Origin of the sequence: Enterococcus sp. DIV2385, from assembly GCF_051711925.1 — a bacterium.
GTDB lineage: Bacteria > Bacillota > Bacilli > Lactobacillales > Enterococcaceae > Enterococcus > Enterococcus faecalis.
The window spans coordinates 2545686-2776371 of the sequence record NZ_JBIONV010000001.1; the positions used below are offsets into that span (position 1 = coordinate 2545686).

A 230686-nucleotide genomic window follows, 5' to 3' on the forward strand; every position below is an offset into this window, starting at 1 on the left:
CGTTGAAAAAGGTGTTGTTGTACCACTTTTCGTTGTTTCAGACATCGTTGCTTTCAATGTGAAATTAGCAGGATTGATTAAATTACCTTTTTCGTCTACATAGCCAAAAGTAATTTCTTTGCTAGGTAATGTATAGGTTTTGGTGACTACTTCCTCATACACCACATTCAAGTCATCATTCCCATCATACGTCACCGCATAGCTTGGTGCTTTGGTAGTTGTCAAGGTACTTGGCTTTGTTTTACCTTTGTACCAACCTTTGAACTTGTAGGTTTTACCACCTGTTGTGTAGGTGTCTGGTAAGGTGCCTGCTTGTTTGAAAGTGTACGCTTCACTATTTATAACTGTTTTCTTACCCTGAGTGAATCCCAGGGGTGGTGCGATTTTTTGTCCACTACTATTAACAAAATTCTCATAAAGTTTTTTGTAATAAATATAGTAGGTAATCGTTGCACTATTATTTCCTGCATTAAATTGTCCTGTTGTTCCCACAAGATTGTCACTAAACATAATATTAGTACTTACTCCGCTATGAGGATTAAGATTAGTTATGCGCCACGTCTTACCAGTCGCTTTAGTAAAGTTATATGCTGAAATATCATAGTTGCTTCTCGTATAAGTTGTTGATGTATATGCTCTGGAAGTCATCACACCTGTTCGGCTATCTGGAAATGTTGTTTTAGGCGGCGTTAACACAATTTTATCAATTCTATTGGTGGTAGCTGTAGCAAAATTAATCGCAATGTCGTTACTAAAGAAAAGCCACGAACCCCCATTACTAGTGCCTACAGTTTTTAGTCCTGTATTAAAACTATAAAGTCCATTGCCAGCGTTTGTCATAGTTAAAGGATATCTTAACAGTGTTCCTTCAACTTTAGAGTTGGTTGATTTAAATAGTACTGGATTCATGGAAAGGCTCATTTGTTCCTTACTAGACTGTCCATCCTCATCGTAAAATTTTAAACTCCCTTTTAAACCTAAGTTACCAGCAAATTTATCCACATATGTCATTTCATTTCGTCTATTGACTGCACCAAAACCATTAAATCGAATCGTGGAATCGATATATTTTTTTTCATTGTGTATACCAGAAGTAATTCTTGTCTGAAAATACAACGTTTTGATATACCCAGTATTTCCAGAAGTTCTCCCGTGTAGACGATTAATAAATGCAGTGACCGTCCTAGTGGACTCTGTCCAAACAAAATATTCGCCACCACTATTGGCATTATGAGAGCCTTCCCCTAGAACTACATTTTGTTCCTCGGGGCCAACTTTAATAATAACTGAAGTGGGTCTAGTCATTCCTGCTGCCAATTTTGATTCAATTCGAATCGGACCAACAATATCTGAATTTGTGTCATCTGTTGTAATATTTTCAAATTTCAACCGATAATCAACTACATCATTAAGACGAACCGTAGTTTTATTCGTTGTCCCTGTAGCTGCCCAGACAAATGCCCTAGGCATAATTTTCGCTTGAACACTGGATGGTTCAAGTATATTTTCTTCTTGAATGATTTCTGTTTTTTCTGTCTGCTCTACTTCTTCCTGACTTGTGTCAGTCGTTACTTGGCTATTTTCCGTACTGGCTTTCGTTGTTTCTTCTTTCACGCTACTGGCTGGCGTCTCTTCCTTGGTACTACTTTCGGCGGTCGGACTACTTTCAATCGTCACAGTTTCCGCAACTGCCGTCACGCCCGAAAAGGCATTCACTAGCAAAGAACTACATAAGCCAATAGCTGCAAGACGTTGCCATTTATTTCGCTTCATGTCGTCCCCTCTTTCTATGTACGATTCCCGCCAAACCGATTAAGGCGAAGCCGAGAATGTTCAAATTTGCCTGACTCTTGCTCCCTGTACGAGGGAGCTGCGAGCCAGTTGTGGTGGTCTGTGTCGAACCACCACTTCGTTGATCTCCTTGCGGAGGACCAGCTGGTTCCTTGGGATCGGCAGCTGGCGCATCTGTTTTCGGTGGGGGATCTTTAGGAGCGGGTGTTCTCGGATTTTGGTAAAATTCAATCCCCACCGAACTAGAACCACCATCAGACGCTTCAACATTTATAAAAAAACTAGGGGAAAATAGTAGACACGCAATCATTAAATAACGCTTTTTTTTCATTTAAAAACCTCCTTTTGCATTTAAATATCTCTCACAACCTATTTTCATAGCTCTATAATAGCAAAAAAAAGACTCTTCAAAACAACAGTTTTTTCCAGTTGATAACCCTTATTTCAACAAGTTCCTTACATATCGTGTCTTTTAAGCTACGTTATTTAAAGGAAACAAGGGAAAACAGTAAAGACTATCCCCTTTTTCAAAAAAATCATCTTTAATTTCTTAAATTTCCATCACCTAAACTAAAGAAAAGCTCACAATGTTAGTAATTAAAACTAACATTGTGAGCTTTTCTCATTTTTGAAGATTAGATAATTCGATAAAATAACACTAAAACACAAAATGCTGTCTGTTTCTCTTATTGGGCAACAGCTAATTGATACAATGGCAGGAGTTGTTGATAGGTTGCCAACATATAAGCGCGTGCTTTTTCAGGGTTTTGCCACAAAGCACTATCTTTGGGAATGATGCGCCCAATTTCAAACTCACCTTTTTTTACATCTCTAAAACGAGTTAAGGCTTTTTCTAAATCCGTTTCTGGCAGCGGAGTAATTTGAGGAACCGTGTGATCCAAGGAAACATACGTATCTTCTGGTAATGCTTGGAATAATTGCTGATTCTCTAAAAAGGCTTGCGCAATCTGCTTTTCATTTTTAGGATTATCAATAAATGACAACCACATAAACACATAGTCGCCCCAAATGCCTAATTGAAAATGCGGCTGCATTTTATAGCCGCGCTTATTCGGACTGAGTGCGGACCAAGTATTTTCTGGTGGATACACGGTGCGACGGCGATGTTGCGCAATATGGACAAACAACTCCGTTCCTAGTTCAAGCGCTAGTTGTTCGGCAAAATACGTGTCTAATTCTTGAAAAATCGGTTGAATTTGCGCACGGATAACCGCCATTCGTTCATCTAATCCAGCAACTTCAAAGGCTGCGAATTCTTTTTCTGTAAACATCAACATTTCTCTAATTCCTCTCTCAACTTGTCTTCCGCTTCTATTTTTGTCGATTTTGCCATGTTTCCAGTGTCATCCCACGATAAACATCTGTGACAATTTTCCCTTTACTAATTCGGGCATTGGGCAGTGTTCCTTCGTAGGTAAAACCAATTTTCTCCATGACACGACCAGAAGCTGGATTGTCTTGATCATGTAAAGCAAAGATTCTCATGAGTTTCATTTTTGCAAAACCCAGTTCAACTAACGCCGTCGCGGCTTCAGGCATGTAGCCTTTGCCCCAAAAGGCACGGTTCAAGACATAGCCTAATTCTCCAATATTATTGGTTTCATTGACCCGCAAATCAATCGTGCCAATCATTTTACCTGTTTCTTTCACTTCAATCCCATATTTCCCTAAAGGTTCCCCCATAAAATATTTAGCAATGTTTTGTCGTGTTTCAGCGATTGTTTGGTTTTTCAAAAACACATAGCGGACCGTTTCCTCATCTGAAGCATATTCGTACATATCTTCTGCATCGGCTAATGTGACAGGTCTTAAAATCAAGCGTTCGGTTTTGATTCGTTGGTTTTCTGCAAAAATCAATGGATAATTCATGAGCAAAACTCCCTACTTTTCTACATACTTTACCGAAAAACAGCGAAACACGCAAGGAAAATCGGCATTTCCCTCGCGTGTTTCTTTAATTGGCGTTTAAGCGAATGATGGCAATGATCGTTTGAACAGCTTTGGCCATTGATTCAACGGTAATAAATTCATATTGCCCGTGAAAATTTTCGCCTCCTGTAAATAGATTAGGCGTGGGAATGCCCATGAAAGAAATCTTAGAACCATCTGTCCCGCCACGAAATGGTGTGATGATTGGTTCAATGTCACAACTTTCCATTGCTTGGACGGCCAATTCTACAGGCGTCCAATCTTTTTCGATGATTTCCTTCATATTATAGTATTGGTCTTGGAAGGTAATTGTTAGTCTGGGTTTATCCGCCAGTGCATTTAAACGTTGGACGTGTTTTTCCAAAAATTGCTTTCTCGCTTGAAAGTTTTCTTGATCATGATCCCGAATGATATAGACAAGTTCTGCTTTTTCAATACTTCCTGTAAATTTATTGAGTAAATAAAATCCTTCATTTCCACGTGTTTGTTCTGGTACTTCCTTTTGCGGCAGTGATTGATCAAGTTGTTCGCCTAATTTAATGGCATTTACTAACGAACCATAGGCCGTTCCCGGATGGACACTGGTTCCCTCAATTGTTATCACAGCTTGAGCAGCGTTAAACGTTTCATACTCGAAATGCCCCACGCGGCCACTGTCGATTGTATACGCAAAAGCGACTGGGAAGTTCGGCGCATCAAATTGATCGGCCCCGCGTCCAATTTCTTCATCTGGACCGAAGGCGAGCCAAACATCGCCCCGCGCTACTTCTGGATGTGCCAAAAAATACTCAACAGCAGCTAAAATCTCGACAATTCCCGCTTTGTCATCTGCTCCTAAAAGTGTGGTTCCGTCTGTAGTAATCAACGTTTCCCCTTGATATTCTTTTAAATTGGGAAATTCAGCAACTGATAAAACGATGCCTTGTTCTTGATTCAAAAGGACATCTTGACCATCATAATTAGTGATGACTTGGGGACGGATGTTTTCTGCTGAAAAATCCGCCGTATCCAGATGTGCAATCAAGCCGATACTCTTCGCTGCAGGTTGGTTACCAGGCAACCGTGCCGTTAAAAAGCCGTTTTGTTCGTTATAATGCACATCGGCCAAACCTAATTCATGAAGTTCTGTTTCAATCATTTTGGCTAAAACCACTTGACCGACCGTCGTCGGTGTGGTTTGACTGTTGGCATCTGAACGGGTGTTAACTTTCACGTAAGTTAAAAATCGTTCGACTAATTTTTCCATTTTTTACTCCTTCTTCCTGAATCATTCTGTTAAATAGGCATTGCGCAAGTGGAAATAATCCCCATACAAGTGATAACTAATGCCTTTCAATTTAGGATTGATTAGATAATTTGAGGCACTTTGATACAGCGGTACTTGGGCAGCATCTTGGTTCAGCAAGATGTCTTCCGCTTCTTTGTATTCTGCAAACTGTTTCTCTGGATTATTGGCATTAATTGTTCGCGCCTCTTCTACCAATTGGTCGTATTTGGCATTATGATAATTGCCGTAATTGTAACTTGATTCTCCTGCATATAAGTTAAAGTAAGAGTCTAATTCACTACTGCCGGCAATCCATCCTGAAAGAGACAACTCATAATTTTTTTCACGTCGCGATTGGTTCACATTATTACTTGGTTGCGATGAAATGGTAATTTCTAAACCTGGCAGATTTTCTTGCAACTGACTTTGAACATATTCAGCAATTCGTTTTCCTTGATCTGTATCTGCCGCCAGCAAGGAAAGTTTCACTTTTTTACCGACATCCGCTTGGGCTTTCGTCCATTCAGCTTGAGCTTTTTTGACGTCATTTTTCAAATATTCGCCACTGTAAGCTCGGAAATCTTCATCCGTTTCTGGATTCGCATAAAGTTTACTTGGAATCAATCCGTTAAGGGGTTTTGACCCATCGTTTAAGACACTTTGTGTTAAGGCTTCTTTATCAATTGCTTGGCCAATCGCTTTTCGTAAATGAACATTCGCTAATGGCGTTCCTTCTTTTTTGTTGAAATCTAAGAAGTAGTTGGCCACATCTGGATGACTGACATAGCCTGGATCATCTTGATATTGTTGAACATATTGTCCGTTAATGCGAACTAAGTCTAGTTCATTCGCTTGATATAAGTTAATCCCAGTATTATCTTCTTTGATTGTGCTAACCGCAACTTCTTCCAGTTTCACTTGATCCGCATCATAGTATTCTGGATTTTTTTTCAATGTCCAAGTATCTGAAGTCGCATCCCAATTGGCTAGCGTAAATGGCCCGCTATAAAGTAAATGTTCACTATCCAAGGCGTAATCTTTGCCTTGCGCTTCGACAAATTTTTGATTTTGTGGCGCTAACCAAGCAATCGAAACGACTGCTAAGAAGGAAGGTTGGGCCTGTTTTAATTCAACAATGAATTCTTTGTCATTAGGGGCTGAAATCCCTAATTCATCGACTGACTTTTCACCGTTGCGTATTTCAAAACTATTTTTAACACTGTCTAGTAAATAGGCATTCGGTCCAATCGTCGCTGGTGTCACCAGTTTTTTCCAAGAATAAACAAAATCTTGGGCCGTGATTGGCTCGCCGTTGCTCCACTTAATCCCTTCCCGCAAGGTAAAGTGGTACTTGCGCCCATCGTCACTAATCTTGACATCTTTAGCTAGAGCTGGCACCGTGGCACTGTCATCATCAAACCGATAAAGGCCTTCAAATAAATGTTGTGCCATTGTAAAGGTATTTTTATCTGTTGTTTGTGTTGTATCCAATGTTGAGATTGGTGCAGGTGAACTAATACTGATTTTTTGTTCAGCTGCTAAATTTCCCGAATCTACTTTCTCTGCCGCTTCTTTGGTTCCGCCACATGCGGCTAAAAGAAACCCTGTTGCAATCAAACCTACTACTTTTTTCCCCAATTTCATGTTGTTGCCCCCTCATATTTTTTAAACAAATAAAAAAAGCATTCGTCCTAAAAAGGACGAATGCTTATGCAATCGCGGTACCACCTTTGTTGATCTCTTCGCTAAAAAAGATCCGCTCGTTTCCAGTACAATCATACTGTAGCGCTATAACAGGCGCACCTGAATTGGTTTAAGCAACGGCTTCAACCAACCTGTTCAAAGGCCATTTTCCCCTTTAACGTCACTACCTCTTCTCACCAAACGAGGCTCTCTGCAAGCTATTTTAAAAAGTACTTTCCTTCTCATCACATTTTGTTCTTTTATTTGTTTCATCAATCATACTGATTTACGGATAGTTTAGCAAACATTTTCGAGGCCGTCAACCACATTTTTAATTTAAAACTTTTTTGTTTTTCATCAAAAAAAGAAAAGAGGTTTCAATTCCTCTTTTCTAAAATAATTTTACTCTAATCCTTTTTTAACATCTTCTATCATCAAATGCATTGATTCTAATCCACCACCGCTTAGATACCAAACATCTGGTTGAAGCATAATGATTTTATCATTTTTACCAGCATCGGTTTTTTGAATCAATTCGTTTGCAGCGACGTTATCTTTTGAATCGTCACCACCAATTGCTTTGGTGCGATCTACCACAAAGAGAATCCCAGGATTTTTTTCTAAAACATATTCGTAAGAAACACTTTGCCCATGAGTGGAAGCTTCAATTTTATCGTCTGCTGCTTTGAAGCCAAATGTATCATGAATTAAACCGAAACGAGAGCCTTTTCCGTAAGCAGAAAGTTGTCCTTCGTTAACTAACACAACAAGCGCATTATTCGCGCTAGCTTCTGCTTGTTTTTTCACATCAGCAATTTCTTTTTCTAATTCGGTTATTTTTTCTTTGGCTACCTCTTCTTTATCAAAAATAGTGCCTAACGTTTCGATATTTTGTTTCGTTGATGCCCAAGGATTTTTGGCATCTACAGCTAAGTAAATGGTTGGCGCAATGGCTTTTAATTGTTCTTGATAGTCTTGTTGACGACCGGAGATAATAATTAAGTCTGGTTTTAGTTGATTGATTTTTTCTAAATCTGGTTCTTTAATGCCGCCAGCTGATTCAACTTTTTGGTATTTTTCCAAATACGCAGGGATATTTTTGGTTGGCGCACCTACCACGCGGTCACCGACACCTAGTGCGTCCATTGTATCTAAGGAACCGTTGTCAAAAACAACGACTTTCTTAGGATTTTTGGGAACGGTTAATTGACCATTGGTATCTTTGACTGTGACTTCCGTTTTAGCTGTTGTTTCTGTTGTTGCAGAATCTGCTGTTTTTTTATTTGTTTGACAAGCACTTAACATCAACAGCCCCATCATTGAAACTGCCATCATTGCTAAAAATTTCTTTTTCATTCTTTTCCTCCAAAAACGTTATTTTTAAATTGCCCGATTTAGTGATAAAGACAAAAGCGTTTTCCTTCAATTTCACAAATCCGGATATTCATTTCATAAAGATCATTTAAAATACTTGTTTGAATAACTTCTTCGGTTGCGCCATGCGCATAGAGCTTTCCGCCTTTCATGGCGACAATTTCATCTGCATAGCTTGCGGCAAAATTAATATCATGTAGAACAATCAGAATCGTTTTTCCTAGTTCATCCACTAAGCGTTTAAGAATCTGCATCATTTGAACCGCATAATTCATGTCGAGGTTATTTAAGGGCTCATCCAATAAAATATAATCGGTATCTTGAGCTAAAATCATGGCAATATATGCCCGTTGTAATTGCCCCCCAGAAAGGGTATCAATGTATTCTTCCGCCATTTCAGTTAAACCCAATTGTTCCAGTGCTTCTGTTACTTTTTCATGGTCAGTGCTTTTTAAGCGACCTTTGGAATAAGGAAAACGACCAAAATTGACCAGTTCGCGCACAGTTAATTTAAGTTGTACACCGTTGGCTTGTTTTAAAAGGGCAATTTTTTGCGAAAGAGCCGATTGCTTCCAGGTTTTTACTTCTTGCTTGTCCAGATAAATTTCCCCGGTATCTTTGGGAATTAAGCGACTCATCATGGCTAGCAGCGTGCTTTTCCCAGCGCCATTCGGCCCAATAAAGGCCGTTAATTTGCCTTCAGAAATAGGTAAATCAATGTCTGAAACGACAAATTTATCGCCATATTTTTTTGATACATCACTCATCTGGATCATGTGCGTTGCTTCCTTTCTGCAATAATTTTCCATATAAAATAAACGCCCCCAACAAATTGAATCACCACGCTTAGCGGGGTATTCAAATGAAAGACCTGTTCAACCATCAATTGACCGAACACCAGTAAAAAGACTGCTATTAAACTCCCTGCCACAAACAGTTCTCGATGGCGATAGGTTTTCATGAATTGATAACTCATATTGGCCACGATAAAACCTAAAAATGTAATCGGACCCACTAATGCTGTTGATAAGCCGACCAGACTACTGATTAAACACAACAACACTAATTGAAACTGACTCACAGCAATCCCCAAATTCTGTGCTTGATGGTTCCCTAAATGTAAAACGTCTAAACGGTAACTTTCCCGCCAAAGTATCCCACAAATCATGAGCACCGCCACACCAACGAAAACGAGATACTGACTATTGACGTTACCAAAACTGGCAAACAACTTTCCTTGGAGTAAGTCGTATTCGTTAGGATCCATAATCACTTGTAAAAATGTACTAATACTACTGAAAAAAGTACCTAAAATCATGCCAATCATCAATAATAAAAATAAATCGGATTGATTTTTGCGTAATAGAAAATACGATAAACTAGTACTTAAAAACACCATTAAAAAGACGTTCATCAAAAACGAGCCAAGACTTACTTGACCTAACGCTTGTGCGCCTCCTAAAAGAAAAAATAACACCGTCTGCACAAAGACATACAAGGAATCCATCCCTAAAATGTTTGGCGTTAGGAAATGATTTTGCGTGACTGTTTGAAAACTAATAGTTGAAAAAGCCGCAGCGATTCCGACAAAAATAAAAGCCAATAACTTTTTCCCTCGTAACGCCAAAGCAAAGGACCAATTGCCATACGTGTTATAAGTTAAATAACAAAGACTCACAATTACTACGGCAGCTAAAAGCAAAAGTAATGAAAGCCATTTTTTTAAAGGCCGTTTCATCGTTTGCGCCCCCTTAGTAATAATAAAATGAACAAAATGCTCCCTAATGTTCCGACAACCACGCTGACAGGAATTTCATAAGGGGCAATCAATACTCGTGCTAAAATATCACAGATTAACAAGAACAAACTCCCACAACTCCCAGTTAACCACAAGGTATTTTTCATATGATCGCCATAACGTAAAGACACGAGATTGGGAATCACAACCCCTAAAAACGGAATATTCCCCACCATCAATAAAACGATGGCACTTGCTAAAGCAACCAGCGTCAAACCTAAAAACTGAATTCGCTGGTAATGGACGCCAAGACTATTTGCAAATGCTTCACCCATACCAACGACAGTGAAATGATAAGCAAATAAATAAATAACAAACCACAAAGGAATCATTAAAAATAACCATTCATAATTCCCTTTCATAACTGTGGAAAAATTTCCTTGTAACCAAGCAGACATATTTTGAACCAATTGGTATTGATAGGCAAAAAATGTGGCAATTGAGCCTAGAATGTTACCAAACATCACGCCCACCAAAGGGACCATTACTTGATTCTTACTTGGTAATAATCGAATGAGCGCTAAGAATAATAAGGTCCCGCTTAGCGCAAAAATAAAAGCAATTGCCGTTCGATAGAGAAACGGAGCTGTTGGGAAAAATAACATTGCAACTAAAATACCCAACCTTGCACTATCGGTTGTTCCAGCGACACTAGGAGCGACAAATTTATTTTGTGTGAGTTGCTGCATAATCAATCCAGAAATACTCATCGTACTACCAGCAATGATTAAACTCAACGTGCGGGGAACACGGGTGGTAAATAAAACAAATTGTTGCTGCGCATCTAATTGAAACAACTGAGAAAGTGCAATGTCCTTCACCCCTATCACTAATGACAATAAGCTGAAAAGTAATAGTAGAACAAACAAACCAATCTTTTTCATGAGAAAACTCCATTTTTATTTAATTGAGAATGATTCTCATTCTTAATTACAGTGTATGAGAAAACCATCACAAATGCAACCACTTTTTTTCCTTTCTTAAAAACTTCTTCTCAAGCCGACTGACCAACGACTTATCTAAGATATGCTATAATGGAGGGAAACGTTAGGAAAGGAGTGTTACTGAATGGCGAATGATGACTTACAACAACGTCTGGATAAAGGAATGTATGGTACGCCCCTCGTCAATCCTGAAGAACAACACAAATACATGGGCACATTTCGTGAACGCTGCCGTCTCTCCATGACCGTCGCTGAAATGAAAGATGCACAGAACCAACAACATTTATTAGAAGAATTAGCGAAGCATCCTGAAGTTACAGTACTTTTAAACGGCGAAATCTCTTCTGACCTGCAAAGTACCTATATTAAATTATTAAATCAGCATGGCGCAACCTTTAAGATTGTTAACAATTTTGTGGAGAACAACCCTGACTCTCTCGGCTTACTGCTAGCTGAAAATCATGCAGTCGATGAACCTGTGATTGACGTTACAGAAAAATATCCTCAAGCAACCGAAACGCCAAAAGAAGAGCCAAAAGCTAAAAAAGGCTTCTGGCAAAAACTATTTCACTCATAAAAAGCTCAAGAAAAGTTATGAGTCATTGGATTGTTTAAACATAAGTTATGAGCGCTTCCATTTATAATAGAATTGTGCTATTATAAAGATGAAAAAGAGAGGTATGCGGGTACATACCTCTCCTTTATACCAGCGCCAGTTATAAGAACTGGTGGCTTACTGAGTTAAATTTTTGTTACTATTTAACCGTTCGGTCTGTCAAGCTTATGAACGGTTATTTTTTATTGTTTTTCGTTGCTTCAAGGATACCGAAAATCAGTAACGCAACAAACGCTAATCAGCTGAACAAAAGCAACAACTTCTAAGAGCTAAAGCTCTAAGAGTTGAAGGTCCTTCGGAAATAAGCCGAAATTGTTGAGAATCACGAAGAACGTAGTGATTCGATGATGAATAATACCTACTTGGTCTCCAAAAATTGAAGAACTATTTTCGGAAATTCCTTCTTATTGCTGAGAAACACTATTTGCAAAGCAAATAGATGTTAAACAGTACCTACTTGGTTCTCGGAGCTATACGCTTTCGCCTTAGCCTCAGAGCAAAACTAATCATCAATTCCAATGCCGCTTCGATTGACAAAAAAATGCTCCTTTCGTTAAAGTGCATCGGATACACATAGGCATCACCTGCCTCTCTAACTCAGAGCCACCGTCATACAACTTTCATTGGTAATAGTTTTAGTATAACCTATTGGGTTCACCAAGAAAACGTTTTTATAAAGAATACCGCCAAAAAATCTATTATGAATTTTTTGGCGGTATTCTTTTTTATTGAACCACTTCTGGGTATAAAAGTTTTAAAACGTCCATTGTTAAACGGCGTCCTTTTCCAGCGTAAGGATACACATGCATGTGCATGGCTGGATTAAAGTTCGCTTCGATAATCCCGTACGTTAAGCTATCACGTGTGCCTTTTACGTCTTTGTCAGGAATGATTAAATCAATACCGCAAATTTTGGCTCCTAAAGCAGCTACGGCCTCAATGGCGATTTGTTTATAACTATCATCAATGACATCGGTCATATCAATCGAATCCCCGCCCGTGCTAACATTAGAATTTTCTCGCAAGTACACGATTTGCTCTTTTTCTGGCACAGAATAGATAGTTAAACCTTGTTCTTTCAACATTAGTTTTTCTAAATCATTTAACTGGATTAACTCTAGTGGTGCACGGTGATTGGTCCCCCGCAATGGATCACTATTTTTAGCGGCCACCAATTCTTCTACAGTGTGTTTGCCATCTCCGGTAACATTGGCTGGCACGCGCAACATGATGGCTTTTACATCATTATCTAACACAAAGAACCGATATTCTGTTCCAGGTAAAAATTCTTCAATTAAAACCGCTGTGTCCTCTTTAAAAGCAATCCGTAACGCTTCCGTAAAGTCTTCCAACGAAGCGCCTTCTTTAAAAATGGTAATTCCTAAACCGTAATTCGTTGATTTTGGTTTCACGACAAACGCTTTATTGGCGTAGCGTAAATGTGCTTCTTGTGCCTCAATAAAAGATGAAAATTCTTCACCGCCAGGCACATGGAAACCTGCTGCAGACAAAATTTTCTTTGTCACGGTTTTGTTTTCCATAATCAATGGTACCACGTAGTTATCTTTGCTAGTCATGTTGGCATTTTTGACGTATTCAATGTGCTCGCCATGTTGCAGTTTCAAAAATTGCTCTTGTTCATCTAAAATTTCGATTTCCAAACCTTTTTGAATCGCATCAAATAAGAAAATTTGTGTGGATAATTCCATCTCACGGAAACCAGCTAATTGATAAGGGCGTTCAAAGGCCATACTTTGATATTGGTTTCCAAAAATATTTCCCAGTTCACTGTTGGAGTTTTCTTGAATAATTGTCCACATTTTGCCAGAAACGGTGTCTTGTGGATTCCGCAGTTGTTGATAATACTTACCGACAACTTCTTTGCCTTTGCGAATGCCTAGAGCATCTAACATATCAATCATTTCTGAAAAAATCCGATCGCCTTCTGCAATTAACTTAATCGTTTCATGAGGATGACCAAGAGCCACTTGTTCATTAAAAATATCGCCAGTTTTTACCCATTCATCCGCTTCTTCTTTTTCATCTGTCCACAATAAATACAACATGAAATAATGTAAGAAATCCACGGTATCTTCCACAATGCCTAAACGTGAAAAAGGATTTAAGTCTAAATTACGCAACTCGATATAGCGAATACCTGTTTTAGGCAGATCAGACATTTGTTTCCCGCCACGTAAGCGCACAGGCGCATAAAATTCTTTTTCTTCAGAAAGTAAACCATTTTCCACCATGCGATGAATATCTTCTAAATAGCGTTCCAATGAGGCATACGATACTTTCACATTGTCATGATTTCTGTAGCCATACGTACTATTCCGAATACTGCGAATGGGTTCTTGCGGTTGGTCGTCGTAGACCCTAAAGTAGCCGTCTTCACTAACTGGTGAAGCCCCAAAAAGATACGTAATTAACCAACGATAACGTAAAAAGTTACGGGCAACTTTCATGTACACTTTCGTTTTAAATTGTTTGCAATCTGTCACTTCGGATTGTTCATCATATAATTGCTGAATCAGGGCTTGGTCATATTCAAAATTAAAATGAATTCCGCTGACCATTTGTTTTCGTTTGCCATACTCTTTTGCCAAATAACGACGATATAACACTGCATCATATTGATCTAATTTAGCAATTTTAATCTCTTCATCTTTTGTTGGTAATTGTGGCGGCATACTTAATGGCCACAGCATTTCATCTTCTGGAATCGAACGACGAGCCACATCGTGAATGGCATCTAAAAAACGAAGCATTTCTGTGCCGCTATTTGCTACAGGCGTGATTAGTTCTAATTGTGTTTCACTAAAATCTGTTTGAATATATGGATGATAAGAACGGTTACCAAAAACCGTGGGATGATCAGTTGTCGCTAAAAGCCCTTCTCGTGTACTACGTTGGTTTTCTTTTTCTAAACCAAAACGAGCCATCAATACGTAAGGACGAACATTTTTCTTTTGCATTAATTCTCTATAATTCATCTTGTCGCCTTTCTTTCTACAAACTATCTGTTTCTCTTACTATTATATAGGAAAACGAGTAAATATGCTGTTTTTTTGAACGTTCGCTTGAGAATTTTCGAGACACTTTTTGAGAGCGCCTTTTTCCGTTATACTGAAAACAACTAGTTTATAGAAAGTGGTGATTGCTCATGAAAAATCGTGCATTACTTTTAATTGACTTTCAAAAAGGCATCGAAAGTCCGTCGCAGCAATTGTACCGTCTACCAGCAGTGTTGGAAAAGGTCAATCAGCGTATTGCTGTCTACCGCCAACACCATGCGCCCATTATTTTTGTTCAACATGAAGAAACTGAACTACCTTTTGGCTCAGACTCTTGGCAACTTTTTGAAAAGCTGGATACACAACCCACAGATTTTTTCATCCGCAAAACACATGCGAATGCCTTTTACCAAACAAATTTAAATGATTTACTGACGGAACACGACATTCAAACGTTAGAAATTGCTGGTGTCCAAACCGAGTTTTGTGTGGACACTACAATTCGGATGGCTCATGGTTTAGGCTATACGTGTTTGATGACACCGAAAACCACTTCCACCTTGAATAATGGACATTTAACCGCGGCACAAATTATCCAACATCATGAAGCTATTTGGGCTGGCCGCTTTTTGACTTTTTTGCCTTCAATAAATTGAGGGCTTTTCCAAAAAATTGTTTGTTCACTATGTTTTCTTGTCGTATTTCATGTTAGTATAAGGAAAAAGTGTTCAGTTGATTAGTTGAAGATTTAGAGTGTGGGACATAAGTCGATTAGGCTTGTCTCTCATGTTCTGTCTTTTTTTATGTCATCATTCACTAAACTAATAAATAATTGGAGGTATTTTATGAACAAATTTTTTACAGCCCAACGTTTAAAAGACACCGCCTATGTAACCGTCGGTGCATTCATTTTGGCCATTTCAATCAATGCGGTCTTATTGCCAAATAAACTTGTCGCAGGCGGAGCCAATGGCATTAGTATTGTTATTAATTATGTTTTCGGGATTAGTCCCGCCATTGTTCTTTACGCCATCAATATTCCTCTTTTAGTGCTTTGTTTCTTACTTCTTGGGAAAGAGGTCGGTGTCAAAACCATTTATGGCAGTCTTATTTATCCATTTTTTGTAGGAATTACTTCGGGGATGCCTGTTTTAACACATAATATTTTTCTAGCAGCATTATTTGGCGGTATTATTACAGGTGCTGGCCTAGGCTTGGTTTTCCGTGGCAATGCCTCAACTGGTGGGACAGCAATCATTTCACAAATTGTCAATAAATACTTCAAAGTTTCCTTAGGTATTGCTATTTTATTCGTCGATGGTTTAGTCATTTTATCAGCAATGTATGCTTTTAATGCAGATATTGTGTTATTCTCTTTAATTTGTTTATTTACAATTGGTCGTGTCGTTGACATGATTCAAGTTGGTCTGGTTCGCTCGAAGAATGTGATGATTATTTCACCAAAATATGTCGCTATTCAAGAACGCTTATTACGTGAACTAGATAAAGGTGTGACCTTGGTGCCAATCGAAGGCGGTTATCGAAGCGCGAAAGGCATGCTCTTAATGACTGTCATTCGTGAAAAAGATTTTCCCCGCTTAAAAGAAGCCATTCTTGATATTGATGAAGAAGCTTTTTTGATTTCAATGAGTGCGAGTGAAGTCTACGGAAAAGGATTTAGCTTGAAAAAAGTAGCTGATTCTTATGGTGTTGAAGCAACTAATGCCAATAATTTACAATAGTTTTTTGTAGGAAAAGAGCCGCAAAATCTGTAGAGATTTTGCGGCTCTTTTTACATCTTCATCCAGACAGGTTCTAAGCTATTGCCATCCAAATCTTGCACCTCTAAGCCATACATTTGCTCTTCTGGTATTCCCATATCAACTCGGTAGCAGTTGCCTCCGTTAGCTTTGGCGGTTTCGCCAAACTGTTTTACGGCTTCGGCACTCTCTAAACTAAAGGAAATTAATGCTCCACTGGTTGTTTGCGCATCAATAATTTGCTTTTCTTGGATAAATTTTCCATAAAAGTCATGGTTCAACAACATAATCCAAAATTGATCATCCCACATCATCGAACTAGCTTCCTCTGTTGAAAATTCTTCGTTCTTTTTGAATCCAAGTTTTTCATAAAATGCTGTAGAACGTTGGACATCCGCTACTGGGAAGTTAACAAAAACCATTGTGCCCATGTGATTCATCCCTTTCTTTTAATCATCTACGACAGCTAACTGTGCGTTGCGACAAAATCAACAAGCTTGTTTGATTTATACTAGCATATTCATAAAAGAAATGTTACTAAAACGTTTTCTTAAGGTAATTCTCGATAAGCCAAGTGCTGAATGATTTCACTATGTTGTGGATAATCGTTTAACAACTCCGCTTGAGTAAATAACTCGAAATCTTCAAACTCAAAGCCTGGTGTAACTACACAACTGACTAACGCAAATCCTGTCGCTACTGTAGAGCCAAAGATTGTGCCGGCAGGAACTGAGAACGAAAGCTGTTGTCCTTGAACTAAGTCTTTCCCTAACTGAACAGCTTGATACGTTCCATCAGGAAAAATACAGTGAACGGTTAACGGCTGACCATCGTGAAAAAACCATAATTCATCCGCTTTTAAACGATGAAAATGTGACGGACTTTCTGTATTTAATAGAAACAAAATCGCTGTATGCAACGCCCGTTCGCCTCGTTTGGTCGGAATCAATTGTTCACTTTTATTGGTTTGTTTAAAATAACCGCCCTCAGGATGCGCTTCTAATCCTAACTTCTCAATCCACATTTGTTCTGTCATCTTCTCCCTCACTCCTTCATTTTTTCAGAAACAATTTAGGAAGAACTTAGAACATCCGTCCCAATCCTAAAATAAACGGCGGGACAGGAGGTCGGGACAGAACCGTTTAGCTCCGAGAAATAAGAAGAAATTTCCGAAAATTGCTCTTTAATTTTTGGAGAATTTCGACTTATTTCCGAAGGAGTTGGTTCTGTTCCCGCCGTTTATCAGGTTTTGAGCCTGGGACAAAAATCCAAAGTGATTTTTGTCCCAGGCTCCTGTCCCACGTTCTTCCCAAACCTGTTATTTTCTACAACTAAACATCTTTTAATAAGCCTTTAAATAAGCCCATTGCGAAATCGTTGGCATTGAATGGTTCTAAATCGTTAATGCCTTCACCTAGACCAACTAATTTCACTGGCAAGTGTAATTCATTCCGAATAGCAATGACAATACCACCTTTGGCTGTTCCGTCTAGTTTGGTTAAAACTAAGCCAGTGACATCGGTTGTTTCTTTGAACTGTTTGGCTTGTGTCATCGCATTTTGCCCAGTAGTTGCGTCCACGACTAAGAGTACTTCGTGAGGCGCATCTGGAATTTCTCGTTGGATGACTCGTTTGATTTTTTCTAATTCTTTCATTAAGTTGACTTTATTTTGTAAACGACCTGCTGTATCCACTAGCAAAACATCGGCCTGTTCTGCTTTGGCACGTTCCACTGCATCGAAAACGACCGCTGCTGGATCGCCGCCAGCATTCCCACGTACAACTTCAACGCCAGCCCGTTCGCCCCAAACAACTAATTGATCGATGGCGCCCGCTCGGAACGTATCGGCAGCTGCCATTAAAACTTTCTTTCCTTCCAACTTGTATTGATGGGCTAATTTACCAATGCTGGTTGTTTTACCAACTCCATTAACACCAACAAATAAAATCACGGTTAAGCCATTTGGCTGTAAGTTAATCGCGTTATTTTCATTAATTCCTGCTTCTTCATACAAATCAACCATTTTTTCAATGATGGTATTTTGAACTTGAGCTGGTTTTTTCACGTTTCGCAGTTTCACTTCTTGTCGTAAGGCTTCTGTAATTTTTAAGGATGTATCAAAGCCTACATCTGCACCAATTAACGTTTCTTCTAATTCTTCAAAGAAATCTTCATCGACGCTTCGGAAATTAGCAAACAATTCGTTCAACCGTTGACCAAATGTTTTACGTGTTTTTTCCAAGCCTTTTTCATATTTTTCTTGGACTTGCTCTTCTTTCGACTCTTCAATTTCTTCTGAAACCTGCGTGTCTGTTGGTTCTACCAACGGAGTCACGACACTACTTTCTTCTTCAGGCGCTTCCACAACAACTTCTTGTGTTTCCTCTGTCAGGATTTCTTCTGGCTCTTCATCTAACGCTTCTTCTACATCAGCTAATTTTTCCATTTCAGCGTTATCTGTTAAATCGGCTGTTTCTGTGACTTCTTCCGCTGTCGTTTCTGGCGTTATTTGCGCCTCTTCTGCTGCGGTTTCTTTTGATTCAGCAGGCGCTGATTCATCACTAGGTGTTTCGTCTACTGTTTCTTCAATTATCTCTTGTTTTTCTTCTTCCTTTTTTTCAGCGGAAAAAGCTTTTTTAATTTTATCAAAAAATCCCATTCTTATTGGCCTCCTTCCAACGGCGTTAAAATATATTTTTCGACCGCTTTGGCAACGCCATCTTGGTCATTCGTGTCTGTAACGACATCTGCGGCTTCTTTAACTAATGGAATCGCATTTGCCATGGCGACACCTAAGCCAGCGTATTCGATCATCGGTAAATCATTTTCTTCGTCTCCTAGGGTCATGATTTCTTCTGCACGGATTCCTAAATCTTTGGCTAACAAGGAAATACCATAGGCTTTCGTAATCCCTTTTGGCATAAATTCTAATAAGTTATTTCTCGTTTTAATAATTTCAAAGCGCTCATAAAAAGAGGCCGGAATTTCCTTGATGCGTTCATTTAAATACGCTTCATCAATCGCAACAACAACTTTGTTATAAATTCGGTTCGGGGTTAACTCTTCTAATTTGTAGGACTCAAAGGTTAATAATTTGTTTAGAGAACTATAAATTGAAGGATAATTAGGTGCAGAAGGCAATTGCATCACGACCTCATCGGATAAGACATCAAACGGCATGTTGAGTGTGGTTGCTAATTGGTACAGCTCATGAATCGCTTCCAAGGGCATCAATGTTTTCTCAATAATGGCCCCTGTATCATTTTTTTGAACCAATCCGCCGTTAAAAGTAATGCTATAATCGCCTTCCTCTTGTAAACCTAATTCTTCTAAGTAAGGACCAATAGCTGCCAAAGGTCGACCTGTGCAGATAACAACTTTCACGCCTGCTTGTTTCGCAGCCATCAGTGCTTGTTTATTCCGTAAAGAAATCTCTTTTTGGCTATTTAATAATGTTCCATCTAAATCAATAGCAACTAATTTTATCAAACGTTCGCTCCTCCTTGCTTCTGGCTAATTGCTTTTTTCAATTGCGCCACCTTCTTTGACCTCTTCCAAGCGAACTGAAACGATTTTTGAAACCCCAGATTCTTGCATAGTCACGCCATATAAAACATCTGCGGCTTCCATTGTCCCTTTACGATGTGTCACCACAATAAACTGTGTGCCATCTTCAAATTCGCTTAAATAATGACCAAAACGAGCAACGTTGGCTTCATCTAAAGCTGCTTCTACTTCATCTAAAATACAGAACGGAACTGGTCGAACACGAATAATTGAAAAGAGTAATGCAATCGCCGTTAATGCCCGTTCGCCTCCAGACAACAAGCTTAAATGTTGTAATTTTTTCCCTGGTGGTTGCGCCTCAATCTCAATCCCTGTATTCAAGAGATCCTCTGGGTTGGTTAGCACCAGCTCTGCCCGTCCGCCACCAAACATATTAGGAAATACCACTTTGAACTGGCCACGAATTGCTTCAAAGACTTCTTTAAACCGTTCTTTCACTTCTTGGTCCATTTCATCCATGGTTTCAAATAATTGTTCTTTCGCATTTAATAAATCATCTCGTTGACTGACTAAAAATTGATGGCGCTCATCGACTTGTTCAAATTGCTCGATGGCACTTAAGTTAACAGGTCCTAACCGCTCAATTTCTTGTTTTAGGCGCTTCACTGTTTGTTGCGCTTGCGCTAAATCATCGATTGGGAAATACGCTTCATAGGCAGCCTCAAAGGTTAAGCTATATTCTTCCTGCAAGTAACTTAATGAGCTATCTAATTGCATCTCTGCACGATTTTTTAGGACTTCAATTTGTGTTTTATCTGCTAAATACTGTTGTTGGCGTTTGTTTTCTTCCGCTAATTTTGTATCTAACTCGTCTACTTCTTCTTGCAACGCTTGTCGTTGACTACGTGCCGTTTGTAAAGACGTTTGCAATGCTGTTTGTTTCTCCGCTAATTGCGCGACTTGTGCCGCTAAGCCTTCTTCGGTTAACTGGTGATCGCTAGAATGGCTACTTAGTTGTTGTAGCTGTTGACGGATGGCCGTTTCTCGAATCAACAATTCGTCCAATTGTTCTTGTTTGTCTTGCTTTTGACGAGCAAAATGGGCACATTGTTCCGCCGCTACTGCTTGTTCTGCTTGAACTGTCGTCAAGCGTTCTTGCGCTTGGGCTTTAAAGGTTTCCATTTGGCTAGCTTCTTGTTCCACTTGTTTCATTTCAGCATCTAAACGTTCTTTCGTTGCCGTTAAGTTTGCTTGTTGCTCTGTCAATGTGGCTTTTTTCGTTTGATATTCGGTTAAGAATTGATGCAATTCCCGTGATTCATATTCAAACAGACGTTTTTCTTTTGTTAAACGAGTAATCGTTTCTGTTTGATTGGCTAATTTATTGTCAATTTCTTGTTGTTTTAAGCGATTTTGTTCACCAGCAGAGCGCAACATTTCTGCACGTTCCGTGGCTGTTTTCACTTCTTGCGAGAGCGCTTGGACTTCTTGTTCTACACTTCTTAGTTGTGTTTCTAATTGAGTCATTTGTTCAGTGATTGTTTGAAGTTCTTGCGCTTGTGAAAATAGGCTTCCTTGGTTGCCACGTTTATTGGCTCCCCCAGTCATCGAACCGCCAGGATTCATCACATCGCCTTCCAATGAGACAACGCGATATTGGTAATTGACTAATTTTGCTAACTGGTTGGCACTCGTTAAATCTGCCGCTAAAATCGTGACGCCTAAGAGATTTTGAATAACGGTTTGTACTTGTTCTGGATAACGAACTAATTCACTGGCAATCCCCACGAAGCCCGGTGCACCAGCCAAACGATTCTGAACCATCGACGATACAGAGCGCGGCTTAATGGTAGTCAATGGTAAAAAGGTTGCTCGGCCACTGTGTTGTTGTTTTAAGAAGGTGATGCCTGCTCGACCATCTTTCTCATTTTCCACAACAATATGTTGCGCCGCACCACCTAAGGCCGTTTCAATCGCCAACGTATATTCTTTAGGCACTTCAATTAACTCAGCCACTGCGCCAACAATCCCAGTTAATTGGTTTTTGTGACGCAATACAGCTTTCACGCCTTGATAGAAGCCAGCGTAATTTTCTTGAATTTCTTGCAAACTTTTTTGGCGTGCCTTCGCTTGTTGCACTTGATTCATCGCTTGGTACATATCATTTTGACGCTGTGCTAATCGTTCACGTTTGGCTTCAAGCGTTGCTTTCAACGCAGTGTATTCTTCCAGCTGTTCTTGTAAGCCTTGTTTTGCGACTTTTTGCTCTTTTTCTAGCGTTTCTTTCATTGCAAGAGCTTCAACCATCTGTTCTTCTAGCGCTTCGTGTTTTGCTAGCGATTGTTGATTTTTAGCTGTTTCTTGTTGATATTGTCGTTCTAAATATTTTAAGTCATTGGCTGTATTGGCTTGTTCTTGCATGACTTCCACATACTGACTGCGCAATTCCTCCATCAATTCTTTAGAAGACTTACTATATTTTTCCACATCTTTCGTTGCCAAAGCCAATGCTTCTTTTAACGTCTGACGTTGTGCCGTTTTTTCTGCGATTGCTGTTTCCAGCGTCTGCAATTCTTCTCGATAACGAACAATTTTTTCGGCCGTTTCTGCCAATGTCTCTTCGTATTCGCTTGCCGTTTGGGAGGTGTGTTTGGAACGTTCAATTAAAACATTTTTTTGTCCTTCTGCTTGTTTCAACGCTTCTGTCACTTGTAATAATTGTTGTTGTTCCGTTTCAATTTGTTCATCTAAACGATTGCGCTTGCTTCGTAAACGTACCAATTTGCCTTCTAAGTCATGGACTTGCTTACTTGCGCCGGCTAACTTTTCTTCAATGGCTGTTAATTCTTGCGTTTTCGTTTCCCAAATAGCTTTTGCTTCTTGAATTTCGGTCACAGTTAAATTGACATCAATTTCGGTAAGTTCTTCTTTCAAAGCTAAATACTTTTTAGCCGCATCTGCTTGGGCGGCTAGAGGAACTAATTGGTCTTCCAACTCGTAAATGATATCTTGGACACGGCTTAAGTTGTCCTCAGTTTCGAAAAGCTTTTGTTCAGCCTTTTTCTTCCGTTGTTTGTATTTTAAAACGCCCGCTGCTTCTTCAAAGATCCCACGACGGTCTTCAGGTTTACTATTAAAAATCGCTTCAACTTTCCCTTGTGAAATAATTGAAAAAGATTCTTTGCCTAACCCTGAATCCATAAATAAATCTTGAATGTCTTTTAAACGGCACGCTTGTTTATTAATAAAAAAGTCACTTTCGCCCGTTCGTTTTAAACGACGGGTGACACTAATCTCACTATAATCCAATGCTAAATAATGGTCGCTGTTGTCTAACGTCACGGTAACTTCCGCAATATTTAGCGGTTTACGACCTTCCGAACCGGCAAAGATAATGTCGTTCATTTTGCCACCGCGAAGGTTTTTCGCAGATTGTTCACCTAATACCCAGCGAACGGCTTCCGTGATATTACTTTTCCCACTTCCATTCGGACCAACCACTGCTGTCACATCATCTTCAAATTCAATAATGGTTTTATCTGCAAATGATTTAAATCCTGTAATTTCAATTCGTTTTAAATACACGAATATTGCTCCTTCCAGCCTTACTGAGGAATACTTTTCAGTGCCCGCTCAGCGGCATCCTGTTCAGCTAACTTCTTCGATTTTCCTTGGCCTAACCCAATGAGTTCACCATTCATGTAAACTTCAGTGAAAAAGGTGCGGTCATGAGCAGGGCCTTCTTCTTTAATTAAGCGATATTCAATTGAAACATCGCCTTTGCGTTGTAAAACTTCTTGTAATTGTGTTTTGTGATCCATCTCATGTGAAAAAGCACCGGCATCAATTTTCGGAAAAATAACGTCTTCAATAAATTTCTTGGCTGCGCCAACTTTTTGGTCTAAGTAGAGGGCACCTAAAAAGGCTTCAAATAAGTCACATAATAATGATGCACGTGTTCGTCCGCCCGATGCTTCTTCTCCTTTACCTAATAAAATGTAGTTGTCGAAGTGACATTCTTTCGCAAATTTGGCTAAACTATCTTCCCGAACGATGGCTGCGCGCATCTTCGTTAATTTTCCTTCTGGAAGTTCTGGGAATTTTAAATACAAATATTGTGAAACAATTAATTCTAAAACTGCATCTCCTAAAAATTCAAGACGTTCATTATCGGATAATTTTAAATAGCGATGCTCATTCACATAGGATGAATGAGTAAAAGCTTGCTCTAATAGATTGACATCATGGAAAACAATGCCGTAACGTTCTTTTAACTCTGTTGTTAACTGATTGTCCATTCTCCACATTCCTTTACATTTATTTACACCTTGTTTCATTATACTTTTTTTTTCACTTTTTTTAAATGGTTCTATTCAGAAAAAGCCTGTTATTCACTGTGTTCTCATTATTTTTTAGAAAAAAATAAATAAATAGAGCTATGACTGAGATAAAAGCGTTTGTTTACGTAAGAGATAGAAAGAGCGTGGGACAAAAATCACTTTGGATTTTTGCGCCACGCTCAAAAACTGATAAATGGCGAGAACAGAAGCAACTCCTCCTTATTTCTCGGAGTTAAACACTTCTGTCCCGACCTCGTTCTATCTCTATTAAATCAGCGGAACGTTGTTTAACGTTTTTCCGCAGTGACACCCACCGTTGCCCATGGATTATCTTTCGTATCAACTGCCCAAGTAAAGTCAACTACACGGTCGTTGACAGGCAAGACTTCATTTCTGTAAAGCGTTGGGATTACAAACGCTTCATCAATGGCATACTCTTGCCAATCGTAGAAGGCTTTTTTACGTTTTTCTTCATCAAATGATGCTTTTGAATCAATCGCGTCAAGTAATTTAGTATTTTCTTCTGACTCAAAACGTGTGTAGTTAAAGGCTGAGTTTGGACCATATAAGCCGGTTGGTGAAGGATCTGAACCTGTGCCCCACGCGCCTTGATAGATATCTACTTCTGGGTCATCATTTTTCAATTTATCATAGAATGCTTGGAAATCAATTAAGCGTCCTGTTGTATACGTTACGTTTAAGCCAATTTCTTTCCATTGTTGGACATAGTAATCAGCAAGTGGTTGTGCAGTTTCGCCGCCTGACATTGAAGCAAACTTGATTTCTAGTGGTTTGCCTTCTTTGTCTTCGCGAATGCCATCGCCGTCTACGTCTTTATAGCCAGCATCATCTAATAATTTTTTCGCTTTGTCTAAATCAAGCGTATAGCCTTTCGCTTCGCTATCATGCAAGCTCTTGAAGACTGGTGGAATTAACGTTGTTGCCCCTGTTCGTAAGCCGTTGTAGAATTTTTGGCCGACTGCATCATTGTCAATTGCATAGCCCATGGCTTGACGTAAGCTTTTATCTGCCATTTTAGCTTTTGGATTGTATTTCACTGTATTGGTTTCTTTGTCAAACGTACCCATTTTAAAGCCAATATACGTATAGGCTTGTTCGGGACGTCCTAAGATTTGATACCCTTCAGTATCTTTGTATGTTGGATACGTATCTGTTGGCATTGATAATGCAATATCGTATTGTTTCGCTTTCATCGCTTCTACAATGCTCGCAGAAGGAACAGATTTGAACACTAATTTATCTAATTTAGGTTTGCCACCGTAGTAATACTCATTTGGTAGGTATTCAACAGATTCACCTGTCACAATATTACTCATGTAGTATGGTCCAATAGTCACAGGGTTTTTACGAACTGCATCGCTTGATTCCATGTCTTTAACAGCAATTCCTTCAAAGGCATGTTTTGGTAAAACTGAGCCCCAAACACCGCCACCTAATTGTTGCATTCCTGGGTGAACTTCTTTATAAGTGATTTTAACTTCTTTATCATTGACTTTTTCTATGCCAGAAATGGTTGGCGATTTACCATCATGGTAGTCTTCCATGCCAACAATATTCGTAAAGTTATCATCATAACGAATCCCTGTATAGTCTTTATGACCAATGACTTCATAAGAGAAAATCACGTCATCTGCCGTCACATCTTTACCGTCAGACCATTTCAAATTGTCACGTAATTTAATGGTTGCTGTATTGGCATCTTCATCTAATTTCAGATCCGCAGGACCCCCATCGACAATCTTAAAGTCTGCATCATTGTTAAATAATGGCTGTACTGTTGGAAGCATGTATTGTGCATCATAGTTGTCTTGATAAAATTCTTGCTGGAAAAGTCCTTGGAATTGTGTATCCATAACTACAGCGACATCTAATGTCCCGCCATCAATTGCTTTTTTATCATTTTTAACAGCGATTGGCATTTTTGAAATGTCTTCTGTTTCCGTTGCTTTATTGCCCCCGCCTTTATTGCCGCCACCACATGCAGCTAACCCGAATACTAACACAGAAGCTAACGTGATTGCACCTAAAATCCGTTTCTTGTTCATCTCTTTTCCTCCCTCATTTTTTGGCTAATTAGCCTAATCGTTGTCGTGCATCTGCTGAGCGCTTAAATGCTTGTCCAACATAGTTTATACTTAACATCAAGACTAAAATTAGAATTGATGCAGGTAACCAAACCCATTGTTTATTGACTAATACATCCCCACTGCTGGCGTAGCCAATTAAGGTCCCTAAACTTGGGACACTTTGTGGTAACCCGAAGCCTAAGAAAGTTAACGTTGTTTCGATCCCGATATTGGCCGCGAAATTAATCGTTAAGTTCGTAATAATTAATGAACTTAAATTCGGCATAATTTCTCGAAACATAATTTTAAAATCGCTTGTTCCCATTGTCTTAGAGGCACTAACGTAATCTCGGCGCCCTTCAGATAACGTTTTACTGCGGAACAACCGCGCTTTTCCAACCCAATAAAACGCACACATAATCCAAATAAAGGACCAGATACTATATTTAGGAATCACGGAAACGAACACAATAATAATTAACATAATTGGCAAAATCATAATAAAATCCACGATACGCATCAAAATATTATCAATCATACCTCCATAATAACCGGAAATAATCCCTAAACCGACCCCGATAATAGACGTAATAATCGTAATGGCAAAACCGATTAAAATCGAGTTCCTAGCCCCGATAATCAATTGTCCTAAAACATCACGACCCCCTTCATCGGCACCTAAAATGAACTTGGTGCCATTCATTGTAACGGTACCTGGTTCCGCATATTTATCTAAAATACTTACATGCATAACGGCACTTTGGTCTAACACTAACGAACCGATAAAAACGGCTAATAAGATAATGACCAAAAGGATTAAAGAAAACATCGCCATTTTTTCTTTGACGAATTCTCGCGCAATCATCCGAAAGCCCATTGGTGGAATACTTTCTTGTAAGACTTCTTCTCTTTTTTCTTCTGTCAATTCCATTTTTATCACCCTTTCTTCGTGTTTTTTCTACTGAATTCGAATTCTTGGATCAACAATACTCATTACAATATCAGAAATTAAGGTTCCGATAAGGGTTGCCAATCCCAAAATCAACACGAGAGCGGTAATAACGGAATAGTCACGTTGAATGATACTATCAATAAATAATTTTCCAATTCCTGGGAAAGCAAAAATCTTTTCAATAACGACTGATCCGGCAATCAAAGCAGTAATTTCATAACCTAATTGAGAGGCAATTGGTAATGCTGCATTTCTAAAAATGTGTCGATTAAAAATTTTATTCGTTGGCACTCCTTTTGAACGAGCAGTACGAACAAAGTCCATGTTTTTAACATCAATCACTTCACTGCGCAAATATTGAATAGTGACCGCTGTCCCTAGCAACGCTTGAGTGACCCCTGGTAAAATTAAATGCTTCAGTTTATCTAAATAATACGGCCACGTTCCCTCAGCCAAACCAACAGTCACGGTTCCACTCGTTGGGAACCAGTCTAAGCGATACCCAAAAATAAAGAGCATAATCAAGGCAAAGATGAATAATGGCACGGCAAAACTGAAGAAGTTATAGATAACCACCATTTTGTCAAACCATGAATTTTGGTAACGGCCAGCAATTAAACCGAAAGGAATGGCGATTAAATACGTGATTATGACTGATACAGCAGCCAATGCAATCGTATTCCCTACCCGACCAGCAATGAGCGTGGATACAGGTAATTTAAAGATAAAACTATGCCCAAAATCTCCATGTAAGGCATTGCCAATCCAACGGAAATATTGTTCGTACCAAGGATCATTTAACCCGGAAGCTTCGCGCATGGCTTCAATCACTTTCGGGTCTTGGTTCGGATTAATCAATCCTGTAAACGGATCACCTGGCATCATTTTAGCCAACAGGAAAATCAAGACACTTAAAATAATCACTTGCGGAATCATCAATAACAAACGGCGTAAAATTGTTTTCCACATTATTCAGCACCTCCATTTTTTAACGCTACTTGGTGGGTTGGACTAATCGCATGTAAGTTATAAACCCGCCCATTTTCATCATAATAGTCTTTATGATTTTCCCGATACTCTTGCTCAACTCTTCTTCGTTCTTCTTTGTGAGCTTCTCGGTTCGCTACGTCAATTTTAGGAATTGCTGAAAGTAAGCGTTTGGTATAAATGTGTTGTGGATTAGTGTAAATATCTTGGCGTGTACCGATTTCTACAAAACGGCCTTTGTACATAATGGCAATGTTGTCACACATATGTTTAACTACGCCCAAATCATGGGAAATAAATAAGTAACTTAACCCATATTCCTGTTGAATGTTTTTCATAAAATTCAATACCTGTGCTTGCACAGATAAGTCCAGTGCTGAAACAGGTTCATCTGCAATAATTAATTTGGGGCTAGTAGCCACCGCTCGGGCGACGCCTAAACGTTGGCGTTGTCCACCAGAAAATTCATGAGGATATTTGTACAACGCATCTTCTGGCATCCCCACAATATCCAACAAACTTTTGACTTTTTTCTTTTCTTCTTGGTCACTTAACCGTTCAAAATTTCGAATTGGTTCGGCGATAATATCTAGTACTCGTTTTTTAGGGTTTAAACTTGACATCGAATCTTGGAAAATCATTTGGACATCTTTGTTGTATCCGATCGCTTTTCGACTTCGCGGCTTGGTTACATCTTGTCCTTGATAAATAATTTCACCATTTGTAATTTTTTCTAAACCAATAATTGCTTTTCCTGTCGTTGATTTTCCAGAACCCGATTCACCAACTAACCCATACGTTTTACCTTGTTCAATCATGAAATCCACACCATCAACCGCCAAAACATGATCAGTGATTCGATTGAAGAAGCCGCTGCGAATTGGATAATGAACTTTTAAATCTTTAATTTGAATAATTTCTGTCATTACGCTTCCCCTTCCCCGTCTCTAAAATGAAAATGTTTATAACATGTACAACGAACAAAATGATTCGGTGCAACTTCATGTAATGTTGGATTTTCTTCATGTTCCGATGCATCAATCCAAGGAATTCGTGGAGCAAACCGACAACCTTTTCTAGGTAATTTGGTTAACGAAGGAACAATCCCTTCAATCACATGAAGTTCTTCTTCATCTGAATTCTCTTGGGGAATGGACTGAAGTAAGGAACGTGTATATGGATGTTTCGGATGACTAAACAATTCTTCAGCAGTGGCTACTTCTACAAACTGACCCGCATACATAACCGCTACACGATCAGCCATTTCCGCAACTACACCTAAGTCATGGGTAATTAAAATAATGCCGCTCCCTGTTTCTTCTTGCAAATCTTTTAACAAATCGAGAATTTGTGCCTGAATGGTAACGTCTAAGGCCGTTGTGGGTTCATCTGCAATTAAAATCGGTGGTTTACACGCGATTGCAATGGCAATAATCACCCGTTGGCGCATGCCGCCAGACAATTCATGAGGATACTGTTTCCCGACACGCTCTGGGTTGGGAATCCCCACTTGATCTAACAGTTCAATGGCCCGTGCTTGTTTTTGTTGTGCGGTCATTTTGGTATGATACGTGAGACTTTCTTTAATTTGGTCTTCAATTCGCATGAGCGGATTCAGTGCAGACAACGGATCTTGGAAAATCATCCCAATATCGTTTCCTCTGACTTTGTTGTACAATGTTTCATTAAACGTAGTTAAGTTTAAATTGTTGTATAAAATTTCCCCAGTAATTTTGGTATGATTGGGATCATGTAAGCCCATAATCGTTGTTGCTAAGGTACTTTTTCCACAACCAGATTCTCCGACGATTGCCAGAATCTCATTTTTCTTCAATTCAAATGAAACATCATCGACGGCATTATAATAATCATCTTTGATTCTAAATGCTGTTTCTAATCCTGAAACCTCTAGTAATTGTTCATTTCCTTGCATCCATACGCACCCCTTACGTCCTTTCAAAAACATTATATAAATTAACTAATATTTAATGATAGCACTTTCTAATTTTTATCAATGTTAATTTACAGCTCATTGTTTTTTCATAATTTTATAGAATTATTCCATAAAAAGCAAGATAAAATAACTTTTTTCGCAGTTATTTTTTTACATGTATGATTTTTTTTACAAAAATATGTGTAAAAATAGCCTTATTGCTTAATAAAATAACCATTATGTACGCAAAAAAAGTCGATTAACAGGAATGTTAATCGACTTTGTCTTATTATTTTTTATGAATTACTCACAATATAATCTACAGCGGCACCAACTGTTTCAATTTTTTCTGCATCTTCATCTGAAATCTCTGTTCCAAATTCATCTTCAAGTTCTAAAACAAACTCCATTACGCTAATTGAGTCAGCGTTCAAATCATCTTTAATGTTTAATTGATCTGTTACTTGATCCGCTTCAATATCAAAGTGGTTTGAGATAATCTTCGCTACTTTTTGAAGTACTTCTTCACGAGTCAACTGTATTCACCTCCACTGCTTTTGAAAAAAGGTTCTTTCTTTTACTAAAACGCTAAGATACATTGTACTCACAATTTGGGTATTTGTCCATCTTTTTTTCATTTGAGTAACAAACTGATGTCAAGACAATTGCAAATTACTCTGCTTTGCCTTCATAATATTCCACTAATTGTGGGACAACTTGGGTTTCTAACATTGTATGAATTTGACGAATGGTGTAGCGGACGGCATCAGGACCCGTGGCCCCATGCGTTTTAATGACTGGCGCTTTTAAGCCAAATAAAACCGCTCCCCCATGTTTTGAGTAGTCCATTTCGTCTTTCATGCCACGCAACGCATTCTTTAATAATAAGGCGCCCATTTTTCCTTTGACACCTTCAGAAAGAATCGCTGTTTTCAGCAAGCTCATCATGTTCATAGCTGTGCCTTCGATGGATTTTAAAACGGCATTTCCTGTGAAGCCATCTGTCACCACCACGTCAGCTACGCCATTTAATAATTCTCGTGCTTCAACGTTTCCGACAAAATTAATCGTTTCATCTGCTGCTAACAATTCGAAGGCTTTTTTCGTTAATTCACTGCCCTTTGTTTCCTCAGTTCCGTTATTTAATAGACCGACACGAGGATTCTGAACGTTCCGAACTTTTTCAGCATAGAATGAACCTAAAACGGCATACTGAACCAAATGTTCTGGTTTATTGTCTGCATTGGCTCCTAAATCTAACATGTCAAACCCTTTGTCTGGTTCTCCCATGACAGGTAAAGTTGACATCAAACCGGGCCGTTCCACATTTTTGATGCGGCCGACAATGAACAGACCCGCTGCTAATAGCGCTCCAGTATTGCCTGCAGAAAAAATCGCATCGGCTTCTCCATTTTTGACTGCTTGCGCTGCTAAAACCATGGAGGCAGTTTTCTTACGACGGATTGCTTTAACTGGCTCATCGTCACTAGCAATTTTTTCATCGGTATGAATAATCGTAATGTTTTTTTCATCGGTGATGTATTTTTTTATTTCGGCTTCTTTTCCATATAATTGAAATTCAATGTCTGGGAAGTCTTGTTTGGCTAGCATAACCCCTTCAACAATTGCTTGTGGGGCGTTATCTCCACCCATTGCATCTACAGCAATTTTCATGAGTGATTCCCTCCTACTTTTTTGTTTCCTAACAAGTATAACATATTTTTTTCAAAGAAATACGCATTGGCTTTTACTTTCTGGCTTCAAAAATTACCTCTTCTAATCGAAAAATTGGGCTGCCTCATCTTGGGGTTTCACTCGATTGGCTAAGCCTTGATAAGCAGGATATTGCCACCACTCTTTCACTTGCCATAGGGCACTTGCTTCTTGGCGCGCAACTTCTAAAATGTTAAAGTCCGTCACGATATCTCCTACCGCAAATTGAGGCACCCCTGATTGCCGTGCACCGAACACTTCCCCAGGTCCGCGAAGTTCCAAATCACGCTCACTCAAGACAAAACCATTGGTGGTTTCTGTCATGATTTTCATACGCTCAACGCCCATTTCATTTTTCGGATTGGCCACTAAAATACAATAAGATGCACTGGAGCCACGCCCCACACGTCCCCGTAACTGATGTAATTGTGCTAACCCAAACCGGTCCGCATCCATAATTAACATCACTGTGGCATTTGGTACATTCACGCCAACTTCAATAACGGTGGTAGAAACCAATAATTGCAGCTGATTGTCTTTGAACTCCTGCATAATGTCATCTTTTTCTTGGTTTTTCATTTTACCATGTAGTAATCCCACTTGATATCTTGGGGAATAAAAGCTTTGCATATGTTCAAAAATTTCTGTTGCGTTTTTCACATCTAAGGCTTCTGATTCTTCAATCAAGGGACAAATAATATAGGCCTGATGTCCTCGAGCTAGCTCTTTTTCCATCCATTCTAAAACAGTATCTAACTGCGGCGGCCGAATCCAACGTGTTTCGATTGGAATCCGTCCAGCTGGCATTTCATCGATGATTGATACATCCATTTCGCCATAGGCTGTAATGGCCAGCGTTCGAGGAATCGGAGTGGCCGTCATAAATAAAACATCTGGTTTTAAGCCTTTTTCTCTTAATATTTTTCTCTGGTTCACACCAAAACGATGTTGCTCATCGGTGATTACCAAACCTAATTGATGGAAACTGACATCTTGTTGTATCAAAGCATGGGTCCCTACCACAATGTCAATCTCGCCATTGGCCAGTTCTTCGAGGATTAGACGACGTTCTTTCGTTTTGGTGGAACCTGTTAATAAGGCCGTTCGCACTTCTAATGGATCAAACAACTGCTGTAAGCTTTCCATGTGTTGCTGCGCTAAAATTTCAGTCGGAACCATTAACGCCCCTTGAAAGCCAGCGGTCATGGTGGCGTATAGCGCAATCGCAGCCACTACCGTTTTCCCACTCCCCACGTCACCTTGAAGCAATCGTTGCATATGCTTCGGACTTCGCAAGTCTCGACAAATTTCATTGGTCACTTTTTTTTGGGCGCCTGTCAATTCAAACGGCAGTCCTTGGGTGAACGTTTTTAAGCGATCCACGTCATATTGAATGGCTAAACCATTTTTTTCCGCTTTTTCTTGTTTCTTCAATCCTTGCATTTTAAGTTGGAAAAGGAAAAACTCTTCAAAGACTACTCGCCGTTTGGCTTGATGGCTTTCTTCTGGATTACTGGGAAAATGCATCGCCCACATTGCTTCTTTTCTAGGCATCAAGCGGTACTTTTCTAATAAATCATTCGGTAAAATCTCTTCAATCAGCGAACCATACTCTTCAAAAGCAGTGCGGATTAACTGAACCAACGTGCTTTGGCGGACTTTTTTATTCACATGATAAATGGGGGCGAAATCTTCATTGTCTCCTTTAGAAGCTAAGATTTTCATGCCATTTAATGATTTTCTCTTGGCATCCCACTTGCCATAAACAGCAATTTCTTCGGAAAGAACTACTTTGTCTTTTAAAAAAGGTTGGTTGAAGAAGGAAACATTAATGACCGCATGTTCCTGCATCATTCGAAACGTTAACCGGCTCTTCTTATAACCGTACCGACTAACGACTGCTTCCGAAACCACTAGCCCTTTTAGCGTAACTTTTTCCTGATCCTGAATCTCGCTTAAATCCTTTTCTTGGATATCATCGTAGCGGAAGGGATAATACGTCAATAAGTCTTCAATTGTAGCAATCCCCAGTTCTTGTAAATTTTCAGCACGTTTTGGGCCAACACCGGGTAATACGCTGACTAAATCTGTGATGTCCATAAAATCCCCTCCTCATTAATATACGCAAAAAAATGGATCATTCATTAAATAGGCTGGTTCATTAGCCCTAACTAATGAACCAGCCTATTCGTTTTTATTTTTCCATCACGAAAACCTATTCTGCTGAGAATAAGTATGGATACACAGGTTGTCCACCTTCATGAAGTTCTGTTTCTAGTTCATCGTTTTCAGAAACTAAAATAGCGATTAGCTTTTCAGCTTCTTCAACCGAACCATCTTCGCCGACAATAATTGTCACGATTTCAGTGTCTTCATCAATCATGCGGTTCAACGTGTCTAATGATGCATTAAAACGATCTGCTTCAGAAACGACGATTTTACCATCAATCATTCCTAAGAAGTCATCTTTTTTAATTTCAACGTCATCAATGGTTGTGTCACGAACAGCTGTGGTTACTTGACCACTCACAACGCTGTCTAACATTTCCGTCATACTTGCTTTGTTTTCTTCTAATGATTGTTGATCATTGAAAGCTAACATTGCTGTCATTCCTTGAGAAATGGTTTTAGATGGAACAACCGCTACTGGTACATCGGCAACTTCTGCTGCTTGATCAGCCGCCATAAAGATGTTTTTGTTGTTTGGTAAAATAATGACTTGCTCTGCATTCACTTCTTTGACTGCTTTTAAAATATCTTCCGTACTTGGGTTCATTGTTTGGCCACCACTAATAATGTAGCTTGCACCTAAACTTCGGAATAATTCTTGAACGCCTTCACCGGCTGCAATAGCAATCACAGCAAACGGTACGCGAACTTTTTCAGTCAACGCTTCTTGCTGAGCATCGCGTTCAACTAACGTTTCATGTTGTAAACGCATATTGTCTACTTTTATTTTTACTAACGAACCAAATTTTTGGCCGTAGTTCATCACTTCACCTGGATGCTCAGTGTGCACGTGAACTTTGATAATTTCGTCATCGTTAACGACTAATAGAGAATCGCCTAGTTCATTTAAGTAGTTTCTGAATGTTTCATAATCAAAAGCGCTGTCCACGGTTGGGCCTTCGCCGATACGAACCATAATTTCTGTACAATAGCCAAATTTAATGTCTTCTGTCGCAACGTGGCCACTAACACCACGGTGATGTTCAGCATTAACCATTTCGTCCATTTCGGCAGGACTTGGTTCATACGTTTCAGTTGGTAAAAATTCACCACTAAGCGCTTCTAAAAATCCTTCATAGATAAATAGTAGTCCTTGACCCCCGCTATCTACAACGCCGACTTCTTTTAGGACAGGTAATAAATCAGGTGTTTTCGCTAAGGCACGTTTAGCACCTGCTACAACAGCTGTCATAACTTCGATACAGTCATCTGTTTCTTTCGCTTTACGTTCACCAGAACGCGCCGCTTCACGAGAAACAGTTAAGATTGTTCCTTCAACGGGTTTCATCACTGCTTTATACGCTGTTTCTACACCATGTGTAAAGGCAGCGGCCAAGTCTTTGGCATTTAATGTTGTAACCTCAGGAATTTGTTTTGAGAAGCCGCGGAATAATTGAGATAAAATAACCCCAGAGTTTCCACGAGCACCCATTAATAACCCTTTGGATAACGCACCTGCTAATTCTCCTACTTTTTCAGAGCGAGAATCGGCCACAGCCTTTGCACCACTGGTCATTGATAAGTTCATATTTGTTCCTGTATCACCATCGGGTACAGGGAAAACGTTTAATGAGTTGACATATTCTGCATTTGTGTGCAGACGAGTCGCACCTGCCTGGACCATTTCCTGGAACTGACCTGCGCTGATTTCTGTTACATTCACCTAAAAAATCCTCCTTCAGATTTACCGCTAACGGCAACACACGACTTCCTTGTGCAATTGCATCGTTGACAGTACACTACCTCTAATCCGGTAATACACGAACTCCTTGAACAAAAACGTTAACTGAATTCGCAGTGACACCTAATAATGTTTCAAGATTATATTTTACTTTTTCTTGGACGTTACGAGAAACTTCAGAAATTTTTGTACCATAACTAACAATCGTGTAGACATCCACTGCGATTCCGTTGTCTTCTTGACGAACAACGACACCACGTGAGTAATTCTCACGACGTAAAATATCGTTTAAGTTATCTTTAATTTGATTTTTGCTTGCCATTCCGACAATTCCGTAAATATCTGTCGCAGCTCCGCCAACTACTGTAGCGATCACATCATTGGTAATCTCAATGGTACCTGCGGGTGTTTGAATTTTTACAGCCATTGATGAAAGCCTCCTTATAAGAGCACATTCGCCCTATTTTCTTCCATAACATTTTATCATATCCAGCCTTTAATTAAAAGGAAGTTCGTCAGATATTTTCATTCTTCCACTTCTAAGTGAACATTCTAGCAAGATTTCAATTTACTCTTTTTGATTGCTAAAGTCAAATCATAGAAAAAAATCTTCTTGCAAATCAGTGCCTAATATGATAAATTAAGTTAGTATGAGCTGAATATTATCGCTCCAAGATCAAGGCAAAGGAGGAAACTTAAAATGGCAAAAGTATGTTACTTCACTGGTCGTAAGACTTCAAGTGGTAATAACCGTTCACATGCGATGAACTCAACAAAACGCACTGTGAAACCTAACTTACAAAAAGTTCGCGTATTAATCGATGGTAAACCTAAAAAAGTTTGGGTGTCAACTCGTGCTTTGAAATCTGGTAAAATCGAACGTGTTTAATAAACTTAAATAAGCAAAGCTGGACGTTCGTTGTTCGGCTTTTTTTATTGCATAAAAAAAGAGGTTGGACCTTCATCGCATTGATGAAGGTCCAACCTCTTTTTACTTGTCTTTACTTTGAATAACCGCAATCATCCCTGCATCGAAGGAAAAAGCAGCGGCTTCTTCGATAAATTCATTACTTGCATACGATGTTGGGTAAGGAACATCTTGATTGGTTAATAAATATTTACTGCGTCGTAGCGTCAAGTTTTCTACAGGCGTCAAACAGCAGTATGCCAGATATTCTTTATCTGGCTCTTTTGGTACGATATACGAACCAGGGGCGTAATACTGGATGCTATTTTGACGATCGCATAGACGGATTTGACGAAGTACGCCTTGAAATCGTGGTTCAAAGGGTAACCAAAGATTGGCTAACAGGTGGTCAATTCTGCCCCCTGTCGCACCGATAATCGTCATCTCTGCTTGTGGAAATCGTTGTAAAGCTTCTTGAAGCGCTAATTGTGTATCTGTATCATCTTTTTCAGCAGGTGCTTGAATGAGTGTTTCGGCAGTTTCTTGGACAAAATGGTATTCTTCTCGTGATAATGAATCAAAATCGCCCACCGCTAATTGTAACGGTAAATCGGCCTCTAATAAATGGAGACAGCCGCGATCAATACCTACGAAATAATCATACGTAGCTGGTTCAATGGTTGGCCAATCACTTGGATTGCCGCCAGCTACCAGTAAGACACGACTCATTTGTCTAGCACTGCTCTCAGTGCATCGATTCGTTCTTGAGGATTTTCAGCATTATAAATGTAGGAGCCTGCAACAAACACTTCTGCACCGGCTTCTTTGCAGCGTGCGGCAGTTTCAGGAACAATCCCGCCATCGACTTCAATTTCATAGGTGTATCCTTTTGTTTCTTTCCATTCTTTTAATTGAGCAATTTTTTCTAGTGAGTTTTCAATAAATGATTGTCCGCCAAAGCCTGGATTGACAGTCATTACCAAGACTTGATCTGCCAAGTCTAATACATTTTCAATCATCGAAAGTGGTGTCCCAGGATTGATGGTTACGCCAGCTTTCACACCTGCATTTTTAATCATTTGTAAGGCACGATGAATATGGGGTGTTGCTTCTTGATGGACAGTAATAATATCCGCACCGGCTTCCGCAAAGGCATTGATATAGTTTTCAGGTTGTACAATCATCAAATGAACATCCAATGGTAGTTTTGTCACTGGACGAATCGCTGAAACGATATTCGGTCCTAAGGTAATGTTGGGCACAAATTGACCGTCCATGACATCAACATGAATATAATCTGCTCCTAATTCTTCTACTAAACGGATATCTCTTTCTAAATTGGCAAAATCGGCACTTAAAATGGATGGTGCTAGTTTCATTTGGCTCGCTCCCTTTATATTTGCTATGATTTTTTCTTATAAACAGGTCGTCGATTCTCGATTTCCATTAAAAACTGTAAATAATTTTCGTAACGACTCGTCGCAATGGTTCCCGCTTCCACTTGACGTTTCACTTCACAACCAGGTTCTTTGTGGTGCATACATTCACGAAACTTACAGTGAGAGGCCGCGGCAACAAATTCAGGAAATTGCTTTGGTAATTCCACTGCTTCCATCTCCAAGAAATCGATGGCACTAAATCCTGGTGTATCAGCAACCAAACCGTCGTATAACGGAATCAATTCCACGTGACGGGTCGTATGTTTGCCCCGTCCTAAAGATTGGGAAATTTCCGCAGTTGCTAGTTGTAATTCTGGTGAAATTTGATTCAACAATGTTGATTTTCCAGCGCCTGATTGTCCCATAAAAACAGTCAACCGTTCTGGGAAAAAGCGTTCTAATTCTTTGGTGGCTTCTACGTCTTCCGAAGCGATTACCGCATAACCTAACGCTTCATAAATCTGTTTAATTTCAGTGACTTCTTGACGTTGCGGCTCATCTAATAGATCAACTTTCGTTAAATAAATAACTGGTTCTATATCCTTATACTCTAAGCTGACTAAGAAACGATCCAACAAATTAAACGAAAAATTTGGCGAAACCATACTCATGACAACCACACCTAGATCCACATTTGCAACAGGCGGGCGCACTAATTCATTTCGTCTTGGTAAAATTTCCAACACATAACCATCTGTTAAATTATCGCTTTCAAAAAGTACTTCATCTCCCACGAGTGGCGTAATTTTTCGATTACGAAAATTCCCTCGCGCTCTTGTTTGATATGTTTCTCCATCTGCGTATACATAATAAAAACCGCTTAACGCTTTTCTGATTTGACCTTTCAGATAAACCACTCCTAACTACTTTCGAATATACAGGATAGTGGCAGAGAAATCAAGGGAGCCTCTCGATTCTATTAATTAAAAAGAGCCTAGGACATAAGTCGAAATGACTTACCTTCCTAGACTTAAATCTTAAGATAAATGGCGAGACAGGAGCAGCTTCTTCTTATTGCTGAGAAACACTATTTGAAAAGCAAATAGATGTTAAACAGTACCTACTTGGTTCTTGAAGCTAAACCCTCCTGTCCCAACCTCTTGTCTTAATTACTCGTACTACTTTCACTAGTGGTGCTTTTTGAATCATTTGCTTTTGAATAATAAACTGTAACAGAGTCGCCTTTTTTGACTTTGCTGCCAGCGGATGGGCTAGTTCGTTCAACGACTTGGCCATCGCCAGAGCCAGATAATCCTTGTTCATTGATTTTAAGGCCAGCGTTATTGATGCTGTCTTCTGCAGCTTTTGGCGAATAACCTGAAATATCAGGAACAGTTACTGAGTCACTGCCTTTGCTGACATGTAAAGTAATCGTGTCATTTTTCGGATCAACAGCGGTACCAGAAGCTGGTTCTTGACTAATCACGGTATCTTTTTCAACTTTGTCGCTTTCTTCGTCCACTCGTTTAATTTGAGATTCTGGAATACCTAAAGCAATTAAGCGACTTACCGCATTATCGTAAGAAATTCCGCTATAATCAGAAAGTGTCACTTTGTCGCTACCTTTACTTACATATAACGTCACTTGGCCATTTTTAGGTGTCACGGTGCCACCTGGTGCGGGGTCTTGCGTAATGACTAAACCTGGTTCTACCGTATCGCTTGCTTGGTCGACACGCGTAATTTGAGATTCAGAAATGCCTAACTGTGCCAGTGCATTTACTGCATTTGTGTAAGAATAACCGGCGTAACTAGGCAAAGTAACCGCTTCTGGTCCTTCACTGACCGTTAAAGTGACTTTGTCTTTTTTCGGATCAACTTTTTTACCTGCAGCTGGTTTTTGTTTAATAATGTTATCTGTAGACACAGAATCACTGTATTCTTTTTTCGTTGTAATTTGGTCTTCTGAAAACCCTAGTTTTTTCAAGGCTTCGACAGCAGATTCATACGATTCGTTTGTATAATCGGCCATCTCAATTTTTTCTGTTCCAGAGCTGATATATAAAGTAACAGATCGGCCTTTTTTCACAGATGATTTTGCTTCGGGGTCTGTTTTGACCACCTTGCCTTCTTCAATCTTATCATCGGGAATTTTTTTGGTTTCACTATCGACTTTCAGCCCGGCACTTTGTAGCGCTTGTGAAGCGTCCGCTTTCGTTTCATTTGTAACATCAGGAACTTCAACGTCTTTACCACCCGACATAGCAAAGGCTAAGCCACCTATTGCTAAAGCAATTAATGCCGCAATTGCTAAGCCAATCCACAATTTTTTACGGTTTTTCTTCGGTGGTTGTTCAGCTAAAATGTCATCTGCGATATCTTCTGGGACTTCGACAGGCGTTGTCTCTTCCGGTTCAGCGATGTCTTCGGGAATCGGAGTTAATACTTTCGTTTCTCCTAATAAAGCCGTTGGTTCCCACGCAGGTTCGTTTAAACGACTGGCTGACAAGGACGTGTATAAGTCTTCTGCCATCTCATTCGCTGTTTTGTAGCGATCGCTTGGGTCTTTTGCGGTTGCATGACGAACCACATTTTCCAATGATTGAGGAATCCCTGGATCAAACATTTTGACAGAGGGAATTTCTTCTTGAAAATGTTTTAAGGCAATCGTTACGGCTGATTCACCATCAAAAGGTACATTCCCTGTTAGCATTTCATAGAGAATAATTCCCACAGCGTAAATATCTGATTGGTTGGTCGCCATGCTTCCGCGCGCTTGTTCTGGCGATAAGTAATGCACCGAACCTAACATTGTGTTCGTTTGCGTAATTGACGTTTCTGACAAGGCAATCGCAATCCCAAAGTCAGTAATTTTGACTGTGCCGTGTTCGTCAATCAGAATGTTTTGCGGTTTTAAATCCCGGTGAATAATTCTATGTTCATGTGCCATTGCGACAGCAGATAAAATTTGTTGCGTAATGTCCACAACTGTGGAATAAGGAATTGGGAAATGCGTTTGGATGTACCGTTTTAAGTCCATTCCTTTCACATATTCCATGACTAAATATTGTAGTCCATCTTCTTCGCCTACATCGTACACACTGACGATATTCGGGTGAACCAGCTCAGTTGCGGCTAGTGCTTCACGCTGAAAACGTCGGATGGCGGCTTGATCGTTTTGGAAGTCAAAGCGCAAGACTTTTACTGCAACGTCTCGGTCTAAAATTAAATCGTGTGCTAAATAGACGTTGGCCATACCGCCGCTTCCGATGCTGCCAATAATGTGATATCGACCATTCAGCTTCTTGCCGATTTCTATCATTGGTTTTCCTCCTTCTGTTCGTCAAAGTGTATCACTAACACGGTAATGTTATCTAAACCACCTGCTTCATTTGCTTGGGCAACGAGTTGGCTTAATTTGGATTCTAAGGGATCTGACGTCTCTAAAATTTCTAAAATTTTTGTCTCAGGAACCATATTGGTTAAACCGTCCGAACATAACAGTAAATAGTCATTAGGCAGCCATTCATGATTGGTTACATCGACTTCGACAGTGCCAGGCATTCCCAAAGAACGTGTTAGGACATTTTTTCGTGGATGATTTGCAGCCATCTCACGAGTAATCTCCCCTGATTTTACTAGTTCATTCACTAAAGAATGATCTTCTGTTAATTGTAACATGTGTTGGTCACGAACTAAATAAGCACGACTGTCCCCCACATTTGCTAAGACAAATGAATCCGGTAAAAGGATGGCACCAACCACGGTTGTCCCCATTCCTAAATACTCTGGTTTCGATTGTCCGCGTTCATAAATTTTTTCATTTTCCTTTTGAATTGCTTGAATTAACCACTGTGCAGATTTTTCAGCTGAGTCGACAGACGCATTGGACCAACTCTCACCTAAATTATTGACTGCCATTTGGCTAGCGACATCACCTGCTTGGTGACCACCCATGCCATCTGCTAAAACAGCAAAGGTTATGTGTTGTTGGTTCTCAAAAACGTTGGCATAATCTTGGTTCGTATTTCTTTTGCGACCGACATCTGATTGAACGTTGATTTCCAAATTATTTCACCTCATTTGAACTAACTTTCCGCATACAGCAAATAAAGAAGCCATCTGTCATGTATTGATGGGGATACAGAACCAGTTCTTGCTCTTTTACTACTGCTTGGACATTTTCATTTGCAACAATTTCAATTTTTTCAAATTCAGGGTGTTTGGCTAAAAAGGCTGCCACCACTTCCTGATTTTCTTCTGGCGTAATAGTACAAGTGCTATAGACCATTATACCCCATTGTTTTAGTGTTGGGGCAACACTTTCTAAGATTTCTAACTGAATTTTAGGTAAATTTTGAAAATCATTGGCCGTTTTATGGTATTTAATGTCTGGTTTACGGCGCATCAGCCCTAAGCCTGAACATGGCGCATCAACTAAAATCCGATCAAAGGTTTCTGCGGGAAATTCTTCTGCCACTTGTCGCGCATCAAGCTTTTCTGCTTGGACGACATCCGCCACATGGAGGCGCTGCGCATTTTCATTAATTAGCTTAATTTTGTGCGCATGAATATCTAAAGAAGTCACACGACCACCTGCTTCAGCCTCTAAAAAAGTTGCGATATGAGTCGTTTTGCCACCAGGAGCCGCGCAGGCATCCAAGACACGATGATGCGGTTCAATTTGCATCGCTGGAGCCACGAGCATAGAGCTTTCATCTTGAATGGTTAAACAACCGTTAATAAACAGTTCACTGCCAGCTAAGTAGCCTTTTTCAGCGACAACACCATAAGGGGAAAGTTGACTTTCCTTCGCGGCAATCCCTGTTTCTTGTAATTCTTCCAGCGCTTCTTCTCGTGAAATAAACCGTGTGTTTACTCGGCCACTCGCATGGCTTTTTTCAAATAATGACAAACCCAACTGCCGTGTTTCTTCTTCGCCTAATTGGGCAAGTAATTTTTCTGTTAACCAACGTGGCATGCTAATTTCCGTGGCTAAACGATCAACTGGATCGCTAATTGCGGCCAAACTAGGTGCTCCATTTCGTTGGAACGCCCGCAGCACGCCATTCACGAATTTACCAGTCCCAGGATTGCCACGACGTTTGCCAATTTCAACCGCTTCATTAATGACTGCATGATCGGGCACTTTATCTAAATAAAGTAATTGATATAACGATAAAATCAATAAATTTTTCACCCAATTATCGACTTTTTGCGGTTTCTTAACAAATGGTGTTAAGTAGTATTCCAACAATAATTTGCGACTAATTGTGCCGTAGACAAGTTCTGTAAACAAGCGGCCATCTTTCTCGCTTAGTTCTGATTTTGTCATCATTTCATTAAGTAAAAGATTGGAGTACGCCCCACCTTTATCCACACGTTCGATGGTTTCTAAAGCAACGTATCGAACAGAACGTTTTAATTTCTTGGGGATTTTTTCAGCCATTTTTGTTAGTCCACCTTATCTTTTTCTGCGACATTTTGACCAACGCCATTTAAAAATTCTTGAATCGTTAATTGACCTTTACCTGCTGGTTGCAGGCGATCAATTTGAAGGACTGTCCCTTCACCACAAGCAATCCATAGCGCTTTTTTACTACGTTGGATAATCGTTCCTGGGGCGCTAGTTGTTGTTTCAGTCAGTGGTGTCACTGCCCAAATTTTCCAGTTGGTCCCTTGATAGGTTGTGAACGCTGTTGGCCAAGGACGCATACCACGCACTTGGTTATCAATTGCCTCAGCAGTTTTTTGCCAGTCAATTCGTTCTTGTTCCCGGGTAATATTGGGTGAAAAAGTAGCCTCTTCTTCCACTTGTGGAATAGGCGTAATTTTGCCAGCAATTAGCTTAGGTAACGTCTCTAATAAAAGTTCTTTTCCTAGAATACTTAATTTTTCAAACATAGTGCCTACATCGTCTTGTTTCGTAATCGGAATTGCACGTTGTGATAAAATCGCGCCAGCATCCATTTTTTTCACCATTTCCATAATCGTGACGCCTGTTTCTTTTTCTCCTTCAATAATCGAGTAATGTACAGGTGCGCCGCCACGATATTTTGGTAAAAGTGAGGCATGGACATTAATCGCACCTAGTTTGGGCGCTTTTAAAATTTTCTCTGGTAAAAATTGTCCAAAGGCTGCTGTCACAATTAAATCTGGTGCTAAGTCAATCACTTTTTCCATTTCAGGAGAACCTGAAATTTTCTCTGGTTGTAAGACTAATAAGTTATGTTTTAAAGCTGCTTCTTTGACAGGCGTTGGGGTAATCACTTTTTTTCGGCCAACTGGTCGATCTGGTTGCGTGACAACCGCTTGAACGTCATAGCCTGCCTCGATTAAACTTTCTAAAATCGGAACAGAAAAGGCTGGTGTGCCCATAAATACAATTTTAGTCATCAAAATGTTCCTCCATATACGCTTCTAAATCTTCTGGTGCAATTTTCTCAATCATTTTATCGATAAATAACTCGCCATTCAAATGATCAATTTCGTGTTGAAAAGCTCGAGCTAAATAGCCGTAAGCCGTAACTTCCATTTCTTCACCTTCACGGTCAAAATAACGGACAGTCACTTCATCTGCTCGTTCAACGGTTCCATATGTTTCTGGAATACTTAAACAGCCTTCCACATCAATACTGGTTCCCTTTTTTTCAATAATCACTGGATTAATTAGTTCAAAACGACCAGATTCTTCATCGATTTCAATCACTGCCATTTGCAAATTTTTACCAATTTGCGGGGCTGCTAAGCCAATCCCATCATGGGCCAGCATTGTTTCATACATATCCTCTAGTAACTGCACAATTTCATCGGTAATAATCGTCACAGGTTGAGCCTTCATTTTTAAGTGTTCGTTCGGGTGAATCACAACTGGATAGCGCATAAGTGCTCCTTTCAAAGCTGTATTTTTTAAATAAAATTCATGGGTTCTGCATCAATGGAAAGCTTTAAGCCACGAGCCGTTGCTCGTTGTGTATCGGTTAAAATTTCTTTCAATAATGGTTGAAGCATTGGTTCTTGTTTATACTTGATAATCACTTGATAAAAGTATCGATTATTGACACGCATAATTGCGTTGGGTGTTGGTCCCAACAAAATAGCTTGCGGCGATAAGCCTTGTTTTAATTTCGTCGCGATTTGAAACATTTGTTTCGCTGCTTCATTTTCTTCAGGATGGCTAGCCGTAATTTGGACCGTAAAATAGTACGGCGGATAATCCCCACGATGACGAATATACATTTCTTTTGTATAAAAATCTTCATAATCTTGGGCTTTTGCCAATTGTATCGCATAATGCTCGGGGTTAAAAGATTGAATGATGACTTCCCCCGGTTTTTCAGCGCGACCAGCGCGACCGCTGACCTGTGTCAATAACTGGAAGGTCCGTTCACTAGAACGAAAATCGGGTAAATTCAAGGCGGTATCAGCATTTAAGACACCGACTAACGTCACATTTGGAAAGTCCAGTCCTTTGGCAATCATTTGTGTGCCTAATAAGATATCCGCTTGTCCTTCACCAAATGTTCGCAAAATCTTTTCATGCGCACCTTTGCGACGGGTCGTATCAACATCCATTCGGAGAATACGACTTTCTGGTAATAACGTTTGTAATTCTTCTTCTACTTTTTGTGTGCCTGTTCCGTAGTAGCGAATTTTATCTTGGCCACAGTTAGGACAGCGATAAGGAATCCGTTCTTCATGCCCACAATAATGACATTTCATTGTTTTACTATCCATATGCAAAGTTAAGGAAATATCACAATTCGGACACGGCAACACATAGCCACAATCGCGACACATCACAAATGACGAATAGCCACGGCGATTAAGTAGGAGAACACTTTGTTCGTTTTTCTCTAAGCGTTCTTGGAGTTTTTCTTGCAACGACATGGAAAAAGAAGAGACATTGCCATTTTCTACTTCTTGCCGCATATCCACTACATCAATCGTAGGCAAGGTTGCCGCTTGATTGGCACGCTGTGTTAATCGTAACCGCTGATAAACATTTTTTTGTGCGCGAGCGCGTGATTCCAAGGACGGCGTGGCACTACCTAAAACAACAGGGCAATGATGGTACTCCGAACGCCAAATCGCTAAATCTCTCGCGTGGTAGCGGGGGGTTTCTTCTTGTTTATAACTTGCCTCGTGTTCTTCATCAATAATGATCACACCGATGTTTTCGATTGGCGCAAAAATGGCAGAACGCGCACCAACCACAACTTCCGCTTCTCCTCGTTCAATCTTCCGCCACTCATCATATTTTTCACCTTGCGATAAGCCACTGTGCATTACAGCAACATGTTCGCCAAAGCGACTTTTAAAGCGTTGCACCATTTGCGGAGTTAAAGAAATTTCAGGAACAAGCATAATGGCTGTTTTGCCTTGGTTAAGTACTTCTGCAATGACCTGTAGATAAACTTCTGTTTTCCCGCTTCCTGTAATACCTTCCAATAAGTAGGTTTGGCTTTGCTGTTCTTGGACCGATTGTAAGATTGTTTCCACAGCCACCTGTTGTTCTGCATTCAAAGATAACGCAGTCGTTTTTTCAAACGTCTGATTAGCAAACGGATCACGATACGCTTCTTTTTCAACGAACGTTAACCAACCATTTTTGGCCGCTTCATTTAAAAGTGCGGTACTGAAACCTAATTCTTTCATTTCCTTCACGGCGGTGACTTTTTCAGTACCCAAGCGTTGTAAATAGTAAAGAAGTTGCTCTTTCTTCTTGGCTCCCTTGCGTAAACCCAAACGAATTTCCTCTAATTGTTCAAATTCCTTAGCGGCTTGAATAAAGCGGACCATTTTGACTTTATTTCTCGTCGTAACTTCGTAGCGAATATCGACTTTTTGCTGTTTACGCAACGCCATTAGTTGAGGCAAAATCCCCCGTTCTTGCGCTTGGTCCCACGAAATTTCCTCTAAACCATAAAATAACTGATCTTGTAATTCTTCAGAAAGCTCATCCGTTAAATAAATATATTTTTGGTAATCGGCACGCATTACGCTAGGCAACATGGTTTGCAAACAAGTGATTTTAAAGGCAAACGTTTTTTCCTTCATATAATCAGCTAAAGCCAACATTTCTGTATTTAAGACAGGTTTTAAGTCCAATACCGCCACTAGTTCTTTCAACTGAACGTTGGCTTCGTCAAGAACCGTTGCAGCCATTGGTTCAATGGCTAAAACAAACCCTTGAACATGCCGATTACCGTTACCAAAAGGCACTTCTACACGCATGCCGACAGCCAATTGCTCATTTAAATTTTCAGGAACTAAATAAGTGAATGGTTGATCGGTTTGCATCGTTGGTACATCCACAATAACTTTGGCTACTTTTTGCATGGTGCGTCCTCCTTTTTATGTAAATTCTCTTTGCCTATTGTACTAAAGATTGACTGATTTGTCTTGTGTGTCTCGTTGGCACCTTTCAGAATAAACGAAGAGAAAGCCTCTGAAATAGACAGACGGCTTTCTCCATTCGTTGACAATCATTCAATTAATTTTTTTCGTCACGTAAACGGTTTTCTAATTCTTTTTGTTCTTGTTCACGTTGGCGTTTGCGTTCTTCACGTTCAATGCGTAGACGTTCGCGTTTTTCTTCAGGATTTGGATCACTGATCACTGTTCCTGCTTCGATTTCTTCTAACGCACGACCCACACTTTTTACAGAATCAAAGGATTCAACGGTTGGTTGAACGCCTTCATCTAATTCATGCGCACGTTTGCTTGCTAAAATAACCAAAGAATATTTTGAAGGGACTTCTTTTAATAATGAGTCAATTGACGGTTTTAACATCATAAGGCTACATCTCCTCTAACATTTTAATATATTTTCCAATTACACGGTCAACACGGAAGTGCTCACTCGCGATAATGTCTTTAATTCGTTGCACGGCTAAAGGAACTTCATCATTCACTACCGCATAATCATACAGCGCCATCATTTCGATTTCTTCTCTGGCCACAGCCATTCGTTCTTCAATCACAGACATTTCGTCTGTTCCGCGGCCAATAATTCTTGATTTTAATTCCGCTAAATCGGGGGGTGTCAAAAAGATAAATACGCCATCAGGCACTTTGTCTTTGACTTGTTTAGCCCCTTGGACTTCGATTTCTAAAAAGACGTCTTTGCCTTCATCTAGCGTCTGGTTAACATACGTTAATGGTGTCCCATAATAGTTACCAACATATTCCGCATATTCCAACATTTCTCCAGCTTCAATCATCGCTTCAAATTCTTCTCTTGAACGGAAATAGTAATCTACTCCATCCACTTCGCCTTCTCGCTGTTTCCGAGTGGTCATTGAGATTGAATATTGAAAATCATTTTCTTCACTGTCGAAAATAGCCTTTCTTACAGTCCCTTTCCCCACTCCTGAAGGACCTGACAATACGATTAATAACCCGCGCTCTGACATAACGACTTCCTTTCAAAACATAATTTCACAGTATTAGTTCTATTTTGCACTTTTTTTCTGCAATTTTCAAGACTTTCTTGGAGATTCACTGAAAAAATAACATTTCTTCTTTAATTTGGCTTTCATAACTTGTTCTTTTTTTAAACAAATTACCTAGAATTCCTATACAGGCAGCCATTTTTTAAGTAAAATGAAGTGATGACTCCTTTAGGATGAAAAAAACGTGAATAAGAAAGGACTGAGAAACATCGCACGAATTAAACCATTTACATTGTTTCTGCTAGGCTTAGTTGTCAGTTGTGGGGCCTTTTTTGCCCAACCTACTGTGACTCACGCAGAAGAAGATATTACCGCAATTGCTAAAAAAATGGGGACAACCCTGAAAGCGGATGGCATTCCCAAAGCAGCCATCGTTGTTGATGCTGATTCTGGAGAAATTCTCTGGTCGCAGCAACCAGATTTAGCGTGGAATCCTGCCAGTATTGCCAAAGTGATGACCATGTACTTGGCCTTTGAAGCAATGGAGCAAGGAAAATTTACAATGGATACGACTGTGACTGCTACGCAAAAAGATGTCGATATTTCTAAAATATACGCCATTAGTAATAACAAAATTACGTTAGGTGTTGCTTATCCAGTCCGTGAACTGTTAAAAATGATTGCTGTCCCCTCTTCTAATGTGGCGACTCTCATGTTGGCAAATTTAATTTCAGGGAACCAGCCTACTGACTTTGTTCATTTAATGAACCAAAAAGCGGCTGAATTAGGGATGACAAATACTACCTATTACAACTGCAGTGGGGCGCAAGCAAGTGCCTTTAACGGCCTGTATCAAATGCAAGGAATTGACCCAAATGGCGATAACGTCTCTACAGCTAGAGATTTAGCTTCACTAACCTATCATTTTCTGAAAAATTATCCAGAAATTTTAGAAATCACCAATAAACCAGTGGTGAAAACAATGGTCGGCACGCCTTACGAGGAAACGTTTGAAGCGTACAATTATTCTTTACCAGGCGCTAAGTATGGTTATCAAGGCGTGGATGGTTTAAAAACAGGCTCTAGTCCAACAGGCGGCTTTAACTATATTGCGACTGTCAAACAAGGAGATTTCCGTTTAATTGAAGTCATTTTAGGCGTTGGTAATTGGCAAAACCAAGATGGTGAATACGAACGGCATGTGGCTGGGAATGCTTTGCTGGACTATGCCTATACGACATACGAACGCAAAAAACTTTTAGACAAAGGGCCACAAACCATTGATCATAAAAAAGTCACTTTGGCTAACGATTTATACGGTGTCATTCCCAAAGGCAGTCAGCCTACCTTTAAATTAGTAGCAGGGCAGGTGCAAGTCGACACGCCTTTGACATTGTTAAATAGTACTGTTCAAGCGCCGAAAGTGGCTTACCAAGAAGTTAAGCCAAAACAAACAACAGCTGAAGCTGCGGAAGAATCAAACGAACATTCTGGGGATACCACCGTTGCAGAACCGAATCATTTTATTCCCAAATCGATTGCCACAAGTGTTTTAGTCCTTTTCGGGCTGATTTTCTCAGTAATTACCCGTCAGCTTCAAAAACGTTTAGAACGTCAGAAAAAACACGGCAAAGAAAGCAGTAAAACTGCATCCATGCGGACAATCTTTTTAAGTGCCGCAGTTCTTTCTTTCCTATGCGCCGTTGGCTTGTTTCTTTTATTCTAATTAAAAAAAATACCACCAAGCGTGAAATGCTTGGTGGTATTTTTTATAAGCCCATATTAGAAAGCGTATTGACCACGTTCATCAATTCATCGCGACGACGAACTTGTTTGTCGACAGGGCCGTCAACTTCTTTCACGTCAATGCGAACAACAAAGTGACGATTCAAAGTAACAAACGTGTCTTCGTTAATTTGGATATTTAATTCTGTTTCAGAATAGCTTGCACAAGCATCTTGCCAGACGTCAAATGGTTCTCTGTCTGAAGCGACTTCTGTTTTTACCACAGAACGACCACTTAATTCTTGAAAGGTTACATCATAAAATTTAGTCATTGCTTTCACCTCTGTCATTTATTCGTTACTTCTATATTATAGCGTTTTCTGGAAAAACACGAAACCATTTTCTCTATTCGACATTTTGAATTTGTTCACGAATCTTTTCTAAGGTTGTTTTCATTTGAACGACACTATTTTTTATTTCAATTGAACTTGATTTCGAACCAATCGTATTGACTTCACGGTTCATTTCTTGAATTAAGAAATCTAGTTCTCGGCCCACTGGTTCTGTTTCGTCAAGCAACTGATGCAACTTATCAATATGGATATCCAAACGATCTAATTCTTCATGAATATCGCCTTTTTCCAATAAAATGGCCATTTCTGTTAATAAGCGTGTTTCATCCACTTGGCTACCTAACCATTCGTTTAATTTCGCTTCAAAACGTTGACGGTATTCTTGTTCAAAAACGCCCACAAACGCTTGCAGTTCTTGAATTGATTGGGTCAACACTGCTACATAGTCAAGCAGGACTTGTTTAATTTGCGTTCCTTCTTGCACACGGCTTTGGTCAAGACTAGCGATGGCTGCTTCAAATGCTTGAACAAGAAATGGTTCAAATGTCTGATCAACGATTTCTGCTTCCACTATTTCGACAAAATCATTTTGCTTTAATAAATGGTTGACCGTGTCCCCTGCATCAAACGTTGCTTCTGGATAGTTTTCCTTTAAATGTTGATCTACCGAAGTTAATAATTGATCAATTAAGTCCCACTGCACGCGCACTTCTTTTTGATTGTTGCCGATTTTTTGGAGATTTACATAGACTTCCACACGTCCACGTTTTAACGTGCGTTTGATTACTTGCCGAATCACCAGTTCATAGGCATTCAGTTCCTTTGGCATACGCAATTGAATATCTAAAAACCGCTGGTTGACACTTTTGACTTCGATATCCAATTGATAATTTTCATTTTGAATGGTCTTTTTTCCAAATCCAGTCATACTTTTCATTGACAGGGTGCTCCTTTTACATGGATTTAATTGTTTTGCTTAATTCAGCAAATTCTTCGTTAGTTAAGGTGATGCCTTTACCCATTTTTTCGTGATCAGGGGCCCACTCACGCAAATCAAATTTTGGTGGACGACCATTCCAACTAATTAAATTCAATTCTTTACGCCAGCCACGAGCATTCTCAGATAACACAGCGACTTCTTCTAAAATTTCATATGAAAATTCTTCTTTCATAACATTCACTCCTTGTTAGTATTCCTTAGGTTATTGTACCATCTTTTCCTCGACACTTAAAATACACATCTCTTTTCTATCACCCTGTCTATATAAACATACGCAACTTTTTCAAAAAATCAGTAAAAAAAGCGACAACTGCTCGTTTCAATCGTGTCAGTCACCGCTTCTCTGTTTATTCTTTTTCTGTATAAAGATCCACCACTTCAAAACTTTGGCAAACTAACAACATGTCGGGATAAAATTGTAGCTGATAGGGGGCCAGTTCTTCTTTAAAGAACCGCGCATGCTCTTCATACCAATAATCCAACGTCAAATCTCCTTCACCTTCCGCTTGCGCAAAAGATTCTGAGACCTTGTTCATGGGCATAATTTCAACTTTGGTTGTTCGAATAATAGCCAGCGGTTGAGACTGACCATCTAAAATTATGTCGTATTGACCAGCTTTAGGGAGTTGTTCTTCTTCCATCTTATAAATATCTAAAGAAGAACATGTCGCTGTCTTACGACCAGAAACAACCAATTGACCCAAACGATTACCCATCTCAGAAGAGCCATCACCAAACATCCACACATCGGGCATCAACATATCTAATTCATGTTTATCTAAAAAGTTTTGCCAGAACACTTCTACATTTTTTAACATCCTTTGCTCTCCTTTTTATTTTTACTTCACGCAACCTTCTTTCACTAATTATACATAACTGATTGCTTTTCTCCTATACTATTTTTACAAAATGAAAACTAAAATAATGTCAGTAGTATTTGGACAGAAAAAAAAGAGGACTAAGTAACAAAACTTAGCCCATCTTTTTATTTTGCTTGTCGTTCTTTGATTTTCGTAAGTAAAGATTGAACATGCTGGCGTGCCGAAGCTTCATCTTCTTGAAGCATCTTTTCCGATAAAATAAAGGAACCGCCCACTGCTAATACTTCTTTTGCTTCCACATACTCTATAAAGTTTGTTTCATCAATCCCACCAGTTGGTAAAAATTGAACATCATAAAACGGGCCACTTAAACTTTTGATGGCTTTTAACCCACCGTAAATATCGGCTGGGAAAAATTTAACCACTCGTAAGCCATACGCCAGCGCTCGCTGAATCTCCCCAGGCGTAGCTGTTCCTGGAAAAATAGGCACCTCATTTGCCAGACAAAAATCAATGACTTCTGGAACAATCGCTGGGGAAACAATGAACTGTGCACCGTTCGCTACTGCCTCTTGTGCTTCTTTCAAGGTTCGAACAGTTCCTGCGCCTACTATTAAATTCCCTGAAGCAGCAAGTTGTTTGATGGCAGGCAAGGCCAGCTGACTCCGAAAAGTGACTTCAATAAACGGTAATTCGTTTTCTACTAAGACTGATTCTACTTGTGGCAAATAGCGTAAATCTGTTGCAGTGTATAGTGGTAAAAGTTTACATGTCGCTAATTGTTGATACAGTTGATTTTTTTCAACTTTTGTTTCCATTCTGTCACTTCCTATTTTGTTTGGCTTTGGTTGCTTCGTACAGTCCTTGAATATAGGTCAACCCCATTGCTCGATCATATAAACCATAACCAGGCATCGCTTTTTCATCCCAAATTGCCCGCCCATGGTCAGGGCGAATAACGCCTTCATACCCTACGTCTACCAGTGCTTGCATTAATTCCGCCATATCTAACGAACCAGCGACACTAGGATGCGCCGTTTCTTCAAAACGATGCTCGCCTAAATACTTCACATTGCGGAAATGAACAAAATTAATTCTGTGACCTATTTCACGAATCATAGCAGGCAAATCATTCGTCGGATCCGCACCAAGGGAACCTGTACAAAATGTAATCCCATTTGCTGGTGAGTCCACTAAGGAAAGAATCCGTTTTAAATCCGCTAAATTTTTAGTGATTCTTGGCAAACCAAAAATTTCCCAAGGTGGATCATCGGGGTGAATCCCCATTTTGATATTTTCTTCTTCACAGACAGGAATCACACGTTCTAAAAAGTAGCGCAAATTTTCGACCAAATCTTCTTCCGTTACGCCGGCATACATGGCTTTCAATTCTTGAAATTGTTGCAAACGCTCCTCTTCCCAACCTGGTAACCGGAATCCTTTTGACTGACTGTGAATTAATTGATACATGTCTTCTGGCTGCATGTTCTCTACCACAGCTTGATCAAATAACAACGATAAGCTGCCATCTTCATTCTCATACGCCAAGTCCGTTTTAGCCCAACCAAAAATAGGCTTGAAACTATAGCACACTAAGGAAATTCCGCATTTCCCCAAGTTACGCAACGTCTGGCGATAATTATCAATATAGTGGTCTCGTTGATCCGTTCCCGCTTTAATGGCATCATGAATAGCGACACTTTCAATTCCTAAAAGTGCCAATCCTTCTTGTTCTACCGATTGTTTAAGTGCCTGAATTTCGGCTACAGTCCAAACATCGCCTGGTAGTTTATTTAACAAGGTACCGACAACGCCAGTAATTCCTGGAATCTGTCGAATGTGTTTTAATGGAATGGCATCGCCTGCCGCTCCGTACCATCTAAATCCCCATTTCATTGCTTTCACCCTTTACTACATTCTTAAAAATCATCGTCCTCATCCTCTTCATCCTCAAAGGAAGTCATAGAAATATCCCATGCTTGCACACTTTCTTTGCCTTGCGCAACAATCGCTTGCGCCGCTTCAGCAATCGGTGTGCCCAATAATTGATGGTTTATCGCTTCTAAGACCATTGGTAGGTTGGTACCACTCACCACAAAGATTTTCTTTTGTAGAGCTGGTTCGAGTTCGTTAATCACCAAAACTGCCTGATTGTAAGGACTCGCACTTAATAAGTCAACCATGACCAACACGCCATCCCCTTGTTGGACGTTCTCAATCGCTGTTTTAATTTGCCCGCCTAGTGCTTGGACATCGTCGCCACTATTTAGATTAACGGTTTCGATATTTTCGGTTGCGCCCATAATCACGGTAGCTGCGTCTTTCGCACCGTCACTTAGTGCACCGTGTGTAGCAATCACAATCCCTAACATAAAAGTTCCTCCTTCAGTTCAGTGGCTTGAGTCATTACTTCAAACAGTCATGCAATGACTCAAGCGACTGGCCTTTTTTATAAATTAAATTTGCCTAAAACCTCTTTTAAACTAGTTTTTGGTGCAGAAGGCGTTGCTTGGAAATAAATATCTTCTACGCCATACACCTCATGTAGTTCTTTTAATTTTTCGGCATCTTCTTTGTTTAAATAAACTGATTTGGTTACTAATAAATCTTTTTCTGGATTCTTCTGTGCAATACCGCCGATGTTTAACTCCTTCATAGGGACTCCGTGTTTTACTAAGTCATAAATTACAGAGACGGTTTTAGCGATTAAAATACAGTTGTACTCTTTGAATTGGTATTCATCCCAATAAAATTTGGCTTTTTCCGGCGTAATGACAATGGTTTTTTGTCCTGTCCGACTGCCTGCACTTTTGTATAAATCACGCATAAATTTATCCTTTGCCACCACTTCATCGACAACGAAAATGGAATTAACGCCACTTTTTTGGGACAAGGTCACCATCACTTGTCCATGAATTAATCGTTCATCTACTCTTGCTAAATTTACTACGCCCATCTGATTCACGTCCTTTTCTTTTTATAAAATACCTACCGTTGCTAAGACAATTAAAATACCTGTTAACCACAATAATGCTTGCGTAACTTTCAAGCCTTTTTTCGTATAGAACCAATACACGCCCATTACGACAGCTAGCGGCAAGAGTCCTGGGACAATCTGATCAAGGATATCTTGAACCACAAACTCACGGCCAGAAAGTTTAAATTGAAGAGTTGAAGAAACTTTGACATAATTACCAGCTAAAATCCCCATCATGAACAACCCTAAAACAGATAACATTTCAATGGCTTTTTGAATCCCAGCACTTTGCATTAAGCCTGTAGCATTCCGCCCCATTTTGAAGGATTGTCTCGCAAAGAACACACCTAACAGTACTTGATAAAGGGCAAACGCGACAAAGGGGAAAATCGCACCTAATGCGCTACCTTGTTGCGCCCACGGCACCGCAATCGCAATAAAAATATATTGAACCGTACCTGAGTCAATCGCATCACCAATCCCAGCTAACGCGCCCATCAATCCAGCTTTGGTGTTATACATTAAATCATCTTGCATCATGATTTCGCGGCCTTCATGTTCTTCTTTGGCCCGCTCTTGTTCCATGGAAGCCATCAACCCAGTAATGACCCCGCCGCCCCAGCTTAATTGCGTATTGAAAAACAGCAGTTGACGCATATAAGCGGCTTTTAATTGTTCATCGTCTTTATATAATTTCTTTAAAAGTGGCATCATTGCGTACAATAACGAAGGCGCCAAGTAACGTTCAAAGGAATGGGGAATTTCATTGGCAAAATGCCAACGGAGATAGGCTTTTGTAACATCTTTATTGGTAATTTCTTCTGGTGCTAAATTCGTTGTTTTCGGCACGACTTTTTCTGTTGTTTCCGTCATTTCAGTTCCTCCTTTTTCTTTTAAAACCCGTCATCGTAATCGTCATCATCATCAAAATCAGTGGTGGCACTGGCGGAACCAGCACTTTCTGCTACAGGTTTGCCTTTTTGGACTTGCACAAAAATTAACGCAATAATTACGCCAAAGATGGCATACGTTACCATGGTAATTTCCAATGACTTAAAGACGATACTCATGAAGTATGCAAGGAAAAAGAAAACCAAGAAATCTTTTCGACCAATGACATAGACCGTTGTCGCAATCCCAATTGCGGCTAAACCACCACCGACTACTTCTAACACGTGAATCACAACGGTTCCTTCTAATGCTTTAATAATATCGGCAATGACTGGTGCCCCTAAATAAAGAGCAAAAAAGACTAATGGAACGAATAAAATAAATGAGGCAATCGTTGGATACCAGATAATTGAGCGGGCAATTTTTTTAGAATTTAGTTCAGCCACCGCACGATCGGTATACTTCCCTAAAAACGTGTTAATAAAGAAACGGAATTGATATAAATAACTTCCTAAAAGACCGACAGGAACCGCTACGGCGATAGCCGCTTCCGGCTTCAAATTCCCTAGCAACGCAACTGGCACAGCAATCGCTGCCGCAATTGATGGTTCTGCTGGCATAGAGCCACCTGGTGAAAAAACACCCATGTAAATCATTTGTAATGCTGCGGTGACAATCATCGCTTTCGGGACATCGCCCATCACTAAACCTGCTACTAACCCTGTCATTAAGGGCGAGAAACGCAACGTTAACGTTGCTCCTCCTCCAAGCCATCTGGACATAATTGCTGCCACCCAAAGCGCCATTATCAAACTTTGTAAAACACTTAACGTTTCCATAGTTCCTCCTTCTTATCCTTGGTTTTGGATATACTTTTCTAGCTCTTCAATCCCTTGACGTAAACGTTCTTCCGAAATCTCAATAGGAATTAAATGAACCTTTTCTTTTGAATCAATAAATTGAACCATTGCATCGAGTACTGCTTCTTCTGGGTAAAGGCCCATTTGTCGTAACGACATGGGCAAGTTTAGCTCTTGATAAAAGGGGATTAATGCGTCTATGATGGCCCACCTTTTTTCCAATGCTAATTGATAGAAGATGCCGTAAGCTACTTTTTCGCCATGTAAATAGTCATGACTTTTTGGTAAAAATTTACTCATAGCATCATGCATGGCGTGTGCTGCTGCATTGCGGGCGTATTTGTCACCGAAGCCGCCGACTAATCCGGAAACGGCGAAAACAATTTCTGAAAGATGGACAAATTCAGGCGTGAGTTTGCCCTCATCCATCGCTGCTAAGGCTGCTTTTGAGTCCCGCATAATCGCTTCTTGCGAAAGCTTGGCGGTCGCTCCCGCTAATTGTAAAAAGGGTTCCCCTTGCAAATGGGCTTGGCGTAAAATGGTCTCTGATTCATACCATTTCGCTAACGTATCAGCTAAACCAGCGACAAAATAATCACGGGGCGCATCAAGAAGCAACTTAGGATCAGTGATTAAAAACGCAGCTTGGCGAAAGAAATGTTCCGTTTTGCCTTCGGCCGCGCCATTTTCTTGATACATCACAGCTAACGGTGTCCACGGCGCACAGTTACTAGCCAAAGTGGGGACCAAGCCAAAATTCAGATTGTTTAAATGGGCGCTGTAGCCCACTAAATCGGCTAACTTACCGCCGCCGACTCCCAGAAGAAAGTCAATCTGGTGTTCCTTTATTTGCTGTGAAATTTGTTCGGCGCCAAAATAACTACATTCTCCTGTGTAAGTGTGATAGAAGAATTGATACTCTGAATCTGCCAAGAAGGGCAAAAATGGCTGAGCTTTTTCAAAGGATACGGTGCCATGCACCACCAAAATTCGTTGGGCGTGATATTCCTTGAAAAGTGACGGCACCGAAGCTAAGGCGCCTTCGTGGTAACGATAAAATTGCGGTCCAACTTTCACTTTTAAATCAGTTAACATGCTCCTCCTCCTTCTTAACTAACGTAACGACTGACTTCTTGCACTGCCCGTTGAGGTAAAATACCTTGCATCACGTCTTCCACATCTTGCACGCATTTTTCTCCCATCGCTTGCAGGCATTCCCTGGTATAAGCGGAGGTGTGCGGCGTCATTACTACATTTTCAAACGCAAGATAAGGATGATTTTTCCGACCTGGTTCCTCTTCTAAAACATCTGTCCCAAGCCCAGCAATTTTGCCCGATTGTAAGCCGACAATCATGGCTTCTTCATCAATCAAGGCGCCTCGTGCGCTATTGGAAAGATAGACGCCGTCTTTCATCTTGGCAATTTCCGCCGAGCCAATCATGTGATAACTTTCTTCAGTTAAATTGGCACATAAACAAATGATGTCAGCTGAAGCTAGCAACGTATCTAAGTCTACTTTTTTGGCTCCATAACTTTGCAGATAAGTGGCGGATTTATAGGGATCATACGCTAACACGTCACAGCGAAATCCGTTTCGTAACGTCTCCACGACACAACTTCCTGTGTTCCCAACACCAATGACACCCACAGTTTTGTTAAATAACGTCCGACCGACAAAATTCGCTCGTTTTTCCCATTGATCTGCTTTAACGCTGGCATCTGCAGCCACGGTTTGCCGTAAAACAGCTAGTAAATTTGTGACATTGTTTTCCGCCACGGCATCTCGTTCTACTAAAGCTGGGATGATGGAAACAATTGTGTCATGCTGTTTTGCAGCGTCTAAATCGATGTTGTTATACCCAATGCCGTGGCGAGAAATCAGCAACAATTCATCTTTATGTTCAAAAAATTCTTTCGTGAAAAATGGCGTCACGCTAGCAATAATAATCGTATATCCTTGTAAACGTTCCGCTAACTCTTTGCCACCAATTTCACTGTCGACTGTAAAATGCTTCACGGTGCCTATTTTTTCTAAGCGCGTCAAGTGTTCAGGAAAAATTTGACCAAAACTACTGGAATTCACTATGGCAATTTTTTGTTTTTTTAACATGACTAAACTCCTTTACTGACTTTTTACGACTTCATGCCCGCCAAATCCTTGTCTCAAAGAAGCGACCACTTTGTTTGAAAAATGATTTGCTAGCATACTTTCATTTCGAGTAAATAAGGACAACGCCGTAGTTGGGACGGGCATCTCCAAACGCAATGCTTCTTCAATCATCCATTTGGCTTCGCCATTTGCTGCCACTTTCCCTTCTAGATTGGCTAACGTAGGATTTTCCGCAAAAACCTCTTTCGCTAAGCCCATCAAGCGAGCTTCAATAATCGAGCCGTGATTCCACACATCGGCTACTTTCTCCAACGCAAAATCATATTCAGCAGCTTCTAATAAATTGAATCCTTCGCCCATGGCTTGCATCATGACGTACTCAATCCCGTTATGCACCATTTTCAAATAGTGACCAGCTCCTGATTTCCCAGCATAAAGATACCCTTGTTCACAAGCTAAATCTTCAAAAAATGGGGTTAACACCTTGACAGCTTCAGGCGCACCGCCAACCATTAAACACGCTCCTTCCCGCGCTCCTTTGATGCCACCAGAAGTACCACAATCAATAAAATAAATTCCTTTTTCCTTAGCAAGCTGAGCATTCGCGACACTATCATGAAAATTTGAATTGCCACTATCCACAATGATATCCTCTGGTGCTAATTGCTCTACCAATTCTGCCACTAATTGATTGGTAATCTGACCAGCGGGGGTACTTAAAAAAATCACCTTCTTTTTTTAAGCGCTTTCAATAATTCTGACAACGAATCTACAACGGAAAGCCCCTGCTCTCTAGCAGTCGCTCTTGCTTCCTTTGTCACATCAAAGCCAATAATGGGCCAGCCTTGTTCGTGAACATTTAACGCCATGTTCAAACCCATTTTCCCAAGTCCAATAAAGCCAATGTCCATTTTTCTTTCACCTGCCTCTTTTGATACTTCAATCATAAAGGATAAAAAAAATAATGTAAACGATTACACTAATTAAAAAATATTTTTTATTTTTTAGCAAAAATCTTGCCTACTCAAAAGGTAAAACGTTTTTATTTTTAAGGAGCTTTCATACAAAAAACACAAGTAAATCTCTTGGTATCACGTTCTTTTTACTGGCTACTTTCTTTAGTTGAGAGAAGTCTTTTCAAGACCCCTTCATTTTTCAGAAAAAAGATTATTTATTTTTTTTGGGCTTTTTTTAAAGAATTTCTTTTTTGTGGAGAAAAAGAGAAATTGTATTTGTCCTCTTTTTCCACTATAATCAGTCTATACCAACAATGAAAAGGCATTCATTCTATTTTAAAAAAAATAAGATTGGAGGAACGTGTTAATGAAAAACCACTATTTGGATCAACGGATTCGGATCAAAAAACCGAATTTGAGCCTCACAGAAAAGAAAATTTCCGATTACTTTGTTCATTCTGAATCATTATTGACACAAATGACGTTAGAAAGTCTGGCCAACGAAATTGGCGTCTCCCAATCTTCCGTGTATCAATTTGTAAAAAAGATTGGCTATTCTGGGTTCCAAGAATTTAAAATTGATATTGCTAGAAATTCTAATTATCAGCCGACTTTTCAAAACGTCAATAGCGTGAATGGCGCCGATGATATTTCACCAGATGATGATAGTATTACCATTGCTAAAAAAGTCTTACAAGCCAATATTTATTCCCTCAGTAACGCCACACAGTTCTTAACAAAGGAGCTGTTAGATAACGTGTTGGCTTTGATGTACTCTGCCAAAACGCTTCACTTTTTTGGGCAAGGCGGCTCCTCGATTGTGGCTTTTGATAGTTTCCATAAATTCATTCGGACCAACTATCGGTGTAACTACATTTTTGATTACCACATGCAGTTAAGTTTTGTCACAAAATTAACCAGTGAAGATTGCGTGTTTATTTTTTCCCATTCAGGCAAAACCAAAGAATCAATCAACCTAGCACGACAAGTTAAAAAAACCAACGCAAAAATGATTACGTTAACTGGTAACAGCGGTTCAGAGTTGGCAGGCTTGTCCGACGAAGCAATTATTGTCGTCACCGAAGAAGGCTTGTTTCGTGCGGAATCCTTGGCTTCACGGATTAGTTACTTAACGGTAATGGATATTTTATACACAAATACGATGTATCACAATTTTGATCAAAATGCCGATTCCTTGAAAAAAATCCGCGACAACATTAGCACGACTAAGACCGATCCGCATTATTTGTCGTAAAGATCTGAATGGTGCTTATTTTTGTAATATCGGTCCTCGCAAATTGGCTTTATACCGTGACTCTACATTTTATGAAGCAAGTGAACTATCATGGAGGTATTTCAAAAGCGACCAATTTTTTGGTCGCTTTTTATCTTGTGGGTAAAAATAAGTTAGAAAAAAGAACTTGGGGGTTATGTCCAAGTTCTTTCTAAATCTTAAGACAATTAGTTAATGCACGTGTTGTCTTAGCTTCATTTTAAATTTGCTTATTTCGTTCATTCCGTTACTTTAAATTGTTCGGACACATATTTAGCGTAAGTTTTATGTTTACTTACTAGCTCATCATGTTTTCCTGAACCAGTTACTTTCCCTTTTTCAACAAAGTAAATGCTATCCGCATCAACAATTGTCGACAATCTATGGGCAATAACCAATGTTGTTCGGCCCTTCATTAAATTGGACAATGCCTCTTGAACCTTCATCTCAGATTCTGAATCTAGGCTAGCAGTAGCTTCATCTAACATTAGAATCTTGGGATTCCGCAAGAATGCACGAGCAATTGCAATACGCTGTCTTTGCCCTCCAGAAATTTTAACGCCACGTTCACCGACTTCCGTATTCAATTTATCTGGCATTTCTTCTACAAATTTTCGCGCATATGCTAGTTCCAAGACATCCCATAGTTGTTCATCTGAGAAGTTTTCTTCTAAGCCATAAGTTAGATTATCTCTGATTGTCCCTGCCATAATCGCAGAATCCTGTGATACAAAGCCGATTTGACGACGATAATCTGATAATTTGATATCTTTTATGTCAATATCTCCAAATTTAATTTGTCCTTCTGTAGGTTCATAAAACCTTTCAATTAAACTAAAAATCGTCGATTTCCCGCCACCTGATGGGCCTGCAAAAGCAATTACTTGGTTTGGCTGAGCAGTAAAAGAAATGTCTGTTAAGATAGGTTCCTCTGGTGCATCTTCATAAGAAAATTTTACATTTTTAACTGATAAAGTCTTTTCCGATAAATCAATATCTTGTCCACTTTCAAAGTCTTCAGGTTCTCTAGATAACAATTCTTGCACTCGTCGCGTTGATCCTGCTGCTTTAGCTACTTCAGAAAATAACGTCGCAATGATTGGCATGGCACCAATAAAATTAAATAGATACATTAAGAAACTCATCAATGTTCCGATTGTCATCACACCAATGGCAATTCGATGCATCCCATATGCTAATAGCCCAAATACCATGCTCATAAAGACCATCATCATAATTGGTTGCATAGATGCATCAAATATTGCTTCTTTTTTCCCTACATTAAATAACCGATCCACTTCATTTGCAGCACGAACCTGCGCCTGAGATTCAGCATTAGAAGTTTTGACTAAACGAATTTCACTCAACGTTTCAGTAGCAAGTCCGTTAAATTGACTCATAGCATCTTGGCGAATGTGACTAACTTTTGAACCAAATGCCATTACTGGAATCATACAAAGGATTACAACAGGAACAGCAATTACCATAGCAAGCGACATATGCCAATCCATTTTAATCATCATATATACCGTACCAATAACTGTAATCACACTGGCAACTGTTTGAGGAAAAGTAACGGCTAACAATTGCTTAACTTGATTAGTATCATTTACGACCCGGCTGGATATTTCACCCGCTTTAACAGAGTCAAAATAAGAAACTTTTAGAATAGTTAATTTATTCCATAAGCGTTTACGTATATTTTGGATGACATTTTCACCAAAAATACCTAAAATTGTCCCTCCTAATGCAGAAACGAGTGCTGAAAATATAAATAATCCAACAACTTTACCTAATAAACTATAATCTACTCCCTTTTGAAAATTATTGACTAAACTTGAAGCAAGTTTTGGAACGTACACTTGGATACTAGAAGAAATCACAAGAAATATCATCCCAATGCCAAGCAGTAAATAGTTAGGCTCTGTCATCTTGATTAAGTCTAAAAATTCTTTAAACGAAAATTTTGTTTTATCTGCTCGGATAGAATCATGACTATTTTTGCCGCCTCCACCTACTGCCATTATCTTCTCCGACCTCTCTTCCATCCTTCAAAGCCACCGTATTCACCATTGAATTCACCAAATCTACCAAAGCCATCATGTCCCATCATCTGTTCTCTAGCTCTACCATATCTAGCTGATATTTTTCTGAAATGTTCCCAATTTTTATCGTCGCCAAAAATTGTTTCAATTTTATCTAAAAATTCTTCACTAGAAATATTCTTTTCTATACGTTCTAAATAATTATTTAAAGACTCTAGTTCCTCCTCTGAAAAGCCCTTAAACATTTCTTCATTAAATCCATTGGAAATATTTCCTTGAGTACTTAAACTTTCTCGTCCCTTATCGGTCAATACAACGAATGTGACCCGAGCATCTGATTCATTTTTGACTCGTTTAACTGCTTTAACAGACTCTAATTTTTTTATGATTTGTGTCACACTAGAAGGTTTTATATCTAAATATTCAGCGATTCTTCCAGCTGTTACATTTTCTTCAGAAGCAAGCAATTTTAACGTTTCAAAAGTGTTATCTGGTTTCTCCTCTATGCTAGAAGCAAAGATTAAGTAAGGTTGTTGAGCAATTTTTAATAGTTTATTTAAAATATCTGTTTTTTTCATAATTTCCTCCAAAAAATTTATTTAGTTTATATATAATCTAACGAACTAAATAGTAATCTATTTAGTTTACTTTGTCAACAACAAACTAATTATTTGTATGTAGATATAACCAAAATGAAAAATAGCATACAGAAACTGCCGATTTGTTTTATCGATTCATCTGTTCCTCTACTTAAAAATCTATTTGCCAATTCAATCATGAATACTAAAAAACGCTTGGCACAAGCCAAGCGTTTTGATTCTCTCTTTACATCGAACCTTTAAAAACATCTTTATTCTTAGCAAAATAATCAACACCAGAGTAAATGGTGAAAATCAAGCAGGCATATAGCATGATTTGATCTAGTGGTAGATGAAGTGCTGAAAATGGAATGTTGTTAATGAATAGTAAAATAATTGCAACCATTTGGGTAGCTGTTTTTACTTTTCCTGGCCAAGCTGCTGCCATTACTTCGCCATGTTCGACTAATAACAACCGTAAACCAGTTACTGCCAATTCACGACAAACAATAATTGCTACAATCCAAGCAGGTACTTTGCCTTGACCAACTAAGACGATAAAAGCGGTCATCACTAGCATTTTGTCCGCTAATGGGTCCGCAAATTTTCCGAAGTTCGTCACCAAGCCTTGTGCACGGGCAATTTTGCCATCCAACCAGTCTGTAAAACTAGCAACTGCAAAAATAATCGCGCCCACTAATTGGGTAACGGCTAACGTTGTGTCGCCAAAACTAATCGTTCCCCAGTCCATCGGCACCGACACAATAATAATAAAAATCGGAATCATAAATATTCTTAAAACTGTTAATTTATTTGGTAAATTCACTTCAATTGCCCCTTCCTTCTCCTGTTCTATTTTACGTTATCTTGCTGGCAGTGTCACGAAAAAAAGAAAAGAATCTGGAATAATTGCCGTTTGACCGTTTATTCAGAAATATTCTTGCCTTTTTTTAGAAAGAGCTGGTAATAGCCTAAACTTAAATTAATCATTCCAATCAATGTGATACTGTCTAAAAATTTAGAACCATAGATAAAGTAGAAATACAGTTGTAAGCCAACAATCAAGAAGCCCATGACCAACAGAGCGATTGAAAATATGGTGATAAGATTAAATTTTTTATTAACTATTTTAAGCATTGATAACCCCTTCTCTCTTGAATTATTATTGTCGTCTTTTTAACCATTCGCTGTTAATTATAAAAGAAAAGAATCTGGAATAATTGCCGTTTGACAGTTTATCCAGATTCTTCTTACACCATTTCTAACGATACGTAATCCCTAATGTAACATCCTTACGAATTAAAACTGGCGTTTTTTCCAGTGTTAAATCGGCGCCATCGACTTGAATGGCGACGTTATTTGAGGCGCCTAGAATCAGTGTTGCATTGGCGGCATTCGCAGGTAAAGCTGTTGTTTGGGTCTCTCCTGCTTGCAGGGTGTGTTGGTACGTATAGTTGCCATCGACCATCACGCCAATCCAGCAAGAGCCTTCAGTCCCTTTAAAGGTAATGTTGATTGGACTATTCGCATCTTTAACCGTTGCAGTCACTTGATTGTTGGCATCACTCACCACAGCCACAGCTGTTTTCTTCTCTGGTTCGCTTGAAGAAGACGGCGGTGTACTACTTTGTGTGCTACTTTCTGGGGCTTGACTTGATTCTTTAGGTTTTTCCACACTGGCACTAGTTGCCGGTGTTTGAATAATCGGTTCGGCTTTTTGATCTTGCCACATAATATACAGCACCACGACCGCAATGGCTAAACCAATTAACGAAAAGGCAATGGCTGGTAAGTTCCGCAGTAACCAACTGGATTGCTTTTCTTCGTCATGCAATTGCTTACGTGACCCTTCAAGCTCTTCATACACTGGCTTGGGTTCTTCGACAATTGCTGGTTCTTTGCCATCATAGATATCTACCAATTGATTGCCATCTAAGCCGACCGCACTTGCATATTGGCGGATAAACGCCCGCACATAAAAGGTGCCTGGTAAGGACTCAAAATCGTTTTGTTCAATAATTTCTAAATATCTTTTTTGAATTTTTGTCATTTGTTGCAGTTCATCAATTGAGATGTTCTTCTGCAATCTTGCTTCTTTTAGTGTTTCTCCAATATTTACGCTGGCCACTCGTCCATCTTCTCCAGTCTATTTTGTTAATTTATCGATTGTCTCATCAGTCTTTTTCAATTGCCAAGGAAAACATTCCCGTCCTTTAAGAATACCACAAAAGAAGCCAACTGAGGATAACAAAATTGAAAGATTTCAAAGATTTTTCTTTTTCTTAAACAGTTGGTTTATTGCTCGGTTTCTCCTTTAGGATACATGTAGAAACGGCTCAATCCTTCTTCACGAATAAAGGTCTCTGCTACTTGGTGGATGTCGGCTAATTGAATGCTTTCAATGACTTCAATCTTATCAAACAGCGTGGTTTCCCCAAACAATGATTGTGAAAATTGGTTGGCGATATACTCTAAAGAGTTTAAGGATTGGAAGTATTTACCAATCATTTTTTTCTTCAATAAGGACAAATTTTCTTCCGTTAATTCTGGACTTGTTGTGGCAGATAATAAAATAGCTTCAATTCGTTCCGCTAAGACTTCTGGTTGCTCACTATCGCCGCCAATATCCGCAAAATGGAAACTGCGATCTAAATTAAAGTCATAACTAAAACTATCATCTAACAAACCTTCATCATAAAGAGCCAAATAGTTTTGAGAGGTATTACCAAACAATAATTGTAACAACAAGTTCACGGTGACTTGATATTTCATTAAGTCACGACCTGTTGTTGGCACTTCATCTAAGCCTTTCAAGCCAACAAGCACTTTTGCCCGTGTGACTGCCATTTCAATGGCGCTCTCTTTGACAATGTCAGCAGCTGTTTCTTCAGGAAAATGCCGACGAATAGGTTGGGCGGCAGGAAACTCTTTCGCCGCTTGGTTTTCACGAATGAACGCCATTAACGCTTCAGGGTCCATTTTCCCTACCACGAATAAGGTCATATTACTTGGATGATAAAACGTATTGTAGCATGTATACAAATCTTCTGCGGTAATCTCCGCAATACTTGCCACTGTGCCGGCAATATCAATATGCAATGGATGCTTCGGATAAAGGTTGCCTAAAACCCCAAAGAACAAGCGCCAGTTAGGATCATCTAAATACATTTGAATTTCTTGTCCAATGATGCCTTTTTCTTTTTCGACCGTTTCCTTCGTGAAATACGGCGATTGCACAAAATCAAGCAACGTTTCTAGATTTTGTGTCACTTGATCCGTCGTTGAAAACAAATAACTCGTTTTCGTAAAACTGGTAAAGGCATTCGCTGAAGCTCCTTGTTGTCCAAATTTTTGGAAGACATCGCCATCTTCTTTTTCAAACATTTTATGTTCTAAAAAGTGGGCGATTCCGTCAGGTACTTCAATCATTTCCTCTTGACCAATTGGCACGAACGTATTGTCAATGGAACCATAATCGGTCGTAAACAAGCCATACGTTTTTTGGAAATCATTTTTCGGTAATAGGTAAACCTTTAAACCATTTTCCAGTGTTTCTGTATACAATGTTTCTTTAATTTGTGCATAGTCTTTTTTAATCATTTTCCGTTTCTCCTTCCAAAAAGAAGATCGCTTGAAGTTCCAAGCGTTTGGCTACTTCTTGGATTTCTGGAATAGTCACGGCATTGATCCGCGCAATCCATTCCTCCGCCGTCAGCATCGTCTGCGGCATTAATTCGTTCAAGTATTCTTTTTCCAGCCACGCGCCTGCATTATCTAACGCTAAGATATACTGATTTTTTAGCATTGCTTTCGTTTGTTCAATTTCTAATTCGCTAATCTTACCTAAGCGAATATTTTCCAATTCTGTCGAAATCAAACGCAAGACCTGATTCCGATTTTTGCCATCGATCCCTGTTTGAACCGTCATGAAGCCACGGAAAGTGTCGATACTACTAGAAGCATAATACGCTAAATGCTCTTTTTCACGGACATTCATAAATAATTTAGAATGCGGGAAACCGCCAAAAATCCCATTAAACACTTGCAACGCAAAATAATAGCTATCGCCATAATAAATATCCGTGTTGTAAGCCAAGTTTAATTTCGATTGGGCTAACACCTCACGCTCGGTCCGCTCTTCAATCACGTTGCGAATTGGTTGATTGTAGAAAATCGCGGCTTTGCCTTCTTCACGAGGCGTAAACGGTAATTGCTTGAATAATGGCACTAACTCCGCCTCATCGACATCACCTAAAACAAAAATATCCACTTGATCTTCCGCCAGCATTTTTTGATAATACACCGCTAATGACGCCGCAGTTTCCTCAGCTAACGCCGCAACGGTCCCGAAACTAGGGATTTTTTGATCCTCCGATTGATTAAAATAGACACTTTGAAGCGCCAAAGAGGCATAGGTTTGCTTATCCTCCACAATACTTTCCAAGTACGCTTTCAAGTTCTCTTTCTCCCGTTGGAAGGTTTCCGCCTCAAATTGGCCCGCTTGAATATTGGGGGCAAAAATAATTTCCTTCAAAAAGTCCACCGCTTCGGCGAGAACCTGACTATCCTGTAAATAATGATCATTGACAATGTTCATAGAAACATTAAACCAATGTTGATTGCCTTTTTTGGAAACGCCAATCCCGAAGCTGGCGCCGTAAAGTTCCGCCAAACGCTCACTTAACTTGACTTGATTCGGGTAATTCAAGCTGTTGGTTTCCATCAAACTGGACAACAGCGTTCTTTTTGTAATAGTTTCATGATTTAATCGTGTATTAAAGCGGACTAAAAGACGCACCGTTTTATATTTTTCTGTAGGAATGACGTGTAAATTCACGCCTTTAACTAATTGAACAGACATTGCCGCATCGCTCCTTCATTTGCTTCATCTTACCTAAAGAATGCTGTGAAATATATGTATCGCGTAAATTCTAAAGCATTTTTTAATGTTTTTTCCAATAGCTCCATTATAACACAGCTTCAGGTGCTTTCTGAATGATAAGAGTTTTTCAGTTCAAATTTTCAAGAAGATTCGGTATACTGTTTTTAAAGTGAGGAGGGAAAAAAGAATGATTAAAGAATTTAAAGAGTTTATCATGCGCGGGAGTGTCTTAGACCTAGCCGTTGGTGTTGTCATTGGTAGTGCGTTTACAGCGATTGTGACACAAGTGGTGGAAGGCTTGATTACCCCGTTAATTAGTCTGATTTTTGTCTTGACGACTGGGAAAAAGAGCGCCGACGATGCATTGGGTGCCCTTGTCTATAAAGTCGAAGGCGTTGAATTCAATATTGGTAGCGTGATTAGTGCACTTATTACATTTTTAATTACGGCCTTCGTCCTCTTCTTGATTGTCAAAGCGGCGAACAAAATGAAAAACCGTGGCAAAAAAGAAGAAGCGGCAGAAGAAGAAGTGGTACCAACGAGCGAAGATTACTTAAAAGAAATTCGCGACTTATTAGCGGCGCAAACACCGCCTGCTGAAACTGTCAAAACAGACAGCACCTTCACAGAGAAATAAGCAAAAAGTCATCCTGAGGGGATGACTTTTTTGTTTGGACTTACACAGATGGTCCTGCGACGAGATTCCACGTGATACTGCCTGTGTAGGCCCCTGCTTTAATATTGTTGGCTGGTGTTGTGATGTTTAAAGCTGTATTAAACAGTGAAAATTGCCATAATCCTTGGCCTTGACCAGCTGCTGCGTTAGCCATTAATTGGGCTTCCCCGCCTAAATCAAGGGTCCAATTTTGCGGAGCAGCCAGTTGTGGTCTGACTTCTGGCGCAGAGACTGCTGTCGTCAGAGCTACATAGCGATTGCTTGTTGCCTCGTATTCCAAATCAAGTTGAGTAATCAGCGCCACTTTAATGTTGCCTTGTAAGCTTTCAGTGCCTAATTTTAGGCCATTAGATTGGGCCGTTAAATGCCAGCCTTCTTTGCCGCCGCGTACGTCACCGACACCAATCATTTCTGTATGGCCGTTGATGACTTCTGGGTCTCTTTGGTTAAGAATTGGTTTCGTTAAATCATCAGAAATTGATAATTTCCCAAAATTAAATTCGCGAGGAATAAACAGTAAATCAAAGTTACTGTTTGAACCATTCGGGTCTGGATCAACGGTATTGGCATCGCCGTTGCCGTCTGGCAACGTGCCGCCTTCAAATGTTGCTGTGACTGGCGTATTCCCTGTCGTAGTCGCCTGTGCTGAAAGAGGTGCTAAACTTGCGCCAACAACTGCGCTACCAACTAATAAACTTGCCATCATTTTCTTTTTCATTTGTGTTCTTCTCCTTTACGATTGAATGATTATTAGAGGGCAGACCAGCAGCAGTTACCAGCTGCTGGTCCGTCCTCTGTTCTTTTGTTGCTTGTGCTTAGATTGATGGTCCTGCGACGAGGTTCCATGTGATGTTGCCTGTGTAGGCGCCTGCTTTGATGTTGTAGGCTGGTGTAGTAATGTTTAAAGATGTTCCAGCCATCACGACTCTATACAGACCTTGTCCGATACCTACAGGAGCATTTGCTATAAGCGTTGCATCTCCTTCTAAATTTATTGCTCTTTGGCTTTTACTAGGTATTTGTGGCAACTGTTCAGGTGGTAAATTTTGTGTCGAACCTTGATATATATTTGTTGTTTCATTATAAAAGATGGTTTGGACACCCATAGCTCCTGTAATTTCTATATTTCCCTGTAAGCTTTCATTTCCTAACTTCATACCACTTGCTTGCGCAGTCAAATGCCAACCTTCTTTCGTACCTCGTACATCACCTATACCAACTTCTTCAAAAGTGTCAGGATTTGTCGAAGGAGTCGAAGGAATAGGCTTCGTTAAGTCATCGGAAATAGATAATTTCCCGAAATTATAACCTTTTGGAATAAATAGTAAATCAAAATTACTATTTGTAGCATCTGGGTTAGGTCTTACAGTATTGCCACCCCCATCAACATCTGGCAACACACCTCCACCAAACTCCACCTGCACTGGTGTATTCCCTGTCGTAGTCGCCTGTGCCGAAAGTGGTGCTAAGCTTGCGCCCACCACTGCGCTACCAACTAATAAACTTGCCATCATTTTCTTTTTCATCATAATATGTACATCTCCTTTAACTGTTCTGAATTTCCAGAGCGCGTGGTTCTTTTTTTCTGCGCTTCCGAAGCTATAGCCTTATTATACAAGAATCTGCCCTCTTCGTAATTTTAAATATTTAACAGCCATTCACAAAAACTGATGATTCCTTTAAAACCAAGCATTTCTCTTGATTTCAAGCTTTAATTTCAGCACTTTTTGATATTTATAAATGTTATTTAATGATTTTTTCGTCAAATTCGTTTAAAAAACAAGGAGAAAACGTCAAAAAGTAAGAGTTAGACCTCTACTTTTTGACGTTTTCTCCTGAAATCTTATACATTTACCGGCGGTTCTTGCGAAAAAACCGTCAATTTCCATTTAATGACAGCCGTTTTTATATTTGTTCGTCACTAAGACTTACAATTTACGGCGACGGGCGAATTCCACAAACTTAAATTTGTTTAAGCGGTGACGGGATTCCGTATAGCCAAAACAACGGGTATCTTCCAAGTTCATGATACTACGAACCACGACGACATGATTGCCTTCGACTTCACCAATCAGCTGCTTGTCCATCTCTGTGAGCGGTTCCACGGTAATTTCTTTCTGGGCATAACTAATCGCCAAGCCAAGGTCGTTTTCCAGATAATCGAAAATCGAATCTTCGGCACGGTGCTTCGGCAGTTCTGGGACAATCTCTTTAATCAAGTAATCAATATCTAAAATATCGACTTCCCCTTCAATCTCCCGTTGCCGAACTAAGCGCCACACAGGGGCCCCTTCCGTCCAACCAGTCAACTGAGCCAAGTTGCGCTCCACAGGAATTTCTTCTAAGGAAACCACATGAGTATGACTTTCAATATGTTGCGTTTGTTGTAACTCCTTGTAACTGGTCACCCCTGAAATAGGAAAATTAAACTTTTTAAAGTTGAGCACAATCGAGCCTTTGCCTTGTTTTTTCTGAATGTAGCCAGCGTTAATCAGTAAATTCAAGGCTTTCCGAATTGTTTCACGGGAAACATTGTAAGTTTCCACTAATTGATTTTCACTAGGTAATAAATCGCCTGGCTGATAGTCGCCTTGGACAATTTGTTGTTCTAATTCTAAAAATATGTCATGAAACTTGTTCATGCCGATCCTCCTCTACCAACAATTTCTTTTCTAAAAGCATAGCATATTCCCTCCGAAAAACCTAGAGCTGGTCAGAAAAATCCCCCGCACTTTCTGCCTTGCTTACGCCACTGACTCCCCCAGCCAAACCACTGATTGACCGCCTTTTTTTCGGACCCAGCGCAGTCGGTTGCTGCCCCCTTCTGGAAAAGTTTTCCCAAGAATCTAGGGAAAATCCTTGTAATTCTGATTCGTTCATACTATACTGTAGTCAAACGCAACATGTCTATACAAGTTTACAAGGAGGCGCCAAACATGACCATTTTAGAATTAACATTCGCAACGAACCAACTAACGACGACTTTTTTTAACCATAAATTGGAACCGCTTCACCAAAAAACGTTCCCTTTTGAAGCCTTTACTATCGAAGAAACGGTTCCTGAACTGTGCCAATTGATTTTGGCAGAGGCTGCGCCGATTCTGGGGGGGATTGTGGCTGATTTCCCAGCGGATTTCTTTTCGCCAGAGGAAACGTTGGCGCTGGTTCCGCAAGCGGTGATTCAAGCATTCGCGGAACAGTTGAACACGCCACTTTTAACGGCAGCCGAACAAGCGGCGGCACCGAATCTGCTGACAGCATTTGAAGAAAAACGGCAGTATCTGGCTTGGTATTTGGACTATTATGGCTACGTGCCTGGGAAAAATGAATATGCGGTGGAGTCCCTGTTAACTGTCGGCAATGGCTTTTTAGGCTTGCGCGGCACGACACCTGAGATGACGATTTCTGATGATCATTATCCAGCGACCTATATTGCGGGGCTTTATAATACAGCGGCTTCGGAAGTGGCGGGTCAAGTAGTGGAAAATGAAGATTTCGTCAATGCTCCTGACAACCAACACATCGCTTTAAAAATTGGCGATGCCACTGACTGGTTAACGATTTCCCCAGACACGCTACAACAATTACATCGTCAATTGAACTTGAAAACGGGGTTGTTTGTCGCAGAAATGATTTTGAAAGATGCGGACAATCAGCAAATTAAATTAACGACGAAAAAAATCGCCAATATGGCACAGCCGAATGACTATCATCTGCAATATACGTTTGAGCCGTTAAACTTTTCAGCCCCGATTACTTTGAAAACCGTCACGGATGGCAGTGTCTACAACTATAACGTGGCGCGGTATCGCAACTTAACAGCGAAACATTTTCAGGTGACAGCATTAAGCGCGCAGGAAAACAAAACCGTGATTGAGGTTTGTACCAATCAATCCAACTTAAGCGTCCGAGAAACGGCCTTGATAACTGGTGATTTTTTTGAAAAAGAAGCCATTATGATTCAAGAAGAAGCGGAAAAAATCGCCCAAGTGGTGACCGTGATGGCGCACCAAGGAACGCGCTATACGCTAGAAAAACAAGTCTTTGTACAAGCCAGCCACGCCGAACAAAGTTGGCAGGTACCGTTTACGCCGAAGGACTCTTTTGCGGCCGCCGCTCAGGAAAGCGCCCGCGCTTGGCAAACCCTTTGGCAACAAGCCAACATTACCGTGACAGGCGATTTGATGTCTCAAAAACTTTTACGGATTCACAGTTATCACTTGCTGGCTTCGGCTTCGCCTTTTAGTAACCAAGCGCAAGCATTGGACGTCTCGATTACCGCCCGAGGCTTGCATGGTGAAGCGTATCGTGGACATATTTTCTGGGATGAAATTTTTATTTTACCTTTTTATATTCAACATTATCCTGACACAGCGAGACAATTGTTGCTGTATCGTTACCACCGATTAGAGAAAGCGAAGGAAAATGCGGCGGCCAGCCAGTATCGTGGCGCAATGTATCCGTGGCAATCAGGGCGTGATGGGCGTGAAACCACGCAAAAACTTCACTTAAATCCGTTGAATGGACATTGGGGCGAGGATCATAGTATTTTGCAACGGCATGTGTCCTTAGCGATTGCTTACAATGCTTGGTTGTATTGGCATAGTACACAGGATCATGAATTTATGAAACAATATGGCGGCGAAATGTTGTTAGAAATCGCTCAATTTTGGAACAGCGCTGCGACGTTAGATGACGCAACAGGACGGTTCTTTATTGATAAAGTGATGGGACCTGATGAGTTTCACGAGGGCTATCCAGACCAAGCGGAAAGCGGCTTGAAAAACAACGCCTATACGAATTTGATGGTGGTTTGGCTATTCGAAGAATTAACCAACATTTTGGCACTTTTCTCTGAGGAAGAACAGGCACAACTTTTTGCCAAAACGCAGACCTCTTCGGCTGATCTAGCCCGCATGCAGCAAATTCAAAATTCACTGGAAATTGAAGTTAATTCTGACGGTATTATTGCGCAATATGAAGGGTATTTCGGCTTAAAAGAGATTGACTGGACAGCGATGAAAGAGAAATACGGCAATATTTACCGCATGGATCGAATTTTAAAAGCCGAAGGAGAATCTCCCGATGATTACAAAGTGGCGAAACAAGCCGACACGTTAATGTTGTTCTACAACTTAGACAAAACTCGGGTGGATCAAATTTTAGAAGATTTAGGGTATCAATTGCCTGCGGATTATTTGGAAAAAAATCTTTTGTATTATCTAAAACGGACGTCTCATGGTTCGACTTTGTCACGAATTGTTCATGCCCAATTGGCAGAAATGGCGCAATTCCATGAGCTATCTTGGCAACTTTATCAAGAAGCGTTGTATTCCGATTATCGTGACATTCAAGGTGGCACGACCGCTGAAGGGATTCATACAGGGGTCATGGCTGCGACGATCCACGTTACTTTAGCGACGTATGCAGGCGTTGACACGCGCCAGAACGAGTTATCAATTTGTCCAAACTTACCTGAACATTGGCAAGCGCTGACGTTCCAGTTTATTCATCAAGGCGTGACGTATCAATTTTCATTAACACAAACCAGTGTCACGATTACAGCAGATAGAGACACACAATTATTGGTTCAGGGCGCGTTGATTCCGTTAACCGCCGAACGACCAAAAGAAGTACATTATCAATAAAGGAGCGAACCACAATGACGATTGGATTTATTTTTGATTTGGATGGTGTCATTACTGATACCGCCAAATTTCATTATCAAGCTTGGAAAGCGTTGGCCGATTCGCTAGGCATTCCCATTGACGAAACCTTCAACGAAACATTAAAAGGCATTAGTCGGATGGATTCCTTGGACCGCATTTTAGCCCATGGCCACCGTGAAAATGCGTTTACTCCAGCAGAAAAAGAAGCCTTAGCTCAGCAAAAAAATGACCACTACGTTCAATTATTAGAACATTTAACAACAGAAGATGTTTTACCTGGTGTCGTGCCATTGCTACAGCAAGCCCAAGCACGTCACATTCCCTGTGCCGTGGCTTCGGCTTCAAAAAACGCGCCCCTGATTTTGGAAAAATTAGGCGTGCGCGCGTACTTCGCCACAATTGTCGATCCCGAATCGTTAAGCAAAGGCAAACCTGATCCTGAAATCTTTTTAGCCGCCGCTGACAGTATTGGCGTGCTACCGCAAAACGCCATTGGCTTTGAGGATGCACAATCAGGCATTGACGGCTTGAAAGCCGCGGGCATCTATGCCGTCGGCTTGTCGGCCAGCCAACCCTTAATCGGAGCCGACATGCAAGTCTCTGAAATGACTGAACTAAGCGTTGATGCACTGCTCAATCGCTAAAGAATGACAAGAACCTTTAGCAGCAGGCACCTCTTTTCATCTACATTGTATCTATGCTAGAATGTAGATGAAAAGAGAGAGATGCGTCAACATACCTCTCTAGTGTAGAGCCGTTTAAGACGGTGACCATGTTAATTATTTAAAAATAACCGTACTTGGTCAAAGTAGACGGTTATTTTTTCTTGTCTTCTTTAACAACCTTTAGGATTCCGAAGATTAACGATAAATTTATTCGTACTTTTCGGGAAAATGTGCTATAATGAAAAGGAAAAGAGAGATATGCTTCAACATACCTCTCTGATGTAGAGCCGTTTAAGACGGTGACCTTTTTAGTTACAAAAAATAACCGTACTTGGTCAAAGTAGACGGTTATTTTTTCTTGTCATTTTTAAGCAATTTCACAATCAGCGCAATCAAAGCAATGGTAAACATACCAAACCCTAGGATCGTCTGAATTGTTTCATATGCTGACAAAAGGCCTCTCCTTTCTCTAAATTTCGGAAATACGTGCATACGCATCACCTCTCTTTCAGATTGGATAGCCACCGCCATAACTTCTCTACACATAGATTATACCATGTGGTGCTAAAAAATAATTAGTTTCCAATATATTTTTTTAGGAAATTGTGCTATAATGAAAACGAAAAGAGAGATATGCGTCAACATACCTCTCTGATGTAGAGCCGTTTAAGACGGTGACCGATTTAGTTACAAAAAATAACCGTACTCGATCAAAGTTGACGGTTATTTTTTATTGTCATTTTTAAGCAATTTCACAATCAGTGCAATCAAAGCAATGGTAAACATACCAAACCCTAGGATCGTCTGAATTGTTTCATATGCTGACAAAAGGCCTCTCCTTTCTGTAAATTTTGGAAGTACGCTCATACGCACCACCTCACCGAAAGGGGAAAGTCTCTGCTCCTACGCTTCTCACTTTGTTGCGATGCTCGTCGCAAAGCGCATGTTCCTTTGCGCTTGCCTCCGCCTTAACTTCTCTACACTTATCGTATATCATGAATACCTAATAAATATTCAGGTTGCAATATTTTTTTAGATAAAATGATTTAGAGAAAAAACCGCCCACATCAGAAAAATGATGTGGGCGGGTTTTTGTAATTATTTATTTTTTGTTTCAAATAACGGACTAACTGGTTTGTTTTCGTGGATACGTTTAATCGCATCTCCGATTAATTCACCAACGCTGACTTCGTCAATTTTAGCAATTTTACGATCATCAGATAGGTAAATAGAGTCTGTTACAACTAAGCGTTCAATTGCTGAATCTTCAATACGTTGTAAGGCTGGTCCTGATAAAACGGGATGTGTACAAGAAGCGTAAACGTCTTTTGCTCCGGCTTCTTTCAATGCGTTTGCAGCAAGAGAAATTGTCCCCGCTGTGTCAATCATGTCATCAATTAAGACACATGTTTTGCCTTCCACATGACCAATGATATTCATTACTTCTGCTACGTTCGCTTTTGGACGACGTTTGTCAATGATCGCAATTGGTGCTTTTAAGAATTCTGCCAATTTACGCGCACGCGTTACACCACCATGGTCAGGGGAAACAACAACGACGTCATCGCCTTGAATGCCGTGTTCGATGAAGTAATCGGCAATTAATGGTGCACCCATCAAATGATCCACTGGAATATCAAAGAATCCTTGAATTTGGACCGCATGTAAGTCCAATGTCAACATTCTTGTTGCACCAGCTTTTTCAATCATGTTTGCAACAAGTTTAGCAGTGATTGGTTCCCGGGCACGTGCTTTACGGTCTTGACGTGCATACCCATAATAAGGCATAACCACGTTAATTGTTTTAGCACTCGCACGTTTTAACGCATCAATCATGATTAATAGTTCCATTAAGTTATCGTTAACAGGACTACTTGTTGATTGAATGACGTAAACATGTGCACCACGAATACTTTCTTCAATATTCACTTGAATTTCGCCATCACTAAATTGTGTTACAGAGCACTTTCCTAGCTCCACACCCACAGCATCCGCAATTTTTTCTGCTAAGGGACGATTAGAGTTCAAAGAAAAGATTTTCAATCTTGGATCAAAATAATGTTTCGACATTAGAACCTCCACTTTCTATTTCAGCCAATTCGTTAAAACTGAACAATACTTTCCTTCTAAAATAATAGTAGTCCTAGCCAAATAAATCAAGAGATTTTCTGTATTTCATACAAGATATTCATCAAAAGTCGCTTTCTTCTAACTATTTTATCGTATTTGTCTAAAAAATGAGGATTATTTGAATAAAGAAAGGTACTCGCCATAGCCTTCTTTTTCTAAATCTGCCACTGGCACAAATCTCAAAGCTGCCGCATTAATGCAATAACGTAAGCCGCCTTCTTGGAGTGGGCCATCAGTGAAAACATGCCCTAAATGTGAATCCGCTTCTTGACTGCGAACTTCTACTCGGTGCATGCCGTGACTAAAATCAGCTTTTTCTTTGACGCCACGTTTTTCAATTGGTTTGGTAAAGGATGGCCAGCCGCAACCAGCATCGTATTTGTCCAGGGAGCTAAACAACGGTTCGCCACTAACAATATCTACATAGATTCCGTCTTGGTAAAAGTCATCATATTCTCCTGAAAAAGGGCGTTCTGTTGCGTTTTCTTGTGTGACGGCATATTGAAGATCCGTCAAGGTTTGTTTTAATTCTTCTTCTGTTGGTTTTGTCATTCTGTCCACTCCTTTTCTTCTGTTCAATTTATTGGGTTCAATGATACCACGTTTGCCAAACAGGCACCTAATAGTTTGCATAGTAAAAGACAGTCCTTTCTCTTTTTGACGAATGAAAAGGACTGTCTTTTATTAGTTGAATTCTTTTAGTAGTCGGGCTACTTTGGCAATTGGTAAGCCCATAATGGCGTAATAATCGCCGGCGATTGCTTCAATTAGTAATGCCCCTTGTCCTTGGATACCATAAGCGCCTGCTTTGTCGGCATATTCTGCGGTATCTAAGTAAGCATGGATTTCCGTGTCTGTCAGTGGATAAAACGTCACGGTTGAATGAACTGTCGCGGAGCGCTCTTTTTCTCCTTGTTTCAACGTCACACTTGTATACACGTCATGTGTTTTGCCACTTAGGAGGCGCAACATGCGATAGCCGTCTTCCCGAGAAGTCGGTTTGCCGAGGATTTCTCCCGCCAATGCCACAATTGTATCGCAGCCAATGACTAGTGCTTCGGGGGATTGCTCTGCTATAGCCGCTGCTTTTTGGGCAGCCATTTGCGCCACATATTCTGCTGGTAAGCCGTCTTTGCCAACAGTTTCATCGATATCGGCTGGTGCAATCGTAAAAGTTGGGACCACACGCTTTAATAACTCCTGACGGCGAGGAGATTGGGATGCTAAAATAATTTGCATAAAATGATGACGCCTCGTTTCTTTTTAATGGGGGTCTTGAATGCGTTTAAACATTCGTTCCATATCTGAATTCGTAAAATGAATCAGCACCGGACGTCCATGCGGACAATTAAACGGATTTTCGCACAAGGCCAAATCTTTTAATAGCACGCGTGCTTGTTGCTCGTTGAGGTAATGATTGGCTTTGATGGATCGCTTACAGCTCATCATAATGGCGGTTGCTTCACGGAATTTTTTCACGCTGACCGAGCCAGTTGTTAGCAACATGTCAATCATCTCGCGAACAATGCTTTCCTCTTCGCCTGCAGGATACCAAGTTGGGTGCGCACGCACAATGAAACTATTTTGTCCAAAGTCTTCCAAATGGATGCCGACTTCCGCAAGGGTTTCTTTCTGCTCTTTAATTTTCAAGGCATCGCTATTTGGATAATCAATAACGATTGGTACCAATAGTTCTTGTAAATCATCACTGACTTCGCCAATTTTTTCACGGAAGTACTCGTATTTAATTCGTTCTTGGGCAGCGTGTTGGTCGATAATAAACAGGCCATCTTTGCTTTGTGCGAATAAATAAGTTCCGTGCATTTGACCGAAGTATTCTAGCTCAGGAAAACGTTCTGTCGGTCGTTCTTCTTCCAACTTGTTCAGGGCTTGTTTCAGTTCTCTTTGACTCGCAGCGCTATTGGCATCGAATTCTGGGTGAAGTTTCATTTCTTCTTGGAAAACCTCGTCAGCAGCCTCTGATGAAGGCAGAGAAGGTTCTGAATCAGGCACTTCAGTTATTTTCGTTTCTTCGGCTATTACCTGTTGCTCATTACTAGCTGTTTCCCAATGATTTGCGGAATCAGCAGCTGCCGAAGAGGTTTCGTAAGCTGACGTTTCTTCCGCTACACTCGTTGATTCTGGCACTGGCGGCGCAAATGGATCGTCCATTGGGTCCACTGCTCTTTCTGTCTGGTTGACAGCTTCAGGGGCGCTTGAGGCTGGTGTTTCGTCTGTCGCATGTTCCGCATAGAAGCGGCCTGTTGCGGGATTATAGCTTAAGCTGCCCGGTCGTTGTTTTACCGCAGGTTGTTCAGTCGATAAAGGAATTTCCATTTGTTCGGCTTTAGGTTCTGGCGGTAGTTTCTTTTTAAAACGCAAATTGTCTGCCGCATTGGGAATCAACTGTTCTTGGCTCAACACTTCTTGAATCGCCTGTTCAATTAATGCCATTAAATCTTTTTCTTTACTTAAACGAACTTCTTGCTTAGTAGGATGGACATTGACATCGACTAACAGCGGATCCATTTCAATTTCTAACACAGCAATTGGAAAACGCCCCACCATTAGTTTCGAACCATAGCCGGCTACAATTGCTTTATTTAACGCGAAATTTTTAATATAGCGACCATTGATAATCGTTGATAAATAGTTGCGGCTGGCCCGTGTGACTTCTGGCAATGAGACATACCCTGTCAAAGTAAAATCAAGGTCTTTTCCTTCAATTTTCAACATTTTCTTTGCGGTGCTAATGCCATAAATCCCCGCAATCGTTTGTTTTAAATCACCATTGCCTGTTGTACTCATCATTTTGTGGCCATCATGAACTAAGCGAAAAGCGACTTTAGGGTGGCTTAACGCCAGACGATTGACAATGTCACCGATATTGGCCAATTCCGTTTGGATCGTTTTGACGTATTTCAAACGAGCGGGCGTATTATAAAATAAATTAGAAACGGTCATTTTTGTGCCTTTACGGAGGGCTGCTGGTCGGTTTTCTTCGACCTTGCCCCCTTTTAGAATCACATAGCTGCCTTCTTCTTCCTCAGCTGTGGCAGTTTCGACAATCATTTCAGAAACTGAGGCAATACTTGGTAAGGCTTCGCCTCGGAACCCCAAGCTGCGAATTCGGAACAAATCATCTCTTGTATGGATTTTGCTTGTGGCATGGCGTTTGAAGGCATTCAGTACATCTTCTTTGGCAATTCCTTCACCATTATCAATAATTTGAATGGTTTTCAAGCCAGCTTCTTCAATAAAGATATCAATTTGGGTGCTTCCTGCATCCAGTGCATTTTCCACCAATTCTTTGACGACAGAAGCGGGACGTTCAACAACTTCACCAGCAGCAATCTGGTTGGCTAGTTGTTCGGATAGTTCTTGAATTTTCCCCATTTCACGACCTCCTAACCGGTTCGGTTCCTAATTAGATACGTTTTTGCAATTGATGAAGCATGTTTAACGCATCTAGTGGTGTCATTTCTAATAGATTCATTTTCTTCAATGTGTCAATGACACTTAATTCTTCTGTTGAAACTTCTTTAAATAATGAAAGTTGCTCGGTTTCTTCATGGACTTCTGAAACTTCTTCATGATGAACTGAACTTGGAATCGTTGTTTCTTCCGCTTCTAAAGCGGATAAAATGGTGGCTGCTCGTTCTAAAAGTGGGCTTGGTAAACCAGCGATTTTAGCAACGTGTATCCCATAGCTCTTATCAGCAGGTCCTTCCATCATTTTATGAAGAAAGACCACTTCGCCATCTTTTTCGACAGCGCCCACGTGAATATTCTTCAAGCCTTTTAAGGTTTCATCTAGAACAGTTAGTTCATGATAATGTGTAGAGAATAGCGTTTTGGCTTGTACTTCACGATGGATATATTCAATGATGGCTTGCGCTAGCGCCATTCCATCATAGGTTGCCGTGCCGCGTCCTAATTCATCAAATAAAATTAGGCTGTTAGGCGTGGCGTGCCGCAGTGCTTGGTTAGCCTCCATCATTTCTACCATAAAGGTACTTTGCCCTGCAATTAGATCATCAGAGGCCCCAATCCGTGTAAAAATTTGATCGAAAATTGGCATTTCAGCACTTTCCGCTGGTACAAAACAGCCAATTTGCGCCATGACCACCGTCAAAGCCAATTGACGCATGTAGGTACTTTTCCCTGACATGTTTGGTCCAGTAATCAAGAGAATATCTGTTTCTGGGTTCATGCGGATACTGTTTGGAATGTATTCTTGGTGCCCTAAAACTTTTTCCACGACTGGGTGTCGTCCTTCGACAATCGCCAAATTTTTCGTGTTACTTCTTAACGTTGGTCGAACGTATTGATACCGTTCACTAATTGTTGCAAAAGATTGTAAAACATCAACCGCACTAATGGTTTTAGCCAGTGTTTGCAACCGATCAATGTTCGTTTTCACTTGTTCTCTCACAGCCAAGAACAATTGATATTCTAGTTCAACTGATTTTTCTTCGGCTTCTAAGATTAAACGTTCTAATTCTTTTAGTTCGGGCGTAATAAAGCGCTCCGCATTAGCTAATGTTTGCTTCCGCTCGTATTTTCCTTCTTCTAAATTCGCTAAATTTGACTTAGTGATTTCAATGAAATAACCAAAGACACGATTGTAGCCAATCTTCAAGTTTTTAATGCCTGTTTCTTGGCGTTCTTTCGCTTCTAACTCCGCTAACCATTGCTTACCATTACGCATGGCATCACGGTATTCATCTAATTGGTCGTTATAGCCGTCTTTAATAACATTTCCTTCAGTAATTTGTAAAGGGGCTTCTTCATTAATCGCCGTCGCAATCAATGCCACTAAATCTTCAACAGGGTTTAAGTCGACTAACAAATCATCCCATTCCCCTTGATTGATCCCGACAATTAACTGTCGAATCGTTGGTACTTGTTCTAAAGAGGTCCGTAATTGAATTAAATCACGCCCATTCACACTGCCGAATGCCACGCGTCCTGCTAACCGCTCTAAATCATAAACGTTCGTCAATGCTGCTTGCAAATCCAAGCGTTCAAAATAGGCATTTAATAAGGATTGCACCATTTCTTGACGCGCCTTAATTTGACGTTCCTGAATTAGCGGACGATCCAACCATTGTTTCAACAAACGGCCGCCCATAGCTGTTTTCGTTTCATCTAATAGCCACAAAAGAGTCCCTTTTTTCTGTCCTGTTCGAATCGACTGACTCAATTCTAAATTGAATTTAGAATAATGATCCATTTTCAAGAAATGATCTGGCTGATATTCCACAGCTTTCTGAATATGGGACAAGCTCCGCTTTTGGGTAACGGATAAATAAGATAATAATTTGCCTGTAATTTCAATTTCTAATGGATTAATCAGTTCATTGGTTAAAAAACTAAACTCGGCATTTTCTTCCACCGTTTCTTGTGTCGAAAAGATGATGTTTAAACGTAAACTTAAGTTCTCTTTTAACGATTCAGGAATCCCTGAACCTAGGACCATTTCTTTTGTTTGCAACGCAGAAGCTTCGTTTAAAACGCCCTCTTCATCAGCCAAGACTGCTGTTTTTAATTCGCCTGTACTCAAATCTACATAGGCAAAACCAAACTGATTACCATCTGTTAGCACAGCGGTTAAGTAATTATTGTCTTTGGCTTCCAAGCCTTTACTATTCATCACCGTTCCTGGTGTTACCAACTGGACCACTTCTCGTTTGACCATGCCCTTGGTAGTCTTTGGATCTTCCACTTGCTCACAAATCGCTACTTTATAGCCTTGCTCAATCAACGTATCAATATAGCCTTGCGCGGCATGATAAGGAACGCCACACATAGGAATCGGATCATCCGCATTGCGGTTACGACTGGTTAACGTCAATTCTAAGATTTGCGCTGCATTGATAGCATCTTCATAAAATAATTCATAAAAATCACCTAAGCGATAAAATAAAAACGCATCCTTGTATTGGGCCTTAATGGACAAATATTGTTCCATCATGGGTGTATTTTTTGTCTTTTGTGGCATTTAATTCCCTTCCTTCTCTAGCTCTTCGTTCACGCGGTATTGAATGAGCGCCGTGACATGTTGGACTAAGTCATTGGCTTCGATCAGTTGTTCGCGGTAGGCTACAACGAGTGGGTGCTCATCAAATTCTTTTGTTTTCGCATCAGCTCGTTGAATGGCTTCTTTTTCAGCAGTTGGTTTGCCATAGTGAGCAAATTGAACCGCATCTTTTTGCGCAGCTTTAATTTCTTCCACTAATTCTGTCAGCTTTTTGTTTTTCTTTACCTTTTCTTCAATCGCTTGGTAGCGCTGAATGACTTCATCTTGTCCAATTAAATGTAACAATTTTTCTAATTCTTTATTACTTTGTTCATCTAAATTCAACGGCTCCATTTTTTTCACCTTCATCTTTCACCGGCACTTTTTCTATAAGAGCAGAAAAAGTTAACCTCTTAATGATCCGAGATTAACTTTTCTTCTATTATTCTTGAAACGGGCGATCTTCACTAATCTGAATCGGCTCAATCATCTTCGCTTGGCCCGTTTGGTCATCAATCTCTAAAATACAGGCAGATAAAATTGTCCGCCCTGTTTCGACTACCTCAAAGCGCTTCGGCAATGCTGTCATAAACTTCTCAATAATCGGTTCACGCTTCATTCCTAAAATCCCATCATAAGGTCCAGTCATACCGACATCACTTAAGAAGGCTGTCCCTTTCGGTAAAATCCGAGCATCATTTGTTTGAACATGCGTATGTGTTCCAACAACGGCTGAAACTTGGCCATCTAAAAACCAGCTCATGGCTTGTTTTTCGCTCGTCGTTTCGCCATGAAAATCCACAAAAATGAGCGGTGTCCGTTTGCGAGCGATAGCCACTAGCTCGGCGGCTTTCTTGAAAGGATCTTCCAATGGCACCATAAATGTGCGGGCCTGTAAATTAATCACCGCTAGTTCCAATTGATTGACTTTCACAAAAACCATTCCTTGACCAGGCACATCTTCTGGAAAGTTCGCTGGACGAACCATTTTCTTCGCATCATCAATGAATTCAAAGATATCCTTGTTGTCCCACGTATGGTTACCCATCGTAACAACATCGACACCATCTTGCAAAAATTTCTTATAAATCTTGCCAGTAATTCCTCGACCAGATGCCGCATTTTCACCATTGGCAATGGTCACTTGTGGACGATATTTCTTCTTTAATTTAGGGACATACGTTGCTAAGGCTTCTCTTCCTAAAGAACCGACAACATCTCCTATAAATAATATACGCAAAAAGGTTCCTCTTCTCTTTTTAACATCTCTTGTTTATTATAGTTGTTTTCGCTTTGAAAAGAAAGTTTTGGTTTTAAAAGATTAAAAAAAGTGTCTCAACGAACAATCCTTGCAATTGTTCGTTGAGACACTACACGCGATACTTATTCGCTTTTTATTTTATTTCGCATAGTCAACGGCACGTGTTTCACGGATAACCGTTACTTTGATATGTCCTGGATAATCCAAGTCATCTTCAATTTTCTTCCGAATGTCTCGAACTAAACGAACAGATTCTAAATCAGAAATTTCTTCTGGTTTCACCATGACACGAACTTCACGTCCTGCTTGAACAGCAAAACTTGAATCCACGCCTTCAAAACTATTAGAAATATTTTCTAAGTTTTCTAAGCGGCGAATGTAGTTTTCTAACGATTCACTACGTGCACCTGGACGGGCTGCAGATAACGCATCTGCGGCTGCCACTAAAACAGAAATAACTGAGGTTGCTTCCACATCACCATGATGCGAGGCAATGGCATTAATAACTACTGAATTTTCTTTATATTTCGCAGCTAATTCTGCGCCAATCTCAACGTGAGAACCTTCAATTTCATGATCTAATGCTTTCCCAATATCATGTAGTAAACCTGCACGTTTGGCTAATTGAACATCTTCGCCTAATTCGGCGGCTAAAACGCCAGCCAGTTTTGCTACTTCGATTGAATGGTTCAAGACATTTTGACCATAACTTGTTCTGAAACGTAAACGGCCTAAAATTTTAATTAAATCAGGATGTAACGTATGAGCACCTACTTCAAAGGCTGCTTGTTCTCCGTATTCACGAATCCGTTCATCCATTTCTTTACGTGATTTTTCTACCATTTCTTCGATGCGAGCGGGATGAATCCGACCATCTTGGATTAATTTTTCCAAGGTCATTCGAGCGATTTCTCGTCTGATTGGATCAAATCCGGATAACACAACCGCTTCTGGCGTATCATCAATGATTAAGTCAATCCCTGTTAATGTTTCCAATGTACGAATATTACGTCCTTCACGACCAATAATGCGACCTTTCATCTCATCATTTGGTAAAGTGACCACGGAAACAGTTGTTTCAGAAACAGAATCGGCGGCGCAACGTTGAATTGCTAGGGAAAGCAAGTTCTTCGCTTTGCGATCAGATTCTTCTTTGGCACGTTGTTCTGACTCCTTGACCATCAAGGTTAGTTCATGATTCAACTCTTCTTCTGTTGACTTCATAATAATCGATTTTGCTTCTTCTTTTGAAAGGGAAGCAATTCGTTCTAATTCTTGATGTTGCTGATTAATTAAGTTTTCTACTTCTTTTTCTCGCTCATCAATTAATTGCTGTCTAGCACCAAGTTTCTCTTCTTTTTCTTCCAGTGAGCCTTCACGTTTTTCAAGAGAGTCATCTTTACGATCCAACGTTTGTTCCCGTTGAATTAAACGATTTTCTTGAGATTTAAGTTCTAATCTGCTTTCTTTCAACTCACTTTCAATTTCTGAACGATACTTCTGGTTCTCTTCCTTAGCTTCTAGCAATGCTTCTTTTTTCAGTGTTTCTGATTCTTTCCGAGCGTTCTCGAGAATACTCGACGCTGAAATTTTTGCACCATTTATTGCTTTATCATGACGTGACTTTGCAATAACAAATCCTAAACCAAGACCGACAATCAAACCGACGATAGCGAGGAGAATATTTAAAACCATATTTCCACCTCCATACTATCTTTTTGTTAATTCATATCTTGTAGTTTTTTGATAAACTAAAATCAATTATCAATATGCCTACTTGCATATTTGTGCATACACACAATTTTATTCTAATGTTTGTCGCGAAAGGTGTCAACTTAAAAAAGCCCTTTCTTTTGGAAAGGGCAGCAAATATTAGACAACGTCACATTTTTAGGTTTCCGCCGTCACGAATTGTTTAAATTTTAGAACAAACGCCGCATAGTCTGCCGTTTGACTAAGCTGCTTGATGTGGATGGGTTCGGACATGGACAACAGTCTCTTTAACAATTTAGTTCTAAACAAAAAAAGACAACACCTGTCCTGTTCAGTAAGTGTTGTCCTTCTTCTTAACGAGTCGTATTCACTCGTTATTTATTCATCTAAGGGTAATTCTTCTTGACCTTCTGCTTCTTCTGTAATGGTTGAACCGTCACCGATGCCATATGCATCACGGACCAATTTAGACACTTCTGCCATCATTTCAGGATGATCCGCCATGTATTGTTTGGCATTTTCACGGCCTTGGCCAATTCGTTCTTCTTTGTAGCCATACCAAGCACCACTTTTGCTGATAAGGTCTTTTTCCACAGCCATATCTAGTAATTCGCCTTCTTGGGAAATCCCTTGGCCATACATGATATCAACTTCTGCCACTTTAAATGGTGGCGCCACTTTGTTTTTAACGACTTTAATTTTTGTGCGGTTACCGACGATGTCTGTTCCTTGTTTTAACTGTTCTGCACGACGGACTTCTAGACGAACCGTTGCGTAGAATTTCAATGCACGTCCACCAGGAGTTGTTTCAGGATTTCCGAACATCACGCCAACTTTTTCACGAATTTGGTTAATGAAAATAGCAATTGTTTTTGTCTTATTAATTGAGCCTGATAATTTACGTAGTGCTTGAGACATTAGTCGAGCTTGTAAGCCGACATGGCTCGCTCCCATCTCACCATCAATCTCTGCACGAGGAACTAACGCAGCAACCGAGTCGATGACAACGATGTCAATCGCACCACTTGAAACTAAGGCATCGGCAATCTCTAAGCCTTGCTCGCCCGTATCTGGTTGAGATAAAAGTAATTCATCAATGTTAACGCCTAGTTTCTCCGCATATTGAGGATCCAATGCATGCTCAGCATCGATAAAAGCGGCTGTTCCACCATTTCGTTGCACTTCTGCAATTGCGTGTAAAGAAACAGTTGTTTTACCTGAACTCTCAGGACCATATACTTCAATAATTCGGCCACGTGGATACCCACCTACGCCCAATGCAACATCTAACGCTAAAGAACCACTAGGGATAGTTGAAATTTTTTGATCAGCTTTTTCGCCTAATTTCATAATAGAGCCTTTCCCAAAGTTCTTTTCAATTTTTTTCAGTGCGGCATCTAAAGCCACTTTACGATCATCTGCCAATGGATAATCCTCCTTTAATTTATATAAACTTATTTTTCATTTCCTGTTAGTAGGTCTATCATATCTCTTTTGTACCAAAAAAGCAAGAAAAAACCGAACAAACATTCGCATATTTATTTTTTATTAATGATTCGGCGCCGCAAAAGATCTAACCCTCGCATAACCGCACTCTGTCTAATATAATTTCGGTCACGGTTAAAATGGAAACATTCTGCAACGGTTGGTTGGCCTTCTTCCGCCAGCCCAATCCAAACAGTGCCTGTCGGTTGACCTTCGATTGGGTCACCAGCGACCCCAGTAAATGATAAACCATAGTTAGATTTAGCTAACTGACGCGCTTTCTCTGCCATTTCTTTGGCACACGCTTCACTTACCGTGCCATGTTCTTCTAAAAGTTCATGAGAAATCCCTAAAAAGTTCTCTTTTGTTTCTTGCGAATACGTCACGAAGCCTCCCTTAAAAATCTTCGAAGCACCCGCAATTTCCCCCAGTGTACTTTGGAATAGGCCAGCGGTGAGGCTCTCAGCAGCCGTGACGGTTTGTCCGTTTTGTAATAACAAATCCACTGTTACCTTGGCTAAACTATTGTCATCCCCATACCCATAAAAATAGTCTCCCACTTTAGCTAAAACCTTTTCTTCCGTCGCTGTTAATAATTCTTCGCCAGCTACTAAGTCTTTTGTTTTAACTGTTAAACGAAGTGTCACTTCATTAGGCTTAGCATAAGGCGCAATGGTTGGATTCGTTTGGTGCGCAATCAACGATTGAATCTCGGTCACCAGCTGTGATTCACCAATGCCATAAAAACGCAAGACTCTTGAAATCAATTGTTCTTCTTGTGGAAACGCATCAATCAATAAAGGTCGTGCCGCTTGTTGGAACATCGGAATTAATTCATTGGGCGGCCCTGGTAAGAGCAAATAGCTTGTTGTGCCTTCTGTTACGAAAGAACCAACCGCTAATCCTGTCGGGTTTTGAAGAACTTGTCCACCTTCAATGGCTAACACTTGTCGTAAATTATTTTCCGTCATTGGCCGCTTAGACTGTTGGAAAAACTGGTGCAAGCGGTTCAATCCTTCTTGATCTTCTACTAATGATTTATGGAGATGTTGTGCAACAACTTGCTTGGTTAAATCGTCTTCTGTAGGTCCTAGCCCTCCACACAGGACAATTAAATCACTTCTTTTTTCTGCTTCTGTTAGTAGCGTTTCTAAGCGGCCGCCGTTATCGCCAACAACGGTCTGATAGTAAACATCGATGCCTAGCGCAGCTAACTCTTCTGATAAAAAGGTGGCGTTGGTATTCACTACTTGTCCCAGTAATAACTCTGTTCCGACTGCAATGATTTCTGCTTTCATTGATTTCCCCTTCTCTAATAACATACGTAGTTAAACTCACTTTCCATTTTAGCACAACAAAATTTTTACAAAAGAATTTGAGCTTCAGGAAATAATTTTTTTATCAGGAAATTTATTAATTATTACGAAAAAAATGTTCATTTTCTCACAATACATTGTATAATAACGTTATATCGAAAGGAGAGAAATGAATGAGTGTAGTATTAGGACTTTTGGGTCTATTAGGGTTACTTGTCAGCGGGGGACTGACTATCAAAGCATTAATTAAGAAACAACCGAAAAAACAATATGGCTATGCCGCATTAGCAAGTGCCGCTCTATTTATTGGTGGGGTTGCCACGACAGATTCTTCCCCAACGCTTTCACTTGATGCAGAGAGTGTTGAAACCGATGCCAATGGCTCAGCCACCATCAAAGGCGAATACGACGGCAACAGCAAACTAACGGCCAATGGCAAGGAAGTAAAAACGAAAGACAAAACGTTTGCTTACAAAGTAAAACTGTCCGATGAAAAAACGCAAAAAATCACCTTTGTGGCTGAGAAGAAAGATACCAAAGTTGAAAAATCAGTCGAAGTCACACCGTCAAAAGAATTTATTGCGAGCATCACAGATTCTGAGCAAGAATTAGCCAAAACAGAAAAAGCTTTAGCTTACGCTGAAAAACAACCTTCTCAGAAAAACTATGATGAAGCCGCAACCTTAGTATCTTCATTAAGTCAAGAATACGAGGAATACAATGATCGCCTTGAAAAAATCAAAGAAGCAGTACCTGTTGATGAAGCAGTTACAACTGCTGAAAAATCTAAAAGTAAAAGCGATTATCAAGCAGCTGAAAAATTAGTAGCTGCTGCCCCAGTTGGCAAAGAAGGATTTCAACAACGATTAACGACTGTTCAAACCGCTATCGCTGAAAAAGAAAAAAATGAACAATTAGTCGCCAGTGCAACTGCCGCTGTTGAAAAAGCTGAACAAGAACCAACTAATGAAGCTTACTATAATGAAGCGATCAAACAAATTGACGCTTTAAACTCCCCAAATCAAGCTTTAACAAAACGGGTAGCCGTTGTTAAAACTCAATTAGATGCCCACAAAGAAAAACAACGAAAAGAAGCAGAAGCTCAGAAACTAGCCGCTGAAAAAGCGCAAAAAGAACAAGCCGAAGCGGCAGCAAAAGCGCAAGCTGAAGCAGAGGCGCAACAAGCCGCACAGGCGCCGGCGGAAGTCGAGACGGCTGCTGCGGAAGCACCAAGCGGTAACGCCTTAATTAAAGGGTCACGTAATGGAATTTATCATGTACCTGGAAGTAGATATTATAATAGAACTACGAATCCAGTAGCTTGGTTCTCTACTGTTGAAGAAGCAGAAGCAGCAGGATACCGAGCACCCAAACAGTAAATACATTAGCAATAATTAATCAAACAAGAAAATGGGGCCTCCGTTGTTTTAACGGAGGCCCCATTTTCTTGTTTTTTATTGATACACACTAATTCGTTGATTTGGGTGTGCATTACTTTCCACTTCATCTAACATGGCAACGGCGTAGTCTGCGTAACTAATGTAGCTGTCACCTTGACTATTGGTTGTTAATTCTTCGCCAGCGACTTCATAATGGCCTGTCGCAGGACCTTCAGCATCAAACATGGCTGCAGGACTAATATAGGTCCAGTGAATGTTTTGAGCTTCTTTCAATAAGTTTAAAGCTTCGCCCATCGCCGAAGCTAATGGCTGAATTTCTGCTGGGAATGATGGTGTATCTTTTAATTGAGTTGTGTGTTCTGGGTCCACATACAAGGTTCCAGCGCCCCCAACGACAAACAAGCGCGTTTTTTGATTGGTTAAAATCTCAATCAAATGCTGGGTAGATTTTGGGAAATCTTGCACATCAGGGAATCCTAAGGCACTAATTAATACATCAAACGCTTGAATATCTTCTGTTGTTAATTGATAAACATCTTTTTCAATGGTCGGTGTGCCATCTGTTATTTTTGAAGCATTACGAACGATGGCTGTCACGTCCATCCCGCGACGTTTAGCTTCTGCTAAAAGTAATTGTCCTTCTTTTCCTGTTGCTCCTAATACTGCTACTTTCATGTAAATCATCCTTTCATTTTTAAATAGAACTAAAATAGTTACATTTAATACTTTAAAAGTAGAGAGATTACTTATCTCTCTTAACTTCTATTTCATGAATCACATCTGCTAAGGTGATGCTTTTCAATTCTTCTTCCATTTTTTGTTGCACTTTAGTAAATTCAGTTTCTAGTACCGATTGGATATTTGCCCCAACGGAACAGTTTGGATTAGGATTTTGATGAATATTGAAAATCTCTCGTTCCAATTCAACCGCTGTGTAAATTTCATACAGTGAGATCTCTTCTGGTTTCTTTAATAAGGTATTTTTATTGGCTCCACGCATGGAATGAATCAAGCCGGCTTTTTTTAACTGGCTCATTAGTCGTCGAACAACGACTGGATTCGTATTCACGCTCGAAGCAATGTATTCAGAAGTCACTTGTTCTTGAGGACCTGTTTCAATCAAACTTAAAATATGAATCGCAACACTTAATTTCGTTGACATGGCCATGTCTAATCACTCCAAACTAAATGTAACGTTATTTGTTACATTTACAGAATACGCTGTTTCGTTTTATTTGTCAATGAGAAACCTCTGACTATTCAAAATAAAAATCATTTGTTGAAACAACACGGGCCCCAAACGGCATTAACGCTAATTTCGCCAATTTAAAGGATTGTTGCCCAAACGGAATACCGATGATTGTCAGACAAAGCAACAAGCCACTAATACAATGCCCAATTGCTAATGGTAGTCCACTGATAATCAGCCAAATAATGTTTACCACCAAAGATACGCCGCTATCACTATACACGACTCGCTTTTTAAACGGCCAAAAGCTCAACCCCGCTAATTTAAAACATTGTAAACCAATCGGAATACCGATAATTGTAATACACCAAATCACTCCTGCGAATAGCCAAGATAAGCCACCAAAAAAGCCGCCAAAGATGAACCATAAAATATTGCCAAGTGTTTTCATTCTTGTTCCTCTACTTTCCTCATTAAAAATTATGTATGTGAGTAAGTATACCACGAAAGCTTCTTTTTGTTTCAAACAATATTGTAAGGTCGCTGACTCGTTAAAAGACGAAGACGCTATTTCATGATACAATGAAGAGACTAACGATAAAGGAGCAGACTTCATGGACTTACATTTAACCGTTGATCTAAAAAAAACAAAGACACTCATTGACTTAGCCGATCAGGCCCACTTAATCATCGAACAAACAACTAAATTACCGAAAAAAGAGGCAGCGATTCTTTTCTTGCTAAGAGATAACCAACTAGTTGCTTTAGGACTTGCTGAAGAAAAAGCTACATATAAAGAAGTTTCTTTTGATCACTCGATTTTATTGAAATCGACTTGGGACACAGAACTTGCCTATTTAGCGCAAGCTTTCCTAGATGATGCGAAAGAAAGTGGTTTAACATTGGAAGCGACCCCAACGACAGTCAAAATTCCGAAAAGTGCGGTAGCGACAGTGACTAACTATAAAGAAACAGTCACCTTTATCTTGGAACGTTTTGGCTACTCTCTGTTTAAAAAAACGGCGCCGAAGAAAGCCAGACCAGCCAAAGCACGCCACAAATGGACAAAAGAAGTCAGCCAAATTCCTTTTTATATTGATACTCGACAAAGCAAAGCAACTGTTTTTTGGCAAAAGCGCAATGAAATGCTTATTAAAGCTGGCGCAACAATGATGCCAGAAGCCCCTTTAAATAAAGACGGGTCTGTCGGTTTCTCCGCTAGATTTGGTGAAAAACTTCGTGATGAACGCAAGGGCCAATTTAAAGACTTTGTCACAACGGAAGATATCGTCTTAAAAAGCGTTAATGAAGTCGGCTTGTTTCTCTATTTTGCTGGAACAAACAGCTGGTTAGAGCTAGCTGATGAGAACGGCAAAACCTTAAATGAATGGACTGTGGTGGAATAAACCTTATAAAAAATGTCGCCCCTGATTTTTATGATTCAGGCGCGACATTTTTTTAATTTAAATAACTTTTTGCTATCGCTTGATACTTATCAATCATATCTAAATAATTATCAATTTCGACATATTCGTCGACTTGGTGTGCAGTAGTGGTCACACCTGGTCCAAAGACAACGCAATCAAATGTATTGTCTGATTTAGTAAATTCAGCTAAGTCTGTAGTCCCAGCGCTTGTCACTAATGGTAATGGTTGATCAAATTGGGCTTGAATGGCTTGAATTAACGCAGAATCTTTCTCAGCTTTTACAGGAATTTTATTGTAATCAATCGTTAATTCTAACTGATGTTTTTCTTTTTTGTTCAATTCATCGACAATTTTTTGTAATAATGCAATGACTTGGTCGTTGCTGAATTCTGGAATTGAACGGATATTCCCTTGCAAGGCTGCTTGACCTGGAATACTGTTCACTTGTGTGCCACCTTTAATGACGGTTACATTGTGAATCGTTCGACCCAATTCAGGATTTTCATAGTTTGCTGTGACTTCCGCCATTTGTTGGTTTGCTTCTGTAATAAATTCGTTCAAATTATTAATCGCGTTAATGCCTTCTTCTGGCATCGAACTGTGGGCTTCTTTTCCGTGTGACACAACAGAATAGTTAATTGAACCCATGTGCGCATACATCAAGTTATAATTGGTTGGTTCTCCAATGACTAAGGCACTTAAATCATCCGCATAGCCTTTTTCAGTTAATTGGCCAGCACCTAGCTCACCGACTTCTTCACCAACTGTACCTAAAAATTTAACCGCTCCATTTAATGGAACTTCCTTTTCTTTTAATTCAATCATTGCTAAAACCATTGCGACTAAGCCGCTTTTCATGTCCGTTGCGCCACGGCCATACAATTTATTTCCTTCAATATGGGCCGCAAATGGCGGGAAAGTCCATTGACTTTCGTCCCCTTCAGAAACCACGTCCATGTGGCCACTAAACCCTAAGACTTTTTCTCGGTTTTCACCTAAATAAGCAACCAAACTACTACGATTTGGTGCATAAGAAACAAGTTCAGAAGGAATCTCATATTTCTTCAAAAGATTTTGTAAATAGATTGCCACTTCTTCTTCGTTTCCATTTACAGATTTAATTTTAACCACATCTTGTAAAATACTAATTTTTTCTGATTTTTCCATTGCCATTCGCCCTTTCTTGTTATGCTTAATTCTAGTGTACGCTTCTCTCAGTAAAACCGCAACTGACTTGGTTAGGTCAGTAAAAAACACGCGACATTTCTTAAAACTGTCGCGTGTTTTTTGCTGAGTTTATTTTAAATAATTAGGCGCTGCCAATTCATTTTCAATGACTTGATCAGGAATCACAAATTCAGGAGTGCCCATATAGTAAGGCGCAATCTCTCCTTGGGGAAACACAATCACTAATTGGTGTTTTTCATTGATATAGAAAGGTTGGTCCTTTTTAATTTTTTTGAAGGGTTGAACCTCACTGGGGGCATCCTCTTTTTCGGACCAGTATATTTTATTGCTATCGTTCTTCATTTGGTCTGCTATTTGTTGTTTAATTTCACTACTAATGACATCAATGTAAAAATCATTTTTAAAAATTAAGGGGAGTGAAACGACAACATTGGCTCGTTTGTCGATGGTGTCATATTTTGTTGTCGTCGCAGAGCTGCCTTTAATTTCTGTGAAGGTTCGTTTGACCACTAGGAAGCGACGGTCGTCCACGACTTTTTCATAATCTCCAGTGACTGAAACACGAGAACCATCAAACAATTGCCCTTTGACTTGTTGAAATTCTGTTTGGGCTTCTTTAAAGTATTTTTTGTTGAGCGTGTCGGCTACTGAAGATTCTTGGGATGTTTGGATTTTAGGGACATCGATGTTTACTTCACTTTCCTGTTTTTTCGCTGTCAACGTTTTGATGGTGACTAATTGAACAATTTTATCTAACACAGGAATGTTGCGGGCTGCTTCACTAAAACCTGGAAACAAATTGACTGATAAGACAAAGCCACAAGCTACCACTACACTACTTTGCAGTGAGCGGTTTCTAAAACGAAGCCAGGTGTACCGCTTTTTCTCTTTATGAAAACGCGCTTTGACTTCCGCTTGTAGATCCGTTGGCAACGGTTGTTGGCGGTATTCTTTTGAAAAGTTTTTAACAACACTTTTTACAAAATCTTCCATTATTTTTTCGCTTCCTTTCTTTTACTAATTCAATAGACTTCGGAGTTCATTCAAACTGCGGTACATCTTCGTTTTAATCGTGTTTTCGTTAATATCCAGGATCAAGGCGATTTCTTTTAGCGTAAATCCTTCAAAAAATTTTAATAGAATAATTTCACGATTGGGACTATCTAATTGATTAATAATTTCTTCAATTTCTAAAAAACTGCGTTGGGGATTATTTAAAAGGGCTAACACCTGTTCATCTTTTTCAATATGAACAGCTTCTCGTTTCTTTTTACGCCAATAATCTGTCGCTACAGAAAGCAGAATTCGAAAGAACCACGCTTCAAAATCCTTAATATCGGGTCCTTTTTGGATGGCCTTCAGTGCCTTTTCAAAGCTTTCTTGAATCACATCCAAGGCATCTTCTTTCGAATGTGTATAGTTAAAGGCAATGCGATACATTTTTTCATATTTGGTATCTACAAGCGTTTCTAACGCGCGAATTTGTTTTTTTCTTTTCCAACCATCGAAAACCATCGATTTCTGGAACCTCCTTTCCTGTACACTTATATAGACGAATCACAAGCATAAAAAGTTTCAACTTTTTTATTATTTTTAATTTTTATATTCTAAAAGAAAAAGCGTGGTACAAAAATCACTTTGGATTTTTGCTTCACGCTCAAAATCTGATAAACGACGGGAACAGAACCAGCTCCTTCGGAAATAAGCCGAAATTATCCAAAAATTAAAGAACAATTTCCGGAAATTTCTTCTTATTTCTCGGAGCTAAGCGGTGCTGTCCCGACCTTGTTTTCTTCTCCCGAGTGCGGTCTTAGTGCACTCAGCGTTTTAATAAAATGCGACCAATCAACAGGACGTGGTGGCGCTAGCCAAATAATTTGAGTAATCTCAGGCCAATCGACAAAATGAATATCCGATAAAATTAATTGTACACTTTCATCTACATGTGCTTTGAAAATGATATTCCATTCCGTAATTTTTTCAATATTTTTTTGTATCATACGATTATAGGCTTCACCAAAGGAAAAGTCGACACACAATGTAATCGGAGCCAAAACTTTTTTCAATGGTAACGCATCCACCATTAACAACAGATACCGATAAAATAAAAACTGTCTGGCATCCCAAACAGCGGGATTCGTTTTTTGTTCTTGAATAAATTGTCGACTAGCAGAAAAATACTCTGTATACGTTTCTGCAAAGTAGGTTATATCCATTTTGCGATAACTATAGTTTGCTTCTATTGGAAAATGGAACAATTTAAAATGTACGATTGTTACTTTTTGTTCAAAACCTTGCAGGACTTCCTCGGAAAGCTGAAATTGTATTTTTAAATAGCTTAACAAGTCACGATTCAATTGTTGAATTTCTGCAAATCTTTGGCAAAGTGCTGCTGAAGCTACTTGAAGCCACTCTTCAGCAATTAAAAATAAGAGTAAATAATTGCCTTCGTTTGTTCGTTGTGGTTCTGGGATTTGAAGACTCTCTAACCAATTGAAAACATTCTGCTGATTGTCACCGGCTAATTGTTTTAACACTTGCGAATCTACTTTTTTCTCTACATAAAACTGTTGCTGCGTTCGTACTAAAGAAACCGCCAAAAAATGAAAACATTTAGCTTGTGCATAGCCCGCACGCTGATTAAGATGAACCTTCTCAGAAAAAAATAGCTCAAAGTTCCGAATCTGCCCTAAAACTTTTTTACCGTACAATGAAAAATCACGTTGGTATAATTGTAAAAAAACCAGTGTTGTTACTTCGCGTAAATTGGTTTCATTTCCCACCAAGTGAAATTCTTTATTAATTGTAATTTGATAATTTTCCAGCATTTTCTTTAATTCCTTGAACTCCTTATAAGCCAATGTGTGACTAACAAAGTGTTCTAACGCAAACTCATTTACAGAATCAAAACGCTGAAAAAAGAAATCTTGAAACATAGCAAAACGTAACGACTCTTTAATATAGCAATCAATCAAAGTAGCGGAAGTTTCCGTTCCTGATTCATTAAGCGTTAAGAAAATACCATCGCTCACAATTTGAAAATCCTCTGATAAACCAAATTCAATAAAATCGGCATTTAATTCAGCGACCGTTTTGTTCACGATAAATTCAGATAATTCTAACTCTTGCATTACGGTTTCTTTTGACTCTGTTAACATCGGTGCATTTTCCAGTAACTGAAATAAGGCGATTTTTCTTTTATCCACTTTATTTAAAAACATCATCAATATCATAGACTTCTCTCACATCCATTTTTTTCCCATACAATCCATTTCCTGAAAGAAAGTACCCAACCGCTGCTAAATAGCTTTCAGATTCTTCATCGCCGCCTGCACCAAGTCCGTTAGGAAAGACAAAATCTTTATTCACTTGTAGGGGATGAGCCGTTGTTTCTTTTGTTTGTTTCTTTTTTTCTTTTGACATTGCCGGTTTCTCCACAGGTTTGTCTTTTTTCTTGGGTGAAGGCTTTTTTTCTTCAGAAGGAACCGTAGTTTTTTGATCTTCCGGAGGGGCTGGCGCAGGTTGTTCCGGTTCTGACTTTTCCTGAGGGGTGATTGATTCTGGTTTTGGTTGAATTTCTTCCGTTGGTTCTAAGGGATTATAAATAGGTGTCGCCAATGTTTGAATTGGTTCTATTTCGACAGCCGTAAAAATTAGCAAAGAACTAAATAAAAAAAGATACTTTTTTCTCATGGCTTCTCACTCTCTCTACCTCTACTTTATGGGAAGCAATTCCTTGTAAAAGTACCTTTACTTTTACAAGGAAAACCCTTTTTGTCAATAGATAGCCCTTTTTATTGCTCAGATTGTTGTTCTTCCTCTTTTTTCTTTTTACGATACAAGAAGAAAATCAATAAGAGCAGCGCTAGAATGATTAATGCAATCAGTAGATACAACCACCAATTGGTTCCTTTAATAGTTACGTCTTTTTCATTTAATTCTTTAGCGACGTCCCCAGAAATAGTAAATTCTTTTGTAAATTCCCATTTGTACAGGTACCGTTCTTCACCATTGGCACCTTTGACTTGATAGGTACCCTTTTCATCTTTTACACCATAGGCCGTTGATTTCAAGACATATTTTCCTGGCGTTAATCGTTCCCCTTTTAAAGAAATTGGGTAACTAAAGTTAGAGTTTGGCGCCACTTGCATATCCTCAGTATCGGATTGGTAAAGCGTTTCGCCTCCTTTTGAAACAGTGTTGATTAAATGTAATTGGTTTAAATAGGCCGCTTGTGGGTTTTGTAAAGAAACATTGATGACGTTTCGCGCGTTGACTTGTCCTGGTTTAACCCCCAGTAATTTTAAATCTGGTTGAACCTTTGTCTCATTTTGCTGAAGAATAATAGCCACAACATAGGAGTATTCATTATTAATAGCTAACCCTTTTGATTGATCCGCAGAAGTCGTGGTTTCTTTCTTTTTCTCTTTGAGTGTTATGCCGCCAGCCATCACGCCATCAAAAGAATCTTTAGGCATCGTGATGGTTAAAGGTAAGGTCTTTTGGGAATGCTTCGGCAAGATGATTTCTTTCGGTGCTTCCACATAATCTTTTAAGTTAAAGCGTAAAGTTTTGTCAGGTTTGATCCCGTTTTGGCCATATTCTACTACGCCATTTAAATTCGTTGTCGCTGAGTTCACCGTATTTTCAATGGTAATGTCTTCATCTGTATCATTGCGTAACTGAATTTCTACGGTTTGTTTGGTACCAGGCGCCATTTTTAAGTCAAAGTAGGTTTTTGATTTATCCACTTGATTTTCGGGAATTGTTGGTGTGACCGCAAAATTAAATTCAGAAGCGTGCGCCTCCACGCCAATCCAGCCAAATAACATACAAGCGATTACCGTTGCATATACTTTCCATCTGTTCATATTCATTCTCCTATGTCTGTCATTCTTTGTTGTATTATAAGCACCAAAAGACCGAAAGATAAGCCAAAAATTTTTGACTTATATCCCGATCTTGCGTGTATGCTGTCGTTCTTAGTTTCCTGCGTTAGCAGGTGTATCTGTCAAAGTCCAAGTAAAAGTTGTCGTGTATTTTTTCGCATATTTTGTGGTTGAACCAGGTACTTCTAATGAAATACTTGTTTTAGCGGCATCTACACTATCGCCCCAGCTCATTAAGTACGTACCCGCACCTTCTTTATCGCCAGCAGCCATGACCACTGATTCAGCCCCAGTTGGGTTTAATTCAATCGTAGCTGGCGCTGTCGTTGGTTTTGCAGATTGTGAAGCTGAAACCACGCGTCCGTTGCTTAAAGTTACTTTGGCCGCTGTTAGTTCTTGATTGGCTTCAGTTTTGAATTGACCATTTTGTTTTACTTTTAGCGTCCAACCTGTTTCAGTCCCACGATTATCTGAGACTTGAACAAAGTTCGGGCCTTCTTGGTCGGCACCAGCATTATCTTTGTATTTTTGTGTTTCTGCATAGTAGGTCATATTTTTTGAGGTAATCGTTTGTTCCCCAAAAGATAAACTAGATGCATAGTCAATGGATAACGGACCTGCTGTCCCTGGCTTAGGTCCTGTCGGATCAGTTGGATCAACTGGCGTAATTGGTTTATCCGGATCTGGATTCGTCGGATCAACTGGATTCGTTGGGTTCGTATTTGGTGCAAATTGAATCGCTCCGTTTGTTTGGTATTCACCACCGTCGACCGCTAATGCACTCATTGGTACAAGTGCCAATGCGCCTAAAGTTGTGGTTGCCATCAATGTCATTACTTTTGTCTTTTTCATTTATTTCCCTCCATTATTTACTGGTACATCTGAAAGTAGCCAAGTCAATGTTGTTTTATATTGTACTGCATCCTTAGGGGTTTTCCCGGGAACAGTTAGTGAGATTGCCCGTGTAATTGTGGCATTTACTTGCTGTCCTTGTTGATTTTTTTCGGTCACTTTTTCTGCTTGCCCCCACAGCGTGATCCACGTTCCGGCGCCGGTCTTTTCTGGGGCTTGCATGACAACAGTTTCTGCGCCCGCAGCATCTAATTGAATGTTTGCGGTAGCAGTTGGCGGCAATACGTCCGTCGCATTTGAGCGAACACTGGGCTCAGTAAAGGCGACGGTGGCGCCTGTTAATTCTTTGTGTAATGTTTCTGCATTACGAAATTGACCATTTTGTTTCACTTTTAAAACCCAGCCAGCATTGGTTCCCCGTAAATCACTTACTTGTACATAATTAGCAGTTGCCAATTCACTTGCTGAACCATCTGGGTTTTTATAGGTTTGCGCTCTGGCAAAATACGTTTGATCCTTATTCGATATCTCATTACTCCCAAAATCCAAACTTGAGGCATAATCGATGGAAAGTGGCCCAGGTGTGCCTGGATTAGGTCCATCAGGATTCGTTGGATCGACTGGTCGAACTGGTTTTTCTGGATCGGGATTTTCTGGATTTACTGGATCCGTCCCATCTGTGCTTGGGGTAAAAACAATCGACTGTTCGCTATCAAAAACGACCGTCGCCGCTTCAGCAGGAACAGTGGCGCCAAGCAACATTGTTCCGAATAACAAGGAGTAGACGACTGTTTTTTTCATTTACTTAGCCTCCAACATTCGTTGGTACAGATTTCAATGTCCATGTTAAGGTCGTACGATATTCTTTTGCTAATTTAATCGCTTTACCTGGGACATTTAATTTCACGGCAGTAGCACCTTCTGTCGCATCTTTCCCAAAACGATAGACCCAAGTCCCCATTCCTTTGCCATCTTCTGCTTTGACTAATTCTACTTCTGTTCCAGGAACAAAGGTATGTGCTGCTGTTGGTGTTGGCGCGTATGCGGCATCAACAATCGATGTCACACCTGCATTGGCAATTGATAAAGCGGCCCCCACTAATTCTTCATTTTGGGCTGTTTTGAATTGCCCATTTTGTACAGCGCTTAACGTCCAGCCTTCTTGTGTCCCACGTTTATCCGTTACCTGAACATAGTTGGGACCTGTTGTCCCATCTTTAAATGTTTGAATTTGTGCGTAATAATCTTTCGTGTCGGAAGTGATTTTTTGGGCGCCAAATTGAAAGCTTGAAGCATAGTCAATTGATAAGGGACCTGCAGTCCCTGGTTTTGGTCCAGTTGGGTCAGTTGGATCTTCTGGTTCAACTTTTTCATCTGGATTGGTTGGGTTAACTGGCTTCGTTGGATCTGTATCTGGTTCAAATGTAATGGCGCCATTACTTGTATAGTTCACGTTAATGTCTTCCGCAAATGCTTGTTGTGTCGCTAGGACACCGCTAAATCCTACAATCCCTACTACTGCTAATACTGTTTTTTTCATCTTCTCTTCTCCTTTTAATAAATAATATGCCTATAGTGATAAGGCTGATTCCCAAATAAATAAATGGTGCTTGATTGGTGGTACCTGTCGCTGGTAATCTTCCTTGTCGCGACCCATATACGCCAGAAGAAAGGACGGATGAAGCGCCTCCGTCAGCTGGCTTGGTGGGTTCGGTCGTTGTGGAAGAATTACTAGTCGCTGTTGTCGACTCTTCTGTGGGATATTCATACGTTCCATAAAAGGAGACAACACCACTATTTTCATAAGCTGCTTCCCCAAACGCAGTGTCTGAATGACAGAAGCTGAAAAGACCTAAAAAACAACTAAGCAAAAGGTATTTTTTCATCTCACTTCTCTCCTCCTTGTTATGGTGCCATGACTAATGACCATGACAATGTCCCTTTGAATTCGCCAACTTTTTGTTTCTCGACTGGCACAGATAGTTTAAGCCCCCGTTGGTTTGCCGCACCCCAACCTTGGTTAATTGTATAACTACCTGAACCGGAGCCTTCATTTTCTGTAACAACCGTATCTCCCTTATTGAGTAAAAATTCTCCTTTGTCTGTAACCAATGACAAATCTTCCAATTGATCTGTGCCGTTCGTTAAGGGATTCGTTACCTGAACATTCAGTTTCCAAGGCGTACTTTCTGTCCCGCGTGTGTCTTGAACGACTAAATCATCTGAAAGAGTTGGCCAGTAAACTTCTGGCTTGGCAGAAATTTTTTGTTTGCCAAAATCAATTGTTTTAGGTACTTTTTCTAACGTTAATTCACCTGAAATAGACACATTGACTTTTTTATTTAACGTTTCACCAGCTTCTGTAAATTGATAATTGGCTGGCACCGTTTTGGCTAATTCTTCTGGTTTCGCTTGCTGAATGGCTTGGAAGGTTGCGGCATCAAGACTTGGTGTTTGATTGGCCCGACCATCTGCGAAAATCACCGTTGCTTGTGTCCATTTTGCCAACTCGTCTGAATTCGTTAAGCCATTTGCTTCTTTTAATTTCAAATGCGCACTTGTCGCATACAAGGCAAACGAACGATCTTTGGCAAGGACACTTTCATTTTTCACAACAACTAAATGAACCGTTTTGTTTTGCAAATTATCCCCTGACGTCCCTGCTTCTAATTGAATATCATGTGTCCGCGATACAGTTTTTTCTGCTAACGGCGCTTGAATTTGTGGTAAATCCGTCTCTTTTAATGAGGTCTTGAAAAACGGCCGACCTTTTGCGCCAAGCATTTCTATTACTTTATCGACAGTCGTTAGTTGCGCTGCCTCATCTTCTGTGACAATCACCGATTGCCCTGAAAGTTCCACTTTATTTGAAAATTGAACTTTCACCTGATAACTGTAGTTCATATTCGTCGCTTTCCATGAAAGCGGGGTGGTATCTTTCTGCTCTGGAATTTGCTCTATCGCGCTCCCAACTTCACTAGACTTAACCGTTCCTTGGTGCAACCAAGAACCTGTTACTTCGTCAGGAAGGAAGCTTAGGGTTGGTGTTAAAGCACTTGAGGTCGGAATCATCAAACGTCCTTTTTGAACTTTTTGTCCAGCTACTTCTGTGCCCCACGCTTGTAAGGTTAATGGCGCATTGCCAGCTTTGACCTCTTTTACATCATGAGAAATAGTACCTGCACCTGCCACAATTCCAGGCGTTTCCACTTCGTAATCGATGATGGAGCCAGGAATTGCTATCCCATAGCCATTGGCACCCTTAGTCACATCGTTATCGCCAATAAATGTTTTTCCAGTCGCTTTTTCAATCCCATGAAACGTTGTTGGCGTAAGTTTTGTAGCATTATTGACCGTTGGATTAATCGTCAAGACCTGATAGGCTTTGACATTTCCAAACCAAGTCCCTGTGCTATCCACCAAAGCAGTTGTATCTGTCGTTGGTTTAATCCATAAAAGTTCATCTTTTGTTGGATCGACAGCTTCAAAATCCGCAATGTTTACTTTACCTGTACCAGGAATTGTTTCTAATGTTGCATGATCCTGAACCGTTAGTTTGCTAGCTGAAATTAAATTGGCTGTGTTGGTGATCCCAATTCCAGCGTTTTTAGATAGATGAATTGATCCGAATTCATTGTAAGTCGTACTATGATTCGCGGCAGTAGCAGAAACGCCATTTTTGATGTTCCCACCATTAGCCATTAATTTAATGCCATTGGTGACATTTAATTCCGTAAAGTTGACAACGCCTAAGCCTGTCGCATTTAGTGGTTCTGTTTGATAGTTATTGGTGCCGTCAACGTTAGTCCCAAAGTTAAAGGCCACTTTATTTGAACTAGCATTCACAATTGCATTAGTGAAATTATCTGTTGATGAACCACCGGATAAACCGTTAATACTAACTGCACCTTGAACATTTGCGGTAACATCACGTAAGATTTTTCCGCCACTGATATTGGAATACTGTGTCGCATATAAATTTCCAATACTAGAACCCGCTGCTTGAATATTCATTGTAATCTTGCCGTTCTTAGTATACGCAGCATTGGTTCCACCATCACCGTAAATGCTGGCCCCATTTAAAGATTCCACACCTGTTTTAGTGAAAATATTTAAAGTAATTGTGTTTGATTCATCCGTTCCTAGTGTCGTATTTTGACCATAGGGCCGACCACCAGTAATGTAGGTATTACCAGGCAACTTAAACTCTCCGTTGTAGTTTCTTAAATCAATTAAGAGTTTGGCATTTCCAAGAAGTGAGCCCGCATTGGTAATCCCACCTGAAAAACCGTTCGCGCCTGTCCGAGGAGTTCCTGAGAAATTTCCTCCGTAGATGCGATTGTCTGAATTACCAGTAATTGTATGGCCACCGCTTGCTCCATAAGAAGCGCCCATCGAAGCATTAATTACTCCTTCATAAACCGTTACACCGACATTCCCAACATTTTTGGCATCATTCCAGCCACCGCCTGAAAGAAACCAATCGACTTGACCATTATTAACGATTGTTTGACCGTTTCCATAAACTCGAGCTGCTTGATAGCCTGTTCCTTCTAATGTGTCAGCAATCCCGCCATTCAATGTGTTAGAAGTATTTCCTTCAACGACACCTGAAAAAGAGCCACCATATGTCCAGCGAGCAATGGTATTATTTAAAACAGTCTTAGTATCTCCTTTTATATAGATATCCCAAGTATCATTACTAGCAGGATAGCCGCCGCCACCAACAATATCCCAACCTGAATTATTACCACGACTTTTATTGGTCGTTGAATAATCTAAACTCGTCGGTTTTGCGCCTGAATAAGCCATACCATCGCCACCTAAAGACCCATCACCATTCGCTGTTCCCACTTCAATTGTTGTATTTCCTTCGATATAACCGCCGCGGCCAGCTGCAGTTGAGTAAATTGCACCATTATTAAACGAACCGCTGACTAATTTAGAAGAAATATTTCCAAAAACTTTAAAAGCTGCTGCTGATTTGGCTAATTCTGCTCTTTGTTGTGGTGTATAAGCATCATACGTTGCTTCATTTGAGGCCCCAATTTGACTCTTGTTAAATTTCGAAACATTGTTACCAGCACCGCCGTTAAAATCATTAATACCACCAGCGGAATTCGTTCCTGCTGTAACCACATTCGTAATATCTCCGATGATCGTTCCAGAATATTGGTTGCCTCCTTCAAAATCTGCACGACCCGCACTATACAACTGTGTATTTAAATTTGTAGTAATTCCATCAGTCGTACGATTCGTTCCTATATCGCCACGGGAAGAGCCCCCAATAAAACGTTGACCCGCTGTATACCAACGGCCATATCCAGAAATATCGTTTGTTACTTTTCCACCAATATTTCCGTATTGAACACCGCCATAATACGTACTTAATTGGAAACCTGTAGCAGCATTCGTAATCGCAACCTTTGTTGAGACGTTACCAGTAACATTCGCTGTGTTGGTTGCGTTGGTCCCATAACCGCCCCCATAAATTGAAGCAATTCTGCCACCAGAATCATTGACAACCAATGAAGTATTCCCAGTCACTGTCCCAATATTGGCGCCCCCACTTAATGTATTTAGTCCGCTCCGTGTATTGTTAATAACAATCGTAGGATTTCCAGCTAAATTACCACCATTTTGGTTTCCGCCATAGAAATTCCATGTCCCTGTACCTGTACTATTTACTGTTAAAGTTGGGTTTCCTGAAACATCTCCTGTATCCGTTCCACCGTATACGGTCAGACCGTTTCCACTAGAGCCGCCATTCAAGTTCAAACTGTAACCATTTAAATACATATTCGTACCTGTATAGTTTAGATTTCTCAAAGTGATGTTTGATCCAAAAAAGATATTTTGATTAAATCCTAACGTCTTAGAACCCGTTGGCGCCGTTTGATCCATACTAATCGGATCCGCGCTGTTTCCAGTAATCACTAAATGATTGACCTTACCTTGCAAGGCGTAAAAGGTCATATTACTTGCCGTAACGGTGTCAGGAATCACTTTAGCGGTGGTCGCCGCACTCGTCGTAATATTGTTTCCTATATAAAGAGTGAAATCGCCATTGTTCCCCTGTTGATACAAATCAAACAAGGCTTCTTTCAAGCCAGCCTCTGTCGATGCATATTCTTTGTACGCTGCTCCATCTCCTGCAGGACTTGGCACAACAATCACTTTTGTTTTATCTGCAGGAGCAATTGTGTCCGCAATGGACTGATCAACTGAAACAGCTCTGGCCATGCGTGTCAGTTTCTGTTTAAAGACAGCCGTAAGTTGTGTATCTTCTGAAAACTCTAATTGAAGAAGTTCTTCATTTGTATATGTTTTTCCTTGGTAAGACCAGCCAACGAAAGTCGCATTTTCCTCACTATTCGCCCATTTTGGTAATTCTTCTGTCCGAAGTAGCTGATTTTTTTCTTTTACCACTTGATAACTTTTGGCATCATTTTGAAACAAAGCTTGATCCGTTGTTTCAAAGGTCAAGGTGATTTGCTTCTGCTCTTCGCTTGGTTTTGTTTCTGTGGAAGAGGTGGTTACTTTTTCTGTGATAGCACTAGATTCCGTCATTGATGACTGTTCTATAGAATGTGCGCTGCTTTCTTTTGTTGCTTCACTTGTACTGGTTTCTGCTGTTTTTGGCTGTGTCTGCGTACGTTCCGTTTGTTGCTCCCCTTCAATCGCCCACACTGAAACAGATAAAAATGGTTGTACAAGTAAACAAGTTGCCAATAAAACAGCGATTTTCTTTTTCATTAACTTCATCACTCCTCCCTCGAAGTAAACTTTCCACAACCAACCTATGGCTCAAGTATACGAAGTTTTCTTCTGATTTTTTTAAAGATATTTTCTTAATTTCAAAAAAAAAATTTATTTTTTAATTTTCTTTTTGTTAACTAAACGAATTTTTTGCTGTTTTTGTAAGATAAAAATGTTAATTTGTTCACAAAAATAACAAAAACGTTGTTTTTAACATTAAAATTAACAAACGAGTTCGTAGTATAGCACGGATTTTTTCTCATGTAAACATCATTAAATAAACATTTTTGTTTAATTTATACATATTTCCCTGCTGAAAAATAACAAAATAAATAAACAGAGGCCTTAGAAATATTTCTAAGGCCTCTGTTTATTTATACGTATTCACAAACTGGACTGTTTCTTGGTAACATTGTTTAGCTTCTTTTGTTTGATAGTCGAATTGATATTCATGGGTGATCGTTGCTTTCTTATCTTTGAAAAAGAGAGCTGAAACTGGAACATTTAAAGTTTTTAACCGCTGAACCAAGGCTAGTCCTTGCTCTTGGAATGAAAAACTATTGCCATCCGTTAGATACGTCGGGGGAAATTCTTTGGTGACTTTATCCACTAAACTCACTTCTTGCAGTTCCGCGCTCGTCTGCCAGTCTTTAGTGCCGAGCAAGGACCAAGCCACTGTTTTAACGAAAAATTTCATAAAACGATTATCACTTTGTTGGTTGGCCATTTGTTTCAAATCCACCGGACCACAATACGAGAGTGTGCCTTTTAAATGGCTAGCCGGCAATGCTGCAGTCATCCCTAGTTCTTTGGCATAGTTGGCATTGGTTTGAACTGTTGCATATTGTAGAGCAATCTGTGCACCCGCACTGTCCCCGCCAATAAAAAGCTTAGATAAATCTAACATGGGATACGCTTGTTTCTTTTCTAATAAAAATTGAACAAGTTCATTGACCTGCTGGAGCTGGCTTGGATAAGGTGCATCTGGTGCTAATTCATAATTCATTGAAATAAAGGCAACTGAGGAATCAGCCACTAAACGTGTCGCAAACTCTTTCATCCCAGACTTATCTCCTCCCACATAGCCACCACCATGGACCCATAAAACGACTGGTACCGCTTGTTTTGACGTTTGGGGATAATACAAATCAAAGGTATTCTTTTTTCTTGAAGAAGGGTATGTTTGATTTTCTTGCAATTGGACATTGGGTAATGCTTTATCATAGGAAGCTGAATCTTTTATTTCAACTTCGCCTGCGAATAACTGGTTGATGACCCAAGCGCCTGGCTTAGGGGATAATTGAAAGGCGAGAAACACACCTAAGCAAATAACCACAATGATTCCTAACAACCAAAGGATAAAACGTACGATTTTTCTTTTCACTCTATTCACCTGCTTTAATTTGTAGCAAAATTATAGCATGTTTTTTAGCCAAAGCGTTTATTTTGAAACAGCTTTTTTAGAATTTGATGTACTTTTATCATTTGAAATGCTTTCTTAAAAGCTGTAAAATGAACAAAATGACTTTAACCTTTAGGAGGTTGCCAAATGAAAGCTCTGATTTCCATTGATTATACGAATGATTTTGTCGCCACAGACGGAAAACTAACCACTGGTGCCGCTGGACAAGCCATTGAAACGGCCCTTGTTCAACAAACAAAGCACTATTTTGACAATGGCGATTTTGTGGTTTTTGCCATTGATGGGCATGACCCCCTAGATCGCTATCATCCTGAAAATAAACTTTTCCCGCCCCACAATGTCTTAGGAACTGACGGGCGTAATCTGTTTGGCTCGCTAGCTGATTTTTATCAAGCTCACAAAAATGAGGCAAGCGTTTATTGGATGGACAAACGGCACTATTCTGCTTTTAGTGGTACAGATTTGGACATTCGATTACGAGAACGAGGAATTACAGAGCTTTGTTTAACTGGTGTTTGTACAGATATTTGCGTGTTGCATACGGCTGTCGATGCCTATAATTTAGGCTATCAATTAATGATTCCCGAGCATGCCGTTGCTAGTTTTGATGAACAAGGACACGAATGGGCATTACGCCACTTTAAACAAACTTTAGGAGCAACCATTCTATAAAAAGACTGGTCAATCCTTCCATGCGCCCTATCTATACTCAAAAAATCGTGTAAACAACACAAAAGAGCCTGGGACAAAAATCACTTTGGATTTTTGTCCCAGGCTTAAAAATTGATAAACGGCGGGAACAGAATAAGCAGAGACTGCTAGCTGATAGAAATTAGCTACTCATAAAAAAGTGAGGAAGCCCACTTTTTTATAGACCAATGACCGTTGCAAAGAAAGGAACTACTAAAACAGTAACTACACCAACCACTACGACAGAAATACTAGCCATAGCAGCCTCTGTTTCGCCCATTTCCATGCCTACTGCCACACCTAGGGCATGTCCGGCCGCACCTAAAGCTAAACCTTTGGCGATTGGATTGTTAATTTTAAACCATTTCAATGCAATTCGGCCCAAGGCATAGGTTAGTACACCATTGAAGATTACAGTAAACGCCGTAATGGAAGCAATGCCGCCAACAGTTTGAGAAATAGGTACGGCAATCGCTGTTGTAGCTGCTTGTGGTAAGATTGAGGCCACTAAATGATTATCCATGCCAATTACTTTTCCTGCAAAATAAACAGCCACTAGCGAACCAAAAGAACCAATTGTTAACGCCGTTAAAATTTCTAACCAATATTTTTTCAACACGTCTCTCTTTTTATATAAAGGAATCGCAAACGCTACTGTCGCAGGTTCTAAAAAGAAGCTGATATATTTGCCACCTTCATTGTATTGCTCGTAACTAATTCCTGTCACTTTTAAAACGACAACGCCTAAAATCATCGCAACGAATAATGGCGTAAATAAGAAGAAACCTTTACTTTTTTTAAACAACCAAGTACCTATGCCAAATACAGCTAATGAAATAATAATGCCAACATACGGATTCATGCGCGAACCTCTCCTTTCGCTTTCTTCGTTGCTGCGGGTTCTTTTTCTTTTCGAGCATCTTTCATATGCAATAAAAAGGCGCCCGTCCAACCAGTCGTTGCTAGTAACGCTAATGTTGCTACTAAAATAACAAAAACAATTTGAACGCCAAATTGTTGCATAATCCCTAAAGAATTAACTAAGGAAATCCCTGAAGGAACAAATAAAAATGTAATAACCGTTGATAAGCTGTTACCTAGCCCTTCCACTTGCTCCAATTTAACAACTTTTGTACATAAACCAATGAACAATAACACCATGCCAATTACTGAAGCAGGCATTGGTATTGGGGAAATGAACGCCAAGCCGTTGGCGATTAACATAATAATGGCAAAAACTGCTGCTTGTTGTAAAAATGAATATACTTTCTTTTCCATTCTTCTTCGCTCCCTTTTGTCTGTTTTCTATGGGTTAAGTATATAAAGAAAACGTTTTTTTAAGGGCTTTTTTTCATGAAATGCCAGAATTTCTTCACCAAATGCAAAAATCACCACTTGAAATGCATTCGACATTTCAAGTGGTGATTTTTTAACTTAAGCCAAGTTTTTCTTTAAATTCTTTGACGTATGAACGGCTAACAGGTACTTTTGATCCGTTGGTTAAAATTACTTGCAACGTGTTATTAAACCACGGCTGAATTTCTTGAATTTTTGTTCGATTCAAGATGAAACTTCGGTGCGTTTTAATAAAGAGCGCGGCAGGTAATTTCTGTTCGATACTGTTGAGGGTCCCTGTCATCTTGTAGACCTGTTGATCTACAAAAATGCTCAGTTGCCGTTCTTCGACAGAAACGAGGTAAATATCTTCTGGCGCCACAAGATAAATGCGGTCTTCCCCTTGAATAGGTATTGCTTCAGATTTTGGTCCTTTTTCGGCAGTGTTTTCTGGGACAGCTTGAGCCATTTCTTTCGATGCTTTTTCAATGACTTGTGTTATTTTTTCTTCTTCAAAAGGTTTCAAAATATAATCTTTTGCATTCACTTGAAAGGCCTTTAACGCATATTGATCATAGGCGGTTGCAAAGACCAAGTAGGGCGCTTTTTTAAGATGGGTTAATTTTTCCGCTAAATCAAACCCACTTTCATCGGTCAAATGAATATCTAAAAATAACAAATCTGGCTTTTGATCCATCATCTCTTCCATTGCCTCCGCCACAGAATCCGCTTCTGCAACGCTCGTCACTTGCGGATGTTGGGAAACAAGATAGCTCAATTCTTCTCGTGCTAAGGGCTCATCATCAACGATTAATACGTGCATCTAATTCCTCCTGTTCCATCGGGATTTCTAAATGAACATGGCTCCCGCCTGTCTCTAAATTTTCAATTAAAAAACAACCTTCTGATCCATAAAGGTTCGCCATTCTGCGGGACAAGTTTTCCAGTGCCGTGCCGGTGCCTTTTTCCGAAGTCACTGTCGTCTTTCCTAATAGCAAGCGGCGTTCTTCAGGAATCCCTTGCCCATTGTCATACACATCCACATGTAATTTATGTTGTTTTGCTTTGACCACTACCCGAACTTGATTGTTCTCCTTCCGGCTGCCAAATGCATGCTTGATGGTATTTTCCACTAACACCTGAATCGCATACGGCGGTACTTTTTCTGAAGCAACCGCTTCTTCTACGTCAAATGTTACTTGATAACGATTCGGAAACCGTGCTTGTTCTAATGACAAATAGGCTTTTACTTGTTCTAGTTCTTGTGAAACTGGAATCGTAGTTTGCACGGCTCCTTGCAAGTTGCCTCGAAAGTATTTACTTAATTGAAGCAATAGTTTCCGCGCTTTTTCACTGTCTTTCCGCATTAATGCGGAAATAGTATTGATGGCATTAAAGAAGAAATGCGGGTTCACTTGCGCTTGCAAGGATTTAATTTCAGCTTCTTTAAGTAATTTTGATTGTACTTCCGCTTCACCTAATTCAATTTGTGAAGAAAAAATTGTCCCAAGACCTTCTGCTAACTGTTCCTCGACATGCGTTAACTGCGCTGGATCCGTAAAGTACATTTTTAAGGTGCCAACAATTTGCTGATGGGAAAATAATGGAATCACAATCGCCGCTTGCAACGGACAATTAGGGTCCGAACAACCAACTTCTTCTTTGGCATGCGCGATGGTCATTTGGCCCGTCCGTAACACTTCCCGAGAAAGTTCCGTGATGACTTCTAGCTCTGGAATATGATGGTCGCTACCTGCACCAACATGAGCTAAAATTTGATGACTGTTTGTCATGCTAATCGCACTGACTTTTGTATAATGCTTAATAATCTCCGCAACTTTTTTGCTGGAATTTTTATTGAGTCCTTCTCGAAAATATGGCAGTGTTTCCGCTGCTAATTCCAAAACATCGTGCGTCTGAACCGCTTTGGCCTGCTCTTCTTGTTTCAATGTCGTCGTTAGAATCGACATAAAAATGAACGTTCCTACGCTATTTAACAAAATCATTGGCAGCGCAATAAAACGAACCAACGTGGCTCCGTCCGCTAGATCACCGCTGAAAAAGAAAATAAAAATCATCTGAATCATTTCCATGCACGCTCCGACAATGGCAGAAAAGCCGGCAGACGGAAAAACAGTTTGCTTTGCCATGCGGCTCCCTAAAAAACCGGCAATTAAGCCAACAATTAAAGAAGCAGGCACATAAAAGAAACTATGCCCCCCGCCTTGAATAACCCGATGAAAGCCAGCAATTAAACCAACCGCACTGCCGACAATCGGACCACCCACTAATCCAGAAACGCCAATTACTAACGTACGCGTATTCGCAATGGAAGCATTGCTGCTTAAATAGGTTAGTAAATTATTGGGAACAATCTGATTCTTAGCGATTTCGATACCTGTAAAATTAGAAATAATAGCAAATAAACCAAAAATCAAAATCAATTGAACTTTTGAAGACATTTTTTCACGACTTAATAAAACACGCTTAAAATAAGGCACATTCACTAAAAGAAAGGCCAGTAAAATAATTAAGCCCACCCGTTCCATCATTAAAATAAATAATTCGACCACACCGGCACCTCCTTCCTATTAACTATACTATAAATCAAGGAAAAGAAAAAAATGAAGCTTCTCAAAAAGAGGCTTCATTTTTTCTATTCATTAAAACGCAGGAATATTGGCGCCTTTAGAATTTTTCTTGATGTATTCAGCAACTTCTTTTGTTGTCATCGCTTCTTTTAAAACCTTGATTTTTTCGCTATCTTTTTCGCCTTTGCGTGTCACAACTTGCAATGCGTAATGTTTACTTGCTTCTTCATCTTCTAACAAGATCGCATCTTTCGTTGTTAAACCAGCAGGTTCTAAGTAGGCTGGGTAGCAGAACACCATAGCGATGTCTTTTTCATCATAGGCTTTAGCTAAATTCAGTAAATCAATGCTTTCAAAAGTGATGTTTTTAGGATTTTCCACGACATCTGCCACCGTGCCATTAAAGCCGACACCTTCTTTTAATTTAATCACGCCGTTTGCATTTAAAATTGCTAAAGCACGACCTTCATTGGTTGGATCGCTAGGAATCCCCACTTTGGCATTTTCAGGTAAATCTTTCGCATCTTGGTATTCTTTTGAATAGAAACCACCAGCAAAATAATAAATCGGTTGAACAGCCACTAAATCAGCTTTTTTCTCTTTGTTAAACATTTCCATGAAGGGTTGATGTTGCGCAAAATTAGCATCCGCTTCGTCATGTTGCACGGCATCGTTGTAGGCAACATTGTCGCTCACTTCCATAATGTTAATTTTGTACCCTTTTTTCTCAGCTTCTTTCTTGGCAATCTCCAAGATATCTTTTGAAGATTCCAATTGCACGGCCACGGTAATCTCCTTGTCTTCTTTCTGGTCTGCTTGTTTATTTCCCCCACAGGCAGCTAAAATAACTGTTGCAATAACAGCGAATGTTGCTAAATAAAACTTCTTCATTCTTTTGTCCTCCTACTTTCTTTTGTCTAGTTTTTGGGCAATGAAGTTCCCAAGCATTTGTAAAATGAAGACCAGTGCAATCATAATTACAATGGCAACATACATAATACCGTATTCATACCGTTGATACCCGACACGAACTGCAAAATCGCCAATCCCGCCGCCACCAACAACACCCATCACCGTGGAATATGAAACCATACTCACTGTCGTGGTTGTGTAAGCAAGGACTAATCCGCTACGTGCTTCCACCAATAAAAAGTGCCAAATGTATTGGACTTTCGAGGTGCCTAACGAATTAGCTAAAAAATAAATTTCTTCTGGAACATCCAACAGCACTTGTTCAACCAAGCGAGCAAAAATCGCGATCGCAACAATACTCAATGGCACAGATGAAGGAATTGGGCCAAATGCCTTTCCTAAAACAGAACGAGTGACTGGAATCAACGCAATCACAAATAATAAATAAGGAAACGAGCGAATAACAGTTACAATGAAATTTAAAACCCAGTACAGCCAAGGTTGATGCCCTTTGACTTTCGGATTAGCCAAAAATAGTCCTAAGCCTAAAGGCAAGCCAACAAGCAAACAGATAGCCATCGAAATCGACATCATAATCCCTGTTTCTTTTAAACCAATCAGCATAGATGGCCAATATTCGGCAAAGGTTTCTGAAAAAGTCATGGACGCAAACTCCTTTCCACTTTTTCTAAATAGGAAAGCGGTTCTTCCTCATATTGTTGAGGATTATTCAGAAATTCGCCAATTAACTGACCTTTTTCCATCACTAAGATACGATTACATAAGCGCTTCACGGTTTCTAATTCGTGACTAACAAAGAAAATAGTCGGTCGGAATTCCTGATGCGTCTTATGTAATAGTCGAACGACACTTTCTGTATTTTCTTCATCTAATGAACTCGTTGCCTCGTCACATAATAACCATTTTGGATTACGGCTCAACGCTCGAGCAATAGAGACACGCTGTTTTTCCCCACCAGAAAGCTGAGCAGGATACGCTTCTGCCTTATGGTCCATATCAACAAACGTTAATAAACGCTCAATTTTTTCAGGCTGTTTCTCTTTTAAAAGTTTCAAAGGCAACGCAACATTATCATAAATTTTCAAATTTTCTAACAAATTGTAATGCTGAAACACCATCCCCATTTGTTGTTGCTGCTGGCGAACTTCTTTTTTAGAGAAGGTTTGAACATTTCTGCCATCAATGCGAATCTCCCCTTCACTCGGTTGTTCCATTAAATTCAACAAACGTAACAACGTGGACTTGCCAGAGCCACTTTTCCCAACAATCCCAACGATTTCTCCTGGTTGGACAGAAAAGTGAATATTTTTTAACGCGTGTGTCTCTTGATAGACTTTCGACACATTCACTAACTCAATCATGATTACCTCCTAAAGGCCGAAAAACAAACTATAACAACTAAAAAAACTGTATAACAATTAAAGTAATTCTGTGAAACGATTTAAAAAAACTATTACGAATCAAAAAATAACACACGTTTCGAAAAACAGCGTTATATCAGAGATGTAACTACTTACATCATCTACTAAAACAGAAAAAAAAGCAACCTTTTTATTTGTGAAAAAAGCACTATCTGTTTTTTGTCTGTATTATTTTGTACAAATGAATTAAAAATTTCCTGTTTCTACAGCTATTTCCCCACGCTCCTCTAAAAAAAGACATTCTCAGAAACGAGGCATCCAAAAAGGGAAAAGCGCTCGTAACGATAATGTCTCTAATGGTTTACTTTTTAAATACAACTGTTTCTTCGACAGTAATTCTTTCAGCCAATGATTGAATCACTGGACAGTTTGGGGAGACAAGCTTCAAACACCTTGTCGCCCGTGCTTGAAAGGCTTCTGGAACAGTCACATAAAAGAGAATCGTTACCTGTTTTAATGGTTGTGCGCGTCTCTCTACTTCTCTTGAATACGTGACTTCTATTTTTTCAAACTCAAAGGGAATGTGCGAATTTTCCAAAACGGATTGATACACGTACCCCCCACAAGCGCCAATTGCCGAAACGAGCATTTGAACTGGCGAATAGCCCTCTTCTTTTGCTAACACCCAGCGCGCTGTTTTCGTTTGTAATTCAAATTTTTCCACACCACGAATAATCGTCAAACGTTCTACCATTGCCATCTTCACTCCTTTTTACTCTTTCTTAAAAGATACTACAAAACAGCGCTAAAACAAACATTTCTAACTTCTCAACTTAGCAAGTCTTAAAAAAACGAAATTCTCACTTGACAAACAACGCAACACCTGATAATATACTTCCGTTCAAATCGTAACCGTTACGATTTATATTTTATAAATCCAAAAAGAAAGGAAGTGCCTTATGGCTAAAAAATCAAAAATTGCTAAAGCAAAAAAACAACAAGCAATGATTGCAAAATATGCGCCTATTCGCCAAGCCTTAAAAGAAGCTGGCGATTATGAAGGTCTTAGCAAATTGCCAAAAGATGCTCATCCAAGTCGCTTAAAACTCCGCGATCAAACAGATGGGCGCCCACGTGGCTACATGCGTAAATTTGGCATGTCGCGGATTCGTTTCCGTGAATTGGCTCACCAAGGCTTGATTCCTGGCGTCAAAAAAGCAAGCTGGTAACTCATTATTTCGATAAAGACAACTAGCGAGGACAGTCGCATTTGGGCTGACCTCGCAGCCCCCTTTATCTTTATACGCAATTAAAAAAATCAAATTGGAGGACGGCACTATGCGCCAAACCATTACGTTAGCTTGCGCTGAAACTGGCGAGCGCCTTTACTTAACAAGTAAAAACAAACGAAATACACCAGAAAAATTACAGCTGAAAAAATATTCACCAAAACTACGGCGCCGCGCACTTTTCACTGAAGTCAAATAACAGGAGGAAAACTTGATGGGCATTCCAATCACCATTGTTTCTGGCTTTTTAGGCGCAGGAAAAACAACCTTAATTAACCATGCGCTTGCGCAGTCACCGTTTCCTAAAGAAGAAATTATTATTATTGAAAATGAATTTGGTCAAACAGGCGTTGATCACGCATTACTTTTACAAACCACGGAACGAATTATTCAATTAAATAACGGTTGCATGTGTTGCAGCTTACGAGGAGATCTTCTTGCCTCTTTATCAGCAATCTTAGAAGTGTACCAAGAAGAACAACAACCCATTGCCCAAGTCATTTTAGAAACAACGGGCATTGCTGATCCGCAACCAATCATTCAAACAATTTTAACGACCCCGCACATCAAAAATCATTTCTATATAGACAGTCTCTTAACGGTCGTTGATGGGCATCATTGGCAACAGCAGCTTCAAGAAGCCGAAGCCATCAAACAACTGGCCTTAGCAGATCGCCTCTTTTTTTCTGTCAAGGAACCAGCAGACATCACTCAGCTACCAACGTTCCAAGAAACCCTTCGTACCATTAATCCTTTTGCTGATATTTTATCCTTTCAAGCCAACGAGCCTCTTTTGGCTAGTGACTTTTTTCAATTAAATAAGTTTACGGCAACACTTACAGAACACGAAATGACTCATTCCCCGCATGAGCACGCCCACGAGCATCATCACCATACCTTTCACTCCCTTACGTTAACGGCGTCCTCAGCCCTCAACGAACCTCTTTTCACTCGTTGGCTTGATTGGTTAATGTATACACATCAGGAAAAGTTATACCGTTTCAAAGGGATTCTCGCCTTACAGGAGCATGACTTGGCCATTGCCATGCAAGGCGTCAACCAGCAAGTGGCCTTTCAAATGACGAATCAACCCCCTCAAGAAACGACAATTGTTCTGATTGGCAAAGAATTAGAGACAAAAAAAATTCAAGAAACCTTTCAAACCCTCAACAAAATAGCTACTCCGTAAATTATTTTTTACGAAATGGAGGTCCTATATATAATGGAAAAAACTGACTTATCTAGCGCTTATCGTCGACTGAAAAGTCCCAACATCAAAACACGAAAACGCGCACTTAAAATCATTAAAGAACATAAGCGCAATAAACAAAAGAAAATTGCGTAATTCACTAAAGGAGCACACCTATGAAAAAATTTACTCTTCCCCTGTTAGCCGCCTTATCGCTAATCCTTTTCGGCGCTTGCGGCAAAACAAACACCTCTGATAAAACCGCTGACGGTAAAGAAAAACTATCCATTGTCACGACTTTTTATCCTATGTACGATTTCACTAAAAATATTGTAGGCGATGAAGGAGACGTCAAATTGTTAATCCCTGCTGGTTCTGAACCACACGATTATGAACCATCCGCCAAAGATATGGCTACCATCCATGATGCGGATGTTTTCGTTTACCACAATGAAAATATGGAATCTTGGGTACCCAAAGCTGCTAAAGGCTGGAAAAAAGGAGCCCCGAACGTCATTAAAGGTACCGAAAACATGGTCTTACTTCCTGGCAGTGACGAAGACGGACACGACCATGACCACGAACATGGCGAAGAAGGCCACCACCATGAATTAGATCCGCATACTTGGGTTTCACCCCATCGTGCCATCCAAGAAGTTACAAACATCAAAGAACAATTAGTCAAACTTTACCCTAAAAAAGCCAAAACATTTGAAACAAACGCAGAAAAATACTTAACAAAATTAACGGCCTTAGACAAAGAGTTCCAAACAGCTTTGAAAGACGCTAAGCAAAAAAGTTTTGTTACCCAACATGCTGCATTTGGTTATCTTGCCTTAGATTACGGCTTAAAACAAGTGCCAATAGCTGGTTTAACACCTGAACAAGAGCCAACCGCAGGGCGCTTGGCAGAGTTGAAAAAATATGTCACAGACAACCAAATTCGCTATATTTATTTTGAAAAAAATGCCAACGATAAAATTGCTAAAACGTTAGCTGACGAAGCGAATGTTCAATTGGAAGTCCTAAACCCGCTAGAAAGTTTGACACAAAAACAAATGGACAATGGCGAAGATTATCTTTCTGTAATGAAAGAAAACTTAACTGCTTTGAAAAAAACAACAGATACAGCTGGGAAAGAGGTTCAGCCAGAAACCTCTGAAAAAACAGAAAAAACCGTGGCTAACGGCTATTTCAAAGACAGTGAGGTGGCTGAGAGAACACTGACAGATTACGCTGGAAATTGGCAATCCGTCTATCCTTTATTAAAAGATGGCACATTAGACCAAGTCTTCGATTACAAAGCGAAACTGAAAAAAGATAAAACACCAGCCGAATACAAAACCTACTATGATGCCGGCTATCAAACCGATGTCGACCACATCAACATCACTGATTCCACCATCGAGTTTCTGGTCGATGGCAAACCACAAAAATTCACCTATAAAGCAGCCGGTTATAAAATTTTAAACTATGCAAAAGGCAACCGTGGCGTCCGTTTCCTTTTTGAAACAGACGATGCCAATGCTGGGCGGTTTAAATACGTCCAATTTAGCGACCACAACATCGCACCAACGAAAGCCGCTCATTTCCACATCTTCTTCGGCGGCGATAGCCAAGAAAGTCTGTTCAATGAAATGGACAACTGGCCAACGTATTATCCAAACGACTTAAGCAAACAAGAAATTGCCCAAGAAATGATTGCGCATTAAGCATTCAAAAGAGAGGAGGTAGCATTAGCTAAAATGCTACCTCCTCTCTTTTTTTATTTAGTCAAGCACACCATGTTCTGCTTCAAACGTCGCTAACAACTGGCGCACTTCATCCGTTGATTTTGTATTCATTAATTGTGCTCTTAAATCACTGGCACCTGGAAAGCCTTTGACATAAATTTTAAAGAAGCGATGCAACCCAACAATGGAGCGAGGCACCAATTCCGCATATTTGTCTTGCAAATCCAATTGTAAACGTAGCAAGCCCAGCAATTCTTGTGGTGTATGTGTTTTGGGTTCTTTTTCAAAGGCATAAGGATTTTTAAAAATCCCCCGACCAATCATGATGCCATCTACACCATATTGTTCTGCTAATTCTAGGCCCTTTTGACGATCGGGAATATCCCCATTAATCGTAATTGTCGTTTGCGGTGCGACACGGTCCCGAATAGCCATAATTTGCGGAATGACCTCCCAATGGGCATCCACTTTGCTCATCTCTTTTCGTGTTCGCAAATGAATGGATAGATTCGCAATGTCTTGCTCTAATAAATGCGTGATCCACGCCTCCATTTCCGCCATTTCAGTAAACCCAATGCGTGTTTTGACACTAACAGGTAAGCCACCTGCTTTGGCAGCGTCAATCAATTCAGCCGCGACTTCTGGGCGCAAAATTAGCCCGCTGCCTTTTCCACGCTCAGCCACGTTGGGCACAGGACAGCCCATATTTATATCTAATCCTTGAAAGCCCATCTCCGCTACGCCGATACTCATTTCACGGAAAAATTCCGGTTTATCCCCCCAAATATGTGCCACCATCGGCTGTTCATCTTCTGTAAAAACGAGGCGCCCGCGCACACTGTCTTTTCCTTCAGGATGACAATAACTATCTGAATTAGTAAACTCTGTAAAAAACACATCTGGCGCCCCAGCTTCTTTCACGACATGACGAAAGACCACATCAGTGACGTCTTCCATCGGTGCTAAAACAAAAAAGGGCTTTGGCAATGTTGCCCAAAAATTCTTGCTCATCTTCATATACTCCGTTTCTGATTTTTTCTTTATTTTCAACGACAACTTGTCGACATATTCTGGTGCGAAACATTGCTATTATACAGGGAAATGCACGAAGAATCAAAAAAGGCATACTTAGAAACAAGAAAACTGTCTGAATCTGCTCGCTAGAATGAGTGATTCAGACAGTTTAATCTTTTTACGGCTTAACTACGTAAGCCACGTCCTGTTTCTACAAGGTACCAACAAATGCCATATAAAACGACAATAAATAAGATTAAAATGGTCATAGAAATACCAATTGGCACATCTTGAACCCCTAGGAAACCGTAGCGGAACCCAGAAATCATGTAAACAATCGGATTAACTTTTGAGACAGCTTGCCAAAATGGCGGCAACATGGAAATGGCATAGAAAACCCCACCCAAATAGGTTAAAGGCTGTAACACAAAGGTCGGCACAATCGATACATCATCATAGGATTGCGCAAAAATACCATTTAACAAACCAGCTAAAGAAAAGAGAATCGCTGTCATCAATAAAGTCATGATGACCATCAGCCAAGAAACAACGTGCAATGGCACAAAAAATAGAGAAATGATGGTGACTAACGCACCGACCAAAATACTACGACCAACGCCACCAATCACAAATCCCCAAATAATCACATGAGTTGGAACTGGCGCCACGAGAATTTCTTCGATATTTTTCTGGAATTTTTGTGAGAAAAAGGAAGATGAAACATTGGCGTACGAGCTTGTAATGGCTGACATCATAATTAAACCTGGCACGATAAATTCCATATAAGAAAAACCGCCCATGTCGCCAATTCGCCCGCCAATCATTTTCCCAAAAATCACAAAATATAAGGACGTCGTAATCACTGGCGGTACCAGTGTTTGGACCCAAATCCGTAAATAACGGTTGGTTTCCTTCACAGCTAAACTTTTTAAAGCAGTAAAATACAGACTAAACATGTTGATCCTCCCTTTGGTACGTATCCTCGGTAATCTTCAAGAAGAGCTCTTCCAAACGGTTGGACTTATTCCGCATTGACAATACTTTGATTCCTTGTTGACTTAGCTGTTCAAACAAGTGATTGACTCCTTGGTTTCGTTCTACTTCCACCGCTAACGTTAACTCGTCCTCAAATACGCTTTGATAGCCTTCAATAACTGGTGCCTGCGTATAAGGTGCTAAATCAAAAATAAACGTTTCAAATTGTAATTTTGCTAACAAGTGCTTCATGCTGGTGTTTTCAATCAATTCACCAGACTGAATAATCCCAATGTTGCGACACAACATCTCAGCTTCTTCTAAGTAATGGGTCGTCAAAATAATCGTGGTTCCCTGCGCATTTAACTCTTGTAAAAAGGCCCACATTTCACGGCGCAATTCAATATCGACACCTGCAGTTGGTTCATCTAAAATCAATAACTTCGGCTCATGCATCAGCGCGCGAGCAATCATCAAGCGACGTTTCATTCCGCCAGAAAGCATCCGAGCCCGTTCGTTCCGTTTTTCCCATAAATTGGATTGTTTTAAATACTTTTCACTCCGTTTCATGGCTTCTTTACGAGACACCCCATAATAGCCCGCTTGATTGACCACAATCTGCTGGACCGTTTCAAACGGATTGAAGTTAAACTCCTGCGGCACTAACCCAATCTGTTGCTTCGCCCGCACCATCTCCGTATCTAAATCATACCCAAAAATTTTGACTTTCCCCGAAGTCTTATTAACTAACGAGGTCACAATCCCAATCGTCGTTGATTTTCCTGCGCCATTCGGTCCCAAAAGAGCATAAAAATCGCCTTCTTCGACTGTTAAATCAATCCCTCGCAACGCTTCAACACCTGAAGCGTACACTTTGCGTAAATCTTGTATCACAAGAGCATCAGTCATTCGTAACTCTCCTTAATGTATAAATATTCATGAGTATTATTGTAACACTTCTCGATAAAAACGGGGGTTATTTTGATTAAATTTCACAGTTTTGCTTAGCTATTTTTCAACAACAAACTAGCCAACGAATAACGTGTTTATTTTGACTTGAAACTGTTTAAACAGTTTCAAGAGCGTCAAAACCTTTTCAAATCAAGGATTTAGAGTTCTCTTTTTTTGGCACAGAACTTGCTTTATATAAAAGTGAGGTGAAAAGAATGAAAAGAAAATTTTTAATTGCTAGTCATGGAAACTTAGCGAAAGGCTTCCAAAGTTCCTTGGATATTCTCGCAGACAAAGGAAAAGAGCTGGCGGTCATCAATGCCTATGTGACTCCTGAGGACTACACGCCAATTATTCAAACGTTTCTTCAGTCCCTTGGCGCAGAAGAACAAGCTATTATTTTAACAGATTTATATGGTGGTAGTGTCAATCAAAAAATTGTTCAAGAAGTCATGACGACAAAACCAGACAATGTTTTTATCATTTCCAATGCCAACTTAGCCATTGCCTTGTCGCTGATTTTCTTAAAAGAAGGCGAAAAGCTAACCAAAGAAGATATTCAAGCAGCAATTGCTGAAGCACAAATTCAATTCGTTGAATTAAACCCATCAAATGAAGAAGAAAACTTTTTTTAGGAGGAAATTAAAATGATTACACAAGTACGAGTAGACGACAGATTAATTCACGGCCAAGTAGCCGTAGTTTGGACCAAAGAATTGAATGCCCCCTTATTAGTTGTAGCGAATGATGAAGCAGCCAAAAACGAAGTAATGCAAATGACGTTAAAAATGGCTGTCCCTAATGGCATGAAACTATTAATTCGCTCAGTTGATGATGCGATTGATGTCTTTAATGATCCTCGTGGCAAAGACAAACGAATTTTTGTAATTGTGAACAGTGTAGCGGATGCTACTAAAATTGCGAAAAACGTGACAGATATTGAAAGTGTGAATGTTGCCAACGCTGGCCGCTTTGATAAATCAGATCCAGCCACCAAAACAATGGTTTTCCCGAGTGTCCAATTAAACCCTGAAGAGTTAGAAGCTGCCAAAGAATTAGCCAGTTTGACTCACGTGGAAAGCTATAACCAAGTACTGCCAACCAACTCAAAATTAAGTCTAAAACAAGCCGTCAATTAAAAGGAGGAAATGAACAATGCTTATGCATGCAACAATGGCAGCCTTAGCTGTATTTATCTGTTTTGCTGGGAATTATTTAACTGGTCAAAGTATGATGGAACGTCCCTTAGTCGTTGGATTAGTCACAGGAATTTTAATGGGCGACATGAAAACAGGGGTCTTAATGGGGGCCTCTTTGGAAGCAATTTTCTTAGGAAATGTTAATATCGGTGGTGTTATCGCAGCGGAACCTGTAACTGCGACTACTTTAGCCACAACGTTTGCAATTATTTCAAATGTCGAACAAAAAGCCGCCATGACGTTAGCCGTACCAATTGGGATGTTAGCCGCTTTCGTGGTGATGTTTTTAAAAAATGTCTTTATGAATATCTTTGCTCCTTCTCTTGACAAAGCAGCACGTGAAGGCAACCAAAAAATGGTTGTGACACTGCATTACGGAACGTGGATTATTTATTATTTAATCATCGCTTCGATTTCATTTATCGGAATTTTAGCAGGAAGCGGGCCAGTAAATCTGTTTGTTGAAAGTATTCCACAAAATTTGATGAACGGCTTAAGCGCAGCTGGCGGACTTTTACCTGCCGTTGGGTTTGCTATGTTAATGAAACTGTTATGGGATAATAAATTAGCCGTCTTTTACATTTTAGGCTTTGTTTTAACCGCGTACCTACAATTACCAGCCGTTGCGGTGGCGGTCATCGGGACAGTAATTTGTGTCGTGAGTGCCCAACGGGATGTAGAATTTCGCGACATTCTAAAAAGAAAACCTGCGGCGTCTTCTGCGGTTGAAGGCAGCGCGAAAGAAATCGAAGAGGAGGACTTTTTCGCATGAAGTTAAAAGAGAATTTATCTAAAGAAGAGAAAAAAATGATGCGCTCTGTTTTCTGGCGTTCTTGGACGATGAATGCTAGCCGGACAGGAGCTACACAATACCACGCAGTGGGTGTCATGTACACTTTACTCCCAGTTATCAATCGTTTTTATAAAACCAAGGAAGAACGGGCCGAGGCATTGGTGCGTCACACCACTTGGTTCAATGCAACCATGCATATCAATAACTTCATCATGGGGCTCGTTGCTTCGATGGAAAAACAAAACAGTGAAGACGAAAACTTTGATGCTAGCTCTATTACAGCAGTTAAAGCCTCACTAATGGGGCCACTTTCAGGCATCGGTGATTCCTTCTTCTGGGGCATCTTGCGTGTCATTGCTGCCAGTATTGGGATTTCATTAGCCAGCACTGGTTCGCCATTAGGGGCGATTGTCTTCTTACTTTTATACAACGTTCCTGCGTTCCTGATTCACTATTATGCGTTGTATAGCGGCTACTCAATCGGTGAAAGTTTTATCCAAAAAATGTACGAATCAGGCGGAATGAAGATACTCACAAAAGTATCAAGTATGCTAGGCTTAATGATGATGGGCAGTATGACTGCTTCAAATGTAAAATTCAAAACGATTCTTGAAGTTTCCGTTAAAGGAAGCAAAGACGTAGTTAAAATCCAAGACTATTTGGATCAACTATTCGTCGGTATCGTACCATTAGCCGTGACGTTACTTGCTTTCTGGCTATTACGCAAAAAAGTCAATGTTAACGTGGTGATGTTTGGTATCATGTTCTTAGGCATCTTGCTAGGATTACTAGGCATCTGTTAAAATTGAAACAATAAACATTTAATTATTAAACACTTAGAGCCTGAGACAAAAATCCAAAGTGATTTTTATCTCAGGCTTAAAAGCTGATAAACGGCGGGAACAGAAGCAACCCCTGTCCCGACCTCTCTTTTGGAAGGACGATGAATCATGCGCTTGGAGACCTACCAACACTTAGTTGATATTTTAGAAACCAGCAACACCCCGATGAGCACACAAGAAATTGCCACAAAAATTCAATTAAGCCGCTCGGTAACCAGCTTATACTTAAATAAATTATTGGAAAAAGGTGAAGTCCAACAAACGGGAAAAAAACCCGTTTATTGGCAATTAACCCGTGCAACAACCCCCACGACCGATGTGTTTCGACAATACATCGGTAGCCAAGGCAGCGCCAAAAAAGCCATTGAACAATGCAAAGCCGCTATGTTGTATCCCCCATTGGGTATGCCTTTATTAATCCATGGAGCCAGTGGCGTCGGCAAAAGCTTTTTGGCAAAGCTGATTTATGAGTATCTAAAAAACGAACAAATCATTGGCCTGGAAAAATTCTACACCTTTAACTGTGCCGATTATGCCAACAATCCCGAATTACTGTCATCCATTCTCTTCGGCCATACCAAAGGCGCATTTACTGGAGCTGAATCAGAAAAGCAAGGACTCTTGGCCCAAGCCAATAATTCCGTACTCTTTTTAGATGAAGTACATCGATTATCCAACGAAAACCAAGAAAAACTCTTTCAGTTTATGGATACAGGAACCTTCCGCCCCATTGGTGAAGAAGGAAAAATGGTGCATTCCAAGGTCCGGCTACTATTTGCAACCACCGAAAACCCGAAAAAAGTCTTATTACCAACCTTTTATCGCCGAATTTCCGTAATCGTCTCACTTCCGAACTTCAAAGAGCGCCCCATTCGAGAACGGATTGCGATTTTAAAAAACTTATTCCACCGAGAAGCGAAACGAATGACCAAAGACATCAACGTGGACGAAGAAATCTTTACGGCATTATTAGAAAATGACGAACCTGGCAACGTGGGGAGTTTATCCAACAAAGTGCAGCTCCTTTGCGCGTCGCAATTACGAAAAACTTTGCCCAATCAACCTGTCGTCATTGGCGATGCGACTCAACCAATGATTGCGATTCCTTTAGACAAAGAAGTGTTAGAAGAAGACACACTTTCTTCCGATATTTTCGCAACATTTGAAGCCTTGTTTACAAAAGAAAAAACACTGGCCCACTTAAAAACTGAACTGACACAATTCATTAAATATTGTTTAGACGATGAAATAACCTTGGAAAATGATTATTTTTTACAAAACCTAGTCACGGAAGTCCAAACCAAAAACAAACTAATTATTAACCAACCTGAGCAAACTGAAAAACCGATGAAAGATGTTGCCAAATTGCTGAAAATTTTACCGCCAACATTTAACGAAACAGTGCTCCTTCCAGTCCAAACACAGTTAAAAGAACACTATCCGCGAACGGTTTCCCTCGTGAAAAACTTAGTCAGTCCGCTGCCAGAAGAATACCGTTTCTTGACAGAGGTACTCTTATCTGTATTACTTAGCGGAGAAATTTCTGAAACGATTCCTTACCAAGCGCTCCTCGTGGCGCATGGTGAATCGACTGCCACAAGTATTCAAGCCGTTGCCAACAAATTATGTGGTACCTATATTTTCGATGCGATTAACATGCCCTTAACCTCTTCCGTCCGAGATATCGTCGCCGAAGTTAAAGACTGGCTTTCTCAGCGGGACACATCACAAGGCGTCATTATGCTCGTCGATATGGGTTCCCTGACACAACTTTATAAAAGTTTGAAACCGCAAATTCTTGGAGAACTTTTGGTGATCAATAACCTGACCACTGCCTATGCGTTGGAAATTGGTCATCAATTAATGAACGAACAACTTTTCTATGGTATTGCTAAAACCGCTGAAAAAAAATTTAAAACCGATGTACAGTACTTTGAAGGCTTTTCAGTGGAAAAAAATATCATTGTCTCTAGTATTTCAGGTCTGGATATTGCCAAGCAAATCAAACAAATCTGTCAAAAATACCTGTATACTGACATTAAAGTCATTACCCTAAAATACAAAGATTTGGTAAACACGTTAGACATTGCCAACGCCGAAGAAAATTATTTAAAAGAAACCTCGCTCATTTTGACGACGTCCTACTTAGACAATCATACGAATGTTGCTAGCGTGAATCTCTTAGACATGTTAGACGAAGATGCAGGAACCCAGTTGATGGAACCTTTCCAAAACTTGATGCATCCCAATAACATTGATAGCATGATTAACGAATTTGTTCACTTCTTCTCGAAAGAAGGCTTGTCAGAAAAACTAGAATTTCTAAATCCTGACGTCATTATTAAACAAGTCGAAAACGTTACAAAAAACATTGAAAAACGTTTCGACCTCACACTCAGCGGCAAAATGAAATTTAACTTAATGATGCACAACGCGCTCATGGTAGAGCGAACCATGCTCGGCGTTGAAGACTATGAAATCCCTGCTAACCTCGAGGAACTAACCATTAACCAAAAACCATTTTTCCAAAATGCTAAAAACATTTTCTATACTCTAGAACAGTTTTATCGAATAGAGATTTCCAACTGGGAACTCTATGTGATTTATGAAATTTTGTCTTCTCGGTGAGGGGGGAGATGGGAAAAGCCACTTTCCAGAGGAAAGTGGCTTTTTTAGTTTGTGTTCTGCGTTAAAAATTCATACATATTAGGTTCTACAGGTGTTTCTAAGGTAAAGTCTAGTTTAACGACGCTTTTTTTCTTACCCTCTTTGTCTTGTTTTTCGACTTGTTGGATAGTTTCTTGAAGAGGGGCTACTTCGCCTAGATAATAGAAATCTGTTTCATTATTTAATGAACCTAATCTGCAAATTTAAATTAAAATAATTTTTGTTATGTTCTGTGTATATCTTACCAAAACCATGTCTTCCTTGTGATCCATTTTCAAGTTTTGTATTTAAAAATAAATATTTTTTTAATGCATTGCGATTGTATATATGAAAACAAGCTAACTCCCCATCTTTTTTCACTACAATATACCCTCCTGTTGCTTCGTCATCTCCATCCCAGCGCTTGCTAGGCATCATGCCTAACGCAGCATTCATTAATAATTGCTTAACCTTATGAATTGTCAAATCCAGCATATCATTATCAGGTATGTAACTGGTTTTGTAGACTTCGTCTAATTTTGTAATTTGATTGATATTTGAATATAATAATAAATCTGCTATAATATTAGGCATTTTATAGTCTATCATCTGTAAGTTAAACTTAAAATTATCATTTACACATTCTTTAAAATTTAGAGTTATACCCTTATCTATTAACTCTTTTAGCCTTACCGAAGGCCCTCCTTTTAACTGATTTATCCTGTTAACTTCTTCAGGATCTAGTCGTTTTGATAATTCATATCTAAAATTAGTTGCTCCACTAGCATTTAACAAAGTCGGAGCAGACCCTAGCTGAGATTTTATACTAAAATCTAATACTGGTTCGGAACTTGTAAACGAGTCTCGTACTTGAATAGTTATATCGCTCTTTGTATCATTATCTGCGGTTAATTTTTTTATTTTTATACTTTTTAAAAAGCTTTCTATTTCAGGAATACGATTATTACCTCTTCCTTGAATTTCCTTAATATGCTTTAATAAAAAATTAGAATAATAAATAAACTCAGATACATCAATCTCTAACTGAAAAGATTTGTCCATATCAACTATACATATAACAGCACCAGATCTATTGTAATCATATGTACCATTAAATTTCTCTGTACGTATGACTTTTAAAATATTATAAAATATATCTTCATTCAAATTTAAAAATTCGTCTGAACCATATAATTTCCCTTCTGCTAATACCTTTAGAAAAACATATAGTTCACTCCACTCACCTTTGTTCCCTCTTATTTCGCTCATCTAATCTATCTCTCCCAATGCTTGCAACATTTTTATTATATGCTGAGCAATGCTCTCAATTACAGGAATTGTTACTGCATTTCCAAATTGTTTATACTTTTGAGTATCAGAAAGATTATCTGGAAATTCAAAATGATCAACCCCAGAATTATCAACGAAAGCATAGTTTATAAATCCTTGCAACTTTCCCCACTCTTTAGGCGTCATATTTCTAATACCTTTATTATTAATTGGAGTATGCTTATTACTAACGATCTGTCCAGCAAATTCTGTACTGTCTATAACTAAGTTTCTTTCTTTACCTGAACCACCAGTTGCTAAAACTGCATTTGAAATTAATGGTCTCTTTCTAGCTGGATCATTTACAACCATAAAACCAAACCCATTACCTTTAGTAGAATGTCTTTTTTTATGATTTTCTAAGGTATTTAGCATACCTTCTGCTAAATAATATTTAGCAGGAGCATTGACTTCAAGTAAATCGTTTAAATCATTATATAAATTTAAGTCATTTCTACCATTAGGTAACTCTTCTAAAGTTTCTAATAGAGCATCTTTACCAAACTTTTCGTTGCTAAAACCGACTATATATACTCTCGGGCGATTTTGAGGAACTCCAAAATTCCTTGAATTTCTTATAAATTGATTACGCTCCCAAGTCAAATTTCCATAGTCGTCTTCATGAACACCAATTATAGAGTAATTCAATTCATGAACTAAAACTTCCATAATAGTAGAGATAGTATTTCCCTTATCATGAGAAAAGAGATTATCCACATTTTCTAACAAAAATACAGAAGGTTTGTTTTCTTTTATTATTTCCGCAATATCAAAGAAAATAGTGCCTCGTGTAGAATCTAAGAAACCTTTTTGTTGGCCCGCTCTACTGAAAGATTGACAAGGAAATCCCGCTAATAATACGTCAAACTCTTCACTAAGTAATTTATTTTTAAATTCTCGAGAAGTGACATCGCCTGTGGGGTCTTCATTAAATATATGTTTATAGGTTTTTATAGCAAATGGATCTATTTCAGCAGAACATACGTTAGTAAATCTCCCTGTTAGTTCAAACCCTCGTCGTATTCCTCCGATGCCCGCACATAAATCTATCATTTTTAAAGTCATTATTCATCACCACATCTTTTAGTATTCTGATATTATAGCATATCTGAGAGCTAAAATATACAAAAAAGAACGTATGTTCAAAATAGTGAAGATAATATTTATTAATAAGAAATTATAATATATTTCTAGTTTTGTTCAACCTCATAATACGGGATATATCTTCAATCTCCAAAGCATCTGCAATACGTTCAATGTGTTCCAAATAGATTCTTTTTCGCTTGCCATTCGCAAGATTACTGAGATTAGATGGTTCAATACCTGACAATCTCGCTAGTTCTCTCAGAGACATATTTCTTTCAGCTAGTAAGTCATTAATCAATAATTCTACTTTAACCGATGTTTTTTCTTGACTCATAGTCATTTTCTCCTTTTCAACTGTTGTCTATATAAACATCGTATAGTAAACTATTTTTATAGTGTTGTTCGTATAGACATGCGTTTTATAAAAAAGGAGTGTATTTATGAGTAAAGTAGAAAAAGCAAATTTCGTCAGTTCTATCCATGTATATAGAGCAATTCATCGCATGACTCAACAAGAACTTGCAGAAAAGGTCGGTGTTTCGAGACAAACCATTCTTCAGTTAGAAAAAAACCGCTATAATCCTTCTTTATTATTAGCTTTTAGGATTGCTAAATTTTTCCATGTGAGGATTGAGGATATATTCGTTGTTAAGGAAAGTTAAACAGAAAAATATGTAGGTGAACAAAATTATAAAATTAACTAAAAAGAAATTTATCCTCTGCATAAGTGTGTTTTTAGGAGACGTATAATTTTGAAATCAGGTTCCGTCATTCTATTGGTAATAAAGATAAGCGTGTAATCAGCCTATAAGACTTGTATAGCAGAAATAACACTGTAATTACTACAACAAAAAAAGACACTTTCTCGCAACGAGAAAGTGTCTTTCAAAATGATAATTGAGTGGCACTCGATTTCCAAGGAAATCTTCGTCCCAGATTGTTTTCGTAAGCGAACACGTTCGCAACGATTCCAAATAATTAACGTTTTGAGAACTGTGAAGCTTTACGAGCTTTTTTAAGACCTGGTTTTTTACGTTCAACCATACGTGCGTCACGAGTAAGTAACCCAGCGCGTTTTAAAGCAGAACGGAAGTCAGGATCTACTTGTAACAATGCACGAGCGATTCCGTGACGGATAGCTCCTGATTGTCCAGCATAGCCACCACCGTTTACGTTTACGATTACATCGTAAGCGCCTTTTGTTTCAGTTACGCCAAATGGTTGGTTGATAACTTCACGCAAGTCAGCATGTGGAATATATTCTTCTACGTCTTTTTTGTTTACAGTAATTTTACCAGTACCTGGTACTAAGCGTACGCGGGCAACTGCATTTTTACGACGGCCTGTGCCGCTATATTGTACTTGTGCCAATGAATTTCCCTCCTTAAATTAAGTTCGTGATATCTAATACTTCTGGTTGTTGTGCAGCATGTGGATGCTCAGCTCCACCGTATACGTTCAATTTAGTAAATTGTTTACGTCCTAAAGTGTTTTTAGGTAGCATACCTTTTACAGAAGTTTCGATAAGACGGCGAGAGTTTTTGTCGCGTAATTCACCAGCAGTCACTGATTTTAATCCTCCAGGATACATTGAGTGACGGTAGTAAATTTTGTCTGTAGCTTTTTTACCTGTTAATTTTACTTTATCAGCGTTAATTACGATTACGAAATCTCCAGTATCCACATGTGGTGTGAATGTTGGTTTATTTTTACCACGTAGTACAGAAGCAACAACTGCTGATAGACGTCCTAAAGGAACATCTGTTGCATCTACTACGTACCATTTACGTTCTACTTCGCCAGCTTTGGCCATATATGTTGTACGCACGTTTCTTTCCTCCAATTTTGTTTTCGATGTTTGACATACACTTGAGTTTCCGGGGCTCATTGTGGGGCAAACAATACCATTTAATATTTTACCTTCAATCACTGATAAAGTCAATGTTTTTCTGCGCTTTCAGAAAATAGATTTTCACTTATTTTTTTGTGCCTTTTAAACAGAAAAAAACCGCCAACGTCAACGTCAGCGGCTTTGGGAGTTGTTTTAAATTATGCGTCAATACCAGGCGCTTTGCCAAGTTTGGCTTGTAACATCCAAATATTTTTTTCGATGTCTGTTTTGTTTGCGATGAAAATGTCTTGTGTGCAGTCGTCGCCTTCTTCACCAGAAACTTCGATTCCTTTTGCGTAAAGGTCTGCTAAGTAACGGTAGCCTGCTACTAATTTTTCCATACGTTCTGGAATGGTGCGGTCCCAGTTACCAATTTCATCTTCAATTTTTGTATTTTCTGCGAATTCACGCAATGTTGAGAATGGAGAGCCGTCCAATGTGATTAAACGTTCTGAAACAACATCTAATTGCTCATTGATTTGATCCATGTATTCATCCATTTGTGGGTGAAGTGTTAAAAATTCAGGTCCACGCATATACCAATGTGTTTGATGAATTACCACGGAAAATTGGCTTAAATCTGCAACGAGTTGGTTCAAAATTTCTTTTGTTTTTTCAAATTTCATTCTTTGTCATCCTCCTAAATATTATTTCTACACTCTTAGTGTAATATGAATTGTGAAAAAAGTACACTGAAAACCTTTCTTTTTTAAAATTGTTATCAAATTATAATAATTACAATTAAGAATCTAATTAATTTCCTGAAATCGCTGTTTTTTCATCCGCAGTGACGACTTTTTGTTCCGCTTGAGTGAGGATCGTGTCGAGTGCCTCCGTCAACTGGTCAGTATCTTCTTTTCCTGTGACGAAAGCTAAAAAAAACTGATTCAGTCTCAGTTGCTCCGCTGCCGGCAAGTACCATTGCCCTTCTACTTGCTTAACCGTTAATGGCAGTTCAACTGGCTCATGGCTGACATTGATTTGTTGGATTTCTTTTTTTAAAACGGCTAACGTGTGCTGCATGTCTAGCGCTTGTGTTGCCTGTTGCGTTTGCTGAAGAAGAGCAGTGGTTGTATCTTCAATCGCCGTCACAAAATCTAAGCCCTTAATCTGAAAGGTGATTGTCGCTTGCCCATTCAATTCTTTCGTGGCTACTAGTTGATATGACGCTTTTTTCTTCACTTGAGCCAGTAATTCTGCGCTAAGCTTCTGGGCTTCGGTCTCGGTGACTTCAGCGTTCATTTCTTTTAAGCTATTGAAAAACTGCTTCTGGAACTGTTGACGGCTCGTCTGCAAATGCTCCACTAAGACTTTCGGTTCACGAAAAGTTTGAGAGAATGTCGCTGTCTTTTCTTGATAAATAAAGTAATCTACCAACTGTTGCGCTGCTTTTTCGCCGGAATGAGACGGTGCACTGCAACTTGCTAACGCCCCAATGAATAACAGAAATAGTGGTAGTAGCTGCTTCTTCATTTCTCATCCTCATTTCCTCAAGTCTTTGTCTCTCTTCTAGTTAAGCAACTTCTCAGCCATTTGTCAAAGCTATTTACTATCAATTATTTTCGGAATTCTGCTAATTTTTGATAACTTTGTGCTAAAATTTGTTGGGTTTCTTGAAAAACAGGATACAGTTCTTGATAAACTAGCAATTGATCCGCTCGTGGCGTGACCGTTTCATGAATCAGCACCTGTTGCGCCGCTGCTTGCAAATTTGGTAATTGCCCTAAGCCTTGCCAGCCTAGCAAAACAGCGCCTAATGCCGAAGCTTCGGTGCTATCAGTGAACGATAACGTTTCTCCCAGCACATCAGCCATGATTTGACGGAACACAGGGGAATCAGCAAAGCCGCCTGTCGCCCGAATCTCCTGAACGGGTCCACCGAGTTGTTTCAAATCTTCTAAAATAGTTTTTAAATTGAAACAGATTCCTTCCACCACCGCTCGAGCTAAATGTCCGGCGTGGTGATTTTTGCGCAAGCCAATAAAACTTGCGCTCGCCTCTGCATTCCACAGCGGTGCTCGTTCACCTAGCAAATAAGGATGAAACAGTAAGCCATTTGCCCCAGCTGGCACGGTTGCAATTTTGGCCATAATTGGGTCATAGAGATTGGTCCCGTTTTGGATAGCTTGCTGACGTTCTTCTGCAAAAATCGTTTGGCTCGCCCAATCTAACGCAACTGCACCATTACTACTTGCGCCACCAATCACCCAGTGCTGTTCATCTAGAGCGAAACAAAACGTTTCACCTTGCGGATGCAAAAAAGGTTCTTCGACAATATACCGAAGTGCGCCGCTCGTACCAACGGTCAAAGTCGCTACACCCATTCCTAGCGCTCCCAAACCTAAATTAGACAACGGGCCATCCGCACCACCAAGAACTAAAACCGTTTCCTCCTCAACACCAAGCATCTCTTGCCAAGAAGGCGCTAACGCTGGAAAAATGAACGTTGACGGGGCAACTTTTGGCAACTGTTCCTCCTCAATAGATAAATACGCTAAAATCGACGTTTCCCATTGTCGCGTGTGAATATTAAATAAACCCATTCCTGAAGCACTACTATAATCTGTCCAGTATTCGCCAAAGAAACGGTAAAAAATGTAGTCCTTAATCCCAATAAACTTGGCCGCGCTCTGCGCAACGGCTGGCTGATTTTCCTGCAGCCAGCGAATCTTGTACAAAGGCGCCATTGGATGAACTGGCATGCCTGTCAATTGATAAAACAATTGGGCCGCTGGCGTTTCTTTTAACGCTTCCGCATAATCAGATGCTCGTGTGTCAGCCCAAGTAATCACTTGGGTCAATGGGCGTCCTTGCGCATCCATGGCAATTAAGCCATGCATCGCTGAAGCAAAAGAAATGAGCCCAATTGGTTGATTCTTCACTTGTTGTGTGACGGTTCGAATACAGTTCACCACAGCTTGGAACAGCGTTTCTGGGTCTTGCTCCGCCATTCCTTCAGTCTCTTGAATTAATGGATAACGCACATAGCTAGAAGCTACGACTGTGCCATTGGGTTGAAAAGCCACTGCTTTGGCTTGCGTGGTGCCAACGTCGACACCAATCGCTAATTTTTCCATTTGATTCCCTCATTTCTTGTTTCTTTTATTATTCCTAACAAAAAAAGATTTGTCTAGTCAAATGAAAAAGTTTAAAAAAAGCGTAGTTTATTTTTAAGGAGGTAACCTATGTTTTTCTTGAGTCTCTTTTTGATTGGTGCCTGTTTCGGTTCTTTTTTATGCTTAGTGGCGGAGCGCTTACCAGTAGGGCGTTCTCTGTGGTGGCCCCCTTCCCACTGTCAAGGTTGCCACCAGCCTCTACAACTCTATGAATTAATTCCAGTTGTTTCGATTTTGCTGCAGCGCTTTCGTTGTCGAAAGTGTCAACAGCCAGTGGCTAAGAGTTATCTTTTAGCAGAACTTGTCATGGGCGGGTTAACCGCAAGCTGTTTTTCAGCTGGCCTGACGATTGATGCTTTGATTCTCTGGTGGTGGCTGACGAGTGCTTTCACATTATCCTTGATTGATTACTGGTATTTAGTGGTTGAACCGAAGATTCTTTATCCTAGTTTTTTTGTACTTTGCTTGCTGAAAATTGCGGGTCAGCATTCGTTTTACTTACTGACTGGTCTTTTTTGTTTTTGTTTTTTCCGAGCCGTCTTACATTATTTTCCGGAAGCCATGGGGCGAGGGGATCTTTTGTTACTGGGTTTGTGGGGCTGTTTTTTACAGGTATCTCAGTTGCTGATGCTACTATTTTTTGCCAGTAGTTATGGCCTAATCTATGGCTACAGTTGTAAATTTTTGGGGTATCCAGTTGAACAGAAACTTCCTTTTGTCCCCTTTTTAAGTTTGGGTTTACTCACAATCAGTTGGTTATAGCAAATAAAAAAAGCCGTAAGGAGCATGCTCCTTACGGCTTTTTAGGGTTTATTTATTGATGTTTTTCATCGCATCTTCAGCAGCCATTTGTGCTTCAATGTCTGAAATACTATAAACGTTTTCGCTAGCTACGCCAACTTCTTTTGGTTCCATGTTACGGTAACGCGCCATACCAGTACCAGCTGGGATGATTTTACCAATGATAACATTTTCTTTCAATCCAAGTAATGGATCTTTTTTGCCACGGATAGCAGCATCTGTTAACACGCGTGTTGTTTCTTGGAAGGATGCAGCAGATAAGAAGCTGTTTGTTTCCAATGACGCTTTGGTAATACCAAGTAAGACTGGACGACTAGTAGCAGGGACGCCACCAGCAACTAATGTGTCGTAGTTACGGTCTTTAAATTCTGCGATGTCCATTAATGTTCCTGGAAGGATTTCAGTGTCACCTGGATCCATTACGCGGATTTTACGTAACATTTGACGAACCATTACTTCGATATGTTTGTCGCCGATTTCTACCCCTTGCATACGGTAAACACGTTGTACTTCACGTAATAGGTAGTTTTCAACAGATAAAACATCACGAACTTGTAATAATTGTTTTGGATCGATTGAACCTTCTGTCAACGGTGCACCACGGTGGATGATGTCGCCTTCAGCAACTTTCATACGTGCAGTGTAAGGGACAGTATAGGTACGTGTATCTGTTTTTCCTTTGATGGTTACTTCTTTTTGACGTGTGGCAGGATCTTCAGAAATATCGATAACTTCACCGGTTACTTCTGTAATCACTGCTTGTCCTTTCGGATTACGTGCTTCAAAGATTTCTTGGATACGAGGTAAACCTTGAGTGATATCGTCACCGGCAACCCCACCGGTATGGAACGTACGCATGGTTAACTGTGTACCAGGTTCCCCGATAGATTGAGCGGCGATTGTACCAACTGCTTCTCCGACTTCAACGTCAGAACCAGTTGCCAAGTTACGTCCGTAACAGTGCTTACATACACCATGTTTTGTGTTACATGTAAAGACAGAACGGATGGTTACTTTTTCAATACCAGCGTCCACGATTTCTCTGGCAAGATCTTCAGTGATTAATTGATCCGCACCAATGATGATTGCACCAGTTTCTGGATGAACAACTGATTTACGTGTATAACGACCTAATAGACGTTCGTCTAATGGTTCGATAATTTCGTTACCTTCACGAATTGCTTCGATTTCAAGACCACGGTCAGTGCCACAGTCGTCTTCACGAATGATTACGTCTTGGGCAACGTCAACTAAACGACGTGTTAAGTAACCTGAATCGGCTGTCTTCAAGGCCGTATCGGTCATCCCTTTACGAGCCCCGTGAGTTGAGATAAACATTTCTAAGACAGAAAGTCCTTCACGGAAGTTTGAGATGATTGGTAATTCCATGATTCGTCCATTCGGAGCGGCCATCAAACCACGCATACCAGCTAACTGTGTAAAGTTGGAGATGTTACCACGGGCTCCAGAGTCAGACATCATGAAGATTGGGTTACGAGCTTCCATACTTTCGATCAGTTTTTGTTGGATTTCGTCTTTGGCACCGTTCCAAACGCCGATTACACGTTCATAACGTTCGTCATCAGTAATTAAACCACGACGGAATTGTTTAGTAATTGTTTCAACTTGTTTGTGGGCAGCATCAATGATTGCTTGTTTTTCATGAAGAACCATGATATCGGCAATCCCTACCGTCATCCCAGCATAAGTTGAGTGTTTGTAACCTAAGTCTTTCATGCGGTCAAGCATTTTAGAGGTTTCCGTAATGTGGAATCTCTTGAAGACTTCAGCAATGATATTTCCAAGATTTTTCTTCTTGAATGGTAAAACTAATTCTTGCTCTTTAATGTGTGCAGGAATGTCTGTACCAGCTTCTACGAAGTATTTATCTGGTGTTTGAACAGTTAAGTTATAGTCTGTTGGTTCGTTCAAGTAAGGGAACTCAACAGGCATGATTTCGTTAAAGATGATCTTACCAACTGTGGTGATTAAGATTCGTTCTTTTTGCCAATCAGTAAATGGTTTGTCACCTAAAAGTGTTGTTTGAACCCCAATCCGTGAGTGTAAATGCACGTAGCCATTTTGCCATGCTAAAACAGCTTCGTTCATGTCGCGGAAGATCATGCCTTCCCCTTCACGGCCTTCTTCTTCCATTGTTAGGTAGTAGTTACCTAAGACCATATCTTGAGATGGTGTAACAACTGGTTTACCATCTTTCGGGTTCAAGATATTTTGGGCAGCAAGCATTAACATACGAGCTTCTGCTTGTGCTTCTTCATTTAGAGGCACGTGAACCGCCATTTGGTCTCCATCGAAATCGGCATTGTAGGCTTCACAAACTAATGGGTGAAGACGAATCGCACGACCTTCAACAAGAACAGGTTCGAAAGCTTGGATCCCTAATCTATGCAACGTAGGTGCCCGGTTAAGTAAAACTGGGTGTTCTTGGATAACTTCTTCTAAGATATCCCAAACTTCATCTTCGCCACGTTCGATTTTACGTTTCGCATTTTTAATGTTTGTCGCAATTTCACGTTGTACTAATTCACGCATTACAAATGGTTTGAATAATTCAATCGCCATTTCTTTTGGTAAACCACATTGGTACATTTTTAAGAACGGACCAACGACGATTACGGAACGACCAGAATAGTCAACACGTTTACCTAGTAAGTTTTGACGGAAACGACCTTGTTTCCCTTTCAACATGTGAGAAAGAGATTTCAATGGACGGTTACCTGGTCCAGTAACTGGACGGCCACGACGACCATTATCGATTAAAGCATCGACCGCTTCTTGTAACATCCGTTTTTCGTTTTGAACAATGATGCTTGGCGCATTTAAGTCTAATAAACGTTTTAGACGGTTGTTACGGTTGATAACACGGCGGTATAAGTCGTTTAAGTCACTTGTTGCAAAACGACCACCTTCCAATTGAACCATCGGACGTAAATCTGGTGGAATAACTGGGATAACATCCATTACCATCCAGCTTGGTTGGTTACCAGAAGCACGGAAGGCTTCTAAGATGTCTAAACGACGGATGGCACGTGTCCGTTTTTGACCAGAAGCTGTTTTTAATTCTTCTTTTAATTGCGCAACTTCGCCATCTAAATCGACGTTATCTAATAATTGTTTCACGGCTTCGGCACCCATAGCAGCTTTGAAGGCTTGGCCATATTGTTCACGTTTTTCACGATATTCGCGTTCCGTTAACAATTGTTTTTTCTCTAATGTTGTGTCACCTGGTTCGATGACAACGTATGAAGCAAAATAAATGACTTCTTCCAATGCACGAGGGCTCATGTCTAAAACAAGACCCATCCGAGATGGAATTCCTTTAAAGTACCAGATATGTGAAACTGGTGCGGCTAATTCAATATGTCCCATACGTTCACGACGTACTTTTGAACGAGTGACTTCAACGCCACAACGGTCACAGACAATACCTTTATAACGGATACGTTTATATTTACCACAAGCACATTCCCAGTCTTTGGTTGGACCAAAAATGCGTTCACAGAATAACCCTTCACGTTCGGGTTTTAATGTACGGTAGTTAATTGTTTCGGGTTTTTTAACTTCCCCATAAGACCAACTTCTGATCTTTTCTGGTGAAGCAAGCCCTATTTGCATACTTTCGAATTTATTTACATCGATCAAAAGGAATTCCCTCCATTTCCTTATTTAGAGAAGCTGAGTCAGCAACTTGTTAGCAAATGGCAAGCATCACTTGAAAGAAGGTCTGACGACACTTGGAACAAGTAATGGCTTGCGCAGTTGCAACAAAGTCGCAGTTGAATCAACTCATCAGAGTGGTAGCGACAAATTAGTCTCTGTCTTCGGCTGTTTCAATTTCTTGAACAACGTCTTGTGCTTCTTCTTTCACGACTGATTCTGCTTCTTTTTCCAGCTGTTTCGCTGATTGTTGTTCCGCAAATTTGGTTAGTGCGTCAACGGTGATTAAATCATCATCGTCATCGTCCATATCGCGTAACTCAATCTCAGCTTCCTCAATGTCCAAGACACGCATGTCTAAACCAAGTGATTGTAATTCTTTCACTAATACTCGGAATGATTCAGGCACACCTGGTTTTGGAATTGGTTCACCTTTAACGATGGCTTCGTATGTTTTCACACGTCCGACAACGTCATCAGATTTGTAAGTTAAGATTTCTTGTAATGTGTAAGCAGCACCGTAAGCTTCCAGTGCCCAAACTTCCATTTCCCCGAAACGTTGTCCACCGAATTGAGCTTTACCACCCAACGGTTGTTGCGTAACAAGAGAGTAAGGTCCGATTGAACGAGCATGCAATTTGTCATCAACCATGTGGGCTAATTTAATCATATACATGACACCAACGGAAATACGGTTATCAAATGGTTCACCTGTACGTCCATCGTAAAGAACTGTTTTAGCATCGCTAGCCATACCAGCTTCACGAACAGTTTCCCAAACGTCTTCATCGGTTGCCCCATCGAAAACAGGTGTTGCGACGTGAATACCTAATTGGCGAGCAGCCATACCTAAGTGTAATTCAAGTACTTGTCCGATATTCATACGAGAAGGTACCCCTAATGGGTTCAACATGATATCAACAGGTGTTCCGTCAGGTAAGAATGGCATATCTTCTTCCGGCATAATACGGGAAACAACCCCTTTATTTCCGTGACGTCCCGCCATTTTATCTCCTTCGTGAATTTTACGTTTTTGAACGATATAGACACGAACTAACATGTTGACACCTGGTGATAATTCATCGCCAGCTTCACGAGTAAAGATTTTCACATCATGAACGATACCGCCGCCACCGTGAGGTACACGGAGAGACGTATCACGAACTTCGCGGGCTTTTTCCCCGAAGATTGCGTGTAATAAACGTTCTTCTGCAGATAATTCTGTAACCCCTTTAGGTGTGACTTTCCCAACTAGTAAGTCGCCATCTTGAACTTCAGCACCAATACGGATAATCCCCATTTCGTCTAAGTCTTTCAACGCGTCTTCCCCAACGTTTGGAATCTCACGGGTAATTTCTTCAGGTCCTAATTTTGTATCACGTGCTTCTGATTCATATTCTTCAATATGCACAGAAGTGTAGACATCGTCTTTAACTAAACGACGGCTCATGATAATGGCATCCTCGTAGTTGTAACCTTCCCATGTCATGAAGGCAACTAAGACGTTTTGCCCTAAAGCCATTTCGCCTTCTTCCATAGAAGGTCCATCCGCTAAAGTATCGCCTTTTTCAACTTTTTCACCTAAGTGAACAATTGGGCGTTGGTTGTAGCTTGTTCCTGAGTTAGAACGACGGAATTTTGTAACCATATATTTGTCTAATGCGCCATTGTCGCGACGAACGCGAATTTCTTTTGCATCGACGAATTCTACGACACCGTCATGTTTACATAGTAAAGCAGCACCTGAGTCATGGGCTGATTTATATTCCATACCTGTACCTACCCACGGAGAGCGTGGTTGAATTAACGGCACCGCTTGACGCTGCATGTTGGCACCCATCAAGGCACGGTTGGAGTCATCGTTTTCTAAGAAAGGAATACATGCTGTTGCGACTGCGACTACTTGTTTTGGTGAAACGTCCATGTAGTCAACTTTGTCTACGGAAACTTCTAAGTTTTCACTTTGTAGACGCGCCATAACAACATCATTGGCAAATGTGCCATCTTCATTTAAAAGTGAGTTCGCTTGCGCTACGATATAATGGTCTTCGATGTCTGCTGTTAAGTAATCTACTTGATCAGTAACACGGCCTGTCGCACGATCAACACGGCGATAAGGCGTTTCGATGAAACCAAATTTATTCACTTTCGCATAACTAGATAAGCTATTGATCAACCCGATATTTGGTCCCTCAGGCGTTTCAATTGGACACATACGACCATAGTGAGAGTAGTGAACGTCACGAACTTCATAACCGGCACGGTCACGAGTCAAACCACCAGGCCCTAAGGCTGATAGACGACGTTTATGGGTTAACTCACCTAATGGGTTTGTTTGGTCCATGAACTGTGATAACTGTGAAGAACCAAAGAATTCTTTGATACTTGCTACCACTGGACGGATGTTGATTAATTGTTGTGGTGTCAATGTTTCTGTGTCTTGGATAGACATTCTTTCACGGACCACACGTTCCATACGGGCTAAGCCAATACGGAATTGGTTTTGTAATAATTCGCCTACTGAACGGATACGACGATTACCTAAGTGGTCGATGTCATCGACATTGCCGATATCTTCCATTAAGTTGAAGAAGTAGCTCATTGAAGCAACGATATCTGCTGGACGAACTGTTTTGACGCTGTCGTCTGGATAGCCGTTACCAATCACATTTACGATACGTTCAGGATCTTTTGGTGAAAGAACTTGAATCACTTGGATCGTCATTGGTTCGGTTACTACCGCATCTTCACTTGGATAGTAAGTTACGCTGTTTAAGCCGTTGTCAATGTATTCGCCTAATGTTTCCATGATTTGGTGTGTTAAAACCGTGCCTTTTTCGACAATGATTTCACCAGTTTCTGGATCAACTAGCGTTTCAGCTAAGGTTAAGTTTAATAGACGTGTTTTTAAGTCTAATTTTTTGTTAACTTTGTAGCGACCAACGTTTGCCAAATCATAACGTTTTGGATCAAAGAAACGTGCAGTTAACAAGCTACGTGAGCTATCTGCTGTTTTTGGTTCGCCTGGGCGAAGACGTTCATAAATGTCTTTCAAGCCTTCTTCTGTACGAGAATCACTTGCGTTTTTGTGTAAATCTTTTTCAATTGTGTTGCGTAAGCTTTCGCTGTCGCCGAAAATTTCGAAGATGGTATCATCTGAACCGAAACCTAAAGCACGAACTAACACAGTTAAAGGAATTTTACGTGTGCGGTCAATCCGAACATAAGAAATGTCTTTCGCATCTGTTTCCATTTCTAACCATGCACCACGGTTAGGAATGACTGTTGAGCCAAAACCTTCTTTGCCGTTTTTGTCCACTTTTCCATGGAAGTAAACACCTGGAGAACGAACTAATTGGGAAACGATAACACGTTCTGCCCCGTTGATGATGAAGGTACCCATTTCTGTCATTAATGGGAAATCGCCGAAGAAGACTTCTTGGGATTTAATTTCACCTGTTTCACGGTTGGTTAAACGTAATGTTACATGTAATGGCGCAGAATAGTTGGCATCATGTGCGCGGGCTTCTTCTACTGTGTACTTTGGTTCTTTTAATTCATAGTCAACAAATTCTAAGGATAAGTTTCCTTGGAAATCATCAATTGGTAAAATGTCTTCAAACATTTCACGAAGTCCCTCATCTAAAAACCATTGATAAGAGTCTGTTTGGATTTCAATTAAATTTGGTAATTCCAATACTTCACTGATACGTGCGAAACTTCTACGTTCGCGATGCTTTCCGTATTTTACTACGTGTCCAGCCAAGCTCTTCACCCCTCTAGTTATAAGTCTATCAAAACACCGATCCGAAAAATTACATTTACGTTACATATATTAAATATATGTAACAAAAAGCATTTTTTGCAGTTTTTAAGCAAAAAAAAACCAAAAATAGAACATGCTTCCGAAAAATTTTCTGGCGTTTCTACTTTTGTTTTCCTATAAAAAACCGGAACGGACAATATTTCGCTCCTGCTTCGTCACTTTCAGATAGTTTTTGCTCTATAGATTCTACTACCTTTGTCTAGAAAAGTCAAGGGTTTCTTTAAGGTTTTCTTTTTCATAAAAAGGAGTTTTTTTGTAAAGGGTTTTAATGAAAAAATGCGTAATAAATAATTACGCATTTTTTCAACAACTAGAAAATATATTCAATTATTTGGTCAATTTTCGCCATATCTTTTAATGGCAAATGCTCAATTTGACTTAATTTTCTTTCAGTGAAGTCCAAAGACTTCAGTTGTGAGATCACTACTTGTCCTTGGGTTTCTATGTCATCGGGCAACGTATATCGAGTGGGAATATTTTTAATGGTGGAAGTAATCGGGCAAATCACAGCAAACATGGTTTTCCGATTAAATTCATATCTTGACACGACTAAACCAGGGCGTCTCTTCTGAATTTCTTTACCTGCAGCAGGATCAAAATCAATCCATACAATATCTCCTTTTTTGGGAATGTACTTCTTTTCAACGTTCATTAAAAAAGTTCTCTCCCCTCAGGTGCAAGATCATGCCACTCATCTTTTTCATAATACTCACCTTCTGGACCTTCACTAAATGGATCCTGAATTTTAGGGACTAATGTAATTGTACCGTCGTCAGAATACATCACAATATATTCTTGGTCGACTTTTGGTTTTTTACCATTATCAGTGGGTAAAGTTAAAACGACCGAGCTTCCTTGTCTTCTTGATTTAGTTGTTAGCATGAAATCACTCCCTTCGCTTCATTATACTATGCCTTTGCAATGATGGAAAGAATTTTAAATCACACTTAATGTGACTGAGTTTACTATATAATGCGTGTGGGACAAAAATCACTTTGGATTTTTGCTCCACGCTCAAAAACTGATAAACGGCGGGAACAGAAGCAACACTACGCGTTGCTCCGATCTCAACAACTTCTAAGGTGTTTTCTCGACATGCGTCTCGTCACAGTACAGCCTTCAAAAGAGCTACAGCTCTAAGAGTTGCGATGTTTCACTGTGAAGCATGAACAGATGAAATCATCGTACCTACTTGGTTCTCGGAGTTAAACGCTTCTGGCCCGACCTCCTTTTCCCCTATCTTCTATTCACACAAAAAAACGAATGCAAAGATGCATTCGTTTTTGACTAACCGCCACCTAATAAAAAGTCTAGGACATTCATGCCGCCGCTTGTTTGGCTGCGGTAAAGTTCGGTGTAGCCGCATTGGGTACAGCTAATTGTAATAAATTTTTTATTTTGAACATCAAAAATTTTCGCAAAGTTCCCACCTGTTGCTTGAAATTGGTCCGACACATAGTGCATGTTGCCACATTTCTCACAAACATATTGTTGCTTTTCCATTCCCCTCACTCCTTCTCAATAAAACAAGTATAGCAAACGCCTGCTTCATTTTCCTCCATCCTAAGATGGATTTTTTCACTAGTTGACCAAGCCTTTTCCTTTCCGCTACAATAAGCATAACGAATCGGAGGAAAAAATATGTCGACAAAAAGCCAAGTCCTAACTTTATTGATGAAACAAACGCCCGCATTCCTTTCGGGCGAAGAGATGGCACAACGTCTGTCCTTATCTCGCACAGCTATTTGGAAAGCAATTAATGAATTGAAAAAAGATGGCTATCAAATTACTAGCGTGCAAAATAAGGGGTATCGCCTTGAGAAATCAGATGTCCTTTCTGCAGAAGGCATTCAGTTGGCATTATGGCCACAAACACCGCCTTTAACAATTACCGTCCTAGAAACATCTGAATCTACCATGACCGATGCTAAGCGGGCGATTTTAGACCAGACGCCCGACAATACATTGATTGTTGCTGACATGCAAGAAATGCCGCGGGGCAGGTTCGGCCGACCGTTTTTCGCTACGCCAGGTAAAGGGATTTACATGAGCATGGTGCTTCAACCGAACCAAAATTTTGAAGAAATCGCCCAATATACTGTGATTATGGCCGTAGCGGTCGCTCGAGCAATGGATGCTCTGGCAGGCGTTCACACAGAAATTAAATGGGTCAATGATCTTTATTTAAACGGCAAAAAAGTTTGCGGGATTTTGTCGGAAGCCATGAGCAATGTGGAAACAGGGCAGATTTCTAATGTTATCATCGGCATGGGGATTAATTTTTCAATTACAGAAACCGAATTTCCTGAGGACATTCGGCAGAAAGTGACTTCTCTTTTCCCAGATGGTGAACCGACAGCGACGCGAAATGAATTAGTCGCCAACATTTGGAATCATTTTTATCAAATTTTAGACGAACGTTCAACGAAAGACTTTTTAGAAGAATACCGACAACGCTCCTTTGTGATTGGCAAAGACGTCGCTTTTACCCAAAACGGGCAAGACTTCCGCGGCGTTGCGACAACCATTAATGGAAATGGAGAATTGATTGTCCAGTTGCCTGATGGCACGGCCAAAACGTTGTCTTCTGGGGAAATTAGTTTGGACCAGATTGGTGAATGGCGTCGAGGATAAGTGGGGAAGTTTAGAAAAAGAGCAAGAAAGCATCTGTCTAAATTTAAACAGATGCTTTCTTGCTCTTTAAAAATCAACTTCTTTTTGTGCTAACATTTCGCACAATTCTTTTGGGAAATTCGTATAGGGATTTTCATTGATTTTCATTTCTTCTAAAGGAGACAACCAGTTTTTATTCGTATTCTGAAAAGCAATAGCTACTTTTTCTTCAAGATACTTACATACTTCTGCGCCTTTAAAATTTCGATAACTGTCTTTTAAATGCAGAACTTTCTCTAATCTCCCATATAAATTTTCTCTAGTCATGTATCGATTGACTTCCTCAAAGTGAAGTAATAACCAGAGTTCAAAGCATTCATTTGAAAAAATTATCTTGATTTCAGGACGATGTCGTTGCGCACATCTTACCGCGTTTTCAATCGATTCTGTGGTTTGTTCGTCCTTGTCATACATAACATAAAACAAATCATAATTGTCTCGCTCCGCTTTTCCCATACTCCGAATACAGGAAACGGCGTATTCGACCAACGCCTCTCCTTGACGTCTACATGTTTTTACTTTGAGTTTACTTTTAATATTGACTGCAGAATATTTTCGTTTAATCAATCTAAGGTAAGCTTCTTCTGTTTCTCCTTCGCAAAAAATCATGACATTTGGTTTTAATTTCTTTCCTTTTTTTACCCTTTTTATTTTTGGCATACCAACTTCTACTCCTTTACCTTCACTGCCTGAACGATTTCACTTCGATCAATATGAGGAACACCACCGAACAGACCATTTAAATAACGGCGATAATATGTGATATCTCCGCGACCTTTTTTTGGGTCTGCTTCAAAGTCATACAAAGCGTATAATTCGCTGGCGCCACGATAATTCTTATCTGTGAAGTAAATTTGATCCTTTCTCAATTGATTATCCATCAAATGAAGTTCATGGGAGGTCAAGATAAATTGTGTATTCGTCTCTATGGCATTGAACGCTTCTAACAATGTTCCTGACAACTCTTGATGAAATGCATCATCAAATTCATCAAAAACAAAAACTTTTTCTTCTGGATTAAATAAAATATTTAGCGCTAAGCCAATTAATTTTTTCGTCCCAGAAGATTCCAAATCATAATGAATACGTTCTTGTCCGACCACTTGATTCATTTCGTCATATTGGTTATAAACAGAGTACAGCGAATACAGACTTTTCTTGACTCGACCGATTTCAATGGTCGGGTCTTTTTCTTGGATAATTCGTTCTAAAACAGCGGCTAATTTTTCTTGTTTCGAGTAATCTTCCTCTTTGTCTTTCACAGGAACCAGATCAACCATGTTCATATCCGCAAGTTTCAAAAAGTTCAAGACTTTCTCTTTGTCTTTTTCATTGCTCAGCCGTTCAATATTCCATAAAGACCCATCAAAAATAACTAACTGATTGGCAAACCAACGAACGACATTCGTAGCGTGCTGATCATTTTTTGATTCCAACGTATGGATAACTAACGAATTAGACTTAATTTGTGTTTGGTATTCTTGATATTTTTCTGGAAAAACGGAAGATTCCGCACCGTCTCTCTTAAAATAATAAACAAAATCATCCTGCGTTTTGTCATAAATCTCTAAAGATTCCTTAACTACTTCGCGCGCTGTGTTAGCTAACGAATAGCGATACAAGACACTGTCATTAATAAATTCAATGGTCATAACAGATGGGCTCTGTTTAGTGAGAGGGTCTAACGCAAAAGGTTCATATAATAAAGCATCATTAATCGAAGCTTGTTCTCTTAAAACTAATGTTTTTAATGCATTTAACCCACTCACTAAATTTGATTTTCCTGAACCATTTCCCCCAAAAACAATGGCACTCTTCAGTAACCTTAGTTTTTCTGGGTAATTTTTAGGTTTCACTTCGAAACGATTATTGACATACTTTCGTAAATACGCACCTGTTTGTAGGGAAAGTGTTTGTTCCTCTTTAAAAGATAGAAGATTTTTGACTGTAAAATTAACTAGCATGCTGTTCACCTCCTCGTTTTTTCATCTATTCTTTTATTATATCGTTAAAGACTGATGCTGTAAAACGTTTTTCCGTTTTTAAAATAAATTTCCCGAAATAACGCTTTTCCCCCACACCTTTAAATTTATTTAAAAAACAATAAATTTTCTTAAACTTCATTGTGAGAACCGCTGCATAAATTCTATACTTCTAGCGTTAGATAAAATAACCTTGTTAGGTGAGGCTCCTATCCAAACATAGGCTATTGCGCAGAAATGTCGAAAGACACCAATGTGTAAAACAGGAATGGTCGAATTAAGGCTCTTCTAAAAATAGCTAAGAGAAATCTTTACGTTGGATAGTGCTAAAGCTCAGACGATGAGAACCGATTGGCTTGCTGTGTCCTGTTTAGTCACAAGCGCTTATTTACGATCGATGCTGGCTTAGTCTACTCTTTCAAGGGAAAAAGAAAGGGATTCTCATGCAAACATCGAATAAAAAATTTCCACTTTATGCCCTAACAACGCTTGGTTTTACTTTCCTCACTTTGTTAGTGGCGGCTAGTCCAAATTGGTTTCAACAAATGGACGAAGCTATCTATCACATCAAATGGCAATTAAATGCCCCACTTTTAACAGCAGTCAATCTGTTAGCAAAAACAGCCACGATTGGACCAATGCTGCTATTCTTCTTATTATTGATGGTATACCTTTTACGCAAAAAAGAAAAAATCCTAGCCTTTTGGGCTGTCAGTAACCTATTAGCTGTCGGCTTTTTAGGGAGCGTTTTTAAACATGTGGTGGGTCGGGCTCGACCAAACCTAGGCGCTTTAGCTGACCGGAGCTCTGCTAGCTTTCCCAGCGGACATTCATTATTAGCAATGGCGCTAGTCTGTACGATTTTGATCGTTTTGGCCTATCTTCATGTCGAAAAAACCAAAGGCATCAAAATTTTCTTACTCACTTATTTAGTTTTGATTGTGTTAGGTCGCTTAATCTTACGCGTTCATTATCCTAGTGATGTCATCGCTGGTATGCTCCTAAGTTATAGCTGGATCAACTTTTCATTTCAAATTGTTCAACGTTATTTGCCGACACCTGAACCAGAGGAAGCAGAAGTACCGACACAACGCCGGCGCCGCCATTCTCGTAAAAGAAAAAGTTTATTCGTGGTCTTCAGTTTAACCCTTTTATTTTTAGGCACACTTTCTGTTTCGGCTTACGGCGTCAGCATGTATCGCAATTTGCAAAAAACGGCGAACACCATGTATAAACCAAGAAAATCTTCCACGAAGAGTCCCGATTTAGCCAAAGGAGAACCGGTTAGTTTCTTAATTATGGGAATTGCGAATGACTCAAAACGCAAAACCGATTACCGCTCCAACGCCTTAATGGTGGTTACAGTGAATAATCAATTACAAAAAACTACCATCACCAGCATCCCGCGCGACTACTATGTGGAAATGGCTGGCACCAATGGCGAATACAATAAAATCAATGCGGCCCACGTTTTCGGTGGTGCCGATATGCAAATCAAAACGGTTGAAAATGTCTTGCACATCCCAATCAATCATTACTTTTCAATTGATATGGATGCTATGAAGGACCTTGGCGATGCGGTGGGCGGCGTCACTGTTGACAATGCCTTTGCTTTTGACGCTGAAGGGATTCATTATCCGAAAGGCAAACAGCATTTAGGTGGCTGGGAAGCTTTACAATACGCGCGCATGCGTTACGAAGACCCTGAAGGCGACTATGGTCGTCAACGCCGCCAACGAGAAGTTTTAATCGAATTAACCAACAAGCTACTTTCTTTTAACAGCTTGCTAAAATATCAAGAAATTCTGGACGTAATCGGCGAACATGGAGAAACCGACTTGTCCTTTGACCAAATGATGGCGATGCTAAAAAAATACACCCCCGCACTAAAAACGATTGAAACCGATCAATTAAAAGGCTACGATTACACTGGCGATGGCGTGACAGGGATTGAAGGTATTTCTTATCAACTTGTGGAAGAGAGTGAACGCCAACGTGTCGAAAATGCCATCAAAGAACAAATGAACCTCTCTACGAAAGACACTGAACAATCGCAATAACGACTAAAAAGCAGCGCCCCTTAATGAAAGGGGCGCTGCTTAACTTTGCCTAGTTAGACGGTCATTTCAAAAATATTAATTTTTGTCACCGTTAGTAACGGCTCTACATCAGAGAGGTATGTTAGCGCATAGCTCTCTTTTCATTACCATTATAGTACAATTGCCTAAAAAATATATTGTAAACTAATTATTTTTCAGTCCTACATGGTATAATCTATGTGTAGAGAAGTTATGGTGGAGGCAAGCGCACAAGAACATGCGCTTTGCGACGAGAATCGCAACGAAGTGAGAAGCGTAGGAGCAGAGACTTTCCCCTTTCGGTGGTGGTGCTTATGAATGTAAGTGCTAAAATCTATGAAAGGAGTAGGCCTTTTGTCTATCGCAGAAGCTTTAGCTCTGATGATTAGTTTCGGCTCTTTTATCGCAACGTTAATCTTCGGAATCCTAAAAGCTGTTAAAGAAGACAATAAAAAATAACCGTCAACTTTAGCGAGTACGGTTATTTTTTATAAATCACTAAAAATCGCTACCGTCTGAAACGGCTCTACACTAGAGAGGTATGTTGGCGCATACCTCTCTTTTCATTGCTATTATAGCACAATTACCTAAAAAAATATATTGTAAACTAATTATTTTTTAGCACCACATGGTATAATCTATGTGTAGAGAAGTTATGGCGGTGGCTATCCAATCTGAAAGAGAGGTGATGCGTATGCACGTATTTCCGAAATTCACAGAAAGGAGAGGCCTTTTGTCAGCATATGAAACAATTCAGACAATTCTTGGGTTTGGTATGTTTACCATTGCTTTGATTGCGCTGATTGTGAAATTGCTTAAAAATGACAATAAAAAATAACCGTCTACTTTGACCAAGCACGGTTATTTTTAAATAATAAAATTGGTCACCGTCTTAAACGGCTCTACATCAGAGAGATATGTTGGAAGCATATCTCTCTTTTCTTTATCATTATAGCACAACAACCCTAAAAAGACCATCAATAAAAAATGCCCAAGCCTCCTATTAAAGGCTCGGGCATTTTTATTTTAGGGACCAGTCACTAAATTCCAAGTGACCGCAGCATTGTACTGTTGTCCTTTGGTTCCTTGATTGGCTGGCACTTCTAATTTAATGTTCTCAAACGTAAAATCCAGTTGGTAGACGTCACTACCTGTGAACTGTTGGTTTGCGACAACACTGGTTGCCACATTATTCGCCGTTAAGCTCAAAGAACTAGTCTTACCAACTGCTTTGATTTGTTCGGTTGCTTCGTTATAATTTGTAAAACTTGAAACATTCGCTGGACCTAACAATAAACGAGTCGCTGTTGGCAGACTATCTGTGGTTGCTTTCGGTTGAGATAGTTGCGCTGTCATCTGCCAATTCGGTTGATTTTTCTTAATTCGTAAGTAAGGATTGCGTGTACCATTTTCGTAGTAATCGGCCGCTTTTTTCAAGCCTGATTGTTGCGTTTTACTAGCAATATTCATTTTTCCAAAATCAAAGGTTGGCACGCTGATAAAGCCTTCTGCTGTTGGTGTAATTGTTCCTTGGGTTGTATCTGTCAGACGTACCGCATCCGCGGCGCTCACTGTCGCAAAATTGCCTGTAACATCAAGGGTTGCCGTCAAGCGTTGGTCTGATGTTCCTGAAATTTCGGTGCCAACAAGCGTCACGTTGGCTGTTTGACCTGCCGGTATTTCAAGACCTGTTAAGCTGATTCCTTCAGACCAAGTAGTCGCCGTTACTGGATAAATTTTCGGTGCTTGTCCGTCCAATTGGACAGAAAGTGACGTCGGCGTACCAATTCCTGCAGGCCAAGTAGTCGCTGGTTTCACTGTCAGCGTTTTAAGTGGTGCCAGGCTGGTATTTTTCAGTGTTGCCACCCAATCTACACTATCGCCATTATTCACAACACGGTTGGTGCTGGTCAAAGTTAAAGCAGCAGTCGGCGTTTCTTCTTCATAGACCGCCGTCATATCGTCATTATCATCAAAATCCACCAAATAATTAGGAGTAGCCGTTGTTTTTAAGGTCGTTGGCTTGGTGGTTCCTTTATACCAACCAACAAACTTATAGGTTTTTGCCCCAGCCGCATAAACGCTTGGTAAAGCTTTTGAAGCAGTGTAAGTAAACGGATCACTGGTGATCGTGACTTGATTCCCTTGCGTAAATCCTTGAGGTGGCGTGATTTTTGCGCCAGATTTATCTACAAAGTTTTCAGTCACTCGGCGATTGGTCGCATAGTAATAGATTGGCTTATTAGGATACATTTCTACGCCTGTTGGTGCCACGCTACTTCGAATTAACGTAGCTTTGTACAAACTAGAGAAACTTTGTGTAGGCTCTTCTTTCCAATGAAACTCAATTATTTTGTATTGATTGGCTTTGACTTTCGAAGCAGAAAAGTAAGGTGGTTGTGCCCCCGCATCATACGGATTACCACTAAACATATTCTCAACACGCCCTGCAACTGGATAATCTAGTCCTTGGTAGTTGGCAGGTTTGGTAAAAGAAATTTCTTGGTATTGTCTTGGAATCGTAATCAATGAATTTTTTGTTCCATAGAAATTCATCTGGGGAGTCAATACATATTCCTTTTGCGGGATCGTCAAAGTTTTAACGTTGCCTGTACTGTCGACAGCTGAAACATTACTTAAAACCGTACTCAGCCCATCGATTGTTTCAACAATATCAGTAGTCACCTGAAACCCTGTCGGCTGAAGCAATTGCCCATCTTCCCCAACAAAACCAAATGTCACCGTGTTTCCGCCGTATTTAATTTCTTCGTAAACAACGGTTAAATCATCGTTATCGTCAAACGTTGTATCATACTCAGGCGTTCGACTCGTTTCTAACACCTTAGGCTTGGTTTTGCCTTTATACCAGCCTTTAAATCGGTAAGCTTTATTGTTTAAAAAATAACTAAACGGCAATTCCTTTGCCAATTTAAAATGATAAGTATCACTGTCAATCACCGTTTGATTCCCTTGCGTGAAGCCTGTAGGCATCGGTACCTCAGCACCTGCTTCATCAACATAGTGTTCAGTGACGCGGCGGTTTTCTAAGAAATAGTACATCGTGTTATCGGTCGTGAAATAAGCTGGATAAATCTCGGTCGTCGCCATGTTTAAAGTTGCACTAAATCCCGTGTTGGTAACGTCAGGTTGCCAACTACTTCTGTACATACGATAGCTATGAGGCGTCGGTAAATTATATAAACTATAGCGAGTGCCATCCGTTGTTATCCGTTCATCTGCCTGACCACTAATATGCCTTAACAGCGTTGTCGCCAAAGGATAGGCGGTCGTTGAGCCAGTGTAGAATGAACCAGGTGTGACTGTTGGAATTTTATAGCGCTTGGGAATAGTCAACCGAAAATCGGTTACCCCAGAAGAAGCAACTTTAATTTTAGGTACATAGGTTAGTGTTTGGCTAGGAACGGTTAACTGTTTTAAATTGCCTACATTAGCGCCTGTAATAGCCCCCACCTTCTGGACCACCTTATCCTCGACAGTTGTTAAGTTCGCCTGAATGTCTACATTCGTTGGCGCAACAAGCGCCCCTTTTTCATCAACAAAGCCAAACTTATAGGTAACTTCTGGAATAGTAGTGGTCATTTCATCGACTTCATCATAAAAAACATATAAATTGTCGGCATTATCATAAGTGACATCGAACTCTGGCGTCAATGAGGTTTCTAACTTAACGGCTTTCGGGTCCGCTGGTCTTGCTGACCCTTTGTACCAGCCTTTAAACTGGAAATGACGATTCCCAGAAGAGTAACTTGCTGGAAACGCCTTTGGTGCTTTATAGTGAAAATTGTCTGAATCAACCACTGTTTTTGAAAGACTGGCATTATACCCTGTAGGATAGGCAGGTAAAGCGCTTGGTACCATGGTACTATAATAAATATTAACCCGTCTGTTGGGTACATAATAGTAAACCGTGTCATCCGTCGTATAATAAGCATTGACACCACTTGTCGTGGCCAGACTAAAGCCATAAGCAAACTTAGTCTTTGATACATCACTGTTCCAAGCAGTTGTAGTAAACTCGTATTGCTTCGGAATAGTTCTAGCCAACTTAAAGCGTATACCACTCTCATCTATTTCTGTTACTTCATTGTTTGGGACGCTAACTCTCTTAGATTGAGCGATTGGAAATGTCGTGCCTGTATGATAACTAGTGGGGGATATTTGAGGTAAATCATAGTAATCAGGTAAACGAATCTGACTATTCTGAACCCCCGAATACCCCGTATTTCCCGTACTATCATCATCAGCCAACATCACTGTCGGCACCGTCATTTCTTTAAGATTACCGACATTGCTTGTGACAACCTCACCAACTTTGCCAGAAGTACCTTGCGCTTCAACCTTCATTACATCGCCAGTAATCGTGACTTTAGCGGGATCAATATAATTACCCGCTTCATCAATAAACGCTAATTTATACGTTTTGGCGGGAACAGCAACAGTACCTGCCCGATTTTCTCGTTTGCTCCCTTGCTGTGAGTCAGGCATAAGCGGAACAGGCTGATCCAGTTGAACGTTTTCAGAAACTTCTGCCACTGGCGGTTCTTCTGGTTGCGCTTCTGCCACCGTTGTTGTAATTGGTGGAATCACTGGTAGTCCTCGAAGAGGTGCTCCGCTCTCTGAACTTTCTGGTGGTGCATCAGTTTGCGGTTCTTCTTGTGGTTTTTCTTGAGTGATATTTGGTGCGTTTATGGTTTCAGCAACTGCTGGGATGCCATTTAATGAACTGATTAGTAAAGAACCACACAAAGCGATTGCAAATAAACGGTTTCTTTTTTGATTCATGCCATTCTCCTTTTTTATGTAACTTTTTATTGTTATTTTTATTGTCCTATGTATGATTTTTTGTATGATTTTCATTTTATCAAAAAAAGTCCCCGCTGAAATTTCAAATTTTGATACGACAACTTGATATTTTCAATGATTCCTTTCATACCAAGGAGGAGCGGCTGTATTTTGGTAAAAAACAGCCTGGAAATCAGTGGAATTCACCATTTTCTCTCTAATTTCTGCTGATTTTTCTTGATATTTATTGAAAAAAACTCAAAATGTTAGTAATAAGAACTAACATTTTGAGCTTTTCTTCTCTATTCTTAACAATTAGGGAACAGGAAAATCTTTTAAAGCTTAAAAATGACAAGAAAAAATAACCGTCTACTTTGACCGAGTACGGTTATTTTTAAATAATTAACATGGTCACCGTCTTAAACGGCTCTACATCAGAGAGGTATGTTAGCGCATAGCTCTCTTTTCATTATCATTATAGCACAATTTCCTAAAAAAATATATTGGAAACTAATTATTTTTTTGTTTCGCATGGTATAATCTATGTGTAGAGAAGTTATGGCGGTGGCTATCCAATCTGAAAGAGAGGTGATGCGTATGCACGTATTTCCGAAATTTAGAGAAAGGAGAGGCCTTTTGTCAGCATATGAAACAATTCAGACGATCCTAGGGTTTGGTATGTTTACCATTGCTTTGATTGCGCTGATTGTGAAATTGCTTAAAAATGACAAGAAAAAATAACCGTCTACTTTGACCAAGTACGGTTATTTTTTGTAACTAAAAAGGTCACCGTCTTAAACGGCTCTACATCAGAGAGGTATGTTGAAGCATATCTCTCTTTTCCTTTTCATTATAGCACATTTTCCCGAAAAGTACGAATAAATTTATCGTTAATCTTCGGAATCCTAAAGGTTGTTAAAGAAGACAAGAAAAAATAACCGTCTACTTTGACCAAGTACGGTTATTTTTAAATAATTAACATGGTCACCGTCTTAAACGGCTCTACACTAGAGAGGTATGTTAGCGCATATCTCTCTTTTCATTATCATTATAGCACAACTTCCTAAAAAAATATATTGGAAACTAATTATTTTTTAGTTTTGCATGGTATAATCTAAGAGTAGAGAAGTTAACACGGTGGCTATCTAATCTGAAAGTGAGGTGGTGCGTATGAGCGTACTTCCAAAATTTACAGAAAGGAGAGGCCTTTTGTCAGCATATGAAACAATTCAGACAATTCTTGGGTTTGGTATGTTTACCATTGCTTTGATTGCACTGATTGTGAAATTGCTTAAAAATGACAATAAAAAATAACCGTTTACTTTGACCAGTACGGTTATTTTTAAATAATCCAAAAAGTCACCGTCTTAAACGGCTCTACACTAGAGAGGTATGTTACAGCATATTTCTCTTTTCAATGCTATTATAGCACAACGACCATCAAAAGACCATCAATAAAAATGCCCGAGCCTTAGAAAAATAAGAGGCTCGGGCATTTTTATTTTAGGGGCCAGTCACTAAATTCCACGTGACTGCGGCTTGGTATTGTTGGCCTGCCATGCCTTGGTTGGCTGGCACTTCTAGTTTGATGTTAGCAAACGTGAAGTCTAGTTGGTAAACGTCACTGCCTGTGAACTGTTGGTTTGCGACCACCGCTGTTGCGGTATTGTCGGCGGTTAAAGTCACGGTGCTGGTCTTGCCAAGTGGTGTCCTGGTTTCTGTTGGTTGGTTGTAATCGGTAAAGCTGGCAGCAGTGGCCGTTCCTAGCAACAAGCGAGTCGTTGTTGGCAGGCTGTCTGTGGCTGATTTCGGTTGTGACAGCTGCGCCGTTAAACTCCAATTGGCTTGGCTAGTATTCAGGCGTAAATAAGGGTTGCGAGTGCCATTGCCGTAGTAATCTGCGGCCTTCTTCAAACCATATTGTTGCTTACTTCCTGAAATTGCTAGTTTACCAAAATCAAATGTCGGGGTACTAATAAAGCCGTCGCCGTCAGGGCTCGTAATTTCTTGATCTAAATCTTTAATACGGACCGTATCTTTGGCGGTTAAGCTGCCAAAGTTGCCCGTTACCTCAACATCAGCGGTTAAAACTTGACCAGGTTGACCGGTCACGGTGGTTCCTAATATGTTCATTTTTAATTGACCGCCAGCTGGTAAAGGCTGATCCAACGTGATGGACACTCCTGCACCGGTCGTCCATTGTTCTTTGGTGACAGGAAAGGCTTTGGTGTTTTGACCCGTTCCTTGTACAAATATCGTGTTGGGTGCGCCGATGCCAGCCGCCCAAGTTGCCGTTGGCTTGATTTTAATGGTGGTTAACGGCGCTTCGCCTGTGTTCTTCAGTAGTGCTTCCCAGTAGTCCATTGTGGCGCCATTTTCGATTATGTCAACGGCACCTGTTAACGTTAGTTCCGCGGTGGGAATCGCTTCTTGGTACACAGCGGTCATGTCGTCCTCATCATTAAAAGTTGGTGTAAAACTTGGGGTCGTTGTCGTCTTTAATGTTGCTGGCTTGGTTTTGCCTTTAAACCAGCCTTGGAAGATATAGGTTTTTTCACCAGCTTGGTAGATCTTCGGTAAAGCTTTCGTGGCGGTGTAGACATAGTTTTCACTGTCCATCACTAGCTGGTTTCCTTGTGTAAAGCCAGTTGGTGGCGTGATTTTTGCACCACTATCATCTACAAAATGTTCTGTGACCCGCCGATTTTCTAAGTAATAATAAATGGTGCCATCGGGGGTCGATAAATTATAGTTGCCCCCAGCAGTTCCTGAATAGATACTCATTGAGTAAAGTGTCTTCGTGGTGTCCCACGTCCAATAAGAACGGCGGGCAGTATAGCGCGTAGCACTTTTTTGGGTCAAGTTATACGCAGTGGTCCCCACTAAACTACTAACAATATTGTCGGGGTTTTCGATGCCACGGCGCACTTCATTTGGCACTGGATACTTGGTTTTATCCCCTGTATACGCAGTAGTTGGTTTAATCGAAATCGTCTGGTAATACTTAGGAATTTCAACACTCACTTCTTGCGGGCCATAAGTTACGATTGTCCCATCGTCTGGGCGTGTGTAGACTTTTTGCGGGATGGCTAATTTCTTTAATTGACTTGCTGGCATATCGATTCCATCAATTGTGGGAAAAGTCGTCATTTCCCCTGTGGCTCCGTCACTTTCACCCATGGTCGCACTTAGCTTAAACTTGGCGGGATTAATCAAGTTTCCTTGCTCATCAACATAGCCGAACAAAGCTTCTCTCGCTGGCAACGTATAGGTTTTCATCACTGCTTCTTCATAGACCACATGCAAATCGTCATTGTCATCATAGGTCACCGCATAACTAGGCGTTTTGGTGGTTTCCAACGTGCTAGGTTTCGCATTCCCTTTGTACCAGCCTTTAAATAAATACGTCTTCCCATCACTGCCTGTGTAACGCTCAGGCAAGGTGCCTTCTTGGGTAAAAGTAAAATCCTCCCCCGTCACAATGGTTTTCTTATCCTGCGTAAAACCTTCTGGCACAGGAATCGCCCCGCCTGCGGGATTCTCAAATTTTTCCGTGACACGCCGCTTGGTTAAATAATAATACACAGGACCCGCTGTTCCTCGTCTTTGGTGCGAACTAGTTGGACCGCCGACATCTCCATAAAAATAGGTCAGCGCATACGTAACGCCTCCTGGTGCCGTAGCTACCGTATATTTAAACGTCTTTTTAGGACCAAACGTCAGCTTATTGGGCATTTTTTCATTGGTTAACTCTAATTCCGTCTCCGCATTGGCGCCCACATAGTTCGTCACTTTGCCCCCAACGTTCGCAAAAACCGTTGGCACTGGATATTGCGTAGTGTCTCCTGTATAAAACGTACTTGGTCGAATGTCCAGGCTTTGATACTCCTTAGGAATAGTAAACGACACTTCAGAAACGCCATAAATGTTACTTGGATCCCGATTGTTGGTATCATATTTAAAAGCTGGTGACGTTGGAATAGACAGTAACTTTCCGCCATTCACAGTGGTGGGCTCAAGGGGGGTTCGTTGTAATTTCTCTTCATAAAACGAAAACGAAGAAAGATTGACCGCCATCGTAATTCGGTCGGGATCAAACAACGTCCCGTCTTCCTCCACAAAGAAAAAGGGAATCTCGCGCCCTTCCACAGAAGAATAACCAATCGCTCGAGAAGCAATTCTCGCCGTTTCCTGTGGCGGCACTGTTTTCGCTTCACTAGCGACCGTTGCCTGTGACTCTTCGGTTGTTTGCGTCGTCTGGCTCGCTTCGTCACTAGACTGAGATGTTGCTACTCCTTGCTCCGTCGCCCCAGTAATCGTTTCCGCTAACACAGTCACACCAACCACTGAATCCATGAACAAAGAACAACTTAACCCAACAACTAGCCATCTTTTCCAATTTACTCGCTTCATCTTGCTCCTTCTTTCTATGTAAAAATTCAATCTATAGTCTCTATAAAGTCCTTTCTTAATCAGTATCCTGTTATTATCGATACTGATAACTAGCATTTTTATTTATTTTACCAAAGAACACACCGCTTGAAATTTCAAATTTTGACATATTGAGTGCCGTTTTTTAGTGATTCCTATCCTTTCAAGGCTGAGCGCCTCTGTTCTCTTTGAAAACAAGTGTTATTTTAGCGAAAATCAAGGATTTAAACGCTCTTTTGATGAACCCCAACTGCTTTTTCCTTAATATTTAAACCAAAAAGCTCAAAATGTTAGTGATAACCACTAACATTTTGAGCTTTTCTCACGATAACTTAACTATTTTAAGGACCTGTAACTAGGTTCCATGTAACTGCGGCCTTGTATTGTTGCCCTTTAACACCTTGATTGGCTGGCACTTCAAGTTTGACATTATTGAAGGTGAAGTCCAACTGGTAAACATTACTACCTGTGAATTGCTTGTTGGCAATAATACTCGTTGCTGTGTTGTTGGCTGTTAAGCTAATGGCACTCGTGGTACCGACCGTATTTTTCAACTCGGTTGGTTGATTGTAATTGGTAAAGCTAGAGACAGGCGCCGCCCCTAATAATAAGCGGGTCGCTGTAGGCAAGCTGTCTGTCGCTGATTTTGGTTGTGACAGTTGCGCTGTTAAGCTCCAATTTGGTTGAGTTTTCTTAATTCGGACATACGGATTGCGTGTGCCGTTGCCGTAGTAATCCGCGGCTTTTTTCAAGCTGTGTTGTTGCTTACTTCCTGCAACGCCCACTTGACCGAAATCAAAGGTTGGTACACTAATGAAGCCTTCGGTCGTTGGTGTGACTACTTCTTGATCATTTGGACGAATTCTCACGAAGTTATCCACTGCACGATCTTTAATACCACCAAATACTACAACTTCTGCTTTCAAAACAGTGTTTGGTTTCCCTGTTGCGCGAGTTGTGAAAGCAACTGAAACTTTTTTGCCGATAGGAACGGCATTTGGTAAAGAAACCCCATTTGTCCAAAGTGTACTATTTACTGGGATTGATTTTGTCGTTTCTCCTTCTGGTGTCACTTCCATGAAGGTCGGGATCGTCAGACCAGCTGACCAATTGGGCCCTTTTTTCAAGGTAAGATTCTGTAAGGGTGCTTTGCTGGTATTCGTGATCGTTGTTGTCCAGATTACATTGGTATTCGTATCGATCACTTCTTTTGGTCGAGTTAATGTGACACTAGCCGTTGGTATTTCTTCCTTATACATGGCGGTCATATCATCATTGCCATCAAAAGTCGCATTGAACGTTGGTGTTGTGGTTTTGTTCAACGTACTTGGCTTGGTTTTCCCTTTGTACCACCCTTGGAAGGTATAGACTTTGCCACCTGCAGTATACGTCGCTGGTAAAGCTTTTGCAGCTGTGTACTTGAAGGTGTTACTGTTCATTGGTACTTGGTTGCCTTGGGTGAAGCCTGTTGGTGCAGTAATCTTGGCACCGTTGGCATCCACGAAGTTTTCGGTAACTTGTTTCCGTGTGACTTTGTAGACTAATTTCGCATCATTGGTGGGATTGTTACTGAACAACTCTGTAACAAATCGATAATACCTTGCGTCAGAAGAACTAAGACTATGACCTACAAGCATGCCCAAAAATCTACCATCAACATTAGAAAAATTCGTTCCATCTGTCTTGAAGTTTAGCCCATTAATCTCTGTTGTAGATATACTCGATGGTATCGGCGCCTTGTTCGAGTCTATCACTGTTGAAAGATCAGATCGATAATCATAGCTATAAACATTCAAACCGCTACTTTGAGCTGTTTCTACTCGAATGCTATCAACATATTTTAACTGTTGATCAATTGCCAACTTGTCTAGCTTAAATTGAAGCCTGTTCGTTGTACTAATTGGCTGGCCATTATTATACTTTTTCAACAACTCATGGGACAATGGGATACTGCCATTATTAATACTTACCGTATATTGCCCACTGCCATTATTTTTTGATGTTACGTCATATAAATCAGTTCTTAAGGACGCACTCGTACTTTGCGCATAGTACTTACCACTAAAGGTTAACGCTGGTGTGAAAGCTCCGCCTTTTTCATTCACAAAGTTCATATTGACTGATGGATAAAAGGTTGTAATTGTCTCTTCCTTATACATCGCTGTCATATCATCATTGCCATCAAAAGTAGCATTGAACGTTGGTGTTGTTGTTTTGTTCAACGTACTTGGCTTGGTTTTCCCTTTATACCACCCTTGGAACGTATAGACTTTGCCACCTGCAGTATAAGTCGCTGGTAAAGCTTTCGCCGCTGTGTACTTGAAGGTATTGCTAGTCATCGGTATTTGGTTACCTTGGGTGAAGCCTGTTGGTGCGGTGATTTTGGCACCGTTGGCATCCACGAAGTTTTCAGTGACTTGTTTCCGTGTGACTTTGTAGACTAACTTCGAATCATTGGTAGGATTGTTACTGAAAAGGTTCGTATGAAAAAGATAAATTCCAGTAGAACTCACGCTACCGCCTATGGTCATGCCTAAAAATCTAAAACTAGTATTGGAAAAATTGGTTCCGTCTTTACTAAAGTTTAGTCCATTAATATCTGCTGTAGACAGATTAATCACCATAGGCGCTTTACTCGAATCGATTATCGTTGAGCTACCAGATGTATACTCATAGCGATACTGATTCAAATTGCTACTTTGAGCAGTTTCTACTTGAATGCTATCAACATATTTCAATTGTTGATCAATTGCCAACTTGTCTAGTTTAAAACTAAGTGCATTTGAGCTGATTGGCAGATAGCCATTCGTATACTTTTTAAATAACTCTTGGGATAACGGGACACTACCATTGTTAATACTTACCGTGTATTGTCCATTACCCTTACTTTTTGAGGTCACGTCATATAAATTGGTAATTACCTTGTCACTAGCTCTTTGTACATAATACTTACCACTAAAGGTTAACGCTGGTGTGAAAGCCCCACCTTTTTCATTCACAAAGTTGACATCTAATGATGGATAAAAGGTTGTAACTGTCTCCTCCTCATACACTACATTCAAATCGTCATTGTCATCGTAGGTCACTTGATAACTTGGCGCTTTGGTAGTTGTCAATGTGTTGAGCATGGACTTGCCTTTGTACCAACCTTTGAACTTGTAGGTCTTACCACCTGTTGTATAGGTGTCTGGTAAGGTGCCTGCTTGTTTGAAGGTGTAGGCATCGCTTGTGATTGCCGTTTTTTTGCCTTGGGTGAAACCTGTTGGCGGTGTGATTTTGGCACCGTTGGTATCCACGAAGTTTTCAGTAACCTTTCGATTGGTTAATTGGTAGTAAATCGTACCTACTGGTACGAAATAACTGCCAAATTCATTTTCTGCACTTGTTACAAATAAGCGACTATACATATAATCTGATTTTTCCGTCATGTTCGAAGTTGGATTAAATTCGGCCATCTTAAACTGCGTATTTGTCACTTTTTTCAATCCATAGAATGTCGCTGGACTGTCTGTTCCATTTAGTAATGTGTTATCCCCTGTCTTGTATCTATTCAATGTAGCTTGTGTATACTTACTGCCTTTGTAAACAGCCAAATTTTCATAATATTTCGGAATCGTTACTTGAGTGTTGGTCGTTCCATAATCATTCACACCGCCTAAACTAATATCCGCTGAAATCGTTCTAGCAGGAATGCTCACTTGTTTCGTCATTCCTGAATTAGTACCACTCACCGTACCTAGTTTCAAATACGCAGAGTTAATTTCTCTTTGTAAATCAGTTGTGATGGTAAATGGTGTTGGCGAAGTAATTTCCCCTGCTTCATTCACAAATTGGAAATTCACTGTTTTACTTGGAAAACTAAATGGCACAGCTATCGATTCTTTATATACCGCCGTCATATCGTCATTGTCATCATACGTTGTGTTATATGTTGGTGTCGTACTTGTGGTTAACGGGTTGGGCTTGGTTTTCCCTTTGTACCAACCTTGGAAAGTATAGGTTTTCGTGCCAACTTTATAGCTTTGTGGTAAGGCTTTTGCCGTTGTGTATTTATAGGCATCACTTGTGATTACCGTTTGTTTGCCTTGCGTGAAACCACTAGGTGCCGTGATTTTAGCGCCGTTGGTGTCTACGAAGTTCTCGGTGACTTTGCGGTTTTCTAAATAATAGTAAACAGGGCCACTCATTGTATAATAATTGATTGGATCATCGATGCCAGACTCTGTCCCAAATAACATTTTCGTATAAAATTCAGGTTGATCGGCTAAAGCATTAAAGCCAAACGTTTGACCCGATAGCTGTTTCAACTTGTTATAAGTGGTCACAGGCATGTGTGACATTTCTACTTGATCTTTATTATAGATTTTCGGAATAGGAAAAGCTGGGTCGGTTTTGCCATCTGATTTGGTAATATTGATTGATTTATACCGTTTGGGCAATGTAAACGTAATGTCACTCGCTCCATAAAACGTATTGACTCGATATTGTTCAAAATAGTTGACAGGCACGGACAAGTTTTTCAGTGTCGCTGTATCTGTCCCCGTTAAGCTACTGCTCATTACTGTTTTTTTATTATTTTCATTTAAAGTAAGATTATACTTCATCTGCACTTGGTCGGGGGCAATTAGTTGGTTCGTCGCTTCATCCACAAAGCCAAATTGATTGGTCGAAGCGGGCAGTTCGTATCCTGAAAATTCCTCATAGACTACATTCAAGTCATCATTTCCATTATACGTAACCCTATAGCTTGGTGTTTTAGTAGTGGTCAAGGTGCTTGGTTTAGATTTACCTTTGTACCAACCTTTGAATCGATAGGTTTTCGTGCCAACTTTGTACGTCTCGGGTAAAAAACCACGTTGTTGGAACGTGTAAGGGTCACTGTTAATGACCGTTTGTCTCCCTTGGGTGAAACCTGTTGGCGGTGTGATTTTAGTCCCGTTGGTATTAACAAAATTTTCGATGACACGGCGGTTGGTTAAGTGATAGTAGGCTGGTCGATTCATCGTATAGTACAATCTATCAACCCGGTTTTTGCCGTAATCGACACGATTCGCACGATGCATAAACAATGGATATCTCAACTTTGCTGGGTCATCAGACATCGCTATATCTTTTGGCGAGTAACTATTGTTTCCTTTATTTATCAAACCTAAATATTCAAGCAAATCTGCTTGCGGAAAAGTATACAACGTAGGAGTGGTAGCAACACCTTCAGTCCTTGATCTTACAATTGAAGGTAATGGATAATTTGAATCAATTCTTCCCGCTCTATTATACAGACTCATCGATGCATAGTACCTAGGAATCTTCATTGAGAAATTGGCATACACTTCTTCATTACCGCCTGATGCTACTGGATCATTGATTGTCGTGGCAGGCATAGTGACACTTTTCAGATTCCCTGTATTTGTAGCACTACCTGCTGTCATGCTCCATTTAAGAGGTGACGTATTCGTTAATTGTGAACCTTTTGCATAACTATACGTAATTGGAATGTTCGCTGGGTTTATCAATTGTCCCGCTTCATTCACAAAGCCGAATTGGTAAGTTCTTGCAGGAAAGGCTACAGCCGCTTTCGGTTGAATGCTTTTTAACTCAGGAATACTAGTTACTTCATTCTCTTGCTCACCGACAGAATCTGCGGCTACATTGGCAGATTCTGTCGTCTCTGTTTTTTCTGTTTGCTCTACTTCTTCCTGACTTGTGTCAGTCGTCTCTTGACTATTTTCCGTGCTGGCTTTCGTTGTTTCTTCCTTAACGCTACTTGCTTGTGTCTCTTCCTGGGCACTACTTTCGGCGGTCGGACTACTTTCAATCGTCACGGTTTCCGCAACTGCCGTCACGCCCGAAAAGGCGTTCATTACTAAAGAACTACACAAGCCAATGGTTGCTAATCGTTGCCATTTATTTCGCTTCATGTCGTCCCTTCTTTCTATGTACGATTCCCGCCAAACCGATTAAGGCGAAGCCGAGAATGCTCAAATTTGCCTGACTCTTGCTCCCTGTACGAGGGAGCGTTGAGCCAGTTGTGGTGGTCTGTGTCGAACCACCACTTCGTTGATCTCCTTGCGGAGGACCAGCTGGTTCCTTGGGATCAGCAGCTGGCGCATCTGTTTTCGGTGGGGGATCTTTAGGAGCGGGTGTTCTCGGATTTTGGTAAAATTCAATCCCCACCGAACTAGAACCACCATCAGACGCTTCAACATTTATAAAAAAACTAGGAGAAGATAGTAGACACACAATCATTAAATAACGCTTTTTTTTCATTTTAAAACCTCCTTTTAACTTACCGATCTTTCTTGCCCTTTTACACAAGAAAGACGAAACAACCTTTTGTTACTCCTCTATAATAACAAAGAAACCCCCAGCAGAAATTGACGATTTTTTCGCACCCCATGCGAAAATTTTGAAGGTTCCTATTCTGACAAGGGTTACAACAGCTGTTATTTAATAATCGGCTCAAAAAAAGAGCGATTTCGGCAAATTTTTACCAAAATCCCCTGACAAAATTTTAAGATTCCGCTCTTTTTAACAAGAAAAGCTCAAAATGTTAGCAACGAATACTAACATTTTGAGCTTTGTTTGATTGTTTTGACGCAGGCCTCTGAAAAAAAACAGTATTTTTTTCGCCCAGCCCGCTATTTTTCCGCAAGACTAACCAAGTAAGGCGCTAATGAATAGCCCTAAGGCATAGGTGCCATTGAAAACCATTAAGTTTTTAATGGAATGACGGAAACTTTTCGGCTGCGGCAATTCTTGTTTAAACGTTTGAATATTTTTCCAAATGACAGGCAAAGTGGCAAACGTGATTAACACAGGCCATTGATAAATACCACTAATGAAGCCGAATAAAATCACCAGATAACCAGCTAGCGCTAACACTTGAAACAGCACAATCCCTGCTGGGCGCCCGATATAATAGACTAACGTATAACGGTGGTTCTCAATATCCGTGTCTAAGTCCCGTAAATTGTTGGCGAGCATGATGTTAGCAATCGAACAGACCAAGGGCAAGGACGCCACAACAATCGCAAGCACCGCCCAGAGATTGCCGTCTAAGCGAAAGGTGCCACTGGCGAAATCAACCGTTAAGTAAAACGGCGGATTGGTGACGACGTTCAAGTAAACGGTTAAGACGAAGATGCCTAAGCCCATCGTGAAGCCACTGAAAATTTCCCCCAAGGGCATGCGGGATAACGGAATCGGTCCATACGTGTAGAAAATACCGATGAAGCAGCAAATCCCCCCTAATACGAGGAAGAGCCAGCCTGTTTGAACCGTTAAGTACGCACCCACAACGGCAGTGAAGGCAATCATGGCAAAAATCATGTTGCGGACCAGTTGTGGTGAAACGCCTGATTGTCCGATAATATTTTCTTCATATTTATAGACGTCAGATTTGGCTTTTTTGAAGTCCATGTAATTGTTAATGGCGGTGGTGGCCATATCAAAGACCACCATGCCAATGAAGAAAACCAGCGTGTTGCCCCACTGAACTTCCCCGAAATAGGTCATTGAAAACAAGACCCCGATAATAAAGGGAAAGAGACTGGCAAGCTTCGTCTGAATTTCCACTACTTTTAAAAACACATTTAAAGACATTTTTAGTCGCTCCTTATTTCAAATCGGCCCGATTCCCCATCGTATAGCCAGAGTCTTTGCCGATTTCAAAGTTGCCTTCGATATCTTTGCTGATGTAGACTTTGTCGTCTTTTGTGACGAAAATGGCATCGGTTCCTTTCAGACTTTCGACATATTCTAGTCCTTTTTTGACGCCCATTGAGAAGACGGCTGTTGAGAGACCATCACCATCGATGGATTTGTCGGTGATAATGGTGACACCCGCGATGTCGTTATCAAACGGATAGCCAGTTTCACGATCAAAGAGATGGTGGTAGGTTTTGCCATCGACTTTTAAGTAGCGTTCATAAATTCCTGATGTGACTAAGGTTTTGTTGCTTTCTTTGACTTGACCTAAAACAGTGTTGCGGGCTTTATTCGGGTCTTGAATGCCGACTGTCCAGTCCATGTCTTTGCCACGTGGGCTGTGTCCTAAGACGTAAACATTCCCGCCTAAATCGACGATAGCGGTGGTGACGCCGTTGTCTTTCAGAACTTTCACAACTTCATCGGTAATGAAGCCTTTGGCAATTGCGCCTAAATCCAATTGCATGCCTTTTTCTTCAAGGTAAACGGTTTGCTCTTTGTCGTTGAATTTGACTTTCGTGTAATCGACAAGTTTCAAGGCTTGATCAATTTCGGCTTGGCTTGGTTTGCGGGCATCATCGAAGCCAATGTGCCACATAGAGGTGATTGGGCCAATTGCCATGTCGAAGCCGCCGCGGGAGTCTTTGCTGTATTCATAGGCTTTTTTCAACAAAGGATACAGGTCATCTGAGACTTTGACCGGTTTCACGCCTGCTTCTTGGTTGATTTCATCAATTTCTGAACCTGGTTGGTTGACTGTGATTTTATCGCCTAGTTCTTTGACACGGGCAAAGGCTTTCGGTAAGACGTCTTCTTTGCCATCATCGTAGATGCGAATTTGAACGTAGGTACCAAGCATTGTTTGACGGTCAGAGTATGGTTCTGTATTAATTTTCGCTTCTGGTTTTGAGGAACAAGCAGCTGCCACAAACAGCACTGCTAGAACACTCACCATGAGCAGAAGTTTCTTTTTCATAGGATTCCCTCTTCTTTCCTTCTTTAATTAAAAAATAAGTTCTCTTGCATAGTAGCCTTTTTTGGAAAAAATGAAAAGTCTTTCTCTTGGAAATTCACAAATTTCTGTGAAAAAATTTGTGAAATGATGGACAGAACTAGCGAAGAAAAAGGGGCGGGAAAGTCAGCCAACCGACTTTTTCCCAACCCCTCAATGGTGTCAAGTAATTGCTGAAAAGCATTTCAGGAACTACTTCACGATTCATTTATTATTACTTATTTTGTTACGATGTTGTCAACAACGATTTCAGTTGTGTCGCCTTTTTCAGCAGCGTTCACTAATTGTTGTGCGTAGTTGATGAATGAATGTGTGCTGTGTGTTGCACCAGTTACTACTTCAACACCTGCAGGTGAGCCGTCTTCTTCGCCCATTGCTTTAACAAATTCTTTGTTTAATGTTTCGATATATTCTTTTGGTCCAACGCCAGCAACGTCTTTCATTTTGCTTTCGTATTCAGTGTCATCTTTTTTAGATTTGCCGTCAGCGTTCACGTTATCGTAGTTAGATTCAGTCACTTTACCATCTTTTACAGTCATTGAGAATGTTGTGTGGTAGCCGTTTGAGTCATTTTTTTCTTTCAATGAGTACGTACCATCTTTCAATGTTGCCCCATTGTCGATTTCGATTGTGTCTGTGTTACCAGCTTGTGCTGCTTGGATTAATTGTTGTGCGTAGTTTTGGAATGATTCAGATGAATGAGTCGCACCAGTTACTACTTCCACACCGCTTGCGCTTTGTGCTTTAACAAAAGAATCGTTTAATTGTTTGATGTATTCTTTTGGTCCAACACCAGATTTTGCTTTCATGCTTTCTTCATACTTAGTGTCTTCTGTTTTAGATTTGCCGTCAGCATTGATGTTGTCATATTTAGATTCAGTGATTTTTCCGTCTTTTACAGTCATTTCAAAGACTGCACGGTAACCATTTTTTTCATTTTTTTCTTCTAATTTATACGTACCATCTTTTAAATCGCCACCGGCAACTTTTTTCGCTGGTGCTGATGATTCAGTTGATTTTTTCGTTTCTGAAGATGCTGCGCTAGAAGAGTTCGTTGTGTTGTCTTTCTTGTCTGCGCCACAGCCTGCTAATACTAAACTAAATAATGCAATTGCCGCAAAACCTTTAACAAATTTATTCACTTTCATTGATAGTCACCTTTTCTTTCATGATTTTCACAAACATTAAAAGTTTGTGATACATTACACATTATAATGGTTTTAAAAACGTTGTCAAGACCATCCCCTAAAAATATTTACATTTCGGTCTTTTTTTCATCAAAAACTCATCGTTGGAGTAAATTTGTTGACAATTAAAATTTATATTAGACAAATTCGTGAAATACTTATATAATGTTAGTCGATTGTGTACTTATTAATCATTATCACTATTTTACTACTTACAATATTAAGGAGCGGATTGTCAATGACAAAGCAAAATATTGTCGTTGTAGGTGCTGGGTATGCTGGCGTTTCAGCTACTAAATTTCTAGCAAAGAAATTTAAAAAAGATACGGACGTAACAATCACATTGATTGATCGCCATTCTTACCACACTATGATGACCGAATTGCATGAAGTAGCAGGCGGACGTGTTGAACCAGAAGCAATTCAATACGACTTACAACGTTTGTTCTCACGCAAGAAAAACGTAAAATTGGTAACAGATACTGTTACTGGAATCGACAAAGAAAACAAAGTTGTGAAAACTTTAGCAGGTTCTTATCCATTTGACCAGTTAATTCTGGGTATGGGTGGCGAACCGAACGACTTTGGAACACCAGGCGTGAAAGAAAATGGTTTCACCTTATGGTCATTTGATGATGCAGTGAAAATTCGTCATCACATTGAAGCAACCGTTGCTAAAGCAGCCATCGAACCAGATGCTGAAGTACGCAAAGCAATGTTAACATTCGTTGTCTGTGGTTCTGGTTTTACTGGGATCGAAATGGTCGGCGAATTAATCGACTGGAAAGATCGTTTAGCAAAAGATGCCAAAATTGATCCAGACGAAATTACATTAATGGTTGTTGAAGCAATGCCAACCATCTTAAACATGTTATCTCGTAACGATGCTGCCAAAGCAGAACGTTATCTAGAAAAGAAAAATGTTCAATTATTATTGAACTCACCAATCGTTGAAGTTGCAGCAGATCACATTAAATTAAAAGATGGTTCTGAAGTACCAACGCATACGTTAATCTGGACAGCTGGTGTGAAAGCAACTTCTGATGCCGCTGACTTTGGTTTAGAAGCAGCACGTGGTAGTCGTTTAGTTGCGAATGAATACATGCAAGCAAAAGGTTACGAAGACAAAAACATTTATATCATTGGTGACTTGGTTTATTACGAAGAAACACCAAATACACCAACTCCTCAAATCGTTCAAGCAGCTGAACAAACAGGTCATACTGCGGCTGCCAACATCGTTGCAGATATTAAAGGCGGCGAAAAACACGCCTTTAAAGGAAACTACCAAGGATTCATGGTTTCCATCGGCGCGAAATGGGGCGTTGCCAACTTATTCGATAAAATTCATTTGAGTGGTTTCTTAGCCATCATTATGAAACATATCGTTAACTTGAAATACTTCTTTGATATTCGTTCTGGTTACTATATGTTCCAATACATTATGCACGAAATCTTCCATATTAAAGATGATCGTTCTGTTGCTCGCGGACATACGTCTCGTTACGGCAATGTCTTGTGGAGTGTTCCGCTACGTGTCTTCTATGGTATGGTTTGGTTAGTCGAATCAATGAAGAAAATTGTCGGCAACGGCGATTACTTGAAACCAAGCACTTGGTTTGGTGATGGTTCTTGGTTCACAGATAAAGTCGTTTTCCCATTCCCTTGGTTACAAGAACAAGTAACAACAGGTGCTTCTCAAGCAACTGAAACAGCAACAACTGCTGCAAGTGGTGCGGCGGATGCGGCGGCAAGCGGTGGTGCCGATGCGGCAACACAAGCAGCGCACTTTGGTTTAAGCTACGCTTACGGCGAAACACCAATGCAAGTGTTTGATCACATGCCTAAATGGTTCGAAAGCGTAATGAAATTTATGATGCCAAACCAAGAAGTTGCTTTGTTCATGCAAAAATTCATGACAATCGTTGAAGTATGTATTGCTTTAGCATTGATTGCTGGTTTATTCACTTGGTTATCAAGTGCTGCTACAATTGGTTTAACAATTGCCTTCTGTTTATCTGGCATGTTCTATTGGGTAAATATCTGGTTTATCTTTGTCGCTTTTGCTTTGATGAACGGTTCAGGCCGTGCTGTCGGTTTAGACCGCTGGGTAATTCCATGGATTCAACGCAAACTTGGTAAAGCGTGGTATGGTACCCCGAAAGCTAGATACGGCGGTAAGTAAGCAATCGATAATCGATTGACAACTACGAGCAAAAGCTGAGACACATGTCTCCAGCTGACTATCATAGGATTTAGTATGTGGGACAGCAGTCAAGCATGACTTTTGTCCCACATATTTTCTTTTATATAATATGGTGGCTCAACTGGAAAAGAATACTTCTTTTCCGTTCACTGTGTTATGATAGACAAGAAAAAAACACCAAAGGAGAGAGAAGAAAATGACGATCAAAGAATTCATTAAGAAAAGTCGCTTGAAAACATGGGACGTTATTATTATTGCTATTTTAGTTCTTGGTTCTTTTCTGCCCCTTGTTGTTTTTGCCATGCAAAACCGTGGTCAAGAAGCGGCTACGTATCAAGCAGTCTTGAAAGTAGACAACAAAGTAATCAAAGTCTTTGACTTAAAAAAGGACGGCCCGCATTATACATATAAATACGAAGCAAAAGACGGTGATTACAACCTGATTGAAGTAGATGGTGATCGTATCCGCGTGAAGGAAGCCAACTGTGCTGACTTAGTGGATGTTCGACGAGGCTGGATTTCCAAACCTGGTGAAACCCCGATTGCCTGTCTGCCCCACAATTTGTTTATCACCGTGGAAGCTTCTGATGGGAGTGAAGACGGTAGCTTAATTTATTAAGCACGACAACTATGAGCAAATTACACAAGAATATTTATATTGCTATGCTCGTTGCCCAAGGGGTCATTATTGGTTTAATCGAAAATATGATTCCTTACCCTTTCGCATTTGCTCCTGGGGCAAAGCTCGGTCTAGCAAATTTAATTACCATTATTGCGATTTTCACCATGCGTAAGCGTGATAGTTTTTTCCTGGTCTGTTTACGTTTGATTTTAACGACATTACTGGGCGGCACACTTTCGACCTTTTTCTATAGTGCCAGTGGTGCCTTATTAAGTTATTTCGGCATGTTGCTTGTCAAGCAGCTGGGGCCAAAACGGGTCAGCATTATTGGGATTAGTGCCGTTGGTGGTTTCTTACACAACGTTGGTCAGTTGCTAACGACCTCTTTCTTTGCTCATTCGTGGGCGCCGATGCTGTACTTACCATTTTTATCTCTGTTTGGGTTACTCTCGGGGATTGCCATTGGGATTGCCGCTAATTATTTACTACAACATGTCCAGACGTTACGAAAATTCCAACTGAATTATGAACAAACAACGAAACATAAGTGGAGTCAATTTTTCTAATTGAAAACCTGTCCGCCACAATTAAAGGAGTCATCTTATGAATATACATCCTATGTGGAATACCTATCCTACGTTATCAAAAGAATTAACAACTACTCTTCGCTTGATGGAACAAGCGGTTCAAATCGATAATCAAGAGATTCAAGCTGCTGTCCATGACATGATTCATTCTGGCGGCAAATTGCTACGTCCAGCCTACCAACTGTTGTTCTCTTATTTTGGTGAACAGCGGGACCCTAAAAAGGCGACAGCGTTAGCGGCTTCCATTGAATTACTGCATACCGCCACGTTAGTTCACGACGATATTGTCGACGAAGCCGATACGCGTCGTGGCTTGCCAACATTGCGTTCGCGCTTTGGAAATAGCACAGCCGTGTATACAGGCGATTATCTTTTTGTTTGCTGCTTCAAGCTCTTATCTGATTATTCTTCTTCATTAAAAAGCATTCAATTAAATTCGCGCAGTATGGAAAAAGTCCTGACTGGTGAGCTTGGTCAAATGGACAATCGCTATAATTTCGAGGTAACGATTGACCAATATTTAAAAAATATTTCCGGGAAAACAGCGGAATTGTTTGCGCTAAGTTGTTTTGTCGGTGCCTATGAAAGTGGCACCTCCCAACGTTTTGCCAAACGTTGTGGTGAAATCGGCGAAAATATCGGACTGGCTTTTCAAATTATTGATGATATTTTGGACTATACACAAACTGCCGATGCTATCGGCAAACCCGTCTTAGAAGACGTACGTCAAGGCGTGTATTCTTTGCCCTTGATTTATGCACTTGAAGCCAATCGTGAAGTCTTGTTGCCACTTTTAATGAAAAAAGAAGCCTTGACCGATGAAGAAACACAGGAAATTTATCGTCTTGTCCATGAACTAGGTGGCGTAGAAAAGGCCCAACAATTAGCCACTCATTACACAGAAAAAGCGCTGAAAGAAATCAGCAAACTTCCTGAAACAAAGGCCCAAGCGAAAGAACAATTGTATGAAATTACACAAACGATTTTGACAAGAGAAAATTAAAAAAGCCGCTGGATCCTATTGAGGATTTAGCGGCTAGCTTTTTAGGTGATACCTTGGTATAATAAACACGAAGAGAGCGTACTAGACATACGCTCTCGGGTAGACCGTTTAAGACGGTAGCTTGATTTTAATACGGAAATAAACCCGTCAATCTTCGCTAAAGGTTATGACGGGTTTATTTTTTGTCGTTTTTATTACTGATTTTGACAATTAACGTTGCGAAAGCAATCGCAAGCATCAATGCTTCAAAGACAGTCACTACTATTCCTTTCTAGGGAAAGAGCAAACAAGCAAAAACATTGGCAGTCCCCCTTTTTTTGAGAAATTGCCACCGTCATAAACTTCCTACTTGTGTAGTATAACACATTTATACCTTCCTAGAATACGCTTACTTTTTTATTTACTATTCGACTTTTCCGTTTCAACTTGCTATAATAAACACGAAGAGAGCGTACTAGACATACGCTCTCGGGTAGACCGTTTAAGACGGTAGCTTTAATTTATTGGTTAATAAACCCGTCAATCTTCGCTAAAAGTTATGACGGGTTTATTTTTTGTCGTTTTTATTACTGATTTTAACAATTAACGTTGCGAAAGCGATCGCAAGCATCAATGCTTCAAAGACAGTCACTGCTATTCCTTTCTAGGGAAAAAGCGAACAAGCAAAAACATTGGCAGTCCCCCTTTTTTGAGAAATTGCCACCGTCATAAACTTCCTACTTGTGTAGTATAACACATTTATCCCTTACTGGAATACGTTTACTTTTTTTATTTACTATTCGACTTTTCCGTTTCAACTTGCTATAATAAACACGAAGAGAGCGTACTAGACATACGCTCTCTGGTAGACCGTTTAAGACGGTAGCTTTAATTTATTGGTTAATAAACCCGTCAATCTTCGCTAAAAGTTATGACGGGTTTATTTTTTGTCGTTTTTATTACTGATTTTAACAATTAACGTTGCGAAAGCGATCGCAAGCATCAATGCTTCAAAGACAGTCACTGCTATTCCTTTCTAGGGAAAAAGCGAACAAGCAAAAACATTGGCAGTCCCCCTTTTTTGAGAAATTGCCACCGTCATAAACTTCCTACTTGTGTAGTATAACACATTTATCCCTTACTGGAATACGTTTACTTTTTTTATTTACTATTCGACTTTTCCGTTTCAACTTGCTATAATAAACACGAAGAGAGCGTACTAGACATACGCTCTCTGGTAGACCGTTTAAGACGGTAGCTGAATTAATTAGAAAATAAACCCGTTAATCCTGGCTAAAGATTATGACGGGTTTATTTTTTGTCGTTTTTATTACTGATTTTGACAATTAACGTTGCGAAAGCGATCGCAAGCATCAATGCTTCAAAGACAGTCACTGCTATTCCTTTCTAGGGAAAAAGCGAACAAGCAAAAACATTGGCAGTCCCCCTTTTTTGAGAAATTGCCACCGTCATAAACTTCCTACTTGTGTAGTATAACACATTTGCACTTTGTTAGAAGGCGCTCTCTTTAAAAAAGTAGGAGCCCCAGAGAGATCTAGAAAAAAGGTTTTATTCTGGCGCATCTTCCAGAGACCATCGCAATACTCCACTATACCTTCCGACTGGATCAGAAGGAAAAATCGTCAACTGAAGTTGTTTGGTCAAATTAGCGGTAGCGTTGCCGCTTCCTTGCAAAATAGGTTGGCTATCTGCATTAATTAGAACACGCTGATTCTTCTCACCATAACTTATTCTTTTGTCGAGTAACTCACCGTTTTCGTTCTTTAACGGTTGTTCTTCTTTTACTTTAATTGTCCACCGACTTTTATCAAGTTTGCTTGTATCTTCAATGCGGATTTCTTTATTTGTAATAGAAGGAATCATTGTCTCTGTTGCGGGAATTTCATTCACACCAAAATTGATTGTATCAGGTAAAATGAGCTTGGGCCCAGCTTCTTTTTGAAGAGTCCGACTGTCTTTTTCTGACTCTTGATTGTTCTCATCTTTTATATAAAAGAAAACCTCTCGATTCAACCAATGTTCAGGAAAAGTATACGTAACTTTATCAACAACCGATTCTGGCGCATCTACATATTTTTTTAATTCTTTTTCTTCTGTGCCACACTTCGCTATTAAAGTTATGTTGGTTGATGGATCATGAGAAAATGAAAAAGTAACTTCTCGCTGATTTGTAAAACGTGAGACCAATAGCGGATTTTCTTCATCCATCAATTTGAATTGTAATAACTTCTTTTCACGATAACGATGAATAATTGTTTGCTCCTCTGGAAGAAACATTCCTTGATCTTGTTGGGTCTTAATTGGTTCATAGCCAGCTATTTTGGGATACTGATTAGACAAGTCAAAAGGCGTGGTTAAAATCCCTTCTTTTGTGACTGGTTCATGAATAGCATTATCTTGTTCATTTAAAAACACAGTCGTTGCTTTCCCCACATAATTCACACTGGATGTAGCAGTCGTTTCCTCTAAATTTTCTCCATCTAAAAGAGTTCTTGCACTAAACGGCAAGTCTAATTTTCCATTTGAAATGAGCGCCGTATCGACTGGATTTTGAGTCCCTTGCCATTTCAAGTAAACTTTATATTGTAATACGGTATCGTAGAGACGACTATCTGACAGATTTTTTGTCATAATTTGGACATTTTCACCATCTGTTTGGCTAGTAAATAAATCCGTTAAATCTTCTCCTTTAAAGTCTGTAACTAAGACTTTGTCAAATTGATATTGCTTTGTTTGATTTACTTGGTTCAGGTTAACGTTTACAACCATTTGACTAGGTTTTGTCCACTGATCAATATTGGGAATGGTCTGTTGCACATTTAAACAAACAGCCGTCTCTGCATTTTCAAAATAAGTATCCATTGCGTAGGCTGGTGGAAATTCTGGTTTTGCCAAAAAATCCGTAAAGTAAACAATGGATGACGGCGTTGTGTCATTGTTGTGGACTACAAACGTAACAGTAGAAATACTTTTGGTCGTCATTTCAAAACGCTGGCGAGGGTCCCGCCAAGGTACCCCTGCAGTAACGTTTTTTAGATATAACCAATAATCATCGTCTCCGCCATCCCACGTATCGTAAAGAATATGTGTAGGATTTTCCGCATATAAGGCATCAATTATCGTTCCAGGGTTTTTATAGCCAACATATTTGTTTGAATTTAACCCATAGTAATTAAATGCTGTTTTTATCGTTAAGGGCTGACCATCATTATCAACAAAATCATAGGTAACCAGCATTTCGCCTTTAATCGTAATTCCTAAAAAATAGCTTTCAGTAAAACTAATTGATCCTCCATCCAAATTACTTTTATTCCGTTGTAATGTAACTAATAAATTAACTGCTTTTCCTTCATAGAACCCCACATTTTTTACTAATGCTTTACTTTTATTTGTCGTTCGACTAACTGCCATGTAGTTTGAATACACTTCGCCTTCAATTGGTTCGACGGATGTATTTTCGCCGTAATGCATAATAAATGTGTTTGCCGCTGGTGTAATCGATTGATTTGCCCAATGGAAATAGCCCAGTTCTGTTAATGGTCTAGGAGCAGCCTCTACTTTTTCAACTCCTAAAAAGATCCCTCCAATATCCACAATAAAATCAATAAATAGTTATGTTTTTTCAATTGAGATTACAACCTCCTTACTTTTACTTGTAAAAAATAAAATAAATATTAAATAACAATTGATATTATTTGAAGATCCAAAGACAATTGTAATAGAATTTCTATGCTGTATCTACTCTAAAATATTTCTTAAAAATACCTAAAAAACGAAAGCTTATTTAACAATCGACTTTCCCGTTTCAACTTAGCATAATAAACACGATAAACATGAAGAGGTCAGGACAGAACCAATTAGTTCCGAAGGCGTTGGTTCTGTTTCTGCCGTTTATTAGGTTGCGAACGTTTAAGACGTCATCTTTAATTATAATCAACCTTCGGTAAAAGTTATGACAGGTTTATTTTTTATTACTGATTTTAGCAATAGACTAAACAGACCGACCATCAAAAAAGATGGTCGGTCTGTTTAGTTTATTGTTCTGCCCTTACTCCTTCTCCGACAATGCTCGCCAGACATCAAATGTTTGTTTTAAGCCTTGGACATTATGAACACGTAAAATTTCTACGCCTTGTTGTGCTGCATACAAGGAAGCAGCGGCTGAACCAAAATCACGGTTGGCTGGTTCTGGTTCGTTCGTTAAAGCGCCAATGGTTCGTTTGCGAGAAACGCCGTATAGTAACGGATAATCTTGGTAGCGAAAGGCGTTAGGATCTTTTAACAGTTGAAGGTTCTCTGCGACAGTTTTATGAAAGCCAATCCCTGGATCGAAACAAATTTTTTCTAAGGAAAGGCCGTATTTTTGGCATTGTTCAATTTTTTCTGTATAAAATTGGTGCAACTCTTCTTTTAAAGAAAGGGATTGGTGTTTTCTGGAATGCATAATCACAACTTGGATTTCAGGATATTGTGCGAGGACTTCTGCCATCCCCAGAGTGTCTAATCCTTTGATGTCATTAATCATTGTGGCGCCAGCTTGGATCGCGGCTTCCGCTACTTCGGGATAGTAGGTATCCACAGAAATCGGCGCTAGAGAAGTCTCACGTATTTTTTTTATTAATGGTAATACTCGGTCTGCCTCAACTTGTGGAGAAACTTCTTCGTAGCCAGGACGTGTGGATTGGCCGCCAATGTCTAAAATATCGGCCCCCGCTTCTAGTAGATGAAGCGCATGTTGATAGGCCACGTCAACCGTTGTGTAGCTACCGCCATCAGAAAAAGAGTCGGGAGTCGTGTTGACAATTCCCATAATTTGGTAATTCTTTTTTAAATCAATCATTGTCACATTGCTCCTTTATCTGCTGAATCATCTTTCGTAAAGCCCGCATTCTAGGACTTATCTTCATTCGTTCACTCGTGGACAACTCCGCTAAGGTTTTGCCTCGGTCTGGTAAATAAATAATCGGATCAAAGCCATAACCGCCTGTACCGCGCGGTTCAACTAATTCACCAGTCAAAGTGGCTTCCGTTTGCAACAGTTTGTCGTCATCGAGTACATAGACCAACGTGGCTGATAAGGTTAACTCTCGGGTCGACTGTTGCCCTTCAAATAAGTGCAACAGTTCGCGGTTCTGTTCTTCCGGATTGGCTGAATGGAAAAAGCGGCTTGTATGAATACCTAATAAATCAGGAAAAGCAGTTAATGTTAAGCCGCCATCATCACCTAACACTGGGCATCCGATTAATTGTTGGAAAAAGCGAGCTTTTAGATAAGCATTTTCAGCATACGTAGTGCCAGTTTCTGCAGGTTGTTCTTGACTGGTTGTATACTTTCGATAAGAGACAAGTTGAATAGCGGGGTCCTTAAGTCCTGATTGCATTTCTTTTAACTTACCTTGGTTATTCGTGCCAACAATGATTTCCATTTTCTAACGTATCTCCATTAAAAATTGATTTTTCCACTCTTGTTCTTTAAATAGTCCGGTAAATTGAAATGTTTTGGTGCTACTTTGTGGTGTTTTCACTCCGCGCATCGTCATACACATATGTTCCGCTTCAATGGCTACTGCAATGCCTTTGACGGGAATATTTTCTTGGAGTTTGCGGGCAATTGTCACTGTTAAATCTTCTTGAACTGTGGGACGTTTGGCACAATGTTCTACTAATCTTGGTAACTTGCTTAGTCCCAATACTTTGCCACCTTCTGGCAGATAAGCGACATGTACTTTTCCATAAAATGGCAATAAATGGTGTTCACACATTGAATAAAAGGCAATATCTTTTACTAGAACCATTTCGCCTTCATTTAAGCTATCAAATAATTTATAATCATCAAATTCAGGTTCGGTTAATCCACTAAAAACTTCTGCATACATTTTAGCTACGCGTTTGGGTGTATCAATGAGTCCTGCCCGTTGAGTATCTTCCCCCACTGCTTCTAAGATTGTGGTAACTGCCTGCTCAATTTGCGCTTGTTTTTCCTGCTCCATCTCTACCATTCCTTTTCGCTTACTCGCACTTCTTCTTGATTGCCACTGCGCTGAATCCACGTAGCTATTGGCGTACCCAATAATTGTTCCTCTGCGTAAACATCACTTAAGGGAATCAAAACAAATGACCGTTTTGTTAATTCTTGATGAGGAACTTGTAAGTGGGGCAACGCGACTGACTGTTCCCCTAATAATAAAATATCAATATCAATAATCCGCGGACCCCAGTGAATTAATTTTTTACGTTTCATTACTTGCTCAATCCCTTGGGTAACAGCCAATAACTCTTCAACGGTATAGCTAGTATCAATTTTCAATACGGCGTTCAAAAAATCATCTTGGTCTGTATAGCCGTAAGGATCCGTTTCATAAAGTTTTGAAGAAGCCACGACCTGAATCTGCGGGTCTTCGTTTAAATAATTGCGGGCTTTCACTAAATTTGCGTACGGATCGCCGACGTTACTACCTAATGCTACATAGCCAATCATCTATACTTCTCGCTCCATTTCAATTTCAATATTGTCAAAAAGGCCGGGCATCGGCACACTATATTTTCTAATTTTAATGATAATTTTGTTCAATTGTTCTTGATAATCTGCGGAAATATCATCTAAAATAGCACTCGCTAAACCTTCGATTAAATCGTACGAGTGATTGTTTACTCGTTGGGCAATCAATTCATTCACTTCGGCATAATTGACGGTTTGGGTGACATCATCTGTTCGCCCTGCCTCAGCTAACGACAACTGCATTTCAAGGTCGATTTCTACTTGCTGTCCTAGACGTTTTTCTTCTGCCAAAACACCATTTTTTGTGAAAAATTTCAAGTTGTTGATTCTAATTTTATCCATCCTCTAACTCCCTACCCTCTGTTTTGCTAATTTTTTTAATCATAGCATATTTCTTGGAAAAGTCAGTAGTTAAAAGATGGAAAAGTGGTTATTAGTATGATATAAAAAATTACTTTTTATGAATCCAATAGTATAACTTGTGTATTCAAAAAAGAGCGTTGCATCAGCAACGCTCTTTTTTGGGGTTTATTCGCCTTTTATCGCATTGTTACAAATTCTTCTGAGCCTGTTGGATGAATCGCAACAGTATTATCAAAATCTGCTTTGGTCGCGCCCATTTTAATAGCGACTGCAAAGCCTTGTAGCATTTCGTCAACACCGATGCCGATGCCATGCAAACCGACAATTTTTTCTTCTTTGCCGACACAGATTAATTTCATGTCGCATTTTTGACGATATTCTCCTAAAGCGAAGTACATTGGCGTAAAGCTAGAGCGATAGATTTTCACTTGGTCTTCACCATATTCTTCAAGCGCTGCTTTTTCCGTCAAGCCAATTGTCGCAACTGGTGGATGGGTAAAGACCACCGTTGGCACCAAGTTATAATCCAGATATAAATCGGTTTGTCCGTTAAATAAGCGTTCAGACAGGCGCCGACCAGCGGCAATCGCGACTGGCGTTAAGTCGATTTTACCAATGACATCGCCGACTGCGTAGATGCCATTTTGCGTGGTATTTTGGAATTTATCTACTTTGACGTAGCCTTTTTCATCAAGTGCTACTTTCGTATTTTCTAAGCCTAATTGATCCGTGTTCGGCTGACGGCCTGTCCCGAAAATCACGGCATCTGTCGTGATTGATTCACCATTTTCAAATGTAATAACGTACTCATTCTGCGCCGTTTTTTCAATTTTAGCTGGTGTTGCATTCGGATGAATTTGCATGCCCATTTCTTGATAGCGTTCTACGACTTTTTCAGAAAGCATGTCATCAAAGCTTCGTAATGGTCGTTCATGACGGAAGGCCCAATGTGTTTCTGCGCCTAAGCCATGTAAGGTTCCTGCTAATTCGGCTGCGATGTAACCCGCACCGACAAAGACCACACGTTTTGGCATTTCTTCTAATGCAAAGAAGCCGTTTGAATCTAAGGCATATTCTTCTCCTGGAATACCTAGTTTTTTCGGACGACCACCTGTCGCAATTAGAATGTGCGGCGCCGTATATTCTGTCCCATTGACTTCAATTGTTTGCTCCCCAGTAAACGTAGCGTAACCATGGATACGTTCAATGTTGTTACTGTCTAAACCACGATTATACGCACCATGTAAGAAGTCAATATATTTTTCACGATTTTCAACTAATTGTTTAAAGCTAAAATTTTTGATTTCAACATCAAACCCATAGCCTGCTGTGTCTCTTTCCATCATTTCCATCATGCTGCTGGCTTGCCACATGACTTTTTTAGGCACACAACCAACGTTGACACAGGTCCCACCAATTTCGTTGCCCTCAATTAAAAGGACGTTGGCTCCGTGCATTCCTGCGCGGTTAGCAGAAGCAATCCCGCCACTACCGCCACCAATAACAATATAATCATAGGTTTTCATTTATTCTGGCTCCCTTTCAATTTGAACTTTCTCCTTTATTATCGCAAAAAATAGCAAAAAAAGACAGTCGTATTACTTACTTTTGTTTAGTTTTCTGCTGCTTCTGTTTTATGGATTCGTTCCATAAAAGCGCTGGGGGAAAGGAATTCAATCGTAGCATTGTCGAAGGGAATTCCTAAATCTTCTTTCGTTACGTTTGGGTTCATTGTAATGACGTAAAGTGTTTTGCCTAAGGAAAGTGCAATCCCAATTTCTAAATAACTTAGTCGGTCAAAGTCACCATTAATAAAAACGTAGGTTGCTTCGTGAAGATACCGTTTTATCACTTCAATATCTGTAAACATTCCGGTTTGAACACAATCTGCTAACCCGAAGCCCACTGCACCCATACAGCCATGCTCATCTTCAAACAGCTGAGGATCTACCAAAAGGTCCGTTTGAATACGAGGGTTTTGACCAATTTGGTAGGCGAATAATTTAGCCATAGTTATTCCTCCTTCTTTTTGATTACTCGTTAGAACGTAATAATTCAAGAACAATTTCTGTTTTGTCCTGCTCCGTTTGAACAGCTGTTCCTAATATCTTTTCTATTTCTTCTTTAGGTAATTTAAAAGCTTGATTTAGTTGACTTGCAGGAATGACTTGGTGCTCTAAAATCATGTGATAAACTTTTTGGAAAACTTCTGGCTGTTCGATAGTCAGTTGTTCATCGTAAGGCTCTTTCGTTTTCCATTTATTTTTAGCAATTCTTTTATTTAAATAGAGACGTTGATCATCATTAATTAACGCTAATGTGTATGTTTTTTGAATCATTGATTGAAGAGAAACTTTCCAATACTTTTTCAAATCAATATAGTATTCTAACGAAATAGACAAGAGCGAATCAGAAAAAGCCGCTGAAGGAAGGAGAAAATGCGCAGCAAATAGATTTGCTTGATACTCAATAATGTTCTTTAATTCTGTTTGCGAATACTCATGAATACTTTCAACACCGTTGTGTAATAAAATATGTCCTAGTTCATGCGCCACGTTAAAACGACGACGGACAGCAGATTCATGATTATCTGTGAGCATAATAAACGGCCGACCAATCATCCAACGCGAAACCGCATCTAGTGTTGGATTGGACATGTTGGCTTCTGAAATAATCACACCATTTTGTTCAGCCAACTGAATGAGATTAGGGACTGGCGAAATCAAGTCTAAGCCCCAAATTTTCCGTAATTCCTCAGCCTTTTTCACAATTTCTTCTTCTGTGATTTCATAAATACTCTTTTCAATTAATTCTGGTAAACAAACTTTGGGAAAGTTCACATATGTTGCTAATACTTTATACACTTCTTGCACATATTTTAACCGCTCTTTTTGCATATCTCTTACTTTCTTCGTTGCCGCACTTCGGCTTCTAAAAAAAGTTGCGCCTGAATACAATTCAAATGTATCTGCTGAAAAGAAACTACGGGGAAATTGTAAAACAGAAATTAGTTTTAATATGCTATCTGCTTTAGGAATTGTTTTTCCCGATTCGTAATTCGAAATCATTTGCCTAGATAGCTCTGCTTTTTCGGCTAATTCTTTCATTGTTAATCCTCGTGCAATGCGAGCCGAAGTTAATTGCTTTGGATTAAAAATCAACCTCTCGTTCATTTTCTAGTCCTCTCCTTATCAGTTCGTCAGCGGTTGACGTAAAAGTCAAATGTAGGTCCTTACGAACTTCCTCTGGATTTTTTAAAAGAACTGGTGCCTGCGTAATATCAATTTGGTCAATCCAACGACCAACTCCAATATCTGGTAACCCTAATCGAACAAAACGTAATTGATGATTCGATCCGCCATAAGTTAGTAATAAGAATGGCGGTTGATTGGCATCATAATACTCATTTAAATCTTCTGGTTTGTCAAATAAATTATACTGCTTATTTAATAAGCTCCCACGATTTCTAAATAATGCCTTTTTAGGAACTGAAGCTTCTGATAAAACTTTCGCTGGCGTTAAAATTGCGCCTTTGGTTTCAATCATTAAGTACGTATGGCCATTGACATATCGACTACTAGCTTTGTCAGCTATTTCATGTGGGATTGCTGATGAAGTTAACACTTGTTTTAAACCAACATCAACCAATCCATGCCGAACGTGTCCCCAAACTTTTTTCATTTCTGCTCGTTGAAAAATAGATTCTCTTTCTGTTAGCTCCATTAAGTAGCGATATGCTTCTCTTATGCTTAACGATAAAACACCAACCATTCGTGCATCACAATTTCTTTTTAAATGTTCTTTTAAAATACTCATTATTTTCTCTCCTTTTTTCATAACACCCCAACAACATACCATGTTAACATTTTGCCTTTTCTAAAAAAATATGTCAACACAAAAAAATGAACTTAGGAAGGTAAGTCATTTCGACTTACCTTCCTAACTCTGAATTTTAAAATAAACGGCGAGACAGATATAGCTTCTTCTGTACTCTTCAGGATAAAACTTCAATCGACAGCCCTAGCCCGACCTCATATTTCAAATAACTCTTCTTATAACTTTTGCTTTGCACTGGTCCTCAATACATGTTCCCAACCACTTTTACTCGTAAGCGGGTTGCATTTTCTGGATGATAGGCGAGTGGTGTTTCTTCCACCTCGACTAACTCGATTGTGCCAGGGACTGCACCCGCAAGTTCGGCTTGTTGGACGGCTTTTTCTTGGGCATCGGCCAACGCCGCGTCCCGTTGGATTTTTGAATAGACATAAATTTGTTCGTATTGTCCGCTAATCTGAGCGATAGAGGCACCGATGGCATTCGCCACTGCCCCGTTTTCGTTGCGAATTAGCGCTTTAACGCCTGTCAATTCTTCGGGGATGATAATACTCCCACCACCAACTAAAACGACCGTCACGTCTGCGGAACTGGTCTTCATGCGATCAATCGCTTCACTGACCAATTCGCCAATTTTTTGGTACACTTTTTCCGCAAACGCTTGGTCTAAATGAGCCACTTTGCTAGGATCACCAACTTGGGCATGGCCTAAGCGAACCGCAATATCAGTGGTCGTTAATTGTGTGCCGCCAAAAACAAGGGCCTCTTGTGTAATACGGTAGCCGACACTGTCGGGGCCAACTGTCACAGAACCATCTGGTTGTTCACGCACTAGACTGCCACCGCCGACACCAATTGACACGATATCTGGCATTCTAAAATTGGTCCGTACCCCGCCAACATCAACGGCCAGTGAAGATTCTCTTGGAAAGCCATCCACTAACACGCCAATGTCGGACGTTGTGCCACCAACATCTAAAACAACCGCATCTTTCAAGCCAGCTAAGTATGAAGCGCCACGAATACTATTGGTTGGTCCACAAGCAATGGTTAAAATAGGAAACTGTTTGGCATAAGTTAACGACATTAACGTACCATCATTTTGACATAAGTACACTTGGGCATGATGAATTTTTTCTTGTTCTAAGGCTTGTTCAAAGCCTTCGCTGGTCACTTTAATTACTTTGTGCAACGCAGCATTCAAAATTGTCGCATTTTCCCGTTCAATTAAACCGACAGACCCAATCATTGAGGAGCAAGATACAGGAACATCTGCCCCTAACACTTCCTTCGCAAGCGCTTGAACAAACAATTCTTGGTCATTTTTTAAAGAAGAAAAAACGCCAATTACTGCGATTGCCTCTACTTCTCCTCGCCAAGACGCCAAAATCCCACGTAATTCTTCTTCGTCCAGTGCAGTCAATGGTTGTCCATCATATTCGTAGCCGCCATGTGCTAAAGCATACGTTTCTGAAAGAGTAGCCACTAAATCCTTGGGCCAAGCTGTGTAAGGCAAGACCGAAGCGGTTGCTGGATAGCCCAAACGAAGGACCCCAACTTTTGCTAATTTTTTTCGCTCAACAATGGCATTTGTACATTGGGTCGTGCCCAACATTGCATGTGTGACTTTGGTTGGGTCCACTGCTGATTCTGCCAAGACTTTATTTAAGGCACCGGCAATCCCTGTTTGAATATCATCGGTTGTTGGAACTTTCACTGAATGAATCAAGTTTAATTGATGATCTAAAATAACAGCATCTGTATTTGTGCCACCGACATCGATACCAATTTTATACATTTATTTGTCCTCCTTCGCTACTAAGTTTTCTAGTGGTTGATAATCCATTTCGTAGCCGAAATACCGAGGACCCACTGTTTCGATACCTTTTTTCGTTCGCCAAGCGGCATTCGCTTTCAAGCCCATTACTTGGACACGTTTGCCGTATTTCAAGCTTTCTGTTGTCACAGGCGTTAAAGTTTCTAAATCTACCATACAAATCAAATCAGGCGTCATCGCAATCACCTGACCATCTTTCTCGGCAATTAAATTTTCATTTTGAAAATGGACGACTGCTTCTGAACCAGCGTCACTGTTTAAGCCACTCAATTTGACACGTCCCAAATTGAAGCCACCTTTTACTTCTCGTTCTACATCTAGAATTTTTCCTTGGAACAATTCAAAGCCATCCGTAACTTCTACTAATGCTTGGCGTTTTTCTTGTTCATCTGCATAGGTACCTCGAATCACTTTGCCAATTTCTTCTGATAATGTCACGATGTTGTGAATACCATAGTCTTGTAATTGTTTGCCTGTCGCGGGATAAATGCTCACTAAAGCACTAGCGCCCATTTCAACCGTTTGAACACGAGCAAGACGTTCTGTCCAAGTATTATCAATCGTTTCCATAATGCCAATATTTCCTTTTTCATCGGTAATTGCCATAGGGGTCGCTGACATCCCATTCAAATGGAACGTTACCATAGGCAATTCTGGAAAGGCCCGACCCATACCATCACAATCCACCAAGGGAATGCCTAGCTTCGCTGCAACAACAATTGGAATCATTGAATTGACGCCCCCAGCTTCCATTGGAAAGGTCCCCGCAATCGTTTCTTGGTCTAAATATTTTCCTAACTTCTCAAAGACACGGACGAATTCGTCGCCTTTGGGAAATTTTTCAATTGCGACAGATGGGGCACCCATCATTGCGGCTGGTAGGAAAAAATCCTCCGCGGCAATTTCTTCTGGAGAAACCAGTTTGACAGGTCCGTTTTCTTCGATGGCGGACAAAGCCATCATTTTACCAATGTAGGGATCACCGCCACCTCCTGTCCCTAAAAAAGCTGCTCCTGTGGCTATATTCTCAATTGCTTCTGCATCTAAATAACGCATTCTCCGACACTCCTCTTCTTCATTCCATTTCTAATGATTCGGTGTTCGTCTGTTGACGTTTTGCACCGAAATAATAAATAACAAACGATAAAACAATGCCAATTAGCGGTTGGTTAGGCAATTGAGGGGCATTGGGAAAGAAACTCATAATCACCGGAATACCCCCCACTGCAGCACCAATTAGCCATGAAAAAACACCTAATTTATTCACGCCAGGCGTTGGCTGCCATTTGGTTCGATCGCCTTTGTTAATCAACCAATAGGCAGCAATCATTACACCAGCCACTGGTGGAACCATCGCAGAAAGGACGGACATAATCGGCGTAAAGTAATTTAAAATCCCCACAACTGCTAATAAGGTTCCAATGGCGCCGGCCGCACCGACAGCGACTTTTTCTTTTTCTTTTGGAATATCAAAGACATTAATCAAGGCCAGTCCGCCAGAAAAAGCATTCACGGCATTCGTGGTCCAAGTTGCTAAAATTAGCGCAATAATTCCTAAAACTGGAAAACCGAGATTCATAAAAACTTCCGTGATATCTGCGGTGTTCGAAGCAATGGTCAAGACCGCACCAACGCCAATCATCAACAATCCTGTCGGTAAAATCCCTAAGGTGGCCGCTTTAACCACATCTTTACGAGAAGAAACATACTGAGAGTAATCTCCAGCAATTACTGCGCCTAATGCAAAAGAACCGACAGTCATTGAAAGACCTGACATAAAGCTTCCTGCTGTTTGAGGTGTATATTGACTAACAGCTTCCCAACCGTTGTTTCTTAACGAAGCCACCAAGCCATAAAGACAAACCAGAACTAACACAGGAACCGCAAAATAATTCAGAATTTTCAATATTTTTATGCCATAAAGAGCCGAAATAAGCATGATAATTCCCCAGATTAAGGAAGAAAGCGACACAGGTAAATCAATGCCGTAAATTTTTAAAAAGTTTGTGAAGGCGCCACCGCTGACATTGGCTTGCAAGCCAAACCAACCTAAGCAAGCAATCGCTAGAATAATGGAAATAATCTTTTGCGAGCCTTGAATGCCAAACACTTGAGAAGCGACTTTGACAGAAGGTTCTTGTAAGTCGGAACTTTGAATTCCTTGTAAAATCATTAAAATAACAATAATACCGTAACCAATAAATCCTGTTAACAAAGCTTCCCATAAAGGCATGCCTGCAACTAACGTTCCTCCAATAATTAATCCTGGCACGCTAATCATTGCGCCCGCCCAAACAAATGCTAAGCTAAGCCACGATTGTTGTTGCTCGTTTTTTAATTTCATTCTCATTCCTCCTTAATTATTTTTTCAATTATAACGAAAAATCAGTCATAGGTCTTTTTCAAATTGAAAAAAATATCGAGGAAGTTTTGGCTTAAAATAAAAAAGAGACAAGAACCTGGGACAAAAATCACTTTGGATTTTTGTCCCAGGCTTAAAAATTGATAAACGGCGGAAACAGAAGCAACTCCTTCGGAAATAAGCCGAAATTCTCCAAAAATTAAAGAACACCGGGTAGGTATCATGCAACATCAACTCGTTCCTCGTTGTGTTTTATGACAATTTTCGGAAATTCCTTCTTATTGCTGAGAAACACTATTTGCAAAGTAAATAGATGTTGAACAGTACCTACTTGGTTCTCGGAGTTAAACACTTCTGTCCCGACCTCTGTCTGCTTTTTTCATTCATTCGTGACCAAGCGATATAAGATCATCGCCAAATAGACTTCATAGGCTTCGGCGGCGTTGGTCATATCATAGCCGAGCGCTTCATTAATTTTACTGATACGATATTTGACCGTATTTTTATGAACAAATAGGCGTTCGCCGCATTCTTTAAAATCACTACTTGCATCTAGTAAAAACGTTCCTAATGTCATTAACTGCTCTGATTCTTTTAAGAGAGGTTGGATAACTGCTAAGCGTTGTTGGATTGCTTCTTCTCCTGCTTGGAGACACGTCATCATTTGTTGAACTGTACGAATTTCCGCGATTGATAACACTTTTCTTTGTGGATAGACGCGCTTTAAAAACGGCGCGACTTGATTAGCGGTTTGGTAGCTGACACGCACTTCAGTCGTGTTACGAACTTTCGGACAAAGGATGATTTCACCTAAATAGTCCTGATAGTCTGTGGCTTGCAAGTATTCTTTACTAATCGTGGCTTCAGGCTGTTTGTGTAAATAATTACCTAAGAGAACAATCAGGTAATTTTCTGTTTGCTGGACAATCGTTGTTTGGTAATAGTAACGTAGGAAATCTTTCAAATCTTGCTGAATAGCGTGGATTTCTTGTCCTTGTTGCCAAATAGGCAAAAGCCACATCGTTTCGACAGAAGAAATATCAATCATTAATTTTTTGGCTAATTGGTACATCTTATCACTTTCATCGTTAATGATTGCTTGGACTAAGGCATACTCACTGACTTCGTCATAGTTTTTCCCCCATAAATTCAGAGCCATCTGAACGACTTCCACCGCTTGATTCATCTCAAAAGAGGTTAACTGCTCTTCTTCTCGAATGAAGTAAAGCTTCAATGTTTGTCCATCTTTCTGAGGAAGTTTTTGCGAGGTAATGAAGTAGGTCGTTTCTCCCAGCGCTACTTTCTCTTGTGATTGATAAAGTAACTTGGTTAAGGGTAATTTCGTGCTTCGCGGCCAATTGATGGTGCTGATGATTTCATTGGTATAGGTGGTTAACGCAATATTGACTTTTAAAAAATCGGATAGGATTTTCAAGGTCATTTCCACACTGCGGTTTTGTTCAGGCAAAAGGGAAACTTTTTCCAAGAGGTCCGTTGCAAAAGAAGCCATTTTATTTTTATTGACTAACAATTTCATGACTTCATAAATGACTTCGTTGTAGCGTAATGTGGGATCATTTTTAGGCATTTGGATTAAAATGAAACCTAAAGAATCCGCTAATTGAATCACTTCCTCTGCAACTTTCGGTACGATAATCCCAACGTAGTACAAGATTAGGCCTACTTCGCCTAATTCATGGAGATGCCGAATCGTTTCGCATTGCTTCACCACATCATGACGAATGGCACAAAATGAACCAATCAAAATTTCGCCAGCATGGTATTCATTTGTTTTGTGAAGTTTTTCCGAAAACAAAGACATATCAGAGACTTCTAAAAAAGAAAGAGAAGCAACAGATGTGTCCAATTGGTTTTTACCAGAAAGTACCGTTGCTTCTCGCAAAGACGGTAATTTTAATAAATCATTCACGCGGACACTCATAATTACTCCTCCTTTTGGCTGGTTTATTTTTTCTTACGAATCATATCGCCGACTGCAACAGGTTGCGTCACTTCCATTGTTAATAACATCATGGGATTAGGTGCCCGATCGATCGCTTCACCGTCTTCATTATACATCTCTTTAACGGTTTGGTGGAAATGGGTAAACCCGGGACCATAAAATTCAATTTCATCGCCGACACTGAAAAGGTTCCGTTGACGAATCGTTGCGACTTGCGTCTTTTCGTTGTACGCAATCACTTCACCAACAAATTTATATTGTGGAATTTTACGACGTTCGCCGAATAATTGTTCATTTTCACTTGGTGTATTGTAATAAAAACCAGTTGCTAATTCACGTTGTGCTACTTTCCATAATTCATCAATCCACTCTTGTTGGCAGACATAGTTTTCAGGGTCTTCCATGTAAGAATCGACGGCTTTTTTATACACATTAGCGACTGTCGAAACATAGTGAATGGATTTCATGCGGCCTTCAATTTTAAAACTATCGACACCATTTTCAATTAATTCTGGAATATGTTCAATCATAGACATATCTACGGCGCTCATTGAAAACTCTTCTTCAACTTCCCCTTCGCTGGTTTTGCTCCGACGTTCTGTCCCAAAAGGCATATCAAATAACTCGTATTTCCAACGACAAGATTGAGAGCAACCGCCACGATTGGCATCCCGCATCGACATATGGTTGGATAAAGTACAACGTCCTGAATATGAAATACACATTGCTCCATGAATAAAGGCTTCAATTTCAATGTCCGTATTTTCACGAATCGCTGCAACTTCCTCCATTGAAACTTCGCGCGCTAAAACCACACGTTCTAAGCCTTCATTTTTCCAAAATTCTAATGTTTCATAGTTGGTTGCTGAAGCTTGTGTCGATAAATGGATGGGTAAACCTGGTGCTTCTGTCGCACAAATTTCGATTAAAGCTGGATCGGAAACAATCACAGCTGAAATTCCGATGTCTCGCAATTCTCTGAAAAACGCTCCTGCCCCTTCCTGGTTTCCTTCATGAGTGACCATATTGGCAGCGACATAAACTTTCGCATTATGTTCGCGGGCAAAGGCTACGCCTTCCGCCATTTCTTCTGGCGTGAAATTTCCTGCGCGGCTACGCAGACCGTAGGCATTCCCTCCGATATAAACGGCATCGGCACCGTAACGAATTGCGACTTTTAGTTTTTCTAGCGTCCCGGCTGGAGCCAACACCTCGGGACGCTTCAATGTTCGTTCTGTCATTACTTTCATGTTCTTCTTCCCCTTAAATGAATCAATTTATTTTATTGCATCGGCACTTAAATCAAAGAAACCATTGTCTAAGCCACGACCTGTTGGATGTAATTTTTCAATTTCAGCTGTTGCATGAGCTGCTTGATCTTCTGACCAAGTTCCCGCTTCAAGTGCTGCTTTCGCTTCAGCAAATAAGCGAGCAATCGCGACAAAATTTTCACCTGGCGTGTAAAGGCCATCGAGCTTCCATGTACGATAGTGATGGTCATACAAGTTTGTTAACTCATTCATCAAGTTCACATCGTTATTGGCAAAAATATGCGTACCATGACTATCTTCATAAATGGAATAGTGGGTTTCTGGTTTTTTGGGTTCAGAAATAAACAGCCCTTCGTCTTTCGTAACCCCTTTGTCGTTCTTTGTGTAATTGTAGTAATTTTGAATTAATGGGCGTTTCGATTGATGAATACAGGTCGCCCCATAGACAAGAATTTCAGCTGGAACTGCTAAGTTTTCTTCCATTGCGACCATTTCTTCAAAAGGTACTTCCCGAGCTAGGACAGCTCCGATGGCTCCTCGTTTACTCCAAAAATTGATTTGACATGAGCTCGTTACCAAGGTTTCGCCATCATAAACGTAAGGAATTTCTAATCCATCTCGTTGCATAATAAACACAATACCCGGATCACCCAAAGTAATTTTATCGACGTTGATTTCTTTTAAAAATGTCAGATACTCTGGGACTAATTTCATTTTTTCAGGGTGCATAATGCCATTTACTGCAACTAGCACTTGTTTGCCCATTTCATGTGCACGTTTCACAATCTCTCGTTGTTCATCTCGTGTAAAAGATACGGGCAAACGTAACCCGAATGTTTCTTCTCCAATATATAATGTATCCACACCTGTTGCGAGTAATTCTACAGCCTGCTCAACAGATTCTGCAGTTGCAATCAGTTCAATCATAAATATAGCCTCCTTCTTTATGACCGTTTAATAGTATCATACGTTCACAAACTTTAAAAGAGCCTATCTGTATTAAACGTACATTTTTCACAATGTTTCCGAAAAAATTTTGGTAGAAAAGCGCCATCCGCTTACCTACCAAATGCTCTTTTTTTAATTACTGGTCATCTGTTCTTTGGTCACTCGTTCAAGTGATATTTTCGTTCATAAAACGTTACTACAACGGTGAATAGCCACGCTGCCGCTAAGCCTAACAAGCTACCTAAAACAATCCCCAAAAAGCGGAATTGAATCAACGTTATCACGTACTGCTGACGAACGAGCAATGAAAGCATCAGAGCCATAGGCGTTGTGAAAAATTGCGCCAATCCATAATTACGACGAATAAAATACTCAACGGTCACAAATAAGATTGTAATCACGACAATCGATTCAAAAGTTGTCAAAGCTAAATTAAGCAGAAAAGCGGAAATAACCAATCCAATCGTTGTGCCAAAAATTCGCTGAATATTTCGCTGCTTAATCGCACGTAAATTGTCTCCTTGTAAAATGGATGCACAGGAAACGACTAACCAATACGGATTCTGTAAATGTAAACTTTCGCTGATATATACAGCAAAAAATAAGACAAAGCTATAATATATGCTATCTAATGGCGCTTCTGGATGCCGATAAATTCGTTCCCGTAATGATCGCTTAGCTAGCGGGGCACTGATTTCCTTCTCTGTAAAATGCAACACTAGTGCAAACAAAATGGAAAAGCCAATGCCTAATAACATACAGCCACTCATGAACGGAATTTTTGCTAACGGAATACTCGTACTGGCACCCATCGCTGTCACCATCACACCAAAGAAGGCCCCTGGTTTTGAAATATCGTAGACTTCAAAGAAAAAGCGGCCACCAAAACCGACCAGGGCAACAACAATGGGAATGAGCCATGCAATATGGGTCGATAACATGCCTAACAAATTTCCTAAAAAAAGGTAACTACCGACCACAGATAAACGAGTCATTAACTGTTTTAATGGTAGCGGCTGATAATATAAAAAAGTAAAAATACCTAACGAGCCAAAGCTTGAAATCAATAATTGATGATTGATATAGCCCAAAAAAAGAATGCTGAACATAACCAAGCCAGCAAACACTAGTCGAAAAGGATTATCCTTTGGACGCTGATAATGTAGTAATTCTCGAAAAAAAGATTGTTCCATTCCATCACCCCTCCTTATTAACGTAGCACAGAAAAATCAATCTGGCAATTCTCAAAAAGAAATCGCCACTGGAAAATAGAAAAGCCTGGCATAAAAACCCTAAATGGTTTTTGTACCAGACTTCGCATCTCATCTATACAGTTTGTAATTCTTTCGCTTCTGTCTTTGGTGCTTTTGGTGCCCGCACATTTAACGTAATTTTGCCTTTGCTAGCGCCTAAAGTTACTTTATCCCCTAACTGAATTTGACCAGAAAGAAGGGCTTCACTTAAACGATCTTCCACTTCTTTTTGCAAGGCCCGACGAATTGGACGTGCGCCATATTCTGGATCAAACCCGACTTTACCAATAACTTCAATTGCAGCTGGTGTGATTTTCACTTTAACCTCTTGTTCGGCCATCCGTTTCACGACAGATTGACTCATAATTTTTACGATTTCATGAATTTCCTCTTGTTTCAAGGAATGGAAGACAACCGTTTCATCAATTCGGTTTAAGAATTCTGGACGGAAGGCTTTTTTCAATTCTTCCATGATTCGTTTTTGCATTAATTCATGATTTTTAGAAATGTCTTTCACATTGAAGCCAACATGTTTTTCTTCACGAATCGCTGTTGCTCCTAAGTTGGAGGTCATGATTAAAATCGTGTTACGGAAATCGACTTTTCGTCCTTTGGCATCCGTTAAATGGCCATCATCTAAGACTTGTAATAAAATATTAAAGACATCTGGATGGGCTTTTTCTACTTCATCTAGCAAAATAACGGAATAAGGACGTTGACGAATTTTTTCAGTTAGTTGGCCGCCTTCTTCGTAGCCGACATAACCTGGAGGAGAACCGATTAAACGGCTAGTGCTGTATTTTTCCATAAACTCAGACATGTCCACGCGAATCAAAGCTTCTTCGCTGCCAAACATCGCTTCGGCTAAGGCTTTGGCAAGTTCTGTTTTCCCAACCCCAGTTGGTCCTAAGAACATGAAGGAACCAATCGGTCTTGCTGGGTCTTTCAAGCCACTACGCGCACGACGGATAGCGCGTGAAACAGCTTCAACTGCTTCATTTTGGCCAACGACCCGTTGATGTAAAATGGTTTCTAATTCCATCAATCGTTCGCTTTCTTTCTTCTCTAGCTGCTGCAAAGGAACGCCTGTCCATTGTGAAACAACCCCAGCCACGTCTTCTTCTGTTACTTGTGTACTGTAACCAGACAGACTTTTTTCTTTCACTGCAATCAATTCTTCTAGTTTTTCCATCACTTGTTTTTCTTTTTGACGAATCCGAGCAGCACTTTCAAATGATTGGTTTTGAATGGCCTCTTCTTTTTCCGTAATTAATTGAGAAATTTCGGTACGCAATTCATTAATTTCTGAAGGTTGATCTGCCTTATCTAAACGAACTTTTGCTGCAGATTCGTCCATTAAATCAATTGCTTTATCTGGTAATTGGCGGTCATTTAAATAGCGAATCGATAATTGAACCGCTGCATGTAGAGCTTCATCTGTAATTTCTACGCCATGATGGTTTTCATAGCGGGAACGCAAGCCTTTTAGAATTTCTTCTGCTTCTTCTGGGGTTGGTTCTGCTACTTGAATACGGGCAAAACGACGTTCCAAAGCGGCATCTTTTTCAATATATTTTTGGTATTCATCCAGAGTTGTCGCACCAATGGTTTGCAACTCGCCACGTGCTAAAGCAGGTTTTAAAATATTTGAAGCATCAATCGCCCCTTCTGCACCGCCAGCACCGATCAAGGTATGCAATTCGTCGATAAATAAAATGACTTGTCCATCTTGATAGATTTCATCGACAACTTTTTTCAAGCGATCTTCGAACTCACCTCGATATTTGGTTCCAGCAACCAAGGCACCCATGTCTAGCATCATTAAACGTTTGCCTTGCATATCTTCAGGGACTTCCCGGTTGACAATTTTCTGGGCTAAGCCTTCTGCTATCGCTGTTTTCCCAACACCTGGTTCACCGACTAAGACAGGATTGTTTTTGGTACGGCGACTCAAAATTTGGATTAAACGACGGACTTCGGTCCCGCGACCAACTACTGGATCCAAGCTTTGTTCTCGTGCTAACTTGGTTAAATCTCTTGCTAAAGAATCCAATGTTGGCGTCCCTTGTGGCGCATTTTTATTTTGACCATTCCGACGACGTTGTGCGCCATTGGGTTCGGAAACGCCCATTTTTTTCAATAATAATTGACGCATTTTGGATAAGCTTAATCCTAAATTCACTAAAATTCTAGACGCTAAAATTTCTTCGTCTCTTAACAAGCCTAATAATAAATGCTCGGTACCAATCTTTTGAGCCCCTAAGCGCTTCGCTTCATCTCCCGCATAGGCAAAGATTTGTTTGGCTCTTGGTGAATAAGGTAAGTATAAGTTGTTATTCCCCATTGGACTTTGCATGGTGCCATAGCCACTTAAATGCTCAATTTCTTCACGGATGTCTTCTGTGTCAGTATTCAATTGTCGTAATGTTTTTCCGGCAATCCCATTTGGTTCTAAAACGAGTGCTAATAATAAATGCTCAGAACCGACGGATTGATGACGAAAATACTTCGCTTCTTCTTGGGCAATCGCCAGTACGGCTTTCGCACTTTCTGTAAATAGTTCATCCATAGTTATTCCTCCTCATAGCTCAAGCGCTCTAAAAATGAACGCATTATTTGAGCTCTTAGAAAATCTTCGTGATTCCCCAGACCATTCAATGTGCTTTTACTTAAAGCAGCTAGCATTAAATTGCCTTCCTTTTTCGTAATCACTTCTTCTTCATACAATGTTTGAATAAATGTTAGCGCATCTTTTTCTGTTAAGGTTGCGCCAATCAATTGATCCATTTGTTTTAGTAATTGATCGTTATCTGAAATTTGTACTTTGACAATGCGAATATAGCCGCCTCCACCACGTTTACTTTCAACTGCGTAGCCTCGTTGGATGGTAAAACGTGTATTAATTACATAGTTAATTTGTGAAGGAACGCAATTAAATAAATTAGCCATTTCCGCCCGACGGATTTCAATTTTATTACTTTCTTCTAAAATCTTTTTTAAATAAGCCTCGATTAAATCTGACGTATTTTGATTACTCATAGTCTTCCATCCTTCTTCTCTCTTGACTAATATTGACCATTATTATATCGAACTTTGCCTATTAAATAAAGAGGAACGCTTTGACTTTAATAAAAAAATGCAAAACAGGAGGAGCAACCTCAGTCAAACTGACTTAAGTTCCCCTCCTAAAATTGAAAATATGTTATTGAATCACAGAGGCTGAGACAAAAGTGTTTAGCTCCAAGAAATAAGAAGAAATTTCCGAAAATTGTTCTTTAATTTTTGGAGAATTTCGGCTTATTTCCGAAGGAGTTGCTTTTGTTCAGCTGATTATCTTAATGTCTCACAAAAGCGATTCTTCGCCATAGGCTTGATCCAAGGCTTGTTGAATATCTTCGATAATAGATGTTGGCTCTTCCAAACCAACGTACATGCGAATGTGCGCTGGCGACAAGCCTCTTTTCTGAACAGCCGCCAAGTTATTGCCTTTGAATACAGGCAAGGCCAAACTTTCAAAGCCACCCCAACTGACCCCAATTGTGACCAGCGTCAATGCGTTCACAAATGTTTTCAAACGTTCAAAATCGGTATCTTTTAAATCAATCGCAAACAATGAGCCATAACCTGTTAAATATTTTTCTGCTAACGCTTGTTGTTGTTGATTTCCTACAAAAGGATGATATAATCGACTGATTCGCGGATCCTTTTGCAAAGCCGACAGCACCGTTTGGATGGCTTGAGACTGATGCGCCAACCGAACGGGCATGGTACGAATACCTCGTAACGCTAACCAAGAATTGAAGGGACTATTGACTGCTCCTAAAGCTTGATGACCATGTTCAAAAATTTGATCTACAAGCGCTGCTTTGCCAATGACAGCCCCTGCTACAATATCCGAATGACCACCAATATATTTGGAACAAGAATGAATCACCAGGTCCACATTATGGCATAAAGGATGCTGAAATAACGGTGACGCCCACGTGTTATCAATGACAGTGTATGCGCCAATTTTTTGTGCTAACGCAGTTATTTTTTCTAAATCTAGCAGTTCAAACTTTTGTGAGGACGGACTTTCAAAGTAAATGACTTTGGTGTTTTCCTGAACAAATTGAAAAAGTTCTTCTGTTTCTGCAACGTCTACTTTGGTCAAGGATACGCCAAATTTCTCTAAATATTGCACAAATGAAACAGATTCTCCATAAATTGTATTGACCATTAAAACATGATCACCTTGTTGGAGCAACGTAAACAGCGTTGCCGAAATAGCGCCCATTCCTGAGGCAAAAACTTTACATTTTTCTCCACGTTCCAAACGAGCAATTTTTTTCTCTAAAATTTCTGTTGTGGGGTTGGTGCCACGTGTGTAAACATAATTATTTTTTTCATCTATACTCGCTGCCATAAATTCTTCGTAAGTTGGAAAATAAAAGGAAGAGGTTTGAACCAACTCGGGCACCATCGGATGATACATTTTTTCCATTCCTTTTTCCACTTCACAGCAAATATTTTCATCATTCTCAACATGCATTTCCTTCACTCCTCTTTCTCTACAATGTTTCTGGTACTTCATGGGCTTCTTCTTTTTGATATTGTCGATCTAAGGCTTTTACAAATGGATAATAAATAACAACACTAGCGGCAACAGCTAAAACTTGCGTCACTGCACCTTGCCATTTTCCCACTAAAAAGCCCGAAAACAGAAAGGGCGTAGCCCATGGTGCTTGAATGTTTGTAAACATTGGCATGAACCCAATTTTCATTGACAGAAAGGCAATCAAGACCGATACAATCGGCGCGACCGCAATCGGAATCAATAATAAAGGGTTAAAAATAACTGGGAGTCCAAAAATCAAGGGTTCATTAATGTTGAAAAATGCTGGAACAAACGAAATTTTCGACATGGCTTTCATTCTAGATGAATGTCCGACGATGGCCATTGCAATAGCCAAGCCAACCGTGCAACCAGCGCCTCCAATTGTGGCAAATTGATCGAGCATTTGGACCGTGCCAAAGTTGCCACTTTGAGCAGTTAATTGTCCTAATTCCGCTAAGCTTTGGTTTTTGTCTGCATTCGCATATAAAATAGGATATAGCATGGAATTGATGACAGTTGGATGAATTCCAAACCACCAGAACAGTCCATTTAAGCCAGCCACAATAATAATTGCAAAAGGGGTTCCGATTAAACCTTGCAGTGTCGCTTGAATCACCGCATAAATTAATTGCGGGAAGGAATCCGCAAACGAAAGCCCAATCCCATTAATCAATAAAGCCACCGCTACCACAAAAATCCCAGGAATCAATGCACTAAAAGCTTGGCTCACCATAGCAGGCACGCTGTCAGGCATTTTGATGACTAATTTTTTCTTAATACAGAAACGAGTCAACTCAACCGAAAGAATTGACATAATAATGGCCGTAATCACCCCTTGCGTTCCTAACCAATCAAACGATAAAACTTTCGTCACAACTTCGCCTGATTCTGTGATCACCGTTTTCGGTAAAACGACTACGTAAGCAACAATTCCTAAAATTAATGAAGTTAAACGATCCATTTCGTAACTTTCCGCCAATTTATAGGACATCGTCCCAGCAAAAATAATTCCCATCATGTTGAAAGTCGCTCGATAAGCTGGTGAAATCATATCCGCCCAACCTGCACCGAAAATTCCAGCCATAAAATCGCCATACCCTGCTACTGGAAAATCTGTAATCAACATAAAAATCGACCCAATAATTGTTAACGGCATAATTGCAAAAAAACCATTTCTTAAGGCTTGAAAATAACGTAAACTTGTAATCCTTGAAACTTTAGGCACTACGGCTTGCTCCACCCAGTTTGTTAACTTATCCATTTCACTTCTCTCCTTAATCCTTTGTGATATCCTCATCATAAAGAAACCGCTTTCTGATGTAAATACAACTAACTGATTCTGTAACTATGTTTCATAATTCATACGCTTAAGGTATACTGAAAGCGAAACAAAGTACCACAGAGAGGTGAACCCATTGAATCTAATCGAATGTTTAGAACAAAAAGAACGCTATACATATAACGAAGGGCTAATTATTGATTTTATTTTATCTCATACTGAACGAGTCCTGCATATGTCGATTTATGAACTAGCAGAAGCCACCAACTCTTCAACTTCCACGATTGTTCGTTTGTGTAAAAAAACAGAAACTAGCGGTTTCAAAGAATTTAAAATCCGCTTGTCCCGCGACTTAGAAATTCACTACCAAGCAATCCGGAATGTTGATGCGAATATGCCTTTTTTAGCGCAAGATTCTGATTTACTAATTGCCAAGAAAATTGCGCAGTTAACGACTGAAACCGTTCAATCCACTCAACAGTTATTAACCGAGGCCATGTTAAATAAAAGCATTGATTTACTTTTAACCGCTGAAAATATTTTAGCAGTGGGTGTCAGTAACTCCTACATTCGCTTAACGGATTTTCAAACAAAGTTATTACGCATTCAGCTATTTATCCATTTAATCCCTTATCAAGCTGAACAATTTTATTTAGCCATCAATGCCACCAAAAATGACGTAGCCATCCTCGTCTCTTACAGTGGTAACACTGCAGAAATCGTAAATGAAGCACGGATTTTTGCAGAAGGAGGCACTCCGATTATTGCCATTACTTCAGACTTGAACAGCCAATTAGCTAAATACGCCACAGTGATTTTGCCCATTCCTAACGTTGAACATGCAGATTTCAAAGTCTCGACTTTTTCCTCTCAACTAGCCATCGAATATATCCTCAATGTCCTTTATTCCTGTATTTTTAGACGCAATTTCGATAAGAATTACACATCACAAAAAAATACACCTACTTCGATACTTAAATTTTAAACAAAACAAAAAAACAGTACTGATGATCAGTACTGTTTTTCACAATCGGGAAGACAGGATTCGAACCTGCGACCCCTTGGTCCCAAACCAAGTGCTCTACCAAGCTGAGCTACTTCCCGGGCTATGAAGTTAAAGTAATAAAAAAAGACTATCGAATTAAAAAGAAACTCACGTGCACCTTTTTAAAACTTAGTCAATCACTCAACTATGCACCCAAAGGGAGTCGAACCCCTAACCTTTTGATTCGTAGTCAAACACTCTATCCAGTTGAGCTATGGGTGCTAAATATAAAACAATGCCGAGGACCGGAATCGAACCGGTACGGTGATCACTCACCGCAGGATTTTAAGTCCTGTGCGTCTGCCAGTTCCGCCACCCCGGCGTAATGAATTGGCTAAGCGGAAAACGGGGTTCGAACCCGCGACCCCCACCTTGGCAAGGTGGTGCTCTACCACTGAGCTATTTCCGCAAAATGGTGCCGGCTAAAGGACTTGAACCCTCGACCCTCTGATTACAAATCAGATGCTCTACCAACTGAGCTAAGCCGGCTAAATATGCGGGTGAAGGGACTTGAACCCCCACGCCTTGCGGCGCTAGATCCTAAATCTAGTGCGTCTGCCAATTCCGCCACACCCGCAAATGAAATATGAATATGAGCCGTACAGGGCTCGAACCTGTGACCCTCTGATTAAAAGTCAGATGCTCTACCAACTGAGCTAACGGCTCAAAAAATGGAGGTTAACGGGATCGAACCGCTGACCCCCTGCTTGTAAGGCAGGTGCTCTCCCAGCTGAGCTAAACCTCCAAAAACAACAATTCGCGTGGCGACGTCCTACTCTCACAAAGGGAAACCCTTCACTACAATCGGCGCTAAGAAGCTTAACTTCTGTGTTCGGCATGGGAACAGGTGTATCCTTCTCGCTATCGCCACCACACTGGGTGTTGTTTCTTATTGAGTTGAATCTTCATTCACTCAAAACTGGATTGAAGTTTGAATCAAAATAACCAAGTTGCTTTTACTTATCCATTCTTTGGTTAAGTCCTCGACCGATTAGTATTGGTCCGCTCCAACTATCACTAGCCTTCCACTTCCAACCTATCTACCTGATCATCTCTCAGGGGTCTTACTTTCTTAAAGAAATGGGAAATCTCATCTTGAGGTGGGCTTCACACTTAGATGCTTTCAGCGTTTATCCCTTCCCTACATAGCTACCCAGCAATGCCCTTGGCAGAACAACTGGTACACCAGCGGTAAGTCCATCCCGGTCCTCTCGTACTAAGGACAGCTCCTCTCAAATTTCCAACGCCCGCGACGGATAGGGACCGAACTGTCTCACGACGTTCTGAACCCAGCTCGCGTGCCGCTTTAATGGGCGAACAGCCCAACCCTTGGGACCGACTACAGCCCCAGGATGCGACGAGCCGACATCGAGGTGCCAAACCTCCCCGTCGATGTGGACTCTTGGGGGAGATAAGCCTGTTATCCCCAGGGTAGCTTTTATCCGTTGAGCGATGGCCCTTCCATGCGGAACCACCGGATCACTAAGCCCGACTTTCGTCCCTGCTCGACTTGTAGGTCTCGCAGTCAAGCTCCCTTCTGCCTTTACACTCTTCGAATGATTTCCAACCATTCTGAGGGAACCTTTGGGCGCCTCCGTTACCTTTTAGGAGGCGACCGCCCCAGTCAAACTGCCCATCTGACACTGTCTCCCACCACGATTAGTGGTGCGGGTTAGAGGGTTCATAACACAAGGGTAGTATCCCACCAGCGCCTCCTCCGAAACTAGCGTTCCGGTCTCATCGGCTCCTACCTATCCTGTACATGTGGTACAAACACTCAATATCAAACTACAGTAAAGCTCCATGGGGTCTTTCCGTCCTGTCGCGGGTAACCTGCATCTTCACAGGTACTAAAATTTCACCGAGTCTCTCGTTGAGACAGTGCCCAAATCGTTACGCCTTTCGTGCGGGTCGGAACTTACCCGACAAGGAATTTCGCTACCTTAGGACCGTTATAGTTACGGCCGCCGTTTACTGGGGCTTCAATTCTGAGCTTCGCCGAAGCTAACCCATCCTCTTAACCTTCCAGCACCGGGCAGGCGTCAGCCCCTATACTTCATCTTACGATTTTGCAGAGACCTGTGTTTTTGATAAACAGTCGCTTGGGCCTATTCACTGCGGCTGACCGAAGTCAGCACCCCTTCTCCCGAAGTTACGGGGTCATTTTGCCGAGTTCCTTAACGAGAGTTCGCTCGCTCACCTTAGGATACTCTCCTCGACTACCTGTGTCGGTTTACGGTACGGGCAGTTGTTTTCTCACTAGAAGCTTTTCTTGGCAGTGTGACATCAGGAACTTCGCTACTATTATTTCGCTCCCCGTCACAACTTGTCCTTAAAGAGTAAAGCATTTAACTCTACTCAAGACTCATTGCTTGGACATGCACTTCCAATCGCATGCATTCCTTAGCCTACTGCGTCCCTCCATTGCTCAAACAAAAACAACTGGTACAGGAATATCAACCTGTTGTCCATCGCCTACGCCTATCGGCCTCGGCTTAGGTCCCGACTAACCCTGGGCGGACGAGCCTTCCCCAGGAAACCTTAGTCATACGGTGGACAGGATTCTCACCTGTCTTTCGCTACTCATACCGGCATTCTCACTTCTAAGCGCTCCAGCCGTCCTCACGATCGACCTTCAACGCCCTTAGAACGCTCTCCTACCACTACACCTAATGGTGTAGTCCACAGCTTCGGTAATATGTTTAGCCCCGGTACATTTTCGGCGCAGGGTCACTCGACTAGTGAGCTATTACGCACTCTTTAAATGGTGGCTGCTTCTAAGCCAACATCCTAGTTGTCTGTGCAACCCCACATCCTTTTCCACTTAACATATATTTTGGGACCTTAGCTGGTGGTCTGGGCTGTTTCCCTTTCGACTACGGATCTTATCACTCGCAGTCTGACTCCCGGATATAAATGAATGGCATTCGGAGTTTATCTGAATTCGGTAACCCGAGATGGGCCCCTAGTCCAAACAGTGCTCTACCTCCATCATTCTCAATTCCGAGGCTAGCCCTAAAGCTATTTCGGAGAGAACCAGCTATCTCCAAGTTCGTTTGGAATTTCTCCGCTACCCACACCTCATCCCCGCACTTTTCAACGTACGTGGGTTCGGTCCTCCAGTGCGTTTTACCGCACCTTCAACCTGGACATGGGTAGATCACATGGTTTCGGGTCTACGACTACATACTCATTCGCCCTATTCAGACTCGCTTTCGCTGCGGCTCCGTCTCTTCGACTTAACCTCGCATGCAATCGTAACTCGCCGGTTCATTCTACAAAAGGCACGCCATCACTCATTAACGAGCTTTGACTTGTTGTAGGCACACGGTTTCAGGATCTATTTCACTCCCCTTCCGGGGTGCTTTTCACCTTTCCCTCACGGTACTGGTTCACTATCGGTCACTAGGGAGTATTTAGCCTTGCGGGATGGTCCCCGCGGATTCCGACGGAATTTCTCGTGTTCCGCCGTACTCAGGATCCTCCTAGGTGTTGTTAGCATTTCGTCTACGGGGCTTTCACCCTTTTTAGCGGAATTTTCCAAATCCTTCAACTATACTAACAGACTACCATATTGGAGTCCTACAACCCCAACAAGCAAGCTTGTTGGTTTGGGCTCTTCCCGTTTCGCTCGCCGCTACTCAGGGAATCGAATTTTCTTTCTCTTCCTGCAGGTACTAAGATGTTTCAGTTCTCTGCGTCTACCTCTAATCAGCTATGTATTCACTGAAAAGTAATATCCTATAAAAGATATTGGGTTCCCCCATTCGGAAATCTCTGGATCATAGCTTACTTACAGCTCCCCAAAGCATATCGGTGTTAGTCCCGTCCTTCATCGGCTCCTAGTGCCAAGGCATCCACCGTGCGCCCTTATTCACTTAACCTTATCAACCTTACGGTTGGGTCTTGATCACTTCTTCTAGCGATAGAAGGTTAATCAATAAATAAGCAATTGAACTTATTAAAAAACTCATTCAACGCGGTGTTCTCGGTTTGTTTTGATTCTTTTTACTTCAATATCCAGTTTTCAATGAACGAATGTTTTGAGAGTAGACCTCTCAAAACTGAACAAAGTAAAGACGAAATGTGTATTTCCGTAATATTCCTTAGAAAGGAGGTGATCCAGCCGCACCTTCCGATACGGCTACCTTGTTACGACTTCACCCCAATCATCTATCCCACCTTAGGCGGCTGGCTCCAAAAAGGTTACCTCACCGACTTCGGGTGTTACAAACTCTCGTGGTGTGACGGGCGGTGTGTACAAGGCCCGGGAACGTATTCACCGCGGCGTGCTGATCCGCGATTACTAGCGATTCCGGCTTCATGCAGGCGAGTTGCAGCCTGCAATCCGAACTGAGAGAAGCTTTAAGAGATTTGCATGACCTCGCGGTCTAGCGACTCGTTGTACTTCCCATTGTAGCACGTGTGTAGCCCAGGTCATAAGGGGCATGATGATTTGACGTCATCCCCACCTTCCTCCGGTTTGTCACCGGCAGTCTCGCTAGAGTGCCCAACTGAATGATGGCAACTAACAATAAGGGTTGCGCTCGTTGCGGGACTTAACCCAACATCTCACGACACGAGCTGACGACAACCATGCACCACCTGTCACTTTGTCCCCGAAGGGAAAGCTCTATCTCTAGAGTGGTCAAAGGATGTCAAGACCTGGTAAGGTTCTTCGCGTTGCTTCGAATTAAACCACATGCTCCACCGCTTGTGCGGGCCCCCGTCAATTCCTTTGAGTTTCAACCTTGCGGTCGTACTCCCCAGGCGGAGTGCTTAATGCGTTTGCTGCAGCACTGAAGGGCGGAAACCCTCCAACACTTAGCACTCATCGTTTACGGCGTGGACTACCAGGGTATCTAATCCTGTTTGCTCCCCACGCTTTCGAGCCTCAGCGTCAGTTACAGACCAGAGAGCCGCCTTCGCCACTGGTGTTCCTCCATATATCTACGCATTTCACCGCTACACATGGAATTCCACTCTCCTCTTCTGCACTCAAGTCTCCCAGTTTCCAATGACCCTCCCCGGTTGAGCCGGGGGCTTTCACATCAGACTTAAGAAACCGCCTGCGCTCGCTTTACGCCCAATAAATCCGGACAACGCTTGCCACCTACGTATTACCGCGGCTGCTGGCACGTAGTTAGCCGTGGCTTTCTGGTTAGATACCGTCAGGGGACGTTCAGTTACTAACGTCCTTGTTCTTCTCTAACAACAGAGTTTTACGATCCGAAAACCTTCTTCACTCACGCGGCGTTGCTCGGTCAGACTTTCGTCCATTGCCGAAGATTCCCTACTGCTGCCTCCCGTAGGAGTCTGGGCCGTGTCTCAGTCCCAGTGTGGCCGATCACCCTCTCAGGTCGGCTATGCATCGTGGCCTTGGTGAGCCGTTACCTCACCAACTAGCTAATGCACCGCGGGTCCATCCATCAGCGACACCCGAAAGCGCCTTTCACTCTTATGCCATGCGGCATAAACTGTTATGCGGTATTAGCACCTGTTTCCAAGTGTTATCCCCCTCTGATGGGTAGGTTACCCACGTGTTACTCACCCGTCCGCCACTCCTCTTTCCAATTGAGTGCAAGCACTCGGGAGGAAAGAAGCGTTCGACTTGCATGTATTAGGCACGCCGCCAGCGTTCGTCCTGAGCCAGGATCAAACTCTCATAATAAAAGTTAGAACAATCTTACGATTGTTAAGCTCAATTTGTTTGCTAGCATATTGCTTGCTTGTTAAAAATGTTTGTTGTCTTGAATTGAATCAAGACGCCCTACACATTTGGTTCGTCTATTCTTTGTTCAGTTTTCAAAGGCCTACGTTACCTCGCAGCAACTTTTATATCATAACAAACTTTCGTTTGAATGTCAAGAACTTTTTTAAAAAAGTTTTTTTAAGTTGTTTTGCTCGGTTGTTGTTGTCTGTTGTGACAACTTCTATATCTTATCATCTCGTTTGTTATTTGTCAACAACTTTTTTGTTGTTTTTTCAAACTTTTTTCGAGAGATTTGAAATCAAGAATTGTTATTTAATTATTGATTTCTGAATCGCTCAGCTGTGTGACTCGCCTTGCGACATGTAATAATATACCAAGATTTCAAGCATTGGTCAATCATTATTTTCACTTTTTTTAAACTTTTTTTCAATACCGATTATTATGATTGGTCTAGGTATTTTTGTTCGTTTTTTACCTCCTTTCATCCTTTTTTGACTATAGTTTATTAACTTTTAGCAAAATCTTCTAAATTTATCGTAATATATCAAGGATTTTGTCCTTTTTAGCAATTATTTGTTAAAATATGGAAAAGAGATTTTTTATATATGGAGGAAATGAACGCTTATGAAAATTTTAGTTGCAGATGATGATAAAGAAATTGTAGAACTATTGAGTATTTATATTCATAATGAAGGATACGAAGTCGTGAAAGCTTATGATGGAAAAGAAGCGTTATCCAAATTGCACACAACACCAGATATCGATTTATTAATCTTGGACATTATGATGCCAATCATGGATGGAATGGAAGTAGTGAAAGAACTTCGAAAAGAATCGCAAATTCCAATTATTATGTTAACAGCAAAAACAACCGATATGGATAAAATCAAAGGCTTAGTTGCAGGTGCAGACGATTATGTCACCAAGCCTTTTAATCCTTTAGAAGTAATGGCTCGGGTAAAGTCTATTTTACGTAGAAGCCAAATGCAATTAACCAAAGAAGAACCCGATGAATTAGAAGTCGGCCCATTAATGATTAATAAGGACTCTCACGAAGTCAAAACAATAGAAGGAAAAGAAATTCAATTAACCGCTCTTGAGTTTGGTATCCTCTATCTATTAGCTAGTCATCCAAATCGTGTGTTTAGTGCGGATGAAATTTTTGAGCGTGTGTGGCAACAAGAAAGTATTGTTTCTGCTAAAACCGTGATGGTTCACGTCAGTCATTTAAGAGATAAGATTGAAGAAGCAACTGGTGGAGAAAAAGTCATTCAAACAGTGTGGGGAGTTGGATATAAGATCGATGCTCGTTAAACCTAAAAAGATTGAAAAACAAAAACGAATTACCTTAACTTCTAAAGAAATCAGCGAGTTATTAGCAGAAGCAATTGTGACAATTGTTTTATTACTACTATTAAATGTCTCAATTATGTTCCTCTTAGGACAACTACTTAGTGAAAACTCGCCCTTAGCTGGTGTCATCTGGGCCACTAAGGATGCGGTCGCTAAAGAATTAAATACTGATTTGTTTTGGAGCTGGAATAAATTTGTCTTACCCATTTTCTTTTTAGTAGATGCAGCTGTTCTCTATTGGCGCTTAATTCGTCGCTACCATCAAATGCAATTGCGTCATATTATCAGTGAGTTACATTACATCGCTGATGGTAATTACAATCACCGCATTCCGTTTGAATTAAGTGGTGATTTAGCAAAAGTCGTGACGAGTATTAACGGTCTAGTGGATAGTACTGTCGCAGCCATTGAAGATGAACGGCGAATTGAAAAATCAAAAGATGAATTAATTACGAATGTCAGTCATGATATTCGGACACCGTTAACTTCTATTATTGGTTATCTGGGATTGATTGAAGATCGTCAATTTCATAGCCAAGAAGATTTACTGAAATATACGCATACCGCTTACGTCAAAGCGAAACAAATGAAATTATTAGTTGATGATCTTTTTGAATATACAAAAGTCCGTCAACCAAGTGTACCGATTCATACGACGACTTTTGATATGGCACAATTAATTGAACAGCTTGCTGCCGATTTTGAATTGGAAGCGAAAAAGATTAATATGCAAATCCAAGTAAAAGCCAATCCAGCTTCTTTAATGATGGAAGGCGATACAGAAAAACTAGTCCGAGTCTTTAACAACCTTCTTTCAAACGCTTTGAAATATGGCAAAGGCGGCCATCATATTGTGATGGAAGTAGACAAAGTCGGCACCGAAGCAATTATTGCTGTTCGCAATGATGGACCAGCTATCCCTAAACATTCTTTAGATCAGTTGTTTGACCGCTTCTATCGTGTCGAAGAATCCCGATCACAAGAAACGGGAGGTACTGGTTTAGGTCTGGCTATTGCACAAAGTATTGTTGCTTTACATGGTGGATATATTTATGCGAAGTCTGATCAAAAGTGGACTTCCTTTATTATTCATCTACCCTTACAGCGTACCAACAAGAAATCAGAGAGTTAATTGACATCCCTGAACTTTTTCGGTATTCTATAGAAAAGAGAAAACTAAGAGAAAAAGTATTTATGGCACTGAATTCCAGAGAGTTTGCGGGGGTGCGAGCAAACATTCATCTATAAAGAAGTCCGTCTCTTCCAGGTGTCCAGCGAAATAAGTTGGAACGGTCTGCAGCCGTTATCTGCAAATCAAGGGCAGTAACATTACTGAACTTGGGTGGTACCGCGAGATTTCCAGTCATTTCGTCCCAAGAATATTTATTTTTGGGGTGAGATGGCTTTTTTGTTGTTTTCTACAACAGTTATTATTGATTATGTACTAATTTTAAGGAGGAAAAAATATGTTAGATGTAAAAATGATGCGTCAAAATTTTGACGAAGTAAAAGCAAAGCTACAAACCCGTGGCGTGAAAGAAGAAATCTTAGTGGAATTTCTGCGTTTAGATGAAAGTCGCCGTGATTTATTAGTCAAAGTCGAAGAAATGAAAAAATACCGGAATGATGTGTCTGCTGAAATTGCTCAATTAAAACGAAACAAAGAAGATGCAACGGCCAAAATCGCGGAAATGAAAGAAGTCGGCGGCAATATTAAAGCATTAGATGCAGAAATTAACGCTATTGACGAAGAGCTACGTGGGATCACAACTACTTTACCGAATTTGCCAGATGATTCTGTGCCTGTTGGTGCTGGTGAAGAAGAAAATGTAGAAGTACGTCGTTGGAGTGAACCAAGAACTTTTGCTTTTGAACCAAAACCACACTGGGAAGTCGCTGAAAACTTAGGCATTCTAGATTTTGAACGTGGTGCCAAAGTAGCTGGTAGCCGTTTTGTTTATTACAAAGGCTTAGGTGCTCGCTTAGAACGTGCGTTATACAACTTCATGTTAGATTTACATGTTTATGAACATGGCTATACAGAAATGATTACGCCTTATATCGTTAATGACACCGCCATGTTCGGAACTGGCCAATTTCCTAAATTTAAAGAAGATGTCTTCCAATTACAAGATACAGATTTAACGTTAATCCCAACGGCAGAAGTCCCGTTAACTAATTACTACAACAATGAAATTTTAGATGGAAAGGATTTACCGATTTACTTTACGGCCTTGAGCCCTTCTTTCCGTTCTGAAGCTGGTAGCGCTGGTCGTGACACACGAGGATTAATTCGTTTACACCAATTTAATAAAGTCGAAATGGTTAAATTTAGTGATGCAGAGCATTCTTATGAGGAATTAGAAAAAATGACGAATAATGCCGAAGAAATTCTGCAAAAACTGGGATTACCTTACCGTGTCATGGCTCTTTCAACAGGTGACATGGGCTTCTCAGCTGCGAAAACTTATGACTTGGAAGTTTGGATTCCCGCTCAAGAGACATACCGTGAAATCAGTTCATGCTCAAACTGTGAAGATTTCCAAGCGCGCCGTGCGATGATTCGTTACCGTGATGAAAATGATAAAGTCCAATATGCGCATACACTCAATGGTTCTGGTTTAGCCGTAGGACGGACAGTCGCTGCTATTTTAGAAAACTACCAAAACGAAGATGGCTCTGTGACTGTACCAGAAGTCCTAGTTCCTTACATGGGTAACCTAACAGTTATTAAATAAAGGGAAGATGAAGGTCGTTGTCTGATATCAGATAACGGCTTTTATTCTATAGGAAAAGGAGCCTGTAACAAAAATCACTTTGGATTTTTGTTACAGGCTTAAAAATTGATAAACGGCGGAAACAGAAGCAAATCCTTCATTCTACAGAAAAAGAGGCAGACGTCGAAATGACGTCTGCCTCTTTTAAATTTCAAAAAAATCAGCTTTTATTTTATTGAACAGAATAGTTTGGTGCTTCTTTTGTGATTTGAACGTCATGTGGATGTGATTCTTTCAATCCGTTACCACTCATTTGAACAAATTGTGCTTCTTCACGCAACGCTTTCAGGTCTGCTGCACCGACGTAACCCATCCCTGATTTCAAGCCACCGATTAATTGGAAGACAATATCAGAAACGCTTCCTTTGTAAGCAACACGTCCTTCGATTCCTTCTGGCACTAATTTGTTTGCTTCATTGACACTTCCTTGGAAGTAACGATCACTTGATCCTTTTTCCATTGCACCTAATGAGCCCATGCCACGGTAAGTTTTGAAACGACGGCCTTGATAAATTTCAAATTCGCCTGGAGATTCATCTGTACCTGCTAACATACTTCCTAGCATTACAGCATGTCCACCAGCAGCTAAGGCTTTCACGATATCACCAGAATATTTAATACCGCCATCAGCGATAATTGCTTTACCATATTCTCTAGCTACAGAAGCAGCATCATAAATCGCTGTTAATTGAGGAACACCAACACCTGCAACGACACGTGTTGTACAAATTGAACCAGGTCCAATACCAACTTTGACAACGTCAACGCCGACATCATACAATGCTTTGGTTGCTTCAGCAGTGGCAACATTACCAGCAATTAATGTTGCTTCAGGGAACGTTTCACGAATTTCTTTAATTTTGCGAATAACGCCGGCACTATGGCCATGTGCAGTATCGATAACAATCGCATCGGCACCTGCTTCTAATAATGCTTCCGCACGTTCGAACGTATCACTAGTGACACCGACTGCTGCCGCCACAAGTAAACGACCGTGTTCGTCTTTGGCAGCATTTGGGAATTCAATCACTTTTTCAATGTCTTTAATTGTAATTAAGCCACTTAAGCGACCTGCTTCATCAACGATTGGTAATTTTTCGATTTTATGTTTTTGTAAGATTTTTTCTGCATCTTTTAAAGATGTGCCAACTGGCGCAGTGACTAAATGATCTTTTGTCATGACTTCTTCAATTTTGATTTGGTAGTCCGTTACAAAACGCATATCACGGTTTGTAATAATTCCGACTAATTTACGGTTTTCCATTGTTTCTACAATCGGCACACCGCTAATACGGTAACGACTCATTAATTCTTCTGCATCCGCTACTAAGTTTGTTGGTGTTAGAAAGAATGGATCAATGATAACGCCGCTTTCAGAACGTTTGACTTTACGTACTTCGTCTGCTTGTTGGGCGACAGTCATATTTTTATGTACGACACCTAGTCCACCTTGACGAGCCATCGCAATTGCCATATTACTATCTGTAACAGTATCCATACTGGCACTCATCAATGGAATATTTAACTTGATATTTTTAGCTAATTGTACACTCATGTCTACATCATTTGGTAAGACATGGCTTTCTGCAGGGATTAATAGCACATCATCAAATGTAAGACCTTTTTTCGCAAATTTTGTTTCCCAATTTGACATTTTTTGTCCACTCCTCGACTTAATTTTATATATGAAAATAACAGATAATACTAAGGAAGTCAACTAGATTTGTTTAAATAATCAATGAGGAATAAAGGACAAAACGCCGAAATCGGTTTGTCCTTTATTCAACTCTTCCTAATTAAGGTCCTACTTTCATCGTTGTTCTTTTATCTTGTGTTTCTTTTTTTGTTGTAAAAATCGGCTAAATCCAAAACCACCAACAGAAAGCAAGGTCATCATTGTCCCTATTTTTTGCACTTTTGTTCTTTGGTAACGGATGTCGACATGTCCTGTACCAGATAAAGAAAGAGCGGCTAAGCCTCCTTGATTGGTTAGGCTCATTTTTTTAGCGCCCGTTTGGTTTTTCATTTGAATCGTGGCTTGATAGCCTAAGTAATAAATAAAAGGAACGGTCACCTTCGCTGATTGATTCACCACTTGGTAGTCAAATGAAATTTTCCCATAAGGCATTCTAACATTTGTAATGGTTACTTGTTCTGCCGAATAATCAAGTTGTCGTTTTTTTTGTTTCAATAATTCCTGATAATTGATTTCATCTGGCAAATATTCATGGCCCGCACCGATATAAAAAGGCGTTGGTTGCTCATACTCAGCTTTTGTTAACAGGCGGCCTTGTTGTGACTGAATACTTTGATATTGATAAATGCCTAAATTGCTGATGGCAAGGAAAACCAACAAAGCCACGGTCCAAGATTTACGGAAAACACCCCATTCGTCTTGTGCAATGAAAAAAGCGAGCATTACAGAAAGAATCCCTAAAAACCGCCAAGGAAACTGAATCGTATTTAAAGGCGTGTGGTTCAGCCAGTGCCAAGGAAAAAGCGTGGTAACCATCAATAAGAGTACCAGCGTCAAACCAATAAACCGTTTGTTCTGAATTTTTTTGCTGGCAAGCGAAACCACTGCTACAACAAGTCCCACAAACAAAAGGGTTCCTAGATTCGCTGTTTTTGCGTGAAAAACACTGCTCTTTAAACTATTAATGAAAAGAGAATCAATGGGATAACTTCTTTCGGAAATATAAGTGAGTGGATTGGATGTAACTTTAAACACTTGATTTTTCATTTGTTCAGCAACTGGTAAAAGATAAAAGGCCAGCCAAAGCAATGTCAGACCTGCAGCCTTCGCTAATGCCAACAGGACCTCCTTTTTAAAAAACTGCTGCCAATAAAACAGAATGTATAACCCAACCCAAATAGAAACCATTTCAATAGAAATAAAGTGAGCCAACCCAATCCCAGTCATCGCCAACGTTAACAACGGCCAACATTTCGTGGTTCCCTTTCGTAATAAAAACAGGCTCGCTAAGACCAACGGAAAAAAACTTAGCGCCAAAAATTCTCCTAACGCTTGGCGATTAAACAAGTCTTGCATGCGGTAAATAGATAAGCCATACAAGATGGCAAAGAGATAGCTTCTTTTTTTAGAGAGCGCCATTAATCGGCCTGCATAATAAGTAAGACTAAATGTTGCCAAGTTTACCGCAAAAACAAAAATCGCCATACTAGCGACAAAGGAAATCCCCAGAACACGCAAAAGCGCAGGTAAATAAAGATACGCATCTGGATAAAACAAACTAGAGGCATAGCCATAGCCTCCCAAGAAAAAATAATTGATTTTAGGAAACCAGTCGTTGTTTTTAATTGCTAATGCGAGACCTTCCACCCGATTTTGATGAAAGCGGAAATCACTTGCTCGTAAAAAATTCTCTTGAAAATAGACAAAATAGAGAGAAAGTCCACTTAATAAGAGAAAACTAATAAAAATGAGTAGCCGCTCGTGTTGACGGCACCAAGACTTCACTTGTTGTCCCATAAGAGGCTCCTTTCTTTAGCAAACTTCTGAAAACAGAAGCCTGGGACACTAGTTCTTTCGACTAATCCCCCAGGCTTTAACTGTTAAAACGCTCTATTGAGAGAGCAACTTTGTTTGTTGCAGTTTCTGCGTCAGCCGAGCGCATTCACAATTGAGCGCGCGCCGTTTATTGACGTGTCATGAAACTACCTTGAATATTGTATTTTTTCTTGAAGAAATAGCGTGCTACAAAGGCTAACGCACCGATTACTAAAGCAATCATCGGATCTAAAATGGGATTGATCACTGGTGGCAGCATCGCTGAACCAGCGAAAACTGCAATCCACAAGAACATCCCACCAAATAGAATGGCGGTCGTTTTTAACCAACCAGGACGTTTGCTTTTGTCGCCACCTTGACGATCAAAACGGTAAACATATTTGTGCATTAGATAGAAAACATAACCCCCAGCCATCGCACCTAAGATATATGTGGTTAATCCGAGAGGTTGTGCGGTTCCTTTTGAAAATAGAGACATCGCCGCTAACATGATTGTTAATAAACCAAGTAATAGTAAGGTATTGTCGAGCCAAATCATCCAGCCCGCTGGTTCTTTGACTTCTGCTGGTTTATTTAAAATTGCTTCCGTCCGTTCTGAAACAGTGCCAAATAACTGACGGGCTGTTTTGCCTGTTTTTTGACCGGCTACTAATTCTGGTAAAATACCGTGTAGAGCCAATGCTAGTTCTTCTTCAGATAAATTAGCCGCTTTTAATGATTTTTTTAAGTCAAAAATGTATTGTTCATTTCTTTTAGTCAAATTCTGTTCTAATTGACGATTCTCAGCCACGATTGCTCGTAATGCTTCTGCTTCCATAGTTGTATCCTCCTCACCCTCATGTAGAGGGAACCTCTTTCTAAACGGCTGAATGGCCTTAAATATGTGGGCTTAGCCCAAAACAAATTGCTTGTTGGGCACATTTTTTTAAACGTTAAAACGGAACAACATAACATCGCCATCTTGAACGACGTAGTCTTTTCCTTCTAAACGAACACGGCCCGCTTCTTTGGCAGCTTGCATATTGCCATATTTATCTAGGTCTTCATAAGAAACTGTTTCCGCACGAATGAAGCCTCGTTCAAAGTCACTGTGGATAATCCCAGCTGCTTGAGGTGCCTTGATTCCCTTACGGAACGTCCACGCACGAACTTCTTGTTCACCAGCTGTAAAGTAGGTAGCTAAGCCTAACAAATCGTACGCCGCACGAATCAATTGATCTAAGCCAGATTGTTCAATGCCCATTGCTTCTAAAAATTCAGCCTTGTCTTCTTCAGAATCTAATTCAGCAATTTCTTCTTCTGCTCGCGCACTAACCACGATTACTTCCGCATTTTCGCTGGTTGCAAAATTACGAACTTGTTGTACATACTCATTGTTGTCTGGATCCGCCACTTCATCTTCTGAAACATTTGCTACATAAAGGACCGGCTTTGTGGTTAATAAGAAAAGAGATTTAACAATTTTCTCTTCTTCTGGCGTAAATTCAATCGTACGAGCAGATAAACCTTCTTCTAAAACTGGTTTAATTTTGTCTAAAACAGCTAATTCTTCCACCGCTTCTTTATCTTTTGCTTTCGCCATTTTAGCCACGCGAGTATAGCGCTTATTGATTGAATCTAAATCTGCTAAAATTAGCTCTAAATTAATTGTATCAATGTCTGCTAAAGGATCAACGAAATCCGCATCTCGATTTTGTTCACGCATGATATTTTCGTCATCAAAACAACGAACCACGTGACAGATTGCATCTACTTGACGAATGTGACTTAAAAACTGATTTCCCAGCCCTTCTCCTTTGCTGGCACCTTTAACAATTCCGGCGATGTCTGTAAATTCAAACGTTGTGGGAACTGTTTTTTTCGGTTTTACTAGTTCTGTCAAGCGTTGTAAACGGGCATCTGGTACTTCAACCATGCCGACGTTCGGATCAATCGTTGCAAAGGGATAATTTGCAGCTTCTGCTCCTGCTTTTGTAATTGCGTTAAATAGGGTCGATTTACCAACGTTTGGTAAGCCGACAATTCCAGCTGTTAGTGCCATTTGTTTTCCACTCTTTCTCTCAGTCTATTCTCTTTTCTATTAGAGGCATCAAAGCATTAGTCTGCTTTTTTCTCGATTACTTTTTTTAATTTTTTAGTAAAATCACGACGCGGCATCATGACAATATGCCCGCAATTCGTGCACTTGATTTTGATATCAGCGCCCATGCGAATGATTTGCCAACGATTTGCTTGGCAAGCATGCGGCTTTTTCATCTCGACAATATCGCCTAAATCATACATGTTCCAAGCCTTCTTTCTTCTCTTACTTATATAAAAATACCATGATTACAATACCATTTTTTACCGAAACTAGCAAAAGGATTTGTGACTTTCTGTCTTACTTTCTCACTTTGCTTTTTATTCCTCGTCAAAATGAATATCTAAAATATCTAAAATTCTAGCCAAATCCGAAGAGGACAAGTACTCAATTTCAATTTTTCCTTTGCCTTCTTTTTCTTGAATCGCTACGGTTGTCCCAAATTTATCCATTAAGCGGTCTTCACTTTCTCGAATATAAATGGGTTTTTCCTTGATGGCTTTTTTCGCTTTTTTGCCCTTTTTGCCTTGTGTTTCGTTTAATTCAGCGACAAGTTGTTCTAATTGTCGAACCGTTAAATTGTCTTTAATACAACGATTAGCTAATGGCAATAGCTGTTCTTTGTTCTTCAAGCCTAATAACGTCCGTGCTTGACCCATTGACATGCTTTGTTTTTGAACCATTGCTTTGACCGCATCTGGTAAGGTTAGCAACCGTAAATAATTGGCAATATACGGGCGACTTTTTCCCAAACGTTCTGCGACTTCCGCTTGTGTTAATTTCAAATTTTTCATTAGCATTTCATAGGCTTCTGCTTCTTCTAGCGGATTTAAATCTTCCCTTTGTAAGTTTTCCAAAACAGCAACTTGCATCATGGATTCTTCATCAAATTCGCGAATAATTGCGGGAATTTTTTCTTTGCCGGCTAATTTAGAAGCCCGGAACCGACGCTCACCTGCAATAATTTCATAGCCTTTAACTGCCGATTTACGAACAATAATCGGTTGAAACACACCGGAATGTAGAATCGAGTTTGCAAGTTCTTGTAAAGAGGTTTCATCAAATGTTTTCCGCGGTTGGTAAGGATTGGGACGAAGTTCGTTTAATAGAATTTCTGTCACTTGTTCGTTCTTAACGTCGACATCTTCTAGCTTTGCGATATCTTGAAACAAGGCATCGATGCCTCTGCCTAAACCTTTGCCTTTATTCATTCTCCAACACTTCCTTTGCTAGTGCTTGATACACTTCGGCACCTTTTGAGCGAATATCATAGTCAATGATTGGTAAACCATGACTTGGTGCTTCGGATAAACGGACATTTCTTGGAATAATCGTGTCATAGACTTTTTCACGGAAATATTTACGGACTTCTTCCACGACTTCGGCACCTAAATTGGTCCGAGCATCGTACATGGTTAACAAGACTCCTTCAATTTTCAATTCAGGGTTAAAATGTTTTTGAACCAAGCGAATCGTATTTAGCAATTGACTCAAGCCTTCTAATGCGTAATATTCACATTGAACAGGAATTAGAATCGAATCACTTGCTGTAAAAGCATTGATTGTTAAATGCCCTAGAGAAGGCGGGCAATCAATTAAAACGAAATCATACATGTCTCTTACTTCATCAATTGCTAATTTCAAGCGCGATTCTCGAGCCATCATTGAAGTTAATTCAATTTCGGCGCCTGCTAATTGAATAGTTGCAGGGACAATATCTAAATTTTCACGGCTGGTATGTTGAACCACGCTAGTGATTGGTTCTTCATTTACAAGGACATCATACACATCGTGTGCGACATCTGGTTTAGGGACACCCATGCCACTGGTAGCATTTCCTTGTGCATCAATGTCGATCAGTAAGACTTTTTTGCCTAAGTTTGCTAAACATGCGCCTAAATTTACAGTGGTCGTTGTTTTACCAACGCCGCCTTTTTGGTTCGCTACAGAAATAATTCGTGTCATGTGTGTGCCTCCATCTTATTTAATCGGTTGTTTATTTGGTAATCCAGGTTTTCTGGGATATTTTTTAGGGGTTTCTTTTTTCTTTTGAATCACGACAATGTGGCGTTCGTCTGCCGTAATCGGCAAAGTAAAACCAACTTCTTTTTGAAATTGACCGCCTAATGTAGCGATTGCAGGTTTTGCTTCATTAATTTCTTCTTCACTTTTCGATGCTTTTAAGGCTAAAAAATAGCCTTCTTTTTTAACTAAGGGTAAACACAGTTCACTTAAAACATTTAATCGTGCAACTGCTCGCGCTGTAACGTAATCAAACGCGCCACGAAATTCTGCTTTTTGACCAAATGTTTCTGCACGATCATGATACAAAGAAACATTAGCCAAACCTAGTTGATTCACCAACTCTGTTAGGAAAGTAATTCGTTTATTTAAAGAGTCAACAATTGTGACATTTAATGAAGGAAAAACAATTTTCAAAGGAATACTTGGAAATCCTGCGCCTGCGCCAACATCACAAATGGCTTTATCGCTGGCAAAGTCTTCAAAGAATGCCAACGAAACAGAATCATAGAAATGTTTCAAATAAACTTCTTTTTCTTCTGTAATGGCTGTTAAATTCATTTTTTCATTCCATTCTACTAATAAATGGAAATATTGGTCAAATTGTGTCATCTGTTGGTCTGTCAATTCAATGCCTTTTGCGGCTAATAGTTGTCTAAATTCTTCGGGTAGCATAAAGACTCCTTCCTTTTTTGTGAAACAGAAAAATGTTTCACAATCATCTTTTCCTACTTTAACGCAAATAGCAATTTCTTGCAATGCTTTTCGGAAGATTTTTGCCTGAATGATAAAAGAAAAACCCGCCTTTTTATGTAGTAAAAAGTCTCTAGCCACGGGCCAAAATGTTCAATTGGCGGCAACGAGAACCGCCTTTCTCTAAGAGTAAAACAAGCCAATGTTTCATGTGAAACATTGGCTTGTTTTACTTACTATAATCATCGCACTTTATTTGTCGTTCTCTGCGGTAGTCGTATTCTTGGATACGGGGACTTAACCAACCTTTTTTGGCTGTTTTTCGTAATTGATGATCAAATCTCCCTGGTGGTGAACTATCTAGTAATTCATGGGTACGATTATTCCGATTTGCATAATTAAACGATTCACCATTCAAGACTTTTTCCTGGTATTCACTGTTTTTAGCCGCTTGATAATAGGCTGGATTACTAATTAATCTGCCTCGCCAGTCTTCAACTAACACATCCCACTGGGTTACAAAGGTCCCTTCTTCATTCAAAATAAACTCACTGTGAAAATTAGGCGTCAATCGTTTCTTATTAATTAAAGAATAAGATGCCCCCTCAGGGTATTTGTTGTGCAAACGAGCAGAGCTTTTTTTCAGCTTCCGCCCGCCCATCCCTTGCGGCTTGGCCGCAAAAACATAGCGTTTTAATGCCTGTTCATCGGTGTCCCCTTCTTGTTTAAAAAAATCGCGGATATACGTGATATTTTGACGATCAATATACATTCTTAATTGATGTATCTTTTTCGCTTTCTCTTGATTAAAGCTCCCAAGAAGACCTAACGGATAGGCTTTTTGAACTGTTTTTGCCAACAAATCCCAAAACGTCGCATGCGGTGCAACCGTCTTCGAGAAACGATAAGGTCCTACTAATTGCAACATGCCATGCTGATCCAACACTGCACCTAATTGCCATAACAGTAACGAGAGCTTTTCTTGCGGACGATAAGCCGAAAAGCGAAATAATCGCTCATACGCTGAAGAGCCCACTTCTTCCACTTCAGAAAACAGTTCCGCAACTGCTGTTTTCGCTTGCTCAAGTGGCAAGAAACGCGTGTCTTTTATGGCGCTTTCCACTAAACCATAAACAGCTTGGCGGTCCCAGCCAGCGTCAATCGCCGCCTCTACACCAGCACTCATTGCTTGTTGTAATTCTTGCCAACGTCCCATCTTCTCGCCGCCTTTTTCTATATACTTCTTCTATAATGATAATCCTTTCCCCGCAAAATGCCAACTGCTTTAACGCAAAAAAACAACCCGCCCTTTGGGGAAGGGCGGGCGGAGGAGTTAAAAAATGAAAAAGTGTTTTGTTAGGGTTTTGTTTATCGGGTATGTTTAAATAATAGCCGTTAAATGTGAAGAAACTATGGTAAAAATGCGCCTTCTTTTCAACAAAATTTTGAAAAAGTCTCTTCAGAAATTAAGATTTTTTTGCGAAGTTGCCCACTGGCCACTCCCGTTCAATATATTATATATTTAATATTCATAAAATAATAAAAGAAATATACACAATAATGAATATTTATTCAACGGTTAATAAAACAACCAAAAAAGCGAGTGATTTACACTCGCTTTTTCAACTAAATTAAATGATTTTCTCTTAAAATATCACCAATATACGTATCCTCAAATTTCTTCACAAAGTGTTCAACCATTTTGCGTTCTACGAAAGGCATATCCATTTCTGTTAATTTTTTCTTGTCAGATAAATAATAAACAGAGTTTGCTAAGACGCGCAAGTCGTATGCAGAAGCAAACACTTCTGGTACTCCGCGTTCAACCTCTAGCAATTGATAAACAGCTTCCATCGCTGTCCGTACAGAATACTCTGTTGTAAACACCGTATCTCGTTCAGTATCTGCGAAGTTCCCAATGAAAGCAAGATTTTTAGAGCCGTTTGGTACAACTAATGGTCGATCGCCTGGTTCTCTTAACATAAAGTAAGAAGTGATAAACGGCATATAAACCGGAATAGTGGTAGCCGATTCTTCTGAAATACGTTCAATTTCCCCTTCTGGGACCCCTAAATGATAAAGTAACTCTTGCGTAATTTCTTGGCCTGTACATTGTTCGATTGGTTTTTTGATATAATTTCCTGGTTTATTAGAAAGCAATCCATATACCCAAGTTATAGATTGTTGATCATTTTGTTCTTTAAAATGCGGTTGTCTATGCATAGCGAAACTCATCATCCAATTAGAGTCTTTGATAGTAATAATACCACCTGTGACAATTTTTCCTGTGCGTAATTTACGATGTGTTAACCGAGAAAGATACGGTTCAATATCGAAATTTTCCCACGTAATCGTTGCTGAGACAAACCAACTTTCATCTGGTAAATTTTCACAGAAAACTTCTGGGTGCCCAAATTCTGGGGATTGTTTTGCTAAGTTTTTCCAGAGATTCCAACTTCCCCCTAGTTCATGAGTAATTGGTGCTGGTGTATGATGATCTCCTTGCGTCGAACTTTCAGTAATTGAGCCATTCGTTACGAAGACTAAATCATTTTCAGTTAAAGGAATTTCTTTGGTTTTGCCCGCTTGTGTCAACAATAATCGCCGAGCAACTTTAGTAGCTCCTTTGATGTCGACTTGGATATCATTGATCGTTGTTTCATATTGAAAGTCTACCCCTTGATTGGTTAAAAAGCTTAGTAATGGTTTCACTAACGATTCGTATTGATTGTATTTGGTAAACTTCAAGGCTGTAAAGTCAGGCAAACCTTTGATGTGGTGGATAAAGCGCATGATGTAGCGGCGCATTTCAATGGCAGAGTGCCATTTTTCAAAAGCAAACATTGAACACCAATAGATCCAAAAGTTGGATTCAAAAAATTCTTCGCCGAAAACATCTTCAATTTTTTTGCCAATTAATTGATCTTCAGAAGTCATAAATAAATCAACGATTTCTTTTTGTGCTTTTTTGGATAAAGTAAATTGTCCATCATCTGGGACACGTTCGCCACGGTTATGAATAATGCGGCAATTTGAAGAATTCGGATCATCTAAATCTAAACGGTAAAACTCATCTAGGACAGAGGCATCTTCTACTTCTAATGATGGTACCGAACGAAATAGATCCCACAAACACTCGAAATGGTTTTCCATTTCGCGTCCGCCGCGAGTGACAAAGCCATCATGGGGAATAAATTTACCATCTAAAGAACCGCCAGACAGCGTGAGTTCTTCAAAAATGTGAATATTTTCGCCCTTCATTTGACCGTCACGAATTAAGAAAACAGCCGTTGCTAAACCTGCTAGGCCACCACCAACGATATAGGCACTCTTGTCATCTACACCTTTTGGTTTTCTTGGTCGAGCAAATGCTTCATAATTTCCATTTGTGTATCTCATTCTCGTTTCCTCCTATCATTTGATACCCTCATCATACTGCTACCAAAAAAAATACCCAAAAGATAACCCTTTTTTTTAAGAAATTCTTTGACAAATAAAGAAAATTGTCTAATTTTTGAGCAAGTGAACAATCGTAGATGTTTCATGTGAAACAAAAAAAGAACGAGAAGAAAAATGACCGCTTTTTCTTCTCGTTCTTTTTATGTTAATTCTTTTACCGTTTCTACTCCAAAAACAGCAACCCAATCTTCCTGAAAATCAGTTACTGCTTTTTGAATGGCGGGCATTGCCAAGCCTTGTGTCACGAGTTCTGGTGCGATAGTGACCGCTTGCGCCCCCATTTGACAGGCTTGATTAACTTGTGCCACGTTTTTAAAACTAGCAGCTAAGATCTTACTCTTTGCGTTCGTCCGTTTAATTTCTGCAGCTAAATGCTCAATAACCTTTTGAGAATCAATTGTTAAATTCTCCATCCTATTATAATATGGCGCTAAATAATCTGCACCTGCCGCAATCGCTAGGTAGCCTTGAAATTCTGTATAAATAGCGGTTGCTGTTATCCGATAATTTGCCTGCTTTAGTTGTTTGATGGCTGCCAAGCCTGCTTCATTGACTGGGATTTTAATGAATGTTTCTTGGCCTAATTGTTGTACAATGGTTTGGGCATCTTCTAGCATCTCTTCTGTCGTTTGACCGACCACTTGGACGTGCAAACTCGCTTGTCCAATCGTTTTTTTGATTTCTTTCATCTGCGCAAAGAAGTCAATTTTTCCTGCTTGTTTAACAATACTGGGATTAGACGTTACGCCTGCCAGTGGTAAAATTTTCTGATACTTTCGAATAGCCTCAAGATTAATTGTATCTAGCATAAATTCCATCTTTTACGTTCCTCCCTTAAACGATAATTATAGAATAGTGATTGTTGTACCAACAGTTATTTCAGGAATAGCTTTTTCTTCAACATATAATGTACCTGGTAATTCAGGTGTTGTTGCGCCATCAAATTTAATAGTAATGTGACCCAATGTGTCTAAATTAGTTAATACTACCTCGCCTACAGCGGTAATCTGGTAAGTTTGTTCATCAATCACTAACGTTTGCTTGTCCGTAATCGCTTCTGTGACTGGCTGAACCTCAATGTTATAACAATAATCTGCTAAAGCATCTGGTGCATCTTTTCCAAATAAGATGACCATTTTTTCTTCTTTAAATAATTCGGCTTCTGGTCCAATAGACTGAACCTTTGTTGTAAATACTGACATTTCCCATCCTCCAAAAAAATTTTTTAACTATACAATCCAAAACTTGCTAACCAAGCAACTAGTACTCGAGGGGCACCATTTAAGAAACGAGAATATAAAACAGAAGGGACCCCGACTTCAACGGTTTCAGCTTCAGCTTCTTCCAAGCCTAAACCCACGGGAATAAAGTCGCACGCGTTTTGTGTATTAATAGCAAACAATGCTGGTAAGGCTAGTTGTGGCGGAATGTTGCCTTTCCCAATTTCCACACCAATTAACGTACCAATTACTTGACTGATTACTGCTCCAGGACCTAATAAAGGAGAAAGAAACGGCAGAGAACAAATAAAACCAATAATTGTTAACCCCACAATGTTTCCTGCCAATGGCGCCATGATATTGGCAAAAAATTCACCAATTCCTGAACCTTGAATCACACCAATTAATAAAGAAACAAATGCCATAAACGGAATCACTGTGTTGATCATCGTTTGTACGCCTTCACGGGCTGATTGGTTGAATGTCGCTACAACTTTTCCTGCACCCATACCAATTTTCGCAACAAAACTTTGTTGTTCCGCTTTTTGTTCAGTAATTTTTTTACTTGTATCATATTTAAATTCTGTTTTTTTCGAGGTGGGCTTTTCTGTATCAGCAGCAGCTTCTTCTGATGTCAATGTAATCTGTTTCGGGCCTACAGCGGAAACATAAATTGTCTCATTAATGTATTGTGCTAAGGGACCACTTTTGCCAGTTGGAACAACGTTAATAGTAGGAATTCCTTTTTTAGGATAAATCCCGCAACGAAGAGTGCCTCCACAATCAATAATGGCTAATGCGATTTCATCATCTGGAATCGATGTCTTAAAACCATTGACCGCTTCCATTCCTGTCAATTCTACGATTTTATCAACGATTGCGGGTTTCTCGCCGCCACCTGTAATGTAAATAAATTTATGTTTTTCTTCTGTCGGTGTAATCACTAAGGGCCCACCATAACCGCCATTTCCTTTAACTACCTTAATACTATTGTACGTCATCTCACCTTGCTCCTTTCTAATCCACAGCAATCTCTACTGTTTTACTAAGGGTAATTCCTTGTTGTTTGCAAACATAGGCGGTAGTGAAATCGGTAACCCAACCGCCAATAAAATTCATTAATATCCCTACAAACATATATCGAATCGCTAGGTCCATCGAATTTAGTCCTAACGTATCAATCCCTTGCGCAATCCCTAACCAAACGAACAATTCACCAGGATTAATATGAGGGAAAACTCCATTACTGGTATGACAAAATTGCGCTTGTGCAGCATAATAGCTAGGTTTATAGTATTCTGGTAAAAATCGTGCCATCGTAAAGGACATTGGATTGCCTAACATAAAAGCGGATAAAAAAGGCAGCACTAAATACCGCGTAACAGGATTTTTGGCAGAAAGTTTGGCTACCTTGGTTACTCTTTCTTCTCCTAGAAAAGCAATTAAGGTATTCATAGCTACCATTAACATCAAAACAACAGGTACGATGCCTGTCATCCAAGAAATAAATGTTTCTGCTCCTGTTTGGAAAAGGTGCATAAATCCTTCCGCAAATTTTGTAATATAAGACATTACTCGACACTTCCTTTCAATTTTGTTTGTACTTTATTTTTCCATAATTGCCATTGAATTTTGGCTCCATTAAGCGGCGTTAATGGTTGTGTTTCTTGATAATTGCCAAGCTCAACACGTAAGTAAATTTCTCGTGCATTTTCCATCGCTTGTTGGGTTAATTTATTTTCCTTTTGTACGAGTGGATGGTAATGATCCATATAATGAATATCCTCGTTCACGTACTGAGGTAAGGGATGAAATTTAGCTAGAACGGTGACACCTTGCATCTTTCTAGCGGCTAAGATTTTCCCTTGTGAATCCACAGCAAACAAGATAATCGTGCCTGCTTTTAACTTCCCTGCACGTCGACCAATCGCGACTTTCCCTAATTGTCGCAATTCTTGGTAGTTTTGATTAAAGTGTTTAATCTGTTTCATTCCCATAGCTATCTGAACGAAGTAAGCTGTTAAAAAAAGCGCCCCGAATACGTAGATAAAACTCATATGATAATCCCCTTCCTTTGCATCCACTCTTTAACCGCTAAAACATCTCGTTGCTTCCGTAACTCATTACGTAAACGTTCGTCTCCTGCGATTGTAAACAAGCGGTCATATAGTTGTAGTAACTCTGCTTCAACAGTGGCCGTCAGCTCTTCTGGAATACCCAACAGCAAAATAACATCAACTTTACCTTCTGGTGTAACCAGTGATTCTTCAAAAACCCCAATCGATAAAATAATCGTTGGTAAGGCTTGATTAATTGTATGGGGAAAGGCAATCCCCGATTCAAAAATAGTTGTTTGTTGATCTTCTCTAGTAAAAATTCGTTCGATAAATTGGGGATCTACTAATTTTTCTGCTTCTAAATCAGCAATCATTTTCTGGATATTCGCTCGGTAACCTTGAGTATTCTCTAATAATTGATAGGTCATATGAATATTTTGAGATTCCACGGAACGAATTTCTTTTGCTCTCTGCCACTCATTTCTGAGCCAAGTATCGTTAAATAAATTAGTTAAATGGATCATCGGTGTTTGTGGTCGAATATTTTTTAAGGGAATAGTTGTAAAAATAGCAAAATATTGATTCAATTCTCTTCTCTCTGCCTCTTCTTCAGAAAAATGGGCAATCTGGACGTCTGGACCCAAAACTTTTTCCAATTGCCGCTGAATGATCAAGGCCGTTCCATGACCTGTACTGCAGATTACAGCGATTTCTTTTTTGGCTCCCGCTTCATAGTTCCCTCTCAATGCTAGTTCAAAATACAAAGCGAGATACCCAAATTCAACCGTCGGCACACAACGATTCAACAAACGGCCCAATTCTTGCAAGCCAATCTTGGCTAATTCATAGGCCAAAGGATATTGTCGTTCAATTTCTCCATAAAATAAATCGTGACATTCCACATGAAAAACGAGTCGATTCATCACGTTTCTTAAATGATCTTTCATTTCTGAAAACAAGAAGTCCTCATCAAATTCAACAACAACTGAATGATGAATTTTTTTCATCATTTTTTGAAAATAGTCAGCTAAGAGTCCTTCATCAGCCAATAAAGAATTACGAATATGGTTTGTGTTGATGTTAAAAGGAAAGCTGATAAAGGAACGTTCCCATTGGCTTAACGTTACATTATAGGTTATTTCCAAGTGATACATCAGTTCTTCAATCTGCTCGTTATGACGAACATAATCAACATATTCTGGTGGTAGTTCCGTAATGAGTTTTCCAGCTAAAACACGCTGCAAAACAATTGAAACCACTCTTCGTAAAAGAAAACTATCTTGTTTCGCTAGTCTTGTTTCTTTGATTATTTTTTGTATCATTTGTTTGGTAGTTTCATGAAGAAACTGTTCTTCAAAATATTCTTGGACGTAATTCACATGAAGTAAGCGTAAATCAAACTCTTTTCCTTCTAAATGAATGCCACGGTTTGGCGTGCCTACAACCGCAACCTGCCAAGGAGCAATCAGCTCTTTCATGCGCTTAATGTCTTTATTAACTGTGCCGCGACTAACGGCGAGTTCTTCGGATAAATCATAAGTTGAAATAAATTGATCTTCTTCTATTAATCGTTTGATAATGTAGGAAACACGCTTGCTTGAAGAATTAAAATCAGATTCCCTTTTTAGCCGTCCAGACAAAACCTCTTCAAAACCTTCAAAGTTATTGATTTCTAACTGAAAGAGATTTTCCTTCTGAATAATTTGGGCGATACCGATTAATTCATCATTCAATGTATCAATGTTTTTACGAACTGTTTGAGGACTTGCGGCTAATTTTTCTTGCAATTCCTGTAAGCTCATTCCTTTGTGATCAACTAGTAATTTTATTACTTGGTACCATCTATTTACTAGCGTCATTTAGTTTTCCCACCTCTATCCTCTTGTTTTACCTCCAGCTACGTTTGTGGTGATGCCTGTAATATAGCTTGAACGGTCTGATAAATAATAGCATACTAAGTCAGCGACTTCATGGAGTTTTCCGCTACGACCTAATGGAATCGTACTTGTTTTTGAATAACCTGCTCGCAATTGCTCCACAGAAATGTTTCGTGTATAAGCCAATGCTTCTTCGTATGCTAAAGTGCGCAAGCCCGTTTCTTCCATAATGCCTGGCGCAATCCCCACGACACGGACGTTTGATTTTCCTAACTCTTTAGCCCATGAACGTGTATAACTGCTGACCGCTGCTTTCGTTGCAGCGTAGGCGCTTTGCCCTTCGGAGCCTTCTAATCCAGCTTCTGAAGACATATTAATAATGACACCTGCTTGTTTTTGTACAAGAATCCAGCCCACTGCTTGGCTCATTAGGTAGAGCCCTTTTTGATTGATGGCTACAATTTTGTCGAATACCTCATCCGATAATTCATAAGGCCCATGAGGATGATTTTTATCCACCAATAGACGAGGAATATTGATTCCGGCATTATTTACTAGGCCATCTACGGTTCCAAATTTTTCCACCACTTGAGCGACACCCGCTTCTACTTCTGCTCGAGAAGTTACATCGACTTTCACAAAGAGTAAATGCTCATGTTGCGTTTCTGATGCTGAAATATCAAAATTAGCGACATAGACCTCTTGTGCTAACAAGCTTTCAACAATGCTGCGACCAATACCAGATGAGCCTCCTGTAACAATCACTACTTTTCCTTTAATTCCTAACCAATCTGTCATTTGTTCCACTCCTATCATTTGTTTGCGCTTTCAGTATAGGTCAGTTTGTGAAATTATTTAAGACAGTCTTTTTTTGCAGTTTAGAAAAAAAAGTAGACTAATTCAAAACAAAAAAGCAGTTGCTTCTTCACAATCAATCATCCGTGAAGAAGCAACTGCTTCAAATTTTTATTATCCTTGCACTTTCGCGATTTTTCCTTGTTCGATGTAAACCATCAAAATGCTAATGTCAGCGGGGTTCACACCGCTGATACGGCTTGCTTGGGCAATCGTTTCTGGTTGGATTTTTTGTAGTTTTTGTTTTGCTTCTGTAGCCAAGCCGTTAATCGCTTGGTAATCAATGTTTTCTGGAATGCGTTTTGCTTCCATGCGTTTTAGTTTCTCAACTTTTTCCATGGCTTTTTTAATGTAGCCTTCGTACTTGATTTGAATTTCTACTTGTTCAATTACTTTCGGATCGAGCGCCTCTTCAGGTGCGGGAATAAATTGAGCGACTTCTTGATAACTGATTTCTGGGCGTTTCAGAAAATCTCTAGCTAAAATACCATCTTTTAAGCCAGCAGCGCCTTTGGTTTCCAAAAATGCTTGCACTTCTTTGGTTGGTTTAATCCGATGTTTGCCTAAGCGGGCAATTTCCGCTTCAACAGCCGCTTTTTTGACTAGATAGGCGGCATATTGTTCTTCTTTGACTAAGCCAATTTCATGACCCATTTCTGTTAAACGTAAGTCCGCATTGTCATGTCGTAAAATCAAACGATACTCCGCACGTGACGTTAATAAGCGATAAGGTTCGTTAGTGCCTTTTGTAACTAAATCGTCAATCATGACGCCAATATAGCCATCACTACGTTTTAAAACAAGAGGCTCTTTGCCTTGAATTTTCAATGCAGCATTAATTCCTGCCATCAAGCCTTGACCAGCAGCTTCTTCGTAGCCACTAGTTCCGTTCGTTTGACCTGCTGTATAAAGATTTTCAATGACCTTTGTTTCTAATGTTGGGCGTAATTGGTGAGGGACTACCACATCGTATTCAATGGCGTAACCTGTACGCATCATTTCTACTTTTTCTAATCCTTCAATAGAATGAAGCATTTCTGTTTGGACATCTTCTGGTAAAGAAGTAGATAAGCCTTGGACGTAAACTTCTTCGGTATTCAACCCTTCTGGTTCCAAGAACAATTGGTGTCTTGGTTTGTCTGCAAAACGAACAATTTTGTCCTCGATGGATGGGCAATACCGAGCGCCCACACCTTCCACAATCCCAGTAAACATTGGGGCGCGGTGTAGATTTTTTTGAATAATTTCATGCGTTGTTTCATTCGTATAAGTTAACCAACAAGGTTCTTGGTTTTGATTGTAGGCACTATCTGGCGTGCTGTAACTAAAGTGGTTGGGTTCTTTATCGCCTGGTTGTTCCTCTGTCACAGAATAATCAATCGTACTTG

General features: G+C 40.1%; 198 protein-coding genes, 8 tRNA genes, 3 rRNA genes, 3 pseudogenes, 1 riboswitch and 2 other annotated features (2 of these 215 only partly in view). Of the genes and pseudogenes, 38 read left to right on the plus strand and 174 right to left on the minus strand.

Annotated elements, in window-relative coordinates:
• From IGM04_RS12310 to IGM04_RS12355, 10 genes are all read right to left on the minus strand, one after another.
• Positions 1-1773: the 5' portion of a WxL domain-containing protein gene (locus tag IGM04_RS12310; protein WP_086318154.1), read on the minus strand. Its footprint begins 2517 nt before the window's first position; only the first 1773 of its 4290 coding nucleotides appear in the window; it begins with the start codon at positions 1771-1773; the stop codon falls past the left edge of the window.
• Positions 1760-2122, minus strand: a complete 363-nt coding sequence (locus tag IGM04_RS12315; RefSeq protein ID WP_002378953.1) for an LPXTG cell wall anchor domain-containing protein — start codon at positions 2120-2122, stop codon at positions 1760-1762. Before IGM04_RS12315 ends, IGM04_RS12310 begins: the two co-directional genes overlap by 14 nt.
• A gap of 355 nt (positions 2123-2477) precedes the next feature.
• Positions 2478-3089, minus strand: coding sequence for a YktB family protein (locus IGM04_RS12320; RefSeq protein WP_086318153.1), 612 nt, complete (start codon positions 3087-3089; stop codon positions 2478-2480).
• Between the two features lie 34 nt (positions 3090-3123).
• Positions 3124-3681 (minus strand): GNAT family N-acetyltransferase, encoded by a 558-nt coding sequence (locus IGM04_RS12325; RefSeq protein WP_086318152.1) that lies wholly within the window; start codon positions 3679-3681, stop codon positions 3124-3126.
• A gap of 85 nt (positions 3682-3766) precedes the next feature.
• On the minus strand, positions 3767-4987 hold the full coding sequence (gene pepT / locus IGM04_RS12330; protein ID WP_086318151.1) for a peptidase T: 1221 nt from the start codon (positions 4985-4987) through the stop codon (positions 3767-3769).
• 21 nt (positions 4988-5008) lie between these two features.
• Positions 5009-6652 (minus strand): peptide ABC transporter substrate-binding protein, encoded by a 1644-nt coding sequence (locus IGM04_RS12335; protein ID WP_048955709.1) that lies wholly within the window; start codon positions 6650-6652, stop codon positions 5009-5011.
• A 49-nt stretch (positions 6653-6701) separates the two neighbouring features.
• Positions 6702-6946 (minus strand) — a binding site (T-box leader).
• A gap of 147 nt (positions 6947-7093) precedes the next feature.
• Positions 7094-8047 (minus strand): siderophore ABC transporter substrate-binding protein, encoded by a 954-nt coding sequence (locus IGM04_RS12340; protein WP_086318150.1) that lies wholly within the window; start codon positions 8045-8047, stop codon positions 7094-7096.
• 38 nt (positions 8048-8085) lie between these two features.
• Positions 8086-8841, minus strand: a complete 756-nt coding sequence (locus IGM04_RS12345; protein WP_086318149.1) for an iron ABC transporter ATP-binding protein — start codon at positions 8839-8841, stop codon at positions 8086-8088.
• Positions 8838-9803 carry an iron chelate uptake ABC transporter family permease subunit gene (locus IGM04_RS12350; RefSeq protein ID WP_016622541.1) on the minus strand — a complete coding sequence of 322 codons (966 nt, stop codon included), beginning with the start codon at positions 9801-9803 and terminating at the stop codon, positions 8838-8840. The genes IGM04_RS12345 and IGM04_RS12350 overlap by 4 nt, the downstream gene beginning before the upstream one ends.
• Positions 9800-10747, minus strand: a complete 948-nt coding sequence (locus IGM04_RS12355; RefSeq protein ID WP_010816821.1) for an ABC transporter permease — start codon at positions 10745-10747, stop codon at positions 9800-9802. Before IGM04_RS12355 ends, IGM04_RS12350 begins: the two co-directional genes overlap by 4 nt.
• 184 nt (positions 10748-10931) lie before the next feature.
• Here IGM04_RS12355 and IGM04_RS12360 point away from each other — a divergent pair, with 184 nt between their 5' ends.
• Positions 10932-11384, plus strand: a complete 453-nt coding sequence (locus IGM04_RS12360; protein WP_010817688.1) for a YueI family protein — start codon at positions 10932-10934, stop codon at positions 11382-11384.
• A gap of 534 nt (positions 11385-11918) precedes the next feature.
• On the opposite strand, the pseudogene IGM04_RS12365 reads toward IGM04_RS12360, so the two are convergent.
• Positions 11919-11987 (minus strand): annotated as a pseudogene (locus IGM04_RS12365) (putative holin-like toxin); the annotation flags it as partial.
• A gap of 161 nt (positions 11988-12148) precedes the next feature.
• Positions 12149-14419, minus strand: a complete 2271-nt coding sequence (gshAB, locus tag IGM04_RS12370) for a bifunctional glutamate--cysteine ligase/glutathione synthetase (RefSeq protein ID WP_002368430.1) — start codon at positions 14417-14419, stop codon at positions 12149-12151.
• A 170-nt stretch (positions 14420-14589) separates the two neighbouring features.
• On the opposite strand from gshAB, the gene IGM04_RS12375 reads away from it, so the two are divergent.
• Together IGM04_RS12375 and IGM04_RS12380 are read left to right on the plus strand one after the other, a co-directional pair.
• Positions 14590-15096: a cysteine hydrolase family protein gene (locus IGM04_RS12375; protein WP_086318148.1), complete on the plus strand. Its 507-nt coding sequence runs from the start codon at positions 14590-14592 to the stop codon at positions 15094-15096.
• A 189-nt stretch (positions 15097-15285) separates the two neighbouring features.
• On the plus strand, positions 15286-16182 hold the full coding sequence (locus IGM04_RS12380) for a YitT family protein (protein WP_002368434.1): 897 nt from the start codon (positions 15286-15288) through the stop codon (positions 16180-16182).
• Between the two features lie 50 nt (positions 16183-16232).
• Here IGM04_RS12380 and IGM04_RS12385 read toward each other — a convergent pair whose 3' ends face one another.
• The 16 genes from IGM04_RS12385 to IGM04_RS12460 all read right to left on the minus strand — a co-directional run bounded on the left by IGM04_RS12385 (position 16233) and on the right by IGM04_RS12460 (position 36057).
• Positions 16233-16631 carry a VOC family protein gene (locus tag IGM04_RS12385; protein WP_002354951.1) on the minus strand — a complete coding sequence of 133 codons (399 nt, stop codon included), beginning with the start codon at positions 16629-16631 and terminating at the stop codon, positions 16233-16235.
• Between the two features lie 119 nt (positions 16632-16750).
• Entirely contained in the window at positions 16751-17236 is a 486-nt protein-coding gene (locus IGM04_RS12390; protein WP_002381091.1) for a cupin domain-containing protein, read from the minus strand.
• Between the two features lie 295 nt (positions 17237-17531).
• Positions 17532-18860 (minus strand): signal recognition particle-docking protein FtsY, encoded by a 1329-nt coding sequence (gene ftsY, locus IGM04_RS12395; protein WP_010823274.1) that lies wholly within the window; start codon positions 18858-18860, stop codon positions 17532-17534.
• Between the two features lie 2 nt (positions 18861-18862).
• Positions 18863-19690 (minus strand): Cof-type HAD-IIB family hydrolase, encoded by an 828-nt coding sequence (locus tag IGM04_RS12400; RefSeq protein ID WP_002354948.1) that lies wholly within the window; start codon positions 19688-19690, stop codon positions 18863-18865.
• Between the two features lie 24 nt (positions 19691-19714).
• A complete protein-coding gene (smc, locus tag IGM04_RS12405; RefSeq protein ID WP_086318147.1) occupies positions 19715-23293 on the minus strand; it encodes a chromosome segregation protein SMC in 3579 nt (1192 codons plus the stop codon).
• 20 nt (positions 23294-23313) lie between these two features.
• Complete coding sequence (rnc, locus tag IGM04_RS12410; RefSeq protein WP_002354946.1) at positions 23314-24006, minus strand: ribonuclease III; 693 nt, start codon at positions 24004-24006, stop codon at positions 23314-23316.
• 329 nt (positions 24007-24335) lie between these two features.
• Complete coding sequence (opp2A, locus tag IGM04_RS12415) at positions 24336-26114, minus strand: oligopeptide ABC transporter substrate-binding protein Opp2A (protein ID WP_002408275.1); 1779 nt, start codon at positions 26112-26114, stop codon at positions 24336-24338.
• A 28-nt stretch (positions 26115-26142) separates the two neighbouring features.
• On the minus strand, positions 26143-27066 hold the full coding sequence (gene opp2C / locus IGM04_RS12420) for an oligopeptide ABC transporter permease Opp2C (RefSeq protein WP_002365358.1): 924 nt from the start codon (positions 27064-27066) through the stop codon (positions 26143-26145).
• Between the two features lie 27 nt (positions 27067-27093).
• Positions 27094-28056 carry an oligopeptide ABC transporter permease Opp2B gene (opp2B, locus tag IGM04_RS12425; RefSeq protein WP_086318146.1) on the minus strand — a complete coding sequence of 321 codons (963 nt, stop codon included), beginning with the start codon at positions 28054-28056 and terminating at the stop codon, positions 27094-27096.
• A complete protein-coding gene (gene opp2F, locus IGM04_RS12430; RefSeq protein WP_002354942.1) occupies positions 28056-29000 on the minus strand; it encodes an oligopeptide ABC transporter ATP-binding protein Opp2F in 945 nt (314 codons plus the stop codon). The genes opp2B and opp2F overlap by 1 nt, the downstream gene beginning before the upstream one ends.
• On the minus strand, positions 29000-30040 hold the full coding sequence (gene opp2D / locus IGM04_RS12435) for an oligopeptide ABC transporter ATP-binding protein Opp2D (protein ID WP_002365359.1): 1041 nt from the start codon (positions 30038-30040) through the stop codon (positions 29000-29002). Before opp2D ends, opp2F begins: the two co-directional genes overlap by 1 nt.
• Before the next feature lie 263 nt (positions 30041-30303).
• A complete protein-coding gene (acpP, locus tag IGM04_RS12440; protein WP_002354939.1) occupies positions 30304-30543 on the minus strand; it encodes an acyl carrier protein in 240 nt (79 codons plus the stop codon).
• A 136-nt stretch (positions 30544-30679) separates the two neighbouring features.
• Positions 30680-31681, minus strand: coding sequence for a phosphate acyltransferase PlsX (plsX, locus tag IGM04_RS12445; protein WP_002354938.1), 1002 nt, complete (start codon positions 31679-31681; stop codon positions 30680-30682).
• A 102-nt stretch (positions 31682-31783) separates the two neighbouring features.
• Complete coding sequence (gene recG, locus IGM04_RS12450) at positions 31784-33820, minus strand: ATP-dependent DNA helicase RecG (RefSeq protein ID WP_002372822.1); 2037 nt, start codon at positions 33818-33820, stop codon at positions 31784-31786.
• A gap of 115 nt (positions 33821-33935) precedes the next feature.
• A complete protein-coding gene (locus IGM04_RS12455) occupies positions 33936-35612 on the minus strand; it encodes a DAK2 domain-containing protein (protein WP_002354936.1) in 1677 nt (558 codons plus the stop codon).
• Positions 35613-35694: 82 nt separating this feature from the next.
• Positions 35695-36057, minus strand: a complete 363-nt coding sequence (locus tag IGM04_RS12460; protein ID WP_002354933.1) for an Asp23/Gls24 family envelope stress response protein — start codon at positions 36055-36057, stop codon at positions 35695-35697.
• Between the two features lie 273 nt (positions 36058-36330).
• Here IGM04_RS12460 and rpmB point away from each other — a divergent pair, with 273 nt between their 5' ends.
• Positions 36331-36519: a 50S ribosomal protein L28 gene (gene rpmB, locus IGM04_RS12465; protein ID WP_002354928.1), complete on the plus strand. Its 189-nt coding sequence runs from the start codon at positions 36331-36333 to the stop codon at positions 36517-36519.
• 102 nt (positions 36520-36621) lie between these two features.
• On the opposite strand, the gene IGM04_RS12470 is transcribed toward rpmB, so the two are convergent.
• The 11 genes from IGM04_RS12470 to gmk all read right to left on the minus strand — a co-directional run bounded on the left by IGM04_RS12470 (position 36622) and on the right by gmk (position 48334).
• Positions 36622-37266: a thiamine diphosphokinase gene (locus IGM04_RS12470; protein WP_002361010.1), complete on the minus strand. Its 645-nt coding sequence runs from the start codon at positions 37264-37266 to the stop codon at positions 36622-36624.
• The gene (rpe, locus tag IGM04_RS12475) at positions 37263-37916 is read right to left on the minus strand and encodes a ribulose-phosphate 3-epimerase (RefSeq protein ID WP_002354925.1); all 654 of its coding nucleotides are present in this window, start codon (positions 37914-37916) and stop codon (positions 37263-37265) included. The genes IGM04_RS12470 and rpe overlap by 4 nt, the downstream gene beginning before the upstream one ends.
• A 23-nt stretch (positions 37917-37939) precedes the next feature.
• A complete protein-coding gene (rsgA, locus tag IGM04_RS12480; RefSeq protein WP_002359046.1) occupies positions 37940-38833 on the minus strand; it encodes a ribosome small subunit-dependent GTPase A in 894 nt (297 codons plus the stop codon).
• A gap of 248 nt (positions 38834-39081) precedes the next feature.
• On the minus strand, positions 39082-41238 hold the full coding sequence (ireK, locus tag IGM04_RS12485; protein WP_002365367.1) for a serine/threonine protein kinase IreK: 2157 nt from the start codon (positions 41236-41238) through the stop codon (positions 39082-39084).
• A complete protein-coding gene (locus tag IGM04_RS12490) occupies positions 41235-41984 on the minus strand; it encodes a Stp1/IreP family PP2C-type Ser/Thr phosphatase (protein ID WP_002354922.1) in 750 nt (249 codons plus the stop codon). The genes ireK and IGM04_RS12490 overlap by 4 nt, the downstream gene beginning before the upstream one ends.
• Position 41985: 1 nt before the next feature.
• Positions 41986-43365 (minus strand): 16S rRNA (cytosine(967)-C(5))-methyltransferase RsmB, encoded by a 1380-nt coding sequence (gene rsmB / locus IGM04_RS12495; protein WP_086318145.1) that lies wholly within the window; start codon positions 43363-43365, stop codon positions 41986-41988.
• A 5-nt stretch (positions 43366-43370) separates the two neighbouring features.
• Positions 43371-44312 carry a methionyl-tRNA formyltransferase gene (gene fmt / locus IGM04_RS12500; protein WP_086318144.1) on the minus strand — a complete coding sequence of 314 codons (942 nt, stop codon included), beginning with the start codon at positions 44310-44312 and terminating at the stop codon, positions 43371-43373.
• Entirely contained in the window at positions 44305-44799 is a 495-nt protein-coding gene (gene def, locus IGM04_RS12505) for a peptide deformylase (RefSeq protein ID WP_002371656.1), read from the minus strand. Before def ends, fmt begins: the two co-directional genes overlap by 8 nt.
• A gap of 26 nt (positions 44800-44825) precedes the next feature.
• A complete protein-coding gene (gene priA, locus IGM04_RS12510) occupies positions 44826-47258 on the minus strand; it encodes a primosomal protein N' (RefSeq protein WP_086318143.1) in 2433 nt (810 codons plus the stop codon).
• A gap of 154 nt (positions 47259-47412) precedes the next feature.
• Positions 47413-47715, minus strand: a complete 303-nt coding sequence (gene rpoZ, locus IGM04_RS12515; RefSeq protein WP_002354916.1) for a DNA-directed RNA polymerase subunit omega — start codon at positions 47713-47715, stop codon at positions 47413-47415.
• Between the two features lie 4 nt (positions 47716-47719).
• Positions 47720-48334: a guanylate kinase gene (gene gmk, locus IGM04_RS12520; RefSeq protein ID WP_002354915.1), complete on the minus strand. Its 615-nt coding sequence runs from the start codon at positions 48332-48334 to the stop codon at positions 47720-47722.
• 223 nt (positions 48335-48557) lie between these two features.
• On the opposite strand from gmk, the gene IGM04_RS12525 reads away from it, so the two are divergent.
• Complete coding sequence (locus IGM04_RS12525; RefSeq protein WP_002403258.1) at positions 48558-50039, plus strand: DUF1958 domain-containing protein; 1482 nt, start codon at positions 48558-48560, stop codon at positions 50037-50039.
• A gap of 43 nt (positions 50040-50082) precedes the next feature.
• On the opposite strand, the gene IGM04_RS12530 is transcribed toward IGM04_RS12525, so the two are convergent.
• The 13 genes and pseudogenes from IGM04_RS12530 to gnd form a co-directional block, all read right to left on the minus strand.
• Positions 50083-50388, minus strand: a complete 306-nt coding sequence (locus IGM04_RS12530; RefSeq protein WP_002383233.1) for a hypothetical protein — start codon at positions 50386-50388, stop codon at positions 50083-50085.
• A 55-nt stretch (positions 50389-50443) separates the two neighbouring features.
• The gene (locus IGM04_RS12535) at positions 50444-51328 is read right to left on the minus strand and encodes a YicC/YloC family endoribonuclease (protein ID WP_086318142.1); all 885 of its coding nucleotides are present in this window, start codon (positions 51326-51328) and stop codon (positions 50444-50446) included.
• Positions 51329-51344: 16 nt separating this feature from the next.
• Positions 51345-51563 (minus strand): YdbC family protein, encoded by a 219-nt coding sequence (locus IGM04_RS12540; RefSeq protein ID WP_002381076.1) that lies wholly within the window; start codon positions 51561-51563, stop codon positions 51345-51347.
• Between the two features lie 175 nt (positions 51564-51738).
• A complete protein-coding gene (locus tag IGM04_RS12545) occupies positions 51739-52209 on the minus strand; it encodes an ASCH domain-containing protein (RefSeq protein ID WP_002354908.1) in 471 nt (156 codons plus the stop codon).
• 167 nt (positions 52210-52376) lie between these two features.
• Entirely contained in the window at positions 52377-53030 is a 654-nt protein-coding gene (locus tag IGM04_RS12550; RefSeq protein ID WP_002354907.1) for a bifunctional 4-hydroxy-2-oxoglutarate aldolase/2-dehydro-3-deoxy-phosphogluconate aldolase, read from the minus strand.
• Between the two features lie 4 nt (positions 53031-53034).
• Entirely contained in the window at positions 53035-54108 is a 1074-nt protein-coding gene (gene uxuA, locus IGM04_RS12555; protein WP_033600546.1) for a mannonate dehydratase, read from the minus strand.
• 23 nt (positions 54109-54131) lie between these two features.
• Positions 54132-54584 carry a PTS sugar transporter subunit IIA gene (locus tag IGM04_RS12560; protein WP_002354905.1) on the minus strand — a complete coding sequence of 151 codons (453 nt, stop codon included), beginning with the start codon at positions 54582-54584 and terminating at the stop codon, positions 54132-54134.
• Positions 54585-54661: 77 nt separating this feature from the next.
• Positions 54662-55168 (minus strand): PTS system mannose/fructose/N-acetylgalactosamine-transporter subunit IIB, encoded by a 507-nt coding sequence (locus IGM04_RS12565; protein ID WP_002354904.1) that lies wholly within the window; start codon positions 55166-55168, stop codon positions 54662-54664.
• A 21-nt stretch (positions 55169-55189) separates the two neighbouring features.
• Positions 55190-56062 carry a PTS system mannose/fructose/sorbose family transporter subunit IID gene (locus IGM04_RS12570; RefSeq protein ID WP_002354903.1) on the minus strand — a complete coding sequence of 291 codons (873 nt, stop codon included), beginning with the start codon at positions 56060-56062 and terminating at the stop codon, positions 55190-55192.
• Between the two features lie 20 nt (positions 56063-56082).
• Positions 56083-56919: a PTS mannose/fructose/sorbose/N-acetylgalactosamine transporter subunit IIC gene (locus tag IGM04_RS12575; protein WP_002354902.1), complete on the minus strand. Its 837-nt coding sequence runs from the start codon at positions 56917-56919 to the stop codon at positions 56083-56085.
• Between the two features lie 12 nt (positions 56920-56931).
• Positions 56932-58035, minus strand: a complete 1104-nt coding sequence (locus IGM04_RS12580; protein ID WP_002401114.1) for an iron-containing alcohol dehydrogenase family protein — start codon at positions 58033-58035, stop codon at positions 56932-56934.
• 14 nt (positions 58036-58049) lie between these two features.
• On the minus strand, positions 58050-59051 hold the full coding sequence (locus IGM04_RS12585) for a D-isomer specific 2-hydroxyacid dehydrogenase family protein (protein ID WP_086318141.1): 1002 nt from the start codon (positions 59049-59051) through the stop codon (positions 58050-58052).
• A gap of 12 nt (positions 59052-59063) precedes the next feature.
• Positions 59064-59998: pseudogene (gnd, locus tag IGM04_RS12590) on the minus strand (phosphogluconate dehydrogenase (NAD(+)-dependent, decarboxylating)).
• Positions 59999-60374: 376 nt separating this feature from the next.
• Between gnd and IGM04_RS12595 the strand changes: the two are divergent.
• Positions 60375-61262: a MurR/RpiR family transcriptional regulator gene (locus IGM04_RS12595; RefSeq protein ID WP_002383224.1), complete on the plus strand. Its 888-nt coding sequence runs from the start codon at positions 60375-60377 to the stop codon at positions 61260-61262.
• Between the two features lie 257 nt (positions 61263-61519).
• On the opposite strand, the gene IGM04_RS12600 is transcribed toward IGM04_RS12595, so the two are convergent.
• From IGM04_RS12600 to yfmF, 7 genes are all read right to left on the minus strand, one after another.
• Positions 61520-63304: an ABC transporter ATP-binding protein gene (locus IGM04_RS12600; protein WP_086318140.1), complete on the minus strand. Its 1785-nt coding sequence runs from the start codon at positions 63302-63304 to the stop codon at positions 61520-61522.
• Entirely contained in the window at positions 63304-63903 is a 600-nt protein-coding gene (locus IGM04_RS12605) for a MarR family winged helix-turn-helix transcriptional regulator (RefSeq protein WP_002359022.1), read from the minus strand. Before IGM04_RS12605 ends, IGM04_RS12600 begins: the two co-directional genes overlap by 1 nt.
• Before the next feature lie 247 nt (positions 63904-64150).
• Positions 64151-64729 (minus strand): CDP-diacylglycerol--glycerol-3-phosphate 3-phosphatidyltransferase, encoded by a 579-nt coding sequence (gene pgsA, locus IGM04_RS12610; RefSeq protein WP_002365382.1) that lies wholly within the window; start codon positions 64727-64729, stop codon positions 64151-64153.
• A 98-nt stretch (positions 64730-64827) separates the two neighbouring features.
• Positions 64828-65040, minus strand: coding sequence for a hypothetical protein (locus IGM04_RS12615; RefSeq protein ID WP_002410649.1), 213 nt, complete (start codon positions 65038-65040; stop codon positions 64828-64830).
• A 124-nt stretch (positions 65041-65164) separates the two neighbouring features.
• Positions 65165-66031, minus strand: coding sequence for a RodZ domain-containing protein (locus IGM04_RS12620; protein WP_002359020.1), 867 nt, complete (start codon positions 66029-66031; stop codon positions 65165-65167).
• 167 nt (positions 66032-66198) lie between these two features.
• The gene (gene yfmH, locus IGM04_RS12625) at positions 66199-67503 is read right to left on the minus strand and encodes an EF-P 5-aminopentanol modification-associated protein YfmH (protein ID WP_086318139.1); all 1305 of its coding nucleotides are present in this window, start codon (positions 67501-67503) and stop codon (positions 66199-66201) included.
• Complete coding sequence (gene yfmF, locus IGM04_RS12630) at positions 67496-68764, minus strand: EF-P 5-aminopentanol modification-associated protein YfmF (protein WP_086318138.1); 1269 nt, start codon at positions 68762-68764, stop codon at positions 67496-67498. The genes yfmH and yfmF overlap by 8 nt, the downstream gene beginning before the upstream one ends.
• 208 nt (positions 68765-68972) lie before the next feature.
• Between yfmF and mscL the strand changes: the two genes are divergently transcribed.
• Positions 68973-69422 carry a large conductance mechanosensitive channel protein MscL gene (gene mscL / locus IGM04_RS12635; RefSeq protein ID WP_002354883.1) on the plus strand — a complete coding sequence of 150 codons (450 nt, stop codon included), beginning with the start codon at positions 68973-68975 and terminating at the stop codon, positions 69420-69422.
• Positions 69423-69462: 40 nt separating this feature from the next.
• Here mscL and IGM04_RS12640 read toward each other — a convergent pair whose 3' ends face one another.
• The 3 genes from IGM04_RS12640 to treR form a co-directional block, all read right to left on the minus strand.
• Positions 69463-70179, minus strand: a complete 717-nt coding sequence (locus IGM04_RS12640; protein WP_086318137.1) for a WxL domain-containing protein — start codon at positions 70177-70179, stop codon at positions 69463-69465.
• A 97-nt stretch (positions 70180-70276) separates the two neighbouring features.
• Complete coding sequence (locus IGM04_RS12645; RefSeq protein ID WP_086318216.1) at positions 70277-70987, minus strand: WxL domain-containing protein; 711 nt, start codon at positions 70985-70987, stop codon at positions 70277-70279.
• A 402-nt stretch (positions 70988-71389) separates the two neighbouring features.
• Positions 71390-72103, minus strand: coding sequence for a trehalose operon repressor (gene treR / locus IGM04_RS12650; protein WP_002354877.1), 714 nt, complete (start codon positions 72101-72103; stop codon positions 71390-71392).
• Positions 72104-72364: 261 nt separating this feature from the next.
• Between treR and IGM04_RS12655 the strand changes: the two genes are divergently transcribed.
• Positions 72365-75109, plus strand: coding sequence for a glycoside hydrolase family 65 protein (locus IGM04_RS12655; RefSeq protein ID WP_143345914.1), 2745 nt, complete (start codon positions 72365-72367; stop codon positions 75107-75109).
• A 14-nt stretch (positions 75110-75123) separates the two neighbouring features.
• The gene (gene pgmB / locus IGM04_RS12660) at positions 75124-75774 is read left to right on the plus strand and encodes a beta-phosphoglucomutase (RefSeq protein ID WP_086318136.1); all 651 of its coding nucleotides are present in this window, start codon (positions 75124-75126) and stop codon (positions 75772-75774) included.
• A 369-nt stretch (positions 75775-76143) separates the two neighbouring features.
• On the opposite strand, the gene pepG1 (IGM04_RS12665) is transcribed toward pgmB, so the two are convergent.
• The 12 genes from pepG1 (IGM04_RS12665) to IGM04_RS12720 form a co-directional block, all read right to left on the minus strand.
• A complete protein-coding gene (pepG1, locus tag IGM04_RS12665) occupies positions 76144-76287 on the minus strand; it encodes a type I toxin-antitoxin system toxin PepG1 (protein WP_002389461.1) in 144 nt (47 codons plus the stop codon).
• 231 nt (positions 76288-76518) lie between these two features.
• Entirely contained in the window at positions 76519-76662 is a 144-nt protein-coding gene (gene pepG1, locus IGM04_RS12670) for a type I toxin-antitoxin system toxin PepG1 (protein WP_002392696.1), read from the minus strand.
• A gap of 231 nt (positions 76663-76893) precedes the next feature.
• On the minus strand, positions 76894-77865 hold the full coding sequence (locus IGM04_RS12675) for a ribose-phosphate diphosphokinase (RefSeq protein WP_002381060.1): 972 nt from the start codon (positions 77863-77865) through the stop codon (positions 76894-76896).
• 174 nt (positions 77866-78039) lie between these two features.
• The gene (gene msrB / locus IGM04_RS12680) at positions 78040-78477 is read right to left on the minus strand and encodes a peptide-methionine (R)-S-oxide reductase MsrB (RefSeq protein WP_002354871.1); all 438 of its coding nucleotides are present in this window, start codon (positions 78475-78477) and stop codon (positions 78040-78042) included.
• Positions 78478-78609: 132 nt separating this feature from the next.
• Positions 78610-79164 carry a Maf family protein gene (locus IGM04_RS12685; protein ID WP_002354869.1) on the minus strand — a complete coding sequence of 185 codons (555 nt, stop codon included), beginning with the start codon at positions 79162-79164 and terminating at the stop codon, positions 78610-78612.
• Between the two features lie 24 nt (positions 79165-79188).
• On the minus strand, positions 79189-81321 hold the full coding sequence (gene mutL / locus IGM04_RS12690; RefSeq protein WP_086318135.1) for a DNA mismatch repair endonuclease MutL: 2133 nt from the start codon (positions 81319-81321) through the stop codon (positions 79189-79191).
• A gap of 31 nt (positions 81322-81352) precedes the next feature.
• A complete protein-coding gene (gene mutS / locus IGM04_RS12695; RefSeq protein ID WP_002354867.1) occupies positions 81353-83929 on the minus strand; it encodes a DNA mismatch repair protein MutS in 2577 nt (858 codons plus the stop codon).
• Entirely contained in the window at positions 83930-84316 is a 387-nt protein-coding gene (locus tag IGM04_RS12700; RefSeq protein ID WP_173951132.1) for a RicAFT regulatory complex protein RicA family protein, read from the minus strand. It abuts the gene before it with no gap.
• Between the two features lie 73 nt (positions 84317-84389).
• Entirely contained in the window at positions 84390-85187 is a 798-nt protein-coding gene (locus IGM04_RS12705) for a TIGR00282 family metallophosphoesterase (protein WP_002354864.1), read from the minus strand.
• Between the two features lie 159 nt (positions 85188-85346).
• Positions 85347-86903: a ribonuclease Y gene (rny, locus tag IGM04_RS12710; RefSeq protein WP_002354863.1), complete on the minus strand. Its 1557-nt coding sequence runs from the start codon at positions 86901-86903 to the stop codon at positions 85347-85349.
• Between the two features lie 396 nt (positions 86904-87299).
• Complete coding sequence (gene recA / locus IGM04_RS12715; RefSeq protein ID WP_002354860.1) at positions 87300-88346, minus strand: recombinase RecA; 1047 nt, start codon at positions 88344-88346, stop codon at positions 87300-87302.
• 113 nt (positions 88347-88459) lie between these two features.
• Positions 88460-89704, minus strand: a complete 1245-nt coding sequence (locus tag IGM04_RS12720; protein ID WP_086318133.1) for a competence/damage-inducible protein A — start codon at positions 89702-89704, stop codon at positions 88460-88462.
• 191 nt (positions 89705-89895) lie between these two features.
• On the opposite strand from IGM04_RS12720, the gene IGM04_RS12725 reads away from it, so the two are divergent.
• The gene (locus IGM04_RS12725; RefSeq protein ID WP_002359001.1) at positions 89896-91101 is read left to right on the plus strand and encodes a sunset domain-containing protein; all 1206 of its coding nucleotides are present in this window, start codon (positions 89896-89898) and stop codon (positions 91099-91101) included.
• Positions 91102-91176: 75 nt separating this feature from the next.
• Here the strand turns inward: IGM04_RS12725 and IGM04_RS12730 are convergent, their stop codons facing one another.
• The 3 genes from IGM04_RS12730 to IGM04_RS12740 form a co-directional block, all read right to left on the minus strand.
• Positions 91177-91806 (minus strand): NAD(P)-dependent oxidoreductase, encoded by a 630-nt coding sequence (locus IGM04_RS12730; RefSeq protein WP_002354854.1) that lies wholly within the window; start codon positions 91804-91806, stop codon positions 91177-91179.
• A 58-nt stretch (positions 91807-91864) separates the two neighbouring features.
• Positions 91865-92290 carry an Rrf2 family transcriptional regulator gene (locus tag IGM04_RS12735; protein WP_002383201.1) on the minus strand — a complete coding sequence of 142 codons (426 nt, stop codon included), beginning with the start codon at positions 92288-92290 and terminating at the stop codon, positions 91865-91867.
• Positions 92291-92378: 88 nt separating this feature from the next.
• Positions 92379-92762, minus strand: coding sequence for a YccF domain-containing protein (locus tag IGM04_RS12740; RefSeq protein WP_002358999.1), 384 nt, complete (start codon positions 92760-92762; stop codon positions 92379-92381).
• Between the two features lie 163 nt (positions 92763-92925).
• Here IGM04_RS12740 and IGM04_RS12745 point away from each other — a divergent pair, with 163 nt between their 5' ends.
• Positions 92926-93717: a hypothetical protein gene (locus tag IGM04_RS12745; protein WP_086318132.1), complete on the plus strand. Its 792-nt coding sequence runs from the start codon at positions 92926-92928 to the stop codon at positions 93715-93717.
• A 52-nt stretch (positions 93718-93769) separates the two neighbouring features.
• On the opposite strand, the gene IGM04_RS12750 is transcribed toward IGM04_RS12745, so the two are convergent.
• The 12 genes from IGM04_RS12750 to IGM04_RS12805 form a co-directional block, all read right to left on the minus strand.
• Complete coding sequence (locus IGM04_RS12750; protein WP_002367472.1) at positions 93770-94906, minus strand: ArgE/DapE family deacylase; 1137 nt, start codon at positions 94904-94906, stop codon at positions 93770-93772.
• Positions 94907-95035: 129 nt separating this feature from the next.
• Positions 95036-95920, minus strand: a complete 885-nt coding sequence (locus IGM04_RS12755) for an RsiV family protein (protein WP_086318131.1) — start codon at positions 95918-95920, stop codon at positions 95036-95038.
• Positions 95921-95944: 24 nt separating this feature from the next.
• Positions 95945-96442, minus strand: a complete 498-nt coding sequence (locus IGM04_RS12760; protein WP_086318130.1) for an RNA polymerase sigma factor — start codon at positions 96440-96442, stop codon at positions 95945-95947.
• Positions 96443-96678: 236 nt separating this feature from the next.
• Positions 96679-98160 carry a helix-turn-helix domain-containing protein gene (locus IGM04_RS12765; RefSeq protein WP_179189159.1) on the minus strand — a complete coding sequence of 494 codons (1482 nt, stop codon included), beginning with the start codon at positions 98158-98160 and terminating at the stop codon, positions 96679-96681.
• Entirely contained in the window at positions 98135-98620 is a 486-nt protein-coding gene (locus IGM04_RS12770; RefSeq protein ID WP_086318128.1) for a hypothetical protein, read from the minus strand. The genes IGM04_RS12765 and IGM04_RS12770 overlap by 26 nt, the downstream gene beginning before the upstream one ends.
• 101 nt (positions 98621-98721) lie before the next feature.
• Entirely contained in the window at positions 98722-99804 is a 1083-nt protein-coding gene (locus IGM04_RS12775) for a DUF916 and DUF3324 domain-containing protein (RefSeq protein ID WP_161970602.1), read from the minus strand.
• Positions 99805-99909: 105 nt separating this feature from the next.
• Positions 99910-100668 carry a WxL domain-containing protein gene (locus tag IGM04_RS12780; protein ID WP_002413931.1) on the minus strand — a complete coding sequence of 253 codons (759 nt, stop codon included), beginning with the start codon at positions 100666-100668 and terminating at the stop codon, positions 99910-99912.
• On the minus strand, positions 100669-101469 hold the full coding sequence (locus IGM04_RS12785; protein WP_002385162.1) for a WxL domain-containing protein: 801 nt from the start codon (positions 101467-101469) through the stop codon (positions 100669-100671). It lies immediately after the preceding gene.
• Between the two features lie 4 nt (positions 101470-101473).
• Positions 101474-102208 (minus strand): WxL domain-containing protein, encoded by a 735-nt coding sequence (locus tag IGM04_RS12790; RefSeq protein ID WP_002365407.1) that lies wholly within the window; start codon positions 102206-102208, stop codon positions 101474-101476.
• Positions 102165-102554, minus strand: a complete 390-nt coding sequence (locus IGM04_RS12795) for an LPXTG cell wall anchor domain-containing protein (RefSeq protein WP_002354835.1) — start codon at positions 102552-102554, stop codon at positions 102165-102167. The genes IGM04_RS12790 and IGM04_RS12795 overlap by 44 nt, the downstream gene beginning before the upstream one ends.
• Positions 102555-102573: 19 nt before the next feature.
• Complete coding sequence (locus IGM04_RS12800; RefSeq protein ID WP_179189158.1) at positions 102574-107433, minus strand: hypothetical protein; 4860 nt, start codon at positions 107431-107433, stop codon at positions 102574-102576.
• Between the two features lie 364 nt (positions 107434-107797).
• A complete protein-coding gene (locus tag IGM04_RS12805) occupies positions 107798-108811 on the minus strand; it encodes an alpha/beta hydrolase (RefSeq protein WP_002367479.1) in 1014 nt (337 codons plus the stop codon).
• A gap of 165 nt (positions 108812-108976) precedes the next feature.
• Here IGM04_RS12805 and IGM04_RS12810 point away from each other — a divergent pair, with 165 nt between their 5' ends.
• Positions 108977-109522 (plus strand): cysteine hydrolase family protein, encoded by a 546-nt coding sequence (locus IGM04_RS12810; RefSeq protein WP_002388626.1) that lies wholly within the window; start codon positions 108977-108979, stop codon positions 109520-109522.
• Positions 109523-109718: 196 nt separating this feature from the next.
• On the opposite strand, the gene lrgB is transcribed toward IGM04_RS12810, so the two are convergent.
• The 8 genes from lrgB to IGM04_RS12850 form a co-directional block, all read right to left on the minus strand.
• Complete coding sequence (gene lrgB / locus IGM04_RS12815; RefSeq protein WP_002354830.1) at positions 109719-110402, minus strand: antiholin-like protein LrgB; 684 nt, start codon at positions 110400-110402, stop codon at positions 109719-109721.
• Positions 110399-110818, minus strand: coding sequence for an antiholin-like murein hydrolase modulator LrgA (lrgA, locus tag IGM04_RS12820; RefSeq protein ID WP_002354829.1), 420 nt, complete (start codon positions 110816-110818; stop codon positions 110399-110401). Before lrgA ends, lrgB begins: the two co-directional genes overlap by 4 nt.
• Before the next feature lie 151 nt (positions 110819-110969).
• Positions 110970-111698, minus strand: a complete 729-nt coding sequence (locus IGM04_RS12825; protein ID WP_002408379.1) for a LytR/AlgR family response regulator transcription factor — start codon at positions 111696-111698, stop codon at positions 110970-110972.
• Complete coding sequence (locus IGM04_RS12830) at positions 111679-113448, minus strand: sensor histidine kinase (RefSeq protein ID WP_002424920.1); 1770 nt, start codon at positions 113446-113448, stop codon at positions 111679-111681. Before IGM04_RS12830 ends, IGM04_RS12825 begins: the two co-directional genes overlap by 20 nt.
• A gap of 90 nt (positions 113449-113538) precedes the next feature.
• The gene (locus tag IGM04_RS12835) at positions 113539-114357 is read right to left on the minus strand and encodes a MetQ/NlpA family ABC transporter substrate-binding protein (protein ID WP_002354826.1); all 819 of its coding nucleotides are present in this window, start codon (positions 114355-114357) and stop codon (positions 113539-113541) included.
• Between the two features lie 12 nt (positions 114358-114369).
• Entirely contained in the window at positions 114370-115041 is a 672-nt protein-coding gene (locus tag IGM04_RS12840; RefSeq protein WP_002354825.1) for a methionine ABC transporter permease, read from the minus strand.
• On the minus strand, positions 115038-115760 hold the full coding sequence (locus tag IGM04_RS12845) for a methionine ABC transporter ATP-binding protein (RefSeq protein ID WP_002385155.1): 723 nt from the start codon (positions 115758-115760) through the stop codon (positions 115038-115040). Before IGM04_RS12845 ends, IGM04_RS12840 begins: the two co-directional genes overlap by 4 nt.
• 361 nt (positions 115761-116121) lie before the next feature.
• The gene (locus IGM04_RS12850; protein ID WP_010823297.1) at positions 116122-116520 is read right to left on the minus strand and encodes an OsmC family protein; all 399 of its coding nucleotides are present in this window, start codon (positions 116518-116520) and stop codon (positions 116122-116124) included.
• A gap of 199 nt (positions 116521-116719) precedes the next feature.
• On the opposite strand from IGM04_RS12850, the gene rpsN reads away from it, so the two are divergent.
• The 5 genes from rpsN to IGM04_RS12875 all read left to right on the plus strand — a co-directional run bounded on the left by rpsN (position 116720) and on the right by IGM04_RS12875 (position 119950).
• On the plus strand, positions 116720-116989 hold the full coding sequence (gene rpsN / locus IGM04_RS12855; RefSeq protein ID WP_002354822.1) for a 30S ribosomal protein S14: 270 nt from the start codon (positions 116720-116722) through the stop codon (positions 116987-116989).
• 109 nt (positions 116990-117098) lie between these two features.
• Positions 117099-117248, plus strand: coding sequence for a 50S ribosomal protein L33 (rpmG, locus tag IGM04_RS12860; protein ID WP_002354818.1), 150 nt, complete (start codon positions 117099-117101; stop codon positions 117246-117248).
• 15 nt (positions 117249-117263) lie between these two features.
• Positions 117264-118238: a CobW family GTP-binding protein gene (locus tag IGM04_RS12865; protein ID WP_002392709.1), complete on the plus strand. Its 975-nt coding sequence runs from the start codon at positions 117264-117266 to the stop codon at positions 118236-118238.
• A gap of 33 nt (positions 118239-118271) precedes the next feature.
• Entirely contained in the window at positions 118272-118394 is a 123-nt protein-coding gene (locus IGM04_RS12870) for a putative metal homeostasis protein (RefSeq protein ID WP_002383181.1), read from the plus strand.
• Between the two features lie 20 nt (positions 118395-118414).
• A complete protein-coding gene (locus IGM04_RS12875; protein ID WP_002401146.1) occupies positions 118415-119950 on the plus strand; it encodes a zinc ABC transporter substrate-binding protein AdcA in 1536 nt (511 codons plus the stop codon).
• 57 nt (positions 119951-120007) lie between these two features.
• Here the strand turns inward: IGM04_RS12875 and IGM04_RS12880 are convergent, their stop codons facing one another.
• The 3 genes from IGM04_RS12880 to IGM04_RS12890 all read right to left on the minus strand — a co-directional run bounded on the left by IGM04_RS12880 (position 120008) and on the right by IGM04_RS12890 (position 122869).
• Positions 120008-120982, minus strand: a complete 975-nt coding sequence (locus tag IGM04_RS12880) for a tRNA dihydrouridine synthase (RefSeq protein ID WP_002413934.1) — start codon at positions 120980-120982, stop codon at positions 120008-120010.
• A 188-nt stretch (positions 120983-121170) separates the two neighbouring features.
• On the minus strand, positions 121171-121941 hold the full coding sequence (locus tag IGM04_RS12885) for an ABC transporter permease (RefSeq protein ID WP_002354811.1): 771 nt from the start codon (positions 121939-121941) through the stop codon (positions 121171-121173).
• The gene (locus IGM04_RS12890; protein WP_002354809.1) at positions 121934-122869 is read right to left on the minus strand and encodes an ABC transporter ATP-binding protein; all 936 of its coding nucleotides are present in this window, start codon (positions 122867-122869) and stop codon (positions 121934-121936) included. Before IGM04_RS12890 ends, IGM04_RS12885 begins: the two co-directional genes overlap by 8 nt.
• Before the next feature lie 257 nt (positions 122870-123126).
• Between IGM04_RS12890 and IGM04_RS12895 the strand changes: the two genes are divergently transcribed.
• The 5 genes from IGM04_RS12895 (at position 123127) to IGM04_RS12915 (ending at position 128373) form a co-directional block, all read left to right on the plus strand.
• Entirely contained in the window at positions 123127-123546 is a 420-nt protein-coding gene (locus IGM04_RS12895; protein ID WP_002354802.1) for a PTS sugar transporter subunit IIA, read from the plus strand.
• Positions 123547-123558: 12 nt separating this feature from the next.
• Positions 123559-124050, plus strand: a complete 492-nt coding sequence (locus tag IGM04_RS12900; protein WP_002354800.1) for a PTS system mannose/fructose/N-acetylgalactosamine-transporter subunit IIB — start codon at positions 123559-123561, stop codon at positions 124048-124050.
• A 16-nt stretch (positions 124051-124066) separates the two neighbouring features.
• Complete coding sequence (locus IGM04_RS12905; RefSeq protein WP_002365419.1) at positions 124067-124882, plus strand: PTS mannose/fructose/sorbose/N-acetylgalactosamine transporter subunit IIC; 816 nt, start codon at positions 124067-124069, stop codon at positions 124880-124882.
• A complete protein-coding gene (locus IGM04_RS12910; RefSeq protein WP_086318126.1) occupies positions 124879-125706 on the plus strand; it encodes a PTS system mannose/fructose/sorbose family transporter subunit IID in 828 nt (275 codons plus the stop codon). Before IGM04_RS12905 ends, IGM04_RS12910 begins: the two co-directional genes overlap by 4 nt.
• 147 nt (positions 125707-125853) lie before the next feature.
• On the plus strand, positions 125854-128373 hold the full coding sequence (locus IGM04_RS12915) for a sigma 54-interacting transcriptional regulator (RefSeq protein ID WP_002396798.1): 2520 nt from the start codon (positions 125854-125856) through the stop codon (positions 128371-128373).
• A 44-nt stretch (positions 128374-128417) separates the two neighbouring features.
• Here the strand turns inward: IGM04_RS12915 and IGM04_RS12920 are convergent, their stop codons facing one another.
• The 4 genes from IGM04_RS12920 to IGM04_RS12935 form a co-directional block, all read right to left on the minus strand.
• The gene (locus IGM04_RS12920) at positions 128418-128615 is read right to left on the minus strand and encodes a DUF3427 domain-containing protein (protein ID WP_256924933.1); all 198 of its coding nucleotides are present in this window, start codon (positions 128613-128615) and stop codon (positions 128418-128420) included.
• Positions 128590-129660, minus strand: coding sequence for an HpaII family restriction endonuclease (locus IGM04_RS12925; protein WP_033625203.1), 1071 nt, complete (start codon positions 129658-129660; stop codon positions 128590-128592). Before IGM04_RS12925 ends, IGM04_RS12920 begins: the two co-directional genes overlap by 26 nt.
• Positions 129661-130785: a DNA (cytosine-5-)-methyltransferase gene (dcm, locus tag IGM04_RS12930; RefSeq protein WP_086318125.1), complete on the minus strand. Its 1125-nt coding sequence runs from the start codon at positions 130783-130785 to the stop codon at positions 129661-129663. It lies immediately after the preceding gene.
• Positions 130786-130897: 112 nt separating this feature from the next.
• Positions 130898-131146, minus strand: a complete 249-nt coding sequence (locus tag IGM04_RS12935; protein ID WP_370684192.1) for a helix-turn-helix domain-containing protein — start codon at positions 131144-131146, stop codon at positions 130898-130900.
• 100 nt (positions 131147-131246) lie between these two features.
• Between IGM04_RS12935 and IGM04_RS12940 the strand changes: the two genes are divergently transcribed.
• Entirely contained in the window at positions 131247-131468 is a 222-nt protein-coding gene (locus tag IGM04_RS12940; protein WP_086318123.1) for a helix-turn-helix transcriptional regulator, read from the plus strand.
• A gap of 316 nt (positions 131469-131784) precedes the next feature.
• Here IGM04_RS12940 and rpsI read toward each other — a convergent pair whose 3' ends face one another.
• The 5 genes from rpsI to IGM04_RS12965 all read right to left on the minus strand — a co-directional run bounded on the left by rpsI (position 131785) and on the right by IGM04_RS12965 (position 135774).
• Positions 131785-132177 (minus strand): 30S ribosomal protein S9, encoded by a 393-nt coding sequence (rpsI, locus tag IGM04_RS12945; RefSeq protein WP_002354786.1) that lies wholly within the window; start codon positions 132175-132177, stop codon positions 131785-131787.
• Between the two features lie 13 nt (positions 132178-132190).
• A complete protein-coding gene (rplM, locus tag IGM04_RS12950) occupies positions 132191-132619 on the minus strand; it encodes a 50S ribosomal protein L13 (protein WP_048670019.1) in 429 nt (142 codons plus the stop codon).
• Between the two features lie 236 nt (positions 132620-132855).
• The gene (locus tag IGM04_RS12955; RefSeq protein WP_002354782.1) at positions 132856-133323 is read right to left on the minus strand and encodes a Dps family protein; all 468 of its coding nucleotides are present in this window, start codon (positions 133321-133323) and stop codon (positions 132856-132858) included.
• 127 nt (positions 133324-133450) lie between these two features.
• Positions 133451-134170 (minus strand): DUF5105 domain-containing protein, encoded by a 720-nt coding sequence (locus tag IGM04_RS12960; protein WP_010778023.1) that lies wholly within the window; start codon positions 134168-134170, stop codon positions 133451-133453.
• An 83-nt stretch (positions 134171-134253) separates the two neighbouring features.
• Positions 134254-135774 (minus strand): gluconokinase, encoded by a 1521-nt coding sequence (locus IGM04_RS12965; RefSeq protein WP_086318122.1) that lies wholly within the window; start codon positions 135772-135774, stop codon positions 134254-134256.
• Between the two features lie 108 nt (positions 135775-135882).
• Here IGM04_RS12965 and IGM04_RS12970 point away from each other — a divergent pair, with 108 nt between their 5' ends.
• On the plus strand, positions 135883-136575 hold the full coding sequence (locus tag IGM04_RS12970; protein WP_025193894.1) for a prepilin peptidase: 693 nt from the start codon (positions 135883-135885) through the stop codon (positions 136573-136575).
• Between the two features lie 48 nt (positions 136576-136623).
• Here the strand turns inward: IGM04_RS12970 and rpoC are convergent, their stop codons facing one another.
• The 5 genes from rpoC to IGM04_RS12995 all read right to left on the minus strand — a co-directional run bounded on the left by rpoC (position 136624) and on the right by IGM04_RS12995 (position 145621).
• Positions 136624-140277: a DNA-directed RNA polymerase subunit beta' gene (rpoC, locus tag IGM04_RS12975; RefSeq protein ID WP_002354777.1), complete on the minus strand. Its 3654-nt coding sequence runs from the start codon at positions 140275-140277 to the stop codon at positions 136624-136626.
• Between the two features lie 166 nt (positions 140278-140443).
• Positions 140444-144058, minus strand: coding sequence for a DNA-directed RNA polymerase subunit beta (gene rpoB, locus IGM04_RS12980; protein ID WP_033597801.1), 3615 nt, complete (start codon positions 144056-144058; stop codon positions 140444-140446).
• Positions 144059-144428: 370 nt separating this feature from the next.
• Positions 144429-144770, minus strand: coding sequence for a type II toxin-antitoxin system PemK/MazF family toxin (locus IGM04_RS12985; RefSeq protein ID WP_002354774.1), 342 nt, complete (start codon positions 144768-144770; stop codon positions 144429-144431).
• Positions 144770-145000: a type II toxin-antitoxin system PemI/MazE family antitoxin gene (gene mazE, locus IGM04_RS12990; RefSeq protein WP_002354773.1), complete on the minus strand. Its 231-nt coding sequence runs from the start codon at positions 144998-145000 to the stop codon at positions 144770-144772. Before mazE ends, IGM04_RS12985 begins: the two co-directional genes overlap by 1 nt.
• A gap of 405 nt (positions 145001-145405) precedes the next feature.
• The gene (locus IGM04_RS12995; RefSeq protein WP_002354768.1) at positions 145406-145621 is read right to left on the minus strand and encodes a zinc ribbon domain-containing protein; all 216 of its coding nucleotides are present in this window, start codon (positions 145619-145621) and stop codon (positions 145406-145408) included.
• Between the two features lie 138 nt (positions 145622-145759).
• Here IGM04_RS12995 and IGM04_RS13000 point away from each other — a divergent pair, with 138 nt between their 5' ends.
• The gene (locus tag IGM04_RS13000; RefSeq protein WP_002358973.1) at positions 145760-146752 is read left to right on the plus strand and encodes a biotin--[acetyl-CoA-carboxylase] ligase; all 993 of its coding nucleotides are present in this window, start codon (positions 145760-145762) and stop codon (positions 146750-146752) included.
• A 66-nt stretch (positions 146753-146818) separates the two neighbouring features.
• On the opposite strand, the gene IGM04_RS13005 is transcribed toward IGM04_RS13000, so the two are convergent.
• Together IGM04_RS13005 and IGM04_RS13010 are read right to left on the minus strand one after the other, a co-directional pair.
• Positions 146819-147451 carry an RloB family protein gene (locus tag IGM04_RS13005; protein ID WP_086318121.1) on the minus strand — a complete coding sequence of 211 codons (633 nt, stop codon included), beginning with the start codon at positions 147449-147451 and terminating at the stop codon, positions 146819-146821.
• Between the two features lie 8 nt (positions 147452-147459).
• On the minus strand, positions 147460-148755 hold the full coding sequence (locus tag IGM04_RS13010) for an AAA family ATPase (RefSeq protein WP_086318120.1): 1296 nt from the start codon (positions 148753-148755) through the stop codon (positions 147460-147462).
• Between the two features lie 203 nt (positions 148756-148958).
• Positions 148959-149125: riboswitch (M-box (ykoK) riboswitch) on the plus strand.
• A 91-nt stretch (positions 149126-149216) separates the two neighbouring features.
• Between IGM04_RS13010 and IGM04_RS13015 the strand changes: the two genes are divergently transcribed.
• The 3 genes and pseudogenes from IGM04_RS13015 (at position 149217) to pepG1 (IGM04_RS13025) (ending at position 151689) form a co-directional block, all read left to right on the plus strand.
• Positions 149217-150833 carry a phosphatase PAP2/LCP family protein gene (locus tag IGM04_RS13015; RefSeq protein ID WP_010820356.1) on the plus strand — a complete coding sequence of 539 codons (1617 nt, stop codon included), beginning with the start codon at positions 149217-149219 and terminating at the stop codon, positions 150831-150833.
• 332 nt (positions 150834-151165) lie between these two features.
• A pseudogene (locus IGM04_RS13020) lies at positions 151166-151310 on the plus strand (putative holin-like toxin).
• A 235-nt stretch (positions 151311-151545) separates the two neighbouring features.
• Complete coding sequence (pepG1, locus tag IGM04_RS13025; protein ID WP_286328473.1) at positions 151546-151689, plus strand: type I toxin-antitoxin system toxin PepG1; 144 nt, start codon at positions 151546-151548, stop codon at positions 151687-151689.
• Positions 151690-151877: 188 nt separating this feature from the next.
• Here pepG1 (IGM04_RS13025) and IGM04_RS13030 read toward each other — a convergent pair whose 3' ends face one another.
• Positions 151878-155654: a WxL domain-containing protein gene (locus tag IGM04_RS13030; protein ID WP_086318119.1), complete on the minus strand. Its 3777-nt coding sequence runs from the start codon at positions 155652-155654 to the stop codon at positions 151878-151880.
• A 597-nt stretch (positions 155655-156251) separates the two neighbouring features.
• On the opposite strand from IGM04_RS13030, the gene pepG1 (IGM04_RS13035) reads away from it, so the two are divergent.
• Together pepG1 (IGM04_RS13035) and pepG1 (IGM04_RS13040) are read left to right on the plus strand one after the other, a co-directional pair.
• On the plus strand, positions 156252-156395 hold the full coding sequence (gene pepG1 / locus IGM04_RS13035) for a type I toxin-antitoxin system toxin PepG1 (RefSeq protein ID WP_002389461.1): 144 nt from the start codon (positions 156252-156254) through the stop codon (positions 156393-156395).
• A 429-nt stretch (positions 156396-156824) separates the two neighbouring features.
• Entirely contained in the window at positions 156825-156968 is a 144-nt protein-coding gene (gene pepG1, locus IGM04_RS13040; RefSeq protein ID WP_002392696.1) for a type I toxin-antitoxin system toxin PepG1, read from the plus strand.
• A gap of 189 nt (positions 156969-157157) precedes the next feature.
• Here pepG1 (IGM04_RS13040) and IGM04_RS13045 read toward each other — a convergent pair whose 3' ends face one another.
• From IGM04_RS13045 to pplA, 6 genes are all read right to left on the minus strand, one after another.
• On the minus strand, positions 157158-160067 hold the full coding sequence (locus tag IGM04_RS13045) for a WxL domain-containing protein (protein WP_256924927.1): 2910 nt from the start codon (positions 160065-160067) through the stop codon (positions 157158-157160).
• Between the two features lie 359 nt (positions 160068-160426).
• Positions 160427-166003 (minus strand): WxL domain-containing protein, encoded by a 5577-nt coding sequence (locus IGM04_RS13050; RefSeq protein ID WP_370684191.1) that lies wholly within the window; start codon positions 166001-166003, stop codon positions 160427-160429.
• The gene (locus tag IGM04_RS13055) at positions 165990-166352 is read right to left on the minus strand and encodes an LPXTG cell wall anchor domain-containing protein (RefSeq protein ID WP_086318117.1); all 363 of its coding nucleotides are present in this window, start codon (positions 166350-166352) and stop codon (positions 165990-165992) included. Before IGM04_RS13055 ends, IGM04_RS13050 begins: the two co-directional genes overlap by 14 nt.
• Before the next feature lie 387 nt (positions 166353-166739).
• Complete coding sequence (gene menA / locus IGM04_RS13060; RefSeq protein ID WP_086318116.1) at positions 166740-167687, minus strand: 1,4-dihydroxy-2-naphthoate polyprenyltransferase; 948 nt, start codon at positions 167685-167687, stop codon at positions 166740-166742.
• A 13-nt stretch (positions 167688-167700) separates the two neighbouring features.
• A complete protein-coding gene (locus tag IGM04_RS13065) occupies positions 167701-168768 on the minus strand; it encodes an FAD:protein FMN transferase (RefSeq protein WP_002354751.1) in 1068 nt (355 codons plus the stop codon).
• Positions 168769-169022: 254 nt separating this feature from the next.
• Positions 169023-169952 (minus strand): extracellular electron transfer flavoprotein PplA, encoded by a 930-nt coding sequence (pplA, locus tag IGM04_RS13070; protein WP_002368513.1) that lies wholly within the window; start codon positions 169950-169952, stop codon positions 169023-169025.
• Between the two features lie 277 nt (positions 169953-170229).
• On the opposite strand from pplA, the gene IGM04_RS13075 reads away from it, so the two are divergent.
• The 4 genes from IGM04_RS13075 (at position 170230) to IGM04_RS13090 (ending at position 174409) form a co-directional block, all read left to right on the plus strand.
• Positions 170230-172176 (plus strand): NAD(P)/FAD-dependent oxidoreductase, encoded by a 1947-nt coding sequence (locus tag IGM04_RS13075; protein WP_002354747.1) that lies wholly within the window; start codon positions 170230-170232, stop codon positions 172174-172176.
• Positions 172177-172393: 217 nt separating this feature from the next.
• On the plus strand, positions 172394-172816 hold the full coding sequence (locus IGM04_RS13080) for a NusG domain II-containing protein (protein ID WP_002354745.1): 423 nt from the start codon (positions 172394-172396) through the stop codon (positions 172814-172816).
• Positions 172817-172827: 11 nt separating this feature from the next.
• Positions 172828-173385 carry a Gx transporter family protein gene (locus IGM04_RS13085; RefSeq protein ID WP_002354743.1) on the plus strand — a complete coding sequence of 186 codons (558 nt, stop codon included), beginning with the start codon at positions 172828-172830 and terminating at the stop codon, positions 173383-173385.
• A gap of 37 nt (positions 173386-173422) precedes the next feature.
• Positions 173423-174409: a polyprenyl synthetase family protein gene (locus IGM04_RS13090; protein WP_002358954.1), complete on the plus strand. Its 987-nt coding sequence runs from the start codon at positions 173423-173425 to the stop codon at positions 174407-174409.
• 1548 nt (positions 174410-175957) lie between these two features.
• Here the strand turns inward: IGM04_RS13090 and IGM04_RS13095 are convergent.
• From IGM04_RS13095 to IGM04_RS13200, 22 genes are all read right to left on the minus strand, one after another.
• Positions 175958-178003: a hypothetical protein gene (locus IGM04_RS13095; RefSeq protein ID WP_370684190.1), complete on the minus strand. Its 2046-nt coding sequence runs from the start codon at positions 178001-178003 to the stop codon at positions 175958-175960.
• A gap of 454 nt (positions 178004-178457) precedes the next feature.
• Complete coding sequence (gene folP / locus IGM04_RS13100; RefSeq protein ID WP_086318114.1) at positions 178458-179249, minus strand: dihydropteroate synthase; 792 nt, start codon at positions 179247-179249, stop codon at positions 178458-178460.
• A complete protein-coding gene (locus tag IGM04_RS13105) occupies positions 179242-179835 on the minus strand; it encodes a non-canonical purine NTP pyrophosphatase (protein ID WP_016632925.1) in 594 nt (197 codons plus the stop codon). Before IGM04_RS13105 ends, folP begins: the two co-directional genes overlap by 8 nt.
• Before the next feature lie 3 nt (positions 179836-179838).
• Positions 179839-180408, minus strand: a complete 570-nt coding sequence (gene folE, locus IGM04_RS13110) for a GTP cyclohydrolase I FolE (protein ID WP_002383148.1) — start codon at positions 180406-180408, stop codon at positions 179839-179841.
• Entirely contained in the window at positions 180402-180887 is a 486-nt protein-coding gene (folK, locus tag IGM04_RS13115; protein WP_086318113.1) for a 2-amino-4-hydroxy-6-hydroxymethyldihydropteridine diphosphokinase, read from the minus strand. Before folK ends, folE begins: the two co-directional genes overlap by 7 nt.
• The gene (gene folB, locus IGM04_RS13120) at positions 180888-181250 is read right to left on the minus strand and encodes a dihydroneopterin aldolase (protein ID WP_002354733.1); all 363 of its coding nucleotides are present in this window, start codon (positions 181248-181250) and stop codon (positions 180888-180890) included.
• Positions 181251-181447: 197 nt separating this feature from the next.
• Positions 181448-182797 (minus strand): glutathione-disulfide reductase, encoded by a 1350-nt coding sequence (gor, locus tag IGM04_RS13125; protein ID WP_002354732.1) that lies wholly within the window; start codon positions 182795-182797, stop codon positions 181448-181450.
• An 86-nt stretch (positions 182798-182883) separates the two neighbouring features.
• Complete coding sequence (locus IGM04_RS13130; protein ID WP_002411275.1) at positions 182884-183282, minus strand: hypothetical protein; 399 nt, start codon at positions 183280-183282, stop codon at positions 182884-182886.
• A 22-nt stretch (positions 183283-183304) separates the two neighbouring features.
• Positions 183305-184444, minus strand: coding sequence for a helix-turn-helix domain-containing protein (locus tag IGM04_RS13135; protein WP_086318112.1), 1140 nt, complete (start codon positions 184442-184444; stop codon positions 183305-183307).
• A complete protein-coding gene (locus tag IGM04_RS13140; RefSeq protein ID WP_002354729.1) occupies positions 184422-185087 on the minus strand; it encodes a hypothetical protein in 666 nt (221 codons plus the stop codon). Before IGM04_RS13140 ends, IGM04_RS13135 begins: the two co-directional genes overlap by 23 nt.
• Positions 185088-185349: 262 nt before the next feature.
• Positions 185350-186903, minus strand: coding sequence for a hydantoinase/oxoprolinase N-terminal domain-containing protein (locus tag IGM04_RS13145; RefSeq protein ID WP_002365445.1), 1554 nt, complete (start codon positions 186901-186903; stop codon positions 185350-185352).
• On the minus strand, positions 186904-187998 hold the full coding sequence (locus IGM04_RS13150; RefSeq protein ID WP_002354727.1) for a DUF917 domain-containing protein: 1095 nt from the start codon (positions 187996-187998) through the stop codon (positions 186904-186906).
• 19 nt (positions 187999-188017) lie between these two features.
• Positions 188018-189292: a cytosine permease gene (locus IGM04_RS13155; protein ID WP_002354725.1), complete on the minus strand. Its 1275-nt coding sequence runs from the start codon at positions 189290-189292 to the stop codon at positions 188018-188020.
• A 39-nt stretch (positions 189293-189331) separates the two neighbouring features.
• Entirely contained in the window at positions 189332-189514 is a 183-nt protein-coding gene (locus tag IGM04_RS13160) for a hypothetical protein (RefSeq protein ID WP_080113258.1), read from the minus strand.
• Between the two features lie 169 nt (positions 189515-189683).
• Entirely contained in the window at positions 189684-191246 is a 1563-nt protein-coding gene (locus tag IGM04_RS13165; protein WP_002354724.1) for a PucR family transcriptional regulator, read from the minus strand.
• 23 nt (positions 191247-191269) lie between these two features.
• Positions 191270-192517 (minus strand): peptidase U32 family protein, encoded by a 1248-nt coding sequence (locus tag IGM04_RS13170; RefSeq protein WP_002368523.1) that lies wholly within the window; start codon positions 192515-192517, stop codon positions 191270-191272.
• Between the two features lie 27 nt (positions 192518-192544).
• The gene (locus IGM04_RS13175; RefSeq protein WP_086318111.1) at positions 192545-193465 is read right to left on the minus strand and encodes a peptidase U32 family protein; all 921 of its coding nucleotides are present in this window, start codon (positions 193463-193465) and stop codon (positions 192545-192547) included.
• Between the two features lie 179 nt (positions 193466-193644).
• Positions 193645-194679, minus strand: coding sequence for an FUSC family protein (locus IGM04_RS13180; RefSeq protein WP_002354721.1), 1035 nt, complete (start codon positions 194677-194679; stop codon positions 193645-193647).
• A 133-nt stretch (positions 194680-194812) separates the two neighbouring features.
• Positions 194813-197308: an ATP-dependent Clp protease ATP-binding subunit gene (locus tag IGM04_RS13185; RefSeq protein ID WP_010710843.1), complete on the minus strand. Its 2496-nt coding sequence runs from the start codon at positions 197306-197308 to the stop codon at positions 194813-194815.
• Positions 197309-197310: 2 nt separating this feature from the next.
• The gene (locus tag IGM04_RS13190) at positions 197311-197778 is read right to left on the minus strand and encodes a CtsR family transcriptional regulator (RefSeq protein ID WP_002354715.1); all 468 of its coding nucleotides are present in this window, start codon (positions 197776-197778) and stop codon (positions 197311-197313) included.
• 304 nt (positions 197779-198082) lie between these two features.
• Positions 198083-199312, minus strand: coding sequence for an aminotransferase class I/II-fold pyridoxal phosphate-dependent enzyme (locus IGM04_RS13195; protein WP_025191893.1), 1230 nt, complete (start codon positions 199310-199312; stop codon positions 198083-198085).
• Positions 199290-200597, minus strand: coding sequence for a PTS sugar transporter subunit IIC (locus tag IGM04_RS13200; RefSeq protein WP_086318110.1), 1308 nt, complete (start codon positions 200595-200597; stop codon positions 199290-199292). Before IGM04_RS13200 ends, IGM04_RS13195 begins: the two co-directional genes overlap by 23 nt.
• 145 nt (positions 200598-200742) lie before the next feature.
• Here IGM04_RS13200 and IGM04_RS13205 point away from each other — a divergent pair, with 145 nt between their 5' ends.
• The gene (locus IGM04_RS13205; protein WP_086318109.1) at positions 200743-201600 is read left to right on the plus strand and encodes a MurR/RpiR family transcriptional regulator; all 858 of its coding nucleotides are present in this window, start codon (positions 200743-200745) and stop codon (positions 201598-201600) included.
• 45 nt (positions 201601-201645) lie between these two features.
• Here the strand turns inward: IGM04_RS13205 and IGM04_RS13210 are convergent.
• The 11 genes from IGM04_RS13210 to IGM04_RS13260 all read right to left on the minus strand — a co-directional run bounded on the left by IGM04_RS13210 (position 201646) and on the right by IGM04_RS13260 (position 207331).
• Positions 201646-201719, minus strand: a tRNA-Pro gene (locus tag IGM04_RS13210).
• Positions 201720-201808: 89 nt separating this feature from the next.
• Positions 201809-201882 (minus strand) — tRNA-Arg (locus IGM04_RS13215).
• Positions 201883-201896: 14 nt separating this feature from the next.
• Positions 201897-201982, minus strand: a tRNA-Leu gene (locus tag IGM04_RS13220).
• Positions 201983-201997: 15 nt separating this feature from the next.
• Positions 201998-202069, minus strand: a tRNA-Gly gene (locus tag IGM04_RS13225).
• 4 nt (positions 202070-202073) lie between these two features.
• Positions 202074-202149, minus strand: a tRNA-Thr gene (locus IGM04_RS13230).
• A 6-nt stretch (positions 202150-202155) separates the two neighbouring features.
• Positions 202156-202237: transfer RNA gene (locus IGM04_RS13235), tRNA-Leu, on the minus strand.
• 16 nt (positions 202238-202253) lie between these two features.
• A tRNA-Lys gene (locus IGM04_RS13240) sits at positions 202254-202326 on the minus strand.
• Positions 202327-202332: 6 nt separating this feature from the next.
• A tRNA-Val gene (locus IGM04_RS13245) sits at positions 202333-202405 on the minus strand.
• 14 nt (positions 202406-202419) lie between these two features.
• Positions 202420-202535: ribosomal RNA gene (gene rrf, locus IGM04_RS13250) — 5S ribosomal RNA — on the minus strand.
• A 96-nt stretch (positions 202536-202631) separates the two neighbouring features.
• Positions 202632-205544: ribosomal RNA gene (locus IGM04_RS13255) — 23S ribosomal RNA — on the minus strand.
• 226 nt (positions 205545-205770) lie between these two features.
• A 16S ribosomal RNA gene (locus IGM04_RS13260) occupies positions 205771-207331 on the minus strand.
• The 16S, 23S and 5S rRNA genes sit together here with 8 tRNA genes alongside, the layout of an rRNA operon.
• 666 nt (positions 207332-207997) lie before the next feature.
• On the opposite strand from IGM04_RS13260, the gene IGM04_RS13265 reads away from it, so the two are divergent.
• The 3 genes from IGM04_RS13265 (at position 207998) to serS (ending at position 211464) form a co-directional block, all read left to right on the plus strand.
• Positions 207998-208687 carry a response regulator transcription factor gene (locus IGM04_RS13265; RefSeq protein ID WP_002355963.1) on the plus strand — a complete coding sequence of 230 codons (690 nt, stop codon included), beginning with the start codon at positions 207998-208000 and terminating at the stop codon, positions 208685-208687.
• Positions 208677-209858, plus strand: coding sequence for a sensor histidine kinase (locus tag IGM04_RS13270; protein WP_002363566.1), 1182 nt, complete (start codon positions 208677-208679; stop codon positions 209856-209858). Before IGM04_RS13265 ends, IGM04_RS13270 begins: the two co-directional genes overlap by 11 nt.
• Before the next feature lie 40 nt (positions 209859-209898).
• Positions 209899-210105 (plus strand) — a binding site (T-box leader).
• A gap of 87 nt (positions 210106-210192) precedes the next feature.
• Positions 210193-211464: a serine--tRNA ligase gene (gene serS / locus IGM04_RS13275; RefSeq protein WP_002355965.1), complete on the plus strand. Its 1272-nt coding sequence runs from the start codon at positions 210193-210195 to the stop codon at positions 211462-211464.
• 211 nt (positions 211465-211675) lie between these two features.
• Here the strand turns inward: serS and guaB are convergent, their stop codons facing one another.
• From guaB to mnmG, 18 genes are all read right to left on the minus strand, one after another.
• The gene (gene guaB / locus IGM04_RS13280) at positions 211676-213157 is read right to left on the minus strand and encodes an IMP dehydrogenase (protein ID WP_002355966.1); all 1482 of its coding nucleotides are present in this window, start codon (positions 213155-213157) and stop codon (positions 211676-211678) included.
• A gap of 156 nt (positions 213158-213313) precedes the next feature.
• On the minus strand, positions 213314-214996 hold the full coding sequence (locus IGM04_RS13285) for a 6-pyruvoyl-tetrahydropterin synthase-related protein (protein ID WP_086317553.1): 1683 nt from the start codon (positions 214994-214996) through the stop codon (positions 213314-213316).
• A 166-nt stretch (positions 214997-215162) separates the two neighbouring features.
• Positions 215163-215852: a DUF1129 domain-containing protein gene (locus IGM04_RS13290; RefSeq protein ID WP_002363563.1), complete on the minus strand. Its 690-nt coding sequence runs from the start codon at positions 215850-215852 to the stop codon at positions 215163-215165.
• 108 nt (positions 215853-215960) lie between these two features.
• Positions 215961-217076 (minus strand): redox-regulated ATPase YchF, encoded by a 1116-nt coding sequence (ychF, locus tag IGM04_RS13295; RefSeq protein ID WP_002355971.1) that lies wholly within the window; start codon positions 217074-217076, stop codon positions 215961-215963.
• A 56-nt stretch (positions 217077-217132) separates the two neighbouring features.
• On the minus strand, positions 217133-217318 hold the full coding sequence (locus tag IGM04_RS13300; protein WP_002355974.1) for a DUF951 domain-containing protein: 186 nt from the start codon (positions 217316-217318) through the stop codon (positions 217133-217135).
• A gap of 117 nt (positions 217319-217435) precedes the next feature.
• Complete coding sequence (locus IGM04_RS13305) at positions 217436-218326, minus strand: ParB/RepB/Spo0J family partition protein (RefSeq protein ID WP_002355975.1); 891 nt, start codon at positions 218324-218326, stop codon at positions 217436-217438.
• Positions 218319-219080: a ParA family protein gene (locus IGM04_RS13310; protein WP_002355976.1), complete on the minus strand. Its 762-nt coding sequence runs from the start codon at positions 219078-219080 to the stop codon at positions 218319-218321. Before IGM04_RS13310 ends, IGM04_RS13305 begins: the two co-directional genes overlap by 8 nt.
• A gap of 15 nt (positions 219081-219095) precedes the next feature.
• A complete protein-coding gene (gene rsmG / locus IGM04_RS13315; RefSeq protein ID WP_002355977.1) occupies positions 219096-219812 on the minus strand; it encodes a 16S rRNA (guanine(527)-N(7))-methyltransferase RsmG in 717 nt (238 codons plus the stop codon).
• 247 nt (positions 219813-220059) lie between these two features.
• Positions 220060-221046 carry a DUF3114 domain-containing protein gene (locus tag IGM04_RS13320; RefSeq protein WP_010775464.1) on the minus strand — a complete coding sequence of 329 codons (987 nt, stop codon included), beginning with the start codon at positions 221044-221046 and terminating at the stop codon, positions 220060-220062.
• A 410-nt stretch (positions 221047-221456) separates the two neighbouring features.
• Complete coding sequence (locus IGM04_RS13325; protein WP_002361446.1) at positions 221457-223229, minus strand: oleate hydratase; 1773 nt, start codon at positions 223227-223229, stop codon at positions 221457-221459.
• A 200-nt stretch (positions 223230-223429) separates the two neighbouring features.
• Entirely contained in the window at positions 223430-224107 is a 678-nt protein-coding gene (locus IGM04_RS13330) for a fructose-6-phosphate aldolase (RefSeq protein WP_002367532.1), read from the minus strand.
• Between the two features lie 27 nt (positions 224108-224134).
• Entirely contained in the window at positions 224135-224491 is a 357-nt protein-coding gene (locus tag IGM04_RS13335; RefSeq protein ID WP_002355981.1) for a PTS glucitol/sorbitol transporter subunit IIA, read from the minus strand.
• Between the two features lie 23 nt (positions 224492-224514).
• Complete coding sequence (gene srlE, locus IGM04_RS13340; protein WP_002355982.1) at positions 224515-225510, minus strand: PTS glucitol/sorbitol transporter subunit IIB; 996 nt, start codon at positions 225508-225510, stop codon at positions 224515-224517.
• Between the two features lie 16 nt (positions 225511-225526).
• Entirely contained in the window at positions 225527-226081 is a 555-nt protein-coding gene (gene srlA / locus IGM04_RS13345) for a PTS glucitol/sorbitol transporter subunit IIC (protein ID WP_002355983.1), read from the minus strand.
• Positions 226081-226566, minus strand: a complete 486-nt coding sequence (locus IGM04_RS13350; RefSeq protein ID WP_002355985.1) for a transcriptional regulator GutM — start codon at positions 226564-226566, stop codon at positions 226081-226083. Before IGM04_RS13350 ends, srlA begins: the two co-directional genes overlap by 1 nt.
• On the minus strand, positions 226563-228425 hold the full coding sequence (locus IGM04_RS13355) for a BglG family transcription antiterminator (protein ID WP_002367533.1): 1863 nt from the start codon (positions 228423-228425) through the stop codon (positions 226563-226565). The genes IGM04_RS13350 and IGM04_RS13355 overlap by 4 nt, the downstream gene beginning before the upstream one ends.
• 15 nt (positions 228426-228440) lie before the next feature.
• A complete protein-coding gene (locus tag IGM04_RS13360) occupies positions 228441-229241 on the minus strand; it encodes an SDR family oxidoreductase (protein WP_086317554.1) in 801 nt (266 codons plus the stop codon).
• A 171-nt stretch (positions 229242-229412) separates the two neighbouring features.
• Positions 229413-230686: the 3' portion of a tRNA uridine-5-carboxymethylaminomethyl(34) synthesis enzyme MnmG gene (mnmG, locus tag IGM04_RS13365; RefSeq protein WP_002355988.1), read on the minus strand. Its footprint extends 625 nt past the window's final position; the window shows 1274 of its 1899 coding nt (coding positions 626-1899); the start codon falls outside the window, past its right edge; the stop codon is at positions 229413-229415.

What these genes read in the sequence shown, in the direction of transcription:
- IGM04_RS12315 (WP_002378953.1), bottom strand. Translation starts at nt 2,122, where the DNA reads ATGAAAAAAAAGCGTTATTTAATGATTGCGTGTCTACTATTTTCCCCT.
- IGM04_RS12320 (WP_086318153.1), bottom strand. Translation starts at nt 3,089, where the DNA reads ATGTTGATGTTTACAGAAAAAGAATTCGCAGCCTTTGAAGTTGCTGGA.
- IGM04_RS12325 (WP_086318152.1), bottom strand. Translation starts at nt 3,681, where the DNA reads ATGAATTATCCATTGATTTTTGCAGAAAACCAACGAATCAAAACCGAA.
- pepT (WP_086318151.1), bottom strand. Translation starts at nt 4,987, where the DNA reads ATGGAAAAATTAGTCGAACGATTTTTAACTTACGTGAAAGTTAACACC.
- IGM04_RS12335 (WP_048955709.1), bottom strand. Translation starts at nt 6,652, where the DNA reads ATGAAATTGGGGAAAAAAGTAGTAGGTTTGATTGCAACAGGGTTTCTT.
- IGM04_RS12340 (WP_086318150.1), bottom strand. Translation starts at nt 8,047, where the DNA reads ATGAAAAAGAAATTTTTAGCAATGATGGCAGTTTCAATGATGGGGCTG.
- IGM04_RS12345 (WP_086318149.1), bottom strand. Translation starts at nt 8,841, where the DNA reads ATGATCCAGATGAGTGATGTATCAAAAAAATATGGCGATAAATTTGTC.
- IGM04_RS12350 (WP_016622541.1), bottom strand. Translation starts at nt 9,803, where the DNA reads ATGAAACGGCCTTTAAAAAAATGGCTTTCATTACTTTTGCTTTTAGCT.
- IGM04_RS12355 (WP_010816821.1), bottom strand. Translation starts at nt 10,747, where the DNA reads ATGAAAAAGATTGGTTTGTTTGTTCTACTATTACTTTTCAGCTTATTG.
- IGM04_RS12360 (WP_010817688.1), top strand. Translation starts at nt 10,932, where the DNA reads ATGGCGAATGATGACTTACAACAACGTCTGGATAAAGGAATGTATGGT.
- gshAB (WP_002368430.1), bottom strand. Translation starts at nt 14,419, where the DNA reads ATGAATTATAGAGAATTAATGCAAAAGAAAAATGTTCGTCCTTACGTA.
- IGM04_RS12375 (WP_086318148.1), top strand. Translation starts at nt 14,590, where the DNA reads ATGAAAAATCGTGCATTACTTTTAATTGACTTTCAAAAAGGCATCGAA.
- IGM04_RS12380 (WP_002368434.1), top strand. Translation starts at nt 15,286, where the DNA reads ATGAACAAATTTTTTACAGCCCAACGTTTAAAAGACACCGCCTATGTA.
- IGM04_RS12385 (WP_002354951.1), bottom strand. Translation starts at nt 16,631, where the DNA reads ATGGGCACAATGGTTTTTGTTAACTTCCCAGTAGCGGATGTCCAACGT.
- IGM04_RS12390 (WP_002381091.1), bottom strand. Translation starts at nt 17,236, where the DNA reads ATGACAGAACAAATGTGGATTGAGAAGTTAGGATTAGAAGCGCATCCT.
- ftsY (WP_010823274.1), bottom strand. Translation starts at nt 18,860, where the DNA reads ATGGGATTTTTTGATAAAATTAAAAAAGCTTTTTCCGCTGAAAAAAAG.
- rnc (WP_002354946.1), bottom strand. Translation starts at nt 24,006, where the DNA reads ATGGACAATCAGTTAACAACAGAGTTAAAAGAACGTTACGGCATTGTT.
- opp2A (WP_002408275.1), bottom strand. Translation starts at nt 26,114, where the DNA reads ATGAACAAGAAACGGATTTTAGGTGCAATCACGTTAGCTTCTGTGTTA.
- opp2C (WP_002365358.1), bottom strand. Translation starts at nt 27,066, where the DNA reads ATGGAATTGACAGAAGAAAAAAGAGAAGAAGTCTTACAAGAAAGTATT.
- opp2B (WP_086318146.1), bottom strand. Translation starts at nt 28,056, where the DNA reads ATGTGGAAAACAATTTTACGCCGTTTGTTATTGATGATTCCGCAAGTG.
- opp2F (WP_002354942.1), bottom strand. Translation starts at nt 29,000, where the DNA reads ATGACAGAAATTATTCAAATTAAAGATTTAAAAGTTCATTATCCAATT.
- opp2D (WP_002365359.1), bottom strand. Translation starts at nt 30,040, where the DNA reads ATGTTTTTGAAAGGACGTAAGGGGTGCGTATGGATGCAAGGAAATGAA.
- plsX (WP_002354938.1), bottom strand. Translation starts at nt 31,681, where the DNA reads ATGAAAATTGCTGTAGATGCAATGGGTGGAGATAACGCCCCACAAGCA.
- recG (WP_002372822.1), bottom strand. Translation starts at nt 33,820, where the DNA reads ATGGACATCACAGATTTAGTCAGCGTATTACCCGGTGTTGGCCCAAAA.
- IGM04_RS12460 (WP_002354933.1), bottom strand. Translation starts at nt 36,057, where the DNA reads ATGGCTGTAAAAATTCAAACACCCGCAGGTACCATTGAGATTACCAAT.
- rpmB (WP_002354928.1), top strand. Translation starts at nt 36,331, where the DNA reads ATGGCAAAAGTATGTTACTTCACTGGTCGTAAGACTTCAAGTGGTAAT.
- IGM04_RS12470 (WP_002361010.1), bottom strand. Translation starts at nt 37,266, where the DNA reads ATGAGTCGTGTCTTACTGGTAGCTGGCGGCAATCCAAGTGATTGGCCA.
- rpe (WP_002354925.1), bottom strand. Translation starts at nt 37,916, where the DNA reads ATGAAACTAGCACCATCCATTTTAAGTGCCGATTTTGCCAATTTAGAA.
- ireK (WP_002365367.1), bottom strand. Translation starts at nt 41,238, where the DNA reads ATGATAGAAATCGGCAAGAAGCTGAATGGTCGATATCACATTATTGGC.
- rsmB (WP_086318145.1), bottom strand. Translation starts at nt 43,365, where the DNA reads ATGGCTGAAAAAATCCCCAAGAAATTAAAACGTTCTGTTCGATACGTT.
- fmt (WP_086318144.1), bottom strand. Translation starts at nt 44,312, where the DNA reads ATGACTAAAATTGTATTTATGGGCACACCAGCCTTTTCTGTTCCGATT.
- def (WP_002371656.1), bottom strand. Translation starts at nt 44,799, where the DNA reads ATGCGCTATCCAGTTGTGATTCACCCGAACGAACACTTAAAAATGAAG.
- priA (WP_086318143.1), bottom strand. Translation starts at nt 47,258, where the DNA reads ATGCAAAAAGTAGCCAAAGTTATTGTGGATGTACCAACGATGCAAACC.
- rpoZ (WP_002354916.1), bottom strand. Translation starts at nt 47,715, where the DNA reads ATGATGTTAAAACCGTCAATTGACTCATTATTAAAAGAAGTCCCTTCA.
- gmk (WP_002354915.1), bottom strand. Translation starts at nt 48,334, where the DNA reads ATGTCAGAGCGCGGGTTATTAATCGTATTGTCAGGTCCTTCAGGAGTG.
- IGM04_RS12530 (WP_002383233.1), bottom strand. Translation starts at nt 50,388, where the DNA reads ATGACAGAGGTGAAAGCAATGACTAAATTTTATGATGTAACCTTTCAA.
- IGM04_RS12535 (WP_086318142.1), bottom strand. Translation starts at nt 51,328, where the DNA reads ATGAAAAGTATGACTGGATTTGGAAAAAAGACCATTCAAAATGAAAAT.
- IGM04_RS12540 (WP_002381076.1), bottom strand. Translation starts at nt 51,563, where the DNA reads ATGAAAGAAGAATTTTCATATGAAATTTTAGAAGAAGTCGCTGTGTTA.
- IGM04_RS12545 (WP_002354908.1), bottom strand. Translation starts at nt 52,209, where the DNA reads ATGTTAAAAAATGTAGAAGTGTTCTGGCAAAACTTTTTAGATAAACAT.
- IGM04_RS12550 (WP_002354907.1), bottom strand. Translation starts at nt 53,030, where the DNA reads ATGGAAACAAAAGTTGAAAAAAATCAACTGTATCAACAATTAGCGACA.
- uxuA (WP_033600546.1), bottom strand. Translation starts at nt 54,108, where the DNA reads ATGAAATGGGGATTTAGATGGTACGGAGCGGCAGGCGATGCCATTCCA.
- IGM04_RS12560 (WP_002354905.1), bottom strand. Translation starts at nt 54,584, where the DNA reads ATGTTAGGGATTGTGATTGCTACACACGGTGCACTAAGTGACGGTGCG.
- IGM04_RS12565 (WP_002354904.1), bottom strand. Translation starts at nt 55,168, where the DNA reads ATGGGCGTAGTAAATTTAGCAAGAGTAGATGAACGATTAATTCATGGA.
- IGM04_RS12570 (WP_002354903.1), bottom strand. Translation starts at nt 56,062, where the DNA reads ATGACGGAAACAACAGAAAAAGTCGTGCCGAAAACAACGAATTTAGCA.
- IGM04_RS12575 (WP_002354902.1), bottom strand. Translation starts at nt 56,919, where the DNA reads ATGGAAACGTTAAGTGTTTTACAAAGTTTGATAATGGCGCTTTGGGTG.
- IGM04_RS12580 (WP_002401114.1), bottom strand. Translation starts at nt 58,035, where the DNA reads ATGTTAACTGATTTAAAAGTGAAAGTTGGACCGCAATTTTATCGTTAC.
- IGM04_RS12585 (WP_086318141.1), bottom strand. Translation starts at nt 59,051, where the DNA reads ATGTTAAAAAAACAAAAAATTGCCATAGTGAATTCCAGTAGTTTTGGT.
- IGM04_RS12595 (WP_002383224.1), top strand. Translation starts at nt 60,375, where the DNA reads ATGAAAAACCACTATTTGGATCAACGGATTCGGATCAAAAAACCGAAT.
- IGM04_RS12600 (WP_086318140.1), bottom strand. Translation starts at nt 63,304, where the DNA reads ATGGCAGTAGGTGGAGGCGGCAAAAATAGTCATGATTCTATCCGAGCA.
- IGM04_RS12605 (WP_002359022.1), bottom strand. Translation starts at nt 63,903, where the DNA reads ATGAAAAAAACAGATATTTTAAATAAACTATTAAAAATTGCTCAACAA.
- IGM04_RS12615 (WP_002410649.1), bottom strand. Translation starts at nt 65,040, where the DNA reads ATGCTTAAAATAGTTAATAAAAAATTTAATCTTATCACCATATTTTCA.
- yfmH (WP_086318139.1), bottom strand. Translation starts at nt 67,503, where the DNA reads ATGATTAAAAAAGACTATGCACAAATTAAAGAAACATTGTATACAGAA.
- yfmF (WP_086318138.1), bottom strand. Translation starts at nt 68,764, where the DNA reads ATGTCTGTTCAATTAGTTAAAGGCGTGAATTTACACGTCATTCCTACA.
- mscL (WP_002354883.1), top strand. Translation starts at nt 68,973, where the DNA reads ATGATTAAAGAATTTAAAGAGTTTATCATGCGCGGGAGTGTCTTAGAC.
- IGM04_RS12640 (WP_086318137.1), bottom strand. Translation starts at nt 70,179, where the DNA reads ATGAAAAAGAAAATGATGGCAAGTTTATTAGTTGGTAGCGCAGTTGTT.
- IGM04_RS12645 (WP_086318216.1), bottom strand. Translation starts at nt 70,987, where the DNA reads ATGAAAAAGAAAATGATGGCAAGTTTATTAGTTGGTAGCGCAGTGGTG.
- treR (WP_002354877.1), bottom strand. Translation starts at nt 72,103, where the DNA reads ATGAACAAGTTTCATGACATATTTTTAGAATTAGAACAACAAATTGTC.
- IGM04_RS12655 (WP_143345914.1), top strand. Translation starts at nt 72,365, where the DNA reads ATGTCTATACAAGTTTACAAGGAGGCGCCAAACATGACCATTTTAGAA.
- pgmB (WP_086318136.1), top strand. Translation starts at nt 75,124, where the DNA reads ATGACGATTGGATTTATTTTTGATTTGGATGGTGTCATTACTGATACC.
- pepG1 (WP_002389461.1), bottom strand. Translation starts at nt 76,287, where the DNA reads ATGCACGTATTTCCGAAATTTAGAGAAAGGAGAGGCCTTTTGTCAGCA.
- pepG1 (WP_002392696.1), bottom strand. Translation starts at nt 76,662, where the DNA reads ATGAGCGTACTTCCAAAATTTACAGAAAGGAGAGGCCTTTTGTCAGCA.
- IGM04_RS12675 (WP_002381060.1), bottom strand. Translation starts at nt 77,865, where the DNA reads ATGTCGAAACATTATTTTGATCCAAGATTGAAAATCTTTTCTTTGAAC.
- msrB (WP_002354871.1), bottom strand. Translation starts at nt 78,477, where the DNA reads ATGACAAAACCAACAGAAGAAGAATTAAAACAAACCTTGACGGATCTT.
- IGM04_RS12685 (WP_002354869.1), bottom strand. Translation starts at nt 79,164, where the DNA reads ATGCAAATTATTTTAGCATCCCAATCTCCTCGCCGTCAGGAGTTATTA.
- mutL (WP_086318135.1), bottom strand. Translation starts at nt 81,321, where the DNA reads ATGGGGAAAATTCAAGAACTATCCGAACAACTAGCCAACCAGATTGCT.
- mutS (WP_002354867.1), bottom strand. Translation starts at nt 83,929, where the DNA reads ATGCCACAAAAGACAAAAAATACACCCATGATGGAACAATATTTGTCC.
- IGM04_RS12700 (WP_173951132.1), bottom strand. Translation starts at nt 84,316, where the DNA reads ATGAAGGTGAAAAAAATGGAGCCGTTGAATTTAGATGAACAAAGTAAT.
- rny (WP_002354863.1), bottom strand. Translation starts at nt 86,903, where the DNA reads ATGGTTTTAAATATTCTCCTCGCTATCGTCGGTTTGATTGTCGGTCTT.
- IGM04_RS12720 (WP_086318133.1), bottom strand. Translation starts at nt 89,704, where the DNA reads ATGAAAGCAGAAATCATTGCAGTCGGAACAGAGTTATTACTGGGACAA.
- IGM04_RS12725 (WP_002359001.1), top strand. Translation starts at nt 89,896, where the DNA reads ATGAGTGTAGTATTAGGACTTTTGGGTCTATTAGGGTTACTTGTCAGC.
- IGM04_RS12730 (WP_002354854.1), bottom strand. Translation starts at nt 91,806, where the DNA reads ATGATTTACATGAAAGTAGCAGTATTAGGAGCAACAGGAAAAGAAGGA.
- IGM04_RS12735 (WP_002383201.1), bottom strand. Translation starts at nt 92,290, where the DNA reads ATGGCCATGTCAACGAAATTAAGTGTTGCGATTCATATTTTAAGTTTG.
- IGM04_RS12740 (WP_002358999.1), bottom strand. Translation starts at nt 92,762, where the DNA reads ATGAAAACACTTGGCAATATTTTATGGTTCATCTTTGGCGGCTTTTTT.
- IGM04_RS12745 (WP_086318132.1), top strand. Translation starts at nt 92,926, where the DNA reads ATGGACTTACATTTAACCGTTGATCTAAAAAAAACAAAGACACTCATT.
- IGM04_RS12750 (WP_002367472.1), bottom strand. Translation starts at nt 94,906, where the DNA reads ATGGAAAAATCAGAAAAAATTAGTATTTTACAAGATGTGGTTAAAATT.
- IGM04_RS12755 (WP_086318131.1), bottom strand. Translation starts at nt 95,920, where the DNA reads ATGGAAGATTTTGTAAAAAGTGTTGTTAAAAACTTTTCAAAAGAATAC.
- IGM04_RS12760 (WP_086318130.1), bottom strand. Translation starts at nt 96,442, where the DNA reads ATGGTTTTCGATGGTTGGAAAAGAAAAAAACAAATTCGCGCGTTAGAA.
- IGM04_RS12765 (WP_179189159.1), bottom strand. Translation starts at nt 98,160, where the DNA reads ATGATATTGATGATGTTTTTAAATAAAGTGGATAAAAGAAAAATCGCC.
- IGM04_RS12770 (WP_086318128.1), bottom strand. Translation starts at nt 98,620, where the DNA reads ATGAGAAAAAAGTATCTTTTTTTATTTAGTTCTTTGCTAATTTTTACG.
- IGM04_RS12775 (WP_161970602.1), bottom strand. Translation starts at nt 99,804, where the DNA reads ATGAATATGAACAGATGGAAAGTATATGCAACGGTAATCGCTTGTATG.
- IGM04_RS12780 (WP_002413931.1), bottom strand. Translation starts at nt 100,668, where the DNA reads ATGAAAAAGACAAAAGTAATGACATTGATGGCAACCACAACTTTAGGC.
- IGM04_RS12785 (WP_002385162.1), bottom strand. Translation starts at nt 101,469, where the DNA reads ATGAAAAAAACAGTCGTCTACTCCTTGTTATTCGGAACAATGTTGCTT.
- IGM04_RS12790 (WP_002365407.1), bottom strand. Translation starts at nt 102,208, where the DNA reads ATGAAAAAAACAGTATTAGCAGTAGTAGGGATTGTAGGATTTAGCGGT.
- IGM04_RS12795 (WP_002354835.1), bottom strand. Translation starts at nt 102,554, where the DNA reads ATGAAAAAATACCTTTTGCTTAGTTGTTTTTTAGGTCTTTTCAGCTTC.
- IGM04_RS12800 (WP_179189158.1), bottom strand. Translation starts at nt 107,433, where the DNA reads ATGAAGTTAATGAAAAAGAAAATCGCTGTTTTATTGGCAACTTGTTTA.
- IGM04_RS12810 (WP_002388626.1), top strand. Translation starts at nt 108,977, where the DNA reads ATGAAAGCTCTGATTTCCATTGATTATACGAATGATTTTGTCGCCACA.
- lrgB (WP_002354830.1), bottom strand. Translation starts at nt 110,402, where the DNA reads ATGAATCCGTATGTTGGCATTATTATTTCATTAGCTGTATTTGGCATA.
- lrgA (WP_002354829.1), bottom strand. Translation starts at nt 110,818, where the DNA reads ATGGAAAAGAAAGTATATTCATTTTTACAACAAGCAGCAGTTTTTGCC.
- IGM04_RS12825 (WP_002408379.1), bottom strand. Translation starts at nt 111,698, where the DNA reads ATGCACGTATTAATCGTTGATGATGAGCCCTTAGCACGAGAAGAATTG.
- IGM04_RS12835 (WP_002354826.1), bottom strand. Translation starts at nt 114,357, where the DNA reads ATGAAGAAGTTTTATTTAGCAACATTCGCTGTTATTGCAACAGTTATT.
- IGM04_RS12840 (WP_002354825.1), bottom strand. Translation starts at nt 115,041, where the DNA reads ATGACTTTTTCAGAAACCTTTGCCGAATATTGGCCATCTATGCTGATT.
- IGM04_RS12845 (WP_002385155.1), bottom strand. Translation starts at nt 115,760, where the DNA reads ATGATTGAGTTAGTGAATGTGTCGAAAGTCTATCAAGAGACACACGCG.
- IGM04_RS12850 (WP_010823297.1), bottom strand. Translation starts at nt 116,520, where the DNA reads ATGGCAATGGTAGAACGTTTGACGATTATTCGTGGTGTGGAAAAATTT.
- rpsN (WP_002354822.1), top strand. Translation starts at nt 116,720, where the DNA reads ATGGCTAAAAAATCAAAAATTGCTAAAGCAAAAAAACAACAAGCAATG.
- rpmG (WP_002354818.1), top strand. Translation starts at nt 117,099, where the DNA reads ATGCGCCAAACCATTACGTTAGCTTGCGCTGAAACTGGCGAGCGCCTT.
- IGM04_RS12865 (WP_002392709.1), top strand. Translation starts at nt 117,264, where the DNA reads ATGGGCATTCCAATCACCATTGTTTCTGGCTTTTTAGGCGCAGGAAAA.
- IGM04_RS12870 (WP_002383181.1), top strand. Translation starts at nt 118,272, where the DNA reads ATGGAAAAAACTGACTTATCTAGCGCTTATCGTCGACTGAAAAGTCCC.
- IGM04_RS12875 (WP_002401146.1), top strand. Translation starts at nt 118,415, where the DNA reads ATGAAAAAATTTACTCTTCCCCTGTTAGCCGCCTTATCGCTAATCCTT.
- IGM04_RS12880 (WP_002413934.1), bottom strand. Translation starts at nt 120,982, where the DNA reads ATGAGCAAGAATTTTTGGGCAACATTGCCAAAGCCCTTTTTTGTTTTA.
- IGM04_RS12885 (WP_002354811.1), bottom strand. Translation starts at nt 121,941, where the DNA reads ATGTTTAGTCTGTATTTTACTGCTTTAAAAAGTTTAGCTGTGAAGGAA.
- IGM04_RS12890 (WP_002354809.1), bottom strand. Translation starts at nt 122,869, where the DNA reads ATGACTGATGCTCTTGTGATACAAGATTTACGCAAAGTGTACGCTTCA.
- IGM04_RS12895 (WP_002354802.1), top strand. Translation starts at nt 123,127, where the DNA reads ATGAAAAGAAAATTTTTAATTGCTAGTCATGGAAACTTAGCGAAAGGC.
- IGM04_RS12900 (WP_002354800.1), top strand. Translation starts at nt 123,559, where the DNA reads ATGATTACACAAGTACGAGTAGACGACAGATTAATTCACGGCCAAGTA.
- IGM04_RS12905 (WP_002365419.1), top strand. Translation starts at nt 124,067, where the DNA reads ATGCTTATGCATGCAACAATGGCAGCCTTAGCTGTATTTATCTGTTTT.
- IGM04_RS12910 (WP_086318126.1), top strand. Translation starts at nt 124,879, where the DNA reads ATGAAGTTAAAAGAGAATTTATCTAAAGAAGAGAAAAAAATGATGCGC.
- IGM04_RS12915 (WP_002396798.1), top strand. Translation starts at nt 125,854, where the DNA reads ATGCGCTTGGAGACCTACCAACACTTAGTTGATATTTTAGAAACCAGC.
- IGM04_RS12925 (WP_033625203.1), bottom strand. Translation starts at nt 129,660, where the DNA reads ATGAGCGAAATAAGAGGGAACAAAGGTGAGTGGAGTGAACTATATGTT.
- dcm (WP_086318125.1), bottom strand. Translation starts at nt 130,785, where the DNA reads ATGACTTTAAAAATGATAGATTTATGTGCGGGCATCGGAGGAATACGA.
- IGM04_RS12935 (WP_370684192.1), bottom strand. Translation starts at nt 131,146, where the DNA reads ATGACTATGAGTCAAGAAAAAACATCGGTTAAAGTAGAATTATTGATT.
- IGM04_RS12940 (WP_086318123.1), top strand. Translation starts at nt 131,247, where the DNA reads ATGAGTAAAGTAGAAAAAGCAAATTTCGTCAGTTCTATCCATGTATAT.
- rplM (WP_048670019.1), bottom strand. Translation starts at nt 132,619, where the DNA reads ATGGCCAAAGCTGGCGAAGTAGAACGTAAATGGTACGTAGTAGATGCA.
- IGM04_RS12955 (WP_002354782.1), bottom strand. Translation starts at nt 133,323, where the DNA reads ATGAAATTTGAAAAAACAAAAGAAATTTTGAACCAACTCGTTGCAGAT.
- IGM04_RS12960 (WP_010778023.1), bottom strand. Translation starts at nt 134,170, where the DNA reads ATGAAGAAGCAGCTACTACCACTATTTCTGTTATTCATTGGGGCGTTA.
- IGM04_RS12965 (WP_086318122.1), bottom strand. Translation starts at nt 135,774, where the DNA reads ATGGAAAAATTAGCGATTGGTGTCGACGTTGGCACCACGCAAGCCAAA.
- IGM04_RS12970 (WP_025193894.1), top strand. Translation starts at nt 135,883, where the DNA reads ATGTTTTTCTTGAGTCTCTTTTTGATTGGTGCCTGTTTCGGTTCTTTT.
- IGM04_RS12985 (WP_002354774.1), bottom strand. Translation starts at nt 144,770, where the DNA reads ATGAACGTTGAAAAGAAGTACATTCCCAAAAAAGGAGATATTGTATGG.
- mazE (WP_002354773.1), bottom strand. Translation starts at nt 145,000, where the DNA reads ATGCTAACAACTAAATCAAGAAGACAAGGAAGCTCGGTCGTTTTAACT.
- IGM04_RS12995 (WP_002354768.1), bottom strand. Translation starts at nt 145,621, where the DNA reads ATGGAAAAGCAACAATATGTTTGTGAGAAATGTGGCAACATGCACTAT.
- IGM04_RS13000 (WP_002358973.1), top strand. Translation starts at nt 145,760, where the DNA reads ATGTCGACAAAAAGCCAAGTCCTAACTTTATTGATGAAACAAACGCCC.
- IGM04_RS13005 (WP_086318121.1), bottom strand. Translation starts at nt 147,451, where the DNA reads ATGCCAAAAATAAAAAGGGTAAAAAAAGGAAAGAAATTAAAACCAAAT.
- IGM04_RS13010 (WP_086318120.1), bottom strand. Translation starts at nt 148,755, where the DNA reads ATGCTAGTTAATTTTACAGTCAAAAATCTTCTATCTTTTAAAGAGGAA.
- IGM04_RS13015 (WP_010820356.1), top strand. Translation starts at nt 149,217, where the DNA reads ATGCAAACATCGAATAAAAAATTTCCACTTTATGCCCTAACAACGCTT.
- pepG1 (WP_286328473.1), top strand. Translation starts at nt 151,546, where the DNA reads ATGCACGTATTTCCGAAATTCACAGAAAGGAGAGGCCTTTTGTCAGCA.
- IGM04_RS13030 (WP_086318119.1), bottom strand. Translation starts at nt 155,654, where the DNA reads ATGAATCAAAAAAGAAACCGTTTATTTGCAATCGCTTTGTGTGGTTCT.
- pepG1 (WP_002389461.1), top strand. Translation starts at nt 156,252, where the DNA reads ATGCACGTATTTCCGAAATTTAGAGAAAGGAGAGGCCTTTTGTCAGCA.
- pepG1 (WP_002392696.1), top strand. Translation starts at nt 156,825, where the DNA reads ATGAGCGTACTTCCAAAATTTACAGAAAGGAGAGGCCTTTTGTCAGCA.
- IGM04_RS13045 (WP_256924927.1), bottom strand. Translation starts at nt 160,067, where the DNA reads ATGAAGCGAGTAAATTGGAAAAGATGGCTAGTTGTTGGGTTAAGTTGT.
- IGM04_RS13050 (WP_370684191.1), bottom strand. Translation starts at nt 166,003, where the DNA reads ATGAAGCGAAATAAATGGCAACGATTAGCAACCATTGGCTTGTGTAGT.
- IGM04_RS13055 (WP_086318117.1), bottom strand. Translation starts at nt 166,352, where the DNA reads ATGAAAAAAAAGCGTTATTTAATGATTGTGTGTCTACTATCTTCTCCT.
- menA (WP_086318116.1), bottom strand. Translation starts at nt 167,687, where the DNA reads ATGTCTTTAAATGTGTTTTTAAAAGTAGTGGAAATTCAGACGAAGCTT.
- IGM04_RS13065 (WP_002354751.1), bottom strand. Translation starts at nt 168,768, where the DNA reads ATGAAAAAGAAACTTCTGCTCATGGTGAGTGTTCTAGCAGTGCTGTTT.
- pplA (WP_002368513.1), bottom strand. Translation starts at nt 169,952, where the DNA reads ATGAAAGTGAATAAATTTGTTAAAGGTTTTGCGGCAATTGCATTATTT.
- IGM04_RS13075 (WP_002354747.1), top strand. Translation starts at nt 170,230, where the DNA reads ATGACAAAGCAAAATATTGTCGTTGTAGGTGCTGGGTATGCTGGCGTT.
- IGM04_RS13080 (WP_002354745.1), top strand. Translation starts at nt 172,394, where the DNA reads ATGACGATCAAAGAATTCATTAAGAAAAGTCGCTTGAAAACATGGGAC.
- IGM04_RS13085 (WP_002354743.1), top strand. Translation starts at nt 172,828, where the DNA reads ATGAGCAAATTACACAAGAATATTTATATTGCTATGCTCGTTGCCCAA.
- IGM04_RS13090 (WP_002358954.1), top strand. Translation starts at nt 173,423, where the DNA reads ATGAATATACATCCTATGTGGAATACCTATCCTACGTTATCAAAAGAA.
- folP (WP_086318114.1), bottom strand. Translation starts at nt 179,249, where the DNA reads ATGATTGATTTAAAAAAGAATTACCAAATTATGGGAATTGTCAACACG.
- IGM04_RS13105 (WP_016632925.1), bottom strand. Translation starts at nt 179,835, where the DNA reads ATGGAAATCATTGTTGGCACGAATAACCAAGGTAAGTTAAAAGAAATG.
- folE (WP_002383148.1), bottom strand. Translation starts at nt 180,408, where the DNA reads ATGGTAGAGATGGAGCAGGAAAAACAAGCGCAAATTGAGCAGGCAGTT.
- folK (WP_086318113.1), bottom strand. Translation starts at nt 180,887, where the DNA reads ATGATTGGCTATGTAGCATTAGGTAGTAACGTCGGCGATCCGTACGCA.
- folB (WP_002354733.1), bottom strand. Translation starts at nt 181,250, where the DNA reads ATGGATAAAATTAGAATCAACAACTTGAAATTTTTCACAAAAAATGGT.
- gor (WP_002354732.1), bottom strand. Translation starts at nt 182,797, where the DNA reads ATGAAAACCTATGATTATATTGTTATTGGTGGCGGTAGTGGCGGGATT.
- IGM04_RS13130 (WP_002411275.1), bottom strand. Translation starts at nt 183,282, where the DNA reads ATGGCTAAATTATTCGCCTACCAAATTGGTCAAAACCCTCGTATTCAA.
- IGM04_RS13135 (WP_086318112.1), bottom strand. Translation starts at nt 184,444, where the DNA reads ATGAACGAGAGGTTGATTTTTAATCCAAAGCAATTAACTTCGGCTCGC.
- IGM04_RS13140 (WP_002354729.1), bottom strand. Translation starts at nt 185,087, where the DNA reads ATGAGTATTTTAAAAGAACATTTAAAAAGAAATTGTGATGCACGAATG.
- IGM04_RS13145 (WP_002365445.1), bottom strand. Translation starts at nt 186,903, where the DNA reads ATGTATAAAATTGGTATCGATGTCGGTGGCACAAATACAGATGCTGTT.
- IGM04_RS13150 (WP_002354727.1), bottom strand. Translation starts at nt 187,998, where the DNA reads ATGCGTTATTTAGATGCAGAAGCAATTGAGAATATAGCCACAGGAGCA.
- IGM04_RS13155 (WP_002354725.1), bottom strand. Translation starts at nt 189,292, where the DNA reads ATGAGAATGAAATTAAAAAACGAGCAACAACAATCGTGGCTTAGCTTA.
- IGM04_RS13165 (WP_002354724.1), bottom strand. Translation starts at nt 191,246, where the DNA reads ATGAGTGTCCGCGTGAATGATTTATTAAAATTACCGTCTTTGCGAGAA.
- IGM04_RS13170 (WP_002368523.1), bottom strand. Translation starts at nt 192,517, where the DNA reads ATGAAAGTAATGACAGAACGAACATTGAAGCGTCCCGAGGTGTTGGCT.
- IGM04_RS13175 (WP_086318111.1), bottom strand. Translation starts at nt 193,465, where the DNA reads ATGATTGAACTGATTGCAACTGCAGAATCTGTTGAGCAGGCTGTAGAA.
- IGM04_RS13180 (WP_002354721.1), bottom strand. Translation starts at nt 194,679, where the DNA reads ATGGAACAATCTTTTTTTCGAGAATTACTACATTATCAGCGTCCAAAG.
- IGM04_RS13185 (WP_010710843.1), bottom strand. Translation starts at nt 197,308, where the DNA reads ATGGATGAACTATTTACAGAAAGTGCGAAAGCCGTACTGGCGATTGCC.
- IGM04_RS13190 (WP_002354715.1), bottom strand. Translation starts at nt 197,778, where the DNA reads ATGAGTAATCAAAATACGTCAGATTTAATCGAGGCTTATTTAAAAAAG.
- IGM04_RS13195 (WP_025191893.1), bottom strand. Translation starts at nt 199,312, where the DNA reads ATGAAGTACCAGAAACATTGTAGAGAAAGAGGAGTGAAGGAAATGCAT.
- IGM04_RS13200 (WP_086318110.1), bottom strand. Translation starts at nt 200,597, where the DNA reads ATGGATAAGTTAACAAACTGGGTGGAGCAAGCCGTAGTGCCTAAAGTT.
- IGM04_RS13265 (WP_002355963.1), top strand. Translation starts at nt 207,998, where the DNA reads ATGAAAATTTTAGTTGCAGATGATGATAAAGAAATTGTAGAACTATTG.
- IGM04_RS13270 (WP_002363566.1), top strand. Translation starts at nt 208,677, where the DNA reads ATGCTCGTTAAACCTAAAAAGATTGAAAAACAAAAACGAATTACCTTA.
- serS (WP_002355965.1), top strand. Translation starts at nt 210,193, where the DNA reads ATGTTAGATGTAAAAATGATGCGTCAAAATTTTGACGAAGTAAAAGCA.
- guaB (WP_002355966.1), bottom strand. Translation starts at nt 213,157, where the DNA reads ATGTCAAATTGGGAAACAAAATTTGCGAAAAAAGGTCTTACATTTGAT.
- IGM04_RS13285 (WP_086317553.1), bottom strand. Translation starts at nt 214,996, where the DNA reads ATGGGACAACAAGTGAAGTCTTGGTGCCGTCAACACGAGCGGCTACTC.
- IGM04_RS13290 (WP_002363563.1), bottom strand. Translation starts at nt 215,852, where the DNA reads ATGGAAGCAGAAGCATTACGAGCAATCGTGGCTGAGAATCGTCAATTA.
- ychF (WP_002355971.1), bottom strand. Translation starts at nt 217,076, where the DNA reads ATGGCACTAACAGCTGGAATTGTCGGCTTACCAAACGTTGGTAAATCG.
- IGM04_RS13300 (WP_002355974.1), bottom strand. Translation starts at nt 217,318, where the DNA reads ATGTATGATTTAGGCGATATTGTCGAGATGAAAAAGCCGCATGCTTGC.
- IGM04_RS13305 (WP_002355975.1), bottom strand. Translation starts at nt 218,326, where the DNA reads ATGAATAAAGGCAAAGGTTTAGGCAGAGGCATCGATGCCTTGTTTCAA.
- IGM04_RS13310 (WP_002355976.1), bottom strand. Translation starts at nt 219,080, where the DNA reads ATGACACGAATTATTTCTGTAGCGAACCAAAAAGGCGGCGTTGGTAAA.
- rsmG (WP_002355977.1), bottom strand. Translation starts at nt 219,812, where the DNA reads ATGCTACCCGAAGAATTTAGACAACTATTAGCCGCAAAAGGCATTGAA.
- IGM04_RS13320 (WP_010775464.1), bottom strand. Translation starts at nt 221,046, where the DNA reads ATGGGACGTTGGCAAGAATTACAACAAGCAATGAGTGCTGGTGTAGAG.
- IGM04_RS13325 (WP_002361446.1), bottom strand. Translation starts at nt 223,229, where the DNA reads ATGAGATACACAAATGGAAATTATGAAGCATTTGCTCGACCAAGAAAA.
- IGM04_RS13330 (WP_002367532.1), bottom strand. Translation starts at nt 224,107, where the DNA reads ATGGAATTTATGCTAGATACAATTAATCTTGAGGCTATTCGAAAGTAT.
- IGM04_RS13335 (WP_002355981.1), bottom strand. Translation starts at nt 224,491, where the DNA reads ATGTCAGTATTTACAACAAAGGTTCAGTCTATTGGACCAGAAGCCGAA.
- srlE (WP_002355982.1), bottom strand. Translation starts at nt 225,510, where the DNA reads ATGACGTACAATAGTATTAAGGTAGTTAAAGGAAATGGCGGTTATGGT.
- srlA (WP_002355983.1), bottom strand. Translation starts at nt 226,081, where the DNA reads ATGTCTTATATTACAAAATTTGCGGAAGGATTTATGCACCTTTTCCAA.
- IGM04_RS13350 (WP_002355985.1), bottom strand. Translation starts at nt 226,566, where the DNA reads ATGAGTTTTATCTACGTATTCGGGGCGCTTTTTTTAACAGCTTACTTC.
- IGM04_RS13355 (WP_002367533.1), bottom strand. Translation starts at nt 228,425, where the DNA reads ATGACGCTAGTAAATAGATGGTACCAAGTAATAAAATTACTAGTTGAT.
- IGM04_RS13360 (WP_086317554.1), bottom strand. Translation starts at nt 229,241, where the DNA reads ATGACAGATTGGTTAGGAATTAAAGGAAAAGTAGTGATTGTTACAGGA.